We start from the raw sequence: 230,686 nt of genomic DNA, 5'->3' as shown, positions 1-230,686 counted from the left end.
GGGCTGAACCAGACCGTCTCAGCGGCCGACGAGCTGACCGGCAGCACCGAGACCCTGACCAACATGATCAAGGCCGACACCGCGATCCGCCCCGGTGACTCGGGCGGTCCCATGGTGAACGCCGCCGGACAGGTGATCGGGATGAACACCGCGGCCTCGGACAACTACAAGTTCGCCCAGCCCGGCGGCGAAGGCTATGCCATCCCGATCGACCAGGCGATGGCCATCGCCGGCCAGATCCGGGCCGGCGTCTCGTCGAACACGGTGCACATCGGCGAGACGGCGTTCATGGGTGTCGGCGTGGTCGACAGCAACGGCGGCGCGCGGGTCGCCCAGGTGCTCGACGGCACCCCGGCCGCGGGCAGCGGTATCTCCCGGGACGACATCATCACCTCGGTCAACGGCCGGCCGGTCAACTCGGCCACCGACCTGACCGACGTGCTCGACCAGCAACACCCGGGTGACACCGTCACGCTGACGTGGCGCAACCCGGGCGGCGGCGACCACAGCGCCACCGTGACCTTGGTTCCGGGTCCGGTCGGCTGACGCGTTAGGCGCGCGTGCTAGATCAACGCTATGGCAGCGAAGCCAGGCTGTCATGGGTGCTTGCTGGGCTGGCCGGGGTCTTGGCCGCCACGGCGTACACCCATTCCGAGGGCTACTTCGTCACCTTCATGACCGGCAATGCCGGGCGTGCGGCGCTGGGGTTGTTCACCGACAGTCAGTGGATGTCGATCTCCGCCGCGGCCCTGCTGGTGTCCTTCATCTCCGGTGTGGTGATCGCCTCGCTGTGCCACCGTCACGTTTGGCGCAGCCGGCCGCACGGCGCGTTGCGCCTGACCGCCGTGTCGCTGCTGGCCGCGACCCTGACCGACTGGGTCGAGGGCGGGCCGGCGCTGCCGGTGCCCCTGCTGCCGATCCTGCTCGTCGCGTTCGGGGTGGGCGCGCTGAACACCACCTTCGTCCGCGACGGCGAAGTGTCGATCCCCCTGAGTTACGTGACCGGAACGGTCGTCAAGCTGGGGCAGGGCATCGAGCGCCACATCAGCGGCGGATCCATTCACGACTGGTTCTTCAATTTCATGCTGCTGACCGGGTACATCTCCGGGGCGGCTATCGGTGGCGTGATCAGCCTGTTCGTCGGCGGTACCTGGATGCTGGCTACCGCCACGGTCATCTGCCTGCTGGCCACCTGGTACAGCCACCGCTACGTCGACCGCCGCGGGCTGTGGCGCTGACCGCTCGCCCGCTCTAGCCGGTCGCCGGTCTCCCGGCAAACACGTCGGCGGCAGTGCCCGATTGCACTGCCGCCGACGTGTTGGGGGTCGATCAGGTCGGGTCGATGCCCACGCCCAGCGCGCGCTGGATGTCCGACTTCATCGCGACCAGCTGCTGGTTCCAGTACGGCCAGTCATGGGTGCCGTCGGACGGGAAGTTGAAGACCCCGTTGTTGCCGCCGGCCGCCGTGTAGTTCTGCTGGAACGTCTTGTTGGTGCTCAGTGTCATGCCCTCCAGGAACTTGGCGGGCAGGTTGTCGCCGCCGAGCTCGCTGGGCGTGCCGTTGCCGCAGTAGATCCAGATCCGGGTGCGGTTGGCCACCAGCCGCGGGATCTGCACCATCGGGTCGTTGCGCTTCCACGCCGGGTCGGACGACGGACCCCACATGTTGGAGGCGTTGTAGCCGCCGGCGTCACTCATGGCCATCCCGATCAGCGTCGGCCACCAGCCCTCGGACGGGTTCAGGAAACCGGAAAGCGCTGCCGCGTAGGGGAACTGCTGCGGGTAGTAGGCCGCCAGTGTCAGCGACGAGCTACCCGCCATCGAGAGGCCGACGACGGCGTTGCCGAACGGTGACACGCTCTTGTTGGCCTGCAGCCAGGACGGCAGCTCCCGGGTCAGGAAGGTCTCCCACTTGTAGGTCTGGCAGCCGGACTTGCCGCACGCCGGCTGGTACCAGTCGGAGTAGAAGCTGGACTGCCCGCCCACCGGCATGATCACCGACAACCCGGACTGGTAGTACTCCTCGAACGCCGGGGTGTTGATGTCCCAGCCGTTGAAGTCGTCCTGGGCGCGTAGGCCGTCCAGCAGGTAGACGGCGTGGGTGCCGCCGGGCTGGAACTGCACCTTGATCTCACGGCCCATCGCAGCCGAGGGCACCTGCAGGTACTCCACCGGCAGGCCCGGGCGGGAGAACGCCGACGCGTTGCCCGAACCACCGACAACCCCTACCAGGCCGCTCAGCAGCGCGGCCCCCACCGCCGCGACCATCAGCCGGCGCGGTAGCCGACGGGCCGCGTTACGCAACTTCTCAACGCTCTTCATAGCTCTTTCCCATCCGAATGTCGTGCGGTCTTGCCCTTCTGAACGGAGTCAAACACGGTGCGCCGCCGTGACCTGTTCGCCGCCACGGGTTTTCATATCGCGGTTCGGCAACGATTGAGATTCGGCGCGGACTCGCCACCGGCCGGGCGGGCGTTTGGGGTGGGCATATAGTCGACGTAATCATCGACGAAGGGCAGGTCATGCAGGCGAGTGCTCGGGTCTTGGGGACCGCTGGGGCCCCGTTGGCCGGAGTGCGCGTCATCGAGATCGCCAGCTTTGTCGCCGTCCCGCTCGCCGGAATGACGCTGGCGCAGCTGGGCTGCGACGTGGTGCGTATCGACCCGATCGGCGGTGCGGCGGACTACCGGCGCTGGCCGGTCACCGACGACGGCACCTCGATCTACTGGACGGGCCTCAACAAGGGCAAGCGCTCGGTGGTCGCCGATCTGCGCGCGCCCGAGGGCCAGCGTGTGGTGCAGCAACTGATCGCCGACAGTGGTGTATTGCTGACGAATATGTCTGGCCGACAATGGCTTTCCTACGACACGCTAGCGGCGCAGCGTCCCGACCTGATCCATCTTGAGGTGCTCGGACGTGCCGACGGATCTACCGCGGTGGACTACACGATCAATGCGGGTGTCGGTTTTCCGCTGGTCACCGGCCCCGGCGACTACGCCGCACCGATCAACCACGTGCTGCCGGCGTGGGATATCGCCTGCGGGCTGCACGCCGCCCTGGCAGTATCCGCCGCGCTGCACCGCCGCGACCACACCGGCGAGGGTTGCCGGATCCGGTTGGCGCTGGAGGACGTCGCGCTGGGCACCGCCAGCGCCCTGGGTTTCCTCACCGAGGCCATGGTCAACGGCGCCCGGCGGGAACGCATCGGCAATGCGGTCTACGGGCAATACGGACAGAGCTTCACCAGCGGCGACGGGGTGTCGTTCATGGTCGTCACGCTGACCGACCGGCACTTCCGCGATTTGGCCGAGCTGACCGGCTCGACGAAAGTCCTTGCCGCCCTGGCCGAAGCGCGCGGTATCGATTTCGGCGACGAAGGACAGCGCTACCGCCACCGCGACCTGCTGACCGGGCTGTTCAGCGGCTGGTTCGCCGAGCGGCCGGGAGTGCAGATCGAAGGAGCTTTGGCAGAAACGTCGCTGCTGTGGGACCGCTACCGCAGCTTTGCCGAGGTGGCCGGCGACGAGCGTCTGCGCGACAATCCGATGTTCGCGCCGCTGCATCAGCCCCGGGTGGGGGAGTACTTGGCGGCCGGGCTGCCGGCGTCGATCGACGGCGCTCATCCGCCTGCGGTCGCGGCACCCGCGCTGGGCGCCGACACCGAGCAGGTGCTGGCCGACCGCCTGGGGATGAGCGCCGAAGATATCGACCGACTGCGTCAAAGCGGCGCGGTGGCAACGGATTAGCAAAGGAGCTTCGAGCACGTGCGTACTTTTCGATCGATCGATGAACTTGCCGCATGCCAGGGCCAGGTGATCGGGCACAGCGACTGGGTGACCATCACCCAGGACGCCGTCAACCTGTTCGCCGACGCGACGGGCGACCATCAGTGGATTCACGTCGACCCCGAGCGTGCGGCCACCGGGCCCTTCGGCACCACGATTGCCCACGGATATATGACTCTGGCCATGCTGCCGCAGCTGATGGCGCAGATCAGCCGCCTCGACGGGGTCAAGTTGGCGATCAACTACGGGCTGAACAAGGTGCGCTTCCCGGCGCCGGTACCGGTCGGCTCCAAGATCCGGGCCGAGACCTCGGTGGTCGAGGTGGCCGATGTCGGCGGCGGCGCCCACCAGGTGACCTACTCGACCACGGTCTCCATAGATGGCAGCGCCAAGCCGGCCTGCGTCGCCGAGAGTGTCGTGCGCTACGTGCTCTGAGTACGGCCCGGCTTCGCGTCCCGGCCCCGGGGCCGGGACCCGAAGTAGTGCGCGACGATCGCCGCGATCTGCAGAAATCGGCGGCGGGTCGCCGGCGCCATCTCGGTCATCACGTCGATCACCCCGCCCGGGCGCAGGTGCGGGTCGAAGGGCACCTCAACCACCGCCTGGCCGTGCTGCAGGAACTGCGTCGCCAGTGCCGAGCGAGTGCGTCGGTCGGCGTGGCCGTCGGAGTCGTTGAGCACCACCACCGTGCGCTGCAGCAGCCCGCCCTGGCCGTGGTCGGCGAGCCACTCCATGGTCTTGGCGGCCGCGCCGGCACCGTCTGCCCACGGTGACGAGACCACGATCAGGGCGTCCAGGTCACGCAGCGCCTCTTGGGTCACCGGCGAGTCCATCGTCGAACCGCAGTCGATGATCGAGATGGTGAAGTGGCGGTCCAGGCGCAGCGCAGCCTCCCGGTACAACGCCGCGTCGAGGATCCGGCGACGTCCCGCGGCCGGCTCACCCACCAGCACGTAGAGTCCCGCCGCGTTGGCGCCCACCCGGCTGCTGATGTCGGCGAACGATTGCATGCTCTGATCGGCGGCCAGATCCCAGTAGGAACTGGTGGCGTGCGGATCGATGCGGCTGCCGAGCCGGCCGAACGCGGTGTCGGCGTCGACGGCCACCACATGGTCGGCCCGGCGCAGTGCGGCGAACACCGACCCGACGCTGGCCGCCACCGTCGTCTTGCCGACACCGCCTTTACCCAGTACACCGACCTTGAAGCTGCCGTTGGGCATGGACCGGATGGCCGCCTGGTAGGCCATTTCCTCCCGCTCGGCCGGTGACGGGCCCAAGTTGACCAGCCCCAGCGTCGCGGACAGCACCACGCGCCGCCAGCCACGGGTCGGCTGAGGCCGCGGCATCGGGGCCGACGGCGGGTAGGGCGCGGCCGCCGGCGGCCGCTGTGGAGGCGGCGTCCAGGGCCGCGGCTGTTGCTGCTGCGGCGGCACCCGCTGCCGCAGAAAGTCGTCGTCTGCGTTCATCGGCTCCTCGAGGCATACGGCAGCGGCACGGCCAGCTGGCCCAACAACACCGCAGCCTAGTCGCGGAGGTGCCGATCACCGGTGAGCCCTGCCCGAGAAGCGCGAGTCGAGCTTGCGCCCGGGTCAGCAGTCGTAGTACAGCGCGAACTCGTAGGGGTGCGGGCGCAGGTTGACCGGGGTGATCTCGTTGTCCCGCTTGTAGTTGATCCAGGTCTGGATCACGTCCGGGGTGAAAACCCCACCTTCGGTGAGATATTCGTGGTCGGCCTCGAGGTTGTCCATCACCTCGGCCAGCGTGGTCGGGGCCTGCGAGATCGCGGCCGCCTCGTCGGCCGGAAGGTCGTAGAGGTCCTTGTCGATCGGGGCGGCCGGCTCGATCTTGTTCTTGATGCCGTCGATGCCGGCCATCAACATGGCCGAGAACGCCAGATAGGGGTTGCCGGACGAGTCCGGGCAGCGGAACTCCAGGCGCTTGGCCTTGGGGTTGGTGCCGGTGATCGGGATACGCACGCAGGCCGAGCGGTTGCGCTGGCTGTAGACCAGGTTGATCGGCGCCTCGTAGCCCGGGACCAGGCGCTTGTAGGAGTTGATCGTGGGGTTGGTGAACGCCAGCAGCGACGGCGCGTGGTGCAGGATGCCGCCGATGTAGTGCCGGGCGGTGTCGGAGAGTCCGGCGTAGCCGATCTCGTCGTAGAACAGTGGCTCACCGTCCTGCCATACCGACTGGTGTACGTGCATTCCTGAACCGTTGTCCCCGAAAAGCGGCTTTGGCATGAACGTGACGGTCTTGCCGTGCGCCCAAGCGGTGTTCTTGATGATGTATTTGAACAGCATCAGGTCATCAGCGGCGTGCAGCAGGGTGTTGAACTTGTAGTTGATCTCCGTTTGCCCGCCGGTGCCGACCTCGTGGTGGCCGCGTTCGACGGTGAAACCGGCGTTCGTGAGGTTGGTCGCCATTGCGTCGCGCAGATCGACGTATTGATCGGTCGGCGCGACCGGGAAATAGCCGCCCTTGGGGCGAACCTTGTAGCCGAGGTTGGGGCTGCCGTCGGCTTCGGTGGTGCGGCCCGTGTTCCACCAGCCGGCGATCGAATCCACTTTGTGGAACGAGCCGTTGATCTGGGAGTCGAAGCTCACGGAGTCGAAGATGTAGAACTCGGCTTCGGCGCCGAAGTAGGCGGTGTCGGCGATGCCGGTGCTGGTGAGGTAGCTCTCGGCTTTCCGCGCGATGTTGCGCGGGTCGCGCGAATACGGCTCACGGGTGAACGGGTCGTGGACGAAGAAGTTCAGGTTCAGCGTCTTTGCGGCCCGGAACGGATCGATGCGGGCGGTTTCCGGGTCGGGCAGCAACAGCATGTCCGACTCGTGGATGGACTGAAAGCCGCGGATCGACGAGCCGTCGAAGGCGAGGCCATCCTCGAATACGCTTTCATCGAGCGCAGCGGCCGGGATCGTGAAATGCTGCATAACCCCCGGCAGGTCGCAGAATCGAATGTCGACGTACTCAACGGACTCGTCGGCGACGAGCTTGAAAATGTCGGCGGCCATATTGGTCTCCTTCACGTGCAGACAGCCAAACGATAGGCAGCACACATTTCCTGGACATCATCCAGTTATTGCGTTGGCGTAACACAAACCTCACGGGAAGCTCGCTGTCCTGCGAACTAGCATGTTTGCTAGGTCGGGGTATATCGTGGCGTTGCCTGTGAGATTTTTCAGGCAGGAACGCCGTTCAACGTCGCACGGACCAATCCCCTTGACCGCTTGTCCATACCGGGCAACGGGCAAGGACGTGCGAAGGGTCAGGTGGCGATGGCACCCAGTCGGGTGGGGCTCTACAACCCCGCGTTCGAACACGACGCGTGTGGGGTGGCCATGGTGGTCGATATCCATGGCCGGCGCAGTCGCGACATCGTCGACAAGTCGATCACGGCGCTGCTCAACCTGGAGCACCGCGGCGCTGCCGGAGCCGAACCGAACAGCGGTGACGGCGCCGGGATCCTGATTCAGATTCCGGACCTATTCCTGCGCGCCGTAACCGATTTCGACCTGCCGCCCGAAGGCAGTTACGCCACCGGGATCGCCTTTCTTCCGCAGTCGGCCAAAGAGTCGGCGGCAGCGTGTGTCGGCCTGGAGAAGATCGTCGAGGCCGAGGGCCTGCAGGTGCTCGGCTGGCGCGAGGTACCGATCGACGACTCGTCGTTGGGCGCGCTGGCTCGGGATGCGATGCCGACCTTCCGGCAGCTGTTCATCGGCGGGGCGTCGGGCATGGCCCTGGAGCGCCGGGCCTATGTGGTGCGCAAGCGCGCCGAGCACGAGCTGGGCAGCAAGGGTCCCGGACAGGATGGTCCGGGACGGGAGTCCGTCTATTTCCCAAGCCTTTCCAGCCGGACCATGGTGTACAAGGGCATGTTGACCACGCCGCAGCTCAAGGCGTTCTACCCCGACCTGGCCGACGAGCGGATGCAGAGCGCGCTGGGCATCGTGCATTCTCGGTTCTCCACCAACACCTTCCCGTCGTGGCCGCTGGCCCATCCGTTCCGCCGTATCGCGCACAACGGCGAGATCAACACCGTCACCGGCAACGAGAACTGGATGCGCGCCCGCGAGGCGCTGATCCGCACCGACGTCTTCGGCCCCGAAGGCGGCCAGCGCAGCGCCGACAAGCTGTTCCCGATCTGCACGCCGGGCGCCTCCGACACGGCTCGGTTCGACGAAGTGCTCGAGCTGCTGCACCTGGGTGGCCGCAGCCTGCCGCACGCGGTGCTGATGATGATCCCGGAGGCCTGGGAACGGCACGAAAGCATGGACGGGCCCACCCGGGCTTTTTACGAGTACCACGACTCGCTCATGGAGCCCTGGGACGGCCCGGCCTCCATGACCTTCACCGACGGCACGGTGGTGGGCGCGGTGTTGGACCGCAACGGCTTGCGGCCATCGCGTATCTGGGTCACCGAAGACGGGCTGGTGGTGATGGCGTCCGAGGCCGGAGTGCTCGACCTGGACCCGGCCACTGTGGTGCACCGGCAGCGGTTGCAGCCCGGGAAGATGTTCCTGGTGGACACCGCCGCCGGGCGGATCATCTCCGATCGTGAGATCAAGTCGACGCTGGCCGGCGAACGGCCGTACCAGCAGTGGATCGATGAGTGCCTGATCGGCATCGACGAGCTTCCCCCCGGTGACGCAGCCCGGATGGAGCGTCACCGGGTCCTGTTGCGCCAGCAGATATTCGGCTACACCTACGAAGAGCTCAATCTGGTGCTCGCGCCGATGGCGCGTGCCGGCGCCGAGCCGATCGGATCGATGGGTACTGACACCCCGGTGGCGGTGCTCTCGGCGCGCCCGCGCCTGCTGTTCGACTACTTCCAGCAGTTGTTCGCCCAGGTCACCAACCCACCGTTGGACGCCATCCGTGAAGAGGTGATCACCAGCCTGCAGGGCGCGCTCGGCCCGGAGGGTGATCTGCTCAACACCGAAGAACCCACCTGGCGGCAGATCGTGCTGCCGCAGCCGATCCTGAGCAACTCCGAGCTGGCGAAGCTGGTAAAGCTGGACCCGCAGCAGCGGATCGGTTCCCGGGGGCCGCACGGGCTGTCCACGGCCGTCATCAGCTGCCTGTATCCGCCTGCCGCCGGCGGTGCCGGACTGCGCGCAGCGCTCAAGCAGGTGTGCGCTCGGGCCTCGGAGGCGATCGCCGAGGGTGCCAGCTTCCTGGTGATCTCCGACCGGGAGTCCGACGAGACGATGGCTCCCATCCCGTCGCTGTTGGCCACGGCCGCGGTGCATCATCACCTGGTCGCCGAGCGGACCCGCACCAAGGTGGGCTTGGTGGTGGAGTCCGGTGACGCCCGCGAGGTGCATCACATGGCGGCGCTGATCGGGTTCGGTGCCGCCGCCATCAACCCGTACATGGCGTTCGAGTCCGTCGAGGACATGCTCGACCGGGGCCTAATCGAAGGCTTGCAGGGGCCCCAAGACCGTGACAAGGCGTTGTCCAACTACGCCAAGGCCGCCGCCAAGGGTGTGCTGAAAGTCATGTCCAAGATGGGGATCTCGACGCGGGCGTCCTATACCGGCGCGCAGCTGTTCCAGCCCATCGGTATCTCCCAAGACGTTCTCGACCAGTACTTCACCGGCCTGTACTGCCCGATCGGCGGTATCACCCTCGACGACATCGCCGCCGATGTCGCCGCCCGCCACGGGCTGGCCTACCTGGACCGCCCGGAAGAGCGGGCGTACCGCGAACTGCCGGTGGGCGGGGAATACCAGTGGCGTCGCGAGGGCGAACACCACCTGTTCAACCCGGAGACGGTGTTCAAACTGCAGCACTCCACCCGGACCGGCCAGTACGAGGTCTTCAGGGAGTACACCAAGCTGGTCGACGACCAGAGTGAACGCCTGGCCACGCTGCGCGGTCTGCTGCGGTTCAAGGCCGGGGAGCGGCCACCGGTTCCTCTGGAAGAGGTGGAACCGGCCACCGAGATCGTCAAACGGTTCGCGACCGGCGCGATGAGTTACGGATCGATCTCCGCCGAGGCACACGAAACCCTGGCGATCGCGATGAACCGGATCGGCGGCCGCTCCAACTGCGGTGAGGGCGGCGAGCACGCCGACCGTTTCCTTCCCGACGCCGACGGTTCCTGGCGGCGTAGCGCGATCAAGCAGGTCGCCTCGGCGCGATTCGGCGTGACGAGCGAATACCTGGTCAACTGCACCGACCTGCAGATCAAGATCGCGCAGGGGGCCAAGCCCGGCGAGGGCGGTCAGCTTCCGGGCAACAAGGTGTATCCGTGGATCGCCGAGGTCCGGCACGCCACCCCGGGCGTCGGGCTGATCTCTCCACCGCCGCACCACGACATCTACTCCATCGAGGACCTCAAGCAGCTGATCCACGACCTGAAGAACGCCAACCCGGAGGCTCGCATCCACGTGAAGCTGGTCGCCGAGAACGGTGTGGGAACAGTGGCGGCGGGAGTGTCCAAGGCGCACGCCGACGTGGTGTTGATCTCCGGTCACGACGGGGGCACTGGGGCGGCGCCGCTGACCTCACTCAAGCACGCCGGAGCTCCGTGGGAGCTGGGCCTGGCCGAAACCCAGCAGACGTTGCTGCTCAACGGACTTCGGGACCGGATTGTGGTGCAGGTGGACGGCCAGCTCAAGACCGGGCGCGACGTGGTGATCGCGGCGCTGCTGGGGGCCGAGGAATTCGGCTTCGCCACTGCGCCGTTGGTGGTCTCGGGTTGCATCATGATGCGGGTCTGCCATCTGGATACCTGCCCGGTGGGGGTGGCAACTCAGAACCCGGAGCTGCGCGAAAGGTTCAGTGGCCGGCCGGAGTTCGTCGAGAACTTCTTCTGGTTCATCGCCGAAGAGGTTCGCGAGTACCTTGCGGCATTGGGATTCCGCACCATCAACGAGGCAGTCGGGCAAGTGAACGCGCTGGACACCACGTTGGCCCGCGCCCACTGGAAGGCGCACAAGCTCGACCTCGCACCGGTTCTGCACGAACCGGAGTCAGCGTTCATGAACCAGGATCTGTACTGCACCTCCAGTCAGGACCACGGTCTGGACAAGGCATTGGACCAGCAGTTGATCGCTATGAGCCGCGAGGCTCTCGATTCGGGCACCCCGGTGCAATTCACCAGCGCGATATCCAACGTCAACCGGACTGTCGGCACCATGCTCGGCTATGAGGTCACCAAAGCCTATGGTGCCCAGGGGTTGCCGGACGGAACCATCGACATCACCTTCACCGGGTCGGCCGGCAACAGCTTCGGTGCATTCCTCCCTCCGGGCATCACCCTGCGGGTCTTTGGCGACGCCAACGACTATGTCGCCAAGGGTCTGTCCGGTGGCCGGATCGTGGTCCGCCCCCCGCTGGATGCGCCGGTCGGCTACATCGCGGAGGAAAACATCATCGGCGGCAACGTGATTCTGTTCGGTGCCACGTCCGGCGAAGTGTTTTTGCGGGGCGTGGTCGGCGAACGGTTCGCGGTCCGCAACTCCGGTGCGGTGGCGGTGGTCGAGGGAGTCGGCGACCACGGCTGTGAGTACATGACCGGGGGCAAAGTGGTGGTGTTGGGCCCGACCGGGCGCAACTTCGCCGCCGGCATGTCCGGGGGAGTGGCCTACGTCTATGACCCGGACCGGGAGCTGGGTGCCCGGCTGAACACCGAGATGGTTGACCTCGACACGTTCGACGATTTCGACGCCGACGACGTGGCCTGGCTGCGTGACGTGCTGGCGGCGCATGCCGCCGCCACCGACTCGGTGCCCGCCCGCGCGATCCTGGCCGATTGGGCCAACCGCGGAAGGGACTTCGTCAAAGTGATGCCGCGCGACTACCGGCGAGTGCTCGCCGCGGTCGCCGAGGCGAAAGCCAGCGGCACAGATCCAGAGGAGGCGATTATGGCGGCGGCTCATGGCTGACCCGAGAGGATTTCTCACCAACACCCAGCGCATCCTGCCGCTGCGTCGACCGGTCTCGGAGCGGCTGGGCGACTGGAACGAGGTGTATCAGGATTTCGCCGAGGACACCCTGCGTCAGCAGGCGGGACGCTGCATGGACTGCGGTATTCCTTTCTGCCACAACGGCTGCCCGTTGGGCAATCTCATCCCGGAGTGGAACGACCTGGTGCGTACCGGGCGCTGGCGTGAGGCGTTCGATCGGCTGCATGCCACGAACAACTTCCCAGACTTCACCGGGCGGCTCTGTCCCGCGCCATGCGAGCCCGCCTGTGTGCTGGGCATCAACCAGCCGCCGGTGACCATCAAGCAGGTCGAATACGAGATCGTCGAGCGCGGCTTCCAAGAGGGCTGGGCGGAGCCGATCCGGCCGTCGGTGCTCACCGGCAAGTCCGTCGCGGTGGTGGGTTCCGGTCCGGCAGGCTTGGCTGCTGCCCAGCAGCTGACTCGGGCGGGGCACACCGTCACGGTGTTCGAGCGCGACGACCGGATCGGTGGGCTGCTGCGCTACGGCATTCCAGAATTCAAGATGGAGAAGCGAATCCTGGACCGGCGGCTGGAGCAGATGGTCGGCGAGGGAACGACGTTCCAGACCGGTGTGAACGTCGGCGTGGACCTGACGGTCGAGCAGCTGCGCGCGGACTTCGACGCTGTTGTGTTGGCCGGCGGTGCTACCGCCTGGCGCGACCTGCCGGTTCCGGGCCGGGAGCTGGACGGCATCCATCAGGCGATGGAATACCTGCCGTGGGCGAACCGGGTGCAGGCCGGCGATCTGGCCGAGCCCCCGATCACCGCGCACGGCAAGAAGGTGGTCATCATCGGTGGTGGTGACACCGGCGCCGACTGCCTGGGCACGGTGCACCGCCAGGGCGGGACCTGCGTGCACCAGTTCGAGATCATGCCGCGCCCTCCGGAGATTCGTGACCCCTCCACGCCGTGGCCGACCTATCCGTTGATCATGCGGACGACGTCAGCGCACGAAGAGGGTGGTGAGCGGGTGTTCTCGGTCAACACCGAGGCGTTCACCGGACGCGACGGCCGGGTGACCGGGTTGCGGGCCCACGAGGTGCGCCGCCGGGGCGGCGGTTTCGAGAAGGTGGACGGCACCGACTTCGAGCTGGAAGCCGACCTGGTGCTGCTCGCGATGGGCTTCGTCGGGCCGGAACGCTCGCCGCTGCTGGCCGACCTGGGTGTGGAGTTCACCGAACGCGGCACCGTGGCACGCGACGCGGAGTACGCCACCGCGGTGCCGGGTGTCTACGTCGCCGGGGACATGGGTCGAGGCCAGTCCCTGATCGTCTGGGCGATCGCCGAAGGACGCTCCGCAGCGGCCAGTGTGGACCGTTATCTGATGGGTCGCACCGCATTGCCGTTGCCGATCGTCTCGACGGCGGCACCCATTCGGTAGCAGCGGGCAGCTGGTCAGGTATCAGCGCTGCGCGTGGCGGCGTGGCGCGAGCAGGATGCGGGCCGCCAGGTCGAGCAGGTAGCCCAGTACACCGATGACGGCGATCACCGCGACCACCTGGTCGTAGGCGAGCTGATCGCGGGCGTTGAGGATCTGGTACCCGAGACCGGACCGCACGCCGAGCATTTCGGCAGGCACCAGCACCACCCAGGCGATGCCGAGGGCGAGCCGCAGACCGTTCTGTACCTGTACGCGGACCGCCGGCAGCACCACTGCGGTCAACTGCTCGAACCGGCTGGCGTGCAACGACCGCGCGACATGGAGATATCCCGGGTCGATCGCATGTACCCCGGCGACCGTTCCGAGCAGCACCGGCCAGACCGCCGCGGCGGCGATCAGGAAGATCACCGGCTGGCTGCCGATACCGAACACCGCCACGGTGATCGGGGTCCACGACAGCGGAGAGATCATCCGCAGGAACGCCACCACCGGCCCGGCCGCCCGCTCCGCGGTGCGGCTCAGGCCGATGAGCAGGCCGGCCGGGATGCCGACCAGCGCGGCGATCAGCAGACCGATCAGCAGACGGTAGAGGCTCACGGCGGTGTCGGCCACCAGCACGCCCCGACTGACCAGGTCCGCCAGCGCCGCAAGGACATGCTGCGGTGCGGTCTGCCGCAGCAGTGACTGCGGCGCGCAGAGTGCAGATGTGGCCGCCCACCACAGCGTGATGGCAACGCCGACACTGGCGACCGGCGGCCATACCCGCGGCCACCACCGAGACCGCCCGCCCGCATCGGCACCGGGGCCGGGCTGGTCACTGCGCTGCACTGCGACGGTCGTCATGAGGCGAGTACCTGTTCTTCTCGGGTGAGGGATGCGGCCAGGCCGAACGCGCCGGGCCCGCCGTGTTGCGCCAGGGCAGATCGCACGAACTGGTCGTCGACGAGGTCAGCGTGCACCCGGGCGGGATCCAATCGGTCCAGGAAGCGGCGATCGCCGTCGATGACCGTCTCACCCATGGCCTCGACGAGGCGGTGGGTGAAGCCGGCAAAGGGAAACGGGGTGAAGCCCAACCGCTGCGGCTGCCAGTCCGGATGCGCCAGCGGATACGGGGGATCGGGATAGGTGAGCGCCAGCTGCACCGCCGGCACCGGTTGCGGCAGGTAGTGGCCCCCGCCAAGGGCTTTGGCCGCTTTGACGCGGTCGGAGTTCAGCAGCAGCTGGGCGCCGACCACGGCGTCGGTCACCTGTTGGATGGCGGTGGGTCGCTGGGCGATCACGTCGTCGCGGGTGATGAGCACGCAGCAGGCGTGGTCACGCCAGACGTCGCCGAGGAAGGTGTGGATGCGGCCGATCTTCTTGATCTGGGCGACCGCGTTGAACGGGTCTGCCACGACGTAGCCGCCGATCGAGCGGTTGGCCAGTGCGGGCACCATGTCCGATGGGCTCATCACGATCAGCTCCACGGTGCGTGCGGCGCGAGAAGCGCTGCGTCGCACGACTGGTCGCAATCCGTGCGCGCGCAGCAGCTGCTGCAGCACGATGTTGTGGATGGACCACCAGAACGGGATGGCCACTTGGGTGCCGGCCAGGTCCGCCAGGTCCTTGATGTGCGGCGCCACGGTCAGCGCCGAGCCGTTGGTGTGATTCCAGCCCAATACTCGAACGCCGCCGCCCAGGGCGTAGCGCAGCTGGACGGCCATCGGCATCAGTAGATGCACCACATCCACTTTGCCGGTGACGAAGGCCTCGCCCAGCGCTGCCCAGCTGCGGAACAGCACGGGTTTGGCCGAACTGACCAGCCCGGCCGGATACAACGCGGCGCTGTGCGCCAGCAACAGTGGGGCGGCGTCAGTGATCGGCAGGTAACCGATGCGCAGCGGGCCGGTGCTGTCGGAGGCGCGGCCGACGGTGGCACTGCGGGCCAGATCGCCGATCCCGAAGACGCCGCCGGCCGCCGCGGCAGCCGCCGCGCCGATCAGCAGGCCGCGCCGGGTCAGCGTGGTCACGCCCGCACTCCTACGTCGCCGACGCGGTCGGCGTCGTAGTGCGCCAAGATCTCCTGTCGCAGGCCGGCGTGATCGTCCGCTGCGGTGCCGCCGACCAGCCACTCGTTGCGCAGTCGCCCGTCGGCGCCGAGCAGCACGACCCGCTCGGCCAGCCGCAGTGCTTCGTCGACATCGTGAGTCACCAGGACAACGGTCACCCCCAGCTCCGCTGCCAACTGCGCCAGCCAGCCCTGTAGGTCGGTGCGGGTGGTCGGGTCCAGGGCGCTGAACGGTTCGTCGAGCAACAACAACCGCGGGTTGGTGGCCACCGCGCGCAGAATGGCCACCCGTTGCGCCTGACCTCCCGACAGCTGATCGGGGTAGCGATCGGCCAGCTGGTCGACACCGAATCGGGCCATCAACTCAGCGGCGCGCGCCGGGTCGAAGTCAGCGCGGTGGGCGGCGAATCGCCGTGCGTAGGCCACATTGTCGGCGACGGTGAGCCAGGGCATCAGCAGCGGCCGCTGGAACACCACACCGGTACGTGGCCGGTTGCCGTCGGAATTCCAGGTGACAGTGCCGCCGTCCAGCGACTCCAGCCCGGCCAGCACCCGCAGCAGTGTCGACTTGCCGCTGCCACTGCTGCCCAGGACCGCGACGAACTCCCCGTCGCCGACCGAGATATTGATATCGCGCAAGACGGTGACGGAGCCAAACCGCTTGCTGCCCTGGGCTACACGTACCGACTCAGTTCCCACCGCAGTTGTCCTTCCGATGGCGATTGGATGGGGAGAAAGGCCGCTTCCCGAAAGCGCCGGTTGGCCGCGCTGCGGGTGGCGTAGCCGGCGCCGCCGGCCAACGTCGATTCCAGCCGGGTGGCGTTCACCGCGGTGGTCGCGGCGTCCAGGCGCAGCCGAATGATCTCGGCGAGGCCGGCCGCGTGCGAGCGGCCGGCCAGCGTGAACAGCTTGTCGCGCAGCTCGTGGAGCTGTTGGCCGAGTTCGGCGCGCTCGGTACCGAACTGCTCGGCCAGCCTGCCGCCGGCCTGCCCGGCGCCCTCGAGCGCGGCGGCGGCCACTCCGACGCAGAAGGCGGTCTGCAGCAACAGAAATGTCGGTCGAATCGTGCTGACGAAGGACGCCAGGTCGTCGGTGAGAATCTGCTCCGGTGAGACCGCGACATCGTGCAGGCGCAGCGATGTCGAGGCGGTGGCCTCCAGCGCCATCAAGTCCGGAGCCGGGTTGATCGTGATGCCCGGAAGATTCGCATCGACCACCGCAACCAGGGTTGCACCGTCGGGGCGGCGGGCCGGCAACACGATCAGGGAATCGTCGAAGACGTTGGACGCCCAGTGAATCGGTCCGGTGATCCGCAGATCGTCACCGGAGCCCTCGGCGACCAGCGGAACCGGGCCCAGGCCGGCGACCTGCTTGAGCCCGGCGGCCATCGCCGTCACTCCAGCGCGGGCGCCGGTGCTCAGCGCCTCCAGCCTGCCCTCCCGTGCCGGCGCCGGCGCGTGGGCCAGGTAGGTCACCGCCATGGTGTGCGCCCACAATGAGAATCCGACCGCCAGGCTCGCCGCCGCGGTGTGTTCGATCATGGAAACCAACTCCGGCAGGCCGTCGTCGCGCAGTGCCGCCTCGAAGAATCCCGCCGACCCGAAGCGGGTCAGGTCGTCACGGACGTCAAGACCACCGGAGTCGAGCGCCTCGGCGCGGTCCGCCACGATCGCGGTGAGGTCGGCCAGCGCGGTGTGCACGAGGTGCACCGGAGCGCTCACCGTTGCTCGCCTTCCAGCCGGTGCAGTCGGTCGATCGGGGTGGTGACGGCCTCGCGAGCCCGGCGGACCGCGGTCTCGTCCGGGGCGTCGTAGAAGCACAGGCACTTGTCCATGTCTTCGCGCACGTAGGTGCGCAAGAAGGTCACCTCGGGGACATCGGCGTATTTCGGCGACTTGGCCTTCTTACGGGCCAGATAGGTGTCCATGTCCAAATCGGCGGGCAGGTCCCATTCGACGAGATAGCCTGCGCCGGGGCGGGCGGCTTTGAGTTCCGCGAGTTCGGCGCCGACCAGTCGTACCGGGTGCGGACCGCTGGCCTCGGCCACCGACAACGTCGCCGCGTCGATCGAAGGCGCCTGACAGGAGCCGAATTCCGCGATCGCGAAGATCCGGTGCGCCTCACCGGTCACCTGGGCCTCGATCAGTTCGCCGCCGTCTCGGTGGATGACGGCGTCGAGTTCCTTGATTGCCCGGTCGGCGTCGGAGCGGTCGAGGCGCAGCGGAGCGATCTCGTAGAGGTACAGAGTCATGGGATTGTCCTTTCGCCGTCGGATGGCTACGACGGTGCCAGCGATAGACAACCCTGTCTATCGAAGCGACTGGGTTAATCTGCTGCCATGACGCGCACGACCGGATCGGGCCGGGATCAGGCCTCGCACGCCACGCGCGGCGCGCCGCCCGCGCAACGTCTGCTCGAGAAGGCAACCGAACTCTTTGCGGCACAAGACATTCGGGAAGTGGGTATAGACCGGATCTTGGCCGAAGCCGGGGTCGCCAAGGCGAGCCTTTACAGCCTCTACGGTTCAAAGGACGCGCTCGTGCTGGCCTACCTCCATGCTTTGGATCAGGCTGATCGCAAGCGCTATCGCGGTGCCGCGGCTCGACTGGACGATCCCGTCGAGCAGATCCTGTTGTTCTTCGACCTGGCCGCGGCGGCCGCCAAGAAGCGCCGCTACCGCGGGTGCCTCTATGTCAACGCGGCCGGCGCGTACGCGGGGACCGAACTCGAGCCGGTGGTGGCGCATCGTCGCTGGATGCACACGACGTTGGCGGGTCTCCTCGCTCAAGCCGGTGTTGCCGACGCCGAGGAGCGGGCGGGCGACCTGCAGTTGCTCTATGACGGCGCATTGGTGGGCTCCAAAGTCGAACGGTCCGTCGCGCCGATCGTTCGAGCTCGTCGGCTGGCCGCCGAACGACTCACGACTACAGCCCCACGCGTCACTTGAACAACTTCTACCTCAAGTGTCGGCGCGTCGTGTTTTGTTTGCCATGCGACGGGTGTCTAATGGTCAGCTATGTGATCCGCGTTAACAGCTCGTTAACATGGTCCGCATTATTCCAATCTGGTCCGAACCGGGGCGGGGGTCAGCGCCGTGTACATCAACCCGATATACCGATACCGGATGGGCCGTATGGCCTGGTCACTGCTGCGGCATCCGCGCAGGAGCCGGGAGTTCCCAGCCAAGCACGAGCGGTTGATCACCGCTGACGAACTCTTGCGCTTCGCGACGTAGGTTCGACCGAACCGGCGGGAGCGGATTCCCGAGCGGAGTTTGCTGACTGTTATCAGTTCGTAATCCGCGCCAGCAGGCCGGACTCGCGGATCGCTTCGGCCAACGGTTCCAGCACCGCCGGGTCGTAGGGCGCCGGCAGGTAGACGATCGCCAGGTCCAAGCCCTCGGCGCCCAGGGCTGCGGCGTCCTCCATCAACCGGCCGTAATCGAGATCCGGCTGCAACCGCAGGTGCGCCGACAAGGTGATCTGCTTCGGGTCGCGTCCGATATCGGCGCAATGGCCGGCCAACACGTCGCGCTTGCGGGCGAACTCGGCGGCAGTGCCGCCGACGAAGTTCCAGTGCTGGGCGTATTTCGCCGTGATCTTCAGGGTGCGCTTCTCGCCGCTGCCGCCGATGCAGATCGGCGGGTGTGGGCGCTGCGGCCCCTTGGGCTCGTTGCGGGCGTCGGTCAGTTGGTAATAGGTGCCGGAAAAGGTGGTGGTGTCCGCGCTCAACAGGCCGATGAGGACCTGGCAGGCCTCCTCGAAGCGGTCGAAGCGCTCGGAGATGCTGCCCAACTCGATTCCGTAGGCGCCCGACTCCTCTTCGTTCCAGCCCGCGCCGATTCCCAGCTCCAACCGTCCGCCGGAGATGATGTCGAGGGCGGCGGCCATGTTGGCCAGCACGGCGGGATGGCGATAGTGGATCCCGGTCACCAAGGTGCCCACTCGCAACCGGGTGGTCGCCTGGGCCAACGCCGTCAGGGTGGTCCAGCCCTCCAGGCACGGCCCGGTGGGGTCGGAGAAGATCGGGTAGAAGTGGTCGAAGGTCCAGCCGGACTCGTAGACGTCGATATCGTCCGCGGCTCGCCAGACCGCCAGCATGTCGGCCCAGGTGGTGTTCTGCGGTGAGGTCTTGAACGCGAAGCGCATCCCGCCGAGCCTAGCGGCGATCACCAGGTCGGTGAATCCGCGAACTCAGGTGGTGGGAAGTAGGCTCACCCGGTGGACATAACCCTGGGGATCGACACCAAGGTGACCCTGTTGGCGGCCGGCCTGATCTTCCTGCTGGCGCTGCTGCTGGGGGTATGGAAGTACCAGCAGATCGCCACCTCGGAGAATCGCCAGGCGCACGTCTACGTTGACATCGCACACCGAGCGGCGCTGATGTACTCCTTCGCCACGCTGTTGGTGGCGGTGTTCGTCGAACTCAGCGGCTGGCCGACCTGGGTCAACATGACCGCGGCGATGGTGGTGGTGTACTTCTTCGTCACCGCGATCGGCAGCTACATGCTGCACGGCGCACTGCGTGACACCACGAACCAATTCGAGTCGGGCGGCTGGTTCCTGCGCGTCGGCATGGTGTTGCTCATCGTGGGCGAGATCGGCGGTTTCTCGGTACTGCTGGCCGGATTCGGCGCCGCTCAGTTCTGAGCGGGCCTCAGGACGCCTGACCGTAGATGCTGCTGACCCAGACGTGGGTCAGCGTGTCGACCACCTTCTCGTGGGGCACCGACGGCTGCTCGGCCACCAGCGCTGCCATCATGGTGCGTTCGTTCATCTGATTCAGCGACGTCGCGAGATCCAGCGCGTCGATGGTCGCCGGCGCCGCGCCGCGCTCGCGTTCGGCGGTGATCATCGCGGCGGTCTGCTGGATCCATCGCTGCATGAAGCCGTTCCACATCGCTTTGAATTCCGGGCTGGTGGCCAGCGCCTCGGTGCCGGCCCGGGCGATCGCCCGGTGCGAGCTGAACGCGACGAAGAACGCCTTGATGCCGCTGCGCCAGATCCGGCGCGGGTCGGTGGGCAGCCGTTGCACCGCCCCGACGAACTCCGAGTCGGCGGCCGCGATCAGCGGTTCCAACAGTGAGAGCAGCACCGCGTCCTTGGACTTGAAATAGAAGTAGAAAGTGGGTCGCGAGATCCCCGCGCCCTTGGCCAGGTCGTCGACCGAGATCTCGGCCAGGGGACGCTGCTCGAGCAGCCGCTCGGCCGTGGCCAGGATCGCTAGCTCCCGATCGTCGCCGGACGGCCGCGCTGCACGGCGCCCATGACGGGTCGCATTTGGGCTGGCCATGGCGGCTACTTTACACGACGTCGATTTAATCAACAGGGTGTTGACTCACTCGACACACCGTTGATAATCTGGCGCCATGACTGAACACCTCGATGTTGTGATCGTCGGCGCCGGCATCTCCGGTATCAGCGCGGCCTGGCACCTGCAGAACCGCTGCCCGAACAAGAGCTACGTCATTCTGGAGGGCCGGGACAACCTCGGCGGCACGTGGGATCTGTTCAAGTACCCGGGCATCCGCTCGGACTCCGACATGTTCACCCTCGGTTTCCGGTTCAAGCCCTGGCGGTCGGCCCACTCGATCGCCGAAGGGGCGGACATCTGGAACTACATCAATGAGGCGGCCGTCGAGAACGGCATCGACAAGCACATCCGCTACCGCCACCGGGTGGTCGCCGCCGATTGGTCCGACGACGAGAACCAGTGGACGGTGACCGTTGACAACAACGGCCAGCAGGAGCAGATCACCGCGTCGTTCGTGTTCGCGTGCAGCGGTTATTACAACTACGAGGAGGGCTATTCGCCGGAGTTCCCGGGCTCGGAGGACTTCGCCGGCACCATCGTCCACCCGCAGCACTGGCCGGAGGATCTGGACTACGCCGGTAAGAAGATCGTGGTGATCGGCAGCGGCGCCACTGCGGTGACACTGATTCCCGCGCTGGCCAACTCCGGGGCCGGGCATGTGACGATGTTGCAGCGCTCGCCGACCTACGTCGGGGCGCTGCCGCTGGTGGACCCCATCGCGGTGCAGGCCAACCGGTTCCTGCCGAAGAAGGCGGCGCACTTCGTCAACCGCTGGAAGGCCATCGGGTTCAGCACCTTCCAGTACCAGTTGTCGCGGAAGTTCCCGCAGTACATGCGCAAGACGCTGATGACGATGGCCAAGCACCGGTTGCCGGAGGGCTATGACGTGCAGAAGCACTTCGGCCCGCGGTACAACCCGTGGGACGAGCGGCTGTGCCTGGCGCCCAACGGTGATCTGTTCAAGACCATCCGCGACGGCAAGGCCGACGTGGTCACCGACACCATCGCGAAGTTCACCAAGACCGGGATCCTGCTGGACTCCGGGCAGGAACTCGAGGCCGACATCATCATCACCGCGACCGGCCTGAACATGCAGCTGTTGGGCGGTGCGACGCTGTCGCGCAACGGCCAGCCCATCGAGCTGCCCAAGACCATGACCTACAAGGGCCTGATGTTCTCCGGCGTGCCCAACGCGGCCGTCAGCTTCGGCTACACCAACGCGTCCTGGACGCTCAAGGCCGACCTGGTCTCGGAGTTCGTCTGCCGGGTGCTCAACTACATGGACGAGCACGGCTTCGACCGGGTCGAGGCCCAGCACCCCGGCGATGCGGTGGAGGAGCGGCCGTTCATGGACTTCAGCCCCGGGTACTTCCGCCGGGCGATGGACACTCTGCCCCGGTCCGGTTCCGAGGCCCCGTGGCGGCTCAAGCAGAACTATCTGCTCGACCTGCGGCTGATCCGGTACGGCAAGGTGGACGAGAAGTCGCTGCAGTTCAGCAAGCACCGCGCCGCGGTGAGCGCCTAGCGGCGATCGCGAGGACGGCGGAGCCGGGCGAATGGGGGCACCTCCCGCTTGCGGGGGAGGGTCGCCGCCATCTCCTAGCGGCGCTCCGGCCAATAGTAGGAGTCGGGGTACGGTCGGGACCCGAACAGCGCGGTCCCGATCCGTACTTCGGTGGCGCCCTCGGCGATCGCCAGCGCGAAGTCGCCGCTCATCCCCATCGACAACCTCGGCAGGTCGTGGCCGTGTTCGGCCGCGGTGTCCCGGAGCACCCGCAGTCGGCGGAAGCAGCCGCGGACCGTGCCGGGATCGTCGGTGTTGATGGCCAGCGTCATCAAACCGCGCACCCGCATAGTCGAGTAGCCGGCCAGCTCATCGAGGAACGGCAGCAGTTGGTCGGGATCCAGGCCGTACTTGCTGGGCTCGTCGGAGGTCTTGACCTGTACCAGCACGTCGATGACGCGGTTCTCGGCGCGCAGGTGGCGGTCCAGCGCCACGGCCAGCTTGGGCCGGTCCAGGGACTGCACCTCGGCGGCCAGCCGCGCCACCACGCCGGCTTTGTTGGTCTGCAGGTGCCCGATCATCACCCAGTCGATCCCGCAGTCGGCCAGCGGCCCGGCCTTGTCCTTGATCTCTTGGACCTTGTTCTCGCCGAACCGGTGCAAGCCCAGGCCGACCGCTTCTCGGATCAGCTCGGGACCGAAGGTCTTGCTCACCGGCAGCACGTCGACATCGCTCGGCAAACGCCCCGCGGCACGGCACGCGTCGTCGACGCGCGCGCGGAGCTGCTCCCAGCGCGTCCGCAAGGTCGCGTCCATCAGGTGCCGTCCTAGACGACGACGATGCCGTCGTCGTCGCTGTGCGCGATCGCGCCGGGCACGAAGGCGACGCCGCCGAACTCGACGACGACGTCGCGCTCGCCGGCGCCGGTCTTGGTGCTCTTGCGGGGATTGGTGCCCAGCGCCTTGATGCCGATGTCGAGGGTGCGCAGAGTCGAGGCGTCGCGCACCGCACCGTGGACGATCAGTCCCGCCCATCCGTTGCTGCGGGCCAACTCGGCGATGACGTCACCGACCAGCGCGGTGTGCAGCGAGCCGCCGCCATCGATCACCAGCACCCCGCCGTCGCCCGGCTCGGAGAGCACCGATTTGAGCAGTGCGTTGTCCTGGAAGCAGCGCACGGTGCTGATGCGCCCGGCGAATTCGGTGCGGCCGCCGAGCTGGCGGAACTGAACGTCGCAGCTGCGTACGTCCGGGCCGACCTCGTCGACCAGGTCAGCGGTCGGCCGGAAGCGCGCGGTCACCGCCGGTCAGCCTCGGCGCGCGCGCCGCAGCCGGCGAAGCAGCAGCAGTGCAAACACTCCGAGGATTCCGGCGGCCAGCAGCGGGCCGGGCGAACGTCGTACCGGTGACGCTGACGGGCTCAGCGGGTTGGGGGCGGTGTCCACCGTGGACTTCGCCTGGGCAGCCGCTTCTTTGGCACGCTCAGCGAGTTGGCCCGAGCCGTTGGCGGCGACCGCGGGCGGGGTGGGAGCCGTGGGGGTCGGGGCAGGCGCCGCGGGTGCACTCTTGGCGGGCGCCTTTTTCACCGGTGCCTTCTTGGCGGCCTTGGCCGGAGCTTTCTTGGCGGCGGCCTTTTTAGCCGGTGCCTTCTTGGCGGCGGCCTTCTTCGCGGGAGGCTTCGGCGGCGCCGGGGCCGGCGGGTCGGCCGGCAGGTCAGCGCCGGCTGGCGCCACCGGTTCGGGCGAAGCGGCGGACTCGTGGTCGGGCTGGCCTTGCGGTTCGGTCATACGGCAGCTCCTCTGGCGGGGTTCTCGTCTCGGATCAACTCGGCGACACCGGCAACGTTCCCATCATGCCAGCATCTGCCAGCGGTGGGCGCCGGCCAGAAGTCAGGATCGAGGCCGGTTGAGCCACAGACCGGCCCCGACGAGCGCCACCGCGCCGGCAACGAAGGGCCAAATCGGCAGGTCGCCCTGGGGATCGGCGTAGCGGCGCGGAATGGCGGGTGCCGCGTCACTGCGGTCGGTGACAGCCGGGCCCGGCTCCCCGTTGCCGGCTACCGTCAGCTGGAACGGCCACGAACCGGACACCACGTGCCCGTCGGCGGAGGTGACCCGATAGTGGACGGTGTAGGTGCCAGTGGGTCCCAGCGGACGCACCGCGACGCTGGCGACCGCGCCGTCCACCCGAGTGTCCCCGGTGGACCACAGGTGCCCGTCGGGACCCACTACCGTCATGGCCGCGAAGTCGGACTGAAGTTGCTCGTTGAAGGTGGCGCTGACGCGTTCCGGCCCACGCGACAGCTCCGCGCCACGGGCCGGGTCCGTCGACACCAGCACCGCATGCGCGGCGGCTACCCCGTTGGCCGCGAACAGCATCCCCAGCAGGAACACGCCCGCCAGTACGCCGCGCAACGCCCGCCTCACGCCCGCCGCCTGCCCAGGGCGATCGTGGCCGCCAGCGCGGCGACCAGCAGTGCGGCGCCGCCGAGCAGCCGGGCCGGATTGTCGGCGTGATGCTCGCCGGCCTCGGGTTCGACCTCCGGCGCCGGACCGGCGGAGACAGCCGGCTCCGGGTGCTGGGCGTGGTGCTCGGCTGCCGACGCCGGGCCGGTCCCCAGCTGCAGTGTGGGCACCGGGTGCTCCGCCTCGCCGCCGCCCGGCGGGGGCGTCTGGTCCCAGCGCACCTCGGTGCCGTCGGCGTATCGCTGTGCCGACGGGAAGTTCACCGTGTCGGCATCGGGCAGTCTCATCGCGATCCGGAAAAGCCCGAACTGGTCGGCGCCGATGCCGGCTCCGGCGGTGGCTGTCCAGGTCACCGAGCGCACCGCCCCGGACTTGGGGTCGCGGTCCAGACGTGCCGTCCAACCGGGCTTGGTCTCGGTGCGAGCCGAGGCCACGTCGGGCAGTGTCACCGTGAGTTCCGTTGTGGCAGAACCGCTCGGCGACTCGTTGGGGACCTCGAAGGTGACCATCGCAACCCCGCCGCGCACCGCGCCGGGGCTGCTGGCGTGGACATGCGCCCAGGCTGGTGCGGCGCCGGCAAAGAAGCCTGCGGTGATCGCCGCGGCCAGCGCGCACGCGCGCATCCGAGCGCTCATGACGGCAGCCCCAGCCGGGCCATCAGATCGGCGTCGATCCCATCGAGCTGGTCGCTGATCGAGGCGGAGGCGACTCGGCGACGATCTCCCGGCATGGTCTCGATGGCGGTCACGGCCGTCGACAGGTCCGACAACCGTTCGGTGATCGCCGAGACGAACTGCTTGGTCTCGGAGTCCTTGGGCTTGCGGTCTTGGACCAGGCGCAGGGTCTTCTCCGCCCCGGCGATCCGCGCCGAGAGCCGGGCGGTGTTTTTTGCGGGTCCGGAGAACTCGCCGATGCGAGCCACCGGCACCCCGAGCTGGGCGGCGCGCTGCTCGTCGATCAGGCCGCGCACAGCCATCGCGGCCCGGTACACCAGCGGCACGATGACAGGCGCCAGCATTCTGGTCACCACCAGCGTCCGGCGGACGCGGGCGGGCGAGAGGATCCGGCCGTCGCGGGCGGCTTTGAGTTGGCTTTCGGCGGCCTTGCGCGCGGCGCGGTCGCGGTTGCGGTCCGACTTGATCTGGGCTTTCAGTGCGCGGGCGTCCGCGCGCTGGGTGGCCTTGAAGCGTTTCGCCTCGCCCTTGGCGGCCAGCCGCGCCTCGAGTTTGGCGCCGGCCTTCAGCGCCCGTGCCTCGGCACGTCGGGTCGCGCGGCTCTTGCGTTTTCTGAACAGGCCCATCGCGGCCGCCTCCCCGGTGTCTCGCTGGAACCGATGAAGCCACCCTAATCGCGGCGCCGGCGCCTCAGGCGCTGAGGTGCTCCTTGCGGCGGAGCTCATCGATGCGGGCCAGGACGTCCTCCTGGGCCTCGGGCGAGAGCCCGACGGCCTGGGTCGCGATGCGCCGCACCCCGGCGTCGCGGATGCTGTCCAGCCACGACAACTCGGCGTCGAGCTTGGCGTAGTAGTCGTCGTCGGTGAAGAACGCCGGTTTGATCCGGAAGAAGTTGGCCAGCGCTGTCATGGTGGCGGTGGACGGGTTCGTCCGGTTGCCCGAGCGCAACTGCGAGAGGTAGGGGGCCGACATCGTGACGCCCTCTGCTTTGAGTGCCGCGATTACCTCGGCGGACGTATGCGGTCCGCGGCCGGGTGGATAGACCACATCGAAAAGGCGATTCAAGCGGACAGCGAACGTCGCGCTCATCGATAGGACCTCCAGGGGGGTAGGCAGGCGACCGACAGGCGCTCCGCGAGGGGGAAGCGGTAGCGCCTGATGATTTGCTGATCATCGTAGCGATAGTTACCGACACAACCAAGGGTGTTTCCGGAGCGAATTCGATCTTGAAGCACGAGATCGGGCTTGGTGCAGTTCATTCGGCGTACCGTAGAGATCGCTGTGGCCGGATTTTCTTGTCGTACCAAGCACAATTGCGTCGTCATCGGTGAACGAAGAGACCCACCAACATCACCCCGTTAGTCCTCGCTACTGGAAGCCCCTCCGGGTAAGTGAAGTTTCCACCGCGCGTTGGGCTGTCTGAGAGATTTGCTACCGAGTGGTGGAATCGTCTCCGGCGGTCTGTCCGGAACAGCGGAGGGAAGCCCGCCACAGCGCCGATCCCGATGCCACCGAAACCAGTCCGGCGACCGCGGTGATGGCCACCGGCCGCCAGCCCAGCGCCTCATCGAAGAGGATCCACAGGCCGCACGCCAGGAAGAGCAGTCCGGCCGCGGCATGCAGCAAGTGTTCGGGCAACCGACGGTGCAGCACCGTCCCCGCCGCGATCGCGACCGCGTCGGCCAGCACCATCCCGGCCGTCGCACCGAGCCACACGCCCAGCCAGTTGCGGTCACTGGCCAGCGCGACAGTCGCCAACATCGTCTTGTCGCCGAGCTCGGCCAACAGCACCGAGGACACCACCGCGAACAGCACGAATCGAGGCTCGCGGACGGTGGCTTCCCCGGGGGCGGAGTTGGTTCCCTCACGCCAGGTCCACGCCGCGAAACCGATGAAGGCGACGCCGGCGACGGCGGCGATCGGGCGGGCCGGCAACGTCAGCCCGAGGAAGTGCCCCACCGTCACCGAGATCCCATGGATGGCGAACGCCGCGATAGCCACTCCACCGAGAACCACCCACCAGCGGTGCCGCAGCGCGTAGGTCATGGTGATCAGCTGCGATTTGTCGCCGAGTTCGGCGAGGAAGACCACGCCCAGGCTGATCAGCATGGCGGCAAGCATGCGGGACGCCCTTTCGTCAGCTGCCGAGGCTAGTGACTGCCCGGCCCGGCCGCCAGCCGGCAGGGAATTTCGGCTGGCCGAATCCAAGGATCCGGCGACAGGACATTTGGGGGCGAATTGTCTTATGCGGCAAGCAGCATGGCCAATATCGCGGTGTCGGGGTGGCTGACCGGGTCAACACCGACCCGACTCACCATCGAGGTGACGGTGCCGTCGGATTCGGCTTCGACCCAGGCCGCCCGGTGCTCCAGGCCCAGGTAGGGCAGGCCGGGCAGCAGTACGCATCCGGAAGCCGCGCCCCGACATTCGGGCAGCGAGGGAATGGTCTCCGAGGGCGGGTGCAGCATCAGCAGCGCGGAGGGCTGACGGCCGGCGAAATACCCCGGTGCGATCGCCGACTCACCGGTAACGGTGCCCTCGGCCAGCAGCAATCCGACCGTGCCGGGGCCCGGGTTGTCGGGGAGTTCTTCGTGGGTGCCGAACACCGTTGTGGTGGGCAGCAACCCGGGCATCGAAGCGACGCGGACCGTGATGCTGAGCAGCTGGGTCCATTCCTTGGTCGAATCAGGCCAGCGGCCGAAGACCACGAATCCGTGCAGCTCGCCGCGGGAGTGAAATGGGGCGACTTCGATCGCCCGGCCGGACCCTGTCGTCTCCATCGCGCACCCTCCGCGACATTTTGGCTTGTTGGCTGACTCGCCTGCTCGCATTTCAGCGGGTGGGTTGTCTGGCAGCATGCGGCACGCGCAAAGCCGATTCAAGGGGACACGGCGCGGGGGTGGGTAACGAAACGGTGAAAAAACTAAGGTGGGGCGTCACGCCAACGGCGCGACGCCCCACCTCGGCCGGAAGTGCGGCTAGAAGATCAGCCCCGAAGTCTTCGAGGTGGCGGCCGCGAAACGCGACTGCACGTCGGCCCAGTTGACGACGTTCCAGAACGCTTTGACGTAGTCCGCCTTGACGTTCTTGTACTGCAGGTAGAAGGCGTGCTCCCACATGTCGACCTGCAGCAGCGGGATGATGCCCAGCGGCACGTTGGCCTGCTGGTCGTAGAGCTGGAAGGTCAGCAGTTTCCCGCCGAGGGTGTCGTAGCCGAGCACCGCCCAGCCCGAGCCCTGCAGGCCGTTGGCGGCCGCGGTGAACTGCGCACGGAACTTGTCGAACGATCCGAACGCGTCGTCGATGGCCGCGGCCAGTTCGCCCGTCGGCTTGTCACCGCCGTTGGGGGACAGGTTCTTCCACCAGATCGAGTGGTTGACGTGTCCGCCGAGGTGGAACGCCAGGTTCTTCTCGTTCAAGAAGATCGCGCCGTGGTCGTCGTTGGCCCGAGCCTCCGCGAGCTTCTCCAGTGCGGAGTTGGCGCCGGACACGTAGGCGGCGTGGTGCTTGCTGTGGTGCAGTTCGTTGATCTGACCCGAGATGTGCGGCTCAAGGGCTCCGTAATCCCAGTCCAAGTCCGGCAAGGTGTAGTCGGCCACGGGGTTCCTTCCTTCGGTCAGTACTGATCCGGTGTCGATCACCGTTGATCATTGTCGACAAGCGTTGACGGTCTAGCGGCACCCCATTCCCACCGCGGTCGCGGTGCGATAGGGCCACCTTCAACCACATTGCTCCAACGCCAGGTGTACCGCAACAACGGGTCGGGCTATCGCGCGGCGTCAGCCGACCCCGACCGACGGGCCGTGGTTCAGGCCAGGACGAGCACCAGCAGGAATGTCAGCAGCACCAGGGCGATCACTCCGGCGCGCAGCGACGCCAACAGGTAGGCGCGCTTGTAGGTGGACGATCCCGAATGCCAGCCCGACGCCGTTGCGACGGGTCCGGGTCCGATCGGTCCTGCCGTCATTCCCCTACCCCATACATCCCGGTTCCCCCAACTTCACCGTGCGGCCCACCCCCGTGAGACGCATCACATCAGTTCTGTGACGGCGATCATAGCGCTTTGTCTGTCCAGTGGAAAAATTCGACGGGATAACCCGACTTACCTGCACCGATGCGATCCCGGCGATGCCGGCCGCGGAGTGCGGGCCGCAGGCGGCTGCTTAGCCGATCAAGCGATTTCGCTCGACGTTGTTAGTCGGTTCGCTTCGACGATGCTGCGTTATCCACAACCGATGCGTCTGACGGCATGTAACAAGCACATCACCCCGCGTGCGGCTGTCGATGGGTGTGTGGATAAACCTGTGGAAACTGTGGATAGCCAGTAGTAGCTGCCCGGGTGCCGAGGCGGCCGTGTGGAACGTCTTTGACGCCGTTCGCCGGACGCTCCGGCGGCGGCTTCGCCGACCTTGCGCTCGCCGCTAGGCTGGTGCGGTGATCCAGGTGTGTTCCCGCTGCAACACGCGGTGGAACGTGCGCGACCGCCAGCGGGCCTGGTGCCCACGCTGCAACGGTGCGCTGTGGGCGCCGCTGACACCCGAGCAAGAAGCCGAGTTGCAGTGGACCCAACCCGGGCCCCCCGCGCCGCCGGCGGCATCCGGGCAGGCGCCGCCGCGGCTGGGGCCCGGATACCGCTGGATCGCGGTGCGGCCCGGTCCGCCGCCTCCGCAGCCACCCCAGCGGCGTCCGCTCGGGCCCACCCCGCGCTACTCGGTGATGCCGCGCTGGACCCTGATGGGCGGGCCGATTCGCGCTGCGGCACAGTCGAAGCCCGGGGAGCGGCCGGCGCCTACCGCGCGTTCGCTGGAGAAGACGCTGGGTGCCGCGATTGCCGCGCTGGGCGTCGCGGCCCTGGTGCACGTCTTGATCTATGTGTTGATGATCGTCAATCGCACCCGGCTGCTGAATCCCCTGATCGCCGGCGGCGCGGTGTGGCTGGGCCGGCTGGCCGGACTTGCCGCGATCGCCGCGGTGGTCGTCTGTGCCGTGGTGCTGACCAGGTGGCTGCTCGCCCGTCGTTCGGTGACCTTCGCCCGATTGCGTCTGCCCGAGTCGCGCCCGGCCTGGGCGGTATGGGCTGGATGCCTGGTGCCGGTAGTCAACCTGGCCTGGGCGCCGGTCTTTGTCATGGAGCTGGCCAAGCGGGAGGACCGGCTGGAACGGCTGCGCAAACCCATCGTGGTGTGGTGGGCCGTGTGGGCGGCCAGCACTGCCGCCGCGATCTTCGCCACCGCCACCAGTTGGGCCGACGGGGCCCAGGCCATTGCCAACAACATGGTGGCGACCGTGGTGGCGTACCTGCTCGGCCTGGCGGCCGTGGTGACTGCGGCCCGGGTGGTCGAAGGATTCGAGCGACGATCGATGGGGCGGCCCGCCCATCACTGGGTGGTGGTGGCCGATGGCCGCGACACCGCCGTCGTGTCGCCACCGGCTCCGGCAGCCGCGCCGAAGCCGGAAGAAGCCACGACACCGGCCCCGGCTCTTGAGTCCGACGGGCGGGAACCGGCAGCATAAGCCCATGACACCGGCCGGTGATGTCGTCTCGGAACACCCGTTCGTGGTCGCACACCGGGGTGCCTCCATCGACCGCCCGGAACACACCCTGGCCGCCTACGACTTGGCGTTGCAGGAGGGGGCTGACGGCGTCGAGTGCGATGTACGGCTGACCAGTGACGGTCACCTGGTCTGCGTGCACGATCGTCGGGTGGACCGGACCTCCAGTGGGGCCGGGGTGGTCAGCGAGATGACGCTGTCGCAACTGCAGCGCCTCGACTACGGCGGGTGGCACCGCAATGGGCAGACCGGTTCGCCGGAGGGCGCCGGAATCGGCGACACCGGCCTGCTCACTCTCGACGCGCTGGTTGCGCTGGTTCTGGACTGGCACCGGCCGGTGAAGATCTTCATCGAGACCAAACATCCGGTGCGATACGGCTCGATGGTCGAGCGCGAGGTGCTCGCACTGCTGCATCGATTTGGGCTCGCCGCGCCGGCATCGGCTTCACGGTCGCGGGCGGTGGTCATGTCGTTCTCCGCGGCGGCGGTGTGGCGGATTCGCCGGGCTGCGCCCCTGCTCCCGACGGTCCTGCTCGGGTCGGGTGCCCGTTATCTGGGTGGCGGCGCGGCGACGACGGTCGGTGCCACCGCGATCGGTCCGTCGATCGACACGCTGCGGGAACATCCGGAGTTGGTGGACCAGGCCGCCGCGCGGGGCCGCGCGCTGTACTGCTGGACCGTCGACCGCAACGAGGACGTCGACTTCTGTAGGGATATCGGGGTCGCGTGGATAGCGACGAATCAGCCCGCCCGAACCAAGGCGCGGTTGCGGGCGGGCTGATCGGCGGGCGAGGGGTTTACCCGCCGGCGATACGCGGCGCGCCGCTCTCTTGGCCCACCGTGATCTCGCGTGCGATGAAGGTCTCCAATTCGAACAGGTTGTGCCCCGCGCGGTCGGCGACCCGTAGCAGCCGGGTCATCAGGGCCACCTCCTCGATCTGCTCGCGCAGGAACCACTGCATGAACTGTTCACCGAGGTGATCGCCCTCATCGCGCGCGACGCTGGTGAGCCGGCTGATCTGCTCGGTGACGGTGCGCTCCTGCTCGAGCGTCAGTGCCAGTGCATCCCGCGCCGCGTCGAACTGGTTGCGTACCCCGTCGACGCCGGGAATCTCGACGCGGATGCCGCGGTCGAGCAGGTACTGCACCATCATCATCGCGTGGTTGCGTTCCTCGACCGCCTGGGCGTAAAAGAACTTCGCCAATTGTGGTAAATCCTCGCCGTCGAAATAAACCGCGACCGCAACGTATTGCTGCGCCGCGGTGAATTCGTGGTAGATCTGCTCTTGAAGCAGCGCGTGGAATTTCGTCTTATGGCTGTCGGTCTCGATCATGAACGCGATGCTACCCCTGGTCAGCACCGGTTTGCATCCAAGGCGAGGCTTACTCAGGTCAGCATTGCCTAAGTAAAGATAGGGTAGGCTGAAATTGCGTAATCGTGTGTGGAAATTAGGTTGGGCTCAATTGTTGGCGCTCGATGCGGGTGGTGTATCGCGACGCAATGCATCGAATAACTGGGCGGCCTGGGCGTGGTCCCACACCACCGCGTCGCCGACGTCGGTGTAAACGAACTCGCCGATCGGCACGGTCTGCATGGTGGTGGCGCCACGCAGCGCCCAGCCCAGCGCCGCCAGGTCCACGACGCCGGAGCCGTCGTCTACGGTCACCGCGTGTGCGGCGGCGTGCGGCACGGCGTACCAGCGCAGCGGGTTGAGCCAAACGACCGGATCGGCGATACGGGCCAGCAGCGCCGACAGGAACAGTCGCTGGTGGGCCATCCGGTCCAAGTCGGCGCGCGGCGTGGCCCGGCTACGCACGTAGCCCAGCGCGGCCGCACCGGCCAGCTGCTGGCAGCCGGCTTGCAGATTCAGCCCGGCCAAGGGGTCGTCGATCGGTTCGTCCGGGCACAGGGTGACGCCGCCGAGAGCATCGACGAGCGCGGCGAAACCGCCGAATCCGATCTCGAGATAGTGGTCCAGCCGTAAGCCGGTGGCCTGCTCCACCGTCCGGGTCAGCAGGGCAGCGCCGCCGAGGGTGTATGCGGCGTTGATCTTGTCTTCGCCGTAGCCGGGGATCGTGACGTAGGAGTCGCGCGGCAGAGACACCACCGTGGCCGGCGACTCTGAACCCGGGCCGGGCAGGTGGACGAGCAACACCGTGTCGGTGCGCCCGTCGCCGATGTCGCCGCCGGTGCTCAGGTCCTGCTGCTCCTGGGGTGTGAGATCGGCGCGGCTGTCCGTACCGACCAACAGCCATGTTGTCCCGCGGCCCGGCCCTGGACGGTCGGCGTAATCGGAGAACGCCGCGGTGCGTTGCAGCGCGGTGTCGAGCCAGGCCGCGGCCCCCACCAGGCCCGCCGTGGCGAGCAAGGCCCCCAGCAGAGCAAGCGCCGCCAGCCGGAGCGGCCAGGATCGCCGCCGGCGCGAAGCGGGCGTGCGCGGTATTGGTGGGCGCGGCGCGGGTGGGGGCGCCGGGCGCCGGCGCGGTTCTGCAGCAGGTGGTGCGGGGTGGGGTACCGGCGGCCGGACGACCCGCGGCGGCGGCGCGGCAGAGCCCGGCCGGCCATAGGGGTCGCGGTACAGCAGCGGTGGCGGCTCCCGACGCGGCGGCGGTGGAAGGTGCCAGGGCTGGCCCGGCCCGCGATCGCCGTTCACCCGCCCAATCTACGTACCGCGCAGCGACCGGGCGATCTCCGTCGCCGGCGCAACCGGTTGGTGGCCGCCGAACAGCCGCAGGTCACCGCGATCCCGCCGCATTTTTCTCAGGTCTTGTTAGTAATCTTCCGAACAAATCGTTATCTTGGCCACGTCAGTCGCCGCCGCGATCATGAAGAGAGGTCTACCCGCAGATGACTCGTCAGTGCAGCACGAAGCGGAACCGTCGGGTTGTCGGGCTGGGTACGGCAGTGGGGGCGTTTCTGGCTCTCAGCATGACCCCGTTGGCCCCGGCGCCGGTGGCGTCGGCCGAGGGCTTCGACGACGTGTTCGACCTGGCGCTGGCGCCGTTTGCGGATGCGACTACGGGCGGGCTGGACTGGGATGCGGTGTTCAGTCCGGCGGCATGGAACGCGTTTTTCGACCCGGCCCACTGGGATGACGTGCTGGCTGGGGCAGCGGTGGCGTCGCCGGGCTTCGTCCTCCCGGACCCGACGACGTTGATGAACAACTGGGTCTACACCCCGCTGTACACCGGTATCGATTGGCTGGTCAACAGCTCCTGGACGGCACCGATCGTCGACGGGGCCAACCAGGTCAGCGAGGCGCTGGGGCTGGGCCTGATGCTCGGCGACGGCGCGGCCGGTACGGCGGAGTCGGCCGCTGGTGGCGCGGGCGGCTGGTTGTTCGGTGATGGCGGGGCCGGCTGGGACAACACCGAGGTCAACGGCGTCGGCGGTGCCGGGGGCGCGGCCGGGTTCTTCGGCAACGGCGGCGCCGGTGGCGACGGCGGCGAGGGCGGTGCCGGTGGTGTCGGCGGGGCCGGCGGTTGGTACATGGGTGTGGGCGGCGCCGGCGGTGCCGGCGGCGACGGCGTGAACGGTGGCATCGGTGGCGCCGGCGGCGCCGGGATCGGGTGGATGCTGGGCATCGGCGGTGCCGGGGGCGACGGTGGCGACGGCAGTCACCTCGGCGGCAACGGCGGTGACGGCGGCAACGGCTCGATGTGGTTCGGCAGCGGCGGTGACGGCGGAGATGCCGGCAACGGCGTCTACCAAAGTCAGGGCGACCTGCCGGCCCTGGGCGGGGCCGGCGGCCTCGCCGGCTCGATGGGCACCCACGGCGCGGTGGGCCACTTCGGCACGCTGGAGGGCGCCCCGGCAAGGGCTGCGGCAGAACTCGGCACCGCCGGCAATTGGATCGTCGACATCGACGGCCGGGTGGTCATCCTGCAGGGCGTCAACCAGGTGTACAAGTCGCCTCCGCTCACACCCGGCGGCGACGGCTTCGGCGACGACGACGCCGCATTCCTGGCCGCCAACGGCTTCACCGCGGTGCGGCTGGGGGTCTACTGGTCGGAGATCGAGCCGCAGCCCGGGGTGTACGACTTCGCTTACCTGGAGTCGGTCAAGGACACCATCGAGACTCTCAAGGCGCACGGCATCGTCAGCGTCATCGACATGCACCAGGACCTCTACAACGAGCAGATCGGTGGCCACGGCGCCCCGGACTGGGCCACCCTGTTCAACCCGAGCGACAACGACACCAGCTTCGCGTTCCCGTTCGCCTACGCCCTCAACCCCGCGCAGAACCAGGCCTGGGATGCGTTCTGGACCAACCAGAAGGTGGACGACATCGGGCTGCAGAACTCCTACGCCCGGATGTGGCAGACCGTCGCCGACTACCTGGGCGGCACCCCCGGCGTGGCCGGCTACGAGATCATGAACGAGCCGTGGCCCGGCTCGCCGTGGCTGACCAGCTTCCTCGGCTTCCCCTCCTTCGACCGCGAGACGCTGACGCCGTTCTACGACCAGGTGACCTCGGCGATCCGGTCGGTCGACTCGACCACCACGGTGTACTACGAGCCGAATGTGCTGTTCGGCAACGCGACCGCGGGCACCAACCTGGGCCCGGTCGACGACGACAACACCGTGTTCGCATTCCACGACTACTGCATCTTCGACGCCCTGGGCGGTGGCACCGCCACCGGATGCTCGCTGTGGGACGGGATGATGATGGAAGGCGCTCAGCGCTACATCGACCGCTACGACGTTCCCGCGGTGGTCACCGAGTTCGGTGCCACCCACAACGTCCCCACCATCGTCAGCCAGCTGAACTCGATCAACCCGCACATGTTCGGTTGGCTGTACTGGGGCTACACCAACGAGGCGGGCTCGCTGGTGCACGACACCAACCTGCCGCCGACTGGCGACAACGTCGACGAGCCCATCGTGGCGGCGCTGGCCCAGCCGTACCCGCAGGTGATCGCCGGAGTCCCGAACGCGTGGTCGTTCTCTAACGGAGTCTTCTCATTCAGCTACTCCACGGCGATGGCCGACGGCTCGGGCAGCTTCGGCGCCGGTTCGGAGACCAAGATCTCCATCCCGGAGATCCAGTTCCCGAACGGCTACCAGGTCAGTGTCACCGGCGGCCACGTCGTCTCGGCGGCCAACGCCTCGGTGCTGGTGATCGAGTCCAACGCCGGCGCCGGCACCATCAGCGTTACGGTGAACCCGAGTCAGCCGAGCGCCTAGCGCAGCCATCCCAGCTTGTCGGCGAACAGCGCGTACCCGACGAACGCCACAGTGTCGATCAGTGCGTGCGCCAGGACCAGCGGCCACAGCCGTCCGGTGCGCTGCCAGGTGTAGCCGAACACCAGCCCCATGGCGATGTTGCCCAGCCCGGCGCCGAACCCCTGATAGAGGTGGTAGGCGCCGCGCAACAGTGCTGAACAGGCCAGCGCCACCCGCGGCGAAACCCGCAGCTGCCGTAGCCGGGTCAGCAGGTAGCCGACCACGATCACTTCCTCGGCGAACGCGTTGGCGAATGCGATCACGACCAGCATCGGCGCACGCCACCAGGTGTCGTTGATCGCCGCGGGAACGACGTCGGCGTTGAGGCCCAGGGTCCGTGCCAGCAGGTACAGGCCCAGCCCGGGCAAGCCGATCAGGGCGGCCAGGCCGAGTGCGCCGGCCAGATCGGTGCGGCGGGGCCACCCGTTCAGCCCGATGCGGGCGGGCGTGAATCCGCTGCGCCACAGCAGGTACAGCGCCAGCGCACCCCAGGCGATCAGTTGCACGGCCCAGGCGGCGTTGAGACCGAGATCGATCAGGTCGAAATAGGACCGGCGCGGGTTCAGGGGAATCCGCTGGGAGCTGAGGTCACGCAGCACCGCGTCGGTGAGCTGCAGGATCGCGGTGAGGGCGCTGAGCCCGTAGGTGACCGCCAGTACCAGGACGATCTCCAGGCGCAGCGCGCGTCGGGGGGTCGCCGGCTCGGTCACCCAGCCACGGTAGCCGCTGGACTCCTGGCGACTACTGCTCCTGGCGTCGGGCCTGCAGGCCGTTGAGAAACGGGCAGCCCATCAGTGCGCGCACCGCCCGGTTCAGGCTGAGCACATCCTCGACCGGCCGCGGGAAGCTCAGCCGGACGTCGCGGTCTCCCTCGGGGGCCTCCACCCGCAGCCACATGCCGTAGCGGTCTACCGCCAGCGGGCGGGCCTGTCCGCGCCGCAGCTGCGGCGGCAGTTTGGCGGCGGCGAGCCGGGCCACCATGTCGGGGTGTGCCGAGTCCAGGTGCTGCAGCCAATGTGCCTCGATCGCGCAGAACGGGTCGGGGCGCGCTGCCAGCAGCTCATGCACGTCGACCGCCTCGGCGCCGGTGGCGTCGGCCAGCACCGCCGACTCGGGCGTCAACCGCAACAGCGCGTAGTCGACGTCGGAGTCACTGCTGTCCGGTGCACCGATATCGCGGGAGTGGGATGCCGAGCGAGGCGAGACGACCTGGAGCAGAGCGGGGTTCGGGTCGACCGCCGCGATCCGGTCGAGCAGTATCGCGATCTCGCGGTCGGGCACCGGGCGCAGCAGGCCCCGGATCCACGCCAGCGCACGGACCCGTTCGCGCAGCCGCAACGGAGCATGGTCGGTCAGCTCGAGCATCGCCTGCACGCCGGAGTCGACGGCGGCTTGGGCGACCGGGTCCCCGAGGGGGACCGCAACCACGACGGACCCGTCCCGCAGCAGGTGGCAGACCGGTGCGTTGACCGGCGCGGTGTCGGCGGAGTCGGCGATCGCCAAGAGTGCTTGGCCCCGGATGCAGGCGCTGCGAATCCGCTCGGCGGACGTCGGGACGGTTGCTGCTGTAGTCGTGGCCATCGATCACCTTTCGAAGTGAGGTAAGCCTAACTTAAATAATGACCGCGGCGGGCGCAACAGGAATTGTGGAATTCGGATCGCGATGCCACCTCCGCCGAGCGTGAAGGTGGCGGCACGTTCGAGAGGGTCGCGCCGCCGGTGAGCGCGCCGGCGGGCTGCGGCCGATAGGGTTGTCCGGTGACCCGCATCAGCTATCTCGGCCCGGCGGGGACCTTCACCGAAGCGGCGCTGCTCGCGTTGACCGGCGCCGGACGGGTTCCCGGCGCCGACCCGCAACCGGTGCCGGCCGAGAGCACGCCGGCCGCTCTTGATGCAGTGCGCTCCGGTGCCGCCGACTACGCGTGCGTGCCGATCGAGAACTCGATCGAGGGCGGGGTGACGCCCACCCTGGACGGACTCGCGGTCGGGTCGCCGTTGCAGATATTCGCCGAAACTGCCTTGGACGTCTCGTTCTCGGTCGTTGTCGCGCCGGGCCGCGGCGAAGCCGACATTCGCACTGTGGCCGCTCACCCGGTGGCCGGCGCCCAGGTTCGGCGCTGGCTGGCCCAGCATCTGCCGCAGGCCCGCGTCGTGCCGGCGAATTCCAACGCCGCTGCGGCGCAGCAGGTCTACGACGGTGAGGTGGACGCCGGGGTGAGCACCGCGCTGGCTGCCCAGCAACGCGGGTTGGTGACACTGGCCGAGGGCGTCATCGACGAACCCAACGCCCGGACGCGCTTCGTTCTGGTGGGTGCCCCGGCGCCGCCGCCGCAGCGCACCGGTGCCGACCGGACGTCGGTGGTGCTGCGCCTGGACAACGCACCCGGAGCCCTGGCGGCGGCCCTGACCGAGTTCGGAAGTCGCGGTATCGATCTGACCCGTATCGAGTCCCGGCCGACCCGCACCGAGCTGGGCACATATCTGTTCTTCCTGGACTGCGTCGGACACATCGACGACGGCGCGGTTGCCGATGCCCTGCGGGCGTTGCGCCGCAGCTGCGCCGACGTCCGCTACCTGGGCTCCTGGCCGATCGGGCCGGCGGGCCGATGCGGGGCGGCGTCATGAGCGGGCGGCTGGTGCTGCTGCGCCACGGCCAGTCCTACGGCAACGTCGACCGTCGGCTCGACACCCGCCCGCCCGGTTCGGAACTGACACCGTTGGGCCGGGACCAGGCCCGGGCATTCGCGGCGGGCGGCACGCACCGTCCGATGCTGGTCGCCCATTCGGTGGCCACCCGCGCAGTCCAGACCGCCGCCGAGATCAGCGGCCGGCTCGGCGTGACCGCCCGCGCACTCGAAGGCATCCACGAGGTGCAGGCCGGTTCGCTGGAGAACCGCAGTGACGACGACGCGATCGCCGAGTTCAACGCGATCTACCAACGCTGGCACTCCGGCGAGCCCGGAGTCGCATTGCCCGGCGGCGAGTCGGCCGAGCAGGTGCTCGACCGCTACTTACCGGTGGTCACCGAGCTGCGGATGCGTTACCTCGACGATGAGGACTGGACCGGGGACATCGTCGTGGTCAGCCACGGCGCGGCGATCCGCCTGGCGGCAGCGACGCTGGCGGGCGTGGACGGCAGCTTCGTGCTGGAGAACCATTTGGAGAACGCCACCGCCGTGGTGTTGGCGCCGATCACCGACGGCCGCTGGAGCTGCGTGCAGTGGGGCTCGTTGACGCCGCCGTTCTATCCCGAACCGCACCCGGACCCGGTCGGCGACGCGTTGCGGTCCGACACCGACCCGATGGGCTAGACCGCCAGCGCGTAAACCTCCGCGCAGCGGCACCCGACCGCCTCGCAATCCAGGGCGAACGAGTGCGGCAGCACCTCGCCGGCGCACCCGTCCTCGGTGCACTCCGTGGCCTGCTGCACGTGGTGGATGAGCGTGCCGTGACAGTGGTCCAGCCCCGCCCGGCAGTCTCGGCAGTGGTTGTCCATGGGTTGTTCCTAGCACTATGCGCCGACAACATCGCTCCGGCACGCCGGGCAGGTGCCGCTCAGCCCCAGCCCAGTTCGTGCAGCCGGTCGTCGTCGATGCCGAAGTGATGGGCGATCTCATGGATCACGGTGATCCTGACCTCGTCGACGACCTCGTCGTCGGACTCGCACATCTCCAGCAGCGCATCCCGGTAGATGGTGATGGTGTCCGGCAGCGACCCCGCATAGCTGGAATCACGCTCGGTCAACGCCACCCCTTCGTAGAGCCCGAGCAGATCGGGCTCCTCGGTGTTGCGGTCCTCGACCAGGATCACCACGTTGTCGAAGGCGGCGGCCAGCTCGGCCGGGATCAGGTCCAGCGCGTCGGAGACGAGATCGTCGAACCGGCGCGGGTCCATCGCGACACTCACCGCGGCTGGCTACCGGCGGGCAGTTGGTTCAGCCGCTCCGCGGGGATCGACGGCGGCGGGACCGGGGGCTGACCGTTGATCAGCAGCGATCCGCGGGCACTGTTGATCAGCGCCGCCCAGCCGCCGTTGCCCAGCGTGGCGCCGAGGCTGCAGGCCACCTCGCGGCTGCCCGCCGACCAGCTGGGCAGGGAGACGGTGGCGTAGGTCAACGTCAGCGTCGTGTCCCGCAGCTGTACCGGGTCCAGGTAGGCGTCGGTGAGCCGGGTGCAGGACTCTTTGATGAACGCATCCTGCTCGGCCTCGGGCGGCAGCGCGTCGGGGAACCGCTCGGCCAGATTGACCGTGCCGGTGACCTCCTTGGTATGCGGCGCGGCGCAGTCGACCGGAACATCATTGGGCTGGTTGGTGGCCGGGTCGATGCCCAGGCAGGTGCCCGGCGGCCAGACCTTGGACTGGTCGATGTCGGCGACCTTGCCGACGAACGCGGTCTGCCGCCCGCCCACGCCCGGCAGTTGCAGGCCGCACAACATCCGGCGCTCACCGTGCTGGCGCCAGGCGCGTTCGCCGGCCCACAGCATGCTGGCCACGAACTTGCTGTGCGGGTCGAACTTGGCGCCGAGGTAGCGGCGCACCGACGACTCGCACTGTTCCTGGGTGATCTGCTCGATGCGGGCCATCGACGGCGGTGGGGCGTCGGGCCCGTACTCGGCGCCCGGGAACATCTTCATGTCCACCGGGCCGGCCACCTCGAACTTGTGCTCGTCGGCGCAGCTGACGATCGTCGCTGCGTCCAGGTCGTTCTCCGGCCAGTTCAGGCAGTCGCCGGCAACCGCGTGGTCGATCGCCTCGTTGCCCTTGACCGTGCCGAGGCCCAGCCCCGGCCCGGCGCCTTTGCCGCCCGCCCCCGGCGCCGGCTCGGCCTTCAGATGGCCCAGCAGCCCGCCCGGGCCGTCGCCGAGGACCGGGACGACCGTGATCAAGCCGGCGATCAGCAGACCGCCCAGCGCGGTCAGCACCAGGCCGCGGCGCGTCGGGGCGGCTGGGAGCGTGCGCCGCCAAGACACCCGCGTTGCGGGTGGATTCTCCTGGTCGGCTGCCTGTGACATCGGGTCCATTCTGACAGGCAGCCGCAGGCGCGTGACAAATGATGCGAAAGTGATGCAGCCGGCCAGGTTGTAGGGTTTTGCCGTGATCGACCTGAAGCTGCTGCGTGAAGATCCCGACCGTGTCCGCCGCTCCCAGGTGGGTCGCGGCGAGGACCCGGCCCAGGTGGACGCCCTGCTGGCCGCCGACACCGCACGCCGCGCCGCGATCGCGGCCGCCGACTCGCTGCGCGCCGAACAGAAGACGGCCAGCCGGTCGGTCGGGGCGGCATCGCCCGAGGAACGCCCCGCCCTGCTGGCGCGCGCCAAGGAGCTGGCCGAGCAGGTCAAGGCCGCCGAGACCGCCCGGGACGAGGCGGAGACGACTTTCACCGCGTCGCACATGGCGATCGCCAACGTGGTGATCGACGGGGTGCCCTCGGGCGGCGAGGACGACTTTGCGGTGCTGGACGTGGTCGGCGCGCCGCCGGCGATCGAGAACCCGCGGGACCACCTCGAGCTCGGCGAGGCGCTGGGCCTGATCGACATGGGGCGCGGCGCCAAGGTCTCCGGCTCGCGGTTCTACTTCCTGACCGGCCGCGGCGCGCTGCTGCAGCTGGGCCTGCTGCAGCTGGCCGTGCGACTGGCCGTCGACAACGGGTTCACCCCGATGATCACCCCGTCGCTGGTTCGTCCTGAAGTCATGTCCGGCACGGGATTTCTGGGTGCGCACGCCGACGAGGTGTATCGGCTCGAGGCCGACGATCTCTACCTGGTGGGCACCTCCGAGGTGCCGCTGGCCGGCTACCACTCCGACGAGATCCTGGACCTGTCGGGCGGGCCGCTGCGCTACGCCGGGTGGTCGTCGTGCTTCCGCCGGGAGGCCGGCAGCTACGGCAAGGACACCCGCGGCATCATCCGGGTGCACCAGTTCGACAAGGTCGAGGGGTTCGTCTACTGCCGGCCCGAGGACGCCGAAGCCGAACACGACCGGCTGCTCGGCTGGCAGCGCGAGATGCTGGCCCGTATCGAGGTCCCCTACCGGGTGATCGACGTCGCCGCAGGCGATCTCGGGTCCTCGGCCGCCCGCAAATTCGACTGTGAGGCATGGGTGCCCTCCCAGAGCACCTACCGGGAGTTGACGTCGACGTCGAACTGCACCACGTTCCAGGCCCGCAGGCTGGCGACCCGCTACCGGGACGAGAACGGCAAGCCGCAGATCGCGGCCACGTTGAATGGCACCCTGGCCACGACCCGGTGGCTGGTGGCGATTCTGGAGAACCACCAGCAGCCCGACGGCAGTGTGCGGGTGCCGCAGGCGCTGGTGCCCTACGTCGGCGTAGACGTGTTGGAGCCTCGTTAGTCATCGCGCCAGTTCCCAGCCTTCGGGCGGGTCGGAGTCATTCTGTGGTGCGTCTGGCCGCAGGTGCGTGTCGATGACGTCCTCGATGAAGTGATAGGGATTCACCCGGGGTTGGCCATGCTCGAGTGCCGGCGGGGGGATCCATTCGACTCTGCCGGTGGGGCCGAGTCGGGTGAGCCAGTTGTGTTCGGTGGCCATGCGGTTGTCGGGTGGGCAGGCCAGGGCGAGGGCGTCGACGTCGGTGCGGCCGTTGTCGGCCCAGTCGTTTTCGAGGTGATGCGCCTGGCTCAGATACCCGGAAACGGTGCAGCCGGGGCGGGTGCAGCCGCGGTCGCGGGCGTGCAGCACGATGCGTTGGTCGGCTGATGCGAGGCGTTTGGTGCGGCCTAGCCACAGGGCGCGCCCGTTGCCGTCGAAGATGGCGAGGTAGTGGTAGGCGTGTTCGGCCATGCGCAGCACATCGGTCATGGGCAGCAGGGTGTCGCCGGCGGTGTGGGCTTTGCCGGTGACAGGGGCAGTACCGGGTGGGGGATGTCCTGCTGCGGCGTGGAGTTCAGCCAGCGTGGTGGTGACGATGACGGTGACCGGTAGGCCGTTGAGTCGGCCAAGGTCTTTGGTGGCGAGCAGGGCGCGGCTGGCGGCCAGCAGGGCGTCGTGGTTGCGTTGGTCGGGTCGGCGGTCATCGGCGCGGATTTGATCTTCGGTGGGGGTGCCTTGCACGCAGGGGTGTTCGTCGGCGGGGTTGCACATGCCGGGGGCGGCGAGTTTGGCCAGGATGGGTTCCAAGGTTGCGCGTAATTCGGGGGTGATCTTGCCGGTCAGGGTGCTCATGCCGTCGGCACCTTGCCGTCCCAGACGCAGCCCGCGACGGGCCAGACGTTCCCGATCACTGAACTCCTCATCCTGGTTGAGCACGGCCAGGAGGTGATCGGCGAACCGGGTGAAAGTGTCTGGTCCGTATTCACCGGCGAGCGCGGCCAGATGCTGGTCGACTTGGTCCCGCTTGTCGGCCGGGACCGTGGCAGGGATTTTCGCGTATGCCTTGCGGGCGATCGCCACGTGCTCGGGACCGATCTGCCCGGAGGCTTGGGCGGCCGCCAGCGCCGACAGCACCGGCTGCAGTGGTTCCCCGGTCATCGCGGTGCGCGGCCCCAACTGGGCGGCTTCCGCGACCCGGCGCCTGGCGTCGGCGCGGCTGATCCGCAGCCGTTCGGTCAGGGCTTTGGTCAGCGAGCACGCCCCGAGCAACCCGGAATTGCTCTCAGCGACCATGCGAGCCAGGATCCGGTGATCGATCGCGGGTGCCCGCCAGGCCAGCTTCTCGCGGCGCACCAGCACGGACATCAACTCCTCGGCGTCGAGCCCGTCGAAGGAAGACTCCGCCAGCTGCCGAGACGCGGCCTCGATCGCCTCAAGACAGCCGAAGACAGTGTCTCGATCCGCGACCGCGCTCCTACCCATAATTCGAACACTAGTTCGGGCCACTGACAGAAAGCGGGCCGCTGCAGCGGCCTCGAATTAAGGAGTTGGTGAGAAAAGGTCCGCGTCAGGCGGCGAAGAGCCGGCGCGAGCAGTCCAGCAACATCCGGTGCAGTTCCTCGTTGGGAATGTCCGAAACCGCGGGATCGGCTGCCGCACCGAGGATTCCGGGCACCAGAACGGCGATCGCGATGAGTGTGGCCGGGTCGGGCTGTGGTCCCGCCAAAATGGTCTGCAACCGGCGGGAGGCGTCCCGGAATTCTCCGATGGCTTCGACGACCCCTACCACGGCGGGATCGGTGTGGAGCAGGGCAGTGGTGCGGCGGTGCCGAACGGCCAGTTCGATGAGGCCGCTGATGGTCGCCTCACGCTGGACCTCGCGGGAGGCGATCGCCTCGGCGATCGTGACCACCCGGGCGATGTCGGAGAACACCGGGCGGAACACCGCGACCACGATGTCGTCCTTGGAGTGGAACTGGTAGTACACCGCCGACTTGTTGACCCCTAGCCGGTCGGCGATCATCTGCAGCGACGTGCCGCTCACCCCGTGCTCGGCGAACAGTCCTTGCGCGGCCTCCAGCACTCGGTCCCGCGCGAATCCCCGCGGCGCCATCGTCTTCGCCACTGCATGCCTCCTGCTGTCGGGCCGACCGTTCACCGGCGTGAGCCACGCCGCACGCTAAGACTGACCGATCGCTTGATTCTACTTTATCGATCGTATAATTTTGCCTTTCGTCGTACTTAACCGCAGGTCCAGGGAGGAGGGGTGTTGCCGATGTCGAGTCGCTCGACGAATCCGCTGAGGCGCGCGTGGATGCCGTTGCTCATCGTTGCCGTGGTGGTGGTCGGGACGCTGACCGTGCTGCGGCTGCGCACCTACTTCGGCGGCGAGAATTCCAACCTCATCAGCACCAAGGTCGACGACACCAAGCCGTACAACCCGAAGGTCGTCACCTACGAGGTCTTCGGTGAACCCGGCGCCACCGCCGACATCAGCTATCTTGACCTCGACAGCAGGCCGCAGCACGTCGATGCCGCAACGCTGCCCTGGTCGGTGACCCTGAGCACCACGTTGTCCGCGGTGTCGCCGAATCTCTTCGCGCAGGGCAAGGGTTCCACCCTGGGCTGTCGCATCAGCATCGACAACGAGCTCAAAGACGAACGAACCGCCACCGGCTACAGCGCCCTGACCTTTTGTCTGGTGAAATCCGCATGAGCACACCGACCGACACCCCCTCCCACGGCGCCGAGCGCGGATTTATCGCCAAATGGATTCGACGCCTTGCTATTCCGATCATGCTGGGGTGGATCGGAATCATCGTCTTGGCAAACGCGACCGTTCCGCAACTGGAGAAGGTTGCCGAGACGGCCGCGGTGCAGATGACACCGGACGACGCGCCGTCGATGATCGCGATCAAACGCCAGGGCCAGCTGTTCGAAGAGTTCAGTTCCAACAGCTCGGTCATGCTGGTGATCGAAGGCGAGCAGTCGTTGGGCGCGGATGCCCACCACTATTACGACGCGATCATCGCCAAACTCAAGGCCGACACCACCCACGTCGAACACATCCAGGACTTCTGGGGCGACCGCCTGACCGCGGCCGGCGCCCAGAGTCCCGACGGCAAGTGCGCCTATGTGCAGATCTACACCGCCGGCAACCAGGGCGAGGCGCTGGCCAACGAATCGGTCAAGGCGGTCCAGCAGGCCGTCGAGAGTGTCACGGCGCCACCGGGTGTCAAGGCTTACGTGACCGGGGGTGCGGCGCTGTCGGCCGATCAGAACAATGCCGGCACCCGCAGTATGCACATGATCGAGGGGCTGACCTTCGTGGTCATCATCACCATGATGCTGATGGTCTATCGGTCCATCACCACCGTGCTGCTGGCGCTGTCGATGGTGATGACGGGGCTGATGTCGGCCCGCAGCATCGTGGCGCTGTTGGGCTATAACGGTCTGATCGGGCTCTCACCGTTCGCCACCAGCCTGTTGGTGACCCTGGCGATCGCGGCGGCCACCGACTACGCGATCTTCCTGATCGGCCGATACCAGGAGGCTCGCAGCGCCGGCGAGGACCGAGAACAGGCCTACTACACCATGTTTCGCAGTACCGCGCATGTGGTGCTCGGCTCCGGCATGACGATCGCGGGCGCCACGCTGTGCCTGCACTTCACCCGGTTGCCCTACTTCCGGTCGCTGGGTATTCCGTTGGGGATCGGGATGACGATCGTGGTCATCACCTCGCTGACGATGGGGGCGGCCGTCATCACGGTGGCCAGCCGGTTCGGCACGCTGCTGGAGCCCAAGCGAGCCAATCGTGGCCGGGGCTGGCGTAAAATCGGTGCGGCCGTGAGCCGTTGGCCGGGACCCATTCTTATCGGAGCGACCGCGGTTGCCCTGGTCGGGATCCTGGCCCTGCCCGGCTACAAGCCCGGTTACAACGACCGCGCCTATATGCCGGCCGACCTACCCGCTAACCAGGGCTTCCTGGCTTCGGACCGGCATTTCCCCTCGGCGCGGATGAACCCCGAGATGCTGATGGTCGAAACCGACCATGACGTCCGTAACTCCGCGGACTTCCTGATCATCGAGCGAATCGCCAAGCGGGTCACCGCGGTTCCCGGTATCTCCCGGGTCATGTCCATCACCCGGCCACAGGGCATCCCGATGGAGCACTCCACCTTCGGCTACATGATGGGCATGCAGGCGGTGAGTTCGGAGATGACGCGCAAGTTCAACGACGACCGCACCGCGGAGATGCTGGCCCAGGCCGAGGATATGCAGGGTCAGATCGAAACCATGACGAAGATGATCGAGCTGATGGAACAGATGAACGCCACCATGGGCCGCATGGTCGGCAAGATGCACCTGATGGTCTCCGACATCGAGGAACTGCGCGACAAGATCGCCAACTTCGACGACTTCTTCCGGCCGATGCGCAGCTACTTCTACTGGGAGCCGCACTGTTTCGACATCCCGGTCTGCTATTCGCTGCGATCGGTGTTCGACGCCATGGACGGTGTCGACACGATGACCGACAGCTTCAAGCAGATCGTTCCGGACATGGACGCCATGGCCGCCCAGCTGCCGCAGATGCTCACGCTGATGCCGCCGATGATCCAGATGATGAAGAACGCCAAGGACATGATGCTGTCCACCTATGCCACCCAGAATGGCCTGGCCCAGCAGCGGCTGGAGGCCCAGGGAGATCCCGCCGCGATGGGAGAGGCCTTCGACAAGGCTCGCAACGACGACTCGTTCTACCTGCCGCCGGAGATCTTCGACAATGCCGAATTCCAGCGCGGCATGAAGATGTTCGTGTCTCCGAACGGCCACGGCGTGCGGTTCGTCATCACCCACGAGGGAGACCCGCTGAGCGCCGATGGCATCGAGCACATCGACGCGATCAAGCTCGCCGCCAAAGAGGCCATCAAGACCACTCCGTGGGAGGGCTCCAAGATCTACGTCGGCGGCACCGCCGCGATGTTCAAGGACATGCAGGAGGGCTCCAACTACGACCTGATGATCGCCGGAGTCGCGGCGCTGTGCCTGATCTTCATCATCATGCTGGTGATCACTCGCGCGGTGGTGGCGGCCTTGGTGATCGTGGGCACCGTGGTGGTGTCGCTCGGCACGGCCTTCGGTATGTCGGTGCTGCTGTGGCAACACATCATCGGCCTGCCGGTGCACTGGATGGTGTTGGCCATGGCGGTGATCATCCTGCTGGCGGTGGGTGCCGACTACAACCTGCTGTTGGTGTCCCGCCTGCGGGAGGAGATCCACGCCGGACTGCACACCGGCATGATCCGGGCCATGGGCGGCAGTGGATCGGTGGTGACGGCAGCTGGGCTGGTGTTCGCCCTCACCATGATGACGATGGCGATCAGCGAACTGCGGGTGGTCGGCCAGGTGGGCACCACCATCGGGTTGGGTCTGCTGCTCGACACGCTGATCATCCGTTCCTTCATGACCCCGTCGATCGCCACCCTGCTGGGCAAGTGGTTCTGGTGGCCGCAGGTGCCGCGCGAGCGGCCCAAACCGGTACCGTGGCCGGCGCCGCTGCCGCAGAATCCGCGCGACGAGTTCGTCGGCTCCGGCGGCGGAGCGCACCGCGGAACTTGGTGAGGACCCTCAGGTCAGCGGTTCCATCACCCGGCGCGCGGTCGCCAGCAGGAGCTCGTGCAGCTCTTCGTCGGAGATGTCTTCGAGCTCCGGATCGGCTGCCGCGGTGAAGGTTCCCGCCATCAGCGCCGTGGTGATGACACGGGCTGTCGCGTCCGGCTCGGGCCCCTGCAGGATCGCCGCCACGTCTTGGCCCGCGGCCATGAAATCTTCGCGGGATCGCACGGCGTGCTCTACGGCACGGTCGTAGAACAGGAATGTGAGCCGGCGGTATCGGACGGCGAGCTCGACGACGCCGCTGACCGTCACGTCCCGCTTGCCCTGCTGGGACGGCATGGCCTGGGCGATCTTGATGACCCGCCCGATGTCGTCGAACATCGGCTCCACCAGCGCAACGACGATGTCGTCCCGGGACCGGAATTGGTAGTAGACGGCCGGCTTACTCACACCCAGCCGGTCGGCGATCATCTGCATGGACGTACCGCCCACGCTGTGCTCCACGAACAGGGCCAACGCCGCCTGCAGCACTCGCTCGCGCGCGGATCCGCGCGGCGCCACCGGCTTGGCCACGACATTCCTCCTGTCGACGCGGCCAGCCTATCGCGGTGCGTTTGGAGGTGGTCCTGCAACGACCCTGCTAGGCCGCGGCCTTAGCGTGCCGGTGCTGGCGCTCGATGGTGGCGAAGTAGAAGGCGTAGGCGAACGCGCAGCTGGTGAACAGACTCGACACGAAGTACAGCCACGGGCGCCGCAACCCACGCCGGTAGCCGTCGATGATGGTGAACAGCGGCAGCAGAACGACATTGATGATCGTGTAGTCCTGGCTGGCCGAACCGGCAGCCGGATTGGTGAACATCAGCTGGATGTACTGCGTCCAGCTGCCCGGCCCCCAGATCGGATTGTGGTTGGGGCCGTGCGCGTATTCCTGGACGAAGCGAATGTTGAAGTACCAGCCCAGCGCAATCGAGGCGATACCGATCAGGTAGTACACGACCTCCAGGGGTGAGAACGCGCCGCCCCCAGCGGGTTTCGCAAAGACCGCTCGGTTGGATGCCACGATCCACCAGATGGTCGCCAGGCCCAGCACTGCATGCACGATGAGCGAGATCATGCGGCCAGTCTCATCACGCGCCGCAAGTTTTGTCAATAATGACATTTTCGGCGCGCGTGGAGCTGAGGCACTGGGGTACGTTTACCGGCATGCCCCGAGCGCCACAGACCGCGCGCAGCGAACGGACCCGCGAAGCATTGCGCCAGGCCGCGCTGGTCCGATTCCTGGCGCAGGGTGTGGAGGACACCTCCGCCGAGCAGATCGCCGCCGACGCCGGAGTGTCGCTGCGGACCTTCTACCGGCACTTCACCTCGAAGCACGATCTGCTGTTCGCCGATTACGACGCCGGACTGCAGTGGTTCCGCAGCGCCCTGGCCGCCCGTCCACCGGCTGAGCCGATGATCGAGGCAGTCCAGGCGGCGATCTTCGCGTTCCCCTACGACGTCGAGGCGGTCACCCGTATCGCCGCGCTGCGCGCCGAGGAACTCGACCCGGAGCGCATCGTTCGCCACATCCGGCAGGTGGAGGCCGATTTCGCCGATGCGGTGGCCGAGCGGCTGCGGGCCACCACATCGCACGAACCCGCTGACCCGCTGCGAGTCGCCGTGACGGCGCGCTGTATCGCAGCGGCGGTGTTCGCGGCGATGGAGGTCTGGATGCTGGGTGCGGACCGCTCGCTGGCCGAGTTGGCCCGAATGTGCCGTACCGCGCTGGACTCGCTGAGCAACCTTTAGTTACGTCAATATTGACAAAACAATCTGCGCGTGCCAGCGTTCCCGGAAAGCGGGAAGGGGCGCGTGGATGACCGATTACGACGCGATTGTCATAGGCGCCGGACACAACGGCCTGGCCGCGGCGCTCATCCTGCAGCGCGCCGGACTACGCACGCTGTGCCTGGAGGCCGGGCGCTACGCCGGGGGAATGGCCTCCACGGTGGAACTGTTCGACGGCTACCGGTTCGAGATCGCCGGCTCGGTGCAGTTCCCGACGTCGGCCGCGGTCAGCGCCGAGCTGGGCCTCGACGGTCTGGAGAGCATCGACCTCGAGGTCATGTCGGTGGCGATGCGTGGTGTCGGTGATGACCCGCTGATCCAGTACACCGACCCGATGAAGCTGTTCACCCACCTCAGCGAGGTGCACGGCGCCGAGGCGGTCAACGGCATGGCCGGGCTGCTGGGCTGGAGTCAGGCCCCCACCCGGGCGTTGGGCCGCTTCGAGGCGGGCCGGCCGCCGAAGTCACTCGACGAGATGTATGCCTGCGCCACAAACGAATTCGAACGGTCAGCTATCGACGACATGCTGTTCGGTTCGGTCACCGACGTGCTGGACCGCTACCTGCCCGACCGGGAGAAGCACGCGGCGTTGCGTGGCTCCTTCACCGTGCTGGCCGTCAACACCCTCTACCGCGGACCGTCCACCCCCGGCAGTGCCGCGGCGCTGGCCTACGGCCTGGGGGTGCCCGACGAGAACACCGTGCTGATGAAGAAGCTGCGCGGTGGAATCGGCGCGCTCACCGGGCATCTGCGCGATACGTTCACCGGGCTCGGTGGCGAGTTGCGGCTGCGCACCACGGTGAGCGAGATCGTGGTGGCCGACGGCCGGGTCTCGGGGGTGCGTACGGAATCCGGCGACACCGTGAGCGCACCGGTGGTGGCGTCGGCCATCGCCCCCGACGTCACCGTCACCGGACTGCTCGACCCGGCTTCGGTCCCAGACGACGTGCGCGCCCGCTACGCCCGCACCGACCATCGCGGCAGCTATCTACAGATGCATTTCGCGCTGGAGGAGGCGCCGGAGTTCGCCGCGCCGTACGAGGCGCTGAACGACCCCGCCATGCAGGCCTCCGTCGGGATCTTCTGCACGCCCGAGGAGGTTCAGCAGCAGTGGGAGGATGCGCGCCACGGCATCGTTCCGGCCGACCCGACCGTGGTGCTGCAGATCCCGTCGCTGCACGATCCCGAGCTGGCCCCACCCGGCAAGCACGCCGCGTCGGCATTCGCACTGTGGTTCCCCATCGAGGGCGACGGCAACTACGGCGAGATGAAGGTCGAGATGGGGCAGCGGGTGATCGACAAGATCACCAGGCTGGCACCGAATTTCGAGCGCAGCATCACCCGGCACACCACCTTCACCCCGCGTCATATGGGCACTATGTTCGGTGCGCCCGGCGGCGACTACTGCCACGGCCTGCTCAACCCGGATCAGATCGGCCCCAACCGGCCCGGGCCGCGGGGCTTCCTCGGCCAGCCGTTACCGGTGGCAGGGCTGTATCTGGGCAGCGCGGGTTGTCACGGCGGACCCGGGATCACGTTCATCCCGGGCTACAACGCCGCCCATCAAGTCTTGGCCGACCGCTGAGCGCACACCGGGCGGCAATTACCGCTGGGCGGCCAACAGCTCGTCGAGCAACGCCCGGAAGGTCTCCGGGTCCGCCGGGGTGAACGCCGGGTGCGGCCACGGGTCGCCGTGCAGCTCCAGGGTGATCAGGGTGGAGCGCATCGGCCGGCTGATATCCAGCGGCAGCCAGCGCCGCAGATCCGAGCTGCCCCAGATCCGGAATCGGTGGGTCAGCATGCCCAGCGGCTCAGCGCGGTAGCCGCGGACTGCCGACAGCGGGATCACCTTCGCGGTACCGGAGGGGAAGTGGTAGCGGCGCAACGTGATCGCCTGGCTGTCCAGGACGACCAATCCGTCGTCGTAGGAGCCGCCGGTCACAGCTTCTCGCAGCGCAATTCGTGGCCCTTGGCGGTCAGGCAGCGACCGGTCTTGAGATCCCATTCCCAGCCGTGCTGGTTGCAGATCAGGGTGTCGCCCTCGACCACTCCGAACTTGGACAGGTCGGCCTTCATGTGGGGGCAGCGACGCTGAATCTGCCAGTCGCCCAGTGTGATGGTGGCCGAGTCGTCGTGGCTCTCGCCGAACCAGCCTTCGGCGTAGACGATCCGGTCCTCGGTGAGGCACTTGAAGAAGGTGTAGAGGTACTCGTTGTAACCGCCGACCCGCCACGCGGTGAACCGGGTGGACAAGAAGATGGTGTTGACCCAGTCCGGTTCTCCGTCGCGCAGCACGGTCCGCACCAGCTCGGGCGGAATGCCGAAGCCGTAACGGAACTTCTCACCGGGAATCGGCTCGCGCACCATGCGTTTGGGGAAGTCCAGCACCACCGTCTCGGTGTGCGCTCCCCCGCGGTGATCCCGCCCGTCCAACACCAGCTCGACCGGATAGCCGATGCCGTCGCAGATCTCGTTGCTGCGGGCCATGATCGGCTCGAACAGTGCGCGTAGCGATTCGAGCATCGCCGGCCCGGCCGCCGGCGCCCAGGATGCCTTCTCGGCGGCCAGCACCGGCGCCATCCGATCGGCGTAAGCGGCGATGTAGTCCGCCTTGCCGGTGGTGAAGATGGCCTCGACATCGGCGTCGTCCAGCGGGTGGGTCAGCGAATCCAGCTGTGCTCCGGTGAAACTCGCGGTGCTTCCTGGAATCATCAGCAACCCGCCGTGGTGACCGTTGCGGCGTAGCTGGTCCAAGAACACCATCTCGTCGGGGAAGATGTTGGCCGGATCGCCGTGATCGTCGTTGAGGTAACGCAGCTCGGAATCCAGAAAGCACGGCGGACCCGCGGACGGCACCACCCACGGTGCCCCGACGTGGGCGACGTACTGGCGGGCGCGGTCCATCTGCCGCTGGCGTTTCTGGGTGCCGAATGCCTCCTTGGCCCGGGCCGGCATGTCGTAGACCATCGGGTACCAGATCGCCCCGGAGTACTGCAGCAGGTGCACGTCGATCGAATCGAAGGCTTTCAGCACGTCCAGGTCGATCGGACGGGAGTCGTTCATATTGAAAAGGGTCGTCACACCGTCGGAGACCACCAGCCCGGAGTCGCCGATCGGGCCGTCGGCCGGGGCGCGCAGCGCGATGATCATCACGTCCAGATCGCCCTTGGGACCGTGCACCGTGTGTCGCACCGAGTCGGTGGTCTCGAAGAACCGGTGAAAGCCCAGCGCTTCGAGCTCCCGGCGCAGGTCGGGCACCGGATAGTCGGGCAGCAGCACCACCGCGTCCTTGTTGACGTGGTCGGCTAGGTGCTGCGGGTCGAAATGGTCGTGGTGCAGGTGCGAGATGTAGAGGTAGTCGCAGTCGCCGAGCGCATCCCAGTTCAGCGACGAATTGTCCGGGAACGGGAACCACGACGCGAAGTAGGCCGGATTCACCCACGGGTCGCACAGGATGCTGCCCGCGGTGGTCTCGATCCGGAAGCCGGCGTGCCCGACACTGGTGACCTGCACGTGTACCTTCTCCCGACGCTGAACGAGCTCCCATCCGAGCTTACCGGCGGCGCGCCCGGCCGCATCGCCTAGGCTTGAGCGCTGTGGAGGCTTGGTACGGCGGTGTCGCTGCCGCTGCGCGAACGCTGTGGCGCTATGAGGGCTTGAAGATCATCGTCACCGGCCGGGAGCACATTCCCGCCACCGGTGGCGCGGTGGTCGCGATCAACCACACCGGCTACTTCGACTTCCTGTTCGCCGGAGTGGCCTCCTACGACGCGAAACCACGGCGCTGGGTGCGCTTCATGGCCAAGAAGGAGACGTTCGACAACCGGTTCACCGGGCCGATCATGCGCGGCTGCAAGCACATCGCGGTGGATCGCAGCCAGGGCGCGGAGTCCTATGCCGCCGCGGTCTCCAACCTGAAGGCCGGGGAACTGGTCGGGGTCTACCCGGAGGCGACCATCAGCCGCAGCTTCGAGCTCAAGGAATTCAAGAGCGGCGCCGCGCGGATGGCGGTCGAGGCCCAGGTGCCGATCATCCCGCACATCGTGTGGGGCGCCCAGCGGCTCTGGACCAAGGACCACCCAAAGCGGCTGGGCCGGACCAAAGTGCCGGTCACGGTGACGATCGGCGAGCCGATACCGCCCACGCTTCCGGTCGAGGAATTGCGTGCCCTGCTGCAGACCCGCATGCAGCACCTGCTCGAGCAGGCGCAGGACTCCTATCCCGACGACCATCCCGCGGGCGCCTTCTGGGTGCCGCGGAGCCTGGGCGGAAGCGCCCCCACCCCCGCCGAGGCGCTTGAGCTCGACGCCGCCGAAGCGGCACGCAAGGCCGAGGAGCGGGCAGCCCGTCAGAAGCAGCCGCCGAGCCCGACGGGCACCGCGGAGTAGGGCTGGCATGCAGCCGGTTTTCCGAGCGTTGGAGCTCACGGCGCTGAGCGCGGTGAAGATCGCCGGCGCCCAGATCGACTACCTCGGCTTGGAACGCATCCCGACCGACGGTGGTGCGGTGATCGCGATCAATCACACCGGCTACGTGGACTTTCTGCCCGCGGCGCTGGCGGTATACCGGCGGGGCCGCCGGATGCGGTTCATGATCAAAGCCGAAATGCAGCAGGTGCGGGTGGTGAACTTTCTGATCCGCCACACCGGCACCATCCCGGTGGACCGCGGCGACGGGGCCGACGCCTACCGGAACGCGGTGGACGCACTGCGTTCGGGTGAGGTGGTGGGCGTCTACCCGGAGGCCACCATCAGCCGCAGCTTCGAGCTCAAGGAATTCAAGTCCGGGGCGGCCCGGATGGCCCTCGATGCGCAGGTGCCGATTGTCCCGCTGATCGTCTGGGGGGCGCAGCGGCTGTGGACCAAAGACCATCCGAGAGGGAAGCTGATCCGCAGCAAGATTCCGATCACCGTCCTGGCGGGGGAACCGCTGGCCCCGTCCGGTGACGCCGCCGCGCTCAGCGCCCGGTTGCGCGAGCGCATGGCGCCGATGCTGGCTCAGGTGCAGCAGGACTATCCGCATCCCCCCGGTCAATTCTGGGTGCCCCGACGACTCGGCGGCGGCGCACCCACCCCCGACGAGGCTAGGGTTGCCGAAGAGCAGGAGCTGGCGGAACGGATGCGCAAAGGGGCGGGCCGGGGCCGACCGGATGCATCGAGCACGGAGTAGTAAACCATGGCCGAACCCTTCTTCCGGGCGCTGGAGATCGTGGTCCCGCGGCTGGTGAACGCCAACGGGCCGCAGGTGACCATCGACGGCCTGGAGAACATTCCCGAACGTGGCGGGGCGGTGCTCACCCTCAACCACACCAGCTACCTGGACTGGTATCCGGCCTCGCTGGCGGCCTTGCGCCGCCGCCGCCGGCTGCGGTTCATGATCAAGGCCGAAATGACCGAGGTCCCGGTGGTCAACTATGTGATCAAGCACGTCAAGTTGATCCCGGTCGATCGCTCCGCCGGAGCCGGCGCCTACGACGAGGCGGTGCAGCGGTTGCGGCAGGGCGAGTTGGTCGGCCTCAATCCCGAGGCCACCATCAGCCGCAGCTTCGAGCTGCGGGAGTTCAAGACGGGCGCGGCCCGGATGGCCCATGCCGCGGGTGTTCCGCTGATCCCGGTGATCGTCTGGGGAATCCACCGGGTCTGGACGAAGGACCATCCGAAGCATTTGTGGCGCAACAATATTCCGGTGCTGGCGAAGATCGGCGAGCCGATGGCTGCGTCCGCTGACGTGGCGGCGACCACCGCCGAGCTGAGGAACACGATGGCGGCGATGCTCGAAGAGGCGCAACTGGAGTACCCGCACCCGGCGGGGGCGCACTGGGTGCCGCGCCGGCTGGGCGGCGGCGCGCCCACCATGGCCGAAGCCTTGGAGATGCGCGCAGCCGAGTTGGCCGAGCGTGAGCGCAAACGTATGGAGCAGGCACAGGCGCAGGCACAGGGCGGACGGCTGCGGCGGGCGCTGGCCGGGCGGAGTTCGCGCTGATGCAGCCGCACAGCGGACCTCCCGCGCTGATCGCCAGCGACGTCGACGGCACCCTGCTCGACGACACCGAGAACATCACCGCGCGAACCCGGGCCGCGGTGCACGCGGCCGTGGACTCCGGCGTGCGCTTCGTGCTGGCGACCGGACGTCCGCCGCGGTGGATCGCGCCGGTGGTCGACGCGCTCGGCTTCGCCCCGATGGCGGTCTGTGCCAACGGGGCGGTGCTCTACGACCCAGCCACCGACCGAGTGATCTCGGCGCGGACGCTCTCGGCCGACAGTCTGGTCAAGTTGGCCGAGGTCGTCGGCCGCGTCATCCCGGGGGCGGGCCTGGCGGTGGAGCGCATCGGCGAGAGCGCGCACGACGCGGCCACCCCGCAGTTCGTCAGCTCACCGGGCTACGAGCACGCCTGGCTCAACCCGGACAACACCGAGGTGTCCCTCGAAGACCTGCTGTCCCAACCGGCGATCAAGCTGCTGATCCGCAAGACGGGGGCAGCCAGCGCCGACATGGCGGCGCAGCTGCAGGCCCACATCGGAACCGCGGCCGAGCTCACCTACTCCACCAACCACGGGCTGATCGAGGTGGTGCCGGCGGGTATCACCAAGGCCAGCGGCATCGAGGAGCTGATCGCGCCGCTGGGGATCGGCATCGAGCAGGTGGTGGCGTTCGGGGATATGCCCAACGACCTGCCGATGCTGGTGCGTGCGGGACACGGCGTGGCGATGGGCAACGCCCACCCCGAGGTGCTGGCGGCGGCCGCCGAGATCACCACACCCAACACCGACGACGGCCTGGCGCGAGTGCTGGAGCGGATTTTTCTGCGTTGATTCTGCGGGCTAACCGACCGCGAACGGATCGATCACCCGCGAGAAGCGCTCGAGCTGCACCGGCGGGCCCTCCGGGGGCGGCGGGGGCAGCTCTTCGGCATTGCCGTCGACGACGCGGATCACCCTCGCGCTGGCCCGGTTGTAGTTCAGGGTGCCGTGCTGGAAGTTCTGGCCCACCCACTCCGGTTCGGCGAGTTCGGCGCTGGTCGGCAGCCCGAGCACGCCACGTTCGTAACCCAGCGACGCCCAGGCGTCGTAGATGGCCCCGGTGATCGGCTGCGCGCCGGTCTCCGGCGACCAGTACACCGCGCCGTGCTCGAAGGTGGCGTACTTGGTGGAACCCTCGCCGATCGCCTCCGGCGACGTGGGGGCGCCGAGCACGCCATCCATGCCGCCCATTTCCAGCCAGCGGGTGTGGATGGCGCCGCCCTCCATCACCCGGGCGAGGTCTTCCGGCCCGGGCGGTTCGTTGAACCGGGAGGCGATCTCCCGAATCTCGTTGAGCGCGATATATCCCTGTTCGCCGGGGCACTCCGTCGCATCGAGGTCGCGGTGGCCGATGATCGAGGGCAGCGTCAGCGACGCCCCCCGCGGATAGTGGGTGAACGAGCCGCCGGCGGAGGTCAGCTGCGCGATGCCGCGTGGATCGGTGCGGTCCAGCCCGAGTCGCCAGCCCAACAACCGGCCGACCGTCTCGAGTTGGATCGGCGGGGGAGGCGCGTCGTCGAAGGTGCCGATCATGGACACCCCCCAGGTGTTGCTGTTGAATCCGCCCGCGTGGCTGCCCATGATGCCCCGGGCGAGGCCGCCGGCCCGGCCCTCGAAAACCTGGCCGTACTTGTCCACCAGCGCGTTGTAGCCGATGTCGCACCAGCCCAGGGTGCGGGTGTGGTAGGCGTAAATCGCCCGGATGATCTCCGCGGAGTCTTCGGGGGCGTAGTCGTTGGAGCCTGCGGTGTGGTGCACCACGGCCGCGTGGACCGGGCCGCTCTCGACGGGTTTGCCGCACCGGCCGTAGGCGCCCGCGCCCCAGTGGCTGCGCGGGATGATGTTGGGTGGCTGACCCGGGCCCAGCACGGCCTTCGGCGGTTGCCACTGCGAATCGGCGGGAGCCTTCGGCGGTGTGATCAGCACCGCGGAGATGTTCTGGGCAAAGGGTTGCGCGGCGGTGGCCGGCAGGTAGCCGAGATCTCCCGGGGCGGACTTCTTCGGGGCCGCCTCCGGCTTGGCCGGGCCTTTCGTCGTGGCCGGCCCGTCGGCCCTGGGCTTGCCCTTGGATTTGGCCGGGGTTTTGGGCTGAGCCGGGTTGCCGGGAGCGTTCGGAGCGGTCCTGGTCACCGCGATCTGCACGGCCGTGGTTCGGCCGACGAACACCGGCTCGGTCCCGTCCGGCCCGGGAGCCGGCGCATCGGCCGGCCGGGGACCCGGGGTCTGCTGCTTGGACTCGTGCGCGGTCGCATACCACGGGCCCCAGGACCCGTCGGCGCGCTTGGCGCGGATCCGTGCCGACGTGCCGCTCAGGTCGGCGCCGGTGAGCGCAACCATGGTGAACGGTTCGTCCTGGCTGATCTCGCGGACGGTGTCGCCCGGTTCCAGATCCGGCAGCGGCTGCTGGTTCAGCTTGGTCGCGGCGGCGTTGGGCGTTGCCTCCGAAATGCCGGCCGACTTGGGGCCCGCCCCGGAGTTCAACGCCCACGGCAGGATCAGCAGGGTCGCGAGAGACGCGGTCAGCTTGATCGTCGGCGGGGGACGACGACGGGTTGGCACGTGCTGATGTTACGTATGTGTCACGTGTTGTTGGTGATGCGACACGCGCCCGCCGGCGTCGGCCGGGACCAGGACATTGTTAACGGCACCGCAGAGTCTTCCGGTGCCCGCCGGTGCGGGCTGACTCTGCGGTGCCGTTGGGCGGAACAGCTCCGCTGTTTGTCCTGTTACGGCAACGGCGGGGCCGGGGCGGCGACCGCCGGTCCGGCGCCCTGCGCGGCCTGCGCGATGGACGGGATCACCACACCCTTGAGCAGGTCGATGGCCTGCCCGGCGCCCAGCTGGTTGGCGGCGCTCATCAGGTCGCTGACCAGCCCGCCCTTCTCCTCCGGCATGCCCAGGGACGGGTCGCCGAGGATCGGGTAGGTGCCGTCCAGGCCGGGGTCCAGGCCCACCGGCGAGGTGAGCGGCAGACCGTCAGACCCGAGCAGCCCGGTGTCCGGACTGGTCAAGCCGGGGCTGGTCAATCCCGGGCTGGTGAGGCCGGGACTGGTCAGGCCGGGGCTGGTCAACCCGGGGCTGGTCAACCCGGGACTCGTCAGCGACGAGTCGGTCAACGGCGGCGTGGTCAGGCCGGGCGTGGTCAGCCCGGACGTGGTGGACACACCGGGCGTGCCCAGCGGCGGCGTCGACAGCGACGGCGTGGTCAGCGACGGGTCGGTGAGTCCCGGCGTGCCCAGCCCGGGCGAGGTGAGTCCCGGTGTACCCAGCCCGGGCGAGGTGAGGCCCGGCGTGCCCAGGGACGGGTCGGTGAGGCCGGGGGTGCCCAGGCCCGGTGACGTCAGGCCGGGGTACGCCCCGGTCGAGGCGGATCCGCTGCCGAAGCCCGGCACCGGCGGAAGGTTCACCCCGAACTGGGACAGACCCTGCGTGAGGGCGGTGATCAGTTCACCGGGGAGATCAGCCACGGACGAAGCCGCGACGAAGTCGTGGTGCTGGGGGGCGCTGTTGTGGGCGACCAGCTCGGATACTGCGACAACTGCGAACGGACTCGCGACCGCCAGGGCGGCGACTGCGCTCATGGTTGTCGAGAGCCTGCGTCGACGTCGGTTCGGCACGGAAGTCTCCTCAATATGTTTTGCCGTCCGGCCCCGCTTTCTTCGGGGCCATCGTGGCGCTTACTGCACTTGCATCTGACCTACGTGACCGACGGTACGCGTGTGACTTGTGTGAAAAGAGTGACGAGATCGAATCGTGAGGAAACCGCTACCAACCCTTCCTCGGCGCGTGACGACGGCCCCGACGCCCCTGACAATTGCCCAGGTGCCCGGAATCGGCGGGCGATAGTGAACGTGCAAGCGAGGGCGGCGGGGCGCCGACGATGCGGGCGAGCGCTGGTCGGCTACCCTTGGCGCCGATGACCGCTCGTTTTGACCTCTTTGTCGTGGGTTCCGGATTCTTCGGCCTGACCATCGCCGAGCGCGTAGCCACGCAGCTCGGCAAGCGCGTTCTCGTCGTCGAGAAGCGCCCGCACATCGGCGGCAACGCCTACTCCGAGGCGGAACCGCAGACCGGCATCGAGGTCCACAAGTACGGCGCGCACCTGTTCCATACCTCTAATAAGAGGGTCTGGGACTACGTGCGACAGTTCACCGAGTTCACCGGCTACCAGCACCGGGTGTTCGCCATGCACGACGGGCAGGCCTACCAGTTCCCGATGGGCCTGGGCCTGGTGTCGCAGTTCTTCGGCCGCTACTTCACCCCCGACGAAGCCCGGGCGCTGATCGCCGAACAGGCTGCCGAGATCGACACCGCCGACGCGCAGAACCTCGAGGAGAAGGCGATCAGCCTGATCGGCCGCCCGCTGTACGAGGCGTTCGTCAAGGACTACACCGCCAAGCAGTGGCAGACCGACCCCAAGGAACTCCCCGCGGCCAACATCACCCGGCTGCCGGTGCGCTACACCTTCGACAACCGCTACTTCAACGACACCTACGAAGGTCTGCCGGTCGACGGCTACACCGCGTGGCTGGAGAACATGGCGGCCGACGAGCGCATCGAGGTGCGGCTCGACACCGACTGGTTCGACGTTCGCGACGGACTCCGGGCGGCCAGCCCCGACGCGCCGGTGGTCTATACCGGGCCGCTGGACCGCTACTTCGACTACGCCGAAGGCAAGCTCGGCTGGCGGACCCTGGACTTCGAGCTCGAAGTGCTGCCCACCGGCGACTTCCAGGGCACGCCGGTGATGAACTACAACGACGGCGACGTGCCCTACACCCGCATCCACGAGTTCCGGCACTTCCACCCGGAGCGGGACTACCCGGCCGACAAGACGGTGATCATGCGGGAGTACTCGCGTTTCGCCGACGACGCCGACGAGCCCTACTACCCGATCAACACCGAGGCGGACCGGGCGGTGCTGACGTCCTACCGGGCGCGCGCGAAGGCCGAGATGGAGTCGGCGAAGGTGCTCTTCGGTGGGCGGCTGGGCACCTACCAATATCTGGACATGCACATGGCGATCGCCAGTGCGTTGAACATGTACGACAACATCCTGGCGCCGCACCTGGCCGACGGGGTGGCGCTGGGGGAGGGCAGTAAGGCATGACCGACAGTTCGCGAGCGGTGAGCCGGCTTTCGCGGATCATCCTGCCGCGCCAGGGTGAGCCGCTGGATGTGCGCAAGCTCTACATCGAGGAGTCCGAGACCAACAGCCGGCGGGCGCACCCGCTCACCCGCACCAGCCTGGAGATCGGCGAGGAATCCGAAGTCTCGTTCGCCACGTACTTCAATGCCTTCCCGGCGTCCTACTGGCGTCGCTGGTCGATCCTCGAATCGGTGGTGTTGCGTCTGGAGCTGACCGGATCCGGGCGAGTCGACGTCTACCGCTCCAAGGCGACCGGTGCGCGTATCGCGGTGGACGGCAAGCCTTTCGGGTCTGTCGAGAACAGTGACACCCCGACGGTGGTCGAATTCGAGGTCGGTCTGCAGCCGTTCGAGGACGGTGGCTGGATCTGGTTCGACATCACCACCGACACCGCGGTCACGCTGGCCCACGGCGGTTGGTACGCCCCGATCGAGGCCCCCGGCCGGGCCGACATCGCGGTCGGCATCCCGACCTTCAACCGGCCCGACGACTGTGTCAACGCGCTGCTCGCACTGACCTCCGACCCCGATGTCGACGAAGTCATCAGCGCGGTGATCGTCCCCGACCAGGGCACCCGCAAGGTGCGCGACCACCCCGGTTTCGCCGCCGCGGCAGCCGGACTCGGAGACCGGCTGTCGATGCACGACCAGCCCAACCTCGGCGGGTCCGGGGGCTACAGCCGGGTCATGTATGAGGCGCTGAAGAACACCGGCTGCGAACAGATCCTGTTCATGGACGACGACATCCGCATCGAGCCGGACTCGATCCTGCGGGCGCTGGCACTGAACCGGTTCGCCAAGACGCCCACCCTGGTCGGCGGGCACATGCTCAACCTGCAGGAGCCCTCGCACCTGCACATCATGGGTGAGGTCGTCGACTCGGGCGTCTTCATGTGGACCAACGCCCCGCACACCGAGTACGACCACAACTTCGCCACCGACGCGCTGGCCGAGTCCCCGGATCTGCACCGGCGCATCGACGTCGACTTCAACGGCTGGTGGATGTGCATGATCCCGCGCGCGGTCGCCGAGGAGATCGGTCAGCCGGTGCCGTCGTTCATCAAGTGGGACGACGCCGAGTACGGGCTGCGCGCCGGTGAACACGGCTATCCGACCGTCACGCTGCCGGGGGCGGCGATCTGGCACATGGCCTGGAGCGACAAAGACGACGCGATCGACTGGCAGGCGTACTTCCACCTGCGTAACCGGTTGATGGTGGCAGCCCTGCACTGGGACGGCAACATCTCCGGGCTGATCCGCAGCCACCTCAAGGCCACCCTGAAACACCTTGCCTGCCTGGAATATTCGACCGTCGCCGTGCAGAACAAGGCGCTGGACGACTTCATGGCCGGCCCCGACCACATCTTCTCGATTCTGGAGTCGGCGCTGCCGGACATTCACGCGCTGCGCAAGACCTATCCCGATGCCGTGGTGCTGCCGGCGGCCAGTGAGCTGCCCGCCCCCTCGCAGCGCCGCAAGCCGATGCGGCCCCCGGTGCAGCCGCTGTCCATCGGCTATCGGCTGGCCCGCGGCATTCTGCACAACCTCAAGGCCACCGAGCCGGAGCACCATCGGCGCCCGCAGCTCAACGTCCCCACCCAGGACGCCCGCTGGTTCCTGCTGTGCACCCAGGACGGCGTCACCGTCACCACCGCCGACGGGCGCGGTGTGGTCTACCGGCAGCGCGACCGGGAGAAGATGTTCTCGCTGCTGCGCGAGTCCCTGCGGCGGCAGTATCAGCTGGCGCGCCGGTTCGACGCCCTGCGCCGGACCTACCGCCGGGCACTGCCCACGCTGGCGAGCAAGCAGCAGTGGGAGACGGTGCTGCTTCCCGACGGTGCCACGTCGTCATGACCGAATTCGACCCGGACCCCATGAATCTGGATGACGCGGTACCCCCGCACGGCGAAGACGCTGTGCTGGTCGCGGTGCAGTCGGCACTGACCGGCCGCTCCGGCGTGCTGCCGGTGGCCCGGGCGATGTCGCATTTCGGTGAGCACAGCTTGGGCTGGCTGGCGGTAGCGGCGCTCGGCGCCCTGATCCAGCCGCAGCGCCGCCGGAGCTGGCTGGTGGCCGGCGCCGGAACGCTGGCCGCACACGCCGCCGCGGTCGTCATCAAGCGCATCGTGCGCCGCAAACGCCCGAACCATCCGGCGATCGCGGTCAATGTGGGCACTCCCAGTGCCTTGAGCTTCCCCTCGGCGCACGCCACCTCCACCGCGGCGGCGGCCATCCTGCTGGGTCGCGCCGCCGGGCTGCGGCGCGGAGCACTGCCTGCGGCGCTGGTACCGCCGATGGCGCTGTCGCGCATGGTGCTCGGGGTGCACTATCCCAGCGACGTGGCCGCCGGCGCGCTGATTGGAGCCGCGGTCGCTGCCGCCGCGATCCGCCTGGACAACTCTGGAGACTCGGGATGAGCGCAGAAACGCACGATCGAACGTCGGAGCTCGGCCCGCCGGCCAACCTGCTCTCCGGGGTGATCAAGGCCATGCGGCCCCGCCAGTGGGTGAAGAACGTCCTGGTGCTGGCCGCCCCGATGGCCGCGCTCGGCGGAGACGTGCAGTACGACTACGCCGATGTCGGCCGTAAGGCGCTGATCGCGTTCGTGGTGTTCTCGCTGGCGGCCTCGTCGATCTACCTGGTCAATGACTCCCGTGACGTCGAGGCTGACCGGGCGCATCCCACCAAGCGATTCCGGCCGATCGCCGCCGGCGTGGTGCCGGTCGGGCTGGCCTACGCCCTGGCGGCGCTGCTCGGCGCGCTCGCGCTGGGCGTCTCCTGGTGGCTGACCCCGAACCTGGCCCTGGTGATCGCCATCTATCTTGCCATGCAGCTGGCGTACTGCTTCGGGCTCAAACACCAAGCGGTGCTGGACATCTGCGTCGTGTCGTCGGCGTATCTGCTGCGGGCGATCGCCGGCGGCGTAGCGGCGAACATCCCGCTGTCGCAGTGGTTCCTGCTGGTGATGGCGTTCGGTTCGCTGTTCATGGTGGCCGGCAAGCGCTACGCCGAGAAACAGCTGGCCGAACAGACCGGTGCCAAAATCCGCAAGTCGCTGGAGAGCTACACCGGCACCTACCTGCGGTTCGTCTGGACGATGTCGGCCACCGCGATGCTGGTCTGCTACAGCCTGTTCGCGTTCGAGCGCGACAACGGCACGGGTTCTTGGTACGCGGTGTCGATCGTCCCGATCGTCGTCGGGATCCTGCGCTACGCGGTCGACGTCGACGGGGGCATGGCCGGTGAAGCCGAGGACATCCTGCGACGCGACCGGGTGCTGCAGCTGATGGCGCTGGCCTGGATCGGAACCATCGGTGCTGCCGTCGCTTTCGGCTAGCTCGGCCCGGGGGAGCAGAGCGCCGGACCCCCGGGTCCGGCCGCTGGGCTGGCCCGCGGTCTCCTACAGCCCGTCGGTACGGCTGAGCTCGTGGGCCGGAGTGGCGCTGGTGCTGTTGATGTTCGGCATCGGCGCGTGGCGGCGGCGCTGGATCTCCGACGACGGACTGATCGTGCTGCGCACCGTGCGCAACCTGCTGGCCGGCAACGGCCCGGTGTTCAACACCGGCGAACGCGTGGAGGCCAATACCTCCACGGCCTGGACGTACCTGATGTATCTCGGCAGCTGGCTCGGTGGGCCGGTGCGCATGGAGTACGTGGCGCTGGTCTTCGCACTGGTGCTGAGCCTGGCCGGGGTGGCGATGCTGATGCTGGGTGCCGCCCGGCTCTACGCGCCGAGCCTGCAGGGCCGCCGCGCGCTGCTGCTGCCGGCCGGTGCGCTGGTCTACATCGCGCTGCCCCCGGCGCGGGACTTCGCCACCTCCGGCCTGGAGGCCGGTCTGGTGCTGGCCTACCTCGGCCTGCTGTGGTGGATGCTGGTCTGCTGGTCGCAGGCGCTGCGGATGCCCCGATCCCGTGCTCGCGGAGCCCTTTTCACCGCAAGCCTGGCGTTCATTGCCGGCTGCAGTGTGCTGGTCCGTCCCGAGTTGGCGCTGATCGGCGGCGGTGCGCTGGTGATGCTGTTGATCGCCGCGCCCCGGGCATGGCGGCCCCGGGTGCTGATCCTGGTGGCGGGCGGCGCGCTGCCGGTGGCGTATCAGATCTTCCGGATGGGCTACTACGGCCTGCTGGTGCCGGGGACCGCGCTGGCCAAAGACGCAGCCGGCGACAAGTGGTCGCAGGGAATGATCTATCTGGCCAACTTCAATGCCCCCTACGCGCTGTGGGTGCCCGGGGTGCTGCTGGTGGCGCTGGGTGCGGCGCTGTGGGTGGGCTCCGCCGTGCGCTACCGGCCGCGCCGTCCGGTACCGCCCGGCGTCGGCCCGTGGGCCCGACTGGTGCAGAGCCCCGGTGCGGTGGTCTGCTTCTTCGTGTTCAGCGGGCTGCTGCAGGCGGCCTACTGGGTGCGCCAGGGCGGCGACTTCATGCACGGGCGGGTGCTGCTGGCGCCGCTGTTCTGCATGCTGGCCCCGGTGGCGGTCATTCCGGTGCTGCTGCCCGACGGCGCGCGTTATCGCCGGGAGGCCGGCTACCCGCTCAGCGGCGCCGTCGGACTGCTGTGGCTGGCGGTGGCCGGCTGGGCGCTGTGGGCGGCCAACTCGCACGGGATGGGCGATGACGCCACCCGTGTCACCTACTCCGGGATCGTCGACGAGCGCCGGTTCTACTCCCAGGCGACCGGCAACGCCCACCCGCTGACCGCCGCGGACTACCTCGGTTATCCGCGGATGCGCGCGGTGTTGACCACGATCGCCGCCACCCCCGACGGGGCGTTGCTGCTGCCGTCGGGCAACTACGACCAGTGGGACGTGGTGCCGGTCATCCTGCCGGTGCCCCCGGGGGTCGGCGTTCCCGCCGAACCCGACCCGGGCGGAACCGGACCGCACACTGTCTTCTTCACCAACATGGGCATGCTGGGCATGAACACCGGCCTGGACGTCCGGGTGCTGGACCAGATCGGGCTGATCAATCCGATCGCGGCGCACACCGAACGGCTGGAGCACGGACGGATCGGCCATGACAAGGATCTGTTCCGGGACTGGGTGGTGGCTGACGGCCCGTGGGTCAAGTGGTACCCGCTGATCCCGGGGTACCTGGACCAGGACTGGATCGCCCAGGCGGAGGCGGCCCTGCGCTGCCCCGACACCGCGGCGGTGCTGGGCTCGGTGCGCGCGCCGATGGGCCCGCGCCGGTTCCTGTCCAACGTGTTGCACTCGCCGGGCTTCACCCGCTACCGGATCGAACGGGTCCCGCGCGACGAATTGATCCGCTGCGGACTGGCTGTGCCCGAACCGACCCGCCCGCTCTACACCGGGATGCCGCCGGAGGTTCCCTGACTGTCCGGTACGGGACGAGGGAAAAATTGTGACGGACGTCATTCCCCGACCCGCGCAGCTACCGACCGCGTCCGGTCTCACCGGCTGGAATGCTCTTGTGAGCGCAGCGCGGCAAATGCAGAAAATTCCGGTAACGGGCCGGTTCGCGGACCGGGAGGCAGAACCCCGAGGTTCTCGATTCCCGGCGTTCTGTGGTTGACTACACCGGCACTGTTGCGTTGGTACGCACAGATCGGGTCCGAGTCGGGCCACGCTATGAGCAAAGTACGGCAACGAACGAATGAGGATGCCAAGGATGAAGTTGCTTGACAGGTTGATGGTCGCCGCCGGTGGCGCGGCCCTGCTGGCGGGACTGGTCGGTGTCGTCGGCGGTACCCCGGAGGCGAGCGCGTTCTCCCGGCCCGGTCTGCCGGTCGAGTACCTGCAGGTGCCTTCGGCGGGTATGGGCCGTGACATCAAGGTCCAGTTCCAGAGCGGTGGTTCGGACTCCCCGGGCCTCTACCTGCTCGACGGCATGCGGGCCCAGGACGACTTCAACGGCTGGGACATCAACACCCCGGCGTTCGAGTGGTACCTGAACTCGGGCATCTCGGTGATCATGCCGGTCGGTGGCCAGTCCAGCTTCTACAGCGACTGGTACAAGCCGGCTTGCGGCAAGGTCGGCTGCCAGACCTACAAGTGGGAGACCTTCCTCACCAGCGAGCTGCCGGCCTACCTGGCCTCGGAGTACGGCGTGAGCCAGAGCCGCAACGCCGCGGTCGGTCTGTCGATGGCCGGTTCTTCGGCGATGACGCTGGCGATCTACCACCCCAACCAGTTCACCTACGCGGGCTCGCTGTCGGGTTACCTGAACCCGTCCACCGGCAAGGGCTGGATCGGCCTGTCGATGGGTGACGCCGGCGGCTACAAGAAGAACGACATGTGGGGCGACGACAACGACCCGGCGTGGTTGCGCAACGACCCGACGGTCAACGTCGACAAGCTGGTCGCCAACAACACCCGGCTGTGGGTCTTCTGCGGTAACGGCAAGGCCAACGAGCTGGGCGGCGACAACATCCCGGCCGTGTTCCTCGAGCAGAACTTCATGATCGGTGCGAACAAGAAGTTCCAGGAGCTCTACACCGCGGCCGGTGGCAACAACGCGATCTTCAACTTCCCGGAGTACGGCACGCACAGCTGGGAGTACTGGGGTCAGCAGCTGCAGGCCATGAAGCCGGACCTGCAGGCCCACCTGGGCGCCACGCCGGGTGGCGGCGCGAGCACCAGCTCGGGCGAGTAGTCCCAGAGCAGTAGAGATGTACCGCCGACGGCGGCGACCTTCGGGTCGTCGCCGTCGGCCGTTTCCTGCCCTGCCCGCGAGTGCCGTGTGATTGACTACCTCCCGGAGTCTGGGCGCGCGACCAGCGGGTGGAAACACCGGAGAATCTGTGCCGACGAGCGAGGTGGATATGAGCGGACTGTCGAAGTTGCTGCGGGCGCTGTGCGTGGCCGTGCTGATGCTGGGGTTGTGGGGCGGGGGCACGATCGTCAGCCCAGGCGCGCACGCGGCACAGTTCGAGAACCTGATGGTCCCGTCGCCGTCGATGGGCCGCGACATCCCGGTGGCGTTCCTCAACCAGGGACCGCACGCGGTGTACCTGCTCGACGCGTTCGACGCCCACCCCGAGCTGAGTAACTGGGTGACCGCGGGCAACGCGATGAACACGCTGGCCGGCAAGGGTGTCTCGGTCGTGGCCCCGGCCGGCGGCGCCTACAGCATGTACACCAACTGGGAGCAGGACGGCAGCAAGCAGTGGGACACCTTCCTGTCCAGCGAGCTGCCGGACTGGCTGGCGGCCAATCGAGGGCTGGCGCCGGGCGGCCACGCCGTGGTCGGCGCGGCCCAGGGCGGCTACGGGGCGATGGCGCTGGCCACGTTCCACCCCGACCGGTTCGGCTTCGCCGGCTCGATGTCGGGCTTCCTGGGGCCGGCCAACACCACCGAGAGCGGTGTCATCAGTGCCGGCCTGCAGAACTTCGGCGGCGTGGACCCGTACGGCATGTGGGGGGCACCCCAGCTGGGCCGCTGGAAGTGGCACGACCCCACCGTGCACGCCACCCTGCTGGCGCAGAACAACACCCGGGTGTGGGTCTACAACCCGATGGGCGGCGCCTCCAACCCGGCCGCGATGATCGGCGACCCGTCCGAGGCGACCGGCAGCGGCCGGTACTTCAACATGCAGTACCGCCAGGTGCGCGGCAAGAACGGTCACTTCGACTTCTCCCCCGGCGACAACGGCTGGGGGTCGTGGTCGTCGCAACTGGGCGCGATGGTCGGCGAGATCGTCGGCGCGATTAGGTAACTCTTGCGTTGGCTCTGCGTCCACGGCGGGAAAGTTCGAGTAAGGGCCGCCGTGGACGCAGAGTCAGTGTGTGCCGTCGCCGATCTGTACCGTGAAAGGCGATATGGCCAAGAAGAAGACATCCAGCTCCCCGCGAAAATCCCCCCGGAAGTCGCCCCGCAAGTCGCCAGCCAACCGCCGGCGCGTCCTCGCCTGGATCGCTGCCGGCGCGATGGCCTTGGTGGTGGCGCTGGTGCTCGTGGCGGTGGTGATCTGGATCCGTCATCCGGCCACGCCGCCGATCGCCGAGCAGCCGGGCCAAGGCGTCCCCCCGACCAGCTCGGTGCCGTCGCGGACCAAGAAGCCGCGCCCGGCCTTTCAGGACGCCAGCTGCCCGGACGTGCAACTGGTGTCGGTGCCCGGCACCTGGGAGACGTCGCCCAGCGACGACCCGCTGAACCCCACTCAGTTCCCGATAGCGCTGCTGCTCACCGTCACCCGCCCGATCGCCGAGCAGTTCGACCCGTCCCGCGTGCAGACCTACACCGTGCCCTACACCGCGCAGTTCCATAACCCACTGTCGGCCGACAAGCAGATGAGCTACAACGACAGCCGGGCCGAGGGGACCCGCGCCACCATCAAGGCGCTGACCGAGATGAACGACCGGTGCCCGCTGACCAGTTACGTGCTGGTGGGCTTCTCGCAGGGCGCGGTGATCGCCGGCGACGTCGCCAGCGACATCGGCAACGGGCGCGGCCCGGTCGACGAGGACCTGGTGCTGGGCGTGACCCTGATCGCCGACGGCCGCCGCCAGGTCGGGCCGGGCAGCGGCATCGACGTGCCGCCGACCCCGCCGGGGCAGGGCGCCGAAGTCACCCTGCATGAACTGCCCATCCTGTCCGGGATGGGACTGACCATGACCGGTGCGCGCGACGGCGGTTTCGGCGACCTCGCCCAGCGCACCAACGAGATCTGCGCCCGTGGTGACCTGATCTGCGCCGCGCCGCGAGAGGCGTTCAGCGTCGGCAAATTGCCCGCCACCCTGGAGACGCTGGCCGGCGGCGCCGGTCAGCCGGTGCACGCGATGTACGCCACCACCGACTTCTGGAATCAGGACGGACAGTCCGCCACCCAGTGGACGCTGAACTGGGCGCGCAACCTCGTCGACAACGCGCCGCATCCGCCGCACGGCTGAACCCGCCGTATCAACCCCGGCGGTTTAGCGAGGCTCGACGAAGGAGAGGCGAAGCTGGGACCGCCTCGTGACCCCGGCGGTTCAGCGAGGCTCGACGAAGGAGAGGCGAAGCTGGGACCGCCTCGTGACCCCGAGACCGGCGTCACACGCGGTACCGTTTGATTTGGCATGGGCCGCACCGACCTCTAACATTAAGAGCAATTTAAGAGCGGCGGCTCGTGGCCGCAGGGCAGCAGCGCGTCGTCGGGTTTCGGAAACCCATTACCATCTGGGAGGTCCCGGGCCCGCGCGATGTAACGCACCAGTGTTACCCGACGCGCCCGGCAGCCGATGAGAACGTATGTTCGCGACAGGAGATTTTGATGGCCCCGGCAACACAGGCCGCCTACCACAACCCCTTCATCAAGGACGGCAAGATCCGGTTCCCGGAGAACGCCAACCTGGTGAAGACCGTCGAGCGCTGGGCCGCCTTGCGCGGCGAGAAGCTGGCGTACCGGTTCCTGGACTACTCCACCGAGCGTGACGGCCTGGCCCGCGACATCTCCTGGGCGGACTTCGGTGCCCGCAACCGCGCCGTCGGCGCCCGGCTGCAGCAGGTCACCGAGCCCGGGGACCGGGTGGCGATCCTGTGCCCGCAGAACCTGGACTACCTGGTGTCGTTCTTCGGGATCATGTACTCCGGCCGCATCGCGGTGCCGCTGTTCGACCCGGGCGAGCCGGGCCACGTGGGCCGGCTGCACGCGGTGCTCGACGACTGCACCCCGTCGGCGGTGCTGACCACCAGCGACTCGGCCGAGGGAGTCCGCAAGTTCTTCCGCAGCCGCCCGGCCAACGCCCGGCCGCGCGTCATCGCCGTCGACGCGGTGCCCGCCGAGGTCGGCTCGACCTGGGTGATGCCGGAAGTCGACCGCAACTCGGTGGCCTACCTGCAGTACACCTCCGGTTCCACCCGGACCCCGACCGGCGTGAAGATCACCCACCTGAACCTGCCCACCAACGTCGTGCAGCTGCTGGACGCGCTCAAGGGCCGCGAAGGCGACCGTGGCGTCACCTGGCTGCCGTTCTTCCACGACATGGGCCTGGTCACCATTCTGCTGTCGTGCGTGATGGGCCAGCAGTTCACCTTCATGACGCCGGCGGCGTTCGTGCGCCGGCCCTATCGCTGGATCAAGGAGATGTCGCGCAAGGAGGGGGAGACCGGGGAGTGCTTCTCGGTGGCCCCGAACTTCGCCTTCGAGCACGCCGCGGCCCGCGGCCTGCCCAAGGAGGGCGACCCGCCGCTGGACCTGAGCAACGTCCGGGCGATCCTCAACGGCAGCGAGCCGGTGTCGGCGGCGTCGGTGCGCAAGTTCAACGAGGCCTTCGGCCCGTACGGGTTCCGCGAAGAGGCGATCAAGCCGTCCTACGGGCTGGCCGAAGCCACCCTGTTCGTCTCCACCACCCCGCCCGACGAAGGACCGCGCGTGGTCTACGTCGACCGCGAGGAGCTCAACAACGGCGGCCGGTTCATCGAGGTGCCCGCTGATGCCCCCAACGCGGTCAGCCAGGCCTCGGCCGGCCGGGTGGGCGTGGACCAGTGGGCGGTGATCGTCGACTACGAGACCGGCGCCGAGCTGCCCGACGGCCAGATCGGCGAGATCTGGCTGCAGGGCAACAACATGGGTGTCGGCTACTGGAACCGTGAGAAGGAGACGGCTGACACGTTCCAGAACGTGCTCAAGTCGCGCACCAGCCCGTCCCGCGCCGAGGGCGCCGACGAGAACGGCTTGTGGGTGCGCACCGGCGACTACGGCGCCTACTACAAGGACGACCTCTACATCACCGGCCGGGTCAAGGACCTGGTGATCGTGGACGGCCGCAACCACTACCCGCAGGACCTGGAGTACTCCGCGCAGGAGGCCAGCCGGGCGCTGCGCGCCGGCTACATCGCGGCGTTCTCGGTGCCGGCCAACCAGCTGCCGCAGTCGGCCTTCGACAACCCGCACTCCGGGCTGAAGTACGACCCCGAGGACAGCTCCGAGCAACTGGTGATCGTGGCCGAGCGCGCCCCGGGAGCCCACAAGCTGGACTACCAGCCGATCGCCGACGACATCCGGGCGGCCATCGCGGTGCGCCACGGCGTGACCGTGCGTGACGTGCTGTTGGTGTCGGCGGGCACGGTGCCGCGTACCTCCAGCGGCAAGATCGGTCGCCGCGCCTGCCGGGCCGCCTACCTGGACGGCAGCCTGCGCGGCGGCACCACCGGCCCGAACGCCTACCCCGACGAGGTTTAACCCCATATGAGTGAGGCTCCGCAATTGAGCGACGGCGACGACGCAATCCTGCGCGGCACCAGCCGCACCGACCTGACCGTCGCCGACATGCGGGCCTGGCTGCGCAACTGGGTGGCCAACGCCACCGCACAGTCGCCGGACAAGATCAACGAGACCGCCCCGCTGATCGAACTCGGCCTGTCTTCGCGTGATGCGGTGGCCATGGCCTCCGACATCGAGGACTTCACCGGGGTGACGCTGTCGGCGACGGTGGCGTTCCGGCACCCGACGATCGAGGCGCTGGCCACCGTGATCGTCGAGGGCGAGCCGGTGCTGGAGGACGACGCGGCCGGCGAGGACTGGTCGCGGGACGCCGACGTCGCCGACATCGCGGTCGTCGGCCTGGCCACCCGCTTCCCGGGTGACATGAACTCACCCGAGGACACCTGGGAAAAGCTGCTGGCGGGATTCGACGCCATCACCGACCTGCCCGAGGGCCGCTGGTCGGAGTTCTTGGAGGAGCCCCGGGTTGCCGAGCGCGTCAAAAAGGCGCGCACCCGCGGTGGCTACCTGTCCGACATCAAAGGCTTCGACGCGGAGTTCTTCGCGCTGTCGAAGATGGAAGCCGACAACGTCGACCCGCAGCAGCGGATGGCGCTCGAGCTGACCTGGGAGGCGCTGGAACACGCCCGCATCCCGGCCTCGAGCCTGCGCGGCGAAGCGGTCGCGGTCTTCATGGGCTCGTCGAACGGCGACTACCAGAACCTGGCGCTGTCCGACCCGAGCATCACCCACCCGTATGCCATCACCGGCAACTCGAGCTCGATCATCGCCAACCGGGTGAGCTACTTCTACGACTTCCGCGGGCCGTCGGTCACCGTCGACACCGCATGCTCGTCGTCACTGGTCGCCGCGCACGCCGGTGTGCAGGCACTGCGCAACGGCGAGGCCGACGTGGCGGTGGTGGGCGGCGTCAACGCGCTGATCACCCCGCTGGTGACGGTCGGTTTCGACGAGGTCGGCGGGGTGCTGTCGCCCGATGGCCGGATCAAGTCGTTCTCGTCCGACGCCGACGGCTACTCCCGTGCCGAGGGCGGCGGCGTGCTGGTGCTCAAGCGTGTCGACGACGCGCGCCGCGACGGCGACCAGATCCTCGCGGTGATCGCCGGCTCCGCGGTCAACCACGACGGCCGGTCCAACGGCCTGCTGGCGCCCAACCCGGACGCTCAGGCCGCCGTGCTGCGCAAGGCCTACAAGAACGCCGGTATCGACCCGCGCACCGTCGACTACATCGAGGCGCACGGCACCGGCACCATCCTGGGCGACCCGATCGAGGCCGAGGCGCTGGGCCGGGTGGTTGGCCGGGGCCGCGCCGCCGACAAGCCCGCGCTACTGGGCGCGGTGAAATCCAACGTGGGACACCTGGAGTCGGCGGCCGGTGCGGCCAGCCTGGCCAAGATCGTGCTCGCCCTGCAGCACGACAAGATCCCACCGTCGATCAACTACGCCGGACCGAACCCCTACATCGACTTCGCCGGCACCCACCTGAAGGTCGCCGACACCGCCACCGACTGGCCGCGCTACGGCGGCTATGCGGTCGCCGGGGTGTCCGGCTTCGGATTCGGTGGGGCCAACGCTCACCTGGTGGTGCGCGAGGTGCTGCCGCGCGATGTGATCGAGCGCGAGCCGCAGCCTGAAGAGCCTGTCGCCGCCTCCGAGACCGCCGAGCCCGAGATCGAGCACGAGGCGCCCCGCTTCGACGAGTACGGCGAGTTCATTCAGCCTGAGGGTTCGCATGGCTACGGCGACGAGCCCGAGTACGAGCTGCCCGGCCTGACCGATGAGGCGTTGCGGCTGCGCGACGAGGCACTGGCCGAGCTTGCTGCCGAGGAGCCGGTGAAACCCCTGATCCCGCTGGCGATCTCGGCGTTTCTGACTTCCCGCAAGAAAGCCGCCGCCGCCGAGCTGGCCGACTGGATCGACAGCGAAGAAGGCCGGGCCACCCCGCTGACCTCGATCGGCCGGTCGCTGTCCCGGCGCAACCACGGCCGTTCGCGCGCCGTGGTGCTGGCCCACGACCACGACGAGGCTGTCGCCGGCCTGCGGGCGGTCGCCGAGGGCAAGCAGAAGCCCAACGTCTACTCCGCCGACGGCCCGGTCACCAACGGACCGGTCTGGGTGATGGCCGGCTTCGGCGCGCAGCACCGCAAGATGGGCAAGAACCTCTACCTGCGCGACCCGATCTTCGCCGAGTGGATCGAGAAGGTCGACGCCCACGTCCAGGACGAGCGCGGCTACTCGGTACTGGAGCTGATCCTCGACGACTCGCACGACTACGGCATCGAGACGTCCAACGTCGCGATCTTCGCCATCCAGATCGCGCTTGGCGAGGTGCTCAAGCACCACGGCGCCCGCCCGACCGCCGTCATCGGCCAGTCACTGGGCGAGCCGGCATCGGCCTACTTCTCCGGTGGTCTGTCCCTGGCCGACGCCACCCGGGTGATCTGCTCGCGCGCACACCTGATGGGTGAGGGCGAGGCGATGCTGTTCGGCGAGTACATCCGGTTCATGGCGCTCGTCGAGTACTCCGCCGAGGAACTCAAGACAGTGTTTGCGGACTTCCCCGGCCTGGAGGTGTGTGTCTACGCCGCCCCGAGCCAGACCGTGATCGGCGGCCCGCCCGAGCAGATCGACGAGATCGTGGCGCGCGCCGAATCCGAGGGCCGCTTCGCCCGCAAGCTGCAGACCAAGGGCGCCGGGCACACCTCGCAGATGGACCCGCTGCTCGGCGAGTTCTCCGCCGAGCTGCAGGGCATCGAGCCGCACACGCCGAGCATCGGCATCTTCTCGACCGTGCACGAGGGCAGCTACGTCAAGCCCGGGGGCGAGCCGATCCACGATGTGGACTACTGGAAGAAGGGGATGCGCCACAGCGTCTACTTCACCCACGGGGTCCGCAACGCCGTCGACAACGGCTACACCACGTTCCTGGAGCTGGCGCCGAACCCGGTCGCGCTCATGCAGGTGGGGCTGACCACGGCCAGCGCGGGGCTCCATGATGCCCAATTGATCGCAACCCTGGCCCGCAAGACCGACGACGTCGACGCCATGACCATGGCGATGGCCCAGCTCTACGTGCACGGTCACGACCTCGACTTCCGCACGTTGTTCCCGCGTGAGGTCCAAGGGCCGGTCAGCCCGGCGGAGTTCGCCAACATCCCGCCGACGCGCTTCAAGCGCAAGCCGCACTGGCTGGACGCCCGGTTCTCCGGCGACGCCACCGGTGTCATGCCCGGCTCGCACGTCGCGTTGCCGGACGGCCGGCACGTCTTCGAGTACGCCGGTCGCGGTGAGACGGATTTGGCTGCCCTGGTGAAAGCCGCTGCCGCTGCGGTTATTCCGGACTCGACTCTGGTGGCCTCCGAGCAGCGGGCGGTGCCGGGGGAGGGCTCTCGGCTGGTGACGACGCTGACCCGGCACCCGGGCGGCGCTGCTGTTCAGGTGCACTCGCGCATCGGCGAGTCGTTCACGCTGGTCTACGACGCATTGGTGAGTCGCAGTGGGGCCGAAGGGGTTTCGCTGCCGGTCGCGGTCGGCGCCGGAACCGCGGTGGCGTCTTCATCGGTTGCGACGCCCGTTACGCAGCCCGAGGAACCGGTCGACGACGCCGAGATCCTGCACGACAACCTGACCGCCGGCGCCGGCCTGGCCGCCGGGTTCGCCAAGTGGTCCCCGGAATCCGGGGAGACTGTCGCCGATCGGCTGGGCGCGATCGTCGGTGGCGCCATGGGCTACGAGCCCGAGGATCTGCCGTGGGAGGTGCCGCTGATCGAGCTGGGTCTGGACTCGCTGATGGCGGTGCGGATCAAGAACCGGGTCGAGTACGACTTCGACATACCGCCGATCCAGCTGACCGCGGTGCGCGACGCGAACCTCTACAACATCGAGGAGATGCTCCGCTACGCGGTCGAGCACCGCGACGAGGTCGAGGCACTGCACGAGCATCAGCAGACCCAGACGCCCGAGGAGATCGCCGCCGAGCAGGCCGCGATCCTCGCCGCGGCCAAGGCGGCCGAGGCCGCGGACGCCGCACCGGTGGCCGAGCCCGCTGCGGCGCCACCCCCGTCGGACATCCCGATCCCGCCGCCGCCGACCAACCCGGCAGGGCCCGCGGTTCCGCCCCCGCCGACCGACCCTTCCGGACCGTCCGGCGTGAGTTCCAAGACCGCCGCCGCGGCGGCCGCCAAGGTGCTCACCCAGGAAGCGGTGACCGAGGCGCTGGGCGCCGACGTGCCACCACGTGACGCCGCCGAGCGGGTCACGTTCGCCACCTGGGCGATCGTCACCGGGAAGTCGCCGGGTGGCATCTTCAACGAGCTGCCCGCTCTCGACGACGACACCGCGACCAAGATGGCCGAGCGACTGTCGGAGCGGGCCGAGGGCATCATCACCGTCGACGACGTGAAGTCGGCGACCACCATCGAGGCGCTGGCGACCATCGTCCGCGATCAGCTCGAGGACGGCGTGGTGGACGGGTTCGTTCGCACTCTGCGCGCCAAACCCGAAGGCTCGAACAAGGTTCCGCTGTTCGTGTTCCACCCGGCCGGTGGCTCGACGGTGGTCTACGAGCCGCTGATGAAGCGGCTGCCCGCCGACACTCCGGTCTACGGCATTGAGCGGGTGGAGGGCTCCATCGAGGAGCGCGCCGCCGAGTACGTGCCCAAGCTGCTGGAACTGCACGACGGGCCGTTCGTGCTGGCCGGGTGGTCGCTGGGTGGGGCGATGGCCTACGCGTGTGCGATCGGGCTGAAGCAGGCCGGGGCCGACGTGCGTTACGTCGGGCTGATCGACGCGGTGATGCCCGGTGAGCCGATCGACCAGAGCAAGGAAGGCATGCGTGCCCGTTGGGACCGCTATGCGCGGTTCGCCGAGCGCACCTTCAACGTCGAGGTTCCCGAGATCCCCTACGAGGAGCTGGAAAAGCTCGACGATGAGGGCCAGGTTCGCTTCGTGATGGACGTCGTGGCCCAGAGCGGGGTGCAGATCCCGGGCGGCATCATCGAGCACCAGCGCACGTCGTACCTGGACAACCGGGCCCTGGACACCGCCGAATACCAGCCCTACGACGGCTATGTGGCGCTGTACATGGCTGACCGCTACCACGATGACGCCATCGTGTTCGAGCCCGCCTACGCCACCCGCAAGCCCGACGGCGGCTGGGGTGAATACGTCAGCGACCTGGAGATCGTGCCGATCGGGGGCGAGCACGTTCAGGTCATCGATGAGCCGTACATTGCCAAGGTAGGCGCCCACATGAGCGAGGCGATCAACCGGATCCAGGGAGAGCAGTGACCACCGAGTTCCCACCCGCCCACCCGCCCAAGACCACTGCGCAATTGCTGTCCGAACTCCGCGAAAAGCTGGAGCTGGCCAAGGAACCCGGCGGTGAGGCGGCCGTCGCCAAGCGGGCGAAGAAGGGCATCCCCAGTGCCCGCGACCGCATTCATGCGCTGCTGGACCCGGGCAGCTTCTTGGAGATCGGTGCGCTGTGCAAGACCCCCGGTGACCCGAACGCGCTCTACGGCGACGGCGTGGTCACCGGTCACGGCCGGATCAACGGCCGACCCGTCGGGGTGTTCAGCCACGACCAGACCGTGTTCCAGGGCTCGGTCGGGGAGATGTTCGGCCGCAAGGTGGCCAAGCTGATGGAGTGGGTGGCCATGGTCGGCTGCCCGATCATCGGCATCAACGACTCGGCGGGCGCGCGGATCCAGGACGCGGTTACATCGCTGGCCTGGTACGCCGAGCTGGGACGGCGCCACGAAATGCTGCGCGGCCTGGTTCCGGAAATCTCGATCATCTTGGGTAAATGTGCTGGGGGAGCGGTGTATTCGCCGATCCAGACGGACCTGTTGGTAGCCGTACGTGATCAGGGCTACATGTTCATCACCGGACCGGACGTGATCAAGGATGTCACCGGCGAGGACGTCAGCTTCGACGAGCTCGGCGGCGCCGACGCGCAGGCGCAGCGCGGCAACATCCACAAGGTGGTCGACGACGAGGCGGCGGCGTTCCAGTACGTGCGTGACTACTTGTCGTTCCTGCCCTCCAACCACTTCGACGACGCGCCGATCGTCAACCCCGGCCTGGAGCCGGAGATCACCCCGCACGACCTGGAGCTGGACTCGATCGTTCCGGACGCCGACAACGTCGCCTACGACATGCACGAGATCCTGCTGCGGATCTTCGACGACGGCGACGTCTTCGAGATCTCCGAACAGCGCGGGAAGGCGATGATCACCGCGTTCGCCCGGGTGGACGGGCATCCGGTCGGGGTGATCGCCAACCAGCCGATGTTCATGTCCGGGGCGGTCGACACCGAGGCATCCGACAAGGCGGCCAGTTTCATCCGATTCTGCGACTCCTACAACCTCCCGTTGGTTTTCGTCGTCGACACCCCCGGCGCCATGCCCGGGGTGTCGGAGGAGAAGAACGGGATCATCAAGCGCGGTGGCCGGTTCTTCAACGCCATCGTCGAGGCCGACGTGCCCAAGGTGACCGTGATCATCCGCAAGGCCTACGGCGGTGGCTACGCGGTGATGGGCTCCAAGCAGCTGTCCGCGGATCTGAACTTCGCCTGGCCGACGGCCCGCATCGCGGTGATCGGCGCCGACGGCGCGGCCCAGCTACTGGTGAAGCGCTTCCCGGACCCGACCGCGCCCGAGGTGCAGAAGATCAAGCAGGATTTCATCGACGGCTACAACGAGAACATGGCGATCCCGTGGACTGCCGCCGAGCGCGGCTACATCGACGCCGTGATCCAGCCGCACGAGACCCGGTTGTTGCTGCGTAAGTCGCTGCGGCTGCTGCGGGACAAGCAGAACTTCCCGAAGGTGCAGCGTAAGCACGGTCTGCTGCCCATCTAGCCGGCGCTTCCGCTTAGCCGCTAAGTCCTGGCTCAGATTGCGGGAACATTAGGTGGCCTGCGTTCTCAGGGTACGTGCCGTTTTTTCCTGGTGAGGGCGCGTTTCCAGGATAGTGAACCTGAATTTGACATAACAGAGTGTGATTGAAATCATCCAGGTTCGGCAACGCCCCACTGATGTGGCGGCCTCGAGAATCTGGCGAGGAATCCTGGATGTTTGATGCAGTCGCGGCACGGTCCACCCACTGCGAGCCCGGCCTGCGAGCTGCACTGGCCGCCGCCGCGCTGGTTGTCGGTATCGCCGGTGCTCCCCAGATCGCTTCGCTGACCTCGGCTCCCGGCCATACCGGGGTGCTGCTGTCCGCCGCCGAGGTCGGCTCCCTCGCCGACTCCGGCATCGCGCTGATCATGGGCCCCAGCATGATCCCCACGCCGAGCCAGCAGTTCGCCGACACGGTCAATGAACTGTTCCTGCAGCCGCGCGGCTTCGCCGGTGAACTCGAGGTGCTGACCACACCCGAGGAGGCTTACGTTCTGGACAAGTCCTTGGCCAGGGGGGCGGAGATTCTGGCCGACAGGGTGCAGGCTCTGATCGCGGATGGCCAGGTCGACGCCGATCACCCGGTGACGGTATTCGGCTACTCGCAGAGCGCTGCTCTCACGACTTTGGCAATGCAGCAGCTCGACGACGCCGGCGTGCCGAGTTCTGCGGTGCACTTCGTGTTGATCGGTAATTCGGCCAACCCCAACGGCGGGATGCTGGTCGGCTTCGAAAACATGCCTCAGATCGTCGAGGCCATGGGGCAGAGCGAGGTCACCCTCGGCAACCCGACGCCCCACGATCTGTACCCCACCAGCATCTACACCCTGGAGTACGACGGCTACGCGGACTTCCCGCGGTACGTCAGCAACATCTTCGCCGATCTCAACGCCGTTATGGGTATGGCCATCCAGCACATCGCCTACCTCGGCCTGACTCCCGAGCAGATCGAGGGCGCGATTCTGCTGGATTCAGACCCCGACAGCCTGGTCAGCTCTTACATGATTCAGAGCGAGTACCTGCCGCTGCTGTATCCGCTGCTGTTCGTTCCGGTGACTGGAAAGCCGTTGTACGACTTGATGGAACCAAGCATGCGGATCCTGGTGAATCTGGGCTACGGCAGCATCGAGAACGGGTGGAACGAGGGCTCTCCCGACCAGCCGACGATGTTCACGATGGATCAGCCGAACATCGACTGGACCGAGGTCAACGCTGCGCTGGCGGTGGCGGCGCAGACCGGCTGGAGCGCCTTCGTTGCCGACATCTTCGACCCGGCTACCTATGAGGTGGTCGACATGCTCGACAACCCTGCGCTGGCGCCACTGTTGGCAGCAGGGGATGGCGTGGGCCTGGCCGAAGGTGCGGATGCGCAGGACATGCTCAACAGCTTGACGAACCTGATGTGGGAATCGCTGGTCGGTCAGTACCTGGACCCGTCCTACTGGGAAGCTCAGGCCTAGCGGCCCTCGCCGCCGTGCCCGGAACGCCGGCCGGCGGTCTCAGGCGGGTAAGTGTTGCGTAACGCTTCAGCAACACCAGTCACTTCTGTTGCAAACCAATTATCGTTTACCCCAGGCGATCCCATGATGGGCTAGCCGCCGAGGTTCCAATTGTACGGGGCCGGAACGTGTTTCCGGCTGCCCGGATCGCCGTGCGAATCGTCGGAGGCTGACGAGGGGGACGACGTGTGTACTGGCAGCGTGTGCCCTAGCGGCGAGGCGCGATGAGTCTACTGCTGCCGGCGAGGCCGTCGGCGCCGGTCACGCGGAAACCGCGGAGCGCTCCAGATGAACATAAACGACTGCTGCGCAAGGCAATTACAGCATCGGCTATCGGTAACGCAACCGAATGGTATGACTACGGCGTTTACGCCGTCGTGGCCACCTATCTGACCGAAGCGTTCTTTCCGGACACGCTGGGCAACCTCGGAACGATGCTTGGGTTCGCGGTCTCTTTCGTGCTGCGGCCGCTGGGCGGCATGATCTGGGGCCCGATCGGGGACCGGTTCGGGCGCAAGTCGGTCCTGGTGGCGACGATTCTGCTGATTGCGGTGGCGACGACATTGATCGGTGTCTTGCCCACCTACGCCGCAGCGGGCTGGTGGGCGCCAGGCCTGCTGATCGCCCTGCGGGTGGTGCAGGGCTTCTCTACCGGCGGCGAATATGGCGGCGCCGCAACATTTATGGCCGAAAGCGCGCCCGATGACAAACGCGGGACCTACGGCAGCTTCCTGGAGTTCGGCGCCGTCGGCGGCTTCGTTCTCGGCAGTGCCGTGGTGTTGGCCCTGGAGGCGATGCTCAGCCACGAGCAGATGGCGGCCTGGGGCTGGCGTATCCCGTTCCTGTTGGCCCTGCCGCTGGGGGTGCTGGGGCTGGTCCTGCGCAGTCGGATGCCGGAGACGCCGGTGTTCGCCGAGTGCGTCGCCTGCGATGCGATCAAGGGATCGGCTTGGGACCGACTGGTCGACCTGCTGACGAACTACACCCGACCGATCGTGGTCACCTTCGCGCTGCTGGTCGCGCTGAACATCATCGACTACACCCTGGTGACCTACCAACCGACCTACTTGCACGCCTCCGCCGGACTTGACGAACGCAGCAGGACGGCGGTGGTGCTGGTCGGGGAGCTGGCCATGATGGCCTGCATACCCTTCGCGGGTGCCTGGTCGGACCGGATCGGCCGCAAGCCGCTGTGGCGCGGGTCGCTGGTCGGGTTCGCTGTGCTGGCGTTGCCGATGTACTGGCTGATGGGGCAGGGCTTCGCCTTCGCGCTGGTGGGATTCACGGTGCTCAGCGTGCTGTTCGCCGCGCCGCTGGCAACGGTGGCGGCGACGTTCCCGGCGATGTTCCCCACCCAGGTGCGTTATGCGGGATTCGCGATCGCCGACAACGCCGCGGTCGCGGTCTTCGGCGGCACCGCACCGGTGCTGGCGGACTCGGTGATCGAGCACACCGGATGGCAGCTTTTCCCGGCGGTGTACCTGGTGGTCGCCGCGGTGATCGGGCTGGTCGCGTTGCGGTTCCTGCCGGAGACCCGCGGGTGCTCACTGCGCGGTACCGGGATCCCCGGAGTGCAGGGCGAACTGGAGCGAGAGCTGGCGGAGGTGATGGCTACGCAGCCGTTGGCCCTGCCCGCGAGCGTGCGCAAAATGCCGGTTTCACCCGGCGTGTCGTGCACAGACGCGCACGCTCGCGGGTTGGGGGGTGCCCCGTCAGGCCTTGATGCGGATCTGGCCCGGTGACCACCAGCCCGAACGCGTGGCGCTGCCCAGGTCCAACTCCGCCGGCGTGGCCGGGGTGATCACGTCGAACTGACGCAACGAGCCCCAGTCCCGGCCCCAGTCGTAGTTCAGGTACGTGGCCATCACGTGGGCGCGCAGCAGCATGTCGGAGATGCCCAGCAACCCGCCGTTGACCCCGTCCTGCCAGGTGTCGGTGTCCTGCTTCTTGGCGTTGTAGTCCGGGGTGATCCGGTACTGCGGCACCTCGGTGACCCCGTTGGCGTGCAGCATCGGGTGCTGGCACGGGAAGGCCAGGCCCACCGCCCAGTCCAGCAGCACCGGCTTGTCGGAGCCGATGTACTCCTGGATGGTCTTCACCTCGGGCAGTCGCGGCGGGGTGAACGCGATCCAGTCCCGCGGGTTCAGCGACTTGTCCACGGCCACAATGCGTACCGCGACGGCGTCGGCCGGGATCTGCGAGCGCGGGTAGCGCAGGTTGCGCCACATCCGCGGCCACTCGCCGAACAGGTCGTAAGGCACCAGCCGTCCGGCGGCCACCGGGGCGCCGTCGGGCCCGGGGACGCCGTACTCCAGCTGCACGTCCTGGCCGGTGGTGTAGCCCTTCAGCACGCTGTTGCCGGCGATGGTGCCGGCCGCGGTCACTGCCACCAAGGGGTGGCCGTCATCGGCAGAAGGAAGGGCGTACCAGGCCGACGTCAGCTTGGACTCCTGCTGGCCGTCGGTGCTGTAGCTGCCCGCCAACGGAATCCGGGCCGGGTCCAGTCCGTAGGGCAAGGGGACGGTCGAGCCGTTGACCCCGGCCGTCTTCAACTTCTTCGGGGCGTCCCAGTCATAGTCGGTGCCGGGCTGGGTGATCGGCATCCGCAGTGACTCGGCCACCACCTTCTCCGGTACCCCGCTGGCGGTGAAGCCGACCGGGTCCACCCCGCCCAGTGGTCCGAGCTCGCCGTACTCGCCGGGCAGCGGCGTCAGCGCGCCGTCGTTGGGGTCGGGCTCCACCAGCACGTTGTCGGCCAGCCCGCAGCCGCCCACGAACGCCCGCACGTTGGCCAGGCCGTTGGAGTAGGTCGGGTACTCGCGGACGATCCCGGCCACCATCGAGGCCACGAACACGCACACCATGAAACCGGCCGCCACCGGAACGGGCGCGGCGGTCAACGCCCGGGCCAGCCGGCCCTCGCCGCGGTCACGCGGCGCGAAGTGCAGCCAGGCCGCCCAGCCGGCCGCCACAGCGAACATGGCGAACAGGATTGTGCTGACGGTGATTCCGCCGATGCGCGGCATGTCGGCGTTGAACGGCACGCCATAGCTGGAGACGTACCACCAGCCGTTGGTGGTGGCGAAACACAGCGCGAGTATGAACAACACGGCTGCGGCGAATGCCATTCGGTTTCTCGACCAGTGCACCACTTGTCGCGAAACCAGCACCGTGGTCAGTGCCGCCATCGCTCCGGCCACCGCGGCGAACAGCCCGAAGTGGTGCACCCACTTGGTCGGGGCGAACATCAGCGAGAACATCGTCGCCAGGATTACGCCCATCAGCCGCCACACCGGGCCGCTGGCGACCCCGGCGATCCGCTTGCGCCGCAACATGATGAACATCGCGGTGAACAGGCACAGCGCACAGATCAGGAAGCCGAACCGCCGCGACAGCGAGCCGTCGACGGTGGGCAGGATCAGGTAGTAGTAACGCAGGTTCTCGGTGTACCAGGCCTGGCTGGGACCGATCGCGGTGCGAACCCGGGTGGCTTCCAACACGGTTCGGATGGTCTGGTCGGCGAAGACCACGGTCAGGATCACCGCGCCGGCGGCCAGCAGCGGCGCCACCAGCGGCCAGGTGCCGTGAATGCGGTGACGGCGCACCAGGATCCGCAGCAGCGGCCGGCCACCGGCCAGCAGCGCGGCCACCGCGATCAGCCCGGTCGGCTGAATACCCAGGGTGAAGGCCGCGCAGATGATCGCCAGCGCCGCCGGGGTCAGTCGGCTGGAGATGATCGCCCGCTCCACCAGCACGTAGGTGATCAGCGCCCCGACCGCGATGATCCCCTCGGGCCGCAAGCCGTTGTTGAACGGCATCCAGGCCGCCAGCAGCACCATTCCGGCCGCCCACAGGGCGGGCTTGCTGGCCGCCACCGCCGGGCCGAACCGGGGCAGCACCTCACGGCTGAGCAGCAGCCAGCACACCAGCCCGGCGACCAGGTCCGGCAGCCGGATCCAGATGCTGGCGTCGGACACGTGCGTCATCAGCGCCAGCAGGTTGTAGTACCAGCCGAACGGGTCTTCCGGGCTGCCGAACCAGCGGAAGTAGTTGCTCATATAGCCGGCGTGGTCGGCGACCCGGGCCATCCCCAGGATGTAGCCGTCGTCGGAGGAGTTCGCCCCGATCACGTACCAGAGCAGGAACCCGAACACCACCGCCACGTCGGCCAGCGAGAAGAACCGCCAGCGGCTTGGGATCAGCCGGTGCATCCGGTGGCCGTCGAGGCGGTCCAGGCGCCACAGCGCCAGCACCGCGATCACGGTGGCGAGGATGGCCGCGTAGATCGCGGCCCGCTTGAGCATCGTCGGTTTGGTGGAGAACCGGGTGTCGATGTCGGCGGTCAGCGAAAGACCTTGCGGCGCCGGGCCGGCCAGGTCGGTGAACACCCCGACGATCTGCGGGCGCAGGTTCGGGTCCGGCCAGCCGTAGCGCTGGGTGATCCCGCCGATGGTGGCGAAGGTTCCGGCGTGCGACGAGGTGACCTCGATGTCGGTGCAGCCGGGGCCTTCCACTTTGGCCCGCGGTGCGGTGGCCAGCACCACGTTGCGGTCGGTGACGTCCACCCGTTTCTCGGTGACGGTGATGAACAGCCCGTTGAGGGCGGCGTCCTTGCCCTTGGCCGGCGCGGTCGCCAGCAGCGTGCCGCCCTCGGCGGGCAGTTGGCGCACCAAGGCGCACGGCGCCTTCACCGACATCGAGATCGGGGTCTGGGAGATCAGCGGCGCCGTCACACTGCCCAGCTCACCGTGCTGCGGCCAGTTCAGCGTGGCGGTGGTCTGCACCACCGGCAGCAGCGGGGTGGCCACCGACAGCAGGAAGCCCACCAGGCCGGCGACGACGGCCACCCACCGGGTCAGTTTGAGGTCACGGTCGGTCACAGGCGGCGTCATGGCAGTGCTCGAATCGGTCCGGGCCGGCTCCAGCCGGTCACAGTGACGGTGCCCTGCTCGATGACGGCGTCGGGCGCGGCCTTCGCGGGGATCAGTCGGTGATAGGCCTCCACCGCGCCCCAGTCGCGATACCAGTCATTGCGCAGGTAGGTCGGGACGGTGGTGGTCCACAGCATGGCCTGGGTGATCATGAACGGTCCACCGTCCTCGGCCGACTGCCACAGGTTCGACGACGCCGCGGTCTGCTTGTGGTCGGGCATGATCCGGTACTCCGGCAGCTCGGCGATGCCCAGGTGCTCGGTGAACGGCCGCTGGCACGGGAAGTTCGCCGCGACGGCGATGTCCATCAGCACCGGGGTCTGCGAGCCCATCAACTCACTGATGGTCTTGACCACCGGCACCCGCGGCGGGGTGAAGGCGATCCACTGCTCGGTGGACAGGTTCGGGTCGTTGGCGACGATGCGCACCACGTCGGTGCCGGGCGGCGCCCAGGCCAACGGGAAACGCAGGTTGCGCCAGGAGTTCTGCGGCCCGATGTCGATCGGCTCCACCTCCCCGCGCGCGGTGAATGTGCCGTCGGGGTTACTGGTGCCCCACTCCAGCTTCAGCGGCTGGCCGTAGTCGAGCTTGCCGTCCTCGCCGTGCGACCAGATGGCTCCGGCAGCGCTGACCACGACAATCGGTGCCCGGTCCGCCGACTGTTCCGGCAGTCGGTACCAGACCGAGGTGGCGTGTGCGGCCACCTGCTCTTTGTAGGAGCCGAGCACCGGGGTGACGGCCGGGTCCAGACCGTAGGGCAGGGCCACCCGGGAGCCGTTCACCCCGTCGGGGGCGTCGTCGGGGATCTTGCCGCCGGCGGTGCCCGCCGCGTCGCTCTGGTTGGCGCTGGGCTTGTTGGGGGAGGCATCCGCGTTGGGCACACCGGGTTTGGCGATGACGGCCAGCGAGGTGAGGTCGTCGTCGACGGAGTTGGGGTCGAAGCCGTACGGGTCGGAACCACCGAGGGGGCCGAGCTCGGTGTATTTCTGGCCGGGAACCGGTTGCAGCAGACCGGCGTTGACGTCGGGTTCGGTCAGCACGTCGTCGGCCATGGCGCAGCTGGACAGTCCGGAACGGATAGCGTCGATGTTGGCTCGGGCGGTGGTATAGGCCGGGTAGCGGCCGGCGGCGGCCTTGGCCATCGAGCCCACCATCAGCAGCACCATCAAACTGGCGAGCACCAGCAGCGGCGTCGACGCCAGGATCCGGTTGCGCCGCGTCGGCGTCACCTCGGTGTGCCCGGTGTAGTCCAGCCGGAAGTGCTGCCAGCCGGCCAGCAGACCTGTGGCGATCGAGGCCGCCAGGAACATCGACGTCACCGGCTTGCTGGCGATCACCGGCGGGATGTCGAACCACGGAACCCCGTAGCCGCCGACGTAGAACCACCCGTTGACACCCGAGGTCGCCACGGCCACCAGGAACAGCAGCGCGGTGACATACAGGGTCATGTTGCGTCGGCTGTGCAGCCCGACCCGGGCGAACGTGAACGCGGTGAGCGCCGCCAGCGCCCCGGCCAGCCCGGCGAACCCGCCGAACTGCACCGCCCACTTGGTCGGGGTGAACGTCAACAGCAGCAGGCCCACCGCGGTCGAGCCGATCAGCCGCCAGGCCGGGCCGCTGGCCACCCCGTTGATCCGGCCGCGCCGCAGCAGCACCACCAGCATGGCGAACATGCAGAACAACAGCACCAGCACGGCGAACCGGCGGGTCAGCGAGGCGTCGACGTTCTCCTCGACGGTCAGGAAGTAATACCGCAGGAACTCCTGGTACCAGGCGATGGTCGGACCGACCACGTACTTGATCCGGGCCGATTCGGCGACCGCGGCCAGGGTCGCCGACCGGCACACCACCACGGCGATCACCGAGGCGGCCGCGGCCAGCACCGCCAGCGGAGCGACCAGCCCGTCGGCGGCCCGGCGCTTGCGGATCACCGCCTCGATGGCCCGGGAGCCGGTCAGCAGCGGAGCCAGCGCGATGAGCCCGTGCGGAGCCAGCGTGACGGTGAAGACCGCGACCAGGACCGCGCACGCGGTGGGCACCAGCCGGCGGGTGGCGATGGTGCGTTCCACCAGCACCCAGACCACCAGGGTGCCCAGCGCGATCAGTGGCTCGGGGCGCAGGCCGTTGTTGAACGGCAGCCAGGCCGCCGCGAACATGGCCGCGGCGGTGAACACCGCCACCCGGTTGCCGGACAGCCGGCCCAGCCGCGGCAGGATGCGGCGGCTGATGATCAGCCAGCAGGCCATGCCGGCCAGCGTGGCGGGCAGCCGCATCCACACCCCGGCGGTGCTGACCGTGCTCAACTGGCCCAGCAGCGCCGGGTACCAGTCGAACGGGGCCTCGGTAGTGCCGAAGAACCGGTAGTAGTTGGCCACATAGCCGGCATGCGCGACGTTGCGGGCCATCGTGAGGTTGTAGCCGTCGTCGCTGGAGATGGCGCCGATGACGTGCCACAGCGCCAGGGTGCCGATGACGCCGACGTCGGCGAGTCGGGTCACCGCATGGACCTTGGATCTGGCTTGCCGACGTCGCGGTCCGTCCAGTACCGCCAGCGCGACGATCGAGGCCAGCACCGCCAGCACCCCGAGCGCCATCACGGCGCTCTTGAGGGCGGTGGGTGCGGTGATGAACCGGGTGTCGACGTCGATGCGGGCGTTCAGGCCCGGCTGGGGGCCGATCTCCAGTTCGGTGAAGATCCCGCCGATCTGCGGCTTGTTCTCCGGGGGGAGGGTGCCGGCCGCGCCGGGGATGCCGACGAAATCCGCGCCGACCCCGCCGGCCCCGGCCCACAGGTGCAGTTCGCTGCAGTCGGCGAGCTTGCTCCGGGGGGTGGCCGCGGCCACGTGGTCGCGGTAGGCGGCGAACACGCTCGCCTTGTTGGCCCGCACGAACAGGCCGTGCGCGGTGGCGTCCACTCCGCCGGCCGGCACGGTCGACAGCACCAGGCCGCCCTTGTCCGGCAGGGTCGCGATTGCCGAGCAGGGGATGGTGATGTCCAGGCTGCGGGGCGCACCGGACACCAGCGGAGCGGTGACGTCGGTGACGTGGCCGTCGGCGTCGACGCCCTGCGGCCAGGCGATGGTGGCGGTGGTCTGTCTGACCGGGAGCAGCGGGGTGATGCCGCACAGCAGCACGCCGGTGACGCCGGCCACCACCGCGATCAGCCGTGCGATCCGATAACGCTGCTTGGGCTGGTCGTAGGTGGAGGACACGAGCCCTGATGTTAGGCGACCGCGTCGGCGCCGCGGCGGACCATACGACAGAGTTGCCCGGCTTTGAGCGACAACCCACGTTATGTCGGGTTGCGGCGGGGGTCATGCGCCGCCTCGGCCCGCAGCGCCATCACCCGCTGGTGAATTCGGTGCTCGGTGCTGCGTGGCATCGAGGCGGGCCCGTAGCGGCCCCGGCCGCGTCGGAACACCCGGCCGCGCCCGCGTTCCCAGCGCAGGGCGTCCGAGATCGCCTTCGACGGCCGGCCCGCGACAGCGAAGCCCCGAGAGTCCAGCTCCGCGGCCAGTTCGCCGATGCTGCACGTTCCGTGATGCTGCAGGTAGTGGGTCAGTACGTAACGCAGTTCGATGCCGCGCAGCGGCTTCCGGTTCGTCATGTGGCGAACCCTGGCACCGCGGTCCGACACGGTGGCCGTTGTCGCGCAAAGGCGGGCAACTGCCACACACCTCGGGTCCGGTGACGGATGGGGCGAGTGAGGCGGGTGGCGGAAGAGTGAGATCGGTGACGCAGATCAGTGCCGCAGCGGTGCCGGGCTCCACAGCCCGGAGCGCACAGCGGTCCCCAGATCCAGATGCGCAGGCGTGGCCGTGGGGTAGTACGGCGTCAACTGCTGCAGGGCGCCCCAGTCGCGGAACCAGTCGTGGTTCAGATAACTGGGCACCGTGGTCGCGCGCACCAGCAGCTCCGTGATGCCCAACGGGCCGCCACCGTTGTTGTCCATCACCGGGGAGTTCGCCTCGGCGCCGAACCGGTCCGGCAGGATCCGCCACTTCGGCACCTCGGTCACCCCGTTCTGGTGCCCGAACGGGCGCTGGCAGGGGAACGCCAGGCCGACCAGCCAGTCCAGCAGCACCGGGTCCTCCGAGCCCACCACTTCCTGCAGGGTGCGCAGCTGCGGGACGCGCGGCGGCGTCACCGCGATCCAGTGTTGCGGGGCCAGGTCGTCGTCGCGTACCACCAGCCGGATGCGGGTGGCCTCGGCCGGGATCGCCGACATGGGTGCGCGCAGGTTGCGCCATGCCGGGACCGCGCCGATGTCACCGAATTCCACGGTGCCGCCCGCGCCGGACTCGGTGGCCCACTGCGCGGTGACCTCGCCGCGGTCGAAGCGGCCCGCGGCCGTCACCACCAGCAGCGGCCCGGCGTTGGCCCGGTCGGCGGGCAGCCGATACCAGGCCGAACGCAGCAGCGCGGGCACCTGAATGCCTGGGCGCCAGCTGCCCAGCACCGGGACCCGGGCCGGGTCCAGCTTGTAGGGCAGCCGGGCCCGCGAGCCGTTGATCCCCTCGCCGGACGTGACGCCGCCCTCGGTGCCGGCCTCGCCGCCGGCGACCTGTGCGTCGTCGTCGGCCAGCCGGCCCAACCCGGGCGGACCGATCAGCTGGTCGGCGGTGACGTCGGCGGGGATCCCGTTGGGCGCGAACCCGACCGAGAACGTCGCGCCCAAGGCGTCGGCAACCGGGGTGTCGACCGGCTCGAGCAGTCCGGCGTTGGGGTCCTGCTCGACGAGTACGTCGTCGGCCAGTCCACATGTCTTGCCAGTCAGCGCGCCCAGGTTGGAGCGGCCCACCGTCCAGGCCGGGTATTGGCCGAGCATCGACGCGGTCAGCGACACCACCTCGAACACGATCAGCACCCAGGACGCGATGGCCAGCGGGTAACCGGACAGTGCCGTCCAGCGCGGTGTCCGCTCGGCGCCGTTGGCGAAGTGGAACCAGGCCGCCACCAGCGCCGCCAAGACCGTCAGCGCCACGCCCATGGTGGCGAACGCCAGATGCCACTTGGGGAAGGCGTTCGACCACGGCACCCCGAAGTTGGAGACATACCACCAGCCGTTGACGCTGGCGAACGACAGCGCGGTGATGAACAGCACCACCGCGGTGAACAGCGTCCGGTTGCGCCTTGAGTGCATGGCCGCGGCGCTCACCGCGACGGCGGCCAGCGCACCCAGTGACCCGGCCAGGCCGGCGAACACACCGAAGTGGTGCGTCCACTTGGTGGGCGTGAACATCATCGCGATGAACGAGATGATGGTGATCCCGATGATGCGCCGGCTCGGTCCGGCCGCGGTGCCGGGAATCCGGCCCTTGCGCAACGCCATCGCCACCGACACCGCCAGCGCGACGCCCAGTGCCAGCACCGGGAACCGGCGCGCCACCGAGCCGTCGGGGGTGGCCAGGAAAAGCCGCTCGTAGCGGACGTGCTCCTCGAACCAGGCCAGGCTGGGCCCGACCGCGGACTTCAGCGTGCTGGCCTCGATCTCACCGGCCAGGGTCTGGTCCCGGAAGATCACGATCGTGGTGATGCTGACCGCCGCCGCGATCGGCGCCAGCAGCGGCGCCAGCCCGAACTGCTTGGAGCGCCGGTGCAGGATGGTGCGCAGCGGGCCGATCGCCACCAGTAGCGCACCGATCGACGCGATCCCGGTCGGACCGGAGAACAACGTCATCGCGCCGATGATGCAGGCGATCGCCAGCGGCAGCAGCCGGCTGGTGGCCACCGCCCGCTCCACCGAGCACCAGGTCGCCAGGATGCCGAGCGCGATGATCGGCTCGGGGCGCAGACCGTTGTTCAGTGGCAGCCAGAACGCCAGGAACATGCCGGCCGCGGTCCAGGCGGCAGCCCGGCTGTGTTTGACGGCGTGACCCAGCCGGGGGATCACCTCGCGGCTGATCAGCCACCAGCAGGCCAGCGCCATGCCGAGGGTGGGCAGTCGCATCCAGATGCTGGTGGTGGAGACGTGTGCCCACACCGCCAGCAGGTCGTAGTACCAGCCGAACGGAGCCTCCGGGGTACCGAACCAGCGGTAGAAGTTGGCCATGTAGCCGGCATGTTCGGAGATCCGGGCCATGGTCAGGATGTAGCCGTCGTCGGAGGTGTTGGCGCCGACGAAATGCCACCAGACCAGGACGAACGTGACCAGCGCGTCCAGCGGCGAAGCCGACCACCAGCGGGCCGGCAGGAAGCGCCGGTGCCGGGTGCCGTCGGCGGTGTCCAGGATGTGCAGGGCGATCAGCGCGGCGATCGTCAGCGCCACCCCGAGGATCATCGCGGCCAGCTTGAGCGGGGTGGGCGCGCTGGAGAAGCGGGTGTCGACGGTGGCGGTGAAATCCAGTCCGGCGGGCGCCGGGCCGGCCAGGTCGGTGTAGACACCGACGATCTGCGGCCGGAAGTCATAGCCGCTGCGGGTCCCGGTCAACGGCGAGCCGGGCTTTTCGGCGTTGGGCCCGTATTTGAGGCCGACGAACTCGGCGGTGACCCGGTCGGCGTGCGCGGTGAAGGTCAGCTTCTGGCAGGCCGGGCTCAACACCTGGGTCAGCGGCGCCACCACCACCGGCACGTTGCGCACCACCAGAACCAGGTCGTCGTTGACGAGTTCGATGAGTAACCCGCGGTCGACGGCCTTGGGCGCCTGCTTGGGCACCGTGGACAGCAGCACCGACCTGGCCGGGGTGAGCCCGGCCGCGGCCTGACACGGCACGCTGATGTCGAGATCGGTGGCGACGTAGCCGATCAGCGGTGCCTGCACACTGGCCCACGTACCGTTCTGCGGCCAGTTGAGTTCGGCGGTGGTCTGTTTGACCGGCAACAACGGGGTCAGGATCGCCAGCAGGGTGCCCAGCACACCGGCGACGACGGCGACAGCCCGAGCGATCCGGTAGTCGGCGCGCGTATCGGTCACGGACCAGATGCTATCGGTGTCCTCAACGGCGTCCGTCAGGTGCGGATGGCAAGCACAAACGGGCCGATCTTCTGCACGTGGAACGCCGGCCCGGCGAACAGGGCCGCATCGAGCTCCACGGTGTAGCGCCGCACGTTGGGATGGTTGGGGTAGACGTCCTTGGCCAGCCGCAACGTGTAGGTGTCACCGGCGCCGGACCGCATCAGAAACACCGTCGGCGCCGGCCACGCCAAGTCGTCGAGCGCGCGGGTGAACTGCTCGGCGGTCTCGAGCTTGGACCAGGCCTCGATCGCGGCGGCGCGCGCGGAGAACTGCGCCAGCGGGTTGGCGTAGTGCGGCGTCAGCCCCTGAAAGCCCCAATAGGGGTAGTAGGACAGGAAGCTGTAGTCGGCGGTGAGCACGACGGTCTCGTCGCGCGGCTTGCCGGTGGCTTGCGTGATAGCGGCATCGACGGCCTCGTAGTACTTCGCCGCGCCCGGTGCGCGCCGGTCGCCGCGGTCGCCGTGGCCGTCGGTGTCGGTGTAGGCGACGGTGATGTCGGGCCGCAGCACCTCGGGAATGTCCTGACTGAACGCGAGCGCCCCGGCCAGTCCCACCGCGGTCGCGGCCGGGTACACGATGGTGTGCCAGCCCTGCGCGGCCCGGCCGAGTGCCTGGGCGCCCTCCACGAAGCCGAATACCCCGGCCGTGGCCAGCAGCACCGTCAGCGTCGGCTGCAGCCGGAAGCTGAGCAGCGTGGTGAGGGCCAGGGTCGACACCATGGACAGGATCGACCACAGGTAGACGCCGACGACGCCGATGGCCAGCGCACCCGCCCGGGTCGACTTGGTGGCCCGGACCACCAACCACAGCGTGCCCAGCAGGCACAGCGCCCCGAGCAGCGTGAACTGCAGCATCGGGAAGCTCAGCTCGGCGCCGTCACCGGGCAGGTAGTGGAAGGCGCTGCGGGTCTCGCCGGCCGGGTGGTGCAGCGCCTGGCGCAGGTAGGGCGTCCAGGTGATCGACGCGATGGCCGCGGCGATCAGGCCGATCACTGCCAGCCGGGCCAGCGGGTCGAAACGCCGCCGGATGGCCGCCAGCAGTAGCGCCATCAGGACCACGGTGAATGCCGTGTAGGCGACCAGCAGGGTGTAGAAGGTTGCCGCGAATCCGAGAAACATCCCGGCGCCCACGGTCGCGCCCCAGCCGCCGCCGCGTTGGCCGGCGCGCAGGCCGGACCAGGTCAGGATCAGCACCGGGGGCAGCAGCACGGTGATCATCGCCGCGTAGGGCTCGGGGGAGCTGTAGGCCAGCGTCACCGCGGCGCCGGCGAGGGTGACCAGCAGCGCGTATTCGAAGCGGATCATCTTGTTCCACAGCACCAGCGCGACCGCGACGGCCACGGCGATCGAGGTGATCGCCCACGGCTTGTACATCTCCCAGGCCGGCAGCCCGGTCCAGGCCGCGGCCCGCCCGCCGAGCCAGAACCAGCCCGGCGGGTAGTACGGCGGCAGCCCGAGATAGGTCATGTCGGCAAGCCGCGGGCTGTCGGTCAGCCGGGTCAGGTACTCGGTGCGGAACTGCTGGTCCACCGAGATGCCGAACAGGTAGAGCTTGGTGGCCCCGAGCGGCATCGCCAGCGTCACCACCGAGAACGCGCTGGTGAACACCACGCCGGCCAGCCAGCCCAAGGCACGTCGGCCGCGCCGCCAGGCCCACCCGGCGACGGCCAACCCGGCCAGGCAGCCAACCTGCCCGACGGTGGTCAGCGCATGCAGTTGGTTCGACGACGGATACGCGGGCCACTGGACCCGGGCGATCGCCAGCAGCGCGACCACCGCGACGACGCCGGCGATGACGCCGGCCAGGATCATCTGAGCCGCCGTGTTCAGCGCGTTACGCACGGTCATCACCAGCCCCAACTGTCACCCGGCGAGAGATATATGGCGATTGCCCGCCTCTGAGCGACAACCGTTGTCGCGCAAAGGTGGGCAACTCACCGCAACCCTCCCCCGCGTGACGTGTGTGACGCACGAGACCGGCGCGACTCATCGGCTAGATCGGCAACCGGCGGAAGATCGCCCGCGGGACGTGCCGAAGCACCATCATGACGTAGCGGAACGCCCCTGGCGCCCAGACGATCTCTTTGCCCTTGGCGGCTGCGGCCACCGCCAGTTCGGCGACGTCTTCCTTGTCGACGGTCAACGGCGCCTCTTTGACGTGCGCGGAGAACCGGGTGCGCACCTGGCCGGGCCGGATCACCAGCACCCGCACCCCGTCCTCGCGGAGCGCCTCGCCCAGGCCGAGGTAGAAGCCGTCCAGCCCGGCCTTGGTGGAGCCGTAGACGAAGTTGGTGCGGCGCACCCGCTCGCCGGCCACCGAGCTCATCGCGATGATCTGCCCGAAACCCTGGGCGCCCATCTTGCCCGCGAGCAACACGCCCACCGAAACCGCTGCGGTGTAGTTGATCTCGGCGACCTGCACGGCCTTGGCCTGGTTGTGCCAGAGCTCCTCGGCGTCGGCGTCCATGCCGAAAGCCACGATCGCCACATCTATATCGCCGGCGCTGAACGCGGAGTCGATCATCGCCGGGTGGCTTGCGGTGTCCAGCGCGTCGAAGTCGACGATCCGCACCGACTTGGCGCCGGCCGCCTGCATCGCGGCCACCGCGCCGTCCCGGCCGGGATCACCGGGCAGGCAGGCCAGCACCACGCTGGCCGAGGCGTTGCGCAGGTAGCGCGCACAGATCGCCAGGCCGATCTCGGAAGTACCGCCCAGCAGCAGAATCGACTGGGGATTTGAGGTCGCATCTAAAACCACGGGCACACCATCTACAGAAGCTCCAAACGTCGGGCCATATCGGAGGCGAAGATCCCGTCGGGATCCACCTTGCGGCGCACCGCGATCCATTCGTCGATCCGCGGGTACATGGCGTGGAAGTTCTCCGCGGTGGTGCGGGAGTCCTTGGCGGTGTAGAGCCGGCCGCCGAACTCCAGCACGCGGCGGTCGAGGGAGTTGAGCAGCTCGTTGACGCCGGGTTTCATCGGGAAGTCCAGGCACACGTTCCAGCCGGGCATCGGGAAGCTCAGCGGTGCTTCGTTTCCCGGCCCGAACAGCTTGAACACGTTCAGCGCCGAGTAGTGCCCGCTGGCCTGGATGTCGATGATGATGCTCTTGAACTCCTCGACGGCCTCGGTGGGCACCAGGAACTGGTACTGCGCGAAGCCGGCCGGACCGTAGCCGCGGTTCCACTCACCCAGCAGGTCCAGCGGGTGATAGAACTGCGTCAGGTTCTGCACCTTGCCGCGATAGTGGCCGCCGCGACGGTAGTACAGCTCGCCGATGGCGCTCAGACTCAACTTGTTCATCAACCCGTTGGGGAAGATGTCGGGCACCGTCATCAACTGCGGTGCGTCGAACTTCAGCGGGTTGCGGGCCAGCTTCTTGGGCAGCTCGTCGCGCCGGGCCAGCCGCCCGCGGGTGATGGTGGCGCGGCCCAGCTTCGGCTGCGGGCTGATCGCGTCGAACCACGCACTGGAATAGGTGTAGTCGGCTTCGCTGCCGTCGCTGTGGAAGGCGATGGTCTCATCAAGAGTGGTGGTGTTGTCGCCGTCGTTGATGAAATACGCCGTCTCGGTCGGCGTCATGGCGATGGTGGCGCGCAGGATGATCCCGGTCAGGCCGTTGCCGCCGACGGTGGCCCAGAACAGCTCCGATTCGCTGCCGTCGGGCGTCAGGTGCCGCACCGAACCGTCGGCGGTCAACAACTCCATCGACACCACGTGGTTGCCGAAGCTGCCCTCGCTGTGGTGGTTCTTGCCGTGGATGTCGCAGGCGATCGCCCCACCGATGGTGACCTGGCGCGTCCCGGGCAGCACCGGCACCCACAACCCGAAGGGCAATGCCGCCTTCATCAGCTGGTCCAGGCTCACGCCGCCGTCGACGTCGACCACACCGCGGTCGGTTGAGATCGAGTGGATCCGGTTCAACGCGGTCATATCGATCACCAGACCGCCGCCGTTCTGGGCGTTGTCGCCGTAAGAGCGACCCAGGCCGCGGGCGATCACGCCGCGGTTTCCGTCGTCGGCCGCCCGCGCCACCGCTTTGGCGATGACTTCGACGTCGGGGGTCGACAACACCTGCGCCATGCTCGGCGCGGTGCGGCCCCAGCCGGTGAGCCGGCGCGGCGTGGTCTGCAACTCGGTGCTCAACATCGCACATGAGGGTACCGCCAACGCGCCGGATCCCGATTCAGCGTGACTATTGCGACCTGTCCCGCTACGATCGCGCAATGCCTGAGACTTCTGCTAGCGAATCCTCCTCTGCCAAGCCCAAGACCGCGGGTTTTCCGCAATCTTCCACCTCCGCGTCGGCGTTGTCGGTGCCCACGATCGCCGCGTTGGCGTTGGCCGTGATCGGCATCGTTCTGGCCATCTTCGGGTGGTTCCACCCGTCGACGAGCCAGAAATTCTCCGACGACCAGCGCGCCGAAGCCAAGGGCAAAATCTGCGAGGCGCAGAGCGTCGTGCGTCAGGGCACCCAGTTCAACACCAACCTGCAGAACCCGGTTCCGGGTGACCTGGCCGGTGACCTGGCGGTCGGCACCAACGCGCGGCTTTCGCTGTTCGCCGGCGGCGCCTTCCTGCACCAGAACCTCGAGGCCAACCCGGGCACCCCGGCTGACCTGGCGAAGGCCGTTGGCGACATGGCCGACACACTCGAGGCGCTGAGCATCAACTACCTGGCTGGGCACTCGCCCGAGGACGCCGTCCAGCAGCCGCTGCGCGACCAGCTGCGCGGTCAGATCGACGTCCTGGACAACCTCTGCCAGCAGCAGTAATTCAGCAGCAGTAATTCCGTTCGATCTGTAGGTGCGCTGGGCGATGTCGATGACAGAGCCCAGCGCATTTACGTTGGTGGACCTGCTGCAGCAGCAGGCTGACCGCCATGGCGACAAGGTCGCGTTCCTGTTTTGCCCCGACGGCGACGAGGAACACGACCGGCTGACCTATCGCGAGCTGGATCGTCGGGCCCGGGCGGTCGCCGCCGGCCTGCAGCAGCACGGCGCAGCAGGCCAGCGGGTGTTGATCTTCTGCCGCCCGGGCCTGGACAGCATCGTCGGTTTCTTCGGTTGCCTGTATGCCCGCGCCGTCGCGATACCGGTGGACGCGCAGTGGACCTCGGCGCGGATCGCGGCAATCGTGCCCGATGCGCGCGCCGAGATCGCTTTGGCCACCGCGAAGACCCAAGACGGGATCCGGGCTGCGGCGGACCGCGCCGCCGAGGCCGCGGGCTTGGCGCCGCTGCAGTGGTTCGCCACCGAAGAACTGAGCGGCGATGAGGCCGCCGCCGACCGCTGGGCGCTGCCGCCGGTGACCGCGGCGACCGTCGCGGCAATTCAATACACCTCGGGGACTACGAAGGCACCCAAGGGCGTGGTGCTGACCCACGGCAACTTCCTGCACAACCTGGAGACCGTTCGCCAGACCTGGGACCCCGCGCCGGACAACCCGGTGTTCCACCGCCCGGTGGGTTCGGTGACCTGGCTGCCGCAGTACCACGACCTGGGCCTCATCGGGGGTGTGCTGATGACGCTGTATGTCGGGACGACAACGGTGGTGATGTCGCCGGGTGCCTTCCTGATGCGCCCCATGCGATGGCTGGAAGCGATGTCGCGGCACGGAGCCGTCATCTCCGGCGCACCCAATTTCGCCTACGACTGGTGTGTCAAGCGCAGCACGCCGCCGGAGCGCGCAGCGCTCGACCTGTCCAACTGGCAGGTCGCCCTCAACGGCGGCGAACCGGTGAATCCCGCATCGCTGCGGGCCTTCTCCGAGGCGTTCGCGCCGGCCGGGTTCGCCCCCGAGGCGTTTCTGCCGGTGTACGGCCTGGCGGAGGCGACGCTGGGGGTGTCGGGTGGGTCGGGTGCTGGGGCGCGGGGGTCGCCGGTGATCGTGCACGTCGATCGCGGCGCACTCGGCGAGGACCGGGTGGTCGAAGCCGCGCCGGATGATCCGTTCGCGGCCGCGGTGGTGGGATGCGGGCGGCCGCGGGGCGGCCAGCGGGTCATCATCGTCGACCCGGAAACCCGAGTCGAGTGCGACGCCGACGGAGTCGGGGAGATCTGGGTCTCCGGACCCAGTGTGGGGCAAGGATATTGGCGGCGCAGCGCGGAGACCGAACAGACCTTCGCCGCGCACCTGTCCGACACCGGAGAGGGCCCGTTCCTGCGCACCGGGGACCGCGGCTTCCTGCATGACGGTGAACTGTTCGTCACCGGGCGCTGTAAAGACTTGGTCGTCCTGGGCGACGTCGTGCACTACCCCAACGACATCGAGCGCACCGTGCAGGGCTGCAACCCGGTGTTGTTGGCCGGGCGCGGCGCGGTGTTCGCGATCACCGGCGAGCCCGGGGACCCCTTTGCCTGCGAACGACTTGTGGTGGTCCAAGAGGTGCAGCGACACCGGTCGACCGATACCGACACCGACGGTGTGCTGGCCGCGATCCGCGACGCGGTCCGGCGCCACCACCGGACCGAGGTGCACGACGTGCTCCTGGTCAAGCCGATGAGCATTCCCACCACGTCCAGCGGCAAGATCCAGCGGGCCGCATGCCGGGAGAAATTCAGTGCGGGCGAGCTGGCGGCCGTCGCCCAGTGGAACGCTCCGCAGGCCCCGGCCCCCGACCCGGGAACGGCCGCCAAACAGCGGATGGCGCTCGGCCTGGCCCGGTTCGTAGGCGGGCTGGCGCGCCAGCGGCGCGAATCGGACTAGCCACCGACGCGCCGTCGGCGTGTCGCACATCAAGACCGCGCGGGTGTCGCGGTTACGGCGTCCAGCAAACCCGGATCTCGCCGGTGCCGCCCGCTGCGCGGCGGTGGCCGCACCAAGGCGTCGGCGGGCGAGCTAAGACGCTCTCGCGACCCGTCCGCGGCCGCCGGAATGCGCCCGGCGAGGCGGAACGCACGGTAACCAGTCGGTGGACGGTCGTCCACCACGGCCGCCAGTCGCGATATGTGATCCCTAAGTGATTTATCAGCCTACGGTGGATCAAAAAGTTGTTAATCGCGTCGCTTAAAAGATGTTAATGGGGGCGACAAAATTGGAATTCTCCGGAAGTTTAGGTGGTACCGCGGGTCTGTACCTGGCCTGACCACGCATGTTGTCACTTTAGTGACTACGTGTGTTGTCGGAATTTTGACTACAAACGTTGTCTTTTGAGGCCTGAAAAAATCGCCTGTGACCCTGAGAAATCCCTATTTGAAATGTGACGATGCTCATGTACTGTCGCGAACGTTTGATCCTCCGAGATGGAAGAAATTTCCGATGCAGCAGTTACTTCGTCCCTACGCCACGACGGGCGTCGCCCTGGTGGGTGCCGGTCTCGTCAGCGTCACTGCTGTGCCCATCCCGCAGGTGAGCCTGCATACCTCGCCGGCGCCGCGACCGGATCTGGCGCCGGTCCAGCAACCGTCCAACCTGCGCTTGGTGGCCAACACCTCCGACGTCCTGGTCACCTGGGATCAGCTGTTCAGCAACACGGCCGCCAACCTCGCCAACCTGGGCCAGCAGGTGGACTCCGGGATGCTGCCGTCCGAGCTCGGGCTGCTGCTGTCGTCGGTCGCACCGTTCGTGACGGTCACCAACGCGTGGAACGAGATCTGGGCCGCGATCGCCATCGACCCGGCCAACACGCTGAGCATCCTGTTCAACGCGCCGGCCACCCTGCTCAACGCCTGGCTCAACGGCACCAACACCATCGACCTGTTCGGCATCACCGTCCCGGCGTTCAACGGCTTGCTGGTCGGTGCCCAGCCCTTCGACCTCAACTTCACCCTCGGCCAGGTTCTGGACACCGTCAACCTCGGCGACAAGAGCCTGACCACGATCCTGTCCGGAATCGGGATCGGCGACCTGCCGATCGGGTCGATGGTGACCAGCCTGCTCGACGGGGTGGGTCTGGGTGACCAGACCCCGCTGGACCTGATCAACGCGATCGGTATCGGGCCGCAGTCCGCCGCGCAGCTCGCCACCGGACTGCTCGACGCGATGGGCCTGGGGCAGAAGAACCTGATCGACATCCTGGGCAACATCGGCCTCAGCGACGAGTCGGTGGCCGACCTGGGCACCAAACTGCTCGACGCGATCGGCATCGGCAACCCGACGCTGGGTGACCTGCTGGGCAACGTCGGCCTGGCCGATCAGTCGGTCTCGGGCGCACTGCTGGCGGTGCTCGACGCGGCCGGCATCGGCAACCCGACGGTCACCGGCCTGCTCGACCAGCTCGGCTTCGCCGACCGGCCCGTCTCCGGCCTGGCCACCAGCCTGCTCGACGGGCTCGGCCTGGGGCAGCGGACCCCGGTGGACCTGCTCGACTCGCTGGGCCTGGCCGACCTGACCGTCGGCGACATCCTGCCCAAGGTGCTCGACGCGCTGGACCTGGGTCAGCGGACCCCGCTGGACCTGATCGACGCGATGGGCCTGGGCGACGTCAGCGTGGGGTCGCTGGCCGTCGACTTCCTCGGCGGCGCCGGCCTGGGCGACGCCACCGTCGGCGATCTGGTGAACGCCGCCGGCCTGGGCGGTCTGACCATGCAGAACATCGTCGACGCGATGCACCTGGGCAACGTCTCGCTGGGCACCGTCTTCACCAACCTCGGCTTCGGCGGCCTGACCCTGAACAACCTGATCTGGGCCACCGGCGGCGAGACCGTGGCCGACAAGATCGGCGGCCAGGGCATGATCGGCGGGCTCAACGCCACCACGATCAACAGCATCCTGGCGGACCAGGGCATGAGCGACCAGACCATCGCCCAGCTGCTCGGGCCGATGGCCGACCAGAAGCTCAGCGAGCTGCTGGAAGCCAACCTCTCGATGACCCTGAGCTCGGTGCTCACCGGTATGGGCATGAACACCCAGACGCTGGACGAGCTGGTCGCCAGCTTCGGCCTGGACCACACCAGCCTGGGTCAGCTGCTCACCGACCTGGGGCTGAACGACACCACCCTCGACGAGATGCTCGGCAACCTGCTGGGCACCGGCACCCTGGGGCAGCTGCTCGACGACGCGGGCATCGGCAACCAGCACCTGGGTGACCTGCTCGACGGCATCTTCAGCGGCCAGACCCTGGGCTCGCTGCTCGGCAGCACCGACCTGGGCAACACCCACCTCGACGCGCTGCTGCACAGCCTGCTGGGCGACATGACGCTGGGCTCGGTGCTGGGCGGCCTGGGATTCGCCACCACCGACCTCGACGAGCTGGTCGGCGGCTTCTTGGGCGGACAGACCATCGCGGATCTGCTCAGCGGCTTCGATTTGGCCACCACCGAACTGAACGAGCTGCTCGGCGACCTGTTCGGCGACGGGACATTGAACTCGATGCTCACCAACATGGGCCTGGGCAGCGACACCCTCAACGACCTGCTCGACCAGTTCGGGCTGTCGGACATGGTGCTGATCAACACCCATCTCGGCGATTTCGGCGGATTCTTCGCCTCGCTGTTCGGCGGCGTGTAACCGCCCCCATCCACCGAATCGACTCGGAGAACCTGATGCTGCAGACCCTTCGTCCCTACCTCACACCCGGGATCGCCGTCGTCGGCGCCGGTTTGATCGCCGTCGTTCCGTCGGTGGCACCGCTGCCGGTCATCCCGACATCCTTTGCTGCGCAGCAGCACTCGGTGACCCTGACCTCCGACCCGGCGAACGACGTCACCGGACTGCTGACCAGCTGGGGACTGCTGCCGACGATCACCGTCAACGCGGTACCGCTGCCCGCACAGATCAACATCGAGCTGGGTTCGACGCTGCACAACCTGCTGGCGATGATCGGCCCGTTCATCACGCTGAACAACGCGTGGAACGACATCATGGATCAGCTCGCCACCGACCCGGCCAACGCGTTCATGATCCTGCTCAACGCTCCGGGCACGCTGATCAACGCCTTCCTCTTCGGCACGGCCGGCATTGACGTGGCGGGAATGAACATCCCGCTGTTCAACGGGCTGTTCGTCGCACCGCACACCGCGACCATCGACATGCAACTGGGCCAGCTGGTGGACCTGGCCGGTGTCGGAAACACGACTCTGGCCGACGTGCTGGGCCAGTTCGGCATCGGAGACCAGTCGGTGGAGGGTCTGCTGACCGGCCTGCTCGACAGCCTGGGCTTCGGCCACCTGAGCGTCACCGCGCTGCTGTCCGAATTCGGGATCGGCGACCAGCCGATCGCGGACTTGGCGGCCAACCTGCTCGACGTGATGGGCATCGGAAACCCGACGATCTCCGGCCTGGCCGACCAGGTCGGTCTGGGTGACAAGTCGATCGCCGAGGTGCTGACCGGTCTGCTCGGCCAGGCCGGCATCGGCAACCCGACCCTGGCCGGCCTGCTCGACCAGTTCGGCCTCGGCGACCAGTCGGTGGGCGAGCTCGCGACCGGACTGCTGCACGCCGCCGGGATGACCGACACCTCCATCACCGGCCTGCTCGGCCAACTCGGTGTCGGCGACCTGACCCTGAGCGACGCGCTCAAAGACCTCGTTCACACCACGGTGGGCGGCGACGCGACCGTCACCGACCTGCTCAGTCAGTTCGGCGGTGCGGACCTGACGCTCGGCAGCATCATCAACCCGGCGCTGGACGCCTCCGGTTTCGGCGACCAGAGCCTTGCCGAGCTGATCGACAGCCTGCTGGGCGGCATGTTCGGTGGCGGCGGCGCCGGCAGCATGACCGTCGGCGACCTGGTGATCGAGATCCTGCAGGGCGCCGGTTATGACATGTCGCTCTCCGAGCTGCTGCAGAGCGCCGAGATGTCGAACATGACGCTGGGTGACCTGCTCGAAGGCACCGAGATCGGCGACCAGAAATTCACCGACCTGCTGACCCAGGCCGGGATGGGCGACAAGACGTTGCTCGAACTCGCCGACGGCGCGATCCCCGTCCCGGACATCACCTGCCCCCTGCTGCCGGGGTTGTACAACGTGTCCTGCTACCAAACCCTCAACAGTCTGATGGGGCCCAACAGCCTGCTGGAAACGCTGCAGCGGCTCTACAGTGCCGGTGCCCCGAGCCTGGGCGTGGCACCCGGTACTCCGCTGTCCGACATCACCATCGGCCAGCTGCTGGGGGCGACCGGTGTGGGCGGTGAGAAGCTCAGCGAGCTCCTCACCGGCCTGAATCTGAGCACCCCTTTCGACACGGTCATGCACAACCTGGGGCTGGACAGTGTCACCCTCAGCGGCCTGCTCAACAACGGCTTCTCGTGGCTGATGAACACCTCGGTGGTGTCGATGCTGAGCTCCTGGGGCCTGAACAACCTGAACATCGACACGGTGATCGACCGGCTGGGCCTGGACGTCACGATCAACGGGCTGCTGGGCAACCTCGGCCTGAACAACGTCGACATCGGTGGCCTCATCGACCACGTGCTGGGTGGTATGACACTGGGCTCGATCGCAAACGACTTGGGGCTCAATAACATTCACCTGGACGGCTTCTTGGAGAGCCTGCTGGGCGGCGCCAAGGTCGGGGACCTGCTCGATGACCTGAACCTCAACAGCGTCCACCTGGACGAGATCCTGCAGCGCCTGCTCGGCGGCGTCACCGTGAACGACATCGCCAACTCGCTGGGACTGGGCAGCGTCACCGTCGACTCGCTGGTGGCCAGCCTGGGCCTGGCCGGCCTGACGGTCAACGACGTGATCGACGACTTGGGCCTCGGCGGCCTGGACCTCGACAGCCTGCTTTCCAACATGGGCATCTCCGGCACCGATCTGATCTCCGTCAGCATCGGGCAGCTCGGCGGACTGTTCGGCTTCTGAGTTCAATCCTTCGGCTTACCAACACTTCATGAAACAAGGGCGGAAAACAGCAATGGGCGGCAGGCACGACGGTGTAGAACGGCGGACGGCGAACCCCACCGGGGCGCGTCGGCGCAAACGCATCGCCGGAGCCGGAAGCGCGGTGGGAGCGTTCCTGGCTTTCGGGATGAGCCCGCTGGCCGCCGCGCCGCCGGCCCACGCCGACGAGCTGGACTGGGTCTCCGACCTGCTCGGCCAGAACCTGACCGACGCCTTCACCACCCTGGGCGACACGGCGTCGTGGCAGACGATCTTCGACGCCGACTCCTGGTCGCCGCTGTTCGCCCAGCTCGACAGCGGCTGGGACGCCGCGCTGGTCCCGATGTCCGCGGCGGCCAGTGACCCGTTCTCCGACCTGTTCAACACCCTGTTCTACGAGCCGATGCACACCAGCATCGAGAACTGGATCAACAGCCCGCTGGGCCTGCAGGTCAACGGTGCGATCAACAGCATGTTCGGGGTGTACCTGATCGGCGACGGCGCCGACGGTACGCCGGACAACCCGAACGGCGGCGACGCCGGCCTGCTGTTGGGGGACGGGGGCGACGGCTTCGGCTACGGCGGTAACGGCGGCAACGCCGGCTGGTTGTTCGGCAACGGTGGCAATGCCGGCAGCGCAGGTGACACCGGAGCCGGCGATTCCGGGGCCGGCGGTCCTGGGATGGTCACGTTCGCCGCCTTGGCCGGCGACCCGGCTCCGATCAACGGCGCGCCCGGAGTGGGCGGCAACGGCGGCGGCCTTTTCGGCAATGGCGGCAACGGAACCGACGGTACGGCCGGGCAGTTCGGCGGCGCCGGTGGCGCTGGCGGCGCGGGGGGCGCCGGCGGGTTCTTCTTCGGTAACGGCGGTAGCGGCGGCAACGGTGGCGCCGGCGGCGACGGTACCGCTGCGCACCTCGACGGCGGGGCCGGCGGGGCAGGCGGCGCCGGGGGCCGGGGCGGGCTGTACTTCAGCAACGGCGGGGTCGGTGGTGCCGGTGGTGCCGGCGGTGACGGCTTCACCGGCGGCCGGGACGGCGGCAACGGCGGCGTCGGTGGTGCCGGTGGCGTCGGCGGCGGTGGCGGCACCTTCTTCGGCAACGGCGGGTCCGGCGGTGCGGGCGGCGTGGGCGGCGACGGCGGGAGCGGCGCGGCGGGCACCGATGGCGCGCAGGGCACCTTCACCGGCCTCGGCAACGGCAACGGCGGTGCCGGCACCAACGGTGGTGTCGGTGGCGTGGGCGGCAACGGCGGTGTCGGTGGCGATGCCGGGGCGGGCGGCCTGTTCGGCTCCGCGGGCCACAGCGGATCGGGTGGCGCCGGCGGTGATGGCGGCGACAGCGGTGCCGGCGGCAACGGCGGCAACGGCGCGGCCGGAACCGCCGCGCACATCAACGGCGGTAACGGCGGCCGCGGCGGCGACGCCGGGATCGCCGGGGCCGCGGGCCGCGGCGGCGCTGCGGGCAGCGGCACCGGAGGCGTTGCCGGCGTGACGGGCAGTGCCGGCGAAGCGGCCACCGTCAGTGGTAACGGCGGCAATGGTGGCGCCGGCTTCAGCGCGGTCAACCCGGGCCAGTCCGCCGGTAACGGTGGTCGGGGCGGTGACGGTGGGTCGACCGGTAACGGCGGCAACGGTGGCGTCGGCGGTAACGGCGCGGCGGGTGCCCTCGGCGGCAACGACGTCAACGGCAACGGCTTGCAGGGTGGTGCGGGTGGAGTTGCCGGCAACGGTGGCGCCGGCGGCGCCGGTGGATCGGTCTCGGGCAACGGTGGTGCCGGCGGCGCGGGCGGTGTCGGTGGCACCGGTGGTGCCGGCGGGACCGGGGAGACCGGCGATGCCGGTCAGAACGCCGCCGCCGGCAGCGGTGGCGCCGGCGGGACCGGCGAGAACGGTGGCAACGGCGGCAAGGGTGGCGTCGGCGGACTCGGCGGCAACGGTGGTGCCGGCGGCACCGCGGCGCACGGCACCGCGGGTGCATTCGGTGCGGGCGGTGTCGGCGGTGCCGGCGGTGCCGGAGGCAACGCGGGCGACGGTGGTCAGGGTGGCACGGGCGCCGGTGGCGGCAAGGCCGCCGCGGCCGGCGCCGGTGGCCTCGGCGGCAACGGGGGCACGGTCGGTATGGGAGGCGCCGGCGGCTCCGGCGGCCTGAGCGCCGGCGGTACCCACGCGGCAAGTGGTGCCGCGGGCGCGGCCGGAACCGGCGGCGACGGCGGCGCGGGCGGCACCGGCGGTGCCGGGCAACTGCTGGCCAACGGCACGGCCCAGGCCGGTGGCGTGGGCGGCCACGGCGGTAACGCGGGCGCGGTCGGCGACGGCGGTGCCGGCGGTACCGGTGGCGCCGGGGCGACCGGCGCGGCCGGGATCACCAGCGGTTCGGGTAACGGCACCAACGGTGCGACCGGCGGTGTCGGCGGAGCCGGTGGCGTGGGTGGTGCCGGCGGCTCGGTCTCGGGCAACGGCGGTGTCGGCGGTGCCGGTGGCGTGGGTGGCACCGGCGGTGCCGGTGGTGCCGGCGCCAACGGAATCGATGGCGCGGACGCGGTCGCGGGCAGCGGCGGCAACGGCGGCGACGGTGGCAGCACCACCAGCGTCGGCGGCAACGGCGGCACCGGTGGTGTCGGTGGCGTCGGTGGTGCGGGCGGCACGGCGGCGCACGGCTCCGCGGGTGGCCAGGGCGTCGGTGGTGTCGGTGGTGTCGGTGGCGCGGCCGGCAATGGCGGCACCGGTGGCGCCGGAGGCGACGGCGCCGGTGGCGGCACCAACGCAGTGGCCGGCCACGGCGGCAACGGCGGTAGCGGCGGCACGGCGGGTGTGGCCGGTAACGGTGGCGCGGGCGGTAACGGCGCCGGCGGGCAGGCCGCCAGCGGCGCCGCGGGTGCGGCGGGCAGTGCGATCGGCGGCGTCGGCGGCAACGGCGGCGACGGCCAGGTGCTGGCCGACGGCACGGTCCAGGCGGGCGGTGCCGGCGGCAACGGCGGCAACGCGGGTGCGATCGGCACCGGCGGCGCCGGCGGTAACGGCGGCAGCGGCGCAGCCGGCGCGACCGGCGGCCGCGACGCGGGCGGCAATGGACTGACCGGTGGCACCGGCGCCGCGGGCGGCGTCGGCGGAAAGGGCGGTGCCGGCGGCACCGTCTCCGGTGACGGCGGTGTCGGTGGCCGGGGCGGCGCCGGCGGTGCGGGCGGCAATGGCGGCAACGCCGGCTTCGTCACGCCGGGCAGCGGCGCGTCCGGCGCGGCCGGCGGCAATGGCGGCGTCGGCGGCACCGGTGGCACGGGCGGCGTCGGCGGTAGCGCCACCAACGGCAACGGTGGTGCCGGCGGCCAGGGCGGCACCGCGGGTGCGGCCGGCAACGGCGGCAACGGTGGCGTCGGCACCGGTGGCGGCACCGGCGCCACCGCCGGCAGCGGCGGCACTGGTGGCAACGGCGGCGAGCGCGGCACGGCGGGCGCCGGTGGCGCCGGTGGCAGCGGCGCCGGATCCGGCCAGGCCGGCGCGGCGGGCGCGGTCGGCGGCAACGGCGGCGGCGGTAACGGCGGTGAAGGTGGCCGCGGCGGCGACGGCCGGGAGCTCGCCGACGGCACGATGCAGGTCGGCGGCGCCGGTGGCCACGGCGGCAACGCCGGGTCGATCGGCAACGGTGGCCGTGGTGGCGACGGTGGCGCAGGCGCCAGCGGTGGGACCGGTTCGGTCAACAGCTCAAACGGCGCCAACGGCGCCACCGGTGGTGTCGGTGGTGCCGGCGGTAGCGGTGGATCGATCGCCGGTAACGGTGGCGCCGGCGGTGTCGGCGGCCACGGCGGTAACGGAGGCAACGGCGCGACCGGTCTGACCGGCGCCGCGGGCACCGATGCCGCGGCGGGCAGCGGATTGTCCGGCGGCAACGGCGGCACCGGTGCCGACGGCGGCAACGGCGGAACCGGCGGTGTCGGCGGCCAGGGCGGTGTCGGCGGCAGCGCGGTCAACGGGACGGCGGGCAAGGCCGGGATCGGCGGGATCGGCGGAAACGGTGGCAACGCCGGCAAGGGCGGCGACGGCGGTGCCGGTGGGCAAGGTGCCGGCGGCGGGTTGAACCTGGTCGCCGGAAACGGCGGCAACGGTGGTGCTGCCGGCACCGCGGGCCACGCCGGTGGCGCAGGGCAAGGCGGTCTGAGCGGTGACGGTGTCACCCAGCGCGCCGGCGGTGTCGCGGGAGCGGCGGCGGTCGGCGGCGGCAACGGTGGTGCCGGCGGTACCGGCGGTGCGGGACAGGTGCTGTCCAACGGCGCCGCCCAGGCCGGCGGAAACGGTGGTGCCGGAGGTAACGCGGGTGCGATCGGCACCGGTGGCGCCGGTGGTGATGGTGGCGCGGGCGCGACCGGGAGCGCGGGTGTCACGGACGCCGGCGGCGACGGAACCCACGGCGGAAACGGTGCGGCCGGCGGTAACGGCGGCGTTGGCGGCGCGGGTGGCGCCATCTCCGGTGACGGTGGCGCGGGCGGCCGCGGCGGTGCCGGCGGCAACGGTGGTGCCGGCGGCAACGGCCTGACTGGCACCGCGGGAGTCACCGACGCCGCGGGGCAGGGCACCGACGGCGGCGACGGTCGCGACGGCGGCGACGGTGGCAACGCCGGACACGGCGGTAACGGTGGCGCCGGCGGCACCGCGGTCAACGGCAACGCGGGTGCGGCCGGGTCCGGTGGGGTTGGTGGCACCGGTGGAGCGGCCGGCAACGGCGGGACCGGCGGCCGAGGCGGCGACGGGGCCGGCGGCGGCCTTGACCTGGAAGCCGGCACCGGTGGCAACGGCGGTGACGGTGGCGAAGTGGGGCAGGCCGGTCACGGCGCCGCCGGTGGCATCGGAGCCGATGGCATCCAAGCCGCGGATGGCGCAGACGGCGCCGCGGGCCACTCCAACGGTGGCGCGGGCGGCAACGGCGGCGCCGGCCAGATCCTGATCAACGGCACTCTCCAGGTCGGTGGTCAGGGCGGCAACGGCGGCAACGCCGGGACGGTGGGCACCGGCGGTGCGGGCGGAAACGGCGGTGCCGGTGCGACCGGCGCGGCCGGGGTCACCGATGCCTCCGGCACCGGCACGCATGGTGGCAACGGCGGACTCGGCGGCAACGGCGGCACCGGGGGTGCCGGCGGCAGCGTGGCCGGTGATGGCGGCGTCGGCGGTCAGGGCGGCGCGGGCGGCACGGGCGGTCTCGGTGGTGCCGGGCTCAATGCGACCGTCGCCGGCCAGAACGGCGGCAACGCCGGTGACGCCGGCAACGGCGGCCAGGGCGGCGTGGGCGGCCAGGGCGGCACCGCCACCCACGGCACCGGCGGGGCCGGCGGTCGCGGCGGTGCCGCGGGTGACGCCGGGACCGGCGGCCAGGGTGGTCAGGGTGTTGGCGGCGGCGCCGCCGCAAACGCCAGCAACGGCGGCAACGGCGGCACCGGCGGGGAACGCGGCACGGCCGGACAGGGTGGGGCCGGCGGGGTCGGCAGCGCGGGCGACGGCGCGCACGGCGACGTGGGCGCGGCCGGCGGCGGCGGCAACGGCGGTAACGGCGGCGCGGGCGGCAACGGCGTCGGCGTGATCAACAACGTCGGCCAATCCGGCGGTAACGGCGGCCTCGGCGGTGCGGCCGGCTCCAACGGCAACGGTGGCGACGGCGGCGCCGGCGGTAAGGGCGCGCTGGGCACCAACCCGGTCGCGCCCACCCCAGGCGGCTCGAACCCGTCGGCGGGTAACGGAGGCACCGGATCTGACTGCGGCAGCACCGTGGGCACCACCTCGTGCACGGCCGGCGTCGGCGGTAACGGCACCGCGGGCAATAACGCCAGCAACGGCGGACACATCCAGAACGGCGGCAACGGTGGCACCGGCGGCCGGGGCAACACCGGCGCGTGGCTGGGCCAGACCGCCACCGGCGGCAAGGGCGGTAACGGTGGTACCGGCGGCGTTGCCGGCGACGGCGGCGACGGCGGTACCGGCGGCTACGCCTACGTCGGCGGCAGCTCCAGCAGCGCTCACGGTGGGACCGGCGGCAACGGCGGTAACGGTGGCAACGGCGTCAACGGTGTGACCGGCGGCAACGGCGGGGCCGGCGGGGCCGGCGGCGCCGGTGGGTCGGTGTCGGGTGTCGGCGGCAACGGTGGTGTCGGCGGTGCGGCCGGCAACGGCGGCGACGGCACCGTCGGCGGTAACGGCGGCGACGGTGGTACCGGCGGGCAGGCCTACATGTCGGCGCCGGTCGGCGGCACCTCCGCGGTCGGCGGCCAGGGCGGCAACGGCGGCAACGGCGGCTACGGCGGTAACGGCGGTGCGGGCGGCATCGGCGGCCAGGGCGGCGACGCCGGCGCGGCCGGTGCGGACGGCGCCGGTCAGGCCGGCGTGGGTGGCGCCGGCGGCAACGGTGGTGCCGGTGGTCACGGCGGCAACGGCGGCGACGGCGGCGACGGCGGCAACACCAGCCGCGGCACCGCATTGGGAAGCCAGACGGCCGGCCAGGGCGGGTCCGGCGGGACCGCGGACTCCGGCGGCAGCGGCGGCGCGGCCGGCAGCGGCGGCGCGGGCGGCCACAACGCCGACGGCTCGAACGCATCCAGCGGTGCGGGGGGCACCGGTGGGGCCGACGGCGCCAACGGCGCCGCCGGCAGTGGCGGATCGACCGGCACTACCGGCTAAGACGTTCGCGGCATTGATCAACGAATCAACCATTCCTGCTTAAGTAATGAGGTCCCCTGTGATTGGTAAGCGCCACAAGGCAACTCGGGCTAGTCGTCGGTTGTTGGGTGCGGGCTCCGCGGCGGCGGCGTTCCTGACGTTCGGTGTGACGCCGTTGGTGTCGGCGCCGGCGGCGCAGGCTGATGGTGAGTTCGACTGGTTGCTGGATCTGTTCAATCCGGCGGCGTGGCCGGCTGCCGAGGTGGACACCGCGGGTGCGTTCGACTGGGGGTCGTTGTTCGATCCGTCGGCGGGGTTGGCCAGTGGTGATCCGTTCGATCTGAGTGCGTTGGTCGAGTCGTACATCTACACCCCCATGCACGCGAGCATGGTCGACTGGATTGAGAGCCCGTTGGGCATTCAGGTCGACAGCTTCATCAACGACACGTTCGGGTTCGGCTCGATCATCATCGGTAACGGCGCTGCGGGTGTGGCCGGTGTCGATGGCGGCAATGGTGGTGCGGGCGGGTGGCTGTTCGGTGATGGCGGTGACGGTGTCGCCGGTGGTGATGGTGGTGCGGCCGGTCTGTTCGGCAACGGCGGTGCCGGCGGTGCGGGCCTGGCCGGTGGTGACGGCGGTACCGGTGGTGCCGGCGGTTCGTGGATGGGCATTGGCGGTGTCGGCGGCGCCGGTGGTGTCGACGGCGGCAACGGCGGCGATGGTGGTGCGGGCGCGGGCTGGCTGTTCGGCTCCGGGGGTGCCGGCGGCGCCGGCGGCATCGGTGCGGCCGGTGCGGCGGGCATCGATGGCGCCGCCGGTGTCTGGGCCAACGGTGGCACCGGCGCGGGCGTGGCCGGCGGCAATGGTGTTGTCGGCGGTAATGGCGGCAATGGTGGTGCCGGCGGTAAGGCTTCGGGTCTTTTCGGTACTGGTGGCAATGGTGGTGCCGGCGGTGTCGGTGGTGTCGGCGGTAACGGTGGCCGGGGTGGTGACGGTGCTGCCGGGCAGTGGGATGCGGCTGCCAGCAACGGCAATGGTGGTGACGGTGCCGGCGGTGGCGACGGCGCCAACGGTGGTCTTGGCGGCAATGGCGGCGTCGCCGGGGCGGGCGCCGGCTTCGGTTCGGCGGGCGTCAACGGCCTCGGCGGCCAGGGCGGTGCGGGCGGTAACGCCGGGATCGCCGGTAACGGTGGCGCCGGTCTGGATGCCACCAGCGAGCACCCCGACGGCGGTGACGGTGGCGACGGCGGCGATCCGGGCGCGATCGGCCACGGCGGTCAGGGCGGCCTGACCGGCGGCTCCACCACCGAGCGCGCGGCCAGCGGTGCCGACGGCCAGGCGGCCGGACACGGCGGCAACGGCGGCAACGGCGGCGACGGCTTCGACGTGGCGGCCTACAACGCCGCCCACGCCAATGACCTGGGCTTCCGGGCACTCACCTTCGCCGGCGGCAACGGCGGCAACGCCGGCAACGCCGGGCTGGTCGGCGACGGTGGCGACGGCGGCAACGGGGGCAATGGCGGCGCGGGCGGCCCCGGCGGCAACGGTGGCTGGTCCGGCGGCAAGGGCGGTACCGGCGGCGACGGCGGCAACGGTGGCAACGGTGGTGCGGCCGGCGCCCTGAGCGGAAACGGCGGCCAGGGCGGTAACGGCGGCCTGGGCGGCGACGGCGGACACGGCGGCAACGGCACCGGCGCCAACAGCAACGCCGGCAGTGGCGGCGACGGTGGCAAGGGCGGCATCGGCGGCCAAGGCGGCGCCGGACAGACCGGTGCGGCCGGCAGCTACCTCACCGGTGATGGCAACGGCGGCAACGGCACCAACGGCGGCGCCGGCGGAACCGGCGGCGACGGCGGCAAGGGCGGGGACGCCGGCACCGCCACCGGTACCGGAAACCTGGGCGCCAACGGCAACGGCGGCGCCGGCGGCCAGGGCGGCATCGGCGGCGCGGCCGGCGACGGCGGCCGCGGCGCTGACGGCGACGCCTCAAACATCAACGGCGGCAACGGTGGCAACGGCGGCAACGTCGGGATCGCGGGTGCCGGCGGTAACGGTGGCGCGGCCGGTGTCGGCGGTCTGGGCGGCAACGCCGGCGCGCAGGGCGCCGAAGGCAACACACCGACCGGCGGGGGCAACGGCGGCGACGGCGGGAACGGCTTCACCTCCTCCACCGCCGGCGTCAACGGCGGCGCGGGCGGTGCCGGCGGCAACGGCGGCGACCACGGTAGCGGCGGCAACGGCGGCAACGGTGGCAACGGCTTCACCGGTGTGGCGGGCGTGAGCGCCACCACCGCGGGCGGCTCGGGCACCAGCGGCGGCAACGGCACCGACGGCGGCGCGGGCGGCGCCGGTGGTCTGGGCGGCTCGATCGCCGGCAACGGCGGCAACGGTGGTCTGGGCGGCGCCGGTGGCGCCGGCGGCAACGGCGGCGACGGCCTGGCCGGTGCTCAGGTCACGGCGGCCGGGGCGAACGGCAACAACGGCGGCGACGGCGGCAACGGCGGCAACGCCGGCTCCGGGGGTGCGGGCGGTAACGCCGGAGGCACAGCAGGCGGCTCGGGCAACGCGGGTATCAACGGCACCGGCGGGGCCGGCGGTTCCGGCGGCAATGCGGGCACGGCCGGCAACGGCTCGGACGGTGCAGCAGGCAACGCCTCAAACGTCAACGGCGGCAAGGGCGGTGACGGCGGTGACGCCGGTACTGCCGGAACTGCCGGCCAGGGCGGCGCGGTCGGAACCGGGGGAACCGGTGGCAACGCCGGCGCCGACGGTGCTGCCGGTGCGGCGATCACCGGCCCGGCCGGTAATGGCGGCAATGGCGGCGCGGGCTACAACGCGGCCGGCGACGCCGGTGCTGCCGGCGGTACCAGCGGTGGCAATGGTGGCGCCGGCGGTGACGGCGGCAACGTCGGCAATGGCGGCAATGGTGGTGTCGGCGGCAGCGGCAAGTCCGGCGTCGGCGGCGGCAGCGCCGCGGGCACGGCGGGCACGGCCGGCAGCCCCAACGGCGGCATCGGCGGTTCGGGCACCGACGGCGGTAACGGCGGAAACGGCGGCGCGGGCGGTGCCGGCGGTGCGCTGGCGATCAACACCGCGGGCAATGGCGGCGTCGGTGGTGATGGTGGAGCCGGTGGCAACGGCGGCACCGGTGGCAATGGGTTCAACGCCACGGTGGCCGGTGCTGCCGGCGGAAACGGCGGTAGTGGCGGGCAGGCCGGTTCCGGCGGGCACGGTGGTACCGGCGGTGCTGCCGGTACCACCGACCACGGCACCGTCGGCCTCAACGGCAACGGCGGTGCGGGCGGCAACGCCGGCAGCGCAGGCCAGGGCGGCAACGGAGGCCGTGGCGGCGACGGCAACGCGAGTACCCCGAATGGCGGTCGCGGCGGTGACGGCGGCGACCCGGGCAGTGCGGCTGGTGCCGGTGGCCACGGTGGTGCGGCCGGCGGCACGGTCGGCGGCGGTGGAAGCGATGGCGGCGACGGCGCGTCCGGTACGCCCGTGCAGGGCCCGTCCGGCAACGGCGGCGACGGCGGAAACGGCTTCACCCCGACCGGTGCCGGCGCCAGCGGCGGCAACGGCGGCGCCGGCGGTAACGGCGGCAGCGCGGGCAACGGTGGTAACGGCGGGGCCGGTGGTGACGGCGTGGCCGGTACCGCCGGTGCGGCGGCGACCGCGGCCGGGACGACCGGCGGGAACGGCAACATCGGCGGCAACGGCGGCAAGGGCGGTGCCGGCGGTAACGGCGGCACCCTCGCGGCTAACACCGCCGGTAAGGGTGGTGCCGGTGGCGACGGCGGTGCCGGTGGCCGGGGCGGCGATGGCGCTACCGGCACCAGCAACGCGACTCAAAAAGACGGCGGTCGCGGCGGTGACGGCGGCGCCGGCGCCGCGGGCGGTAACGGCGGTGCCGGCGGGGCCGCCGGTACGGCTCAGAACGGCAGTGTGCAGGGTGTTGCCGGCGTCAATGGCGACGGCGGCACCGGTGGCGCTGGGGGTAATGCCGGCGCCGGTGGAATGGCTGGCCACACCAGCTCGAGTGACTGGACCTTGGGTACCGGCGGTACCGGCGGTACCGGCGGTCTCGGCGGCAACGGTGGGGCGGCCGGCGCCGGACCGAGCGCGACCGGTGTCGACGGTACCGGCGGCGCCGGCGGCAACGGCGGCACCGGTGGCGCGTCGGCGGACGGTGGCGGCAACCCGCACACCATCCCGAACACTGCGGGGTCGGCAGGCAAGGGCGGCCTCGGTGGAAACGGTGGCACCGGCTATATCGGTGGCGCCGGTGGCAACGGCGGCAACGGCGGCAACGCCAACCCGCTCGCTTCGGTCAACAACAACGGTCCGGGCGCGGCCGCCGGGGCAGGTGGCAATGGTGGCGCCGGCGGTATGGCCACCGGCAACAGCGCCGGGGCCACTGGTGGCAAGGGCGGTGCCGGCGGCGACGGCGGCACGCCCGGCTGGCTGAGCCAGGGCGGCGCGGCCGGCGGCAACGGCGGTGCCGGTGGCGACGGTGGGACCGTCGGTAACGGCGGCGACGGTGGTGTCGGCGGCAAGGGCGGGGCCGGTACCAACGGCATCAACGGCAGTGGTGATGGCGTTGGCGGCTACAACGGAGCCGTCGGTGGCGTGGGTGGCGTCGGCGGTAACGGTGGCAGTGGCGGCTCGATTTCCGGCGACGCCGGTAACGGCGGCGTTGGCGGCGCCGGCGGAAACGGCGGCGTCGGCGGAAACGGCACCAACGGCCACAGCGCCGGATTCAGCCCCACCAACAGCAAGTCGGGTGGCGCCGGTGGCTCGGGTGGTGCCGGTGGCGCGGGCGGTCGCGGCGGCGCAGGTGGCACCGCCACCAACGGCGCCGGCGGTGATGGTGGCAACGGTGGCCGCGGCGGAGCGGGCAACAACGGCGGCACCGGTGGGGCCGGCGGCAGCGGTTGGGGCCTCTACTCCGCCTCTGCCGGCGGTGACGGTGGAGCCGGCGGTACGGGTGGCGCCAGCGGCGCGGGCGGTGCCGGCGGTGCCAGCGGCAATGGCCCCGGTGGCGACGGCGGCGACAGCGGCCAGGGCGGCAACGGCGGCAACGGCGGCAACGGCGGTGGCGGCGGCGGCAGCTACAACAGCAAGCCCGGTGGAAACGGCGGCGGGGCCGGCTCCGGTGGTGCTGCGGGCGCCGTCGGCACCGGTGGCAGCGGAACCCCGACCGGTGATCCGGGCTCATCCGGCGGGAACGGACCGGGTGGCAGTACGGGCACCGCCGGACCCCATGGCTAACCGCACGTTCGCCGACTCGACCAACTAACCCGAACTCAGCAGATAGGCGTCACTCCCATGGCTCGTAAGAACCACAGCAACCGTCGTCGCGCCGTCGGCGCCGCTGGGGCCGTCAGCGCATTCCTGGCATTCGGCATGGCGCCGCAAGCACAGGCCGACTTCGGTTTGGACGACCTGTTCGACCCGAGCACCTGGGCGCCGCTATTCGACTCCAGCACTTGGGATTCGGGCTTCAACTGGGATCATCTGTTCGCCGGTGACGAGCTGACAGACGCGCTGACGGCGGCCTATGCGGGCTCGGCAGCCGACACCGGTGGTATCACCGCCATTGTCGACCAGTGGTTTTACACCCCGATGCACAACGCGATGGTCGACTGGATCAACAGTCCGTTCGGCACCCAGGTCGACACCTTCATCAACAACACCTTCGGGTTCGGCTCGATCATCATCGGCAACGGTGCGGCGGGCACCGAGCTCAACCCCGACGGCGGCAACGGCGGCTGGTTGTACGGCGACGGCGGCGCGGGCTATGACGGTTCGCTGACCGGCGTGGCCGGTGGCGATGGTGGCGCGGCCGGGATGTTCGGCAACGGTGGTGCCGGCGGCGACGGCGGCGCGGGCTTCGACGGCGGCAACGGTGGTGCCGGCGGCAGCTGGAGCGGTATCGGCGGCGCCGGCGGTGCCGGTGGTGTCAACGGCGATGGCGGTAATGGTGGCGTTGGTACCGGCTGGCTCTTCGCCATCGGCGGTGCCGGTGGTGTCGGCGGCGACGGCCTGGTCGGCACCGCGGGTGCGGTCGGTGTCGCCGGCATTGACAGCGGTAACGGTGGCGCCGGCGGTAATGGTGGTGTCGGCGGCAACGGCGGCACCGGTGGTGCGTCCAAGGCATTCCTGTTCGGTGCGGGCGGCAAGGGCGGCGCGGCCGGTGACGGTGGCAGCGGTGGCGTCGGTGGCGCGGGCTTGGCCGGCACCAACGGAAATGACGGCGAGACAGGCACCTTCGCCGGCGGTGGCACCGGAAACGGTGGCGACGGCACCGACGGCACGAATGGCGGCAACGGCGGCACCGGTGGCAACGGCGGAGCGGCCGGGACGGCCGGTGCCGGTGGGACGGCCAGCTCGTGGTTCGGCAGCAACGGGACCTCGGGGGCCGGCGGTCAGGCCGGCAACGGCGGCAACGGCGGGGCCGGCGGTGTTGCCGGACTCGGCGGCAACGGCGGTGCGGGCGCGGCCGGCACGGCGTCGAACCTCAACGGTGGCGCGGGCGGTCACGGCGGCGACACCGGCACGGCCGGCGCCGGCGGTGCGGGCGGACAAGCCGGGGGCGCCGGAGCAGTAGCGGGTCAGCAGGGCATCAACGGTGCCGACGTGACCGGTGTCGGTGGCAACGGTGGCGCCGGCGGCGACGGTTACAGCCCCACGGCAGCAGGCGAATCGGGCGGCAACGGGGGCGCCGGCGGTGACGGCGGCGCCTACGGCAACGGCGGTGCGGGCGGCAACGGTGGCAACGGGGCGGCCGGCATCGCCGGCAGCGACGGCAGCACCACCAACCCCGACGGCACCGACGGTCACACGGGTGGAAACGGTGGCACCGGCGGCGTCGGCGGCAAGGGCGGTTCGGTGGCCGGTAACGGCGGGGCCGGCGGTCGCGGCGGCCACGGCGCGGACGGTGGCGCAGGCGGCGACGGTGTCCTCGGCGCGACCGGCTCGTTCGACGGCGGTGGCACCGGCATCGGCGGCAATGGTGGCGACGCGGGCAGCGGCGGCAACGGGGGCAGCGGCGGCAACGGCGGCGCGGGCGGTACCGCGGCCCACGGCGTCGCGGGTTCCACCGGAGCTGGAGGCAACGCCGGTAGCGGTGGCGCCGCCGGCACGGCCGGCGACGGTGGCGCCGGTGCGGCTGGCACGGCTGCGCATCGGGACGGCGGCAACGGCGGTAACGGTGGCGACACCGGCACCGGCGGCAGCGCCGGCACTGCGGGCACCGGATCCCACACCGGCGCAGCGGGTTCGGCCGGCAGCACCGTCACCATCGGCCAAGGCAACGGCGGCGCGGGCGGCGACGGATTCAGCGCCACCAACGCAGGCGAATCGGGCGGCGACGGCGGCGTCGGCGGTGACGGCGGCGATCACGGCAACGGCGGAAACGGTGGCGCCGGTGGATCCGGTGCCGACGGCACGAACGGGGCCGTCGGCAACGCGGTGAACCCCGATGGCGGCAACGGCACCGTCGGCGGCAGCGGCGGCGCCGGTGGTGCCGGCGGCAAGGGCGGCGCTGAGGCCGGCAACGGCGGCGCCGGCGGCGTGGGCGGTGCCGGTGGCGCGGGCGGTAACGGCGGTAACGGGGTGACCGGGGCCAACGCCAGCACAGCCGGCGGCAACGGCGCGAACGGTGGCGACGGCGGCGATGGCGCCGTCGGCGGCAACGGCGGTGCGGGCGGTGTCGGCGGAACGGCCGCGCACGGTACTGCCGGTGCAAACGCCTCCGGCGGCGCCGGCGGCCGCGGCGGTGACGCGGGGGCTGCCGGCAACGGCGGGGCCGGCGGCAACGGCAACGCCACCCACATCGACGGCGGCAACGGCGGCGACGGCGGCGATGTCGGCACCGCCGCCGCGGGCGGCAACGGCGGAGCGGCCGGCGGTGTGGGGGCGACGGTCGGTGCCACCGGCGCACACGGCGCCGAGATCATCGGGGCCTCCGGCAATGGCGGCCAGGGCGGCGCGGGCTTCAGCCCCACCGCGGCAGGACAATTCGGCGGCGACGGCGGCGCAGGCGGTAACGGCGGCGCCCACGGCAACGGTGGCAACGGCGGTGCCGGTGCGGCGGGTTCTGCCGGAACCAGCGGGCCGGTCGGAAACAACGGCACCCAGGCCAGCGTCAATGGCACCAACGGCGGACAGGGCGGCTCCGGTGGCAACGGCGGCAACGGCGGCGCCGGCGGTGCCGGTGGCTCACTGAGCATCAACACCGCGGGTAACGGCGGCATCGGGGGCGCGGGCGGCGCCGGTGGCAACGGCGGTGTCGGCGGCAAGGGCTTCACCGCGACGACGCCCGGTGCCGACGGCGGCAACGGCGGCAAGGGTGGTCAAGCCGGGTCCGGTGGTATCGGCGGAGCCGGCGGCAACGCGGGCACCGCGGCCAACGGAACCGTCGGCAACAACGGCAACGGCGGGGCCGGCGGTAACGCCGGCGACGCCGGAGCGGGCGGCAACGGCGGCGACGGCGCCGCCGGAAATGCCGCCAACCCCAATGGCGGCAATGGGGGTCAGGGTGGCGACCCTGGCAACGTCGCCGGGACCGGTGGCGCCGGCGGCACGGCCGGCGCCACCTCCGGCGGCGGCGGCACCCACGGCGGCCACGGCGCCGACGGAGTCTCAGCGACCACGGTGTCGGGTAACGGCGGCAACGGTGGTGCCGGGTACAGCCCGACCAACATGGCCGACAACGGCGGCAACGGTGGTGCCGGCGGTAACGGTGGCGCGGCGGGTGCGGCCGGCAACGGCGGAAATGGTGGTGCCGGCGGTGCGGGCGCCACCGGACTCGGCGGTAACGGTGCGGTCGGTACGGCGGGCACGGCCGGTAACCCCAATGGCGGTGCCGGCGGTTCGGGTGCGGCCGGCGGCAACGGCGGCCGGGGTGGCAGCGGCGGCGCCAGCGGCGCGCTGGTGACCAACCACGCGGGCAATGGTGGCGCTGGCGGCAAGGGCGGTGACGGCGGCGCCGGTGGCACCGGTGGTGCCGGGTTCAGCCCGACCGCGGCAGGCGCCAACGGCGGTGACGGCGGCAAGGGCGGTCAGGCCGGCTCCGGTGGTATCGGTGGTGCCGGCGGCAACGCGGGCGCGGTCAACGGCGCGGCCTCCGCGGGTGCCAACGGCAACGGTGGCGCCGGCGGCAACGCCGGGGTGGCCGGCGCGGGCGGCAACGGTGGCAACGGCGCAGCTGGAGACGTGACCAGCCCCAACGGCGGCAACGGTGGCCGGGGCGGGGATGCGGGCAATGTCGCCGGAACCGGTGGTGCCGGCGGTGCGCACGGCACCGGCGGTACCGGCGGTCTCGACGGAGCAACCGGCGCCAACGGCACAGCGGTGAGCGTGGCCTCCGGCAACGGCGGCAACGGTGGTGCCGGGTTCAGCCCCACCAGCGTGGCCGACAACGGCGGCAACGGTGGTGTCGGCGGTAACGGCGGCGCGGGTGGTTCGGCCGGCAACGGTGGCAATGGCGGCGTCGGTGGTGCGGGTGCGACCGGTGTCGGTGGGACCGGCGCGGCCGGCACGGCGGGCACGGCCGCCAATCCCAATGGCGGCGCCGGTGGTTCCGGTGCAGCCGGCGGCAACGGCGGCAAGGGTGGCAACGGCGGGGCCAGCGGCGCGCTGGTGGCCAACCACGCCGGCAACGGTGGCGCTGGCGGTAAGGGCGGTGACGGCGGCGCCGGTGGTACCGGTGGTGCCGGGTTCAGTCCGACGGCGGCCGGCGCCAACGGGGGTGACGGCGGCAAGGGTGGTCAGGCCGGCTCCGGTGGCGTCGGCGGTGCCGGCGGTAACGCGGGCGCGGTCAACGGCGCGGCCTCCGCGGGTGCCAACGGCAGCGGTGGTGCCGGCGGCAACGCCGGGACGGCCGGCCAGGGTGGCAACGGTGGCAACGGTGCCGCCGGCGATGCCACCACCCTCAACGGTGGCAACGGCGGCCGCGGCGGGGATGCGGGCAACGTCGCCGGCACCGGTGGTGCCGGTGGTGCACGCGGCACCGGCGGTACGGGTGGCCTGAACGGAGCGACCGGTGCCAACGGCACACCCGCCGTCGGCCCATCCGGTAACGGCGGTAACGGCGGTAACGGCTACAACGCCGCCGCTGACCCCAACGCCGCGGCCGGCACCCGAGGTGGCGACGGCGGTAAGGGCGGCACCGGCGGCTCAATCGGCAACGGCGGCAACGGCGGTGCCGGTGGCACCGGTGCGGCGGGCCAAGCCGGCGGGAACGCCGTCAACGCCGGAGGATCCGGCACGGCCGGACTCACCGGTGGTGCCGGCGGCAACGGCGGTGCGGGCGGCAACGGCGGTGCGGTGTCCGGCGCGGCCGGCAACGGCGGCGCCGGCGGCAAGGGCGGCGTCGGTGGTGCGGGCGGTAGCGGCGCGAACGGCTCGACCGGCATCACCGCACCCGACGGTGGCGGACTCACCGGCGGCAAGGGCGGCAACGGCGGGAGCGGGGCCATCGGCGGAGCTGGTGGGGTCGGCGGCAACGGCGGCGTCGGCGGCACCGCCACCGACGGCAGCACCGGCAGCCACGGCGTCGGCGGCCAAGGCGGTGCCGGTGGCCAGGGCGGCAACGCCGGCAATGGCGGTACCGGCGGCGCAGGTGCCGGCGGCGGCACCAACGCGGCCGCCGGAAACGGAGGCCAGGGCGGCAACGGCGGAAACCGCGGTGGCGGCGGGGCCGGCGGTCTGGGCGGCGACAGCGGCAACGGCCAGCTGGCTGCAAGCGGGACCGCGGGCGCGACCGGCGTCAGCGGCGGTAACGGCGGTAACGGCGGTGTCGGCGGCAACGGCCAGGGCACCGTCAACGGTGCCGCGCAGATCGGTGGCATCGGCGGCAAGGGCGGTGACGCCGGCACCATCGGCAACGGCGGCAACGGCGGTGCCGGCGGCAATGGTGCGGCCGGAACCGCCGGCTACACCCACCCGACTGGCCAGGCGGCCGGTGGCGGAACCGGAGCCAACGGCTCCAACGCCACCCAGGCCGGTCAGACCGGTGGTGCCGGTGGCACGGGGGCGTCGGCGTCGTGCGCGCTCTTCTTCGGCTGCGGCGACATCAACGCCGGCGACGGCGGCAACGGCGGCAACGGCGGGCAGGCAGCCGCGGGCGGCAACGGCGGCGCCGGCGGTGGCGCCAAGGCAGAGACCGGCGGAACCCGCGGCTACGCATACGGCGGCGACGGCGGTGACGGCGGTAACGGCGGCAACGGCACCAACGGCACGGCCGGGGCCAGCGGTGGCGCCGGCGGCGCGGGCGGCAAGGGCGGCACGATCGCCGGCAACGGCGGTGACGGCGGTCTCGGCGGCTTGGGCGGTAACGGCGGCGCCGGCGAGAACGGTGGCAACGGTGGCGCCGGTGGCGGCGGCGGTACCGGTGAGAACTACCAGGGCACCGGTTACGCCAAGGGCGGCGATGGCGGCGACGGTGGCACCGGCGGCAAGGGCGGTAACGGTGGCGCGGGCGGTAACGGCGGAGTCGGTGGCGCCGCGGGGACTGCGCAAGGCATCGGTGCCAACGGGAACACCGGTGTCGGCGGCGGCGGCGGCACCGGCGGTGCGGCCGGTTCCGGTGGCGCCGGCGGTACTGCCGGGGCGGCCGGATCGGCGTCGGCGGGCGGCGCGGTGAGCGCGGACCCGGGCGCGGCGGGGCAGACCGGCACCGCCGGCGGCTCCGGCACGAAGGGCACCGATGGTGCTCACGGCTGAATCCCGCATCCACGCCAGCTGTCGTCAGCACCTGCTCCCCTGACTCACTCCACTCATCCAGATAGAGGTCGATCCAATGGCTCGTAAGCGTCGCAGCGCAGCACTGCACGGAACTCGCGGCAACGCCGGGCGTCGGGCGGTCGGTGCCGCCGGTGCGGTGAGCACCTTTCTGGCACTGGGGATGGCGCCGCAGGCGCACGCCGACTTCGGCCTGGAAGACCTGTTCGACCCGAACGCCTGGGGGTCGTTGTTCGACGGCGGCACAGGGGATCTGGGCCTCAACTGGGACCAGTTGTTCGCCGGCGATGAACTGAGCACCGCCCTGAGTGCGGCCTACGCCGAACCGGGTTCGGCGGCGGCGATGCTGGGTGACCCGTTCGGCATCACCGGGTTGCTGGGCCAGTACCTGTTCGAGCCGATGCACGCCGGGATGGTGGCGTGGATCAACGACCCGTTCGTCGGTAAGCCGGTGGATGACTTCATCAACACCTGGTTCGGGTTCGGTTCGATCATCATCGGCAACGGCGCGGCGGGCACCGAGCTCAATCCCGATGGCGGCAACGCGGGTTGGCTGTTCGGCGACGGCGGCGCGGGCTACGACGGTTCGCTGACCGGGGTTGCCGGTGGCGACGGCGGCGCGGCCGGGATGTTCGGCAACGGTGGTGCCGGCGGGACCGGTGGCATCGGCTTCCAGGGTGGTGACGGCGGCAACGGCGGCAGCTGGATCGGCGTCGGTGGCGCCGGTGGTGCTGGCGGCGACGGCGGCAACGGCGGCGGCAACGGCGGCGACGGTGGCGCCGGGCTGGGCTGGATCTTCGGCATCGGCGGCAATGGCGGCGTCGGCGGCGAGGGTCTGGTCGGGTTCGCCGGCGCGGTCGGTGTTGCCGGTGTTGATGGCGGCAATGGTGGCGCGGGCGGCAATGGCGGCACTGGCGGTAACGGCGGCGCCGGTGGGGCGTCCAAGGCGCTGCTGTACGGCTCCGGCGGTCAGGGCGGCGCGGCCGGAAGCGGTGGCGCCGGTGGTGCCGGCGGCCAGGGCGTTGGCGGCGATGACGGCACCGACGGTGCGGCCGGCTCGTTCGCCGATGGTGGCTCCGGCAATGGCGGCGATGGCACCGCGGGCTCCAACGGTGGCAACGGCGGGGCCGGTGGCAATGGCGGCGCGGCCGGGGTGGCCGGGGCCGCGGGTGTCACCCATGCGCTGTTCGGCTCGGACGGCAGCACCGGTGTGTCCGGCCACGGTGGCGCCGGCGGCAATGGCGGTGACGGCGGTGACTCCGGTGTGGGCGGCAACGGTGGCGCGGGCGCGGCCGGCACGGCAGCCAACCCCGACGGTGGCGACGGCGGCAACGGCGGGGCCACCGGCACTGCGGGCATCGGCGGTGCCGGCGGTCAGGCCGGCGCCGGTGGTGTGGATGGCCAGGCGGGCAACGGCGGCGAGGCATCGACCGGTGCCGCATCCGGCGGCCGGGGCGGCGACGGCTACGACGCCGCTGCCGACCCGAACGCGGCGGCCGGAACCGCCGGCGGCAACGGCGGCAAGGGCGGCAACGCCGGTGACAACGGCAGCGCGGGCGTCGGCGGTAACGGCGGCAATGGTGCCGCCGGAGCGGCCGGCATCAGCAGCACGACCGACGGCGTGGACGGCACCGCCGGCACCGACGGCGGCGCTGGCGGCAACGGCGGCATCGGTGGCCTGAACGCCGACGGAATTACGCACGCCGCCACCGGTTTCGGTGGCGACGGTGGTGCCGGCGGCCAGGGTGGCCACGGCTACACCGGCTTGAGTGGCGCGAGCCCCGGCGCGGACGGCGAGAGCGGCACCAACGGTGGTGCCGGCGGCAACGGTGGCGCCGGGGGTTCCGGGTCGGTTGCGGGCCAGCAGGGCGCTGGCGGCGCCGGGGGCAACGGCGGCAGCGGCGGCGACGGCGCGGACGGTGATGCGGGCATCGACGGCACGTCGACCAACCACGACGGCACGGCCGGCGGCAATGGCGGCAATGGCGGCAACGCGGGCGCCGGTGGTGCGGGCGGCCAGGGTGCGGATGGCGTGGCGGCCAGTGGCAGCGACGGCACCGCGGGCCTCGGCGGCAACGGCGGCCAGGGCGGCAACGGCCTCGCCGGCGTTGACAGCATGCAGGCGGGTGTGGACGGCACCGCCGGTGGTAGCGGCGGTGCCGGCGGTAACGGCGGTCAGGGTGGTCTGCTGGCGGGCAGCAGCACCGACCGTGCCGCCTCCGGTGACGGCGGCAATGGCGGTTCCGGCGCCAAGGGCGGCAACGGATTTACCGGCGCCGATGGCGCTACGCCGGGCGCCGACGGTGTGAGCGGAACCAATGGTGGTGCCGGTGGTAACGGTGGCGCCGGCGGTAGCGGTGCGACCGCCGGCCAGCAGGGCGCCGGCGGTGCCGGCGGCAACGGCGGCAGCGGCGGCAATGGTGCGGCCGGTAGTGCGGGCGTCGACGGCACGTCGGCTCAGCACGACGGCACGGCCGGCGGTAACGGCGGTAATGGCGGGAACGCCGGCGTCGGTGGCGCGGGCGGTCAGGGGGCCGATGGTGCTGCCGCCAGCGGCACCGATGGCACCGCGGGCCTCGGCGGCAATGGCGGGTCCGGCGGTAAGGGTCTCGACGGCACCAGCAGCACGACGGCGGGTGTTGACGGCACCGCGGGTGGCAATGGTGGCAAGGGCGGCAACGGCGGTATCGGTGGTCTGCTGGCGGGCAGCAGCACGGACCGGGCTGCCTCGGGTGCGGGCGGTGACGGTGGTTCCGGCGCCAAGGGCGGCAACGGATTTACCGGTGCCGATGGCGCTACGCCGGGCGCTGACGGCGTCAGCGGGACCAATGGTGGTGCCGGGGGCAACGGTGGCGCCGGCGGTAGCGGTGCGACCGCCGGCCAGCACGGTGCCGGTGGCGTCGGCGGTAACGGCGGCAGCGGCGGCAAGGGTGCGGCCGGTGGTGTGGGTGTCGATGGCACGTCGGCTCAGCACGACGGCACGGCGGGCGGCAATGGTGGCAATGGCGGGAACGCGGGAACCGGTGGCGTAGGCGGCGAGGGCCCCAACGGCAGCCACGCAGCCACTGGCGCCAACGGCACCGCGGGCGTTGGTGGCAACGGCGGCAAGGGCGGTAGTGGTCTGGCCGGCACCAGCAGCACGACGGCGGGTGTGGACGGCACCGCCGGTGGCAATGGTGGCAAGGGCGGCAACGGCGGTATCGGTGGCCTGCTGGCGGGCAGCAGCACGGACCGGGCTGCCTCGGGCGCGGGCGGTGATGGTGGTGCCGGCGCCAAGGGCGGCAACGGATTTACCGGTGGCGACGGCGCCACCCCGGGTGCTGACGGCGTCAGCGGCACCAATGGTGGTGCCGGTGGCAACGGTGGCGCCGGCGGTAGCGGTGCGACCGCCGGCCAGCACGGTGCCGGTGGTGTCGGCGGCAACGGCGGCAGCGGTGGCAAGGGTGCGGCCGGCAGCGTGGGTGTCGATGGCACGGCGAGCAACCATGACGGCACGGCCGGTGGTAACGGCGGCAATGGCGGCAACGCCGGCGTCGGGGGCGCCGGTGGTCAGGGCGCGACCGGTGCTGCGGCCAGCGGCACCAACGGCACCGCGGGTGTCGGTGGCAACGGCGGGTCCGGCGGTAAGGGTCTCGACGGCACCACCAGCACGACGGCGGGGGTGGACGGCACCGCGGGCGGCAATGGTGGTCTGGGCGGCAACGGTGGCCAGGGTGGTCTGCTGGCGGGCAGCACCACCCAGCATGCGGCCTCCGGTACCGGTGGCGATGGTGGTGCTGGTGGTAAGGGCGGCAACGGATTTACCGGTGCTGACGGCGCCACCCCGGGTGCTGATGGTGTCAGTGGAACCAATGGTGGTGCCGGTGGCAACGGTGGCGCCGGCGGTAGCGGTGCGACCGCCGGCCAGCACGGTGCCGGTGGTGTCGGCGGCAATGGCGGCAGCGGTGGCAAGGGTGCGGCCGGCAGCGTGGGTGTCGATGGCACGGCGAGCAACCATGACGGCACGGCCGGTGGTAACGGCGGCAATGGCGGCAATGCCGGCGTCGGGGGCGCCGGTGGCCAGGGCCCGACCGGCGCTGCGGCCAGCGGCACCAACGGCACCGCGGGTGTCGGTGGCAACGGCGGGTCCGGCGGTAAGGGTCTCGACGGCACCACCAGCACTCAGGCCGGTGTGGACGGCACCGCCGGTGGCAATGGTGGTCTGGGCGGCAACGGTGGCCAGGGTGGTCTGCTGGCGGGCAGCACCACCCAGCATGCGGCCTCCGGTACCGGTGGCGATGGTGGCGCTGGTGGCAAGGGCGGCAACGGATTTACCGGCGCTGACGGCGCCACCCCGGGTGCTGATGGTGTCAGTGGAACCAATGGTGGTGCCGGTGGCAACGGTGGCGCCGGTGGTACCGGTTCGACCGTCGGGCAGCACGGTGCCGGTGGTGTCGGTGGCAATGGCGGTAGCGGCGGCAAGGGTGCGGCCGGTACTGCGGGCATCGATGGCACGTCGGCTCAGCACGACGGCACGGCCGGCGGCCAGGGTGGCAACGGTGGCAACGCCGGGTCCGGGGGCGCCGGCGGCCAAGGAGCCAGCGGGCCCGCGGCCGGCGGCAGCAACGGCACTGCGGGCGTGGGTGGCAATGGCGGGTCCGGCGGTAAGGGTCTCGACGGCACCACCAGCACTCAGGCCGGTGTGGACGGCACCGCGGGCGGCAATGGTGGTCTAGGCGGCAATGGCGGCCAGGGCGGTCTGCTGGCGGGCAGCACCACCCAGCACGCCGCCTCCGGCAACGGTGGCAACGGCGGTGCTGGCGGTAAGGGCGGAAACGGCTACACCGGTTTGAGTGGTGCCAATACCGGGGACAACGGAGAATCCGGCACCAACGGCGGCCAAGGCGGCAACGGCGGCGCCGGCGGTACCGGCGCCACGGGCGGCGCCGGCGGCAACGCGGGCAACGGCGGCGTCGGTGGCAACGGCGGCAATGGAATCGACGGCGCCAACGCCACGTCCGCCGGTGCCGACGGCCAGAACGGCGGCACTGGCGGCAACGGCGGCCAGGGCGGCGCCGGCGGCCAGGGCGGCAACTCCGGTACCTCGACCACCGGCACCGCGGCCGCCAACGGCAACGGCGGCAGTGGCGGACGCGGCGGTGACGCCGGCACGGCCGGCAACGGCGGCAGGGGTGCCGATGGCGACGCCACCAACCCGGACGGCGGCCAGGGTGGCAATGGCGGCGAGGTCGGCACGGCGGGTAACGGCGGATCGGCCGGCACCCACGGCAGCGGTGGTGCCGGCGGCACGAACGGAGCCACCGGGGCTGGTGGCACCGCGATCACCGGCCCGGCCGGTAACGGCGGGCAGGGCGGCAACGGCTTCAGCTCCACCAGCTCGGCCCAGAACGGCGGCAACGGCGGCAACGGCGGTGAAGGTGGCGCCGGAGGCTCGCACGGCAACGGTGGCGATGGCGGCAAGGGTGGTGCGGGTGCCACCGGCGTCGGTGGCACCGGCGCGGCTGGCACCACGGGCACGGCAGCCAACCCCGACGGTGGCGCGGGTGGCTCCGGTCTGTCTGGTGGCAACGGCGGCAAGGGCGGCAACGGTGGTGCCAGCGGCACCTTGGCGGCCAACCACGCCGGAAACGGTGGCGCCGGTGGCGTCGGTGGTGACGGTGGCGCGGGTGGTACCGGTGGCGCCGGCTATGACGCCGGCTCCGACTCGAACGCAGCGGCCGGCACCAACGGCGGCAACGGCGGCAATGGTGGTGAGGCCGGATCTGGCGGAACCGGCGGGGCTGGCGGTAATGCCGGCGCCGTCCACGGTGCGGCCGGCGCGGGCACCAACGGCAACGGCGGCAACGGCGGAAACGCCGGGGTCGCGGGCCAGGGTGGCAACGGCGGCAACGGTGCCAACGGCGACGCCCTCAACCCCAACGGAGGCAAGGGCGGTAACGGCGGTGACCCGGGCAACGTCGCGGGTACCGGCGGCGAGGGCGGCGCACACGGCACCGGCGGAACCGGGGGCGTCGACGGCACGAACGGCGCCGGCGGCACACCGGTCACCACTGCGTCCGGCAACGGCGGCAACGGTGGCAACGGCTACAACGCGGCCTCTGACCCAGGTGCCGTCCCGGGCACCAACGGTGGTGAGGGCGGTGCCGGTGGCAACGGTGGCTTGGCCGGCAACGGTGGCAACGGTGGAACCGGTGGCAGCGCGGCTACCGGTGTCGGCGGCTCCGGTGCGGCAGGTACGGCCGGAGATGCCCTCAACCCCCACGGCGGCAATGGACTTCAGGGCGACGCCGGCGGCGACGGCGGTAAGGGCGGCAAGGGCGGTAACGGCGGCCTGCTGAGCGTCAACACCGCGGGCAACGGCGGTAACGGCGGCGCGGGCGGTGACGGTGGTGCCGGCGGCACCGGCGGCGCCGGCTACAGCCCGACCGCGGCCGGCACCAACGGCGGCAACGGTGGCAACGGCGGCGAGGCCGGCTCGGGTGGCACCGGTGGAGCCGGCGGCAACGCCGGAACCGCGCAGAACGGCAGCGTGGTCGGCGCCAACGGCAACGGCGGCAAGGGCGGCAATGCCGGCAGCGCCGGCCAAGGCGGCGACGGCGGCCGGGGTGCCGACGGCAATGCCACCACCCGCAACGGTGGCGACGGCGGCAACGGTGGCGACGCCGGCAATGTCGCGGGCACCGGCGGTCAGGGCGGCGCGGCCGGAACCACGATCGGTGGCGGCGGAACGGCCGGCGGATCCGGCGCCAGTGGCACCCCGGCGGCCGGCCCGTCCGGCAACGGTGGCAACGGCGGTGACGGCTACAGCCAGCCTGGATCCGGCAACGGAGGCCAGGGCGGCGCCGGCGGCGACGGCGGCAACATGGGCAACGGTGGCGACGGCGGGCGCGGCGGCGACGGCAGCGCCGGCGCGGCTGGCGGATAAGGCGTCAGGTCGTCGAGTGAACGGATGTCCGCGATGAGAACGCTGCTCTGGCACGCCAGGGCAGCTGGGCCGAGCACCTGTCAACACAGGAAGCGCTCAGTATCCCGAGCTGCACCCATTCGGGTGCGGGTGGTTCAGGTAATTGCCGCGATGACATGGGTGGACAGCTCGACGCCCCGCGGATTCTCCGTGGCGGATCGGTCTCCGGTCTGACTGTTGCCGCGCAGCGCGCGCGGCGATAGCTGAGCAAAACATTAAAACCATCCATCGGTCCATCGCAGGTGGGCCACCGTTTGAGAACTTGAGGCAGGAAATGACTGGAAAGCGTCAGAGCGCACGGCAGACCGGAGCCGGGCGACGGATGGCGGGATCGCATCGGCGAGTGCTGGGTGCGGGTTCGGCGGCAGCGGCATTCTTGGCGTTCGGCATGACGCCGTTGGTGTCGGCGCCTGCGGCACAGGCCGATGGTGAATTCGACTGGCTGCTAGAACTTTTCAACCCGGCTGCGTGGCCGGCTGCCGAGGTGGACACCACGGGTGGCCTCGACTGGGCGTCGTTGTTCGACTCGTCGGCGGGGCTGGCCAGTGGCGACCCGTTCGATCTGAGTGCGTATATCGATGAGTTCGTCTACATGCCGTTGCATGCCGGCATGCTCGACTGGATTGAGAGCCCGTTGGGCATCCAGGTCGACACCTTCATCAATGAGACGTTCGGATTCGGCTCGCTCGTCATCGGCAATGGGGCCACCGGTGTTGCCGGTGTCGATGGCGGCAATGGTGGTGCGGGCGGTTGGCTGTTCGGTAATGGCGGTGACGGTGTCGACGGCGGTGACGGCGGCGCGGCCGGCCTGTTCGGCAACGGTGGTGCCGGCGGTGCGGGGCTGGCGGGCTTGGCTGGTGGCGACGGCGGCGCGGGCGGTTCGTGGATGGGCGTCGGCGGTAGCGGCGGGGCCGGTGGCGAAGGTGGTGGCGCTGGCGGCAACGGCGGCGATGGCACGGGCTGGCTGTTCGGTTCCGGCGGTGCCGGTGGTGCGGGCGGTATCGGCGCGGCCGGTGCGGCGGGTCTGGCTGGTGCCACCGGGGTGTGGGCTTCGGACGGCAACGGCGCGGTCGGCGGCAACGGCGTGGTCGGTGGTAACGGTGGCAACGGTGGTGCCGGCGGTAAGGCCTCGGGCTTCTTCGGCAATGGTGGCAACGGTGGTGTCGGTGGTGCCGGCGGCGTCGGCGGTAACGGTGGCCGCGGTGGTGACGGTGCTGCCGGTGAGTGGGACGAGGCCGCCAGCAACGGCAATGGTGGTGACGGTGCCGGTGGTGGCGACGGCGCCAACGGTGGTCAGGGCGGCCAGGGCGGGCTCGGCGGCGCCGGCACCAGCCTGGGTTCGGCGGGCGTCAACGGCCTCGGCGGCCAGGGCGGTGCGGGCGGTAACGCCGGGATTGCCGGTGACGGCGGCGCCGGCTTGGAGGCGACCAGCGAGCACCCCGACGGCGGTAACGGCGGCGACGGCGGAAACCCCGGCGCGATCGGCCACGGTGGCGAAGGCGGCCTGACCGGCGGCTCCACCACCGAGCGCGCGGCCAGCGGTGCGGACGGCCAGGCCGCCACCAGCGGCGGTAACGGCGGTAACGGCGGTGCCGGGTTCGACGTGGCGGCCTACAACGCCGCCCACGCAGGCGAATTGGGATTCAAGGCGCTCACCTTCGCCGGCGGTAACGGCGGTCTCGGCGGCAACGCCGGCGCGGTCGGGGACGGCGGTACCGGCGGCAACGGTGGCAACGGCGGTGACGGCGGCAAGGGCGGCAACAGTGGCGTGCTGCTGGAGAACGGCCACGGCGGCAAGGGTGGTGCCGGTGGCAACGGTGGCAACGGCGGTGCCGGTGGTGCCGGCGGCTGGGAAGCCGGCCAGGGCGGTGCCGGTGGCACCGGCGGCAAGGGCGGCGCCGGCGGCGTCGGCGGTGACGCCCTGAACCCGAACTCCGGAACCGGCGGCGACGGTGGTGTCGGGGGTCGGGGTGGTCTCGGTGGTGCCGGCGGTGCCGGATACACCGGCGCCGCGGGTGTGCAAGGCGTGAATGACGGTGCGGGTGAGAACGGCGGCAACGGCGGTGCCGGTGGAACCGGCGGCGAGGGTGGCGCCGGCGGTAACGCGGGCCACGGCGCCACCAGCAACGGCGGCAACGGCAACGGCGGTGCGGGCGGTAAGGGCGGTGACGCCGGCGCCGGGGGTAACGGCGGCCGGGGCGCCGATGGCGACGCCACCCACCTCGACGGTGGCCAGGGCGGCAACGGCGGCAACGCCGGCGTCGAAGGTGCCGGTGGTGCCGGCGGCAGCGCCGGCACTGGAGGTAACGGCGGCACGGCCGGCCTGCATGGAGCCAGCGGGAACCAGGTGACCGGCGGCGGCAACGGTGGTGACGGCGGCGACGGCTTCACCTCCACGGTGGCCGGGGCCTCCGGTGGCAACGGCGGTGCCGGTGGTGATGGTGGCAACCTCGGCAACGGTGGCAACGGCGGCGCCGGCGGCAACGGCGTGGCCGGGAACAATGGTGTCGGCACCGACGCAAGTGGTAACGGCAACTCCGGCACCAGTGGTGGCTCGGGCGGCGTCGGCGGCAAGGGCGGCAACGCCGGTACCGGGTCGGCGGCACTGACCGGCGGTCTCGGCGGCAATGGTGGTTCGGGCGCCAACGGTGGCGACGCCGCGGCGGGCGTGACCGGTGCAGCCGGATCGTTCGCCACCGGTGACGGCAATGGTGGTGCCGGTGGCAACGCCGGGACCGCCGGGGCCGGTGGTAACGGCGGCAACGGTGGCGCGGGTGGCACCAACGGCGACGGCAGCTCGGCCTCGACCGGCACCGGCGGCAACGCCGGCAACGGCGGCGCGGGCGCCAAGGGCGGTGACGGTGGCGCGGGTGCCAACGGAGACGCGTCGCACCTCAATGGCGGCAACGGTGGCCGCGGTGGTGACTCCAGCCAGGGCGGTGCCGCGGGCACGGCCGGTACCGGCGCGTCGACCGGCGCCGCCGGATCGCAGGGTGCGGGTGTGGGCGGCCCGGCCGGCAACGGCGGCAAGGGCGGTGACGGCTTCACCTCCAGTGCGGCCGGTGCGTCCGGTGGCAACGGCGGTGCCGGTGGCAACGGCGGCAACCTCGGCAACGGTGGCAACGGCGGCGCCGGCGGCAACGGCGTGGCCGGGAACAATGGTGTCGGCACCGACGCAAGTGGTAACGGCAACTCCGGCACCAGTGGTGGCTCGGGTGGCGTCGGCGGCAAGGGCGGCAACGCCGGTACCGGGTCGGCGGCACTGACCGGCGGTCTCGGCGGCAATGGTGGTTCGGGCGCCAACGGTGGCGACGCCGCGGCGGGCGTGACCGGTGCAGCCGGATCGTTCGCCACCGGTGACGGCAATGGTGGTGCGGGTGGCAACGCCGGGACCGCCGGGGCCGGTGGTAATGGCGGCAATGGTGGTGCGGGTGGCACCAACGGCGACGGCAGCTCGGCCACCGGCGGGGCCGGTGGCAACGCCGGCAGCGGCGGCGATGGTGCCGCGGGCGGCAACGGCGGTGCCGGCGCCAACGGCGACGTGAACAACATCAACGGCGGCAACGGTGGTCGCGGTGGTGACTCCAGCCAGGGCGGTGCCGCGGGCACGGCCGGTACCGGTGCGTCGACCGGCGCCGCCGGATCGCAGGGTGCCGGTGTCAGCGGCCCGGTGGGCAACGGCGGCAAGGGCGGTGACGGCTTCACCTCCAGCGCGGCCGGCGCGTCCGGCGGCAACGGCGGCCGCGGTGGCGACGGCGGCAACCTCGGCGACGGCGGCGACGGCGGGGCCGGCGGCAGCGGTGTCGCGGGCACCAACGGGATCGCCGCCACGGTGGCGGGAGACGACGGCACCAGCGGTACCGACGGCGGGTCGGGCGGCAACGGCGGTGCGGGTGGCCTCGGCGGCGCCATCTCCGGTCAGGGCGGCAACGGCGGAGCCGGCGGTGCGGGCGCCCAGGGCGGAAACGCGGGTGCCGGCGCGGCCGGGACCAACGGCACCTATCTCAACAGCGGTGACGGTTCTGGGGAGAAGGGCGGCGACGCCGGTTCAGCCGGCAACGGCGGCCGGGGCGGCAACGGTGGTGCGGCCGGCGGCGTGGCCGCGGGTGGCTCTGGAGCCGGTGGCAGCGAGGGCGCGGCCGGGTCCGGAGGATCCGGTGGCGACGGCGCCGCCGGGGGCAACGGCGGTGACGGTGCGGCCGGCGACGCGTCCAACCTCAACGGGGGCAACGGCGGCGCCGGGGGCAACTCGAGCACCGGTGGAACCGGCGGCGCGGCCGGTACCGGCGCAGGTCCTGCCACCAGCGGAACCGGCGGCAGCAGCCCGGCCGGTCCGGCAGGCAACGGCGGCGCCGGCGGTGCCGGCTTCGACAATGCGACCGGCGTCGGTGGCGATGGCGGTAAGGGCGGCGACGGCGGCAACATCGGCAACGGTGGAGCGGGCGGCGCAGGCGGCACCGGCGGCAACGGCACCGACGGCAACCAGGGCACGCTGGCCCACATCAGCGGCACCGACGGCACCGCGGGCTTCCACGGCGGCAAGGGCGGCGACGGTGGTGTCGGCGGCTCGACGTCCGGCAACGGTGGCACCGGCGGTGTCGGCGGGGCCGGCGGCAGGGGCGGCAGCGGCGGCGACGGCGTCGCCGGCACCAGCGCCACGGTGGCCGGCGACTCCGGAACCGATGGCGGGTCCGGCGGCAACGGCCAGGCCGGCGGCTACGGCGGCGCCGGTGGCAACGGTGGCGCTGCCTCCAACGGGACCGCTGGTGCCAACGGCAACGGCGGCGCCGGCGGTGCTGGTGGTGACGCCGGCACACCGGGTGATGGCGGGAACGGCGCCAACGGCGATGCGCTGGCCATCAACGGCGGCAACGGCGGTGCGGGCGGTAACGCCGGCACCGCGGGCAGCGGCGGCGCCGGTGGTGCGCACGGCACCGGCGGCACCGGTGGGATCAACGGCGGTAACGGGGCCGACGGCACCGGCATCACTGGGCCGGCCGGTAACGGTGGTGCGGGCGGCGACGGCTACAACGCCGCCAACGACGCAGGCGCGGCCGGTGGTACCAGCGGCGGTGACGGCGGAGCCGGCGGCAACGGCGGCAACATCGGCAACGGCGGCAATGGTGGCGTCGGCGGTGACGGTAAGACCGGCGTCGGCGGCACCGGCGCGGCCGGCACCGCGGGCACCCTCGCAAACCCGAACGGCGGCGCCGGTGGTCAAGGCCTAGCCGGCGGCGACGGCGGCAAGGGTGGTGCGGGCGGCAACGGCGGGTCGCTGGCGGCCAACGTCGCCGGCAACGGCGGCAACGGCGGCAGCGGTGGAGCCGGCGGTGCCGGCGGCACCGGTGGCGCGGGGTATGACGCCAGCACCGGATCGGTGGCCGGCGCGAGCGGCGGTAACGGCGGTAACGGTGGCGAAGCCGGATCGGGCGGTACCGGAGGTGCCGGCGGCAATGCCGGCACCACCAGTCACGGCACCGTTGGCACCAACGGCAATGGTGGCAACGGCGGCAGCGCCGGCACCGCGGGCGAGGGCGGCCAGGGCGGCAACGGTGCCGCCGGCAATGCCAGCACCCCCAACGGCGGCAACGGCGGTAACGGCGGTGACCCGGGGAGCATCGCCGGCACTGGCGGAACGGGCGGCGCGGCCGGTACCACGGTCGGTGCCGGCGGCACCGACGGTACTGACGGCGCGAACGGAACCCAGGCCATCGGCCCGTCCGGCAACGGCGGCAACGGCGGCGCCGGCTACGACCCGTCCCACGACCCGAACGCGGCGGCGGGAGCCTCCGGCGGTGCGGGCGGCAAGGGCGGCAATGGCGGCGCGATCGGTAACGGTGGCGACGGTGGTGCCGGTGGTAGCGGTACGGCGGGGGTGGCCGGGCTCAGCGCCACCGTCGCGGGTGGCTCCGGTCTCGCGGGCCAGGACGGTGGCGCGGGCGGCAATGGCGGCGCCGGCGGACTCGGCGGCGCGCAGGCCGGTAACGGCGGCGCCGGTGGTGCGGGTGGCTCGGGCGCCGACGGTGGCCAGGGTGGCAGCGGCATGAACGGTGCTGCCGGTGCGGTGGCGTCGGGAGTCGCCGGGCAGGCCAACAACGGCCAAGACGGTGGCGACGGCGCTATCGGCGGTAAAGGCGGTAACGGCGGCAACGGTGGTCTCGGTGGGACCGCGGCCCACGGCACCACCGGCAGCCTCGGTGCGGGTGGCAATGGTGGCAACGGCGGAGCCGACGGCACGGCGGGCAACGGTGGTGCCGGAGCAAACGGCGACGCCACCAACCACCACGGCGGTGACGGCGGCGACGGCGGCGACGTCGCCTACCCGAGCGCCGCGGGCGGCAATGCCGGCACCGGTTCCGGCAACGCCACGGCCGGCAGCGCGGGCAGCGTCCCGAGTGGCCCGGTCGGCAACGGCGGCAACGGTGGTGACGGCTGGAACAACACCGGAACATCCGGCACCGGCGGCGCTGGCGGTGCCGGTGGCGACGGCGGCAACCTCGGCCTGGGCGGCGACGGCGGCCACGGCGGTAACGGCCCGAACGGATCGGGCCCCAACGGCTGATCCTGCTTCGACAGACCGACGCGGCTACCCCGGCAACGGGGTGGCCGCGTCGCTCTTTTGGGCGGGAGAGGGAGAGAAAAAGACATCCCGTTTTGCGAACCGTCATCCCTATCGCATTCGCGACGGGCTGGCCCCTCGGCCGGGAGGCGATGGCGTTGGGGCCTCCGATGGCCGTGACACCCACGGCTGACCGGGCCCGGCCCAGCCCGTCCGCTCTGGCAAACAAATCGTCGGTATTTTTACCTAACCTGAGAAACATATAAGTGGTGGAGATCACCTGTGAATATATTTCAAGCATTAACTTAAGCGCTTCGCTGCTTGGGTAATACCTGTTCAGTCAACCGCGAATCCACCCGGTCACCCCCTTCCAGTTTCCTCACAGAAATAGGGGTTGACTAAGAATTTGCCACTGCTAGCCTAGCCCCCCATCAGATTTGCCACCGATGTCAATATCTGCAGCTAAGGGGCACGTGCCATGTCTCGTCATCGTCGGAGTGGTCAAAAGATTCATCGCAGCAACCGGGTGTTCGGCGCCGGAACTGCGGTGAGTGCGTTTCTCGCGTTCGGGTTGGGGCCGTGGGCGGCGGCGCCCCCGGCGCATGCCGATTTTGACGATGTACTGGTGGACCTGTTGGGTGCCGACCTGGGTAATGCCGTGGCGGACCTGGGTGCCAACTGGGGTGACCAGGCGGCCTGGGCGGTGGTTCTGGATCCGGGCAGTTGGTCGCCCTTCTTCGATGGTCTGGGTGACCAGGCCACGTGGGATGCGATCCTGGCGGATCTGAATCTGGCAGGTATCGGGGCGGCCTCGCTGGATGTGCCGGGCGCTGCGGACGCGTCGTTCAATTGGGGTGACATCGACTGGTTCAGGCCGTTTGGCGACGGCGCGGACGGCACGGCTCTGCACCCCGACGGTTATGCGGGCGGGTGGATTTACGGCACCGGCGGTGCGGGCTGGGATGCCGACGGCACCGGCACCAGCATCGACGGTGGCGCGGGCGGCCAGGGTGGTCTGTTCGGTGGTGACGGCGGCGCCGGCGGTGACGGTTACCTGGGCGGCGATGGTGGCGACGGCGGTGCCGCGGGTCTGTTCGCCTGGTTCAGCCAGGGTGGCGCCGGGGGTGACGGCGGTGACGCGGCCACCGCGGGTGGTGTCGGTGGCACGGGCGGCATCGGTGGCGACGCCGCATTGTGGGGACTGTTCAGCACGGCAGGGGTGGGCGGCCAGGGCGGTGACGGGCTGGCCGGTGCCGTCGGTCTCGCCGGCAGCTTCGCCAACGGCGGCGACGGCAATGGCGGCAACGGCAACAATGGTGGTGCCGGCGGTAACGGTGGTGCCGGTGGCCGGGGCTCGTACCTGTTCGGTGCCGGCGGCAAGGGCGGTGCGGCCGGAAACGGTGGCGCGGGCGGTGCCGGTGGCCAAGGTGCTGACGGAGTTGACGGCACCAGTTCCGAGATCGACGGGGCCAGCGGTGGCAATGGCGGCGTAGGCGGCAATGGTGGCGCGGCTGGTGTGGCCGGTGCCGGTGGTGCCGGTGGCTGGTTCATCGCCAACGCCGCTTCGGGTGCGGCCGGCACCCAGGGTGTCGGCGGTCTCGGCGGCAACGGTGGTGGCGGTGGCGACGGCCTCGACGGCGCCGACGGTGCCGACGGAACTGCCGCTCACGCAGACGGTTCCGCCGGTGAGGCCGGTGGCGCAGGCGGTAACGCCGGGCTTGCCGGTGCCGGTGGTCAGGGCGCTGGTGGTCAGGCCGATAGCGGTGCGGCCGGTACCGCCGGTAAGGGCGGCAGCGGTGGCGTCGGCGGCAAGGGCTACGACGCGGCGACGGATGCGACCGCGGCGGCCGGTACCGCCGGTGGCAATGGCGGTGTGGGCGGCAACGCGGGTCTGGGCGGTCTTGAGACCGATGGCTCCCGCGCGGACTCCGGCGTGGCCGGCGCCGGTGGCGCCGGCGGCGACGGCAAAGACGGTGCCGCAGGTGCTGCGGGCACGGCGCTCGACCCCGAAGGCAAGGCCGGTGGTGCCGGCGGCGCCGGCGGCAACGGCGGTCAGGGCGGTCTCGAGGCCAACGGCACCACCCACGCCGCGCAGGGCGCCGGCGGCGACGGTGGCGCCGGCGGCAAGGGCGGCGCCGGGTACGACGCGGTGGCTGCGGGCGCTGCGGCCGGCACCTCGGGCGGCAATGGTGGCGTCGGTGGCGACGGTGGTGCCGGTGGCACTGGCTCCACGGCGGGCACTCATGGCGCGGGTGGCGTCGGCGGTAAGGGCGGATCGGGCACCGATGGCGCCGACGGTTCAATTGGCTTGGCGGGCACGGCATCTGACCCCGATGGCGGGGCCGGCGGCAACGGTGGCAACGGCGGCAACGCCGGTGTCGGGGGTGCCGGTGGTGACTCCGGCAACGGCAACCATGCCGCCAGCGGCAGCAGTGGCGTTGCCGGTAAGGGCGGCAATGGCGGCGTCGGCGGTGCCGGTTATGACGCCGCTTCCGACAACGGCGCGGCCTCGGGTACCGCGGGCGGCAACGGTGGCGCCGGCGGCAACGCCGGCGTGGGTGGCGTGGAAGCCAACGGTTCTCGGGCGGCCGCGGGAGCTGCCGGTGTCGGCGGCAAGGGCGGAAACGGTTCTGACGGCCAGGACGGTGTCGCTGGTTCGCAGGCCAACCCCGACGGCACCGCGGGCCAGGCCGGTGGCGCCGGCGGCAACGGCGGCCAGGGCGGCCTGAACGCCGACAACACGCGCGCCGCCGACGGCGATGGCGGCAACGGTGGTGCCGGCGGCAAGGGCGGCAACGGCTACGAAGGCCTAGATGGGGCCACCGCCGGTGCGGCCGGCGAGAACGGCGGCAACGGCGGTGCCGGTGGCGCCGGCGGTGTCGGCGGAACCGGCACCAACGCGGGCCTCCACGGCCTCGGCGGCGTGGGCGGTAACGGCGGATCCGGCGGTGACGGCGCCACGGGCGGCAACGGCGCCGATGGCACGGCCACCCACGTGGACGGCACGGCGGGCCAGACCGGCGGCGCCGGTGGCAACGCCGGCAAGGGCGGCGTCGGCGGCGACAGCGGCAACGGCTCCACCGCCGCCTCCGGCAACGACGGCTCGGCCGGTGTCGGCGGTAAGGGCGGCGCCGGCGGCAAGGGCTTCGACGGCGTCAACGGCAGCACAGGACGCGTCGATGGCACCAACGGTGGCGCCGGAGGCGCCGGTGGTGACGGCGGACAGGGCGGTCTGCAGACCAACGGGACACGTGCCGCTCAAGGTGATGGTGGTGCCGGCGGCGCCGGCGGCAAGGGCGGCAACGGACTCGAAGGCGTGGCCGGAGCCACCGCGGGCGCCAGTGGCACCAACGGCGGTGCCGGCGGAAACGGTGGCGCCGGTGGCGTCGGCGGGCACGGCACCAACAATGGCGCGGCGGGCGCCGGCGGTGTCGGTGGTAACGGCGGCAACGGCGGTGCGGGTGCCGCGGGCGCAACCGGTGCGGACGGCACGGCAAGCCATGTCGACGGCACCGCCGGTGGCAACGGCGGTGCGGGCGGTAACGCCGGCAAGGCCGGCAGCGGTGGACTCAGCGGCGATGGTGTCGCGGCCGCGGGCGGAACCGATGGCAACGCCGGTGTCGGCGGCGCCGGCGGCCAGGGCGGTAAGGGCTTCAACGGCGCCGACTCCACGACTGCGGGTGTTTCTGGTGCCAATGGTGGTGCGGGTGGCGCTGGTGGTAACGGCGGTCTGGGCGGTCTGCAGGTTGATGGCAGCACGCGTGCTGCCGACGGTGTGGGCGGCAATGGTGGCGCTGGTGGTTCCGGTGGTGCTGGTTACAGCGGTAAGGCGGGTGCTGACGCGACGGTGGCCGGTGCCACTGGTGGTGCGGGTGAGTCGGGCACCAATGGTGGTAACGGTGGTGCCGGTGGTGCCGGGGGCACGGGTTCGGTGGTCGGCCAGCAGGGTGTCGGCGGTAAGGGCGGCGCCGGCGGTTCCGGTGGTGCGGGTGGCAAGGGTGCCGCGGGTGCGGCGGGTACGGCGTCGCATGTCGATGGTGGCGATGGTGGTGCCGGTGGTGCCGGCGGTAACGCCGGCAAGGGCGGTACCGGCGGGGCGGGCTTCGGTGGTCCGGCTGCCAATGGAGTTGCGGGCACTGCGGGTGTGGGTGGTGCGGGTGCTGCGGGCGGTGCGGGTTATGCCGGGGCTGACTCCACGACTGCGGGTGTTTCTGGTGCCAATGGTGGTGCGGGTGGCGCCGGTGGTAACGGCGGTCTGGGCGGTCTGCAGGTTGATGGCAGCACGCATGCCGCGCAGGGCAATGGCGGTGCTGGTGGTGCTGGTGGCAAGGGCGGCGCCGGCTATGACGCAGTTGCCGCGGGTGCGGCAGCGGGCACGTCGGGCACCAACGGTGGCGCCGGTGGTAACGGCGGCGCCGGTGGTAGCGGCGCCACGACCGGTGCGCACGGCGCCGGTGGAGTCGGCGGCGCTGGTGGCTCGGGCACCGATGGAGCAGACGGCACGGCCGGTACCGCGGGCACCGCGGAGGACAGGACCGGTACGGCCGGTGGCAATGGTGGCGACGGCGGTAACGCCGGTGCCGGTGGCGCGGGTGGTTCATCCGGTGGCGGCAACTACGCCTCGGCCGGCACGAACGGCTCTGCGGGTAAGGGCGGCAACGGTGGTGCCGGTGGCTCTGGCTATGACGCAGCCTCGGACGCGACCGCTGCCGCGGGTACTTCCGGTGGCAACGGTGGTGTCGGCGGCAACGCGGGTCACGGTGGGCAGCAGGTCGGTGGCGGGCACGCCGCGGACGGCACGGCCGGCGTCGGCGGCAATGGTGGCGACGGTAAGGACGGTGCCGTCGGTAACGCCGGCACCGCGGCCGACCCCGACGGCACGGCCGGCGGGAAGGGTGGCGCCGGTGGTAACGGCGGCCAGGGCGGCCTGAACACCGACGGTTCACACGCCGCGCAGGGCGACGGTGGCGACGGTGGTGCCGGCGGCAAGGGTGGTGCGGGGTACGACGCGGCCGCGGACAACGGTGCCGCGGCTGGCGCCTCCGGTGGCAAGGGTGGCGTCGGTGGTGACGGTGGCGTCGGCGGTACCGGTGCCGCGGCCGGCGTGGACGGTGCCGGTGGCGTCGGTGGCGCCGGGGGCAGCGGCGCTGATGGCGCTGACGGCTCAATTGGCCAGGCGGGCAGTGCATCTGACCCGACCGGCGGCACCGGCGGTAACGGCGGCGACGGTGGTAACGCCGGTGCCGGTGGCGCGGGTGGTCTCGCCGGTGGCACCGGTGCCCAGGCCGCCAGCGGTGCCAACGGTGCGGCCGGCAAGGGTGGCAACGGTGGCGCCGGTGGTGCCGGCTATGACGCCGCCACCGATTCAACTGCGGCCGCCGGTACTGCCGGTGGTGATGGCGGTGTCGGCGGCAACGCCGGTCACGGTGGCCTCGAGGTCGGTGGTGGGCGCGGTGCGGACGGCGCGGCCGGCGTCGGCGGTAACGGCGGCGACGGCAAGGACGGCGCTGTCGGTTCCGACAGCCACACCGCAGGTGTTGCCGGCGGAGATGGTGGTGCCGGTGGTGGCGGTGGTAACGGCGGCCAGGGTGGCCTGGAAGCCAACGGAATTGATCGCGCCAACCTCGGCAACGGTGGTGCCGGTGGCACCGGCGGTAAGGGTGGCGACGGCTACAGCGGACAAAGCAGCGTCGCCGCCGGGAGTGACGGCGAGAACGGCACCAGCGGTGGCTCCGGCGGTACTGGCGGTAAGGGTGGCACCGGCTTCGTCGGCGGCGCCGGCGGTGCGGGCGGCCTCGGCGGCAACGGCGGCAACGGTGGTGACGGCTATACCGCCGAAGCCGGCAGCGGCGACTCGGGCACTGACGGCGGCAACGCCGGCACGGGTGGTGTCGGTGGCAACGGCGGTGCGGGCGGCAGCAGTGCCACCGGAACCGCCGGCAACGGCGGTAACGCCGGCAGCGGTGGCAACGCCGGCACCGCAGGCAAGGGCGGTGACGGCGCCGGTGGTGGCGGTGGCAACACCGCAGGGGCCGGTGGCAAGGGCGGCGACGGCGCCGACGGCGGAGCGGCCGGCAGCGTTGGCCTGGCCGGAGCGGGCGCCGGTGGCAGCGACGGCAACACCGGCAGTGCCGGCACCGACAGCGCCGGCGGCGCCGGCGGAGCGGGCGGCGACGCCCAGGGATTGCAAGCCGACGGCGTGACCGGCCAGGCCGGCGGCCAGGGCGGCGCCGGTGGCGCCGGCGGGTCGCACGCCAACGGCGGCGCCGGCGGTGCCGGCGGCGCGGGCGCGACCGGTGCGGCTGGAATTGATGGCGCTACGGCGGGTGCGTCGGCGACCACCGCGGGCGGTACCGGTGGCAAGGGTGGCGCCGGTGGTGCCGGCGGTGCCGGTGGCGTGATCTCCGGTGTCAGCGGCAATGGCGGTCAGGGTGGCGAGGGCGGTACCGGTGGTGCCGGCGGCTCCGGTGTCGATGGCGCTGCGGGCACCGACAACTCGGGCAACACCGGCGTTGCCGGCGGTAAGGGCGGCACTGGCGGCAACGCCACCGTCGGCGGCGACGGTGGTGCCGGTGGTGCCGGTGGTGCGGCCGGCGCGGCGGGCGGCGGTGGATCCGGTCAGCACGGTGCCGGTGGTGTCGGCGGATCGGGCGGTGTCGGGGGGAACGCCGGAAACGGTGGCAACGGCGGTGACGGCGGCGACGGTGACGGTGCCTCCAACATCGCCGCGGGCAAGGGCGGTGACGGCGGAACCGGCGGCTTGGTCGGCCGGGGTGGCGCCGGCGGTGCCGGCGGCGACAACGGTGACGGCACCTCGGCGGCCGACGGTTCCCAGGGCGCGGTCGGTCTCGGTGGTGACGGTGGCAACGGCGGTGACGGTGGAGACGGCGTCGGCCAGCTCCCCGACGGCACCGGCCAGGCAGGTGGGGCCGGTGGTAACGGCGGCGACACCGCGCTGTTCGGCCAGAACATCTACTACAACCCCTTGAAGCCCGCGGGTAACGGCGGTGCTGGCGGTAACGGCGGTGCCGGTGCGGCCGGCGCCGACAACGCCGCCGGTGACGGCTTCGCCGGTGGTGCCGGTGGTGCCGGCGGTAACGGCGGCAACGGCGGCTACCAGAACGGGCACGGCGGCAACACCACCGGTGCCGGTGGCGCCGGCGGCAAGGGTGGTGCTGGCGGTGAGGGCGGCGCGGCCACGGGCTTGATCGGTAACGGCGGCACCGGCGGCAAGGGTGGCGCCGGTGGCGTCGGCGGCTGGGCGGGTAGCGCAGAGAACCCGGGCTCCCTTTCCGACGGCTACGACCACAGCGTGGTCGGCGGCAACGCCGGCAATGGTGGCGAAGGCGGCGTGGGTGGCGGCGGCGGCGAGTCCAACGCCGGCACGGGCGGTACCGGTGGGGCCGGCGGTGTCGGTGGCGAAGCCGGCCGTGGCGGCTGGGGCTCGCTGCAGGGCACCGACGGCGGTAACGGCGGTGTCGGCGGTAACGGCGGTAACGGTGGTGTCGGCGGCAACGGTGTGATCGGCGGTACCGGCGGTGCCGCCGGCGACGGAGGTACCGGTGGCACCGGTGGCCACGGCGGTTACGGCTCGCCGGGCTTCGCGGCCGGCGACGGCGGTCTGGGCGGTGCCGCCGGTAACGGCGGCGTCGGTGGAGCCGGCGGCCAAGGCGTTGACGCAGCCAGTGGCGGTGTCGGTGGAGCCGGCGGCAACGGCGGTCTGGGTGGCCGCGGCGGTACGGCCGGCAACCCGGGATCGGTGGCGGGCGCTCCCGGTCGCGACGGTGGCCTGGGAGGCAACGCCGGTAGCGGTGGCAACGCGGGTGCCGGCGGCGCCGGTGCCGGTGACGCCGCTGATGGAGCCAACGGACATGGTGGCGACGGCGGTCTGGGTGGCCGCGGCGGCCAGGCGGCCGCAGGCGCGGGAACCGACGCCAACGGCAACGGCTACGACGGCGGTAACGGCGGTGCCGGTGGTGCCGGTGGCGCCGGCGGTCAGGGCATCGGTGGCGTCGGCGGCGGTAATGGTGGCCGGGGCGGCCAGGGCGGCCAGGGTCTCAATGGCGCCGCGGGCGCCAACGCCACGGCAGGCAGCGGCCTCGACGGCGGCAAGGGCGGTAACGGCGGCGACGGTGGTGCCGCGGGCCAGGGCGGTACCGGTACCGACGGCGGTCAGGACGGCGCGGTGGGTGCCGGCGGTTGGGCCGGAAGCGGTGGCGCGGGCGGTAAGGGCGCCGATGGCGCCGCCGGCATCGCGGCCGGCGACGGCGGCGCCGGCGGCAACGGCGGCGCGGCTGGTGCGGGAAACAACGTCAACCCGGACGCCTCGGACTACAACCCAGGCAAGGCCGGCAACGGTGGTGTCGGTGGTGCCGGCGGCAACCAGGGCGCGGGCACCGCGGCCGGCAACGGCGGCGCCGGCGGTAACGGCGGCGACGCCACGGGCGGTGCGGCCGGCATCGGTGGCGCCGGTGGCGCCGGTGGCACCGGATCCACCAGTAACGGCGGCAGTGGTGGCGCCGGTGGTAACGGCGGCGACGCCGGTCCGACCCCCAGCGCCACCGGCCCCGGCGTCGACGGCGTCGCCGGCGGCGCGGGCGGTGCGGGTGGCGCCGGCGGTAACGGTATCGGCGGCGGTACCGGTGGTAAGGGCGGCGCCGGTGGCACCGGCAGCGACGGCACCAACGGTGCCGACGCAATAACCCCGGGTGCGGCGGGCGGTAATGGCGGTAACGCCGGCGCCGGTGGCACCGGTGGTGCGGGCGGCAAGGGCGGCACGGGCCTGTCCGGCAGTGCCGGCGGCCAGGGCGGAAACGGCGGCACCGGCGGTACCGGGGGTAAGGGCGGTGACGGTGGCGACGGTGCCGACGGAGGCACCGGTCTGTTGGCCGGCAAGGGCGGCAACGGCGGCAACGGCGGCAGTGGTCTTGGTGGGGCGGCGGGTGCCGGCGGCACCGGCGGCACCACGGGCGCAAGCGGCACCGTCGGAGCCGCAGGCACCGGTGGTACCGGTGGTAACGGTGGCGACGGCGGCGACGCCTCGGGCCTGATCGGAGGGATCCCGCAGTCCGGCGGTAGCGGTGGCAATGGCGGTAACGGCGGCGTTGGCGCCAGTGGCGGTACCGGCGGCGTCGGTGGCACCGGTGCGGCGGTCGGCGCCGGAGCGTTCGGCGGTGACGGCGGCGTCGGTGGCGTGGGCTACCAGGGCTCCGGCGACATCGGCTACGGCGGTGGTGGCGGCGGTGGTGGTGGCGGTGCCTACGTGGGCGGCACCGGATCCACCAGCGGCTCCACGGTGACCGGTGGTAAGGGCGGCGACGGCGCGAACGGCACTGTCAGCGGTCCCGGGGCTCCCGGACTGACCGGTGGTGTCGCCACCCTCGTCATCGACGGCACCGTGGAAAACGTGGAGATCACCGGCGGTAATGCCACGGCGGACTACGCGGGCGGCGCGGCTAACGTCATTGTCGACGCGACCAGCACCATCACGGGCGGCAGCATCACCGGCGGTAACGCCGGCAACGGTGGCGCGGGTGGCGATGCCACCCTGGCCGCGACCAACGGGGCCGCGATCACCGGCAGCTCCGTCACCGGCGGTAATGGCGGCGACAGCTATGCGGGCGGTGCGGCTGTCATCAACGCTGACGGCGCAGGCGTCACGGTCACCGACGTGACGCTCGTGGGCGGCAACGCCGGTAACGGCGGCGAGGGTGGCAGCGCCACCGTGAACGTCGACACGGGCGGCTCCGTCACCGGCACTGAACTCACCGGCGGCAACGGCGGTGACGGCGGCGCCGGCGGGTCGGCAACGGTGTACGCCAGCCAGAGCGAGGTCACCGACACTCAGATCACCGGCGGTAACGGCGGTGACGGTGGCGCTGGCGGGTCGGCATCGGTGTCCGCCATCGACGGCAGCACGGTCGGATCGAGTTCGGCGACCGGTGGCAATGCTTCGGCCACGGCGGCCGGTGGCGATGCGTCGATCAACGCCGAGAACGGCAGCAACATCACCAACAGCCACGTCGAAGGCGGCAACGGCGGTGGTGGCAACGGCGGTGGCGGCAACGGCGGCAGCGACTTTGCTCGCGGCGGGTTCTTCAGCCTCTTCTCGGTTCCCGGCACGGATGGCGTTGGTGGTGCGGCCACCATCGCCGCCACCAACGGCGGTGTGATCACCGACGCCTACGCCTACGGCGGCGCCGGCGGCATCGGCACCGACGGCGGTGTCGGTGGGGCCGGTGGCGAGGCCGCGGTACTGGCCGATGGCACGGGCAGCACCGCAACCGGTAGCGCCTACGGCGGCACGGGCGGTGCCGGAACGGGTGGCATCGGTGGCGCAGGCGGACGAGGCGCCGTCGAGGCAACGGGCACGAACAGCTCGGCCAGCGGCACCGGAACCGGCGGCAACGGCGGCGACGGTATCGACGGCGGCCAGGGCGGCGCCGGGGCCGAGGGTTCGACCAACGCCACCGCATACGGCAGCGCCACGGGCGACAGCGTCGGCGGCAACGGCGGCAACGCCACCGGTGAGAACAGCGTCGGCGGTGACGGCAGCGGCGGCTGGGTCCAGGCCGGATATGGCGGCCCGGTGGGCGGCACCGCGACCGGTGACGCCACCGGCGGTGACGGCGGCGACGCCACCGGCGGCGGCACGGGCGGCAACGGCGGCCTGGCAGTCGTGCTGAGCAACGGCGTCGGTGCGGAAGCACACGGCAGCGCGTTCGGCGCCAACGGCGGCAGCGGTCTCGACGGCGGGACCGGCGGCGACGCCCGGGCTGCCGGCACCGGTCAGGTGGCCGCGACCGCCGACGGGTCCTACGCCTCGGGCATCGGCAAAGGCGGCGACGCCGGCGACGGCCTGGGCGCGGGCAACACCGGCGGCGGCGGCAGCACCGGCTGGCTGCAGGCCTCGGGTGTGAACAGCACAGTCACCGGAACCGCCACGGGCGGCGCGGGCGGCGACGGTCACGACGGTCTCGCCGGTGCGGGTGGCGGCCGGGGCTCCCTGCAGGCAATCGGTGAGGGCGCACAGATCCTCAACAGCCACGCCAACGGTGGTGACGGCGGTGCCGGTTACGTCACCTCTGCGGCGTCGGGCGGCACCAGCAACTTCCTGGTCTATGACGATGCGACCGTCAGCAACGTCACCGCGACGGGCGGCAACGGCACGGACGGCTTCGCCGGCGGTTTGGTGAAGGTCGAGCTCCACGACAACGGAAGCTCCGTCGTGGACACCACCCTTGCCGGTGGTGAGGCCAGTGTCGGCGGTGCCGGTGGCAGCGCCACGGTGACGGCTACCACCGGCGGCAGCGTCGCGGGCAGCAGTCTCGTCGGCGGTGCCGCCGGTTCCGGGACCAGCGGCGGCGCCGGTGGTGCTGCCACCGTGAGTGCCAGTAACGGAGCCTCGGTTACCGATGGTGACGCCGTCGGCGGTGCCGGCGGTGCCGGCACCAACGGTGGTGTCGGCGGTGCGGGCGGCGCCGGCAGGATTGTTGCCGACGGCCCCACCAGCACCGTCAACACCGGTGCGGCTACCGGCGGTCAGGGCGGAACGGCGGATGGCGCCGGCAGCGTCGGTGGTGTCGGCTCGGACGCTGATGTCGCGGCTGCCTTGGGCGGCAGTGTCACTGCGGGTACCGCGACGGGCGGCTCGGGCGGCAACGCCACCGCTGGTGGCGCCGGTGGTGCCGGTGGCTACTCGGCCGTGACTGCCGGTGTGGAGGGCGGCACCGGGGGCAGCGCGGCCGGTGACGGCCACGGTGGCACCGGTGGCAATGCTGACGGTGTCGGCAGTGTCGGCGGCAAGGGCGGCAGCGGCAACATTCAGGGCGGCTTTGTCCGGACCGGTATCGGCGGCAATGACGGTTCAGCCAGCGGCACCGCGAACGGCGGCAACGGCGGCGACGCCACCGGCGGCGGCAAGGGTGGCAGCGGCGGCACCGGCAGCGTGGTCGCCGGCGGAGCTGGTGCGGTCGCCGACGGCACCGCGACCGGCGGCGCTGGCGGCGCCGGGCTCAGCGGTGGTGTCGGCGGCAACGGCAGCGCCGGTCAGGTGGGTGCCTTCGCGGCCGGGGCACAGGCCAGCGGCGCGGCGAGCAGCGGCGACGGCGGCGACGGCACCGGTGTCGGCAGTGTGGGTGGCGCCGGCACCATCGGCAACATCCAGGCCTTCGGTGTGGACAGCGCGGCCTCTGGTACCGCCACTGGCGGTGACGGCGGCTCGGCGACTAACGGCGGCCACGGTGGGACCGGCGGTCAGGGCCGGATCGTGGCGAATGCGGATGGCAGCACGGCCACCGACAGCACGGCGACGGGCGGTGACGGTGGGTCCGGCGTCGGTGGTGTCAACGCCACCAACGCAACCGGTGGCCAGGCGTACGTGTTCTCCGGGACCTTGGGTGACCCCGCCAGCGGCGGCCACATCTCCGGCAGCACCGCGATCGGTGGCGACGCCAGCAGCACCGTCAATGGCGGGATCGGTCAGGTTGAGGCCATCAACGGGACCATCACCAACAGCTCCGCCATCGGAAGTGACGGTGGTGCCGCGGGTCTGGGCGGTTATGCCACGGTGAGTGCCACCAACGGCGGCGCGATCTCCGACAGCCACGCGATCGGCGGCCACAACAGCGCTACCGCCACTGGTGGAAACGCGACGGTGTCGGCCGACGGCGCGAACAGCACCGTCGACAACAGCACCGCCACCGGTGGCAAAGCCGGTGCCGGTGACGCCAACGGTGGTGTCGGTGGTACTGGTGGCGTGGCGCTCGTCGGCGCCACGAACGGGGGCAGTGTGGACGGCGGCGCCGCCCAGGGTGGTGCCGGTGGTGACGGCAGCAATGGCGGTACCGGTGGTGCCGGCGGGCTCGGAACTGTCAACGCCGACGGCGCGGGCAGTGCGGCCACTGGTAGCGCGACCGGCGGCAACGGCGGTGCCGGCAATGCCGGTACCGGTGGTGCGGGCAACACCGCCTACATCTCGGCGACTGATGGCGGCAAGGTCACCGCCGACGCCGGCAACCCGGACGGCACCACCGCCACGGGCGGCTCCGGCGGTGCCGGCAACAACGGTGGCACCGGCGGCAAGGGTGGCCTGGGTGGCGTCGAGGCGCACTCCGGCGGCACGTCGTACGGTCAGGCGACCGGTGGTACCGGTGGCACCGCGACCGATGCCGGCAGCAAGGGCGGCAACGGCGGTAACGCCGGTATCGACGCCGGCGAGGCGCACAGCGGCCTGGGCGGGCCTGGCGGTAGCGCCCACGGCACCGCGATCGCCGGCAACGGTGGCGACGCCACCGGCGGGGGCACCGGCGGCAACGGCAGCTACGGCAGCATCAACGCCGGCGGGATCGGTGCGGAGGCCAGCGGCACCGGCCACGGCGGTAACGGCGGTGACGGCCTCAACGGCGGCACCGGTGGCAATGGCCAGAACGGCCAGGTGGCCGCTTTGGGTGATGGGACCTACGCCAGCGGTACCGGCCGAGCCGGCAATGGCGGTGACGGTGACGGCACGGGCAGCAAGGGCGGCGACGGCGGCCTGGGTTGGGTCCGTGCGCTGGCCGAGAACAGCACCGTCACCAACGGCAGCTCCACCGGTGGCGACGGTGGTGCGGGCAGCGCGGGCAAGGCCGGCGGTGCTGGTGGTCAGGCCTACGTGCAGACCAACGCCGCCGACGACACCATCCAGAACAGCACTGCGACCGCCGGCCACGGCGGTGACAGCGCCAACGGGGTCAACGGCGGGCAGGGTGGCCGGGCGCAGGTCTTCGCCGGTGACCCCAACACGGTGACCACCGGCGGCGACGTCATCACCAACAGCAGCGCCACCGGCGGGGACGGCGCAGCCGGCCACAACGGCGGGAACACTCTGGTGCAGGCCACCAACGGCGCCACCATCTCCGACAGCCACGCCGCAGCCGGGAACAGCAACACCACCGCCACCGGCGGCGCCGCCGGCATCAGCGCCGACGGAACCGGCAGCGCGGTGGCGGGCAGCCAGGTCACCGCCGGCAACGCCGGCGTCGGCGACGACAACGGCGGTACCGGCGGCGGAGGTGGTGCGGCCAACATCGCCGTTACCAACGGCGCCACGATCACCGACACCACCGTCACGGGCGGTACGGGCGGAATCGGTACCGACGGCGGACATGGCGGTCTCGGTGGCTTCGGTCTGGCCGCGGCGACCGGTGCCGGCAGCAGCATCACCGGCAGCGCCTTCGGCGGCGTCGGCGGGGACGGCTCCAACACCGGAATCGGCGGCGACGGCGGCAGCGGTCAGCTGATCGTCGACGTTGCGGGCGGCACGGTCGGTGGGGGCGGCAACACCGCCACCGCGACCGGCGGCGTCGGTGGCGCGGGCAGTGACGGCGGCGTCGGCGGCAAGGGTTCCTGGGGTGAGTTGGAGTCCAACGGCCCCGGCGGCAACTCCTACGGTGTGTCCACCGGCGGATCCGGCGGCCAAGCCACCGGGAACGGGAGCCACGGCGGCAACGGCGGAAGCTCGGACATTCAGAGCTCCAAGACCACGGACGGGTTCGGTGACCCCGCCCTCGGCGGTCCCGGCGGGACGGCAAGCGGTACGTCGACCGGAGGCGACGGCGGCGCGGCCAGTGGCGGCGGCACCGGCGGCAATGGCGGCAAGGCCAGCATTGCCGCCGGCGGGGCCAACGCGGTGGCCGGCGGCACATCTCACGGCGGTACCGGCGGCGAAGGGGATGGCGGCCAGGGCGGCAACGCCGGAACCAGCCGGATCACCGCACTGGGTGAGAACACCACGGCTGTCGGTGGCGACGCCACCGGTGGCGACGGTGGCAAGGGCAGTGCCGGCGGTACCGGCGGCGCCGGCGCTGACGGCAACATCGGAGCCGCGCTGACCAGCGCCGGGAGTCCCGGCGATAACCCGACCGCCAACAACAACACGGTCGTCGGTGGGAGCGGCGGCGAAGGCGGCAGCGGTCACACCGGTGGTGCTGGTGGCGAGGCCGACGTCTATGCGGTCAACAACGGTGAAAACCCGGGGTGGCCTAACCCGAACAGCAACCAGACTGTTCACGGGACCAACGGCGCGGACAATCCGTAAGCCCCACTCGCCCAGTCCCCGCGGCCCGGTCTTTCGACCGGGCCGCGGTGGCGTTCGGATGCCACCGGTCACCGAACAGGCTTAATTATTTCTGAGATTTTTTGCCCGCCGGGCGCGGGACGTTGTCGTGTCCGCCGCGCCTGGAAGGGGCGTCGCCTCCCGGCGCCCTGGGGAATCTGGCAGCTGAAACCCGGTAGTTAGCGCATCAAAGTCGTGGTCAGCGCGGCTCGGGTAGTCGACAGCCCGCCCGGTTGCAATTAATCGGACTGAAACCACTTTATTAAAGCCAGTGTTGACTAAGGCAAGAACAGCATTAACGTAAGCATTAAGTTAGCGACGGTTAGCCGCCGTTCATGGGGAGGTCGCCATGTCCGCTCGTCCGGACACATCCGCGGGTCGTCGCACCAGGCGGATCATCAGCGCTGGTAGCGCGGTGGGCGCCTTCCTGGCGTTCGGAATGGCCCCGCTCGCCGTCCCACCGCCCGCCCAGGCGGATGTGATCGACGATTTCTTAGGTGACCTCGACGCGTTCGGGTTCATCGGCGATGGCTCGTTCGACACCCTGGGGGGCTCCGCCGAGGCGCTCTTCGGCGATGTCTGGGGGATGCTGCAGACCGCGTTCGCCAGCCCGGACTTCTTTGCTGTCATCAACGCCGACCTGCCGCTGATCTACCAGGCGGACATGTATCTGCCGGCCTGGCAGGACATGCAGGGCCTGATCGCAGACCCCGGCAACGCCTGGTGGCTGGACCCGATGAATGACTTCTCGACCCAGCTGACCGGCCGCGATCTGATCGGCAACGGTCTCGATGGCCTGACGGTGGACAATGCCGGCGTCGACGGAACGGCCGGTGGCTGGCTGTTCGGCGACGGCGGCGCGGGTGCCGGCGGCGGCAATGGTGGGGATGCCGGGTTGTTCGGCAATGGTGGTGCCGGCGGCGCCGGTGTGGGCGCCGGCAGCGGCGGTAACGGCGGCCTGGGCGGCTGGCTGCTCGGTACGGGCGGTGCCGGTGGTGCGGGTGGTGACGCCGGTGGTTCCGGCGGCAACGGCGGCGATTCGGTGTCGTGGTGGAGCTTCGGTGGTAACGGTGGTGCGGGCGGTGCTGGCACCAACGGCTCGGCCGGTGCGAACGGCGCCGGCGGTGACGGCGACAACGGTGGCGCCGGTGGCCTCGGTGGGCACGGTGGTAAGGCCGGGTTGTTGTTCGGTGACGGGGGCCTGGGCGGCAACGGTGGCCAGGGTGGCGCCGGCGGCAATGGCGGCCTCGGCGACCTCGCCGCCGACGGCGGTGATGGTGGCAATGGCGGTGCGGCCGGGCTTGCGGGCCAAGGCGGTCGTGGCGGATTGATGGGGCTGACCGGTTCGGTCGGCCAGAACGGCCTCGGGGGAGTCGGAGGGAACGGCGGTGCCGGTGGCGAGGGGGCCACCGGTACCGCCGGCGCCGACAGTGGCACCGCACCGGGCACCGGCAGCAACGGTGGTGCGGCCGGCAACGGCGGCCATGGTGGTGCCGGCGGCGCGGGTATCGACGGCCACGGCGGCGGTCAGGGCGGCAACGGTGGGGCCGGGGGTGTCGGCGGAACCGGTGGTGCCGGCGGGGACAACACCGGCGCTGGGGGCACCGGCGGCACCGGTGGTAACGGCGGTGCGGGCGGTAATGCCGGGGCGGCGGGCGCCGGCGGAGTCGGCGGCGGTCAGGACGGCGCTAACGGTGTCGGTGGAGCGGGCGGCCTCGGCGGTGCGGGCGGCGAGGGCGGCACGGCGGACAGCTCCAGCAGCGCCGGTCGCGGGGGCACCGGCGGCGACGGCGGTGCCGGCGGGCACGGCATCGATGGCGGTAACGGCGGAGCGGGCGGGACCGGCGGTGTCGGCGGTGCCGGTGGCGGCGGCAAGGTCATCAACCTTTTGATGGGCCAACTGTGGTCCGGCGGCACCGGGGGAACAGGTGGCACCGGCGGCCTGGGTGCCGACGGCGGTGCCGCCGGCAACGGCGGCGCGGGCGGCACCGGCGGCGCCGGCGACACCTACGGGACAGCCGCGGCGGCCGGGATCGCCGGTGCGGGGGGCGCCGGCGGCATCGGAACGGCGACCGCGGCCGGCCTCGGCGGCGGCGGTGGCGGCGGCGCAGGTAGTGCCGCCAGCACAGCCGAGTCCGGCGGAACGCTGACCGGTACCGCGACCGGCGGCAACGGCGGCAAGGGCGGGGACGCCACCACCACCGACACTGGCGGCGCCGGCGGCGCCGGCGGGTTCGCCGAGGCCCTGGTCTCCGGAACCGGCAGCAGTGCCAGCGGATCTGCGCTCGGGGGCAACGGCGGTAACGGGATCGGCACCGGCAACGGCGGCGACGGCGGCACCGCCGCGTTGGGGGCCCTCGGTGACGGCAGTACGGCCAGTGGCAACGCCATCGGCGGCAACGGCCACGACGGCGTCAATGGCGGCACCGGGGGTAACGGCGGCTACGGCTCCATCATCAGCAGGGACGGCGGCAGCGTCACCGGCGCGGCGGCGATCGGCGGCCACGGTGGTCTCGGCAATGCCGGCACCGGCGGCAACGGGGGCGACAGCAACGTCTTGGCATTGAGCGCCGGCAGCACCGCCGCCGGCACGGCTCAGGGCGGCACCGGAGGCGACGGGATCGACGGCGGTCACGGCGGGCTCGGCGGTGGCGTACAACTGTGGGGCGACACCGGCGGCAGCGCGACAGGAACCGGCGTGGGCGCGCTCGGCGGCAACGGCGGCTCAGGCACCGGCACCGGCAGCGTCGGCGGTGACGGCGGCCAGGGCTGGATCCAGGGCTGGAGCGGCGACGCGACCGGTGTTGCCCACGGCGGCAACGGCGGTAACGCCACCGACGGTGGCCACGGCGGCACGGGCGGCCTCGGCGGGGTGGGTGCCACCGGCGCCGGGAGTGCCGACGGCACCGGCCAAGGCGGTAGCGGCGGCGACGCGTCGGGTGCCGGAAGCACCGGCGGCGCAGGCGGCTCCGGTGCGGTGGCGGGCTACAGCGGCGCGGCGGCCAACGGTGACGCGACCGGCGGGAAGGGTGGCTCGGCCAGCAACGCGGGCACCGGCGGCCAGGGCGGCCTCGGGGCGGTGAAGGCCGAGAACGGCGGCGACGCCACCGGCAGCGGCACCGGCGGCAACGGCGGCGGCGGCAACGGCGTCGTCGGCTACGACGGCGGCCAGGGCGCCATCTACACCAACAACAGCGGCACCGTCACCGACAGTGATGCCACCGGAGGCAACGGAACCGCCGGCGGCAGCGGCGGCCAGGCCCAGGTAGAGGCCATCGGCACCGGCAGCAGCGTCAGCGGCAGCGACGCCGCCGGCGGCAACGCCGGGGCGGGAGGCGACGGCAGGCACGGCTACATCTCCGCCCAAAGCGGGGGCGTCATCACCGACAGTCAGGCGGTCGGCGGCAATGGCTCCGACACCGCGGCCGGCGGCTATGCCGAAGTCACCGCGCAGGGCGCCAACAGCTCTATCGCGGACAGTTCCGCGACCGGCGGCAACGCCGGGGCTGACGGCACCGCCGGCAACTTCGGCGGTAGCGGCGGTTACGCCCAGTTGCAGGCGCTCACCGGCGGCAGCATCGACAGTTCATTTGTTGCGGGCGGTGCCGGCGGTGCCGGCGGTAGCGGCGGTTGGGGCGGTCTGGGCGGCTACGCCTCCATGTCGAGCAGCGCCAATTCCAGCATCATCGATTCCAGCGTGACCGGCGGCGACGGCGGTGCCGGCGGTGCGGCCGGTAACGGTGGCGGCGGCGAAAATATCGCGATCACCTTCTCCAGTGGCGGTGTACTCCAGAACCAGCACTACACGGGGTTTAACGGCCCTCCCGGGCTCAACTAACGCGCCCGGAAGATCAGCGTCCGCTGCACCACGAAATTGATCACGGTGGCAGTGCCCTGCGCCGCCACGAACGCCACCGGCAGCGCCCACCGCTGGTAGTCCAGTAGCTGCAGGCACAGGTGGTTGATCCCCACCTGGACAGCGAACGTCAACGCGTACAGCGCCATCACCGCGACGAACCGCCCGGCGTGAGCCGAGGACTGAAACGTCCACCGCCGGTTGATCAGGTACGCGGTGGTGGTCCCGGCGACGAAGCTGCACCCCTTGGCGATGTCGACCGGCACACCCGCCCTGAGGTACAGCAGCAGGTACAGCCCGAAATCCACTACCGCCGACAGTGCCCCGGTGACCAGAAAACGCCACACCTGCGTCGAGAGCTGCAGGGGGCGGGGTGTTGTCTCGGCCACCCGGGAATCCTAATCAGCTGCCCGCTCAACCTCGACCCGCAGGTACATATCAGGAAGCCTATGTATTTCACAGTTTTTCGGTCAGTGTGAGCGGATTGAGTTTTCCTGTGATCCGTTTCATATTTAGACACGTGTCCAATTTGACCGGGGGCGCCGGTCAGAAACCCACTGTTCACGGGCATTTCAACAAGTTCCCAGGTTTGCGATGTCGGCGCGGTTGCCGTCGTCGCTGGCGCTCTGTTACCTTAACGACGGCTTAGCAATTAACGACTCTGTCAGCCGCCAAGAGCTAATCCTTACCTGAAGGGAAAACATGTCGCACCGATCCACCGCCAAGAGCAGGACCCGTCGTCTCAGCCGCGCCGTGGGCGCCACCAGTGCCGCCGGCGCCTTCCTCGCGTTCGGCATGACGCCGATCACGGCTGCGCCGGCCAGTGCTGACTTCGATGACTTCCTCGGGGACCTGTTCAGCTGGGTCGAGCCGGCGTCCGTGGACTCCTCGGCCTATGACTGGTTGGGTCTGAACGCGTTCTTCGACGGGGACTTGGCGGGTTCGGCGGCGGCGACTCCGCTCGATGGCCTCAACGCGTTGGTGGCCAACACCCTCAACACGCTGATCTACCAGCCGATCTATGGCATCAACCAGTTCCTGATCGACAGCGGCCTGCGTATCGACGGTGTCTTCGACAACGGTGACAACGCCTTCGTCAGCATCAACGGCGACGGTGACCTGGTCTACCACGCCGCGTCCGCGGGTGGCTTCCTGTTCGGCGATGGTGGTAGCGGCGCGTTCGTCAACGATGCCGGTGAGGTGCTGGGCGCCAATGGTGCGGTGCTGCTGGACGGCAATGGTGACGTCGTCACGCTGGACGGTATCGAGGACGGCACTTACTCGTTCGCTTCGAGCGACTTCACTCTCAACGGCGCCAACGCCGGCCTGATCGGCAACGGTGGCGATGGCGGCAGCTTCTTCGGACTCGGCGGCGACGGCGGCGCCGGCGGCTTCCTGATGGGCAACGGTGGCGCTGGTGGTACCGGCGGGATCGGTGACACCGGCGCGATCGGCTTCGCCGGCGGTGTCGGTGGCGACGGTGGCTTCTTCCTGGGCAACGGTGGCGCCGGTGGCACGGGTGGCACCGGTGGCACGGGTGCTGCCGGTGGTGTGGGCCAGGCCGGTGGTGCTGCGGGCGACGGCGGCGCGGGCGGCAACGGTGGGGTGGCCGGCCTGTTCGGTAACTCCGGTGCCGGTGGCACCGGTGGCACCGGTGGTGTCGGTGGCGCCGGCGGCGCGGGTGCTGCTGGCGAGGACACCCAGGACGGCAACGGTGGCGCCGCTGCTGTCGGTGGTAACGGCGGTAACGGTGGTGTCGGCGGTAACGGTGGCGCCGGTGGCTTCTTCGGGGTGCACACTCAGGGAGCTGCAGGCAACGGCGGCAACGGCGGCGACGGCGGTGTCGGTGGCACCGGTGGCACCGGCGCCACCGGCGCGGACGGCAGTTTCGAGAACGGCGGCACCGGTGACGGCCAGAACGGCGGCAACGGCGGTGCCGGTGCAAACGGTGGCGTCGGCGGCAATGGCGGTGCGGCCAGCACGGTCGGTGGCGCCGCGGGCATCGGCGGTACCGGCGGTAACGGCGGCAAGGGCGGCGACGTCGGCCTGGGTGGCGACGGCGGCAACGGCGCGGCCGGTACCGCGGAGAACCCCGACGGCGGTAACGCCGGCAACGGTGGTGACCCGAGTGACATTGCAGGCCTTGGCGGCGCGGCTGGCCAGGGTACCGGCGGCAGCGCGGACGGCGTGAACGGTGCGGACGGCAGCGTCAACCCGATCGTCTCGGGTAACGGCGGCCGGGGTGGTGACGGCTACGACGCGGCTTCCGACAACGGCGCGGCTGCGGGAACCAGCGGTGGTAACGCAGGTGCCGGCGGTAACGGCGGCAAGTGGGGCGACGGCGGTAACGGCGGTAACGGCGGCAACGGTGCCGAGGGCGCCGAAGGCACCTTCGCAGGCAACGGCAACGGCAACGGCACCGTCGGCGGCAACGGCGGCAACGCCGGCAACGGCGGTAGCTCCGGTGAGCTGGCGATCAACACCGCCGGTAACGCCGGTACGGCCGGTAACGGCGCCGACGGCGGTGCCGGTGCCAACGCCACTACGCCGAGCGTCAATGGCGGCAATGGCGGCAGCGGCGGCAACGCCGGTAACGGTGCCGCCGGTGGTACCTCGGCCAACGGCACCGCTGGCACCGACAGCGACGGCGGTGTCGCCGGCAACGGCGCCATCGGCGGCAATGGTGCGGCCGGCACGAACGGCGTCCCGTCGGCGGTCTACACCGACCCGGCAGCCAACGGAACCGCGGGCGGTAACGGCGGTACCGGCGGTAATGGCGGCAAGGGTGGGGCCGGTGGCGGCACCACCGGTCTCGACAGCGACGGGGGCAACGGCGCTGTCGGCGGCAACGGTGCCGACGGCGGGCACGGCGGCTACACCACCCACGGTGACGACAACGACCACCCGCTGCAGGGGCACAATGTCGGAGTCGGTGCCAAGGGCGGCGACGGCGGCGCCGGTGGTAACGGCGGCGCGGCCGGTGGAGCCGGGGCGAACGCCGGTAACGGTGCCAACGGCGGTACCGGCGGCAACGGTGGCGCCGGTCCGGACCTCAAGGAGCTGGGCTACGTCGACACCGCGGGCAACACCGACGCGGGCGTGGCAGCTAACCTCACCGGTGCCGGCGGCAAGGGCGGCGACGGCGGCAGCGGCTACGTCGCCGGTGACGGCGGCAAGGGTGGTAACGGCGGCAGCGACCAGTTCGCGGCCGGTTCCAACGGCGGCAAGGGCGGCAACGGCGGCAACGGCGGTGCGGGTGTCGGCGACGGCAGCACCGGCGGCAACGGCGGTGCCGGCGGCCAGGGCGGCGACGGCAGCGACATCCGCTGGGGCTGGACCGGCAACGGCGCGCCGCCGGCGACAACACCGGGCGGCGACCCGTTCAGTAACGGAACCACCAGCTCGTCGGGCCCGGTCAACAACGTGCACGGCGGCAATGGCGGCAACGGCGGCAACGGCGGTGTCGGTGACGCGGCCAACGGCACCGGCGGTACCGGCGGCGCCGGCGGCACCGTGGAGACGCCGGACCTGCCCACCGGGCCGGGGTCCATCGGCACCAACGCTGGTGCGATCAACGGTGGCGCCGGCGCCACCGGGGGCACCGGTGGGACGAACGGCACCCAGGGCACCAACGGCAACACCCCGTAGCCACAGCGCAAAAGAAACACCCCGCACAACCGTGCGGGGTGTTTCTTTTCGCGTCTGCCAAACCGTGTTGCGAAGTGTTCCCCCGCTGCCACAACCGAATTCGTCTCTGAGCTCATCCTCGAGTTCGCAAATTCACTGCCCTGCAATACAATCAACGACTATGTGGACGACGTCGAACGGATATTCCCGGGCCATCGCCAGCGTCGCAACCGCTGGCGCGGTAGCGTTTTCGGCCAGCGGCGTGACGGCCATGACTGCCACGGCGCTTCCGGCCTCGCCGGCGTCCGCATCGGTCTTCGCTCCGGTCGAGCTGACCGCGCTGAGCGGCGACTCCAGCCTGATGGACATCATCGGCACTCTGACCGGACTGAACTGGATCATCCCGTTTCTGGACAACCCGGACAATCCACTGTTCCCTCTCGTCATCTCCCTGGAGGCCCTTGGCGAGCTGTTTGTGATCATTCCGCTGACCTTGCTGATCGGCACGCCGCTGCTGTTGCTCACCGAAGGCTTCCAAGGCATTCAGGACACCTTCTCCCTGCTGGGCACCGCCGTCGATGGCGTGCAGAGCCTGATCGACGAACTGGCGGACTGGTACCAAACCCGTAACTGGTTCACCGGCCAACTGCTTGATGCCGGGTCCAGTGAAGCCGTCGGCGTGGCCGGTTGGGGCGACGTGTTCCACCCGAGCGGCCTCGATGACATCGTCGCCCCAGTGAGTCTCGACGATGGGTTCACCGTGGGCGCTGTCGACGCCGGGCTGCCCATGGACGGCTTCGACGCCGTGCTCACCGACTTCGGCTTGGGCGACCTGATCGCCTAACCCGCGGGCCGCTGATCCGGTTGCCCGCTGGCGCAGCTGCCACCAACCCGGGCGTGCATGCGCGGGAGTCAAATCCCATAGGCGATGGCCAGGGTAGTCCTGGGGGTTAAACAGCTCAGACTTATTGAGAAGACTCTGGCAACCTAGACAACGCACAGCTTTTTGCCCGTTATGAGCGTAAAAGCAGGCCAAAAAAACTCCTCTTATTCGCACGCTTGTCCTCTCGATAAGACTCCTTTCTACGTGTATCACCAGGTCCGGGCGGTCTGTACTGCTCCTAGCTGGCGTGATCCTGGAAATTGGTTGCCCACTCGCTGGCGCGTCTGTTAACTTAACGAACGCTAAGCAATTTACGTCTCAGTCAGCCGCCACCAGCCCATCTCGCCTTAGGGGAAGACATGTCGCACCGTTCGGTCGCCAAAAACAGGAAGAGCCGCCTCGGTCGCGCTGTCGGCGCTACCAGCGCCGTGGGCGCGTTCCTCGCGTTCGGCATGACGCCGTTGACGGCAGCGCCGGCCAGCGCAGACGGTTTCGACACCTTCTTCGGTGATCTGTTCAGCTGGATCGAGCCGTCCACCGCCGACACCTCGGGGTTCGACTGGTCAGACCTTGGCGCGCTGTTCGGCGGCGGCGACCTGGCCGGCTCGGCGGCCGCCGTGGACCCGCTGCAAGCCCTTAACGAGTTGGTGGCCAACACGATCAACATGGTCGTCTACCAGCCGTTGCACAGCATCGGTCAGTCGTTGATCAGCAGTGGCCTGCAGATCGAGGGCGTCTTCGATAACGGCACCAACGCCTATGTCAGCCTCGACAGCGACGGCGGGCTGGTCTTCCACGCTGCGACCGGCGGTGGCTACCTCTTCGGTGACGGTGGCAGCGGCACGTTCGTCAACGCCGACGGCGACCTGCTCGGTGCCGGTGGCGTGGTCCTGCAGAACTCTGATGGCGACGACATCACCTGGGCCGACGTCGAAAACGGTGTGTACCAGTTCATTCCGGGCTCGACGGTCAGCCTTGATGGCGCCGACGCCGGCATGCTCGGCGACGGCGGCGACGGCGGCAGTGGCCTGCTGCTCGGGCTGGCCGGCGGTGACGGCGGCGCCGGCGGTACCTGGATGGGCAACGGCGGCGACGGGGGCGCGGGTGCCTTCGGGGTGAACGGTGTGGGCGCGGCCGGCACGGACGGTCTGGCGGGTGGCGCCGGTGGCGCCGCCGGTTTCCTGTTCGGCAACGGCGGCAACGGCGGTGTCGGCGGTAACGGTGGAAGCGGTGCTGCTGGGACGAACGGGAACGCGGGCACCACTGGCCTGAGCCCGAAGGGCGGCAGCGGCGCCACCGGCTTCGATGGAACCAACGGCACTGACGGCACCAACGGCTTTGCGGGTGGCAATGGTGCGGCCGGCGGTAACGGCGGGGCCTCCGGCCTGTTCGGTAACTCCGGCACGGGCGGCAACGGTGGTCTCGGCGGAAACGGCGGCGTCGGCGGCAATGGCGGTAACGGCGGTGGAGGCGGCGACGGTGACCTGAACAACGGTCCCGTCATCGGTATTCAGGCCCTGGCGAGCGACCCGGGTGGCGACGGCGGCACGGGCGGCAATGGTGGTAACTCCGGTGCCGGTGGCGCCGGCGGTGTGGGTGGTGCCGGCGGCAACGGTGGTGGCGGTGGCTTCTTCGGAATCCACCCCTCGGGTGCCGCGGGTAACGGCGGCGCGGGTGGTGCCGGCGGCGGTTCCGGGCAAGCCGGTAACGGCGGTAACGGTGGCGCGGGTGGTGCCGGTGGCGGTACCGCGGAGCAAGGGCTCGGCCGTGCCGCCGACGACGTGGTCGTCGGCGGCGGTCGCGGTGGTGACGGCGGCCAGGGCGGCAATCTCGGGGCGGTCGGTCTCGGCGGCAAGGGCGGTGCGGCCGGCGTCAGCCCGGGCACCATCTTCAGCGGCCCGCACGGCAACGCGGGCGCGGACGGCGCCGACGGCGCGCTGGCGACGGGCACAGGCAGCGGCGGTAACGGTGGCGCCGGCGGTGCCGGCATCGGTGCCACGGGCGTGGCCGGTGGTGACGGTGGCAACGGCGGTGCGGCCGGCGACCACGGCAACGGCGGCAACGGCGGCGCCGGCGGCAACGGCGGCCAGGGTGCTGCCGGCCACAACAGCTCCGACGTGGCCACCCCCGGCGGTGACGGTCTCGTCGGTGGAAACGGCGGCGCGGGTGGCGTCGGCGGCGCCGCCGGCTCGATTGCCGGCAACGGTGGCAACGGCGGCAACGGTGGCGTTGGCGGCACGGGCGGCACCGGAGGTCGCGGCGCAGACTCGGTGAACTCGAATGTGGACGGCGGCAAGGGGGGCAACGCCGGCGACGGCGGCCAAGGAGGCAATGGCGGTAACGGTGGTGCTGCGGCCAACGGCAACGGTGGCAACGGTGGCAACGAGGGCCGGGGCGGTAACGGTGGCGTCGGCGGTAGCGGCGGCCACGGTGCCGACGGTGGGACCAGCAACGGTGGCGAGGGCGGTGCGGGTGGCAACGCCGGCCCGGGTGGCGCTCTGGCCGGGGTGGGAGGCAAGGGTGGTGGTGGCGGCACCGACGGCACCTACGGCCTGATCGGCAACCTCGGTAACGGTGGCGCCGGCGGCGCCGGTGGTGACGGCGGCAACGCGGCCACTGCTCAGGGCGTCTTCGTCGCGAACGGGGCCAACGGCGGAAACGGCGGCACCGGCGGCCTTGGCTACGCGGCCGGCACCGGCGGCCAGGGCGGCGCCGGTGGCGAGGGTGTCATCGGTGGCACCGGTGGTAACGGTGGTACCGGTGGTGCACTGACCTCGCAGGCCAACGGTGGCAACGGCACCGGCGGTAACGGTGGCACCGGCGGAACCGGCGGCCAAGGTTCTGCCCTCGGTGGCACCGGCGGCAAGGGCGGTGCCGGTGCCAGCGCGACCGGCAACAACGACGCCGGGAATGGCGGTGACGGTGGCGCCGGCGGTAACACCACTGGTGTGGGCAACATCGGTGACGGCTCGCTGACCGGTGGACACGGCGGCGCCGGTGGTGTCGGTGGTAGCTCCGAGAACGGCTGGGCCGGCTCGGGCGGGAACGGCGGCAAGGGTGGTGCCGGTGCACCGGTCGGTAACAACAGCCAGAATCCGGTGTTGACCACCGGTGGCACGGGCGGCGCCGGCGGTAACGGTGGCGGGACCAGCAACGGCAATGCCGGCCACGGTGGCGACGGTGGTGCCGGTGGTGCCGGCAGCTTCACCGGTGGTGCCGGTGGTGTCGGCGGCGCCGGCGGCGGTGTGACCAACGAGGGCAGCGGACGCGCTGGCGCCGGTGGTGAGGGTGGCGACGGAGCCAACGGTCGCGGTATCGGCGGCAACGGCGCCACCGGTGGTGCCGGCGGTAACGGTGGCAGCGGGGCGGCCGCTAACGGCAAGACCGCCGGGCAGGGCGGTGGTGGCGGCGGTGGCGGTGGCGGCGGCATCTTCAACCAGCTCAACGGCGGCACCGTGACCGTCAGCACCGCGGCCGGCGGCAAGGGCGGCGACGGTGGTGCAGGCAGCCTGACCGGTACCGGCGGCAACGGCGGCAACGGTGGTTCTGCTTCTATCACTGCCAACGGCTTCGGCATCAACAACGCTCACGTCACGGGCGGCAACGGCAGCAACGGACAGGCCAATGGCGTCAACGGCGCCAACGGTGAAGACAAACACATCCCCTAGGGCGTGACAGTTCGGCGAAGCTGAGACAACTGCGGCCCGGTCGAAAGACCGGGCCGCAGTTGAGTTTTCGGCACCCCAGGCGGAAATTGCGCGCTGTCGACGGCAGCACAGAAGTAGCCGGCAGGTTTCTGATTTTGAACCCGAAACCGCGTGTACTGCAATAGAATCAGCCTTCATGTGGACGGCGTCGAATGGACATTCCCGGGCCCTCGTCGGTGTTGCGACCGCTGGTGTCATCGCGATGGCGGTCGGTGGCATCACCGGTGACACCGCCATCTCCGCCGCCGCGCATCACAGTGTGGTCCCGTCGGCATCGGTCGTCGCCCCGGTGGAATTGACCGCGCTGACAAGCGATTCCAGCCTGATGGACATCATCGGTGAGCTCACCGGCTTGAACTGGATCATCCCGCTACTGGACGACCCGGACAGTCCACTCTTTCCGATCGTCATCGGCCTCGAGGCGCTCGGCGAGTTGTTCGTGGTGATCCCGCTGACGCTGCTGGTCGGCACGCCTCTGCTTCTGATCACCGAGGGGTGGCAGGGCGTCGAGGACACCATCACGCTGTTGGGTACGGCCGCCGACGGTGTGAAGAGCCTCTTCGACAACCTCGTGGACTGGTACGAGACTCGCAACTGGCTCACCGGTGAATTGCTCGATCCCGGCTCCAGCGAGGCTGGCACTCTGTCCGGCCTGGGCGATGTATTCCACACGGGCAGTTGGGATGACGTGTTCACTCCCATCGGTTTCGACGCTGTCCCCACTGTGGACGGTTTCGACGCCGGTCTTGCCGACGTCGGTCTGGGTGACCTCGGCGAGGTGTTTGCCTGACCCGCGGGGCCGCTACGGCCCGTAAGCCGCGCGCGCCGGTGCTGCCATGCGCGACGGCCGGAACTGCTGTTTCGAATGAGACCGCTCAGCTGAAGCTACGAAACCGGTGGGTTTCGCCGCGTGGGGTCGCCCCGAACGGAAAGTTGAGCGCCTTATGGGCCGCGGCAGCACCGGGCGCTGAGCGCCGCGGATCACGTAGGTTTGCCGGTCCAGCTACCTCCCTAGCCTCACTCGAGAGCGGGCGAATCGCACCCTAGTCAGTGGTAGGAAGGGTGCTTCGCACAAACAAGCACTCTTATCGTGACGTCGCTGGCAACTCGGATAGAACCACTTATTTCTACCGGATTCTGGCTGGTGACTCTCTCCATAACTCTCCTTATAGTTGCACAACCGTCTCCTCGATAAGACTTCTTTCTACACGTATCAGCAGGTCAGAGGCGTAAACGTCCGAGCTCCGACCTTGCCGAATTTGAAATATTTCTGTTAACTTAACGCGGGCTAAGCAATTTACGTCACCGTCAACCATCGAGCGCTAATCAGCCTGAGGAGATCTCATGTCACACCGCTCTGCTGCTAAGACAATAAAAAGCCGAGTCAGCGCTGCCGTGGGCGCCACCAGCGCAGTGGGCGCGTTCCTGGCTTTCGGCATGACACCGCTCGCGGCGGCGCCGGCCGGCGCTGAGGGGCTCGACGGCCTTTTCGATGACCTGTTCAGCTGGGTCGAGCCGCCGGCCGCGGACACGTCGGGGCTCGAATGGCTTGGCTTCGACGCGTTCGGCGGCGACCTGGCCGGCACGGCGGCGGGCACCGACCCGCTGCAGGCGCTCAACGAGCTGGTGGCCAACTCGATCAACATGATCATCTACCAGCCGCTGTACGACATCGGCCAGTTCTTGATCGGCAGCGGTCTGCACCTCGACGGCATCTTCGACAACGGCGCCAACGCCTACGTGGACTTCAACGCCGACGGCGACCTGGTGTACCACGCGGCGAGCGCCGGTGGATTCCTGTTCGGTGATGGCGGTGCCGGTGGATTCGTCGACGCCGACGGTGATGTGCTCAACGCCGGCGGTGCGGTCCTGCTCGACGCTGATGGCAATGAGGTCACGCTGGCCGACATCGAGAACGGCACCTACAGCTTCGCTGCCGGTTCAACATTCACCCTCGACGGAGGCAACGCCGGCATGCTCGGTAACGGCGGTGACGGGGGCAGTGGCATCGGCCTCGGTCTGGTCGGCGGTAACGGCGGGGCCGGCGGGTCTCTCCTGGGCAACGGCGGCGACGGTGGCGCAGGTGCGTTCGGCATCGACGGTATTGGCGCGGCCGGCACCGACGGGTTGGTGGGTGGCGTCGGCGGCGCCGGTGGTTTCTTCTTCGGGAACGGCGGCAACGGCGGTACCGGTGGTAACGGCGGCAACGGTGCGGCTGGGACCAACGGAAACGTGGGTGCCGACGGTCTGAGTCCGGTAGGCGGCACCGGAGCCACCGGACCCGATGGCGGCAACGGCGGCGACGGCACGGACGGCTTTGCCGGCGGTAACGGCGCCGTCGGCGGTAACGGTGGCGCTGCCGGATTGTTCGGCAACTCCGGAGCCGGCGGCAACGGTGGCCTTGGGGGCAACGGTGGTGTCGGTGGCAACGGCGGTAACGGTGGCGCCGGCGGCAACGGTGATGTCAACAACGGGCCCGAGATCGTGCCCGCGGCACTCATTCCCGCCAGCGACCCGGGCGGCAACGGCGGCACGGGCGGTAGCGGCGGTAACGCCGGTTCCGGTGGCGCGGGTGGCGTCGGTGGCGCCGGCGGCAACGGCGGCGGCGGTGGCTTCTTCGGCGTCCACCCCTCGGGTGCCGCGGGTAACGGTGGGGCCGGTGGCGCCGGCGGTGGTTCCGGCTTGGCCGGCAACGGTGGCGCCGGCGGTAACGGTGGCGCCGGCGGCGGCACCGCTCCGGAGCTAGCAACTGAGGCGGTCGGCGACGACATCGTCGGCGGTGGAGCCGGTGGCGCAGGTGGTGCCGGCGGCAACCTCGGTGCGGTCGGCGCCGGCGGTGCGGGCGGCGCGGCCGGTATCAGCGCCGGGCCCTTCGGCAGCACGCCGGGCACCGCGGGTGCGGATGGCGCCGATGGCACACTGCCGGACACGGTGTCGGGCAACGGCGGTGACGGCGGCGCCGGCGGTGCCGGTATCGGTGGCACGGGCGTGTCCGGCGGTAACGGCGGCGCCGGTGGTAACGGTGGCGACCACGGCAACGGCGGCAACGGCGGGGCCGGTGGTAACGGCGACCAGGGCGCGGCCGGTGCCGACAGCCAAGACGTAGGCACGCCCGGCGGCGACGGCGCGGTCGGCGGCAACGGCGGCGCCGGCGGTGTCGGCGGCAGTGGTGGCTCGGTCTCGGGCAACGGCGGTAACGGTGGCGCCGGTGGTGCCGGCGGCACGGGCGGCAACGGCGGCCGCGGCGCTGATTCGAATGACGCGAATGTGGCAGCCGGTGCCGGCGGCAGCGCCGGCAACGGGGGCAACGGTGGCGTCGGCGGCAACGGCGGTTCGGCGACCAACGGCAACGGCGGTAACGGCGGCAACAGCGGCAAGGGTGGCAACGGCGGCGTCGGCGGTGGAGGCGGCACCGGAGCCAATGCCGGCGCGAACTCCGAGACCGGTAACGGCGGGGCAGCGGGCGCCGGTGGTAACGGTGGCAACGGCGGAGCGGCGGGCGCCGCGGCGGGAACCGGTGGCCAAGGCGGCGGCGACGGCCACACCGACGGCGCCGACGGCAGCGTCGGACAGATCGGTAACGGAGGTGATGGTGGTGCCGGTGGACTCGGCGGCAACGCCGCCGTCGGCGAGGACGGCAGCTTCCTCGGCAACGGTCTGAGCCCGGCCCACGAAGACGCGACGGGCGTGGGTGGCTCCGGCGGCAAGGGCGGTAACGGCGGCACCGGTTACCAGGCCGGTAACGGTGGGTCCGGTGGTTCCGGTGGCCAGGGTGTCTACGGCGGCACGGGTGGTGTCGGCGGCACCGGCGGCGCGGTGACCAGCACCGCCGACGGTGGCAACAACACCGGCGGCAACGGCGGTGCCGGCGGTGCCGGCGGCGACGGTTCCGGTCATGGCGGCTACGGCGGCGACGGCGGCGCCGGCGCCAACGCGACCGGTGACCAGACCGCCGGAAATGGGGGTAACGGTGGCGTCGGTGGCAACACCACCGGTGAGGGCAACACCGGAGAGAACGGGACGCTGGCCGGCGGGCACGGCGGCAACGGCGGCGCCGGCGGCACCTCCGAGGACGGCAAGGCCGGCTCCGGCGGTAGCGGCGGCGACGGCGGCACCGGCGCACCCGTCGGCGACAACGCAGCCACTCCGGTGCTGAGCACCGGCGGCTCCGGTGGTACCGGCGGCAACGGCGGTGCCAGCAGCGGTGCCGGCGCCGGCGGTAACGGTGGCGCCGGTGGTAACGGCAACTCCGGCAGCTTCACCGGCGGCCACGGCGGCGCCGGGGGTAACGGCGGGGCGTCGGCCACCGGCACAGCCGGTAACGGCGGGGCCGGTGGCACGGGCGCCAACGGCGTCGGCATCGGCGGTGGTACGAACGGCAACGTCACGACCGGCGGAACCGGCGGCGGCGGAGGTGCCGGCGGGGTTGCCGACGGCCAGACCGCGGGTCAGGGCGGTGGCGGCGGTGGTGGTGGCGGCGGTGCCATCGTCGGCGGCACCAACGGCGGCACCGTGACCAACAGCACCGCCACCGGCGGTAACGGCGGGGCCGGTGGCGCGGGCAGCACGACCGGGGTCGGTGGCAATGGCGGCGCCGGCGGACTCGGCGCGGTCATCGCGGACGGGGCGGGCAGCACCATCGACGATGGCCACATCGCCGGCGGTGACGGCGGCGCCGGCGGCGCGAACGGGGTCAACGGCGAGAACGGTGCCGACAACGTGCTGGAGGCCACCGGCGGCGGCACGATCAGCAACGTCACTGTGACCAACGGGCAGAACTCCGGTGACTTCGTCGGCGGTAGCGCCTCGGTGATCGCCGGCGGCGGCGGCAGCATCTCCGACAGCACCGTCACCGGTGGTAACGCCAGCGACACCGCCAACGGTGGGGACGCCGGCCTGAACGCCATCGGGGCGGGCAGCTCGATCACCGGCAGCCACGCGACCGGTGGCAACGGCGGTGCGAGTGACGGCAGTGCCGGCGCCACCGGTGGTGACGGCGGCAGCGGCGTCATCAACGCCACCGACGGCGCCAAGGTCAGCGACACCACCGTCACCGGTGGGACGGGCGGCGCCGGCTCCAACGGCGGCCAGGGCGGCAAGGGCGGTTTCGGTCTCGCCGACGCCACCGGCGCTGGCAGCACCATCACCGGGACCGCCACCGGCGGCACGGGCGGCGCCGGCGTCAACGGCACCGGCGGTGACGGTGGGAGCGGCCAACTGATCGTCGATGGTGCCGGCGGCAGCATCGGTGGAGGTGGCAACGACGCGATCGCCCAGGGCGGCAATGGCGGCACCGGCACCGACGGCGGCGTCGGGGGCAACGGCTCCTGGGGTGAGCTGGAGTCCGGAGAGATCGGCTACGCCGCCACCGGCGGTAACTCCTTCGGCACCTCCACCGGTGGTGACGGTGGCAACGCAACCGGTGAAGGGAGCCACGGCGGCAACGGCGGGAGCTCAGACATTCAGAGTTCCAAGACCACCGATGGCGGCACCTTGGGCGGTCCGGGCGGAACAGCCAGCGGCAACGCGACCGGTGGCAACGGTGGCAACGCCACGGGCGGCGGCCAGGGCGGTGACGGCGGCAAGGCCAGCATCGCTACGGGCGGTAACCCGGAGAACGTCGCGAACGGAACTGCGTCCGGCGGCAGGGGCGGCGACGGCCTTGACGGCGGCACCGGCGGCAAGGCCGGTTCGAGCCGGCTCGACGCGTTTGGCACCGGCGTCGGGAACATTCCATCCAGGGCCACCGAGGGCACTGTCACCGGCGGTAACGGCGGAAGCGGTACCGGGTCCGGCGCCACCGGGGGCAACGGCACCGACGGCAACATCGTCAACCAGGGCGGTATGCAGACCGACGGTCAGTCGGCAACCGGCATCAACGGGGCGAACGACCCGGCCACTCCGTAGCTCCGGACGAAAGGCCCCGGCTCCGGCCGCCTTCGGCGGCGCAGGGCCGGGGTCCGTTTCGTCCCTCGTCCAGGCGTGATAGCCGATTCGGCAACACGAGTGTGGCGCGACGATGCCCTACACCCAGTACGCCACCCGGGCCCGGTACTGGCGCAGCACCAGCGCTGCCACCGCCCAGCCGACCACGGTCAACACCAGCACCACCGCCCAGTGCCGCAGCGGCTGATGCGCCCCCAGCAGCGGCAGCCGCACCAGGTCCAGGTAGTGCATCAGCGGGTTGAACTCCACCACCGCCGTCCAGCGCGACGCACCCTGAGCACGCAGGGTGTCGTAGTTCCAGATGATCGGCGTCATCAAGAACAGCAGCTGCACCACCGAGAACAACAGCGGGGCGATATCGCGGTAGCGGGTGGCCAGAATCCCGAAGCACAGCGACACCCACACGCAGTTCAGCGCGATCAGGAGCAATGCCGGAATCACCGAAAGATCCGCCCATGACCAGGGTTTCGGGAAAATCAGCGCGATGGGCAGATAGATGACGATGTTGTGCGCGAACAGGATCATCTGGCGCCACACCAGCCGGTAGACATGCACACTCAACGGCGTCGGCAGCTGCTTGATCAGCCCCTCGTTGGCGACGAACACGTCGGCGCCCTCCAGGATGGCGGCGTTGAGCAGGTTCCACACGATCAGCCCCAGCGTCACGTACGGCAGGTGCACCGCCAGGTCGAGGTGGAACAGCTTGGAGTACAGCCCGCCCATCGCCACCGCCGTGGTGGCGGTGCCGATGGTGATCCAGAACGGGCCCAGCACGCTGCGCCGATAGCGCTGCTTGATGTCCTGCCAGCCCAGGTGCAGCCACAACTCGTGGCGGCGGAAGCCGTCCACCAGATCGGCCCGCGCCCGCGCAAACGTCTTGGACTGCGCGGCAACGTCGTCGAAACTCATTGCTGCCCCTCAGGTCTGGCGAACTGTTCTCGGCGCCCCTGCCGACGCAGCCGGGCCCACTGCATCAGGCCGGCCGGGTCGCGGCGCGACACCAGGAAGAACCAGCCGAACCGCAGCCACTCCTGGACCAGCAACCGGCGCATCCCGGGCTGAGCCATCAGATAGCCGCGGTTGCGGTAGGTATAGAAGCGTTTGACGGCGCTGTCCGGATATTGGGCGTGCATCCGGCCGCCAAGGATCGGCTTGAACTCCGCCGACCCGCACGGGTGCAGATATGCCGCGTTCAGGCACGTCCCGAACGCCAACCCGGACCGCGCCAGCCGGCGGTGTACCTCCACCTCGTCGCCGCGCATGAACAGCCGCAGGTCGGGCACGCCGACCGCGTCCAGGGCATCCGCGGTGAACAGCGCCCCGTTGAACAGCGACGCGATCCCCGGGAGCAGATCCTCATCTGATGCGCCACTGCGTAATTCGCTGACCTCGCGTCGCCACACCAGCCCGCGTCGAAGCGGGAAGGCCAGCCGGGACGGGTCGTCGATATTGCACACCATCGGGGAGACCTCAGCCAGATGATGCTTGGCCGCGCAGTCCAGCAGTGCCGACAGCACGCAGGCGTCCGCCGGGCGTCCGTCGTCGTCGGCCAGCCACACCCAGTCCGCACCGGCGGCCAGGGCGTGCAGAATGCCCAGCGCGAAACCGCCTGCGCCACCGAGGTTCCGACGCGACCCGAGGTAGGTCGAGGGCACCGGCTGCCCCGCTACCAGCGCAGCCACCGCAGCGTCGTTGTCGTTGTCGACGACGATCACCTGGTCGGGTGCCCGGGTCTGGCTTGTCAGCGCCTTCAGCGACTCGGCCAGCTGCTGCGGCCGCCGGTGGGTGACGACGACGGCGTAGACGGTTTCGGTCACGCCTGATCCCCGGTCCGCGTCTCGGCAAGCACCTCGCGCACGTGCCGGGCCGCATCCGGGCCTTCGTAGGCGCCGACCACTTCCTCGATCCCGCCGGTCATCCGGATGCTGCCGTGGTCGATCCACATCGCGGTTTTGCACAGCCGGGCCAAGAATTCGTTGGAATGGCTGGCGAACACCAGGATTCCGGAACGCTCCACCAGCTTCTGCAGCCGGGTCTGGGCCTTCTTCAAGAACTCGGCGTCCACCGCACCGATGCCCTCGTCGAGCAACAGGATCTCCGGGTCGATGCTGGTGACCACACCCATCGCCAACCGCACCCGCATCCCGGTGGAGTAGGTGCGCAGCGGCATCGCCAGATAGTCGCCGAGCTCGGTGAATTCGGCGATCTCGTCGACCTTGGCGGCCATCTGCTTACGGGTCTGTCCGAGGAACAGCCCGCGGATGATGATGTTCTCGAAGCCGGAGATCTCCGGGTCCATGCCCACGCCCAGGTCGAACACCGGCGCCACCCGCCCTACCACCGATGCGGACCCGCGCGTCGGCTCGTAGATCCCTGAAAGCAGCCGCAGCAGTGTGGATTTCCCCGCGCCGTTGTGTCCCACCAGACCGACCCGGTCGCCCAGCGACAGGCTCATGGTGATGTCGCGCAGCGCCTCGACCACCACCACATTGGAGTTGTTGCGCCCGATTGCCCCGCCGGCCTTGCCGAGGAACGCCTTCTTCAGCGACCGCGACTTGGCGTCGAAGATGGGGAACTCGACCCACGCGTCGCGGGTTTCGATACGAGGCTCGTTGGCAGACAAGGTAATTCCGCTTGCAGGTTTACAGATACTGGCCGGAGCCGCTGTGACCCTGGGCGTGACCGCCACCGGCGGCGCCGGGGGGCAGGGCGCCGTGACGCATCTGCTCCAGCTGCGCTCGGGCCGCCATCTGCTGGGCGAACAGCGCGGTCTGGATGCCGTGGAACAGGCCCTCCAGCCAGCCGACCAGTTGGGCTTGGGCGACTCGCAGCTCGGCGTCCGAGGGTGTGGCGTCCTCACGCAGCGGCAGCGTCAGCCGGTCCAGCTCCTCGCGCAGCTCCGGCGCCAGGCCGTCCTCGAGCTCACGAATGCTGGCGGAGTGGATCTCTCGTAGCCGAATCCGGCTCGCCTCATCCAGCGGAGCCGAGCGGACTTCTTCGAGCAGCTGCTTGATCATGGTGCCGATCCGCATCACCTTGGCGGGTTGCTCGATCAGGTCGGTCAGCGACGCCTCCTCATCCTCGGCGTCGTCCGTGGAGCTGTTGAGCCCGGCCGTCAGCAGCCGCGGGTCGGCACCGCTGATGATCTCGACACCATCTGCGCTGTCCATGTCGTCTGCGCTGCTGCCGCTGGTGCTCACCGCGCTCTGTCTCCTTGCCATTCGTAGATGCTGGCCCCGCCATTGTCGTAGATCTTGGCCCACGACCGCGATTTCTCCAGTGACACTAGTCCGTCGGGCAGCGAGAACCCGCGGACCGTCGGGCTGCTGATCAGCACGTAGCGGATATTGAGGTCACGCACGGCGTCGGCCACCCGCGGATCGGTGTCGGCGTCGTCGGCGAAGGCCCAGAAGATGAACCGCTCCGGGCCGGGGCCCTGCTGCTGGGGGTAGTCGTAGTGCGTCCACAGCGGGTGCAGGTCGGCGACCGCGTACATCCAGGCACTGCCGTCGACGTTGGCGTTGCCGATCACGGTGTCGTGGGCCCCGGGCAGATCGGCCAGATACGCGTAGGCCTGCAGGTCGCGGGCGTCGACCATCACCGAGTCGTACTTGTCGCCGAACAAGAACGCGTGGCGCGGCAGGTAATGCCAGGCCAGCCCAACCGTCGCCGCCACCATCGCAATCAGTGCCGAACAGACGTGAAAGCCCCCTAAATGGTCCTTTTTTAGGAGCTTTCGCGACTGCTCGCCGAGGAAAAGCGCCAGCGCCGCCAGGCCGATTCCGGCCATCGGGACCAACAGCAGCGTCATGGCCGCCATGATCCGGCGCGGGTCGCTGTAGAACAGGTCGGTGAAGGTGCCCACCACCTTGCCCACCGGGCCGCCGATCGGAGCCGAGGACTGCACCACTCCCACCACCAGCACCGCCCACAGCGCCAACGGCCACCACACCTTGCGGGCCACCAGCAGCGCCGCTCCGGCCGCGGCCAGAGCCACCAGTGCGTATTGGATCGGAAAGTCGTTGAGGTGACGGGTGTGCATCAGCAGCGCGTCCCGCAAACCCGACTTGCGGCCCTCGTGGGTGAGGAAAGCGTGCCCGGCGATGATCTCGGCCTGCTTACGCACGCTCAGCAGTTGCGGCAACAGCAGCAGCCCGGTCGGGATCAGGACCCCGGTCAGCGCGAGCGTGTCACGCCGCTTCCCGCGCAGCGGGTTCCACAACGCTCCGTCTTTGGGGCACAGCCACCAGGCCGCCACCAGCAAGACGGTGACCACTCCGCCGGTCAGGTGGACCGAGAACACTCCCAACAGCGCCAGCACCGCCACGCCGATCCGGTCCCGCAGCGTGCGGACCGCGGTGATCAGCGCGAACGCCGGCGCCACCAGCCCGTAGGCCACCAGGTTGGGCATGGCGGCGGTGCCGAACTCGACGTAGGGCAGTGCGGTGAACGACGCCGACAGTGCGGCGGCGGCGGCCGCGGACACCGCGGTCACGGCGGGGCTCGTCACCCGCTGCAGCAGATTCCAGGTGAGCAGCGCGGCACTGACCGGAAACAGCCATACCGAGGCGGCCAGGCCGGCCAGGGTGTAGCCGGTGGTGGGTGCGGCGCCGGTGAGTTGGCACAGCACCGCGGTCAGCGCGTGGAATGCCGAGGGGTAATACAGCGCGGCGTGGGTTTCGACGTTGCGCAGCTCGCCCATGTGGGTCGGTGAGGCCTGGCCGGTGTCGAGGATGAAGCGGACGGTGTTGGCGTGCCATACCGCGTCCCAGGTGCTGGGAATGCTCTGCCAATTCGGGATTCCCCGTACCGCGGCCCAGCCGATCAGCAATAGCCCCAGCAGCGCTCCGGCGGCCACCGTGAGGATCGGCCACACCGCCGGCGAGGGAGCTGCCACATGGATCCCGGGACGGCGCTCCAGCAAATACCGTAGGCCCTTTGTCAGGCCGCCGGTCAATGCGCCGGCCACCACCAGTGCAAGCGCTGCAGTGGTTGCGTTCCAAGGGATTCCGAGCGCACCGAAAGGGACGATGGCCAGGCCTACCACTCCGTAGGTCAGTGCCGGGGCCACTGCCACGGCTAATGGCCAGTTCAGGCCCGCACCGGCCGCTACGAGCGCACCCGGAACCACCAGCAGCAAAAGCGCTGTGACCATTCCGAAGACCATTCCGAACCCCAGAAGCACTGCACTAGTATGTCTGCCAAGGTGGCCCAGCTCCGTATTGCGGGGGAGCTATCTCGTTATCCGAGACGTTCACCGATCGATCTTGAGAAGTTCTAAGGTGGCTCGCATGGCCTATGACGTCGCTCGAGTGCGTGGATTGCACCCGACGCTCGGTGACGGATGGGTTCATTTCGATTCGCCGTCCGGCATGTTGATTCCAGACTCGGTGGCCACCACCGTGTCGACCGCGTTCCGGGGGTCGCTGGCCAAGGCGGCCGGTCCGCACCCGGCGGCCCGGCGCAGTGCCGCGGTGCTGGTCGCGGCGCGCCAGGCGGTGGCCGATCTGATGGGCGCCGATCCCTCCGCGGTGGTACTGGGCCCTGACCGTGCGGTGCTGCTGAGTGCCCTGGCCGATGCCGCCTCGTCGCGGGTGAGTCTGGGCTACGAGACCGTGGTCACCCGCCTCGACGACGAGGCCAACATCGCCCCTTGGGTGCGGGCCGCCAACCGCTATGGCGCCAAGCTCAAATGGGCCGAGGTCGACATCGAGACCGGGGAGCTGCCGAGCTGGCAGTGGGAGAACCTGATCACTCCGTCCACCCGGCTGGTGGCACTCGCCTCGGCGTCGGGTGTGCTGGGTACCGTCACCGATCTTCGGCCGGTCACCAAGCTGGTCCACGATGTGGGCGGGGTGGCCGTCGTCGACCACTCGGCCGCGGCGCCGTATCAACTGCTCGACATCAACGAGGTCGAGGCGGACGTGGTGGCCGTCAACGCGGCCTCGTGGGGCGGGCCGCCGGTGGGCGCGCTGGTCTTTCGTGACCCGGCGCTGATCGACACGTTCGGGTCGGTGTCGCTGAATCCGCACGCCGCGGGTCCGGCCCGCTTGGAAGTCGGCCTGCACCAGTTCGGGCTGCTGGCCGGACTGGTGGCCAGTGTCGAGTATCTGGCTTCGTTGGACGAGTCGGCCCGGGGCAGTCGGCGCGAGCGCCTGGCGATCTCGATGCAGTCGGCCGCTCAGTATCTGAACCGGCTGTTCGAATACCTGCTGAGCTCGCTGCGGTCGCTGCCGTTGGTGATGCTGATCGGCCAGCCCGAGGCGCGCATCCCGGTGCTCAGCTTCGCGGTGCGCAACGTGCCCGCTGAGCGGGTGGTGCAGCGGTTGGCCGACAACGGTGTGCTGGCGATCGCCAACGCCGGATCCCGGGTGCTGGACGCGATCGGGGTCAATGACATCGGGGGAGCGGTCACCATCGGGTTGGGCCACTACTCGACGATGGCCGAGGTCGACCAGCTGGTTCGGGCGCTGGCGTCGCTGGGTTAGACCCCGGGATCCGCTTCGCCCGGCTCCACCGCGCTTGCGATCCCGACCGGTTTATGGCGGGATCCGCTTCGCCCGGCTCCACCGCGCTTGCGATCCCGCTCGGTTTATGGCGGGATCCGCTTCGCCCGGCTCCGCCGTGCTTGCGATCCCGCTACGCTGTGGGCCGTTACTCGAAGCACCCCTGAAGGTTGATCAGAAGATGGCAGAACCGACGACATCCCTAGCCCCCTTGGAGCTGGACTCCCTGGTGGACCTGATGCAGCAGCAGGCTGCACGTTTTCAGGACACACCGGCGTTCATCTTCTGCCCGGAAGGCGATGCCGAAGAGGCCCGGATCACCTACCGCCAACTGGACAGTCGTGCCCGTTCCATTGCGGCGGACCTGCAGCGCCAGGGTGCAGCCGGTGAGCGGGTACTGGTGCTGTGCCGCCCCGGGGTGGACAGCGTCGCCGGACTGTTCGGCTGTTTCTACGCCGGCGCCGTCGCGGTCCCGGTCGACGAGCACTGGCCGATCCGCCGGATCGAGACCGTCGTCCCCGAAGCGGACGCGCGTTTCGCGCTGGCGACCGCCAAGACCCAGGCCAAGATGAAGGCCGCCGTGGACGGCCTGAGTTCCGGGCCGAAGCTGACCTGGCTGGCCATGGACGAAGTCGAGGACGACGGGTCGGGCTGGGAACTGCAGGATGTCAGCGCCGACAGTCTCGCGATGATCCAGTACACGTCGGGCTCCACCGGGGTGCCGAAGGGTTGCGTGCTGACCCACCGGAACTACCTGAGCAACCTCGAGATCATGCGTTGGGCCCTTAACCCAGCCGACGACGCACCAGTCATGAACAGCCCGATCAGCGGGGTGTCCTGGCTGCCGCAGTATCACGACATGGGATTCGTCGGGGGCATCGTCGGCACCATCTACGGCGGTCGCACCACCGTGCTGATGTCGCCGAGCGCCTTTTTGATGCGCCCGATTCGCTGGATGCAGGCGATATCGCGCTACCAGGCGACGATCACCGCTGGACCCAACTTCGCCTATGAGGCCTGCGTCAAGCGCAGTACGGCAGAACAGCGCGCCGCCCTCGACCTGTCGAGCCTGTCGATCGCCGTGGTCGGCGCCGGGCCGATCAGCTCCGAGACCCTGCGATCCTTCACCGAGGCATTCGCGCCGGCCGGCTTCCGGCCCGAGGCCTTCATTCCCGCCTACGGGCTGGCCGAGGCCACGCTGGGCGTGACCGGCATGTCCAACTCACCGGTGCCGGTGGTCACCCACTACGACCGGAGTGCGCTCGGTGAGGACCGGGTCGTCGAGGTACAGGCCGACGCGGCCGGGGCGGTGCCCCTGGTCGCCTGCGGCGCCAAGGCGGAGACCCAGGAAGTCCTGATCGTCGACCCCGAGACCCGGTTGCGCCGCGGTCCCGAGGAAGTGGGCGAGATCTGGGTGTCGGGACCCAGCGTCGGCGTGGGTTACTGGAATCGCCCGGAGGAGACCGAGCACGCCTTCAACGCCCACCTGGCCGACACCGACGAGGGGCCGTATCTGCGCAGCGGCGACTTGGGCTTCTTCCGGGACGGCGAACTGTACGTCACCGGCCGGTGCAAGGACTTGATGACGATCGGCGGCTACAGCCACTACCCCAACGACATCGAGCTGACCGTGCAGGCCTGCCATCCGGCGCTGATGCCCAGCCGCGGCGCGGTGTTCCTGTTGCCCACCGAGCGTTACGCCCCCGAATACATGGTGGTGGTGCAGGAGGTGCACCACCACGAGGCGGTCGGGGTCGATCTGAATGGGCTGATCGAATCGATTCGGGCGGCGATCCGCGCCCACCACGGCATCGACGCGCAAGCCGTCATGCTGCTCAAGCCGATGCGGATCCCCACCACCACCAGCGGCAAGATCCAGCGCAGTGCGTGCCGCGACCAGTACGTGGCCGGTGAACTGTCGGCGTTGGCCCATTGGGCGCAGCCGCGGCCGGAGAAAGCGGCCCCGGGATTCAAGGGTGCGCTGTTGGCCGGTCTGGGGCGGATGGTCGCGTCGGCTGTGGCGCACGACCAGAGACCGCAGGACGGGCCCGGCGGGGCCTGAGTTTTAGCCCCGCCGGGACCGCCGCTGTTGCCTGGCCGACTTGAGAGCGCTGCCCAGCAGGCCCAGGTTCGGCTTCCCGCCGCTGGCTGCTTGTTCGGGCGGTGAGGCCGGAATCCCGCCCGTGTGTCGAGCTCCCGGTAGATGCTCGGGCTCTGTCGGCGGCGCCTCCCCCGCCAGAACACCCCTACCTTAGCGCCGCCACACCCCGCAGAATATTCATTAACAAAACCCAAGAATCCTGCTTGGAATCAGGGTGCACACCGCGGTGACATGGGGATACGCCCTTCCCTTCCGATGGACATCTATCGCCTCACGTGCAATTAACCAGGGTTTTTACGACTGTTTTCCTTATAAAAATTACGGTTCGACAAAGCGGAAAACTCATGTAAGTTTAAGCAACGTCCGTAGTCAGTGTCCGTAGGAGAGCATGATGCAGCTCGCGCTTCGCCCGTACGTCACCCCCGGTGTCGCGATCGCGGGTGCCGCGTTGATCGCAGTCAACGGGGCGGTTCCCGCGGCAGTGCTGCGGCCCCAAATCGAGCCTCGGCAGGCTCTTCACCAGGTTCAACAACTCCCGGTGAAGCTCACGGCCGACTTCTTCGGACCGTGGCAGGACCTGTTCACCAACACCGCCACCAACCTGGTGGCGATGGGGCAGGACAACGGGTGGGCCAATCTGCTCGAGCAGATCTTCACGGACCCGAGCTCGCTGTCGCGGCTCCCGGAGGTCTTCGACTTCCTGACGTCGATCATGCCGTCGATCAGCGGATCCGACCCGTTGATGGTCCTGCTCTCGCCGATCCTGACCATCGGTATGGGGATCATCGGCCCGCTGGTCACCGTCAATGACGCAATGCAGGACATTCTGAACCAGATCTTCAACCCCAGTGACCCGCTGGACCCGTTCGCGGCGATCTTCACCGCCTTCCCGCGTCTGCTCGACGCGTGGCTGAACGGCACCAGCACCATCGATGTGGCGGGTCTCAGCATCCCGGCTTTCAACGGCCTGCTGGTCCCCGGTCAGAACCTGATCATCGACCAGACCGCCACCGAGTGGGCCGACAACCTCAACATCGGCGACCAGACCATCGCCAGCCTGCTCGACCAGACCGGGATCGGCACGCTGCAGGTGGCGGGGATGTTGACGGGCCTGCTGGACAGCGTCGGGCTCGGAGACGACACCCCCGTCGACGTCGTCAACGCCCTCGGCCTGGGCAGCCTTGAGGTCGCCAACGTGCTGACCACCGTCTTCGACGCGGTGGGCATCGGCAACCCCACCATCGCCGAACTCATGGACCAGCTGGGTATCGGCAACGTTCCGGTCGCCGACATCGCCATCGACTTCACCCATGCGCTGGGCTTCGACAACCCGACGGTCATCGACATCGCTGGCGACGTCGGTTTGGCCGACCTCAAGCTGGCCGACCTGGGCATGGACGTGCTCAACGCACTGGGTATCGGAGATCCGACGGTCAACGAGCTCCTCGGTGACATCGGCGCCGGCGACCTGACGCTCAATGGCCTGCTGCAAACAGCGGTGGACGCGCTGGGTCTCGGCGGTCAAACCGCGGCGGACATCCTTGACGCGACGGGTCTCGGTACCCAGAGCACCCACGAGTTCATCACTTCGCTGCTCGGCGGGCTAGGCCTGGGCAACCAGACGATCATGGACCTGCTCAGTTCGGCTGGCATTGCCGACGCTGACCTAGGCCAGTTGGCCGCCAGCATCCTCGGCCCCTACGGCGACACCACGGTGGCCGAGGTCATGGGTTTCGCGGGCTTCGGAACGGTGACCGTCGGCAACATCACCGACCTGTTGGGCATCACCAACCTGTCGGTGGGCACCATTCTCGGCAATCTGTCCTACATCACCGGCAATCTCACGATCAACGACATGCTCGCCGCTACCGGAATGACCCCGCTGGACAAGGGTGGCGACGCCCTACTGACCGACTCCCTGGCGAGTATGACCATCGGCTCCTTCTTGGGCGACCAGTTGAACGCTCCACTCGTTTCGATGCTCGGCGCCACGGGCGAGATGACCCTCAACGAGATGATCTCCACGAACTTCTCGATGACGTTGGGTCAGATGCTCGAACAGTCGGGCATGGCCGATCAGACCCTGACCGACCTGGTGCTCGCCGGCATGCCCGACGCGCCGCTCTCGTCGCTGCTCGGCGTCATGGGCAACACCACCCTGTCGGACCTGATCAACCAGCTGGTGCCCTCTGACCAGACCATCATCGACATGCTCAGCGCGTCGGGACTGGGCGACCAGACCATGAGTGAGCTGCTCAACCAGGCCTTCGGTGACCAAACCGTCGCCAACGCACTGAACGACGGTGGCCTGGGCAGCATGCAGCTCGACGACATCATCCGGCAGGCGCTGGGACCGGGGACCGTCAACGACATGCTCAACTCGTTCGGCCTCGGCGGCCAGTCGCTCAGTGACCTGTTCGACCAGTTCTTCGGCGTCTCGACCATCGCCGACCAGATGCTCGCCCTCGGCCTGGGCGACCAGACCCTCAACGAGCTGATCGACTCGCTGTTCGGCACCTCCACGGTCAGTTCGCTGCTCGGCGACTTCGGCACCCAGACCGTCGACGAGCTCCTGACCTCCCTGGGCCTCGGGGATATGACCCTGATCAACGCGCAGATCGGCGAGTTCTGGGGCTCCGTGTCCTACTGGCTTGACGGCCTAGGGGACCAGATCACGGCGGTGCTCAGTGGCTAAGCGGCAGGCAAACGTGGCCAAGCGACAGGGAAACTTCGGAACTTCCGTCCGGGAGGGCGTCATGCAGCAAACACTTCGTCCGTACGTCACCACCGGCCTGGCTGTTGCCGGGGTGGGCTTGGTCGCGGTTCCGCCCGTGGCCTCGCATCTGCCGCAGTTGCAACATCAGATCGCGGCCACCGAGCGGCTCGACGTCGCGCTGACCGATTTCTTCTCGCCCTACACCGACCTGTTCCAGCACACGGCCGCGAACCTGCAGGCGCTGAACCAGAACTCGGTCGACATGTGGGGCCTGCTGCAGCACATCTTCGAGAACCCCCAGCAGGCGATCTCCGGTATCCCGGATGTCATCAACATCTTCACCAACGCGATGCCCAGCATCGACGTGCAGGCCTTCCCCTTCCCGGCCCAAATCGACATTGAGCTACCGCTGTGGATCAACCAGCTGCTCGCTGGCATCGGCCCGTGGGTGACGCTGGGCAACGCGTTCCAGCAGGTTCTGGACGACATCTTCGGCAACCTCCTGACCGACCCGCTGAAGTCGTTTGAGGCGCTGTTCGGCGCCCCGGCGACCCTGCTCGACGCCTTCCTCAACGGAACCTCGAGCGTCAGCTTCAGCGGCATCACCCTTCCGCTGTTCAACGGCATCCTGACCCCGGGACAGCCGATCGACGCCAACTTCAACATCGGCGACGTGGTCGACTTGTCCGGCATGGGCGACACCACCATCACCGAGCTGCTGTCGCAGGCCGGTATCGGCGATGTTCCGCTGGAAACGCTGATCATCGACCTGCTCGACGGGCTCGGCTTCGGCCACCTGACGCCGGTGGACTTGCTCAACGACATGGGCATCGGCACCCAACCGCTCTCCGACCTGCTGATCGGCGTCTTCAACGAGGCCGGCATCGGCAACCCCACCATCGCTGAGCTGTTGGAGAGCCTTGGCGGAATCCAGCCCGGCGACTCGGTCGCCAGCCTGCTGATCGCACTGCTCAACGAGACCGACATCGGCAACCCCAGCCTGTCCGAGCTCGTCCTGAGCTTGGTCGGCGGCGACGACGCCACCGTCGGTGGGCTGATCAAGGATCTGCTCGGCGCCTCCGGCAACGAATCCCTGGCCAGCCTGATCGACCCCTCCTGGACCATCGGCGGATTGCTGACCGATTCGCTGGGCGACCCCCCACTGACCGACGTCTTCGCGCAGCTGGGCCTCGGCAGCATCACCCTCGGGGCGCTCCCCGCAATGTTGGGCGACTACGGCGACCAGACCCTGGTCGACCTGCTCAACTCGGGTTTCCTCGGACCGGACATCACCGGCAGCACCCCGTTGACGGACGTGCTGCTTTCCATGTTCCCGCCCGGCGCCACCTTGGGTGACTTCATCGGCGATTACGGCAACACGACGCTCGGCGACATCTTTGAGGCGATGCCGATCGGCGAAAACACCATGGGGTTCCCCCCCGACACTCCGGTGACCGACATCCCGGTTCAGTCCTTGCTGTACACGCTTCCCAGCCCAGACCCGGCTTACGCCAACCTGGGTGACACACCGCTGGGCGTACTCGCCCCCGATCAGGCCAGCCTCCTCGAGAAGGCCGGCAACCCCACTCTCGGGGCGGTGATGGGGACCAACACCGTTGGCGAAACTCTCCAGAACCTGCACATGTACGACATCACCGTGTTCCAAGGGCTCGACGCCATGGGCCTCAGCAACTACACGCTGGAGTCGTTGTTCGACGGCCTGGGCAACCTGACCGGCAATGTCACCCTGGAGCAGTTCTTCGACGCCTGGGGCTTCGACCCGACCCTGACCGAGCTCATGACGAACGCTATCGCCGGACTGGGATTGACCGACACCACGGTGCTCTCGCTGTTCGAAGACTGGGGGATGGGCAGCGTCAGTCTGTCCGGCCTGATCGACAGTCTCGGTTTGAACGACATCTACGTCCAGTCGATTTTCAACAACCTCGGCCTGAACAACATCGACATCGACATGTTCATCGACCGCCTCGGACTGAGCAGCATCTCGATCGCCGGCATTCTCAGCGGTCTGGGCCTGGACAACCAGTCCCTCGACGACTTCATCAACAGTCTGTTGGGCGGCGTCTCGATCGACAGCATCCTCAACGGTTTGGGCCTGGACGAGGTGCACCTGGACCAGTTCATCACCGACCTGATGACCAGTGTGCTCGGCGACCCCACGCTGGGCACCTTGCTCGGCTGGATCGGTCTGGACAACTACGACCTGGACACCATCGTCTCCAACCTCGGCCTCGACGGCACGATCAACTCGTTCCTCAACGACCTCGGATTGGGCAGCCTCGACATCAATGGCCTGATTGACGGTCTGGGACTGTCCGACCTGGGCTTGCTGAGCGTCAACGGCGACTTCTTCGGCGTGGCGTCGGAGTGGCTCAACGATATTCCGAACCAGATCGCCGCAGCGTTGGGCTTCTACGGCTGAACCCGCTGAGCGGGCAAGTCGCCAAATCCAAACTTCATCACAGACAGAGCGAGCACAACTGTGGGCCACACAGATAGGAAATCCCAAATGGCAGTAGGGCGTAACACTTCGGGCAACGGTCAGCAGGGTCGGCGCGGCCGGCGACTGTTGGGGGCCAGCAGTGCCGTTGGCGCGTTTTTGGCGTTTGGGTTGTCGCCGTTGGCTTCGGCGCCTGTTGCGCATGCTGATGAGCTGGATTGGGTTGTTGATCTGGTTGGCGCGGATTTGGCTGGGGCTCTTAGTGATTTGAGTCAGGCGTCGTCGTGGGAGACGTTGTTTGATCAGGCTTCGTGGGAGCCGTTGCTGAGCAATGTGGGTTTGTCGTTTGATGCGTCGTTGGCGGGGGTGCCGGGTTCGGCTGCTGCTGATGATTGGTTTGGGTCGTTGTTCTATGACCCGTGGCATGACTTGGGTCAGGACTTCCTGAACAGTTCGTTCGGTTCGTCGGTTGCGGATTTCGTCAACTTGTTTGGTTTCGGTCAGATTCTGATCGGTAATGGTGCTGACGGTATTGATGGTGGGACGCTGGCGCAGGCTGCTGGTGGTGCTGGTGGTTTGTGGTTCGGTGATGGTGGTGCTGGTGGTACGGCCGCTGATGGCACTGGTGGTGTTGGTGGTTCGGCGGGCATGTTCGGCGATGGTGGCGCCGGTGGTGCGGGTGTTGATGGTGGTGACGGTGGCGCCGGTGGTAACGGTGGCTGGTGGATGGGTATCGGTGGTGATGGTGGCGCTGCGGGTGCTGGTATCGCTGGCGGTGCCGGTGGTGTTGGTGGTGCCGGTGGTGATGGCATTGGTTTGGCGTTCGGTTCGGGCGGCAATGGTGGTCTTGGTGGCGATGGTGCGGTGGGTGCTGCTGGGGCGGCGGTTGGTGCTGGGCTGAATGGTCTTGCCGGTGCTAATGGTGGTGCTGGTGGTAATGGTGGTGCCGGTGGTAAGGGTTCGTGGCTGATCGGTTCCGGTGGTAAGGGTGGTGCCGGTGGTGCCGGTGCCGATGGTGGTAACGGTGGCGATGGTGGCGACGGCATCGACGCCACTGTCCCCGGCGCCGCCGGCGGCGCTGCTGGTAACGGCGGCAACGGTGGTGCCGGTGGTGCCGCCGGTCTCGGTGGTGCTGGTGGCTCTGGTGGTCTGCTCGGTTCCTCCGGTGCTGCCGGTGCCGGTAGCACCGGCGGTAACGGTGGTAACGCCGGGCTCGGGGGCAACGGCGGCGACGGCGCCGACGGCGACTCGAAGTATGTCGATGGCGGTGCCGGCGGTCGCGGTGGTGACGCCGGCGTGGCCGGTGCCGGTGGTGCGGGTTCGACCCCGGGTACCGCGGGTAATGCGGGTTTGGCGGCGACCGGTGGTGGTAACGGTGGCCGTGGTGGTGACGGTGCCGACGCCACCATCGCCGGCACAGCCGGTGGTGCCGGTGGCCGTGGTGGTGACGGCGGTTCGCTGGGCAACGGCGGCGCCGGTGGTGTCGGTGGTGACGGTGCGGTCGGTCTGGCCGGGCACACCGATGTCAATGGTGACGGCACGACGGGTCTGGCCGGTGGCGCCGGTGGTGTCGGTGGCGCTGGTGGTGCCGGTGGTTCGCAGGCCGGCAACGGTGGTGCCGGTGGTGCCGGTGGCCGCGGTGGCACCGGTGGTGTCGGTGGTGCCGGTGCCGACGGTGTCGCGGGCGTGGACGCGGCTGCCGGTAGCGGTGACAACGGTGGCGACGGTGGCGACGCGACGAACACGGCCGGCAACGGTGGCGTGGGTGGTGTCGGTGGCGCTGGTGGTGCCGGCGGTACGTCGGCGCACGGCACCGCGGGTGCGCACGGTGTCGGTGGTATCGGTGGCGACGGTGGCGCCGGTGGTCAGGCCGGCAATGGTGGTGCCGGTGGTGCCGGTGCCGGTGGCGGCAACGCCGCAGTGGCGGGCTCCGGCGGTAACGGTGGTAGTGCGGCCGGCTCCACTGCGGGGCAGGGCGGAACTGGCGGTAAGGGCGGCTCCAGCGGCGGGTCCGCGTACGCCGCGACCGGTGCGACCGGCGTTGACGGTGCCGAGGGCAATGGTGGTGCCGGTGGTGTCGGTGGGGCAGGCGAGCTCCTCGGCGACGGCACCGCGCAGGCCGGTGGCCATGGCGGCAACGGTGGCGACGCCGGTACCGATGGCGACGGCGGCGCGGGCGGTGCAGGTGGCCGGGGTGCGACCGGTGAGCACGGCGTCACCGACAACAATGGCAACGGCACCGCGGGCGCAACGGGTGGTGCCGGCGGTGCTGGCGGTACCGGTGGCGCCGGCGGTACCAACTCCGGCACGGGCGGCGTAGGCGGCGCGGGCGGCACCGGTGGCACCGGTGGTAACGGTGGCGCGGCCGACGACGCGACGGTGGCCGGCAACGCCGGTGGCACCGGTGGTAACGCCGGTGCCGGTGGCATCGGTGGTGACGGTGGTGCCGGTGGTGTCTCCGCGATCGGCGCCGGTGGTGCCGGTGGTGCCGCGGGTAACGGTGGTGCGGCCGGCCAGGCGGCGGCTGGTGGCGCGGGCCTCGGTGGCGGTGGCCTAGACGCAGCCGGCGCCGGTGGCCAAGGTGGCGATGGTGCGGTCGGCGGTGCGGCCGGTGCGGCGGGCGCCGGGACCGACGGGGGCGCCGCCGGTAGCGCGGGCAGCGTCGGTGCGGGAAGCAACGGTGGTGCCGGTGGCGCAGGTGGCAAGGGCGTCGGTCTGGCTAGCGATGGCGTAACCGGACAGGCCGGTGGCGTCGGTGGTCAGGGCGGCAGCGCCGCCACTGACGGCAACGGCGGTGCGGGCGGCGCCGGCGGCGCGGGTGCCAATGGCACGCAAGGCACGACGGACAACAGCGGCAGCGGTACCGCGGGTGGCAACGCCGGCGCCGGCGGCCAGGGTGGCGCCGGCGGTGCGGCCGGATCCAACTCCGGCACTGGTGGTGCCGGCGGTATCGGTGGCCAGGGTGGCGTTGGCGGTAACGGCGGTGCCGCCGATGACGCGACGGTGGCCGGTGCTGCCGGAGGTGACGGCGGTAGTGCCGGCGCCGGTGGCGCGGGCGGCAAGGGTGGTGCTGGTGGCTCCTCGGCCAACGGCACCGGTGGCGCGGGCGGTGACGCCGGTAACGGTGGCGCGGCCGGATTGGCGGCTTCCGGTGGCAAGGGACTTGGCGGCGGCGGCGCCGACAACGCCGGTGCCGGCGGTTCCGGTGGTAACGGCGCAGACGGTGGCGCGGCCGGCAGCGGTGGCGCCGGTGGCAGCGGTGTCACTGGCGGTGCCTCTGGCGATGCGGGCCTGGACGGCCTGAGCAGTGATGGCGCGGCCGGTGGTAACGGCGGCGCCGGCAGTGGACTGGCCAGCGACGGCCAGACCGGTCAGGCCGGTGGAGCTGGTGGAGCCGGCGGTGACGCGGCCACGAACGGCAACGGTGGTGCCGGTGGCGCCGGCGGTGCGGGAGCCGATGGGGCGAACGGCACGACCGACGGCAACGGTGACGGCACCACGGGTGGCGTTGGCGGTGCCGGTGGCGCTGGCGGTGCCGGCGGTGCGGCGGGCAGCAACTCGGGCACCGGTGGTGCTGGTGGCGCCGGTGGTTCCGGTGCTTCCGGCGGTGACGGCGGCGCGGCCGATGACGCGACGGTGGCCGGTGCGGCCGGTGGTAACGGCGGTAGTGCCGGTGCCGGTGGTGCGGGCGGCGCCGGTGGTGCGGGTGGCACCTCGGCCAATGGCACCGGTGGAGCGGGCGGTGACGCCGGCAATGGTGGTGCGGCAGGCACCGCTGCGGCCGGCGGTAAGGGACTTGGTGGCGGCGGCGCCGACAGCGCCGGTAACGGTGGTGCCGGTGGTAACGGCGCCGACGGTGGCGCGGCGGGCAACTTGGGCGCCGGCGGAACCGGTGCGCAGGCGGGTGCCGACGGCGCCGCGGGCGACGCCGGTGAGAGCAGCGACGGTGCGGCCGGGGGTAACGGTGGCGACGCCAGCGGCTTGGCCAGCGACGGGCTGACCGGCCAGGCCGGCGGCCAGGGTGGCGCCGGCGGTAACGCGGCCACGAACGGCAACGGTGGTGCCGGCGGCGCCGGCGGTAAGGGCTTCGCTGGCGCTGACGGGTTCACCGACGGCGGAGGCAACGGCACGACCGGTGGTGTCGGTGGTGCCGGTGGCGCCGGTGGCGTTGGTGGTGCGGCCGGTAGCAACTCGGGCACCGGTGGTGCCGGTGGCGCCGGTGGTACCGGTGCTTCCGGTGGCAAGGGCGGCGCGGCAGCCGACGCGACGGTGGCCGGTGCGGCCGGTGGCAACGGCGGTAGCGCCGGCGCCGGTGGTTCGGGCGGCGCCGGTGGTGCGGGTGGCACCTCGGCCAATGGCACCGGTGGTGCGGGCGGTGACGCCGGCGATGGTGGTGCGGCAGGTACCGCAGCGGCCGGCGGCAAGGGCCTTGGTGGCGGTGGCGCCGACAACGCCGGTAACGGTGGTGCCGGTGGTAACGGCGCCGACGGTGGCGCGGCGGGCAACCTGGGCGCCGGTGGCGCGGGCGTGCAGGCCGGCGCCGACGGTGGCGCGGGTGAGGCCGGTCTGAGCAGTGACGGTGCGGCCGGTGGTAACGGTGGCGACGGCAGTGGCCTGGCCAGCGATGGGCTGACCGGTCAGGGCGGTGGTCACGGCGGTGCCGGTGGTAATGCAGCAGCGGTCGGAAACGGTGGCACCGGTGGTACCGGTGGCGTCGGCGCGACTGTCGCGGGCATCACCGACCCCAACGGCAACGGCACTGCCGGTTTCCTCGGCGGCGTCGGCGGTAACGGCGGCACCGGTGGTTCCGGCGGCACCACCTCCGGTAACGGTGGTGCCGGTGGTAACGCCGGCAACGGCGGCAATGGTGGCGCCGGCGGTGCTGGTGCGGACGCAACAGTCGCCGACACCGCGGGCGGCTACGGCGGTAACGCCGGCGCCGGCGGCCAGGGCGGTACCGGCGGTACCGGTGGTGTGGCGAACAATGGCACCGGTGGTGCTGGCGGTAACGCCGGCAACGGCGGCAACGCCGGCATCGCCGGCAAGGGTGGAACCGGCCTCGGTGGTGGCGGCGCCGCCAACGCGGGCGCCGGTGGTGCCGGCGGCGCCGGTGCCGATGGCGGCAGCGCAGGTGCCGAAGGCGTCGGCGGTACCGGCACTACGACCGGAGCCCAGGGTGGAGCCGGCAACAGTGGCCAGGGCAGCGACGGTGGCGCCGGTGGACAGGGCGGCGCGGGTACCGGCCTGATCGGCGGAACCAACACCGGTCAGGGCGGCGGCGCAGGTGGTGCCGGTGGTGACGGCTCGTCGGTGCGCAATGGCGGTGCCGGCGGTAACGGTGGCGCCGGTGCGACGGTCGACGGCATCACCGACGTCAACGGCAACGGCACCGATGGCGCCGACGGTGGTGCCGGTGGCGTCGGTGGCGTCGGTGGTGCAGGCGGCTCCGTCTCCGGCAATGGTGGTGCCGGTGGTAGCGGCGGCGCAGCAGGCCACGGCGGCCACGGCGGCAACGGTGCAGACGGGACTGCCGGTGTTAACGCCGGTGCGGGCACCGGCGGCGACGGAACCAACGGTGGCGACGCCGGCGACGGCGGCAAGGGCGGCAACGGCGGCCAGGGCGGCAACGGCGGTGCGGGCGGCAGCGCCACCAACGGTGCGGCTGGCGCCACCGGGGTCGGCGGCGTCGGCGGTAATGCCGGTGACGCGGGCAATGCCGGTAACGGCGGTCAGGGCGGCCACGGTGCCGGCGGAGGTGCCGGGGTCAAGGCTGGCAACGGTGGCGCGGGTGGTCAGGGCGGTGTCCGAGGCGAGGCCGGCGCGACCGCAGGTGAAGGCGGTTGGAACGGCGACAACACCGAACAGGCTGCCGACGGCGCAGCGGGTGCCGCGGCCACCGGGGGTAACGGTGGCGCGGGCGGCAACGGTGGCGCCGGTGCGGTGCACGGTGACGGATCGCCCCAGGCCGGCGGCGACGGTGGCCACGGCGGCGCGGCAGGCCCGGTCGGCACCGGTGGCGCGGGCGGAAACGGCGGAATCGGCTCGGCCGGCAACGCCGGCGTCGACGGTGTTGTCGATGGCTCCGGCAATGGCGGCAGCGGCACCAACGGCGGCCTGGGCGGCGAGGGCGGCAAGGGCGGCAATGGTGGTGACGGCGGTAGCGAGTCCGGCGACGCCGGTGCCGGCGGTGCCGGTGGCGCCGGTGGCGCGGGCGGCCGCGGTGGTTCCGGCGCCAACGGTGCCAACGCCGCATCGGTGGCATTCGGTAGCGGGCTTTCCGGCGGTGACGGCGGTTACGGCGGCGACGGCGGCGCGGGCGGCCTTGGTGGAAACGGTGGCGCCGGCGGCGTTGGTGGTACCGCCACCCTCGGCAACAACGGGGCGGCCGGTGCCGGTGGCGTCGGCGGTCAGGGTGGCGCCGCGGGCAACGCGGGCAACGGTGGTACCGGAGCCAACGGTGCCGGTGGCGGATCGAACGCGGTCGCCGGTCACGGCGGCAACGGCGGTGACGGTGGCGACCGTGGCGCGATTGGTCTCGGTGGTAAGGGCGGCCTGAGCGGCGACGGCCACCAGGCTGTCAACGGCGGCAACGGTGGCGCCGCCACCGGCGGTAACGGTGGTGCCGGTGGCCGCGGCGGCAACGGTGTGACCCTGGCTAACGGCAACCCCCAAAGCGGCGGCGCAGGCGGATACGGCGGTGACGCCGGAACCTACGGCAACGGCGGTATCGGTGGAGCCGGCGGTGCCGGCAGCGTCGGCGGCAATGGCGCCAGCGGCACCACCAGTTCGGTCAACGGTGTCAGCGGTCAATCCGGTGGATCCGGCGGTGACGGCGGCGCGGGTGGCAAGGGTGGCTCCATCGCCGGCAACGGTGGTGCGGGTGGCGGCGCCGGCGCTGCGGGCAACGGTGGCAACGGTGGCAACGGGTTCCAGGGCAAGGCAGGCCAGGACGCGGTCGCCGGAACCGGCGGGGCCGGCAGCAACGGCGGCAACGGCGGTAACGGCGGCAGCGGCGGTAACGGCGGTAACGGCGGTAACGGCGGTGCCGGTGGTACCGCCACCAACGGCACAGCCGGCCTCAATGGTCTGGGCACGGTCGGCGGTAACGCCGGTAACGCCGGCACCGGCGCGGATGGCGGTCGCGGTGGCAACGGCGCGGGCGGCGGCGTCAACAGCCTTGCCGGATCCGGTGGTAACGGCGGCGCCGGTGGCAACGTCGGCACTGCCGGTATCGGAGGCACTGGCGGCTACAACGGTGATGGTGTCACTCAGCGGGCCGACGGCACTGACGGCTTGGCGGGCGCACACGGCGGTAACGGCGGTAACGGCGGTAACGGCGGTAACGCGGTAGGCACCACCCAGGCCGGAGGTAAGGCCGGCAACGGCGGCGACGGCGGCAACATCGGTAACGGCGGTAACGGCGGTAACGGCGGCAACGGCACCGTCGGGGCGGCCGGAGTCACCGGCGGTGACGGCAACGGCACCAACGGCACCTCGGGCACTGCCGGTGCTACCGGCGGTAATGGCGGTAACGGTGGCTCCATCTCTGGTAACGGAGGTAACGGCGGTAGTGGAGGTAACGGCGGTAGTGGCGGTAACGGCGGTAACGGCGCCGTCGGCACCGCTGGTGCGTCCGGCGGCAGCGGCGGCGACGGCGGCAACGCCGCTTCCGGGGCGGCTGGCGGCAAGGGCGGTAGTGCGGTCAACGGCACCGCGGGCAACGGCGGCAACGGCGGCAACGCCGGGAACGCGGGCAACGGCGGTGCCGGTGCCGACGGTTCCGGCGGCGGCGTAAACGCCACCGCAGGCAGCGGCGGCAACGGCGGCCACGGTGGCGACCGCGCCGTAGCGGGTGTCGGTGGTGCTGGCGGTACCGGCTCGGGCGGCCCGGGAGCAAACGGTACTGATGGCGCACTCGGTATCGGTGGCAACGGCGGAGCTGCCGGTAACGGCGGAACCGGCCAGGTGCTCGCTGACGGATCCTCGCAGGCGGGCGGTAACGGCGGAGTCGGTGGTGCGGCAGGCACGATCGGCAACGGCGGCGCTGGCGGTAATGGCGGGACCGGGGCCACTGGCAAGACGGGAATCATCGATGGCAGCGGCAACGGCACCAACGGTGCCGACGGCGGCATGGGCGGTAACGGTGGCGTGGGTGGCGCCGGCGGCAGCATCTCCGGTAACGGTGGCGCCGGTGGCCGCGGCGGTGCGGGCGGTACCGGCGGCGTCGGTGGCGTCGCCACCGGCACCGACGGGCAGAACGCGGCTGTTGGAAGCGGTGGTGACGGCGGCAACGGCGGCAACGCCGGCCTGAGCGGTAACGGCGGTGCGGGTGGGCACGGTGGTGCGGGTGCCCTCGGTGGTACCGCGACCAACGGAACCCAGGGCAGCGTCGGCGCCGGCGGCGTTGGCGGCAAGGGCGGCGCCGGCGGTGACGCCGGACGCGGCGGCAACGGTGGCAACGGCGCCGGAGGCGGCGCTGACCACGTGGCTGGAAATGGCGGTGATGGCGGCAGCGGTGGTTATGCCGGTACCGGCGGGGCAGGCGGCCATGGCGGCGTGAGTGGTAACGGCTTCATCGCGGCCGACGGCGGAACCGGCGCGGATGGCAATGCCGCCACCGGAAACGGTGGTAACGGTGGTAACGGCGGTGCCGGTGTCGTGCTCGGCGACGGTTTCGCGCAGGCTGGTGGCAACGGTGGTGACGCCGGGGCTGCCGGAGCGGTCGGCAACGGTGGTCACGGCGGAAACGGTGGCGCCGGTGCGGCAGGCACCGACGGCATCACCGAGGTGTCCGGTAACGGCACCAACGGTGTCCTGGGCGGCGACGGTGGCCAGGGCGGTAACGGTGGTGCCGGGGGTAGCCAGGCCGGTAACGGTGGCGCGGCCGGTAGCGGCGGCGCCGGTGGTCGCGGCGGTAACGGCGGGGACGCGGCCGACGGCACCGCTGGCGTGAGCGCGGCTGCGGGCAGTGGCGGCAACGGTACCGACGGCGGCGACGCAACCGGTACGGCCGGTAACGGTGCGGGCGGCGGTAACGGCGGCAACGGTGGCTTGGGCGGCAGCGCGACCAACGGCGCTGCGGGCGCTAACGGCGTCGGCGGCGCGGGCGGTAACGCCGGTAACGGCGGCAACGCCGGTGACGGTGGCCGTGGCGGCAATGGTGCGGGCGGCGGTGGCAGCGCCGTCGCTGGGTCGGGCGGTAACGGCGGCGACAGCTCCAGCACCGCGGGTACGGCTGCGGCGGCCGGAGCCGGCGGCTGGAACGGCGATCACACCGCGCAGGCGGCCGGCGGGAAGGCCGGAGCGGCCGGGTCTACCGGTAACGGTGGTGCTGGTGGTAACGGCGGTACCGGCACAAACGCCACCAGCAGCGCGGCTGCCCAGGCGGGCGGTAACGGCGGCGCTGGTGGTGACGCCGCGCTCAACGGCAACGGCGGTGCGGGCGGTATGGGCGGCTCGGGCGGCCTGGGACTGGCCGGTGCCGCTGGCACCAATGCCAGCGGCACCACCGGCGCAGTTGGCGGCAACGGCGGCGACGGGACCGCGGGTGCGGCGGGTGGCCAGGGTGGTGCTGGTGGTGCCAGCGGCACTCAGTCCGGCAACGCCGGCGCGGGCGGTCAGGGCGGGTCGGGTGGCAATGGTGGCACCGGTGGCACCGGTGGCACCGGTGGCACCGGCACCAACGGCAGCACCAGCAAGGCCGGCGGTACTGGCGGTAACGGCGGTAACGGCGGCGTCGGTGGTACCGGTGGTGCCGCCGGTAGCGGCGGCGCGGCGGGCGCGCTGCGCAACGGTGATGGTTCAGCCGCTTCAGCTGGCGCCAACGGCACCATCGGCAAGGGCGGCGACGGTGGTGCCGGTGGCAAGGGCGGTACCGGCGGCTCCGGAAGCACGGCGTCGAAGAACGGCTTCTCGGGCGGTAAGGGTGGTACCGGTGGTACCGGTGGTAGTGGAGGCGCGAGCGGTGCGGGGACCGCGGGCACGGCCGGTGGATCCGGGACCGCGGGAGCCAACCCGTCCGGTACCAACAACGGCAACCCAGGCGCCGGCGGTGCCGGTGGGTCCGCCGGAAAGGGCGGATCGTGATGATCCGCCCCTTCCATCGGAGTCTGCTGTTAGGTCTCCTCGCGAGGTGCCGGAACGTCTTCGGGCGTCCTCGGCCAGGCGAAGAGTGCGATGCTCTGATTCCACTTCGAGACGAAGTGTTCACCCAGGAACACGCCGCCTCGGCGCTCCCAAAACCGGCGTCCGTAGCTGCCGTCATCGGTTCCGGTGTCGCCGATCACTCGTCGGCACCGGGGCTCGATCTCGAACACGCTGTCGATGAATCCGCGGAACATGATCGCGCCGTGGCCGTGCTCAACCATGTCCAGTTCGGCAATTGCCGCATGCAGTCCGATGTCGTAGGGATCAGCGTCGTAGACAGTGGAGATGTCGTCCTGGGCGGACCTGAACAGCTCCATGTAGCCCATGGGGCGTCCCGCGATGCTGAAGACGTAGGGACGGGAGAAATTGCCCTCGAACTGGATCTCCAGGTGCCGTCGCCACTCGTCGGCGGGTCGATCGTAGTGCCACGTCTGGGCCAGGTGCGGACGGTTCATCCACTCGGAAATCATCTCCGCATCGGTCGCGGGGTCGGCGAAACGCACGCTGTACGGCTCGGGAAACGCCGGCAGGGGCGGCGGCGGGACCGCGCGGACCTCAGGGGGCACATGAGCCAGTTGTCGTGCCATCAGCGAACTCATATCACAACCGAACCGGTTGTCGCCGAAATGGTTTCGGTGGTCATCAAAAGTACCTCCTGGGATTCAATTGACGGCGGTGCCGTCGACAACGGGTCCGCCAATGATGCCACGTGGTCACCTTCGGCCACGTACCGAAATGCCGAAAAGCGTTGTCCCGAGCGACAGTCGAATTTTCCTCAACGGTGCTGACGAATCAGCACCGTGACATAGCCGAAAAACTTGATCCGAGAAGACATCACCGACATGGGTTCGTCGCAGAATAGGGAGTCCCACATGACTGGAAAGCAGCACCGCGCAGAGCGTCGTGGTTTCACTGGCGTCGTTCGCCGCCGGGGTGGCCGAGTGGCGGCTGCCGGTAGTGCGGTGGGGGCGTTTTTGGCGTTTGGGTTGTCGCCGTTGTCGGGGGCTCCTGTTGCGCAGGCTGATGAGCTGGATTGGGTTGTTGATCTGGTTGGCTCGGATTTGGCTGGGGCTCTTGGTGATTTGAGTCAGGCGTCGTCGTGGGAGACGTTGTTTGATCAGGCTTCGTGGGAGCCGTTGCTGTCGAATGTGGGTTTGTCGTTTGATGCGTCGTTGGCGGGGGTGCCGGGGTCGGCTGCTGCTGATGACTGGTTTGGGTCGTTGTTCTATGACCCGTGGCATGACTTGGGTCAGGCGTGGATCAATAGTTCGTTTGGGTCTGCGGTTAATGACTTCATCAATATTTTCGGGTTCGGTCAGATTCTGATCGGCAATGGTGCTGACGGTATTGATGGTGGGACGCTGGCGCAGGCTGCTGGTGGTGCTGGTGGTTTGTGGTTCGGTGATGGTGGTGCTGGTGGTACGGCCGCTGATGGCACTGGTGGTGTTGGTGGTTCGGCGGGCATGTTCGGCGATGGTGGCGCCGGTGGTGCCGGTGTTGATGGTGGTGACGGTGGCGCCGGTGGTAACGGTGGCTGGTGGATGGGTATCGGCGGTGATGGTGGTGCTGCGGGTGCTGGTATCGCTGGTGGTGCCGGGGGTGTTGGTGGTGCCGGTGGTGATGGCATTGGTTTGGTGTTTGGTTCGGGCGGTAATGGTGGTCTTGGTGGCGATGGTGCGGTGGGTGCTGCTGGGGCGGCTGTTGGTGCGGGGCTGAATGGTCTTGCCGGCGCTAATGGTGGTGCTGGTGGTAATGGTGGTGCCGGTGGTAAGGGTTCGTGGCTGATCGGTTCCGGTGGTAAGGGTGGTGCCGGTGGTGCCGGTGCCGACGGTGGTAACGGTGGCGATGGTGGCGACGGCATCGACGCCACCGCTCCGGGCGCCGATGGGGGCGCCGCCGGTAACGGCGGCAACGGCGGTGCCGGTGGTGCCGCCGGTCTTGGCGGCGCCGCTGGTTCTGGTGGTCTGCTGGGCTCGTCGGGTGTCGCGGGTGCTGGTGGCGCTGCTGGTGATGGCGGTAACGCCGGTGCCGGTGGTAACGGTGGCGACGGCGCCGACGGCGATGGCGCTCACATCGATGGTGGCGCCGGGGGCCGTGGTGGCGACGCCGGTGTGGCCGGTGCCGGTGGTGCGGCGGCGCCTGGCGGCACGGCGGGCAATGCGGGTTTGGCGGCGACCGGTGGTGGTAACGGTGGCCGTGGTGGTGACGGTGCCGACGCCACGATCGCCGGTGGTGCCGGTGGCGCGGGTGGCCGTGGCGGTGACGGTGGTTCGCTTGGCAACGGTGGCGCCGGTGGTGTCGGTGGCGATGGTGCGGTCGGCGTGGCCGGGCACACCGATGCCAATGGTGATGGCACGACTGGTCTGGCTGGTGGCGCTGGCGGTGTCGGTGGCGCTGGTGGTGCCGGTGGTTCGCAGGCCGGCAATGGTGGTGCTGGTGGTGCTGGTGGCCGCGGTGGCACCGGTGGTGTCGGTGGTGCTGGTGCCGATGGCACTGCGGGTCTGAATGCGGCTGCCGGTAGCGGCGACAACGGTGGTGACGGTGGCGACGCGAACAGCACGGCCGGTAACGGTGGGGTTGGTGGTGTCGGTGGCGACGGTGGTGCCGGTGGTACCTCGGCGCACGGCACCGCGGGAGCGCACGGTGTCGGTGGTATCGGTGGCGACGGCGGCGCCGCGGGCTCCACTGGTGTCGGTGGTAACGGTGGCGACGGTGCCGGCGGCGGGACCGGGGCAGCGGCCGGTAACGGCGGTAAGGGTGGCGCCGGCGGTGCCATCGGCAGCGGTGGCGCAGGTGGCGCGGGTGGCTCCAGCGGTGGCTCGACGCACGCGGCCTCCGGTACGGCCGGCGCAGACGGCACCGGCGGCAACGGCGGTAACGGTGGTAACGGTGGTGCGGGCGAGCTCCTTGGCGACGGCACGGTGCAGACCGGTGGTGCGGGTGGTAACGGTGGCGACGCCGGGGCGGTCGGTGACGGCGGTAATGGCGGGGTCGGCGGCAAGGGTGCGACCGGCACGGCCGGACACACGGACATCAGCGGTAACGGCACGGACGGCGGCGTCGGCGGCACCGGTGGTGCGGGTGGCATCGGTGGCGCCGGCGGTACGACTTCCGGCAACGGTGGTGCCGGTGGTGCGGGCGGCGTCGGCGGCACCGGCGGCGCCGGTGGCCACGGCCTCGACGGCGAGGCCGGTGTCGATGCGACGGCTGGCAGCGGCGGCGACGGGACGGTCGGTATCGGCGGCGGCGACAGCGGCAACGGCGGTGCCGGTGGTGTCGGCGGTCAGGGCGGCGCCGGCGGCACCGCGACCGCGGGTAACGCGGGCACTGACGGCGACGGCGGCCAGGGTGGCATCGGTGGTGCGGCCGGTAATGCCGGCAACGGTGGTCGGGGCGGTGACGGTGCGGGTGGCGGCAACAACGCCACGGCCGGATCCGGTGCACAGGGCGGTACCGGCGGCAACCGCGGCTCGGCTGGCGCCGGTGGCGCCGGTGGCTGGAACGCAGACAACAGTGCCCAGGCGGACCAGGGCGCTGATGGTGCCGAGGGCGGCGGTGGCAACGGTGGTGCCGGCGGTCGCGGTGGAGACGGTGAACTGCTCGGTGGAACTGTGCCGCAGGCCGGCGGCAACGGCGGTGCCGGTGGTACGGCCGGTATCGGCGGCGACGGTGGTGTCGGCGGTGATGGCGGAAACGGTGCGTCGGGAATCGACGGAACGACGGTGGTCATCGATGGGACCGCGGGTGGTACCGGTGCCGTGGGCGGCAACGGCGGAGCTGGTGGCGCCGCTGGCGTGGGCTCCGGAAACGGTGGTGCCGGTGGTAACGGTGGCAACGGCGGTAACGGTGGTAACGGTGGCGCGGCCGACGACGGTTACCTACTGGACCTTGCGGGCGGCAAGGGTGGTAACGCCGGTGCCGGTGCCGCGGGCGGCAACGGTGGTGCCGGCGGTACGTCGGCGGAAGGCACCGGCGGCCAGGGTGGCGCCGGTGGTGCCGGCGGCAACGCGGGAACCGCGGCCGTTGGCGGTCAGGGAAGCGGCGGCGGTGGTGGCGCGAACGCCGGTGCCGGTGGCAACGGTGGTGATGGCGCCCTCGGCGGAGCAGGCGGCCAGGCCGGCGTTGGTGGTAATGGGGTCAACGCGGGCGCGGACGGGGCCGTGGGCACTGACGGCATAGCGGCCGACGGTGCAGATGGCGGTCGCGGAGGCGACGGATACGGCCTGATAAGCGGGACGAACACCGGCCAGGGCGGTGGCGCGGGCGGTAACGGCGGTAACGCCGCTGCAGTCGGTAACGGCGGAATGGGTGGCACTGGCGGAGCCGGCGCCACGGTAGACGGCGTCACCGGTAACGACGGGCATGGCACCGACGGAGCGGTTGGTGGTATCGGCGGTGACGGTGGCCAGGGTGGTGCTGGCGGCAGCACTTCGGGTAATGGCGGTGCGGGCGGCTACGGCGGTGTCGGTGGCCAGGGTGGTGCCGGCGGCGCGGGTGCGGATGCCACGGTGGCCGACACGGACGGTGGCAACGGCGGCAACGCCGGTGCCGGCGGTGCGGGCGGTAACGGCGGCCAGGGTGGCGCGGCCACCAATGGCACAGGTGGCAATGGCGGCAACGCCGGCATCGGTGGCAATGGCGGCGTCGCGGGCGCCGGCGGTGCCGGTCTCGGTGGCGGCGGTGCGGCAAACGCGGGCAACGGCGGTAACGGCGGAAACGGTGCGGACGGAGCTGCAGCAGGCCAGGTAGGCCTGGGCGGTGCCGGCACCACCAACGGGGCGGATGGCTCCACTCGCCCCGACGGCATTGCCAGCGATGGCGGTGTCGGTGGCCAGGGCGGCGCCGGCGTGGGTCTGAGCGGCGGGGTCGGCCAGGGCGGCGGCCATGGCGGCGCTGGTGGTAACGCGGCTTCGATCGGCAACGGTGGTGCCGGTGGTGCCGGTGGTGTTGGTGCGACCGTGGACGGGATCACGGGCGGCGACGGCAATGGGACCGCGGGTGCGGTCGGTGGCGTCGGCGGTAACGGCGGCACCGGTGGTCTCGGGGGCTCGACGTCGGGCAACGGTGGTGCTGGCGGCAACGCCGGCAAGGGTGGCAACGGTGGTGCCGGCGGAGCGGGCGCGGACGCAACAGTGGCCGACACCGCGGGTGGTAACGGTGGGAACGCCGGTGCTGGCGGCCAGGGCGGTGTCGGCGGCCAGGGCGGTGGCGCTGTCGCCGGCACCGGTGGTGTAGGCGGTAACGCCGGCGACGGTGGCAACGCTGGTACGGCCGGGTCCGGTGGTAAGGGCCTCGGTGGCGGCGGCGCTGCCAACGCGGGCGCGGGCGGCGCGGGTGGCAATGGCGCCGACGGCGCCGCTGCGGGCACGGCCGGCGCCGGCGGCACCGGCACGAATGGCGACGGTGCGGACGGCAGCGATGGCCTGTCCGGTATCGGTAGCGACGGTGGCGCCGGTGGCGCAGGTGGCGCTGGTGTGGGCCAGGTGACCGGCGGCGTGGACGCTCAGGGCGGCGGTGCCGGCGGTAACGGCGGTAACGCGGCGACGGTCGGCTCCGGTGGTGCGGGCGGTAACGGCGGTGCCGGCGCTGCTGGTGACGACGGCGTCACCCTCAGCGACGGAAATGGTACGAACGGGTTGAGCGGTGGTGCCGGTGGAATCGGCGGCGTCGGCGGTGCCGGTGGAACCGACTCCGGTGATGGCGGCGCGGGTGGCCAGGGTGGCATCGGTGGTGCGGGCGGTAACGCCGGTCACGGCGCCAACGGTGTCAGTGGCACCGTCGTAACCCCCGGCAGTGGTGCATCCGGCGCGGACGGGACCAACGGGGGCAACGGTGGCGTCGGTGGAAACGGCGGCATCGGTGGTAACGGTGGTGCTGGTGGCGCGGCCAACAACGGCGCCAGCGGTGTGGACGGTTCCGGTGGCGCCGGTGGTGACGCCGGTAATGCCGGTAACGCCGGTAACGGAGGTCGCGGGGCCGACGGTGCCGGTGGCGGCACTGGCGCGGTGGCGGGCTCGGGTGGTCACGGCGGTGACGGAGGCGTCCGTGGCACCGCGGGCACGGCCGGGGCGGGTGGCTGGAATGCCGACCACAGCGCCCAGGCGGCCAGCGGCAATGCGGGTACCGCGGCGATCGGCGGCAACGGCGGGGCCGGCGGCAAGGGCGGTACCGGTGTCCTCCTCGCCGACGGCACCGCGCAGATCGGTGGCGCGGGCGGTGACGGCGGCAACGCCGGACCGGTCGGCAATGGTGGCGCCGGCGGAAACGGTGGCGCCGGCGCCGTGGGCGCGACCGGCTCAACTGCTCTGGCCAACGGCGGAACCGGTGGCAACGGCGCGGCCGGTGGCAACGCGGGCAACGGCGGTAAGGGCGGCTCGATCTCCGGCAACGGCGGTCAGGGTGGTGTCGGAGGTGCCGGCGGCAACGGTGGTGCCGGCGGCGCGGGCGTGCAAGGCCTCGCGGGAGCCGATGCTGCCGCGGGCAGCGGCGGCAACGGCGGCGACGGCACCGATGGCGGCGACGGCGGCCAGGGTGGTAACGGTGGCCAGGGCGGTAACGGTGGCCAGGGTGGTAGCGCCACCAACGGAACGGCCGGCCTCAACGGCAGCGGTGGTATCGGTGGTAACGGCGGCGCCTCCGGTCAGGCTGGTGACGGTGGCCGCGGTGGTAACGGTGCCGGCGGTGGCGTCGAAGAAACCGCAGGACACGGTGGTAACGGCGGCGCCGGTGGCGACCGCGGTGCGGCTGGCTCCGCCGGTAAGGGCGGCCTGAACGGTGACGGTGTCACCTACCGGTCCGACGGTGCGGCCGGCGTGGTTGCTGGCGGCGGCAACGGCGGCAACGGTGGCGCCGGTGGCGCGGGCCAGCTGCTCGCTGATGGCTCGACCGGCCAGGCCGGCGGCTACGGCGGTAACGGTGGCGCGGCGGGTGCGATCGGTACCGGTGGTGCGGGTGGCGCTGGTGGCGCCGGTGGCAACGGCGTGCTCGGCGTGACCGGCGGCGACGGCAACGGAACCCTCGGTGGCAACGGCGGCGTCGGTGGCTACGGCGGTACCGGTGGCGCCGGTGGCAGCGTTTCGGGCGCCGGTGGCGTCGGTGGCGCGGGTGGCACTGGCGGTAGCGGTGGCAACGGCGGCAACGGTGTGGCCGCGGGTGCCGGCAACCTCGGCGGCAACGGTGGCCAGGGCGGTAACGCCGCTGCCGGTGGCGCTGGCGGTATCGGTGGTAACGCGGGCAACGGTGCAGGTGGCGTCGGCGGCGCCGGTGGTAACGCCGGTAACGCGGGCAACGGTGGCACCGGTGGTGCCGGTGGTGACGGTGGCAGCGGCCTGGCGGCCGGCAACGGCGGCGACGGCGGTACCGGTGGTGACCGCGACCTCGGCGGCGCCGGTGGTGCGGGCGGTATCGGCCAGGGCGGCACACAGGCGGCCAGCGGTCAGGCGGGTACCAACGGTGCTGGCGGCGACGGGGGCGCCGGTGGTAACGGCGGCAACGGCGTCCTCCAGCCGGGCGATGTCGCACAAGACGGTGGCGCCGGTGGTAAGGGTGGCGCGGCCGGAGCGATCGGTACCGGTGGTGCCGGTGGTAACGGTGGCGCGGGTACTGCCGGGGTTAACGGCATCACCGACGGCCTCGGCGACGGCACGGCCGGGACCGCGGGCGGCAATGGCGGTAGCGGCGGCCAGGGTGGCGCCGGTGGTACCACCTCCGGCAACGGCGGCGCCGGTGGGCTCGGCGGTGGCGGTGGCGCGGGTGGCCACGGTGGCGCCGGTGCTAATGCGGCTAACGGCGCAAACGCGGCCAGCGGTAGTGGCGGCAACGGCGGAGACGGTGCCGACGCCACCAGCACCAACGGAAACGGTGGAGCGGGCGGTAACGGTGGTGCCGGCGGTGTCGGCGGCACGGCGACCCTCGGCGAGACCGGTGCCGCTGGTGCGGGCGGCGCGGGTGGCGCCGGTGGTAACACCGGTAACGGTGCCAACGGCGGTAACGGCGGCACCGGTGCCGGCGGCGGCATCGAGGCCATCGCCGGGTCCGGTGGCAAGGGTGGTGCCGGCGGCATCGCGGGTACGGCCGGCACCGGCGGCGCCGGGGGCCTCGGTGGCGACGGCACCGCGGCCGAAAACGGTCAAGACGGCGCTCAGCTCGGTGCCAGCGGTGGTAACGGTGGCAACGGTGGCAACGCTGCGCTGGGCCAGCAGGGTGGCAACGGCGGTAACGGTGGCGCCGGCGGCACCATTGGTCACGGCGGCGCAGGCGGCGACGGCGGTGCCGGTGCCAACGGTGTCGCGGGTATCACCGACGGGTCCGGTAACGGCACCGACGGCACGGCTGGCACCGCGGGTGGCAACGGCGGTCTCGGTGGAGTCGGTGGTTCGATCGCCGGTGACGGTGGTGTCGGTGGTAACGGTGGTGTCGGTGGTCACGGTGGCGCCGGCGGCAATGCCGCCAACGGCACCGCGGGAACCAACGCCACGGCCGGCAGCGGTGGCAACGGCGGTGTCGGTGGCGACGCCACCGGAGCGGCTGGGGCCGGTGGCGCTGGTGGCGCCGGCGGTAACGGTGGTGCCGGTGGCACCGCGACCAACGGCAACAGCGGTGCGGACGGCGCCGGCGCCGTCGGTGGCAACGGTGGCGCGGGCGGTAACGCCGGCGTCGGCGGTCGCGGTGGCGACGGCGCGGGCGGCGGCTCGAACCTGGTGGCCGGTTCCGGTGGTAAGGGCGGCAACAGCAGCAGCACCGCTGGTGCGGGCGGCGACGGAGGTGCCGGCGGCCTCGGTGGCGATGGCGTCACCCAGGCCGGCAGCGGCATCGACGGCAACGGCGGCGCGGTCGCGGTCGGTGGCACCGGTGGTAACGGTGGCAACGGCACGGTGCTGGGCAGCGGCCTGGCGCAGGCCGGTGGTAACGGCGGTACCGGCGGTAGCGCCACAGGCGAGTACGGCAACGGCGGCACCGGCGGTAACGGTGGCACCGGTGCCAATGGAACCGCGGGTACCAGCGCCGCAAACGGTGCCGGAGCTGCCGGCGGCAACGGCGGTAACGGCGGTTCGGCGGCCCAACACGGCAACGGCGGCACCGGCGGCAACGCCGGCAACGGTGGCAATGCCGGCGCCAACACCTCGGTCGCCGCGAACGGCGCCACGGGTACCCAGCCCAAGGACCCGAACGGCAACGCCATGCCCGGTGGCACCGGCGGCGCCGGCGTCAAGGGTGCCACCGGGTACGCCGGTGGAGCGGGCGGCACCGGCGGTGTCGGTGGTGCCGGCGGCACCCTGACCGGTGACGGCGGCAAGGGCGGTCTCGGCGGCAGCGGCGGGATCGGCGGCACCGGCGGTACCGGCGGTAACGGCGGCACCGGTGGTGCCGGTGGTGCCGGTGGTCTCGGCCTTCCCGGGCGTACCGGCGGTACCGGTGGTGTCGGCGGCCAGGGCGGCGACGGCGGCGTCGGCGGCGCGGCCGGTCAGGGCGGTGCCGGCGGTGTCGCGCTGGGCGATGGGAAGTCCGGCGAACACGGCGCCGGCGGGTTCGGCGGTAAGGGCGGTGTTGGCGGTAAGGCCGGTGTCGGCGGCACCGGCGGTGCCGGTGGTGCCGGGTACAACGGCATCGTCGGTCAGGGCACCGGCGGTGGCGGTACCGGCGGCAGCGGTGGCGCCGGTGGCCAGGGTGGCACCGGCGGTCAGGGCGGTCTCAACGCCGACGGCACCACCGCTCAAGGCGGTTCCGGTGGTATGGGCGGCAAGGGCGGTAACGGTGTCAACGGTGCCTCCAAGCCCAGCAAGTCCAACTGGGCAGGCTCGGGTGGCAGCGGCGGCCAGGGTGGTGCAGGTGGTACCAATGGCGACGGTGTCGCCGGTTCGCCAGGTACTGCTGGTGTCACCGGCGGCAAGGCCAACGGTGGCACTATCGGTCAGGGTGGCGCCGGCGGCGCCGGCGGTACAGGAGCACCGTAGCCGGCCGCCGGTCCCGGGAGTTCTGGGCAAGGGTGAAAGAACGTACGAATCCCCGGTCCGACACTTTGGTGTCGGGTCCGGGGATTCGTCGTTGTTTGCTAGGCGGCCAGTATCGACAAATGGGCGGTGACGGATGAATATCCGTCACCGCCCATTTCCGTCGGCGCGTTAGGGCGTGTCGCGATAGCCAGGCATGTCTTCGGGGGTCCGCAGCCAGGCGAACAGCGCGATATGCTGGTCCCACTTGGCCATATAGTGCTCGCCGAGGAAGACCCCGCCGCGTCGCTCCCAGAACCGGCGACCGTACGAGCCCGCACCGGCATTAGTGTCTCCGATGATCCGTCGGCATTCCGGTTCGGCCGCGAAAATGCTGGACACCAAGGGGCCAAAGATGTTCTTGCCGTGGCCCTTTTCGACCGCGGCGGCGTCTGCCATGGCTCCGTGCAAGCCTACATCGTAGGGAAGGGCGTCATACACCGTTGCCAGGTCGTCTTTTGCCACCCGGAACAGCTCCATATATCCGAGGGGCTCGCCGTGGAGGAGCCAGATGTACGGGCGTGAGTAGGCACCGTCGAACTGGGTTTGCAGGTGACGGCGCCATTCGTCGGGTGGATAGGCGTAGCCCCAGGTTTCGGCCAGATGCGGCCGGTTCATCCATTCCGAGATCATCTCGGGGTCGCCGGGCTGGTCTGCGAAACGGACACTGTACGGATCGGCGAGGATCGGTAGCGGCGGCGCCGGAACACTCAGGAGGTAGTCGCTCAGGCCGACCCGCTCCCGCGGCATGCGTGCACTCATCGCGCGCCCGAATCCGTTGTGGCCGAATCGACTTGAGTGGTCATTGCAAGTGCCTCCTGGGCATCCGTTGACAATCGGTTTTCGACAATGATCGTACGTCGACCTAGCAGCGTCAGCGCCGAAATGCTTCCCCCTGGCGCGAGCGTGCGTGTTGGTACGGCGACACACCGCGAAAACTGGCACTCTGCGCCCGCTCGGCACTCAGACCGTCAGCACAACCTTTCCGGTCACCTCACCTGATGACAGCATCCGGTGTGCTTCGGCGGCTTGCTCGATGGGCAGCCGCGCACCGATCACCGGCTTGATCCGGCCGTCGCCGAGCATCGGCCAGAGGTCGGTGGTCACTGCGGCCACCACAGCACCCTTGCTGTGCGGCCCTTCCACCGGCCGGCCGCGTAAGGCGGTGCCGATCACCTTTGCGCGTTTGGCGATCAGCTTGCCCAGGTTCAGCTCGCCCTTGACGCCGCCCTGCATGCCGATGATGACCAACCGCCCGTCGTTGGCCAGCGCGTCGACATTGCGGTCCAGGTAGGCCGCCCCCATGATGTCCAGGATCACGTCGGCCCCACCGGCCTCGCGGACCCGCTCGACGAAGTCTTCGTCGCGGTAGTTGACGGTGATCTCGGCGCCCAGCTCGCGGCAGAACGCCAACTTGGCCTCCGACCCGGCGGTGACGGCAACCCACGCGCCCAATTGGCGTGCCACCTGAATGGCGTGAGTGCCGATGCCGCTCGCCCCGCCATGCAACAGCAGCAGCTGCCCCTCCGACAGGCCGGCCGTAAGCACCAGGTTCGACCAGACTGTGCAGGCCACCTCCGGCAGGCCCGCAGCATCCAGCAGGTCCACCCCGTCCGGAATCGGCAGTACCTGAGGGGCTGGAACCGCGACGTACTCGGCGTAGCCGCCCCCGGCCAACAACGCACAAACCTGTTGTCCGATCGTCCAATCCGACACCTCGTCACCCACTGCGGCGATGACGCCGGAAACCTCCAGGCCGAGGGTGTCGCTGGCCCCGGGCGGGGGAGGATACAAACCCGCCGCCTGCAGCAGATCGGCCCGGTTCACCCCAGCCGCGGCTACCCGAATCAGCACCTCGCCCGGGGCTGGTTGAAGATCGGCGACCTCTCGCCAAGCGAGGACGTCGGGGGACTCGGCGATGATGGCACGCATGTCCGACACGCTACTACCGGACCGACACCGTCGAAAACGATGAGGAACCCTAAGTGTGTCGCCTAGCATGACGCTGTGCAGCGCCACGATCGCCGCCGGACGGGGAGTGATTTACCCGGCTTGGATCTCGCCGAACGTCAAGCATGGCAACATTATTTGGACGCTGTGCTGCGATTCGACGCGGCGCTGAACCGGGCGCTCAACGCCGATCACCAACTGTCGGTGATCGATTTGCGGGTGCTCGACATCCTGGCCAAGTCCTCGGACGGATCTGCTCGGATGGGTGATCTGGCCGAGTTGCTGGGCGCGACCCGGCGTCAGATGACGAAGCGGATCGACCGTTTGGGCGAGCGGGGACTGGTGCGCCGCGAGCCCGATCCGAAGGACAAACGCGGGGTTGTCGCTCTTCTCAACGACGCCGGCCGGACGATCATCGCCCCGGCGATCATCAGCTACGCGGAAGCCGTGTCGACGTACCTACTCGGATCGCTGTCGACTCGCCAGATCAGCACTGTTGCGGAGAACTGTTGGCGTATTGGCGAGGGGCTGCGGCTTGACGAGTTACGGCGCACATTGGTCGGTGCCGGCCCAACGGTTCCCGTTCACATTGGTGCCCAAGCGTTTCCGGAGGCGCCCACGTGTTATCTACCCGGGGTTGACGATGCCGGGAAGCGTTGCTGGCATCAGTTCATGTCGTCGTCGGCGACGCTGTTCCCTGTCTTGAACGCCCGATTGGTCGAGGCGATCCAGCTTGCCCTGATCGACATTCTGCTGTTGGATCTGATCGCGAAGTCACCGGGCGGAACAGCACCGATGAGTCTGTTGGGCAAAGCGTGTGCATTGCAGCCCAGCCGGCTGACCCAGCAGATCAGCCGCCTGGAGTCCGAAGGACTGGTGCGCCGCGGCCCCGGGCAGGGGGATCGGCGGCGCGTGGTTGTTGCTATTACGCTGCACGGCCGAGTGCGATTAGGACCGGCACTTGCGTTCTACGCCAGGGAAATTCGCAGGCATTACTTGAACCCGATGTCGCGCCAGCAGGCAATCGCGCTCGGCGACGCGTGCCGTCGGATCAGCGTGCCTCTCAAAGCCGGTGCCGAGCGGTCGGTGCGGGCAGATCGTCGAAGTTCGGCGAGAGTGACGGCGGTCGAAGGCGACATCGGTCACCGGTGAGGCGCCACCGAGTCTAACGGCGTTGCCGCCCAGTCGCATTGTGGTTTCCCGTGTTTCCACAGTTTGCTAAAACTCGATCACGTGGTTCCGCATGGGGCACAAGCGGAATGGTTACCCATTGGTAATTACCGTTTGAAACAGTTGGGGCCGGTGCAGTGGATGATCGGGCGCTCCCGATTTCGGTGCTGACCAGGGAATTCAAGCTCAGTCGAAGCGGCTTGGTGTGACGTCACGTCAAACATCTTCGGGGATACCAACGTTCGATTAGAGACACTCAGCCCTCGCTTAGTTACGTTCATCGCTGTTCAGTGCCTCACCAATCCACCTGCCGAGGAGTTCCCCTTGCACGCCACCGTTCGCCCCTATGCCACCGCTGGCGTGGCTCTGGTCGGAGCCAGTCTTGTTGCGGTCACTCCGTTGTCTGCGCCGGTGCCGGTTCGGTCTGATATCCAGTCCCACGCAGTCGCGTTGACGGGGGCGTTCCAGGATGTCCTCAATGCCGCGTCGGCGAATGTCACGACGATGCTCAACAACTGGTATCTGGCGCCCGAGGTGGGGATGCAACAGTTTTGGGCCAACCAGATGGACTACTGGGATCGCCTACTCAACGACCCGTCGGGTTCCACCAACGATGTCAACGAGCAGATCCAGCTGCACCTGAACGCCGTGGTCTCCGGCTGGGCACTGCAGAACGAGACCGACGCGACGCACTCCACGGTGCTCAACCACACGATGGACGGCACGCATGCGCTGATGTTTGGCCAGATCGGCGGGTATATCCCGGCCGATGTCGATGCCAGCCAGATCATGCCGATCATCGACTACCTGGGGTCGCCCGCCAGTGCGGTGCTGATGGGGATGATCGGACCGGGGATCAGCCCGTGGGTGGCGTTGCTCAACAGCATCACCGACCACGACAGGCCTGGGCGACACCCTGATCAATATGGGCGGCGCCTTCTTCAACGGCGCCACCTTGAACCTGGACGCACTGTTGCCGATGATCAACGGGTTCGGGGTATTTCCCGCGGGGATGAACATGGATCACCTGGACATCGCCTTCGGTGGACTGTTGTCGCCGGGCGCGGTCGCGGTCGGCCCGTATCAGGTGCTCGGCCCCGGTGGGGAGGTCGCCGCATCGGTGCCCGCGGTCGGCGGGTCGATCTTCCAAAGTGTTGGTATCGAATTCAGCGGAGTGCCGGTTCTAGGAACCCTCGATCTCAACAGTGCCGGCATCGGGCCGATCGCGGCCTGGCAGGCCTGGGGCCAAACCGTCGGCGCCCTGCTCGGGTCGGGCTGGGATGGCAAGGGCCCGGTCGTGGTCACCCCGCCGTTGGCTGGTGCGGAGCTGCCCCTGCTGCCCACCGACGCCCTCGACGACGGCGGCACCGGTGCGGCGACTGATGCGTTCGGCTGGCTGGGCGACCTGCTCGGCCTCTGACCCCCCGAAAATCTTTTTCCCCCAACTTCTTAGAGAGGTTTCCCTCACGATGAATCGCGATCGCACTATCCGGAGCCACTCCTGGGCAATCGGAGCCGCCAGTGCAGTGGGCGCATTCCTGGCGTTCGGAATGGTCCCGCTGAGCGTGGCGCCGCCGACTCAGGCCGACGAATTCGATTGGATCGTTGATCTTTTCGATTCCTCTGCGTGGCTGGCCGCCGGGCCGGCCGACGCCGGCACCTTTGACTGGACCACCATGCTGGATCAGTGGTTCTACGAGCCGATCCACGCTTCCCTGGAGGGCTGGATCAACAGTGATTTCGGGGAGCTGGTCAACGGCTGGATCAATACCTCGGCCGGCCAGTTCCTGATCGGTGATGGCACCGATGGCACCGAAGCCAACCCCGATGGTGGCAACGGTGGGCTGTGGTTCGGCGATGGCGGAGACGGTTGGGACAGCACGACGGCCGGTGTTGCCGGTGGTGCTGGCGGCAATGCGGCCGGCTGGCTGGGCAACGGCGGGGCCGGTGGCGACGGTGGTGCGGGCGCCGACGGTGGTGACGGCGGTGCCGGCGGCCTCTGGATGGGCAGCGGCGGCAACGGCGGTAACGGCGGTGCCGCAACCGATGCCGTGGCCAACGGCGGTAACGGCGGCAACGGCGGGGATGCTTCTGCCTGGTTCTTCGGCAACGGCGGAGACGGTGGTCTCGGCGCGGCCGGAGCAACGGGTGTCGCGGGGACCTACGCCAACGGCGGTGACGGCAACGGCACCGGTGGAGGCAACGGCGGCAACGGCGGAAACGGCGGGCGCAGCAGCTTCATGTTCGGCAATGGCGGCAGCGGTGGCAACGCAGGGGATGCGGGGGCCGGGGGCAATGGCGCTACCGGCACCGCCGATCACGTCAATGGTGGCAACGGCGGTAACGGCGGGTGGAACGGCGGCAGCGCGGGTGCAGGCGGTGGCCGAGGCTCGTCCATCTACACCAGCCCCATGTACGGGCACGCCGGACAGGCTGGCATGGCCGGCGATGGCGGCGATGGCGGCGCCGGCGGCAACGCCTACCAAGACGCCACCGGTCACTACCTCGGCAACGGCGGCGACGGCAGCTACGGCGGCGACGCCGGCACCGGAGAAGGCGCCAACGGTGGAAACGGCGGCACTGGCGGCACCGGCCTCAACGGTGGCAACGGAGGCGACGGCGGCGGCAGCTGGAACTACGGCACCGGCAACGGCGGCAACGGTGGTAACGGCGGAGATGCCACCGCCGGCCAGGCTGGCAACGGCGGCGAAGGCGGCGCCACCTTGGGCGGTGCCAGCGGCCATGGCGGTGACGGAGGCAACGGTGCCACCGACGACGCAGACGTGAAGACCATCGGGGGTAACGGCGGATCCGGCGGCTTCATCGGAGGGAAGCTCCCCGGCGGTGCCGGAGGTAACGGCGGCACCGGTACCTACGCCGGCGGCAACGGCGGTGCTGGCGGAGATGGCGGCGGAAACGGCGGCAACGGCGGCACCAGTACCGGCTGGAACGACGGGGCCGGCACCATCTGGAGTCGAGGCGGTAACGGTGGCGACGGCGGCGCCGGCATCATCGGCTACGCCCCCGTGGCCGGCGGTGCTGGAGGCGTCGGTGGGGCCGGCGGTGACGGCGCCACCGGTACCGGAGTGGTCAGTGCGGGCGGCAACGGCGGTAACGGTGGTAGCGGAGGAGGTACAGCCGGCGGGAACACGGCCGGCAATGGTGGCAGCGGCGGCAGCGGCGGCAGCGGTACGGCCTCCGGCGGCAACGGTGGTGCCGGCGGTGCCGGCGGAACGGCTTCTGTCCCCCTTACCGGTGGCGAAGGCGGTATCGCCGGGAATGGTGGGGCTGGCGGCGCCGGTGGCGACAGCGGCGGTGTCACCTTGCACGCCGACAACCCCTACGGCCTCGGACCCAGCCATGCGGGTAATGGCGGTGACGGCGGCGTGGGCGGAACCGGGACCATCGGCGCCAGCGGCAACGGCGGGGCCGGCGGCAACGGTGGCAATGCGCACGGCACCGTGAACGCCGGCAGCGGTGGCAACGGGGGCGCCGGCGGCACGGGTGCGGACGGCGCGCCCGCGGCCAGCCCCGCACACGGGCCCGGTGGTGACGGCCGCGACGGTGGCACCGCCGGTAACGGCGGCCAGGGCGGAACCGGCGGCACGGCTGTCTCCGGCAACGGCGGAACCGGCGGTGCTGGTGGAGCGGGCGGCACTGGTGGAGCTGGCAGCAAGGGCGGCAACGGCGGCACCGACGCGGGCGGCAACACGCTGCCCGGTGGCAGCGGCGGCGATGGCGGTACCGGCGGTAACGGCGCGGCCGGTGGCGCCGGCGGCACCAGCGCCAACGGGACCAACGGGGCCCATGGCGCGGCCGGTGCGGCCGGTGCAGGTGGAGCGGGCGGCGCGGCCGGGAACGGCACTCCGCCGGGCCAGCCCGGCACCAACGGCGGTAGCGGTCAACCCGGCTGACCCGATGACGAGCAGACGCAGACTCGCACTAAAGGCGCCGTGCGCGTGCGAGTTTGCGTCTGCTCGGAAGCACCGATCCGGCCAAGGTACGATTTCCCGCGGTGGCGTGGCAGAGCGGCCTAATGCACTCGCCTTGAAAGCGAGAGACGGCTAACACCGTCCGGGGGTTCAAATCCCTCCGCCACCGCCATTCAAGCCAGGCGGCAGTACCGCCTGATATTCGGTCTTACTGCGACCGCCGGGATCGGCGCAGCGAAAGACTGGTGTCTTGTCCGGTGGTCATGTGTCTCGCACTAGCGACTCTGGGTTTCAAGTGCCGGTGAAGGATTCGCACTCGGCACGCGGCCTAGTTCCCGATCAACCGGTTGAACAGTTTTTCGTCTACGGGTGCGGCAATCGCTCAAGGAGAATCGGTTTCGGCCATGTCGGCGCCCGAGAGAGCCATCGGCGCACTGCTGCACCGTTGGCGATTCGGGCGGCAACTAGCCTGAAGGTCCCCCTTCGGAGGCCCGTTCCATCCGAAACGGCGGATACATTATTGAATTATGTATCTAATATACAGAAATAGCTGACCTTAATCACATGTGATAGCAACTCAATATCGATGCAGTAGCGTGCTACCCCTGCGGAGTAGTCAGTAATATATACATTTATGGGGCGGGCCCGCCGACCCCGGTTGCGGTCGCAAGCGAGCGGGCGACTGAACTTCCGAGCGGAAAAATGTTGGCGCACTGCAACAAAGCCTGGCTAACATGACGGCATGCAACGTCCAGCTCGTCGACGCACCCCCAGTGACCTTCCCGGATTGGACATCGCCGAACAGAAGTCGTGGCAGAACTTCCTGCATGCCGCGCTGCGCTTTAACGCCACGATGGACCGCTGGCTGACCGAAGCGCATCAACTCTCCGTCATCGACCTGCGGGTGCTGGACATCCTGGACAAGTCCGACGGCGGTGCGGCACGGATGGGTGATCTGGCCGACGTGCTGGGTGCGACCCCGCACCATATGACCAAGCGGATCCGTCGGCTCGAGGAGCGGGGTTTGGTTCAGCGCGAACAGAATTCCGACGACAGGCGTGGAGTGGTCGCTCGGATCACCGCGGACGGCCGGCGGGTGGCGGGGCATGCCAGTCTCAACTACGCGCAAGGGGTCAAGACCCATCTCATTGGCACTTTGTCCCGGCGCCAGCTTGCCACACTTGAAGAGAACTGCCGACGAATCAATTCCGGCTTGAGGCAGGCCGACTCGACGCTCTATGTCTCCAGAGCGGCCCAGGGCGAGTCAGCCACCAGGCCGCCGCTCTGATCTGCGTCAACGCTGGCGCGCCCTGAGGTGCGTTTGCTCGCGGACCGCTTCGCGCACGTGGGGAGTGGTGGAAAAAAAGATGACGACTGTTCAGTGCGGGCGCCGACTGCTCGTCGCTGCTTGGACTGAGCACTGCCTGTGGCCAGCAAATACCGGCGCGGCACCGCTGAGTCGGTGCCCCGCTAGAACAGGTTCTGATTGTTGATGGCCGATTAGTTGCCGGTTGAACCAATCAGGCCGCTCTATATCTTTGCTGTAAGCTGCCGCAAACGCCCTCCGAGCAGCTCTGATGTCACGACCGTGTGCGTTGCGGGCAGCCGGCGAGCTTCGTTGATGTATGCAGAAGGATACAAACCGCCACGATTTTGGTAGTCACCGTGCGAGGGGTTTCGGTACCGTCGCCCGCCGTGGAGGAGACTGGTGCGCAAGGGCCGACGATGCGGCTGCCGGGCCTCGAAGACATCGAACAGAATTCCTGGCACGAGTTCGTCGAGTCATCGACGGGTCTGTTGGCCGCTCTGAATAGAAGTCTGATGGGGCGGCACCGGCTGGACCTGTCTGAGCTGCGGCTGTTGGACGTTCTCGCCAAGTCCGACACCGGTTCTGTCCGAATGAGCGATCTGGCGGCGGCCCTGATGCTGCTTCGCAGCCGGGTCACCTGGTTGACCCGCCGGCTGGAAAGCCGCGGCCTCGTCCGCCGAATTCCCATCCCCGGTGATGGGCGGGGGGTGCGGGCCGAACTCACGCCCGAGGGCCGAATGAGGTTGGGGGAGGCCCGCAAAACCTACGCCGAACAGATCCGCCGGCTCTACGTGAACCAGATGTCCCGCCAGCAAATGCTTGCGCTGGGTGCCAGCTGCCGTCAGATCAACGCGTCGCTGGAGGCAGCGGAGCTTCCGAAAAAGTCGACGCTGGATTGAGTCGCTCGCCTCTTGCCCAACTGCTCGGCGCGAAGTTTCCGAATCAACCTCCAGTCGCCGGATCGCGTGGCTACCATCGCCCGGCATGGGGCACCTGCGGGCTCTTGAGCAGCCAGTGTGGGAACTGCCTGTGCTTGACGCGGATGAGTGCACGTGCGTGCACCAGTTCATGGACTCCTCGTCACGCCTGCTTGCTGCGTTGAATGACAGCCTGGTCCACGCCCACGGGCTGACTCTTTTTGAGGTCCTTGTGCTGGACCGGCTGGCCCGTTCGGAGACCGGTTCGGCCCGGATGCGGGACCTCGCTGAGGCTTTCGCGCTGGCGCCCAGTCGGGTGACTTCGCTGATCGGCCGGCTGGAGGCCCAGGCCCTGGTCGTCAGGCGTCCGCACCCGACCGATCGCCGGGCAGTACTTGGCCACATCACCGCTGCGGGCCGGCAGCGCTACGCGCCCGCGGCGGTCACCTACGCCCGCGGCATTCGTGCGTACTACCTCGACCAACTGTCGCGTCAGCAGGTGATCGCCCTCGGTGACGTCTGCCGGCGAACCGGCCTTCCTGAGCAGTCCTGAGCGCAGTTCGGAGTCCGCGTCCCGGCTGGCAGCACCCGAAAGGTCGCTCGAAAAATTCTCAGGGAACGGGGCCTTACAGGCGAGCTACGATGCGTCTCGGCCGGACCGTTCGCGTCGGGTTAGATGCCCGTGACCTGCGTTGACGCGAGGTTAGCCGCATGTTAGCTATGGTTCGTCTAATAGGGCTCCTTGCTGCATCCAAACGACTTGACACCTGTTTCTACAGTGCCATTCTGGACTTAGTGGCAGCGCCGCCTCATCCCAGTTCAACGCCTATTTCGCGCCGACGAGACGCGAAATGGGCTCAAGTGAACGTGTTTCAATTCTTACTCGCCGGTAATTTCCAGTTGAATCATTCAGCGGCCGACAGGAATTTGCTGGCCGTCAAAGTTAATGCGTGTACCTGGGGTTTTTCGAGCCCGTTAGATTGCCAACGGTGGGTAGGGGCGATGCCTTTGAGATCAAGCGCTTCCTGACTGCTGATTTTCAGGTCGCCCTCAGTTACGTTCCGTGTGCTGAGTCACATGACCTGAAGGAGCTCCCTTGCACGCCATTCTTCGCCCCTACGCAGCGGCCGGTGTCGTCATCGCCGGGACCGGCCTGATCGCTGCCACGCCGGTTGTCGCGCCGGCGCCGGCGCCGGCGGTCGCCTCAGTTGCTGACGTCGCGCTCACGGGACTGTCCAACTTCGTTGACACCTGGCAGGACGTGATCAACACCACGAATGCCAACCTTTCGATCCTGAAGGACAACTACATGCTGGCCCCCGGTGTGGCATTCCAGCAGCTGTATGCGAACTGGATGGGCTACATCGACCAGTTCCTCAACGACCCGAGTAGCAGCACCCTGGCTGCCATCAATACCGAGATCCAGCAGAACTGGGTGGCGGTCCGCGACGGCTATACCCTCCCGCTGGACGTGTCTTCTAAGACCCTGGACACGGTTACCAACCACACGATCGACGGGTCGCTCACGACCGGTCATGCCGTGATCCTCGCGCAGGTTCCGGGATACCTGCCGGCCGGCACCGACGTGGACATGGTGAATTCGATCCTCAACTTCATGGTCTCGCCGCTGTCGGGAATCATCATCGGCATGCTGGGGCCGGGCATCAGCCCTTGGGTCGCGCTGCTGAACAGCATCACCGACGGTGACAGCTTCAGTGAGATCCTCGCCAACACCTGGGGCGGCTTCCTGAACGGCGCCACCCTCAATCTCGATTTCGTGCTGCCTTCGATCAACGATGCGGGCTTCCTCCCGGCGGGAATGAGTCTGGACCACTTGGAATTTGCCTTTGGTGGTCTGCTCAGCACCGGTTCGGTGCAGCTGGCCACCTACCAGTCGATGGGAGATGACGGCGAGGTAGACGCCTCGGTTCCGGTTGTCGGAGGCTCCATCTTGAACTCTCTCGGTTTGCAAATGGTCGGCGTTCCGTTGCTTGGGCAAATCGTCGCTGAGGGCCAAGCGATCGGTCCGATCGCGGCCTTCGAGATGTGGGGACAGGTCATCAGCGCGCTGTTGGGCTCGGGCTGGGACGGGGAAGGCACAGTTGTCGTGAACCAGCCCGCGCTCGGAGTCGACCTGCCGCCGATCCCCGACGACTTCACTGCCGAAGCCACCAACTTCTTCGGCGGGTTCCAAGACTTCTTCGACAGTATCTTCGGCTGATCCTCCCCCTCCAAAACTCAACTGCCCCAAATCTTTACATCTTAGAAAGGTGTTCCTCAATGAGTCGTCGTCACAGCAGCAGCCGGCGCCGCGGTCAGCATGAGGCTGGTCAGTCGCGCCGCAAGCGGGTGATCGGTGCCAGTGGTGCCGCCACTGCGTTCTTGGCGTTCGGGATGACGCCACTGGCGGGACTTCCGTCAGCACAGGCCGACGACGGTCTGGATTGGCTGTTGGACCTGTTTGGCCCTGCGGCGTCGGCGGCCGATCCGCTGCCGGCTGCCGGCGACTTCTTCGACATGTCCACGATCATCAGCCAGTGGTTCTACGAGCCGATTCACTTCGGTGTCGAGGCCTGGATCAACAGTGATCTCGGTGAATTGGTCAACGGCTGGATCAACCAATCTTCCGGCCTGTTCTTGATCGGTGATGGTGCCGACGGAACCGCCCTCAACCCCAACGGCGGCGACGGTGGACTGTGGTTCGGCGACGGTGGTGCAGGCTGGGACAGCAACGATGCGGCTTTGGTCGGCGGTACCGGCGGAGACGCCGGGTGGTTCGGCAACGGTGGTGCCGGTGGCGACGGCTTCGAGACTAGTGCCGGCGGCAACGGCGGTAGTGGTGGCTCGTTCATGGGCATCGGCGGTGACGGCGGTGCGGGCGGACTCGGTGTCGGTGCCGGCGGCAGTGGCGGCGCCGGCGGCAATGGCGGCGACGCGGTTGGCTGGTTCTTCGGTACCGGTGGCAACGGCGGCGCCGGAGGCAATGGCACCGCCGGCGCCAACGGTAGCTATGCCAACGGCGGCACGGGCATTGGCGGCAATGGCGGCAACGGAGGGGCCGGCGGCGCTGGTGGTCGCAGCGGCTACCTATTCGGTAACGGCGGCAATGGCGGGGCTGGTGGTACCGCCGGCGCCGCGGGAACCGCCGCTAATGGGATCGACGATGGCATTGCGGCCCACCTGAATGGAGCCGCCGGCGGTGCCGGTGGCAACGGTGGTGCGGGCGGCGCCGCCGGCGAGAAGTTCGACGGCTCCTACGGACACGCCGGCCAGTCGGGTACGGCAGCCGTGGGCGGCGCCGGAACCGATGGCGGTGACGCCTATAAGGACTCAAGCGGTGACTACCTCGGCAACGGCGGCGCCGGAGGCCGCGGCGGAGCCGGTGGCGCCGGGGCTATCGGTGCTGATGGCGGAGCGGCCGGCAACGGCGGCGCCGGGATTACCGGCGGAATCGGCGGGGCCGGGGGCAACGGCGGTTCTGGACAGAACGACGGCGTCGGCGGGGACGGCAGTGCCGGCGGTGCAGGCGGCTTCGGTTCGCTCGTAGGTGGCAACGGAGGCGCCGGAGGCGCTGGGGGGGCCGCGACCCTCGGGGTAGGCCAGGGGGGCCACGGTGGCAGCGGTGGCGCCGGCGGTAATGCGGCCACCGACGACGAAACCGTGAAAACCACCGGCGGCAGCGGCGGTGCCGGCGGCGTCGGTGGCGCCAGTGGTTACATTCCGACCACCACCGGAACCGCTCGCAATGGCATCGGCGGAGACGGTGGCGATGGCGGAGCTGCCGGCACCGGCACCTACATCGGCGGTAACGGCGGCGCCGGCGGAAACGGTGGTGGCGGCGGCGGTGGCACCGCAAGCGCCGGCGGTGACGGCGGCCACGGCGGCGACGGTGCTGCCAGCACCGGTTGGAAGTCTGGCGACGGAACCGTCTTCAGCAAGGGCGGCAACGGCGGTAACGGCGGGACCGGCGGTGCGGTCGGGTCTAACGGTGCCGCCGGTCGCGGCGGTGACGCCGGTGACGGGGCCGACGGGGCGACCGGGAACGGCGTGATCAGCGCCGGCGGTAATGGCGGTAATGGCGGCACGGGCGGTAGCGCAGCGGCAGCCCTTTCTACCGGCGGCGGCTACGGTGGTCAGGGCGGTAATGGGGGCAGTGGCGGTAACGGCACGGCCATCGGCGGTAACGGCGGCAACGCTGGTGGTGGCGGCCTCGCGCAGCTGCAAGGTGGTAGCGGCGGCAACGGCGGTGCTGGCGGTAACAGCGCCGGCGCCAGCGACCCTGCTAATCCGTTCGGCGCCAGCCGCGCTGGCAATGGTGGTAGCGGTGGAGGTGGTGCCAATACGGCTGGCGGCTCTCTGAACGTCTTCCCGACCGGGCCCGCCGGTAACGGTGGTAACGGTGGTGCTGGCGGCAGCGGGGCCGGCGCCGTCAATGGCGGCAACGGCGGTGTCGGCGGCTCCGGCGGAAGTGGCTCCGGCGGTGGTAATGCCGGTGATGGTGGCGCCGGCGGCGCCGCGACGGGCACCGGTAACGGCGGTAACGGCGGTAACGGCGGACTCGGTGGGTCCTCCAAAGCCGGAGTCGCCGGGATCCCGCACCCGGCGGCTGCGGGTGGCGACGGTTACGCCGGTATCGATGGCGGCCAGGGCGGTGACGGCGGTAAGGGCGGTGCCGCCGTCACCGGCAGCGGTGGTAGTGGCGGAAACGCTGGTGCCGGCGGTGTTGGCGGCAACGGTGGCGTGGGCGGTACGGGCGGCGTCGACGCCAACGGCAACGGGTTGCGCGGCGGCAACGGTGGCGTCGGTGGTGCCGGTGGCACCGCCGGTACCGCCGGTGCCGGCGGTATCAGCACCAGTGGCAGCAACGGGGCAGCCGGCAACGACGCCAAGGACGGTAACGGTGGTGCCGGTGGCGCCGGTGGTGCGGGCGGCGTCGGGATCAACGGCGGGACTTCCGGCGACGGTGGCACTGGCGGCACAGGTGGTACCTCGGGCACCGGCAACGGGGGTGCCGGCGGTGTCGGTGGTGCTGGTGGCGCTGGCGCAGCGGGTGCGATTGGCAGCGCGACCACCAGCGGAACAGCCGGTGGCACAGGCGGCAACGGCGGTAAGGGTGGCGTCGGTGGCGAGTCCAGCACCGGTACCGATGGCCTGGCCGGAACCGGTGGCGCCGGTGGAGCCGGTGGTGTCGGTGGCGTTGACGCAGCAGGCAACGGTTTGAACGGCGGCAACGGTGGTACCGGCGGGGCCGGCGGCTCCGGCATCGGCGGTGGTCTCGACGGCAACGGCGGCACCGGTGGTGCTGGCGGTGCCGGCGGCGTCGGAATCAACGGCGGAACCTCTGGAGATGGTGGCAGTGGCGGCACGGGTGGTACTTCGGGTACCGGCAACGGTGGTGCCGGCGGTGTCGGTGGTGCAGGCGGGGCGGGGGCGGCCGGTGCGATTGCCAGCGCCACCACCGCCGGTACGGCCGGAGGTGCCGGCGGTAACGGCGGCAAGGGCGGCAGCGGTGGTGTCTCGAACACTGGCACCGATGGCGCTGCCGGTGCTGGTGGTGTCGGTGGTGTTGGCGGTGTTGGCGGCGTCGATGCCGCCGGCGCTGGCCTAGATGGCGGCCACGGTGGCAACGGTGGTGCCGGTGGTTCCGGCATCAATGGTGGCACTGACGGTGCCGGCGGTGCCGGCGGTGCCGGTGGCGTCGGTGGCGTCGGCAACCAGAACAAAGCTTCTGGTGACGGTGGTGACGGTGGCGCCGGTGGCACGTCGGGTAGCGGGGCTGGCGGCGTTGGTGGGGCGGGTGGTGCTGGTGGCGCTCAAGCCCAAAACGGGATCGCCGGCGATGGCGGCACGGGTGGTGCCGGAGGTGCCTCCATCAGCGGCAACGGTGGTGCCGGCGGAGTCGGTGGTACCGGCGGAGCAGGCCTCGCAGGCACGGCCGGAAACAGCGCGGCGACCGGGAAGGGCGGCAACGGAACAGCCGGCGGTGACGGCGGCAACGGCGGCCAGGGTGGCGTCGGCGGGACGTCCGTAACCGGTAACGGTGGTAAGGGCGGCACCGGTGGCGTCGGCGGTAAGGGCGGCACCGGTGGCGTCGGCGGTAACAGCGGCATCGTCTTTTCCGGCACACCCCCTGCGGGCGGTGCCGGTGGTGCCGGCGGTAACAGCGGTGACGGTGGTGCAGGTGGTGCCGGTGGCACCAGCACCAGCGGTACCGATGGGGTCGGAGGCAACGGCGGTGCTGGCCCGGCTGGCGGTGCGGGCGGCAAGGGCGGTAACGGCGGAGTCAACAGCGCAGGGACTGTCGGTGGTGTGGGCGGCGCCGGTGGCGTCGGCGGCTCCGGCGGTACCGGTGGTAGTCCTGCGCCCGGCGGTGTGGCCGGCACCAACGGCGCCACGGGTGCTACCGGCGTTAACGGCCGACCTGGCTGACATCACCTGGTCACCTACCGCGGCCGTCGGGTCCCTCACGGGGCTCGGCGGCCGCGGTCGCGTTTGGGGCCTAACCGTTCACTCTGCGCTCACGGCGCAACCCACTCGCACTTTCCCGCCCTGAGCGCAGAGTCAACGCCAAGAGATAGGCATCTCCGCGGCAATGGCGTTCATCAGCGCGGTGTAGCGCTTGGCCTCCGGGTCCTGGCCCGGCTTGCCGCTGGAGATCAGCCCGGCCGATAGCCCACGCTGCGGGTCGGTCCAGATGGCGCAGTTGACCAGGCCAAGATGGCCGAACGCGGCCGGCGCGCCGCGGCCGAACGGCCCGAACCGCTTGGACCCCAACATGAAACCGGTGCCCCAGCGCAGCGGCGCCAGCCCGGTCGCGACATCGGGGCGCAACCGGCGGCACTGCGCCGTCGCCCCGCGCAAGGTTTCCGGCGAGAGCACTCGCACCCCGTCGAGTTCGCCTCCGCGCCGCCAGATCTCGGCGAATCGCGACAGCTCGAACGCGGTGGAGATGGTGTTCGACGATGGCACCACCGTGGTCAGGAAGAACGGACTGTTGGTGACCGGGATGATCTCGTGGACCGACCCGCCGATCGCCTTGCGGAACACCGCGACACCCGCGCCGGTCGGTTGCTTGCCGGTGGCATGGCTCGGCGCTACCAGCGGAATATCTTGCGGGGCAACGCCATAATTGGTCCACCGGAAACCCAGCGGGTCCAGGATCTCGGTCGCCAGCACGTCCCGGATGTCCTTGCCGGTGGCCGCCCGCACGATCTCCCTCGTCAGCGGCCCCCAGGTCAGGGCGTGGTACATGTGCATCAGCCCGGGCGGGTACACCAGCCGCAGGTTGGCCAGCTGGGCCTGGGCGTATTCGGGGTCGTCGGCGCGATTGAGGTCGGGCTTGGGCCCGGTGGCAAACGGCACCCCGGCGCTGTGCGTCATCACGTGCCGAATGGTGGTGCGGTGCTTGCCGTGTCGGCCGTAGTCGGGCAGATAGTCGCTGACGCGGTCGTCCAGGGAGAAGGCGCCGCGCTCGGCCAGCATGTGTATCACGGTGCTGGTGATGGCCTTGGCGGTCGAGTACACGCAGAACGGGGTGTCGACGCTCACCGGTACCCGCTCCGCGTCGTCCGGGTCTTCCGGGCCGTTGCCCCAGCCGTGCCCGATCGCCCGGTTGAGCACCACGCGGCCGTTGTGGCGCAGGCACAACTGGATGGCGGGGTGCAGGCCGGCCGCATACCAGTGCCGGGCGGCCTGCCAGATCCGGTCCACGGCCGCCGGGTCGATACCGGAGTGGTCCTCGTCGCCGATCGCGGTGACGGCGTCGAGGTCGGCGGGGACACGGATGGTGCCGTCAGGTGTCATGCTCGCCAGGTTACGTGTGCGGCCCGGCGAACCTCAGCGGCGCGGCCCCCGGCCGAAATAGAGTTCCTGGGTCGCCACGCAGACCAGCTGCCCCGCCCGGTTGTACATCGTCGAGGTCGTCAGGCCGCGCCCGGCGACGCCGCTGGGCGTGAACTGATCCGACAGCACCCAGTCCGACAGGTCGACGGGCCGCTGAAACCACAGTGCGTGGTCGATCAGCGCGTTGAACGTGGCGGCCTGGTTGGTCGCCCGCATGGCCAGCGCCGCCTCGACCATCTTCGTGCCGGACAGGTAGGTCAGCAGGGCGCTGTGCATCACGGGATCAGCGGGCACCGCGTCGACCGGCTTCGACCACATTCGCAGCCGCGGGGACGGTTCGCCCAGGTCCACAGCCAAGCGTGGCGGCGCATCGACATACCGCACGTCGAACGGGTGCGGCTGGACCCAGTAGCCGCCCAGTTCATCGGCGTAGGCGGCCAGTTGTTCCTGCGACGACGGCAGCGAATCCGGGTCGGGGACATCCGGTATCGGCTGCTGGTATTCCGGTGCGTCGACGGCGGTGGTGAACGACGACAGCACTTCCAGCAGGATCTGGCCGTCCTGGCGGGCGGTGACCTGTCGCGTCGACAGCGTGCCGCCGTCGCGGGCCACCTCCACGTGCAGGTCGACCGGGCGACGGGCGTCCCCGGCCCGCAGGTAATAGACGTGCATGCTGTGCGGCAGCCGGTCCGGCGCGGTGCGACTGGCCGCGATCAGCGCCTGGCCGGCGATATGTCCGCCGACGATGTGGTGGATCCGGTTGTCCAGCTGGGTGGCCACGAAGTGCTCGTCGTCGACCCGGTCGACGTCGAGGGTGGCGATGATGTCGGCCAGGGCCGGTTGACGGTGGGGAACGTCGTCGCTCACGCGTGCGCACCCATCTCCATCAGGTACACCCCGGCGCCGATCAGCACCACGCCGCCGGCCATCACCGGTGTGAACGGATCGTCGAACAGGAACCGGGCCAGCACCGCGGTCAACGCCACCCCGACGCCCGACCAGACTCCGTAGGCAACCCCGACCGGAATGCCCCGCTTGAGCACCATCGCCAGCAACACGAACGACACCACATAGCCGACGGCCACCGGAATCGCCCACTGCCATCGGGAGAAGCCGTCGGAGGCGCGCATCGACAGCGTCCCGGCAACCTCGAAACCGATCGCCCCGAGCAGCAGGACCCAGGCCATCACTCGCCGGTGAACTCGGGCTTGCGTTTGCCCATCATCGCGCCGATGCCCTCCAGCAGGTCCTTCGACGCCAAGAACGCCGAGTTCCAGGCCGCGACGTAGCGCAGGCTGGCCGACACCCGGTCGGTGCGCTGCTCGTCGAGCACGTCCTTGATGCCGGCGACCGTCAGCGGCGGGTTCTCGGCGATCTCGGCCGCGGTGGCATGCGCGGCGGCCAGGCTGGCGTCGGCGTCGGCGTAGACGTCGTTGACCAGGCCGATCTTCTCCGCCCGGGCCGCGTCGATGTCTTTGCCGGTCAGCGCGAGCTCGCGCAGATGTCCGTCGGAGATGATCAGCGGAAGCCGGGCCAGGCTGCCGACGTCGGCGACGATCGCCAGCCGGACCTCGCGCACGCTGAACTTGGCGTCGGCGGAGGCATAGCGGACGTCGACCGCGGAGATCAGGTCCACCCCGCCGCCGATGCACCAGCCGTGGATCGAGGCGATGGTCGGCGTCCGACAGTCGGCGACCGCGGTGATGGCACCCTGCATGCGCTGCAGCTCGCGGTGGAAGTCCGCCCGCGGCCGGGCCAGCGCGCCGTCGGCCAGCATCGGCGTCATCGTGCCGCCCATCGCGGCCACGTCCAGTCCGTAGCTGAAGTTCTTGCCGGAGCCGGTCAGCACGATCGCCCGCACGTCGCGGTCGGCGTCCAGCTCGGCGAAGACCACCGGCAGCTCCGCCCAGAACGCCGGGCCCATCGCATTGCCCTTGCCCGGCCCGATCAGCGTGACCTGGGCGACGTGGTCTTTGATCTCGACGGTGACGGATTCATAGGTCTCGGCCATACCCCAGACCGTAGCGTGGTCTCATGGCCCCCGAACTGCGACCCGTTCCTGACGAGCCTCCCGCCGACGAACTCGCCGGCGCCGAAGCCGCGTGGGCGGTGCTGGAGCAGGTGTGCAGCGGCATCACCAGCGACGATTGGTCCAACCCGACGCCGTGTTCAGAGTTCGACGTCGCGCAGCTGACCGAGCACCTGCTGCACTCCATCACCCTCCTCGGCGGTGCCGCCGGCGCGGAGTTCCCGCCCCGCGATCCCGACGATTCGCTGGTCCGGCAGGTTGGCTCCGCAGCCCGGCCCGCGCTGGACGCGTGGCACGGTCGCGGCCTGGACGGCACCGTCACGATCGGGCCCAATGAGCTGCCGGCGAGGATGGCGGCCGGGATTCTGTCGCTGGAGTTCCTGGTGCACGCGTGGGACTACGCGACGGCGACCGGCCGTACCGTGAACGCGGCCGAGCCGCTGGCCCAGTACGTGCTCGGCCTGGCGCAAACGATCATCACGCCGGCGGGCCGAGTGCAAGCGGGATTCGACCAGCCTGTCCAGGTCGCCGACACCGCGCCGGCCCTGCAGCGGCTGATCGCATTCACCGGGCGGTCATAGCCTCGCAACCTGCTGGCCAATCCAGCGTCGCCCAAGCTGCCTAACGTGGGTGGGACATGGACATTGCCGGTTGGGTGTGGGCGTGCACGATCGTCGGCCTGGTGGGGCTCCTGGCGTTCGACTTCTTCGTGCATGTCCGCAAGGCGCACGTTCCGACGTTGAAGGAATCCGCGATCTGGTCCGCGGGCTATATCGGTGTCGCCGTGCTCTTCGGGTGCGGCGTATTGGCCTTCGGTGGAGCCGACGCGGGCTCGCAGTACTTCGCCGGTTACCTCACCGAGAAGGCGCTCTCCGTCGACAACCTGTTCGTGTTCCTGGTCATCATGGCCAGCTTTCGGGTGCCGCGGGCGGACCAGCAGAAGGTGCTGCTGTTCGGGATCGTCATGGCGCTGGCCGCGCGGACCGGCTTCATCTTGCTCGGTGCCGCGCTGATCAACCGTTTCGCCTGGGTTTTCTACTTTTTTGGCCTGCTCCTGCTGCTGGCGGCGGGCAACATGCTCAGGTCGGGCGGCGCAGAGGAGGCCCACCGAGCTCCCGATGTCATCGTCGGGTTGGTGAAGAAGGTGGTGCCCACCAGCGAGCGTTATGACGGCGACCGGCTGTTCACCCGCATTGAGGGGCGCTGGGCGATCACCCCGATGGTGTTGGTGATGCTGGCGATCGCCGGCACCGATGTGCTCTTCGCACTCGACTCGATCCCGGCGATCTTCGGCCTGACCCAGAACAGCTATCTCGTGTTCACCGCGACGGCCTTCTCCCTATTGGGCCTGCGGCAGCTCTACTTCCTGATCGACGGCCTGCTCGACCGGCTAGTGTACCTGTCCTACGGACTGGCGGTGATTCTGGGCTTCATCGGCGTGAAGCTGATCATGCACGCGATGCACGAAGGGGGCGTCGGCGGCATCGAGATCGGCACCGGCCCGTCGTTGCTGGTGATCGTCGGCGTGCTCACGGGCACCGTCATCGCCTCACTGCGGCACCGCCGGCACGTAACCCAAAGCGAGCGCGAGCGCGATCCGGAGCTGGTGCTCCGGCGCTGAGTCAGATCCGGCCGAGAGGGGAATAAGGCCGTTGTCCGCCTCACTCGGAAATTGCCGGAGGCCCGGCACAGGTGCGCTGGCCGCGAGTGGGAATTTGACGACGCGACACGCCCGTGTCACGTCGTCAAATTCACACTGGGCGCCTATTTTTCCATCCCCCACGACGGGGCGCAGCCCCTAGCTCCGCTCTGAGCGACAACTTTCGGAGCGTGGCAGTCCCTGAGCTATTTGTCGCGCAAAGGCGGGCAATAGCCCATACGAACGGGTTTCCGGGTACGGGCTACACCCGTTCCAGGTAGAAGTAGAAGTAGCGACCGTTGTCCAGCACTGCGTCCTTGCCGTTCATGATGCCCAGCACAGTGTTGTCATCGACCCGCTTGAAGTGATCGTGGGTGGGCTGGCCGTCGTAGACCATGGTCGCCACCACCTCGCCGCGGAACTCCTCGGCCCACAGGCTCGCCTCGCCCTTGCCGAGCTTGATGTTGGAGAACTTGTTGCCGTCTTCGTCCAGGCACACCAGCGGCTGCACGTCGGTGACCGAGTTGAACGTCTTGCCGAACCAGCGGGCCTTCTCCAACAGGCCGTTCATCTTGTGACCGGTGACGAACTCGCCGCCGCGCCACTCGCCGATCATCTGCTCGACGGTGGCCGGCGGCAGCGTCGCCCAGAACTCGTCGATCTCGGCGTCGGGGATCTGGTCGGTGCGCTCCTTGAGCGCGTTGAACGTGGCGCGGGCCTGCTCGTCATTCATCGTGGGCATCGTTTCAGGCGGCCTTGTTCACGGCCCGCTTGAGGCCGAACAGCAGTCCGTGCGCCAACACCGCGGCGACCCCGGGCAGGCGGTTGTCGGCGCTGACGGTGTAGCTGATCTCCGTGCCGGATCCGGTCGATCGCAGCGCCACGTCGCCGATGTAGTTGCGGAAGGGGATGCCCGAGACGCCCCGGTAGCTCAGCCGCTGATCCGGCTCGAACGCGATGATCTCTTCCACCAGCGGCGCCATCCCCGGCACCGCCTGGATACGACGCTGAGCTCCGACGCCGTTGGGCGCAGGCGTTCCCGGCCGGATCACGGTGATCTTCAATCCGGGGGCCCAGCCGGACATGCCCTCGTAGTCGGTGAGCACCGTCCACACCTGAGCCGCGGATGCGGCGACGGTGGCAGTCGCGGTCGCGTGCATTTCAGTTCCTCCTCAGCGGTACTTCTCAGCGAACCGTAACAGCGCGTCGTTCTCCTCCGGCGCGCCGATGGTCACTCGGACTCCGTCTTGCCCGTAGGGGCGGACCACGATGCGGGCTGCGGCGGCCGCGGCGACGAAGTCGGTGGTGCGCTCGGCCAACGGCAGCCACACGAAGTTGGATTGCGAATCCGGCAGCTCGAACCCGGCTTCACGCAGCCCAGCCGAGACCCGGGCCCGCTCGGCGACCACCGCGTCGGTGCGGGCCATCAGCTCCTCTGCGGCGTCCAGCGAGGCGATCCCGGCGACCTGCGCCACGCTGGACACCGTGAACGGCACGTAGACCTTTCCCAGCGCGGTGATGATCTCCGGATCGCCGACCGCATAACCCAGTCGCAGACCGGCCAACCCGTAGGCCTTCGAAAACGTGCGCAGCACAACCACATTGGCGTGGCGTCGGGCCAACCCCAGGCTGTCGGGGAGCAGGCCGTCGCGGATGTACTCCACATAGGCCTCGTCGATGGCGATCAGGATGTGCGGTGGCACCGCGGCGACGAACCGCTCCAGCGCCTCGGGGTCGACGACGGTGGAGGTCGGGTTGTTCGGGTTGCAGACGAAGATCAGCCGGGTGCGGTCGGTGATGGCCGCCAGCATCGCATCCAGGTCGTAGGTGTGCTCGCGCAGCGGCACCTGCACCGGCACGGCGCCGGCGGTGCGTACCTGCAGCGGGTAGATCTCGAAGCTGCGCCAGCCGAACACCACCTCGTCGCCGGCGCCGGTACTGATCTGGATGAGCTGCTGACACAGGCTCACCGATCCGCAACCCGCCGCCACGTGCTCCGGGCCGAAGCCGACATGCTCGGCCAACCGGGCGCGCAGTGCGGCGTAGCCGTTGTCGGGGTAGCGGTTGGTGGTGGCCAGGGCGGCTTCGACGGCCTTGGCCACGCTGGGCAACGGGGGGAACACCGTCTCGTTGCTGGCCAGCTTGATCGATCCGGGGACCGTCTTACCCTCGACGTAGGCCGGCAGCGCGGCGATCTCCGGGCGCAGTCTGGCGGTCACGGACCACAGCATATGTGGAGGGTTTCCGGTCTACTTGCCCGCGGTTTCAGAACTGCGGGAGTGATCCGGTACCCTCAACAAGTTCGAGGAGGCGTGCCAGAGCGGCCGAATGGGACTCACTGCTAATGAGTTGTCCTCTTTACGGGGGACCGGAGGTTCAAATCCTCTCGCCTCCGCCACGGCCGAGCTTGCTCGACCGACAACTGAAGACCGGCGCCCGTAGCTCAACGGATAGAGCATCTGACTACGGATCAGAAGGTTGGGGGTTCGAATCCCTTCGGGCGCACATTTTTTCATCGGTTACGGATCGCCCCGGCTTTCGCCGGGGCTTTTCTGTTTGGTGGGCCGGTAGTTGTGGCGGCGGGGTATGCCGGCTCTCCAGACCCCAAACTTCCCCTAATTAGGTTAGCCTTACCATACAGTGTGTCGGATGCCTTCGTGTTCCGCTCGTGACTGGCGAAGACGGCTGCGGATCGCCGCGGGAGGTTAAGGGTTGTGGCTGCGCGAATTGGGTTGGGTGATCTCGAACGCACGGTCATGGAGTGCCTGTGGTCGGCGTCGGGGGCGTTGACCGTCCGCGAAGTTCACGCTTCGGTGGCGGTGAAGCGAAACCTCGCCTACACCACGATCATGACTGTGCTGCAACGGCTTGCGAAGAAGAACCTGGTTGTCCAGCGGCGTGACAATCGCGCCCACCGCTACGTGCCGACGCGGGGCCGTGCCGAGCTGGTCGCCGAACTGATGTCGTATGCGCTCGATCAGGTTGCCGACTCCTGCGGGCGCGAAGCCGCGTTGGTGCACTTTGTGGAACGCGTCGGCGCCGACGAAGCCACAGCGCTGCGGCGGGCGTTGGCTGAACTCGACGGCGCTTGACGGCGGGGGTCTTCGATGACGTCGTCGCCGCGGCTACGATCGACCGCTTCTTCGATCGCTGCGCTGCGCGGGGGTATTCGGCGCGAACCACGCGGTCTTGGCCTGCCAGGATCGCGCCAGCCCGTAGGCGAAGATCGACACCGACAGGCAGACGCAGGCCCAGATCGCCGGGCCACCGTCGCGGCCGAGATAGATCGAGACGATTCCGACCACGCAGCCCGCCACCGCGGAAGTCATCGCGGCCAGGTAGAGGACGAGCGTGGTCCTGGCCCGGTGATCATGCCGCAGCGACAGCATCAGCCGCGCGACGTAGCCGGTCAGGTACAGCAACACCGCACTGCCCGTCACCTCGAAAGCGGTCACCCAGTGGTCGCCGGTCAGAACGGCGAACATGTCCGGCTCGAAGCCCCGGTCAGTGTTGAAGAACGCCACCAGCATCACCGCGACGCACAAACCCACCGGCGCCAGGAGGTGCTTGCGCATGATCGGCCAGACGTGCGCGGGATCGGTGAGGCGCACCAGCATGTGGTAGATGTTTCCGATCACCCCGGCGAGCAGGCACAGCCAACCGAGTGCCTGCTGGGAGTTCCACCGCCCCAGCAGGCTGTACAGGGTAGGGCCCAGCTCGGTGCCCGCCCACGGTGTCAGCAGGAGCAGTGCGCAACCCTCCATCGCGATGGCGAAGGTGGCGCCGGCTTCCCAGCGCGACGACCAGGTGTCGCGGCGAACCCACAGGCAGTAGAGGACCATCGCCACGGTGGCCACGATGAACGCAGGTGTCATTGCGCGCCGATCACCGTCTCGTCGCCGTTGGCGGTGAACCAGGCGCTCTTGGCCTGCCAGGATCGCGCGGACCCGTAGGCGAAGGTTCCCACCGATAGGCAGATGCAGAGCCAGATGCCGGGGCTGGCGTCGTCGCCGTCGGCCCAGGTCGAACCGGCCACGATCAGGCATGCCGCGGTGGCGAATGCCATCGAGACGAAGTAGAGGTCAATGGTGGACTTGGCGCGCGGATCGTGTCGCAGGGTCAGCATCAGCCGGCTGACGTAGGCGCTGAGGTAGAGCACCAGGGCGCAGCCCACCAGTTGGTACAGCATCATCCAGGAATCAGTTCGCGGGGCGGCGAACACATCGGGCTGATAGTCCTGGTCGGAGCGCAGGTAGGCCGGCACCATCACGGCGACGCTCAGCCAGATCGGGATCATGAGCTGGCGGCGCATGAGCAACCGCACTTGATAAGGGTCGGCGAGGCGCACCAGCATGTGATAGATGTTCGCCGTGAGCGCCACGATCAGGCACAGGTGGCCGACCAGCTGTTGAATGTTCCACACCCCGAGGCCCTGGTGCAGCACCGGCCCGATCTTGCCGCCGGCCCACGGTGACATCAACAGCAGCGCACAGGCTTCCAACGCCAATGCGAAGGTCGCGGCGCTCTCCCAACGCGTCCACCAGGTGTCGCGGCGAACCCAGAGGCTATAGGCGACGACCGCCAACGTGGTGACAATGATTCCCGACGTCATCGAACGGTCTCACGACAGGGCTTGCGGGGGATTGGGCTGCGCAACCGGACGCTCGCTGCTGACGAACCACGCAGCTTTGGCCCGCCAGGAACGGGCTGAGCCATAGGCGAAGATGGCCACGGAAATGCACCCGCACAGCCAAATCAGCGGGCTGACATCGGATTTGGTCCAGGCGTTGCTCAAAAGCGCCATGATGGCCGCCACCGCGAATGCCGTCGAGGCGGTGTAGAGATCGACGGTCTCCTTGGCGCGCGGATCGGATCGCAGCATCGACAGCACCCGCGTCGCGTAGCCGGACAGGTAGATCAGCAGCAGCGACAACAGCACCCAGTAGGCGCGCGCCCAGGCGCCGCCGCCGCCGAGCGTTGAGAATCCATCGGGCCGAAATCCTGCGTCGGCAACGATGAACACCGCCACCATCGCCACCACGCCGACCTGTACCGGCAACCGGACGTGCAGGCGGAACATGGGCCGGAACTGGTCGAAGTCGGCCAGCCGCGCCAGTACGTGGTAGATGTTGGCCGCGATGGCGACCACGAAGCAGATGTGACCGGCCAGCTGCTGGACATTCCACATCCGCATGGCGCGGTGCACCCACGGGCCCAGGGTTTCGGCTGCCCACGGCGACATTAGTACGAGTCCCAGGGTCTCCAGCGCGATAGCCAGGGTGATGCCGATCTCCCACCGCGACCACCACGTATCCCGGCGCACCCACAGGGTGTACAGCGCCACCACCACCGTGGCACCAATTAACGCCGACGTCATACCGTCGACGGTACTTCCTGGCGGTCCTCTTAGACGGGCGGTTTGTCGAGATCCGCCTTCAGATCACCCAGGCGCAGCGGCCGTGACGCCGACTCCAGGTATTCGGCGACGGCGTCGTGCTCGATCAATCCGAACCGTACCTGCAGGTCGACGGGGTTGAGTCCGAAATACCTGGCAACTCGGATCAGATTGTCCGCGCTGATCAGCCGGCCTTCATGGGCCGCCTTGTAATACGCCGATTTGCGGTAGCCGAATGCCTCGTAGACCTCGGTCGCGCCGAGCGGCCTGCCCACGAGGTACGGCAACACTACGGTTGGGTCTTTGTGACGATCGTCCACAGCAATACACCTTAGCTCTTCTTCGTGGACCGCACAAGTATTTCAGAAACTCGGCGGAGCCTAATTCCTACTAAAACCGACTGGAAGTAAGCAATTCAAGCATTGCACGGGCTGCAATCCTGGTTCCAAGCGGGATAGCGGAAAGGTCGACCACATAGTCCGGCGAGTGCGGTGTGTAGGGGAACAATTGGCCGCGTTCGGCGGACTTGGCGTACACCTGTGGATCGGCGACCCCGACCAGGAGATATGCCAGTGGCACGTCGCGGTGCGGCCCTTTGAGCAGGTGGCAGTCCTCCGAGCCGGTCAGCGCCGGCAACTGGCGTACAACCTTGTCCGGGCCGAGCAGGTCGCCAAGCGCGGTGGCCACCCGCTCGGTGAGGGCCGTGTCGTTGACCAGCGGGGTTGCCCCGCCGGCCAGGGTGATCTCCGGTAGCCGGTCCTCGGGCATGCCGTAGCTGCGCGCGATGCCCGCGCAGATCGCCCGAATGCGGGTCAGCATCGTTTCGCGCACGTGCGGGTTGAACCACCGCAGGTTGACCTTGAGCCGTGCCCGGTCCGGGATGACGTTGTAGGCGCTGCCGGCCTGCACCGAGCCGACCGTCAGCACCGCGGTCTCGCTGGGTGCGACGGCGCGGCTGACAACGCTCTGGAACTGCACGACGGCTTGCGCCGCCATGAGCACCGGATCGCAGGCCAACTGGGGCATCGACCCGTGACCGCCGACGCCGTGGAACACGATGTCGAGCTGGTCGGTGCCGGCCATCCGCTCGCCGCCGACCGCGGCGACCATGCCGACCGGTACCGGCGCGGTGTGCATCGCCAGGAAGGCGTCCGGTCGGGGGGCGACGTCGTAGAGACCCGCGTCGACCATGGCCTGGGCGCCGGTGATCAGTTCCTCGGCGGGCTGTCCGATGAGCACCGCGGTGCCCGACCAGGACTCGGTGGTCTCGGCGAGCACCTTGGCCAGCCCCAACATCCAGGTCACGTGGGCGTCGTGGCCACACATGTGCCCGAGGGACGGGTTGCTGCTGGCGTAGTCCAGGCCGGTGGCCTCCGGCACCGCCAGCGCGTCCATGTCGGCCCGGTACATCACCACCGGGCCGGGGCCGTTGGCCAGGACCGCCACCACGCCGGTGCGACCGATGCCGGTGGTCACCGTGAAGCCGAGGTTGCC

132 protein-coding genes, 3 tRNA genes and 2 pseudogenes (2 of these 137 running past the window's edge) are annotated in these 230,686 nt (G+C 70.0%); 73 read left to right on the top strand and 64 right to left on the bottom strand.

Features of this window, described 5'->3' with window-relative positions; genetic code table 11:
• Together K3U94_RS22815 and K3U94_RS22810 are read left to right on the top strand one after the other, a co-directional pair.
• On the top strand, positions 1 to 546 hold the 3' portion of the coding sequence (locus K3U94_RS22815) for a S1C family serine protease (protein WP_220695129.1). 501 nt of this gene lie to the left of the window's left edge; only the last 546 of its 1,047 coding nucleotides appear in the window; its start codon lies off the left edge, out of view; the stop codon is at positions 544 to 546.
• 14 nt (positions 547 to 560) lie between these two features.
• Complete coding sequence (locus tag K3U94_RS22810; protein WP_220695128.1) at positions 561 to 1,238, top strand: YoaK family protein; 678 nt, start codon at positions 561 to 563, stop codon at positions 1,236 to 1,238.
• A 91-nt stretch (positions 1,239 to 1,329) separates the two neighbouring features.
• On the opposite strand, the gene K3U94_RS22805 is transcribed toward K3U94_RS22810, so the two are convergent.
• Complete coding sequence (locus K3U94_RS22805) at positions 1,330 to 2,322, bottom strand: esterase family protein (protein ID WP_047319162.1); 993 nt, start codon at positions 2,320 to 2,322, stop codon at positions 1,330 to 1,332.
• A 200-nt stretch (positions 2,323 to 2,522) separates the two neighbouring features.
• Here K3U94_RS22805 and K3U94_RS22800 point away from each other — a divergent pair, with 200 nt between their 5' ends.
• Together K3U94_RS22800 and K3U94_RS22795 are read left to right on the top strand one after the other, a co-directional pair.
• Positions 2,523 to 3,746 carry a CoA transferase gene (locus tag K3U94_RS22800; protein ID WP_220695127.1) on the top strand — a complete coding sequence of 408 codons (1,224 nt, stop codon included), beginning with the start codon at positions 2,523 to 2,525 and terminating at the stop codon, positions 3,744 to 3,746.
• Between the two features lie 18 nt (positions 3,747 to 3,764).
• Complete coding sequence (locus K3U94_RS22795; protein ID WP_220695126.1) at positions 3,765 to 4,220, top strand: MaoC family dehydratase; 456 nt, start codon at positions 3,765 to 3,767, stop codon at positions 4,218 to 4,220.
• On the opposite strand, the gene K3U94_RS22790 is transcribed toward K3U94_RS22795, so the two are convergent.
• Complete coding sequence (locus K3U94_RS22790; protein ID WP_220695125.1) at positions 4,208 to 5,251, bottom strand: MinD/ParA family ATP-binding protein; 1,044 nt, start codon at positions 5,249 to 5,251, stop codon at positions 4,208 to 4,210. The two genes, K3U94_RS22795 and K3U94_RS22790, sit on opposite strands and share 13 nt — an antisense overlap.
• A 123-nt stretch (positions 5,252 to 5,374) precedes the next feature.
• Positions 5,375 to 6,799, bottom strand: coding sequence for a type I glutamate--ammonia ligase (glnA, locus tag K3U94_RS22785; RefSeq protein ID WP_047319237.1), 1,425 nt, complete (start codon positions 6,797 to 6,799; stop codon positions 5,375 to 5,377).
• A gap of 264 nt (positions 6,800 to 7,063) precedes the next feature.
• Here glnA and gltB point away from each other — a divergent pair, with 264 nt between their 5' ends.
• Positions 7,064 to 11,680, top strand: coding sequence for a glutamate synthase large subunit (gltB, locus tag K3U94_RS22780; protein WP_220695124.1), 4,617 nt, complete (start codon positions 7,064 to 7,066; stop codon positions 11,678 to 11,680).
• Positions 11,673 to 13,124, top strand: coding sequence for a glutamate synthase subunit beta (gene gltD / locus K3U94_RS22775; protein WP_047319158.1), 1,452 nt, complete (start codon positions 11,673 to 11,675; stop codon positions 13,122 to 13,124). The genes gltB and gltD overlap by 8 nt, the downstream gene beginning before the upstream one ends.
• Before the next feature lie 21 nt (positions 13,125 to 13,145).
• Here the strand turns inward: gltD and K3U94_RS22770 are convergent, their stop codons facing one another.
• From K3U94_RS22770 to K3U94_RS22750, 5 genes are read right to left on the bottom strand one after another with little or no spacing between them, the layout of a single operon-like run.
• Positions 13,146 to 13,967 (bottom strand): ABC transporter permease, encoded by an 822-nt coding sequence (locus K3U94_RS22770; protein WP_220695123.1) that lies wholly within the window; start codon positions 13,965 to 13,967, stop codon positions 13,146 to 13,148.
• A complete protein-coding gene (locus tag K3U94_RS22765; protein ID WP_047319156.1) occupies positions 13,964 to 15,133 on the bottom strand; it encodes an ABC transporter substrate-binding protein in 1,170 nt (389 codons plus the stop codon). Before K3U94_RS22765 ends, K3U94_RS22770 begins: the two co-directional genes overlap by 4 nt.
• Positions 15,130 to 15,870, bottom strand: a complete 741-nt coding sequence (locus K3U94_RS22760; protein WP_220695122.1) for an ABC transporter ATP-binding protein — start codon at positions 15,868 to 15,870, stop codon at positions 15,130 to 15,132. Before K3U94_RS22760 ends, K3U94_RS22765 begins: the two co-directional genes overlap by 4 nt.
• A complete protein-coding gene (locus K3U94_RS22755; RefSeq protein WP_220695121.1) occupies positions 15,846 to 16,892 on the bottom strand; it encodes an acyl-CoA dehydrogenase family protein in 1,047 nt (348 codons plus the stop codon). Before K3U94_RS22755 ends, K3U94_RS22760 begins: the two co-directional genes overlap by 25 nt.
• Entirely contained in the window at positions 16,889 to 17,422 is a 534-nt protein-coding gene (locus K3U94_RS22750) for a DUF4242 domain-containing protein (protein ID WP_220695120.1), read from the bottom strand. The genes K3U94_RS22755 and K3U94_RS22750 overlap by 4 nt, the downstream gene beginning before the upstream one ends.
• Positions 17,423 to 17,509: 87 nt before the next feature.
• Between K3U94_RS22750 and K3U94_RS22745 the strand changes: the two genes are divergently transcribed.
• Complete coding sequence (locus K3U94_RS22745) at positions 17,510 to 18,118, top strand: TetR/AcrR family transcriptional regulator (protein ID WP_220695119.1); 609 nt, start codon at positions 17,510 to 17,512, stop codon at positions 18,116 to 18,118.
• Between the two features lie 340 nt (positions 18,119 to 18,458).
• On the opposite strand, the gene K3U94_RS22740 is transcribed toward K3U94_RS22745, so the two are convergent.
• The gene (locus K3U94_RS22740) at positions 18,459 to 19,319 is read right to left on the bottom strand and encodes an LLM class F420-dependent oxidoreductase (protein ID WP_220695118.1); all 861 of its coding nucleotides are present in this window, start codon (positions 19,317 to 19,319) and stop codon (positions 18,459 to 18,461) included.
• A 78-nt stretch (positions 19,320 to 19,397) separates the two neighbouring features.
• Here K3U94_RS22740 and K3U94_RS22735 point away from each other — a divergent pair, with 78 nt between their 5' ends.
• Positions 19,398 to 19,820 carry a hypothetical protein gene (locus K3U94_RS22735; RefSeq protein WP_047319236.1) on the top strand — a complete coding sequence of 141 codons (423 nt, stop codon included), beginning with the start codon at positions 19,398 to 19,400 and terminating at the stop codon, positions 19,818 to 19,820.
• 7 nt (positions 19,821 to 19,827) lie between these two features.
• Here K3U94_RS22735 and K3U94_RS22730 read toward each other — a convergent pair whose 3' ends face one another.
• Entirely contained in the window at positions 19,828 to 20,463 is a 636-nt protein-coding gene (locus K3U94_RS22730) for a TetR/AcrR family transcriptional regulator (protein WP_047319150.1), read from the bottom strand.
• Positions 20,464 to 20,539: 76 nt separating this feature from the next.
• Between K3U94_RS22730 and K3U94_RS22725 the strand changes: the two genes are divergently transcribed.
• A complete protein-coding gene (locus tag K3U94_RS22725; RefSeq protein WP_220695117.1) occupies positions 20,540 to 22,009 on the top strand; it encodes a flavin-containing monooxygenase in 1,470 nt (489 codons plus the stop codon).
• Positions 22,010 to 22,083: 74 nt separating this feature from the next.
• On the opposite strand, the gene K3U94_RS22720 is transcribed toward K3U94_RS22725, so the two are convergent.
• The 11 genes from K3U94_RS22720 to K3U94_RS22670 all read right to left on the bottom strand — a co-directional run bounded on the left by K3U94_RS22720 (position 22,084) and on the right by K3U94_RS22670 (position 29,093).
• Positions 22,084 to 22,803 carry a YggS family pyridoxal phosphate-dependent enzyme gene (locus K3U94_RS22720; RefSeq protein WP_220695116.1) on the bottom strand — a complete coding sequence of 240 codons (720 nt, stop codon included), beginning with the start codon at positions 22,801 to 22,803 and terminating at the stop codon, positions 22,084 to 22,086.
• 11 nt (positions 22,804 to 22,814) lie between these two features.
• A complete protein-coding gene (gene rraA / locus K3U94_RS22715; protein ID WP_220695115.1) occupies positions 22,815 to 23,288 on the bottom strand; it encodes a ribonuclease E activity regulator RraA in 474 nt (157 codons plus the stop codon).
• 6 nt (positions 23,289 to 23,294) lie between these two features.
• Positions 23,295 to 23,774: a nucleoid-structuring protein H-NS gene (locus K3U94_RS22710; RefSeq protein WP_220695114.1), complete on the bottom strand. Its 480-nt coding sequence runs from the start codon at positions 23,772 to 23,774 to the stop codon at positions 23,295 to 23,297.
• A gap of 102 nt (positions 23,775 to 23,876) precedes the next feature.
• Positions 23,877 to 24,365, bottom strand: coding sequence for a copper resistance CopC family protein (locus K3U94_RS22705; protein WP_220696923.1), 489 nt, complete (start codon positions 24,363 to 24,365; stop codon positions 23,877 to 23,879).
• Between the two features lie 44 nt (positions 24,366 to 24,409).
• Positions 24,410 to 25,075 (bottom strand): YcnI family protein, encoded by a 666-nt coding sequence (locus K3U94_RS22700; protein WP_230987662.1) that lies wholly within the window; start codon positions 25,073 to 25,075, stop codon positions 24,410 to 24,412.
• An 8-nt stretch (positions 25,076 to 25,083) separates the two neighbouring features.
• Positions 25,084 to 25,752, bottom strand: a complete 669-nt coding sequence (locus tag K3U94_RS22695; RefSeq protein ID WP_220695112.1) for a DUF6474 family protein — start codon at positions 25,750 to 25,752, stop codon at positions 25,084 to 25,086.
• Positions 25,753 to 25,816: 64 nt separating this feature from the next.
• Positions 25,817 to 26,215: a helix-turn-helix transcriptional regulator gene (locus K3U94_RS22690; RefSeq protein WP_047319144.1), complete on the bottom strand. Its 399-nt coding sequence runs from the start codon at positions 26,213 to 26,215 to the stop codon at positions 25,817 to 25,819.
• Positions 26,216 to 26,557: 342 nt separating this feature from the next.
• Positions 26,558 to 27,247: a TMEM165/GDT1 family protein gene (locus tag K3U94_RS22685; RefSeq protein WP_220695111.1), complete on the bottom strand. Its 690-nt coding sequence runs from the start codon at positions 27,245 to 27,247 to the stop codon at positions 26,558 to 26,560.
• Positions 27,248 to 27,369: 122 nt separating this feature from the next.
• Positions 27,370 to 27,906 (bottom strand): peptidase, encoded by a 537-nt coding sequence (locus K3U94_RS22680; RefSeq protein ID WP_220695110.1) that lies wholly within the window; start codon positions 27,904 to 27,906, stop codon positions 27,370 to 27,372.
• A gap of 198 nt (positions 27,907 to 28,104) precedes the next feature.
• On the bottom strand, positions 28,105 to 28,725 hold the full coding sequence (locus K3U94_RS22675) for a superoxide dismutase (RefSeq protein ID WP_046282829.1): 621 nt from the start codon (positions 28,723 to 28,725) through the stop codon (positions 28,105 to 28,107).
• Positions 28,726 to 28,934: 209 nt separating this feature from the next.
• The gene (locus K3U94_RS22670; protein ID WP_167344276.1) at positions 28,935 to 29,093 is read right to left on the bottom strand and encodes a hypothetical protein; all 159 of its coding nucleotides are present in this window, start codon (positions 29,091 to 29,093) and stop codon (positions 28,935 to 28,937) included.
• 467 nt (positions 29,094 to 29,560) lie between these two features.
• Here K3U94_RS22670 and K3U94_RS22665 point away from each other — a divergent pair, with 467 nt between their 5' ends.
• Both K3U94_RS22665 and K3U94_RS22660 read left to right on the top strand, forming a co-directional pair.
• Positions 29,561 to 30,640 (top strand): DUF4328 domain-containing protein, encoded by a 1,080-nt coding sequence (locus tag K3U94_RS22665; RefSeq protein WP_220695109.1) that lies wholly within the window; start codon positions 29,561 to 29,563, stop codon positions 30,638 to 30,640.
• A 4-nt stretch (positions 30,641 to 30,644) separates the two neighbouring features.
• Positions 30,645 to 31,460 (top strand): glycerophosphodiester phosphodiesterase, encoded by an 816-nt coding sequence (locus tag K3U94_RS22660; RefSeq protein ID WP_047319140.1) that lies wholly within the window; start codon positions 30,645 to 30,647, stop codon positions 31,458 to 31,460.
• 16 nt (positions 31,461 to 31,476) lie between these two features.
• Here the strand turns inward: K3U94_RS22660 and K3U94_RS22655 are convergent, their stop codons facing one another.
• Both K3U94_RS22655 and K3U94_RS22650 read right to left on the bottom strand, forming a co-directional pair.
• Complete coding sequence (locus tag K3U94_RS22655) at positions 31,477 to 32,013, bottom strand: ferritin (RefSeq protein WP_220695108.1); 537 nt, start codon at positions 32,011 to 32,013, stop codon at positions 31,477 to 31,479.
• Positions 32,014 to 32,139: 126 nt separating this feature from the next.
• Positions 32,140 to 33,333 (bottom strand): LCP family protein, encoded by a 1,194-nt coding sequence (locus K3U94_RS22650; protein ID WP_220695107.1) that lies wholly within the window; start codon positions 33,331 to 33,333, stop codon positions 32,140 to 32,142.
• A 275-nt stretch (positions 33,334 to 33,608) separates the two neighbouring features.
• Between K3U94_RS22650 and K3U94_RS24250 the strand changes: the two genes are divergently transcribed.
• Positions 33,609 to 35,867 (top strand): cellulase family glycosylhydrolase, encoded by a 2,259-nt coding sequence (locus K3U94_RS24250; protein ID WP_157864234.1) that lies wholly within the window; start codon positions 33,609 to 33,611, stop codon positions 35,865 to 35,867.
• On the opposite strand, the gene K3U94_RS22640 is transcribed toward K3U94_RS24250, so the two are convergent.
• Together K3U94_RS22640 and K3U94_RS22635 are read right to left on the bottom strand one after the other, a co-directional pair.
• Positions 35,864 to 36,616 carry a CPBP family intramembrane glutamic endopeptidase gene (locus K3U94_RS22640; protein ID WP_220695106.1) on the bottom strand — a complete coding sequence of 251 codons (753 nt, stop codon included), beginning with the start codon at positions 36,614 to 36,616 and terminating at the stop codon, positions 35,864 to 35,866. The genes K3U94_RS24250 and K3U94_RS22640 overlap by 4 nt on opposite strands.
• A gap of 31 nt (positions 36,617 to 36,647) precedes the next feature.
• Complete coding sequence (locus K3U94_RS22635; protein WP_220695105.1) at positions 36,648 to 37,487, bottom strand: DUF2470 domain-containing protein; 840 nt, start codon at positions 37,485 to 37,487, stop codon at positions 36,648 to 36,650.
• A 177-nt stretch (positions 37,488 to 37,664) separates the two neighbouring features.
• Between K3U94_RS22635 and pheA the strand changes: the two are divergent.
• Positions 37,665 to 38,507, top strand: a pseudogene (pheA, locus tag K3U94_RS22630) (prephenate dehydratase); the annotation flags it as partial.
• 20 nt (positions 38,508 to 38,527) lie between these two features.
• A complete protein-coding gene (locus tag K3U94_RS22625; RefSeq protein WP_220695103.1) occupies positions 38,528 to 39,217 on the top strand; it encodes a histidine phosphatase family protein in 690 nt (229 codons plus the stop codon).
• Here K3U94_RS22625 and K3U94_RS22620 read toward each other — a convergent pair.
• Genes K3U94_RS22620 through K3U94_RS22610 form a run of 3 tightly spaced genes read right to left on the bottom strand, consistent with a single transcriptional unit; the run spans position 39,214 to position 40,918 of the window.
• A complete protein-coding gene (locus K3U94_RS22620) occupies positions 39,214 to 39,402 on the bottom strand; it encodes a hypothetical protein (protein ID WP_047319135.1) in 189 nt (62 codons plus the stop codon). The two genes, K3U94_RS22625 and K3U94_RS22620, sit on opposite strands and share 4 nt — an antisense overlap.
• A gap of 59 nt (positions 39,403 to 39,461) precedes the next feature.
• Complete coding sequence (locus tag K3U94_RS22615; protein ID WP_047319134.1) at positions 39,462 to 39,812, bottom strand: metallopeptidase family protein; 351 nt, start codon at positions 39,810 to 39,812, stop codon at positions 39,462 to 39,464.
• Complete coding sequence (locus K3U94_RS22610; RefSeq protein WP_230987301.1) at positions 39,809 to 40,918, bottom strand: septum formation family protein; 1,110 nt, start codon at positions 40,916 to 40,918, stop codon at positions 39,809 to 39,811. The genes K3U94_RS22615 and K3U94_RS22610 overlap by 4 nt, the downstream gene beginning before the upstream one ends.
• Positions 40,919 to 41,000: 82 nt before the next feature.
• Between K3U94_RS22610 and serS the strand changes: the two genes are divergently transcribed.
• Positions 41,001 to 42,257 (top strand): serine--tRNA ligase, encoded by a 1,257-nt coding sequence (serS, locus tag K3U94_RS22605; protein WP_220695101.1) that lies wholly within the window; start codon positions 41,001 to 41,003, stop codon positions 42,255 to 42,257.
• Here the strand turns inward: serS and K3U94_RS22600 are convergent, their stop codons facing one another.
• Positions 42,258 to 43,718, bottom strand: a complete 1,461-nt coding sequence (locus K3U94_RS22600) for an HNH endonuclease signature motif containing protein (RefSeq protein WP_220695100.1) — start codon at positions 43,716 to 43,718, stop codon at positions 42,258 to 42,260. It abuts the gene before it with no gap.
• An 85-nt stretch (positions 43,719 to 43,803) separates the two neighbouring features.
• A complete protein-coding gene (locus tag K3U94_RS22595) occupies positions 43,804 to 44,361 on the bottom strand; it encodes a TetR/AcrR family transcriptional regulator (RefSeq protein WP_220695099.1) in 558 nt (185 codons plus the stop codon).
• 189 nt (positions 44,362 to 44,550) lie between these two features.
• On the opposite strand from K3U94_RS22595, the gene K3U94_RS22590 reads away from it, so the two are divergent.
• Positions 44,551 to 44,952, top strand: coding sequence for an MmpS family transport accessory protein (locus K3U94_RS22590; protein WP_275564536.1), 402 nt, complete (start codon positions 44,551 to 44,553; stop codon positions 44,950 to 44,952).
• Positions 44,949 to 47,858 (top strand): MMPL/RND family transporter, encoded by a 2,910-nt coding sequence (locus K3U94_RS22585; RefSeq protein WP_220695098.1) that lies wholly within the window; start codon positions 44,949 to 44,951, stop codon positions 47,856 to 47,858. Before K3U94_RS22590 ends, K3U94_RS22585 begins: the two co-directional genes overlap by 4 nt.
• 6 nt (positions 47,859 to 47,864) lie before the next feature.
• Here the strand turns inward: K3U94_RS22585 and K3U94_RS22580 are convergent, their stop codons facing one another.
• Positions 47,865 to 48,425, bottom strand: coding sequence for a TetR/AcrR family transcriptional regulator (locus K3U94_RS22580; RefSeq protein ID WP_047319128.1), 561 nt, complete (start codon positions 48,423 to 48,425; stop codon positions 47,865 to 47,867).
• 67 nt (positions 48,426 to 48,492) lie between these two features.
• Entirely contained in the window at positions 48,493 to 48,966 is a 474-nt protein-coding gene (locus K3U94_RS22575; RefSeq protein WP_220695097.1) for a DUF2834 domain-containing protein, read from the bottom strand.
• Positions 48,967 to 49,055: 89 nt separating this feature from the next.
• Here K3U94_RS22575 and K3U94_RS22570 point away from each other — a divergent pair, with 89 nt between their 5' ends.
• Both K3U94_RS22570 and K3U94_RS22565 read left to right on the top strand, forming a co-directional pair.
• Positions 49,056 to 49,640, top strand: a complete 585-nt coding sequence (locus tag K3U94_RS22570; RefSeq protein WP_220695096.1) for a TetR/AcrR family transcriptional regulator — start codon at positions 49,056 to 49,058, stop codon at positions 49,638 to 49,640.
• A gap of 67 nt (positions 49,641 to 49,707) precedes the next feature.
• Positions 49,708 to 51,264, top strand: a complete 1,557-nt coding sequence (locus K3U94_RS22565; protein ID WP_220695095.1) for a phytoene desaturase family protein — start codon at positions 49,708 to 49,710, stop codon at positions 51,262 to 51,264.
• 18 nt (positions 51,265 to 51,282) lie between these two features.
• On the opposite strand, the gene K3U94_RS22560 is transcribed toward K3U94_RS22565, so the two are convergent.
• Together K3U94_RS22560 and K3U94_RS22555 are read right to left on the bottom strand one after the other, a co-directional pair.
• A complete protein-coding gene (locus K3U94_RS22560; RefSeq protein WP_220695094.1) occupies positions 51,283 to 51,621 on the bottom strand; it encodes a hypothetical protein in 339 nt (112 codons plus the stop codon).
• Positions 51,618 to 53,192, bottom strand: coding sequence for an MBL fold metallo-hydrolase (locus K3U94_RS22555; protein ID WP_220695093.1), 1,575 nt, complete (start codon positions 53,190 to 53,192; stop codon positions 51,618 to 51,620). Before K3U94_RS22555 ends, K3U94_RS22560 begins: the two co-directional genes overlap by 4 nt.
• Positions 53,193 to 53,275: 83 nt before the next feature.
• Between K3U94_RS22555 and K3U94_RS22550 the strand changes: the two genes are divergently transcribed.
• From K3U94_RS22550 to K3U94_RS22535, 4 genes are read left to right on the top strand one after another with little or no spacing between them, the layout of a single operon-like run.
• On the top strand, positions 53,276 to 54,067 hold the full coding sequence (locus K3U94_RS22550) for a lysophospholipid acyltransferase family protein (RefSeq protein WP_047319122.1): 792 nt from the start codon (positions 53,276 to 53,278) through the stop codon (positions 54,065 to 54,067).
• Positions 54,068 to 54,074: 7 nt separating this feature from the next.
• Positions 54,075 to 54,848, top strand: a complete 774-nt coding sequence (locus tag K3U94_RS22545) for a lysophospholipid acyltransferase family protein (RefSeq protein WP_220695092.1) — start codon at positions 54,075 to 54,077, stop codon at positions 54,846 to 54,848.
• 6 nt (positions 54,849 to 54,854) lie between these two features.
• Positions 54,855 to 55,661: a lysophospholipid acyltransferase family protein gene (locus tag K3U94_RS22540; RefSeq protein WP_220695091.1), complete on the top strand. Its 807-nt coding sequence runs from the start codon at positions 54,855 to 54,857 to the stop codon at positions 55,659 to 55,661.
• Entirely contained in the window at positions 55,661 to 56,491 is an 831-nt protein-coding gene (locus K3U94_RS22535; protein ID WP_220695090.1) for an HAD family hydrolase, read from the top strand. The genes K3U94_RS22540 and K3U94_RS22535 overlap by 1 nt, the downstream gene beginning before the upstream one ends.
• Positions 56,492 to 56,500: 9 nt before the next feature.
• Here K3U94_RS22535 and K3U94_RS22530 read toward each other — a convergent pair whose 3' ends face one another.
• The gene (locus K3U94_RS22530) at positions 56,501 to 58,258 is read right to left on the bottom strand and encodes an N-acetylmuramoyl-L-alanine amidase (RefSeq protein ID WP_230987300.1); all 1,758 of its coding nucleotides are present in this window, start codon (positions 58,256 to 58,258) and stop codon (positions 56,501 to 56,503) included.
• Positions 58,259 to 58,425: 167 nt separating this feature from the next.
• Complete coding sequence (locus K3U94_RS22525; RefSeq protein ID WP_047319117.1) at positions 58,426 to 59,316, bottom strand: exported repetitive protein Erp; 891 nt, start codon at positions 59,314 to 59,316, stop codon at positions 58,426 to 58,428.
• 290 nt (positions 59,317 to 59,606) lie between these two features.
• Between K3U94_RS22525 and glf the strand changes: the two genes are divergently transcribed.
• The 13 genes from glf to K3U94_RS22460 all read left to right on the top strand — a co-directional run bounded on the left by glf (position 59,607) and on the right by K3U94_RS22460 (position 82,154).
• On the top strand, positions 59,607 to 60,809 hold the full coding sequence (gene glf, locus K3U94_RS22520; RefSeq protein ID WP_220696921.1) for a UDP-galactopyranose mutase: 1,203 nt from the start codon (positions 59,607 to 59,609) through the stop codon (positions 60,807 to 60,809).
• On the top strand, positions 60,806 to 62,701 hold the full coding sequence (locus K3U94_RS22515; protein WP_220695089.1) for a glycosyltransferase: 1,896 nt from the start codon (positions 60,806 to 60,808) through the stop codon (positions 62,699 to 62,701). The genes glf and K3U94_RS22515 overlap by 4 nt, the downstream gene beginning before the upstream one ends.
• A complete protein-coding gene (locus tag K3U94_RS22510; protein ID WP_230987299.1) occupies positions 62,698 to 63,264 on the top strand; it encodes a phosphatase PAP2 family protein in 567 nt (188 codons plus the stop codon). Before K3U94_RS22515 ends, K3U94_RS22510 begins: the two co-directional genes overlap by 4 nt.
• Positions 63,261 to 64,184: a decaprenyl-phosphate phosphoribosyltransferase gene (locus K3U94_RS22505; RefSeq protein WP_047319114.1), complete on the top strand. Its 924-nt coding sequence runs from the start codon at positions 63,261 to 63,263 to the stop codon at positions 64,182 to 64,184. Before K3U94_RS22510 ends, K3U94_RS22505 begins: the two co-directional genes overlap by 4 nt.
• Positions 64,162 to 66,180, top strand: a complete 2,019-nt coding sequence (gene aftB, locus K3U94_RS22500) for a terminal beta-(1->2)-arabinofuranosyltransferase (RefSeq protein ID WP_275564535.1) — start codon at positions 64,162 to 64,164, stop codon at positions 66,178 to 66,180. Before K3U94_RS22505 ends, aftB begins: the two co-directional genes overlap by 23 nt.
• Before the next feature lie 295 nt (positions 66,181 to 66,475).
• Positions 66,476 to 67,459, top strand: a complete 984-nt coding sequence (locus K3U94_RS22495) for an esterase family protein (protein WP_109519556.1) — start codon at positions 66,476 to 66,478, stop codon at positions 67,457 to 67,459.
• Between the two features lie 169 nt (positions 67,460 to 67,628).
• Complete coding sequence (locus K3U94_RS22490) at positions 67,629 to 68,522, top strand: alpha/beta hydrolase-fold protein (RefSeq protein ID WP_047319111.1); 894 nt, start codon at positions 67,629 to 67,631, stop codon at positions 68,520 to 68,522.
• 103 nt (positions 68,523 to 68,625) lie between these two features.
• Entirely contained in the window at positions 68,626 to 69,696 is a 1,071-nt protein-coding gene (gene culp6 / locus K3U94_RS22485) for a carboxylesterase Culp6 (protein ID WP_220695088.1), read from the top strand.
• 362 nt (positions 69,697 to 70,058) lie between these two features.
• Positions 70,059 to 71,969: a long-chain-fatty-acid--AMP ligase FadD32 gene (gene fadD32, locus K3U94_RS22480; protein ID WP_047319110.1), complete on the top strand. Its 1,911-nt coding sequence runs from the start codon at positions 70,059 to 70,061 to the stop codon at positions 71,967 to 71,969.
• Positions 71,970 to 71,975: 6 nt separating this feature from the next.
• Positions 71,976 to 77,300 carry a polyketide synthase Pks13 gene (gene pks13 / locus K3U94_RS22475; protein WP_220695087.1) on the top strand — a complete coding sequence of 1,775 codons (5,325 nt, stop codon included), beginning with the start codon at positions 71,976 to 71,978 and terminating at the stop codon, positions 77,298 to 77,300.
• Positions 77,297 to 78,874 (top strand): acyl-CoA carboxylase subunit beta, encoded by a 1,578-nt coding sequence (locus tag K3U94_RS22470; protein ID WP_047319108.1) that lies wholly within the window; start codon positions 77,297 to 77,299, stop codon positions 78,872 to 78,874. Before pks13 ends, K3U94_RS22470 begins: the two co-directional genes overlap by 4 nt.
• 212 nt (positions 78,875 to 79,086) lie before the next feature.
• Entirely contained in the window at positions 79,087 to 80,373 is a 1,287-nt protein-coding gene (locus tag K3U94_RS22465) for a PE-PPE domain-containing protein (RefSeq protein WP_220695086.1), read from the top strand.
• Positions 80,374 to 80,636: 263 nt separating this feature from the next.
• The gene (locus K3U94_RS22460) at positions 80,637 to 82,154 is read left to right on the top strand and encodes an MFS transporter (protein ID WP_220695085.1); all 1,518 of its coding nucleotides are present in this window, start codon (positions 80,637 to 80,639) and stop codon (positions 82,152 to 82,154) included.
• Here K3U94_RS22460 and K3U94_RS22455 read toward each other — a convergent pair.
• The 7 genes from K3U94_RS22455 to dprE1 form a co-directional block, all read right to left on the bottom strand.
• Positions 82,125 to 85,304 carry an arabinosyltransferase domain-containing protein gene (locus tag K3U94_RS22455; protein ID WP_220695084.1) on the bottom strand — a complete coding sequence of 1,060 codons (3,180 nt, stop codon included), beginning with the start codon at positions 85,302 to 85,304 and terminating at the stop codon, positions 82,125 to 82,127. The two genes, K3U94_RS22460 and K3U94_RS22455, sit on opposite strands and share 30 nt — an antisense overlap.
• Positions 85,301 to 88,555 (bottom strand): arabinosyltransferase domain-containing protein, encoded by a 3,255-nt coding sequence (locus K3U94_RS22450; RefSeq protein ID WP_220695083.1) that lies wholly within the window; start codon positions 88,553 to 88,555, stop codon positions 85,301 to 85,303. The genes K3U94_RS22455 and K3U94_RS22450 overlap by 4 nt, the downstream gene beginning before the upstream one ends.
• An 80-nt stretch (positions 88,556 to 88,635) precedes the next feature.
• Positions 88,636 to 88,950, bottom strand: coding sequence for a hypothetical protein (locus K3U94_RS22445; protein WP_220695082.1), 315 nt, complete (start codon positions 88,948 to 88,950; stop codon positions 88,636 to 88,638).
• A gap of 135 nt (positions 88,951 to 89,085) precedes the next feature.
• Positions 89,086 to 92,295: an arabinosyltransferase domain-containing protein gene (locus tag K3U94_RS22440; protein ID WP_230987660.1), complete on the bottom strand. Its 3,210-nt coding sequence runs from the start codon at positions 92,293 to 92,295 to the stop codon at positions 89,086 to 89,088.
• On the bottom strand, positions 92,292 to 94,145 hold the full coding sequence (locus K3U94_RS22435) for a galactan 5-O-arabinofuranosyltransferase (RefSeq protein ID WP_220695080.1): 1,854 nt from the start codon (positions 94,143 to 94,145) through the stop codon (positions 92,292 to 92,294). Before K3U94_RS22435 ends, K3U94_RS22440 begins: the two co-directional genes overlap by 4 nt.
• A gap of 145 nt (positions 94,146 to 94,290) precedes the next feature.
• On the bottom strand, positions 94,291 to 95,055 hold the full coding sequence (gene dprE2, locus K3U94_RS22430; RefSeq protein ID WP_220695079.1) for a decaprenylphospho-beta-D-erythro-pentofuranosid-2-ulose 2-reductase: 765 nt from the start codon (positions 95,053 to 95,055) through the stop codon (positions 94,291 to 94,293).
• A gap of 11 nt (positions 95,056 to 95,066) precedes the next feature.
• Positions 95,067 to 96,449: a decaprenylphosphoryl-beta-D-ribose oxidase gene (gene dprE1 / locus K3U94_RS22425; protein WP_220695078.1), complete on the bottom strand. Its 1,383-nt coding sequence runs from the start codon at positions 96,447 to 96,449 to the stop codon at positions 95,067 to 95,069.
• 77 nt (positions 96,450 to 96,526) lie between these two features.
• Here dprE1 and K3U94_RS22420 point away from each other — a divergent pair, with 77 nt between their 5' ends.
• The 11 genes from K3U94_RS22420 (at position 96,527) to K3U94_RS24225 (ending at position 154,909) form a co-directional block, all read left to right on the top strand.
• Positions 96,527 to 97,075, top strand: coding sequence for a hypothetical protein (locus K3U94_RS22420; RefSeq protein ID WP_230987298.1), 549 nt, complete (start codon positions 96,527 to 96,529; stop codon positions 97,073 to 97,075).
• 43 nt (positions 97,076 to 97,118) lie between these two features.
• Entirely contained in the window at positions 97,119 to 99,008 is a 1,890-nt protein-coding gene (locus K3U94_RS22415; protein WP_220695077.1) for a fatty acyl-AMP ligase, read from the top strand.
• Between the two features lie 552 nt (positions 99,009 to 99,560).
• The gene (locus K3U94_RS22410; RefSeq protein ID WP_220695076.1) at positions 99,561 to 101,750 is read left to right on the top strand and encodes an autotransporter outer membrane beta-barrel domain-containing protein; all 2,190 of its coding nucleotides are present in this window, start codon (positions 99,561 to 99,563) and stop codon (positions 101,748 to 101,750) included.
• A 35-nt stretch (positions 101,751 to 101,785) separates the two neighbouring features.
• Positions 101,786 to 104,050 (top strand): hypothetical protein, encoded by a 2,265-nt coding sequence (locus K3U94_RS22405; RefSeq protein ID WP_220695075.1) that lies wholly within the window; start codon positions 101,786 to 101,788, stop codon positions 104,048 to 104,050.
• A 52-nt stretch (positions 104,051 to 104,102) separates the two neighbouring features.
• A complete protein-coding gene (locus K3U94_RS24245; protein ID WP_220695074.1) occupies positions 104,103 to 110,726 on the top strand; it encodes a PE family protein in 6,624 nt (2,207 codons plus the stop codon).
• Between the two features lie 103 nt (positions 110,727 to 110,829).
• Positions 110,830 to 115,977, top strand: a complete 5,148-nt coding sequence (locus K3U94_RS24325; RefSeq protein WP_220695073.1) for a PE family protein — start codon at positions 110,830 to 110,832, stop codon at positions 115,975 to 115,977.
• A gap of 57 nt (positions 115,978 to 116,034) precedes the next feature.
• Positions 116,035 to 122,436 (top strand): PGRS repeat-containing protein, encoded by a 6,402-nt coding sequence (locus tag K3U94_RS22390; RefSeq protein WP_220695072.1) that lies wholly within the window; start codon positions 116,035 to 116,037, stop codon positions 122,434 to 122,436.
• A 76-nt stretch (positions 122,437 to 122,512) separates the two neighbouring features.
• On the top strand, positions 122,513 to 129,379 hold the full coding sequence (locus K3U94_RS24235) for a PGRS repeat-containing protein (protein ID WP_220695071.1): 6,867 nt from the start codon (positions 122,513 to 122,515) through the stop codon (positions 129,377 to 129,379).
• A 361-nt stretch (positions 129,380 to 129,740) separates the two neighbouring features.
• On the top strand, positions 129,741 to 135,980 hold the full coding sequence (locus K3U94_RS24230) for a PE family protein (RefSeq protein WP_220695070.1): 6,240 nt from the start codon (positions 129,741 to 129,743) through the stop codon (positions 135,978 to 135,980).
• 544 nt (positions 135,981 to 136,524) lie between these two features.
• The gene (locus tag K3U94_RS22375; protein WP_220696939.1) at positions 136,525 to 151,053 is read left to right on the top strand and encodes a beta strand repeat-containing protein; all 14,529 of its coding nucleotides are present in this window, start codon (positions 136,525 to 136,527) and stop codon (positions 151,051 to 151,053) included.
• A gap of 367 nt (positions 151,054 to 151,420) precedes the next feature.
• Positions 151,421 to 154,909, top strand: coding sequence for a PGRS repeat-containing protein (locus tag K3U94_RS24225; protein WP_267878334.1), 3,489 nt, complete (start codon positions 151,421 to 151,423; stop codon positions 154,907 to 154,909).
• On the opposite strand, the gene K3U94_RS22365 is transcribed toward K3U94_RS24225, so the two are convergent.
• On the bottom strand, positions 154,906 to 155,316 hold the full coding sequence (locus K3U94_RS22365; RefSeq protein ID WP_220695069.1) for a GtrA family protein: 411 nt from the start codon (positions 155,314 to 155,316) through the stop codon (positions 154,906 to 154,908). The two genes, K3U94_RS24225 and K3U94_RS22365, sit on opposite strands and share 4 nt — an antisense overlap.
• A 313-nt stretch (positions 155,317 to 155,629) precedes the next feature.
• Between K3U94_RS22365 and K3U94_RS24220 the strand changes: the two genes are divergently transcribed.
• The 5 genes from K3U94_RS24220 (at position 155,630) to K3U94_RS24215 (ending at position 169,051) form a co-directional block, all read left to right on the top strand.
• Positions 155,630 to 158,575 carry a hypothetical protein gene (locus K3U94_RS24220; protein WP_220695068.1) on the top strand — a complete coding sequence of 982 codons (2,946 nt, stop codon included), beginning with the start codon at positions 155,630 to 155,632 and terminating at the stop codon, positions 158,573 to 158,575.
• Positions 158,576 to 158,735: 160 nt separating this feature from the next.
• On the top strand, positions 158,736 to 159,398 hold the full coding sequence (locus K3U94_RS22355; protein WP_220695067.1) for a hypothetical protein: 663 nt from the start codon (positions 158,736 to 158,738) through the stop codon (positions 159,396 to 159,398).
• 398 nt (positions 159,399 to 159,796) lie between these two features.
• Entirely contained in the window at positions 159,797 to 163,105 is a 3,309-nt protein-coding gene (locus tag K3U94_RS22350; protein WP_220695066.1) for a hypothetical protein, read from the top strand.
• Positions 163,106 to 163,280: 175 nt separating this feature from the next.
• Entirely contained in the window at positions 163,281 to 163,934 is a 654-nt protein-coding gene (locus K3U94_RS22345) for a hypothetical protein (protein ID WP_220695065.1), read from the top strand.
• Between the two features lie 605 nt (positions 163,935 to 164,539).
• The gene (locus tag K3U94_RS24215; protein WP_220695064.1) at positions 164,540 to 169,051 is read left to right on the top strand and encodes a PE family protein; all 4,512 of its coding nucleotides are present in this window, start codon (positions 164,540 to 164,542) and stop codon (positions 169,049 to 169,051) included.
• Positions 169,052 to 169,168: 117 nt separating this feature from the next.
• Here K3U94_RS24215 and wzm read toward each other — a convergent pair whose 3' ends face one another.
• From wzm to K3U94_RS22315, 5 genes are read right to left on the bottom strand one after another with little or no spacing between them, the layout of a single operon-like run.
• A complete protein-coding gene (gene wzm, locus K3U94_RS22335) occupies positions 169,169 to 169,999 on the bottom strand; it encodes a galactan export ABC transporter permease subunit Wzm/RfbD (RefSeq protein WP_047320635.1) in 831 nt (276 codons plus the stop codon).
• A complete protein-coding gene (gene glfT1, locus K3U94_RS22330; protein ID WP_220695063.1) occupies positions 169,996 to 170,907 on the bottom strand; it encodes a galactofuranosyltransferase GlfT1 in 912 nt (303 codons plus the stop codon). Before glfT1 ends, wzm begins: the two co-directional genes overlap by 4 nt.
• Entirely contained in the window at positions 170,904 to 171,713 is an 810-nt protein-coding gene (gene wzt / locus K3U94_RS22325; protein ID WP_047320637.1) for a galactan export ABC transporter ATP-binding subunit Wzt/RfbE, read from the bottom strand. Before wzt ends, glfT1 begins: the two co-directional genes overlap by 4 nt.
• Positions 171,714 to 171,732: 19 nt before the next feature.
• On the bottom strand, positions 171,733 to 172,311 hold the full coding sequence (locus tag K3U94_RS22320; protein ID WP_434084889.1) for a bacterial proteasome activator family protein: 579 nt from the start codon (positions 172,309 to 172,311) through the stop codon (positions 171,733 to 171,735).
• Positions 172,287 to 174,245: a DUF6541 family protein gene (locus K3U94_RS22315; RefSeq protein WP_230987296.1), complete on the bottom strand. Its 1,959-nt coding sequence runs from the start codon at positions 174,243 to 174,245 to the stop codon at positions 172,287 to 172,289. The genes K3U94_RS22320 and K3U94_RS22315 overlap by 25 nt, the downstream gene beginning before the upstream one ends.
• A 136-nt stretch (positions 174,246 to 174,381) precedes the next feature.
• On the opposite strand from K3U94_RS22315, the gene K3U94_RS22310 reads away from it, so the two are divergent.
• The 5 genes from K3U94_RS22310 to K3U94_RS24210 all read left to right on the top strand — a co-directional run bounded on the left by K3U94_RS22310 (position 174,382) and on the right by K3U94_RS24210 (position 192,960).
• Positions 174,382 to 175,578: a cysteine desulfurase-like protein gene (locus K3U94_RS22310; protein ID WP_220695062.1), complete on the top strand. Its 1,197-nt coding sequence runs from the start codon at positions 174,382 to 174,384 to the stop codon at positions 175,576 to 175,578.
• Between the two features lie 199 nt (positions 175,579 to 175,777).
• The gene (locus tag K3U94_RS22305; protein ID WP_230987294.1) at positions 175,778 to 177,658 is read left to right on the top strand and encodes a fatty acyl-AMP ligase; all 1,881 of its coding nucleotides are present in this window, start codon (positions 175,778 to 175,780) and stop codon (positions 177,656 to 177,658) included.
• Between the two features lie 430 nt (positions 177,659 to 178,088).
• A complete protein-coding gene (locus K3U94_RS22300; RefSeq protein ID WP_220695061.1) occupies positions 178,089 to 180,392 on the top strand; it encodes a hypothetical protein in 2,304 nt (767 codons plus the stop codon).
• A gap of 61 nt (positions 180,393 to 180,453) precedes the next feature.
• Positions 180,454 to 182,856, top strand: coding sequence for a hypothetical protein (locus tag K3U94_RS22295; RefSeq protein ID WP_220695060.1), 2,403 nt, complete (start codon positions 180,454 to 180,456; stop codon positions 182,854 to 182,856).
• A 312-nt stretch (positions 182,857 to 183,168) separates the two neighbouring features.
• Positions 183,169 to 192,960 carry a hypothetical protein gene (locus tag K3U94_RS24210; RefSeq protein WP_220695059.1) on the top strand — a complete coding sequence of 3,264 codons (9,792 nt, stop codon included), beginning with the start codon at positions 183,169 to 183,171 and terminating at the stop codon, positions 192,958 to 192,960.
• A 29-nt stretch (positions 192,961 to 192,989) separates the two neighbouring features.
• Here the strand turns inward: K3U94_RS24210 and K3U94_RS22285 are convergent, their stop codons facing one another.
• A complete protein-coding gene (locus K3U94_RS22285; RefSeq protein ID WP_230987292.1) occupies positions 192,990 to 193,607 on the bottom strand; it encodes a GNAT family N-acetyltransferase in 618 nt (205 codons plus the stop codon).
• 567 nt (positions 193,608 to 194,174) lie between these two features.
• On the opposite strand from K3U94_RS22285, the gene K3U94_RS24205 reads away from it, so the two are divergent.
• Positions 194,175 to 202,973: a hypothetical protein gene (locus K3U94_RS24205; protein ID WP_220696938.1), complete on the top strand. Its 8,799-nt coding sequence runs from the start codon at positions 194,175 to 194,177 to the stop codon at positions 202,971 to 202,973.
• Between the two features lie 168 nt (positions 202,974 to 203,141).
• Here the strand turns inward: K3U94_RS24205 and K3U94_RS22275 are convergent, their stop codons facing one another.
• Both K3U94_RS22275 and K3U94_RS22270 read right to left on the bottom strand, forming a co-directional pair.
• Entirely contained in the window at positions 203,142 to 203,771 is a 630-nt protein-coding gene (locus K3U94_RS22275) for a GNAT family N-acetyltransferase (protein WP_230987290.1), read from the bottom strand.
• A 201-nt stretch (positions 203,772 to 203,972) separates the two neighbouring features.
• Entirely contained in the window at positions 203,973 to 204,941 is a 969-nt protein-coding gene (locus K3U94_RS22270; protein WP_220695058.1) for an NAD(P)H-quinone oxidoreductase, read from the bottom strand.
• Positions 204,942 to 205,016: 75 nt separating this feature from the next.
• Between K3U94_RS22270 and K3U94_RS22265 the strand changes: the two genes are divergently transcribed.
• The 10 genes and pseudogenes from K3U94_RS22265 to K3U94_RS24195 all read left to right on the top strand — a co-directional run bounded on the left by K3U94_RS22265 (position 205,017) and on the right by K3U94_RS24195 (position 218,716).
• Complete coding sequence (locus tag K3U94_RS22265) at positions 205,017 to 206,111, top strand: MarR family winged helix-turn-helix transcriptional regulator (protein WP_220695057.1); 1,095 nt, start codon at positions 205,017 to 205,019, stop codon at positions 206,109 to 206,111.
• A 378-nt stretch (positions 206,112 to 206,489) separates the two neighbouring features.
• Positions 206,490 to 207,020: pseudogene (gene gjpA, locus K3U94_RS24395) on the top strand (outer membrane porin GjpA); the annotation flags it as partial.
• A gap of 13 nt (positions 207,021 to 207,033) precedes the next feature.
• Positions 207,034 to 207,549, top strand: coding sequence for an outer membrane porin GjpA (gene gjpA, locus K3U94_RS22255; RefSeq protein WP_267878367.1), 516 nt, complete (start codon positions 207,034 to 207,036; stop codon positions 207,547 to 207,549).
• A gap of 106 nt (positions 207,550 to 207,655) precedes the next feature.
• Complete coding sequence (locus tag K3U94_RS24200; protein ID WP_220695055.1) at positions 207,656 to 210,043, top strand: PGRS repeat-containing protein; 2,388 nt, start codon at positions 207,656 to 207,658, stop codon at positions 210,041 to 210,043.
• 100 nt (positions 210,044 to 210,143) lie between these two features.
• A tRNA-Ser gene (locus K3U94_RS22245) sits at positions 210,144 to 210,233 on the top strand.
• Between the two features lie 615 nt (positions 210,234 to 210,848).
• Positions 210,849 to 211,349: a MarR family winged helix-turn-helix transcriptional regulator gene (locus tag K3U94_RS22240; RefSeq protein WP_434084888.1), complete on the top strand. Its 501-nt coding sequence runs from the start codon at positions 210,849 to 210,851 to the stop codon at positions 211,347 to 211,349.
• A 407-nt stretch (positions 211,350 to 211,756) separates the two neighbouring features.
• Positions 211,757 to 212,269, top strand: coding sequence for a MarR family winged helix-turn-helix transcriptional regulator (locus K3U94_RS22235; protein ID WP_230987289.1), 513 nt, complete (start codon positions 211,757 to 211,759; stop codon positions 212,267 to 212,269).
• Between the two features lie 130 nt (positions 212,270 to 212,399).
• The gene (locus tag K3U94_RS22230) at positions 212,400 to 212,840 is read left to right on the top strand and encodes a MarR family winged helix-turn-helix transcriptional regulator (protein ID WP_230987287.1); all 441 of its coding nucleotides are present in this window, start codon (positions 212,400 to 212,402) and stop codon (positions 212,838 to 212,840) included.
• Positions 212,841 to 213,383: 543 nt separating this feature from the next.
• The gene (gene gjpA, locus K3U94_RS22225; RefSeq protein WP_220695053.1) at positions 213,384 to 214,508 is read left to right on the top strand and encodes an outer membrane porin GjpA; all 1,125 of its coding nucleotides are present in this window, start codon (positions 213,384 to 213,386) and stop codon (positions 214,506 to 214,508) included.
• Between the two features lie 59 nt (positions 214,509 to 214,567).
• Positions 214,568 to 218,716 carry a PGRS repeat-containing protein gene (locus K3U94_RS24195; RefSeq protein WP_220695052.1) on the top strand — a complete coding sequence of 1,383 codons (4,149 nt, stop codon included), beginning with the start codon at positions 214,568 to 214,570 and terminating at the stop codon, positions 218,714 to 218,716.
• Positions 218,717 to 218,848: 132 nt separating this feature from the next.
• Here the strand turns inward: K3U94_RS24195 and lipE are convergent, their stop codons facing one another.
• The 4 genes from lipE to K3U94_RS22200 are packed head-to-tail and all read right to left on the bottom strand — an operon-like array spanning position 218,849 to position 222,140.
• The gene (gene lipE, locus K3U94_RS22215; protein WP_220695051.1) at positions 218,849 to 220,090 is read right to left on the bottom strand and encodes a lipase LipE; all 1,242 of its coding nucleotides are present in this window, start codon (positions 220,088 to 220,090) and stop codon (positions 218,849 to 218,851) included.
• 33 nt (positions 220,091 to 220,123) lie between these two features.
• Positions 220,124 to 220,996: an acyl-CoA thioesterase gene (locus K3U94_RS22210; RefSeq protein WP_047321526.1), complete on the bottom strand. Its 873-nt coding sequence runs from the start codon at positions 220,994 to 220,996 to the stop codon at positions 220,124 to 220,126.
• A complete protein-coding gene (locus tag K3U94_RS22205; RefSeq protein ID WP_047321525.1) occupies positions 220,993 to 221,316 on the bottom strand; it encodes a DMT family transporter in 324 nt (107 codons plus the stop codon). The genes K3U94_RS22210 and K3U94_RS22205 overlap by 4 nt, the downstream gene beginning before the upstream one ends.
• Positions 221,316 to 222,140 carry a crotonase/enoyl-CoA hydratase family protein gene (locus K3U94_RS22200; RefSeq protein WP_047321524.1) on the bottom strand — a complete coding sequence of 275 codons (825 nt, stop codon included), beginning with the start codon at positions 222,138 to 222,140 and terminating at the stop codon, positions 221,316 to 221,318. The genes K3U94_RS22205 and K3U94_RS22200 overlap by 1 nt, the downstream gene beginning before the upstream one ends.
• 23 nt (positions 222,141 to 222,163) lie before the next feature.
• Here K3U94_RS22200 and K3U94_RS22195 point away from each other — a divergent pair, with 23 nt between their 5' ends.
• Entirely contained in the window at positions 222,164 to 222,739 is a 576-nt protein-coding gene (locus K3U94_RS22195; RefSeq protein WP_220695050.1) for a TIGR03086 family metal-binding protein, read from the top strand.
• 56 nt (positions 222,740 to 222,795) lie between these two features.
• Positions 222,796 to 223,779: a TerC/Alx family metal homeostasis membrane protein gene (locus tag K3U94_RS22190; RefSeq protein ID WP_220695049.1), complete on the top strand. Its 984-nt coding sequence runs from the start codon at positions 222,796 to 222,798 to the stop codon at positions 223,777 to 223,779.
• A gap of 280 nt (positions 223,780 to 224,059) precedes the next feature.
• Here the strand turns inward: K3U94_RS22190 and K3U94_RS22185 are convergent, their stop codons facing one another.
• The 3 genes from K3U94_RS22185 to hisC are packed head-to-tail and all read right to left on the bottom strand — an operon-like array spanning position 224,060 to position 226,016.
• The gene (locus tag K3U94_RS22185; protein ID WP_220695048.1) at positions 224,060 to 224,530 is read right to left on the bottom strand and encodes a DUF4334 domain-containing protein; all 471 of its coding nucleotides are present in this window, start codon (positions 224,528 to 224,530) and stop codon (positions 224,060 to 224,062) included.
• Positions 224,531 to 224,543: 13 nt separating this feature from the next.
• On the bottom strand, positions 224,544 to 224,957 hold the full coding sequence (locus tag K3U94_RS22180) for an SRPBCC family protein (RefSeq protein WP_047321520.1): 414 nt from the start codon (positions 224,955 to 224,957) through the stop codon (positions 224,544 to 224,546).
• Positions 224,958 to 224,969: 12 nt separating this feature from the next.
• Positions 224,970 to 226,016: a histidinol-phosphate transaminase gene (gene hisC, locus K3U94_RS22175; protein ID WP_220695047.1), complete on the bottom strand. Its 1,047-nt coding sequence runs from the start codon at positions 226,014 to 226,016 to the stop codon at positions 224,970 to 224,972.
• Positions 226,017 to 226,103: 87 nt separating this feature from the next.
• On the opposite strand from hisC, the gene K3U94_RS22170 reads away from it, so the two are divergent.
• From K3U94_RS22170 to K3U94_RS22160, 3 genes are all read left to right on the top strand, one after another.
• A tRNA-Ser gene (locus K3U94_RS22170) sits at positions 226,104 to 226,195 on the top strand.
• 34 nt (positions 226,196 to 226,229) lie between these two features.
• Positions 226,230 to 226,302 (top strand) — tRNA-Arg (locus tag K3U94_RS22165).
• Between the two features lie 209 nt (positions 226,303 to 226,511).
• The gene (locus K3U94_RS22160; RefSeq protein ID WP_267878333.1) at positions 226,512 to 226,889 is read left to right on the top strand and encodes a BlaI/MecI/CopY family transcriptional regulator; all 378 of its coding nucleotides are present in this window, start codon (positions 226,512 to 226,514) and stop codon (positions 226,887 to 226,889) included.
• A gap of 33 nt (positions 226,890 to 226,922) precedes the next feature.
• Here K3U94_RS22160 and K3U94_RS22155 read toward each other — a convergent pair whose 3' ends face one another.
• From K3U94_RS22155 to K3U94_RS22135, 5 genes are all read right to left on the bottom strand, one after another.
• Positions 226,923 to 227,672, bottom strand: coding sequence for a hypothetical protein (locus K3U94_RS22155; RefSeq protein ID WP_220695046.1), 750 nt, complete (start codon positions 227,670 to 227,672; stop codon positions 226,923 to 226,925).
• A complete protein-coding gene (locus K3U94_RS22150; RefSeq protein WP_220695045.1) occupies positions 227,669 to 228,409 on the bottom strand; it encodes a hypothetical protein in 741 nt (246 codons plus the stop codon). The genes K3U94_RS22155 and K3U94_RS22150 overlap by 4 nt, the downstream gene beginning before the upstream one ends.
• A gap of 9 nt (positions 228,410 to 228,418) precedes the next feature.
• Positions 228,419 to 229,174, bottom strand: a complete 756-nt coding sequence (locus tag K3U94_RS22145) for a hypothetical protein (RefSeq protein WP_220695044.1) — start codon at positions 229,172 to 229,174, stop codon at positions 228,419 to 228,421.
• A gap of 29 nt (positions 229,175 to 229,203) precedes the next feature.
• A complete protein-coding gene (locus K3U94_RS22140; protein WP_047321516.1) occupies positions 229,204 to 229,512 on the bottom strand; it encodes a hypothetical protein in 309 nt (102 codons plus the stop codon).
• 70 nt (positions 229,513 to 229,582) lie between these two features.
• On the bottom strand, positions 229,583 to 230,686 hold the 3' portion of the coding sequence (locus K3U94_RS22135; RefSeq protein WP_220695043.1) for an amidohydrolase. Its footprint extends 141 nt past the window's final position; 1,104 of the gene's 1,245 nt are visible here — the last part of the coding sequence; its start codon lies off the right edge, out of view; the stop codon is at positions 229,583 to 229,585.

This window comes from Mycolicibacter heraklionensis, assembly GCF_019645815.1.
In the GTDB taxonomy this organism is placed as follows: domain Bacteria; phylum Actinomycetota; class Actinomycetes; order Mycobacteriales; family Mycobacteriaceae; genus Mycobacterium; species Mycobacterium heraklionense.
Note: the sequence above shows the minus strand (reverse complement) of the source record. Positions and strands in the feature narration are given on the sequence as shown.

Coding starts and splice junctions, on each gene's coding strand:
- K3U94_RS22345 (WP_220695065.1), top strand. CDS start 163,281: ATGTGGACGGCGTCGAATGGACATTCCCGGGCCCTCGTCGGTGTTGCG.
- K3U94_RS22745 (WP_220695119.1), top strand. CDS start 17,510: ATGACGCGCACGACCGGATCGGGCCGGGATCAGGCCTCGCACGCCACG.
- K3U94_RS22585 (WP_220695098.1), top strand. CDS start 44,949: ATGAGCACACCGACCGACACCCCCTCCCACGGCGCCGAGCGCGGATTT.
- K3U94_RS22465 (WP_220695086.1), top strand. CDS start 79,087: ATGTTTGATGCAGTCGCGGCACGGTCCACCCACTGCGAGCCCGGCCTG.
- K3U94_RS22460 (WP_220695085.1), top strand. CDS start 80,637: ATGAGTCTACTGCTGCCGGCGAGGCCGTCGGCGCCGGTCACGCGGAAA.
- K3U94_RS22620 (WP_047319135.1), bottom strand. CDS start 39,402: ATGGACAACCACTGCCGAGACTGCCGGGCGGGGCTGGACCACTGTCAC.
- K3U94_RS22680 (WP_220695110.1), bottom strand. CDS start 27,906: ATGGAGACGACAGGGTCCGGCCGGGCGATCGAAGTCGCCCCATTTCAC.
- dprE1 (WP_220695078.1), bottom strand. CDS start 96,449: ATGTTGAGCACCGAGTTGCAGACCACGCCGCGCCGGCTCACCGGCTGG.
- K3U94_RS22690 (WP_047319144.1), bottom strand. CDS start 26,215: ATGAGCGCGACGTTCGCTGTCCGCTTGAATCGCCTTTTCGATGTGGTC.
- K3U94_RS22145 (WP_220695044.1), bottom strand. CDS start 229,174: ATGACGTCGGCGTTAATTGGTGCCACGGTGGTGGTGGCGCTGTACACC.
- gltB (WP_220695124.1), top strand. CDS start 7,064: ATGGCACCCAGTCGGGTGGGGCTCTACAACCCCGCGTTCGAACACGAC.
- culp6 (WP_220695088.1), top strand. CDS start 68,626: ATGGCCAAGAAGAAGACATCCAGCTCCCCGCGAAAATCCCCCCGGAAG.
- K3U94_RS22270 (WP_220695058.1), bottom strand. CDS start 204,941: ATGCGTGCCATCATCGCCGAGTCCCCCGACGTCCTCGCTTGGCGAGAG.
- K3U94_RS22355 (WP_220695067.1), top strand. CDS start 158,736: ATGTGGACGACGTCGAACGGATATTCCCGGGCCATCGCCAGCGTCGCA.
- K3U94_RS22655 (WP_220695108.1), bottom strand. CDS start 32,013: ATGATCGAGACCGACAGCCATAAGACGAAATTCCACGCGCTGCTTCAA.
- K3U94_RS22570 (WP_220695096.1), top strand. CDS start 49,056: ATGCCCCGAGCGCCACAGACCGCGCGCAGCGAACGGACCCGCGAAGCA.
- K3U94_RS22490 (WP_047319111.1), top strand. CDS start 67,629: ATGAGCGGACTGTCGAAGTTGCTGCGGGCGCTGTGCGTGGCCGTGCTG.
- K3U94_RS22150 (WP_220695045.1), bottom strand. CDS start 228,409: ATGACGTCGGGAATCATTGTCACCACGTTGGCGGTCGTCGCCTATAGC.
- K3U94_RS22770 (WP_220695123.1), bottom strand. CDS start 13,967: ATGACGACCGTCGCAGTGCAGCGCAGTGACCAGCCCGGCCCCGGTGCC.
- K3U94_RS22725 (WP_220695117.1), top strand. CDS start 20,540: ATGACTGAACACCTCGATGTTGTGATCGTCGGCGCCGGCATCTCCGGT.
- K3U94_RS22200 (WP_047321524.1), bottom strand. CDS start 222,140: ATGGCCGAGACCTATGAATCCGTCACCGTCGAGATCAAAGACCACGTC.
- K3U94_RS22805 (WP_047319162.1), bottom strand. CDS start 2,322: ATGAAGAGCGTTGAGAAGTTGCGTAACGCGGCCCGTCGGCTACCGCGC.
- K3U94_RS24220 (WP_220695068.1), top strand. CDS start 155,630: ATGTCGCACCGATCCACCGCCAAGAGCAGGACCCGTCGTCTCAGCCGC.
- K3U94_RS22600 (WP_220695100.1), bottom strand. CDS start 43,718: ATGGGTAGGAGCGCGGTCGCGGATCGAGACACTGTCTTCGGCTGTCTT.
- wzm (WP_047320635.1), bottom strand. CDS start 169,999: ATGAGTTTCGACGACGTTGCCGCGCAGTCCAAGACGTTTGCGCGGGCG.
- K3U94_RS22535 (WP_220695090.1), top strand. CDS start 55,661: ATGCAGCCGCACAGCGGACCTCCCGCGCTGATCGCCAGCGACGTCGAC.
- K3U94_RS24195 (WP_220695052.1), top strand. CDS start 214,568: ATGAGTCGTCGTCACAGCAGCAGCCGGCGCCGCGGTCAGCATGAGGCT.
- K3U94_RS22590 (WP_275564536.1), top strand. CDS start 44,551: ATGCCGTTGCTCATCGTTGCCGTGGTGGTGGTCGGGACGCTGACCGTG.
- K3U94_RS22730 (WP_047319150.1), bottom strand. CDS start 20,463: ATGGCCAGCCCAAATGCGACCCGTCATGGGCGCCGTGCAGCGCGGCCG.
- K3U94_RS22155 (WP_220695046.1), bottom strand. CDS start 227,672: ATGACACCTGCGTTCATCGTGGCCACCGTGGCGATGGTCCTCTACTGC.
- K3U94_RS22790 (WP_220695125.1), bottom strand. CDS start 5,251: ATGAACGCAGACGACGACTTTCTGCGGCAGCGGGTGCCGCCGCAGCAG.
- K3U94_RS22185 (WP_220695048.1), bottom strand. CDS start 224,530: ATGAATGACGAGCAGGCCCGCGCCACGTTCAACGCGCTCAAGGAGCGC.
- K3U94_RS22750 (WP_220695120.1), bottom strand. CDS start 17,422: ATGACTCTGTACCTCTACGAGATCGCTCCGCTGCGCCTCGACCGCTCC.
- K3U94_RS22575 (WP_220695097.1), bottom strand. CDS start 48,966: ATGATCTCGCTCATCGTGCATGCAGTGCTGGGCCTGGCGACCATCTGG.
- K3U94_RS22710 (WP_220695114.1), bottom strand. CDS start 23,774: ATGACCGAACCGCAAGGCCAGCCCGACCACGAGTCCGCCGCTTCGCCC.
- K3U94_RS22455 (WP_220695084.1), bottom strand. CDS start 85,304: ATGACGCCGCCTGTGACCGACCGTGACCTCAAACTGACCCGGTGGGTG.
- K3U94_RS22625 (WP_220695103.1), top strand. CDS start 38,528: ATGAGCGGGCGGCTGGTGCTGCTGCGCCACGGCCAGTCCTACGGCAAC.
- K3U94_RS22540 (WP_220695091.1), top strand. CDS start 54,855: ATGGCCGAACCCTTCTTCCGGGCGCTGGAGATCGTGGTCCCGCGGCTG.
- K3U94_RS22415 (WP_220695077.1), top strand. CDS start 97,119: ATGTCGATGACAGAGCCCAGCGCATTTACGTTGGTGGACCTGCTGCAG.
- lipE (WP_220695051.1), bottom strand. CDS start 220,090: ATGACACCTGACGGCACCATCCGTGTCCCCGCCGACCTCGACGCCGTC.
- K3U94_RS22545 (WP_220695092.1), top strand. CDS start 54,075: ATGCAGCCGGTTTTCCGAGCGTTGGAGCTCACGGCGCTGAGCGCGGTG.
- K3U94_RS22695 (WP_220695112.1), bottom strand. CDS start 25,752: ATGGGCCTGTTCAGAAAACGCAAGAGCCGCGCGACCCGACGTGCCGAG.
- K3U94_RS22300 (WP_220695061.1), top strand. CDS start 178,089: ATGCAGCTCGCGCTTCGCCCGTACGTCACCCCCGGTGTCGCGATCGCG.
- K3U94_RS24235 (WP_220695071.1), top strand. CDS start 122,513: ATGGCTCGTAAGCGTCGCAGCGCAGCACTGCACGGAACTCGCGGCAAC.
- K3U94_RS22660 (WP_047319140.1), top strand. CDS start 30,645: ATGACACCGGCCGGTGATGTCGTCTCGGAACACCCGTTCGTGGTCGCA.
- glnA (WP_047319237.1), bottom strand. CDS start 6,799: ATGGCCGCCGACATTTTCAAGCTCGTCGCCGACGAGTCCGTTGAGTAC.
- K3U94_RS22740 (WP_220695118.1), bottom strand. CDS start 19,319: ATGCGCTTCGCGTTCAAGACCTCACCGCAGAACACCACCTGGGCCGAC.
- K3U94_RS22205 (WP_047321525.1), bottom strand. CDS start 221,316: ATGGCCTGGGTCCTGCTGCTCGGGGCGATCGGTTTCGAGGTTGCCGGG.
- K3U94_RS22310 (WP_220695062.1), top strand. CDS start 174,382: ATGGCCTATGACGTCGCTCGAGTGCGTGGATTGCACCCGACGCTCGGT.
- K3U94_RS22435 (WP_220695080.1), bottom strand. CDS start 94,145: ATGACCGTGCGTAACGCGCTGAACACGGCGGCTCAGATGATCCTGGCC.
- K3U94_RS22315 (WP_230987296.1), bottom strand. CDS start 174,245: ATGGTCACAGCGCTTTTGCTGCTGGTGGTTCCGGGTGCGCTCGTAGCG.
- K3U94_RS22515 (WP_220695089.1), top strand. CDS start 60,806: ATGACCGACAGTTCGCGAGCGGTGAGCCGGCTTTCGCGGATCATCCTG.
- K3U94_RS24245 (WP_220695074.1), top strand. CDS start 104,103: ATGGGCGGCAGGCACGACGGTGTAGAACGGCGGACGGCGAACCCCACC.
- fadD32 (WP_047319110.1), top strand. CDS start 70,059: ATGGCCCCGGCAACACAGGCCGCCTACCACAACCCCTTCATCAAGGAC.
- K3U94_RS24250 (WP_157864234.1), top strand. CDS start 33,609: ATGACCCCGTTGGCCCCGGCGCCGGTGGCGTCGGCCGAGGGCTTCGAC.
- K3U94_RS22700 (WP_230987662.1), bottom strand. CDS start 25,075: ATGCGCGCGTGCGCGCTGGCCGCGGCGATCACCGCAGGCTTCTTTGCC.
- K3U94_RS22565 (WP_220695095.1), top strand. CDS start 49,708: ATGACCGATTACGACGCGATTGTCATAGGCGCCGGACACAACGGCCTG.
- K3U94_RS22510 (WP_230987299.1), top strand. CDS start 62,698: ATGACCGAATTCGACCCGGACCCCATGAATCTGGATGACGCGGTACCC.
- K3U94_RS22275 (WP_230987290.1), bottom strand. CDS start 203,771: ATGAGTGCACGCATGCCGCGGGAGCGGGTCGGCCTGAGCGACTACCTC.
- K3U94_RS22720 (WP_220695116.1), bottom strand. CDS start 22,803: ATGGACGCGACCTTGCGGACGCGCTGGGAGCAGCTCCGCGCGCGCGTC.
- K3U94_RS22180 (WP_047321520.1), bottom strand. CDS start 224,957: ATGCACGCGACCGCGACTGCCACCGTCGCCGCATCCGCGGCTCAGGTG.
- K3U94_RS22445 (WP_220695082.1), bottom strand. CDS start 88,950: ATGACGAACCGGAAGCCGCTGCGCGGCATCGAACTGCGTTACGTACTG.
- K3U94_RS22610 (WP_230987301.1), bottom strand. CDS start 40,918: ATGTCACAGGCAGCCGACCAGGAGAATCCACCCGCAACGCGGGTGTCT.
- K3U94_RS24230 (WP_220695070.1), top strand. CDS start 129,741: ATGGCGGGATCGCATCGGCGAGTGCTGGGTGCGGGTTCGGCGGCAGCG.
- K3U94_RS24225 (WP_267878334.1), top strand. CDS start 151,421: ATGTCCGCTCGTCCGGACACATCCGCGGGTCGTCGCACCAGGCGGATC.
- K3U94_RS22420 (WP_230987298.1), top strand. CDS start 96,527: ATGCCTGAGACTTCTGCTAGCGAATCCTCCTCTGCCAAGCCCAAGACC.
- K3U94_RS22800 (WP_220695127.1), top strand. CDS start 2,523: ATGCAGGCGAGTGCTCGGGTCTTGGGGACCGCTGGGGCCCCGTTGGCC.
- K3U94_RS22195 (WP_220695050.1), top strand. CDS start 222,164: ATGGCCCCCGAACTGCGACCCGTTCCTGACGAGCCTCCCGCCGACGAA.
- K3U94_RS22190 (WP_220695049.1), top strand. CDS start 222,796: ATGGACATTGCCGGTTGGGTGTGGGCGTGCACGATCGTCGGCCTGGTG.
- K3U94_RS22295 (WP_220695060.1), top strand. CDS start 180,454: ATGCAGCAAACACTTCGTCCGTACGTCACCACCGGCCTGGCTGTTGCC.
- K3U94_RS22390 (WP_220695072.1), top strand. CDS start 116,035: ATGGCTCGTAAGAACCACAGCAACCGTCGTCGCGCCGTCGGCGCCGCT.
- K3U94_RS22285 (WP_230987292.1), bottom strand. CDS start 193,607: ATGGCACGACAACTGGCTCATGTGCCCCCTGAGGTCCGCGCGGTCCCG.
- K3U94_RS22320 (WP_434084889.1), bottom strand. CDS start 172,311: ATGGCAAGGAGACAGAGCGCGGTGAGCACCAGCGGCAGCAGCGCAGAC.
- K3U94_RS22405 (WP_220695075.1), top strand. CDS start 101,786: ATGCTGCAGACCCTTCGTCCCTACCTCACACCCGGGATCGCCGTCGTC.
- K3U94_RS22505 (WP_047319114.1), top strand. CDS start 63,261: ATGAGCGCAGAAACGCACGATCGAACGTCGGAGCTCGGCCCGCCGGCC.
- K3U94_RS22495 (WP_109519556.1), top strand. CDS start 66,476: ATGAAGTTGCTTGACAGGTTGATGGTCGCCGCCGGTGGCGCGGCCCTG.
- gltD (WP_047319158.1), top strand. CDS start 11,673: ATGGCTGACCCGAGAGGATTTCTCACCAACACCCAGCGCATCCTGCCG.
- K3U94_RS22705 (WP_220696923.1), bottom strand. CDS start 24,365: ATGCTGTTCGCGGCCAACGGGGTAGCCGCCGCGCATGCGGTGCTGGTG.
- K3U94_RS22305 (WP_230987294.1), top strand. CDS start 175,778: ATGGCAGAACCGACGACATCCCTAGCCCCCTTGGAGCTGGACTCCCTG.
- pks13 (WP_220695087.1), top strand. CDS start 71,976: ATGAGTGAGGCTCCGCAATTGAGCGACGGCGACGACGCAATCCTGCGC.
- K3U94_RS22410 (WP_220695076.1), top strand. CDS start 99,561: ATGCAGCAGTTACTTCGTCCCTACGCCACGACGGGCGTCGCCCTGGTG.
- K3U94_RS22670 (WP_167344276.1), bottom strand. CDS start 29,093: ATGACGGCAGGACCGATCGGACCCGGACCCGTCGCAACGGCGTCGGGC.
- K3U94_RS22635 (WP_220695105.1), bottom strand. CDS start 37,487: ATGGCCACGACTACAGCAGCAACCGTCCCGACGTCCGCCGAGCGGATT.
- K3U94_RS22350 (WP_220695066.1), top strand. CDS start 159,797: ATGTCGCACCGTTCGGTCGCCAAAAACAGGAAGAGCCGCCTCGGTCGC.
- K3U94_RS22685 (WP_220695111.1), bottom strand. CDS start 27,247: ATGCTTGCCGCCATGCTGATCAGCCTGGGCGTGGTCTTCCTCGCCGAA.